Here is a 230,686-nt window from a genome sequence, read left to right as displayed (position 1 = left end):
ATCTGCTCTTCCAGGTTTTTGACGGCGATGGTGGGCGCCGCTTCCAACTGCTGGTAGAGCTGATAGAGGATGCGTGACAGCAGCAGATTGCCCTTGAGCATCTGCACCTGTTCATTGAGGTTGCGCTCGGTCTGGATGCCGCGCTCCAGCCAGCTCTTGGCTTGCAGGTTTTTCTGTACCAGCGAGTTGAGGCTGGTAGTGGCACCGATCAGCTGCTGGCTGAGCTGGTGGTTGAGCTCCTGCTCTTTTTGCACCAGCGGGCTGTCTTCGGTCGCCACCAGTTCACCGGTCTGCTCGGCGGTTTTTTCGGTGTCGCCGAGGCGCTTGGCGCTGCTCTGATCCTGCAACAGCTGCAGTTTCTGCTCTTCGCTGGCGAGACGGGCACTCTGGTAGTCGCGCTGCTTGATCGCCAGATCCTGCATGCTGGTTCGGTTATCCAGCTCCTTTTGCAGGTGGGCCAGTTGCAGGTCGAGCAGGGCCAGTTCGGCACCGAGCTTCATCTTCTCGGCGCTGGAGACGCTTTCACCGGCGTTGAGGCGGGTACGGATCTCCTGACTGCGCTGGTAGGCACGGCTCATGCTGGCCTGGGCCCGCTCCGGCAGGGTCTGCAAGCTGGTGAGCTGGCTGCCGATGGCGCCGAGGGCCTCCTGGGCCGCCTGCATGTTGGCCAGCACTTCCGGCTGACGGCTGTCGAGCTCTGCCAGACTCATGCTGGCGTATTCGCTCTTGATCTGCTCGGCACTCTTGCCCTTGGTCAGGGCATCGAGCTTGGCGCTGATCTCTCTGAGTTCGGTGGGCAGGTTGCGGATCCGCTGGGCCTGGGTCTTGGCCTTTGCCTCTTCCTTGTCGATGCTGTCGAGCAGTCCGAGGGTTTCGGTCAGCAACTTCTGATCCGCTTGCTGACTGACGGTCAGGGTCTCTGATTTACCCAGACCATCCAGCGCTCGCTGAACTGCGTTGCGAGAGGGGACATCTTGCGCCATGGCTTGCGGGACGCAGAGGCTGGCGAGGAGACAGAGCAGCGGCAACAGGGTGGCCGAGACTCTTTTAAAACGTATTGAGGGCATATAACTTCCGGGTTATTACGCGATATTCGGGAGATTTCCCGCATAGATTAAATTCGCGTGGATTCTAACACCGGGCTTGTCAGGTAAGCAGGGGGGAGGGACAAAAAAAACGGCGCCCGCAGGCGCCGTTTTCAACTCGTTCAGCTCTGATTAAAGAACGTGAACAGAAGCGGTGTTGGTGGTACCGCTCGGTACCAGAGCACCGGAGACCATCACAACCACGTCACCTTTCAGACCCATGCCGATTTCCAGCGCGGCTTCTTTACCGATGCGATAGAAATCGTCGGTCGAGGCGATGCTGTCAACCACGTGGGCAACCACACCCTTGGTCAGAACCAGCTGGGCAGCAGTTTTCTTGTTGGTGGTGATAGCCAGGATCCAGGCTTTCGGGAAGTACTTGCGAATGGCCTTGGCAGACTTGCCGCCTTCGGTAGCGACCACGATCAGCGGGGCGTCCAGCTTCTCGGAGGTCTCTACGGCGCCTTTACATACGGCTTCGGTGATGCGCAGCTTGTTGCTGTCGTTGGCAGCAGACAGGTTGGACGGCATCACGGCATCAGTACGCTCGCAGATGGTGGCCATGATGGTCACGGCTTCCAGCGGGTACTTACCCTTGGCGGATTCACCGGACAGCATCACTGCGTCGGTACCGTCCAGGATGGCGTTGGCCACGTCACCAGCTTCGGCGCGGGTCGGACGCGGGTTCTTGATCATGGAGTCCAGCATCTGGGTGGCAGTGATAACCACTTTGCGGGCTTTGTTGCACTTGGCGATGATCATCTTCTGGGCGAAGATAACTTCTTCAACCGGGATCTCTACACCCATGTCGCCACGAGCAACCATGATGCCGTCGGAAACAGCCAGGATCTCGTCGAAGTTGTCCAGACCTTCCTGGTTTTCGATCTTGGAGATGATCTGGATGTTCTCGCCACCGTGGGCTTTCAGGTGCTCACGGATTTCCAGAACGTCTTCTTTCTTGCGGATGAAAGAAGCAGCAACGAAATCAACGCCTTGCTCGCAACCGAAGATCAGGTCGCGCTTGTCTTTCTCGGCCAGGGCCGGCAGCTTGATGGAGACGCCCGGCAGGTTAACGCCTTTGTTCTCGCCCAGGTCACCGTTGTTCAGCACTTTACAGATAACTTCGCGCTCGGTGATTTCGATAACGTCCAGACCGATCAGGCCGTCATCAACCAGGATGCGGTTGCCGACGCGCAGATCGTTGGCGAAACCTGCATAGGTCACGGCCACTTTGTCTTTGTTGCCAACCACGGTCTGGTCGGTGGTGAAGGTGAAAGTCTGGCCAGCGACCAGCGCGACGTCGTTGCCGCCTTCCAGCTTCATGGTACGGATTTCCGGACCCTTGGTGTCCAGCAGGATAGCTGCGTGCTTGCCGGTCTCGGCCATCACAGCGCGCAGGTTGCTGATGCGGCTGCCGTGCTCGGCGTAGTCACCGTGGGAGAAGTTCAGGCGCATGACGTTCATGCCGGCGTCCAGCATTTTGGCCAGCATTTCTTTGGATTCGGTCTTCGGACCGATGGTGCAGACAATTTTGGTCTTTTTCATGTCAATCTTCATGGTTAAGGAATTTCCGCCGAGCAATATACACCAGTTTTTGGAATCTTTTTATGATCCAGAAACAACGTTTTGACCAGATAACGTTTTCTTTTCAGGGATAACGTTTTCCTGTGAGTCACATTTTAGAGCATACGGCCACAGGTTCGGGCTGAAGGGATACAAATGTTGCCATCTGTGGTTGTTTGGCCGGGTTGAGGTTCAGATGTTGTAAAATGACCACCCGTCCGCTGTCACCGTCTTGTCACCGGCTTGCGCAAAAATGTTAGTTCATTGGCGCACGGGTGAAGGAGGCCGGGATGAAAAACAGCCATGAAACCGGATGGGCTCTGCTCTTGCTGGGCGCCGCCCTGCTGCTGGTTCAGACGCTGCCAGCCCGCTACTGGCCTGACAATGCCGGTCTGCTGGCGATCTTCTCCCATCCGGTGAAAGGGGAGGCGGCCGCCGAGGGATTGGCGTGGCGAGAGTGGCAGGATCACAGTGCAGCAACCCGGATGGCGCTTCGCGCAGTCCGACTGCAGCCGGAAGCGCCGCAGCCTTGATATCTATTGCAGATTACCTGTCGTGAAGGCGTGAAATTATCAACCATTGGTTGATAGTTCTTATATATATTGCTGGATTGTTCACCTTTAATGGCAGGGGGATAATCGATTCCAACAGCGATATCCCCTCCGGTATCGCCCCCTGATACTTTGTTGGAGTCTGCTTTATGTCCCTCGCCCCCGTCTGGTTTATCTCTCACGGCGCACCGGATCTGGTGCTGCGTGAGCAACCCGCCACCCGCTTTCTGCGAACCCTGCGTCTGGGTGAGCTCAAGGGGCTGGTGGTCATCTCCGCCCACTGGTTCAGCCGCGAGTTGCAGATCAACGTCGAGCCCAAACCGGCCTTGATGTACGACTTTTACGGCTTTCCCGATCCCCTCTACCGGATGCGCTGGCCTGCCAGCAGCCCCGAGTGGTTGCTGCAGGGGGTGAGCGACCAGCTGGCACTGGCCGGACTGACCGCTACCCCGGTGCGGCGCGAGCTGGATCACGGGGTCTGGTCACCGCTCTCCCTGATCGACCCAAACAGCGAGATCCCGCTGGTGCAGATCTCCATTCCCGCGAGCTTCACTCCGGCCCAATTGTGGCAACTGGGCGAGGTGTTGGGGGCGCTGCGCAGTCAGGGGATTGGCATCCTCGCCTCCGGCGCCATCACCCACAACCTGCGGGCGCTGGCACCGGAAGGCTCGCCAGTGCCGGAGTGGGCCAGCCTGTTTGTCGACTGGCTGGAGCAGAAAATGGCCGACGAGGATCGGCTGGCGCTGCTCGACTATCGCCTGCAGGCTCCCGGAGCGGTGGAGTCCCATCCTCACGACGATCACCTGCGCCCGCTCTTTGTGGCGTTGGGGGCGGCCGATGGTGTGGCGCCCACCCGGCTGCACGAGAGCTGGGATGGCGGCAGCCTCTATATGGGCGCCTACCGCTTCGGCTGATAGCCTCTCAACAAGACCCCGCCAATTGGCGGGGTCTTGTTATTTACGGCGTGGTGGATCGATGGTAGTGGTGATTGAGCCGAAGGCCCTCAGGGAACCACTACCCGGCTCTCGCCGCCGCCGAGGGCTTCGACCCTGATCTGCACGCCAATCCGCTCCACCAGCGTCTGGACGTGGGAGATGACTCCGATCTGGCGGCCGGCGGCCTGCAGGGAGTCGAGGCTGGCGAGCGCCAGATCCAGGCTGTCCGGATCCAGGGTGCCAAACCCCTCGTCGATAAACAGCGATTCGACCTGGGTCTGCCGCGACGAGAGGCTGGAGAGGGCCAGCGCCAGCGCCAGCGACACCAGAAAACTCTCGCCGCCGGAGAGGGAGTCCACCGAACGCACCTCGTCCCCCATGTCGAGATCCACCACCTGCAGCGCCAGATCGGTGCCGGGTACCCGCTCCAGCCGGTAGCGCGGTGATAGTTCGGCGAGCTGGGCGTTGGCCTCCAGCAGCAGACGCTCGAGGGTGAGGCTCTGGGCGAAGGTGCGGAACTTGGCGCCGTTGGCTTGCCCGATCAGATCGCACAGCTGCTGCCAGTGGTCGGCCACTGCCTGCTGGGCGGCCAGCTCCTGTTGCAGGCTACCCGCCTTGAGGGCGGCGGCTTCGGCCTGTGCCAGCTTGCTCTTGTACTCGAACAGCTGCTCTTCAAGGGCGCGGCAGCGGGCATCGAGCGCCACCAGCTGCTCGCTCAGCTCTGCATCCGGCAGGGCGGCCAGCTCGGGGTGGTGCTCGCGATAGCGATCCCGCTTGCTCTCCTCCAGTGCCAGCGCCCGTTGCCGCTCGGCAAGGCGGGTGCGCGCCTCGCCAAGGGCATCTTCCAACCCTTGCAGGGCAGTGCGGCGAGCCTTGAGTTCATCGGGGCTGATGGCGAGCAGACGGCGCAGGTCGTACTCGGCGATGCCGAGGGTAGTGGCGTGGGCTGCCCAGCGCCCTAGTACCTCCCGCTTGCGGCGGCTGCTGGTCTGCTTTTCCTGCTCCACATGGGTGAGGCGGGTCTTGAGCTCGGTCTGCCGCTCCCGCAGAGCACGGGCGCCGCTTTGCATCTGCTCCAGTTCGCTGGCGAGTTGTTGCAGCCGCTGTTGCCAGCGGCTCTCGACCAGCGGGATCTCCTCGCCATTCAGACAGGCGGCGCGGCTGGTGAGCAGCCCCTGCCGCTGCTGCTCATGCTCCTTGTAGTCCCGCTCGAGTTTGTGCAGCAGCTCGCGCTGGGTCTGCAGGCGCGCCTCCTGCGCGCTCAGGGCAGGGGTGAGGCTGGCGATCTCGCTGGCCAGCCGCTCCCACTCGCTCTGGCCGTGCAGCCAGGCTTCGCAGGTCCGTTGCCACTCGTGCCACTGCTGGCTGCCGAGCCACTGGCGCCAGGGTTGGCCGCCCATCTGTTCATCGAGGCGGTGGGCGCCCTGTTCGAGGCGCTGGCGCAGGGTCGCCTCCTGCTCACCCATGCCTTTCACTTCCCCTTCCAGTGCGATGCGCTGGCGATCGGCCTCCTGCCACTGCTGGTCAAACTGCTGGTGCTGGGCAGCCAGTTGGCTTAGTTGTTGACGCACCCCTTGCAGCTGTTGTTGGCCAAGCTGGGCCTGACGCAGCTGCTGCTGGCTCTGGGCCAGCCCCTGCTCCAGCGCCTGGCCACGGCCAAGCAGGGTGCTCATCAGCTCGTTCCACTCAATGGGGCTTTGGCGCAGCGGCAGCGAATGGCCGAGCAGGGTATCGCCTCCCAGTTGCAGCCAGCGCTGGGTCAGCTGTTCGGCGCGCGCTTCCAGCTCCGGCAGGTGCTGCTGGCGCACTGCCAGCTGGCGAGCCAGCTCCTGACGCTCGCTCTCGCACTGAATGTATTGGTGGTTGAGCCGCTCCCACTCCAGTTCGAGGCTTCTGGCCCGCTCCGCCAGCTGACCGAGAATACCCGCCACCTGCGGCTGGCTCTGGCTGTAGGGGTGCTCCTCGGCGCCGCAGAGCGGGCAAGGTTCTCCATCGCTCAGGATATGGCGATACTGCTCGAAGCTGGCGATGGCGCGGGACTGCTCCAGCGCATGGCGCGCCTCATCCCGCTGCAGGGCGAGCCGCTCGCGGGCGGGGGCCAGCTCTTCGCTTAGGGTGGCGAGCTTGCCAAGGGCCTGCTCCAGCTGGGCAATCTCCTGCTGCAAGCGGCCATGTTGTTCGCCGTGGTTGCGGCCATAATCGGCCAGCTCCAGCAGCTGGCGCAGCTGTCCCAGCTGTTCGGTTTGCTGCTGCCACTGCTCCTGCGCCTTGGCGAGGCGGCTCTCCCACTGCTGCTCCTGCAGCTCGTTCTGTTGCTGTTGCAGCCGAGCTTGTTCATGTTGCCAGTAGTCGCGCTCCTGCTGACCTTGCTCCAGCTGGCGCTGCAACTGTTGCAGGGCGCGCAGCTTGTGATCCCGCAGGGTGAGCAGCTGTTGTAGCTTGTCGGCATCCTCGGCCCAATCCTGCATGGCGGTGAGCAGGGGCTGCCACTGGCGAGCAACCGGTGCCAGCTCCTTGTGCTCTTCGAGCCAGAGCCCCCACTGCTGGTGTTGCTGCTTGAGCAGTTCTACCTGTCGGCTCTGCTCGCGCCAGCCCTGTTCGAGAGTGAGCTGGACCTCCCGCTCCTGCGCCCCCTCCTGCTGGATCTTCTGCAACTGCTGCACTTTTTCCCGGATGCGGGTATCGAGCTCCTGCGCCCGCTTGAGTTCGGGTTGCAGGGCGCCCCATTCCCGCTCGGCGGCGATCTTCTCCGCCAGCAGCTGCTGTTCGGTCAGCGCGCTCTGCTGGGTCTGCGCCTCGAGCTTGGCCAGCTCCGGCCCCAGCTCGGCGATCACCTTCTCCTGCTGCTGCACTTCGAGGGTGAGGCGGGCCAGCTCGTTGTGATCGGCGCGGGCCACCTGAGCCTGCTCGGCGCGGGCAAACTCGTCGCGCTCGGGGGCGGCGGCGCCGTGGGCCTGCAGGGCGGCATCGAGCGCTGCTTGTCCCTCGGCGCAGCCCTGCAACTGGGCGGCAATGCGGCTGTTGAGGTCGCGCAAGTCCTGCATCAGCTGCTGTTGCTGCTGCTCGTGCTTGAGGGTGGTGGAGAGGCTCACCTGCTGGCTCACCCACTGTTCGCGGGTGGCCTCGTCCATCAGCTCTACGTCGCCGAGGCGCTGGGCAATGGTGGCCAGCTTCTGCTGCTCTTCCCGCGCCCGTTCATAGGTCTGGATGGAGATGGCGGAGTAGAGCTCGGTGCCGGTCATCCGTTCGAGCAGGGCGGAGCGCTCGTTGGCGTCCGATTTGAGGAAGGCGGCAAACTCCCCCTGCGGCAGGATCACCGCGCGGCGGAACTGCTCCCAGGAGAGGCCCACCAGCTCGTCGATGCGATCCTGCAGCTCCCGTTTGCTGCCGGAGAAGACCTGCCCAGACTCGACGTCGGTCAGGGTGCGCTCCTGCGCCTGAAAGCGCCCCTCCGAGCGGTTGCGCGCCCGGCGCACCGCCCAGCGGGCCAGCCAGATGCGGCCATCGCAGCCGCGAAACTGCACCTCGGCAAAACCGCTGGCGTGGCCGCGACTGAGGATGCCGCGTACGTCGTTGGCCTTGAGCTTCTCTTCATCATCCATGCGGCCCACTTCGGCCACGTTCTTGCGATTGGCGATAAAGCGCGGCATCTCGTCGTATAAGGCCAGACAAATGGCGTCGAGCAATGTGCTCTTGCCCGCGCCGGTATTGCCGGTGATGGCAAACAGACCGGCGGCGCCGAGCGCTCCCCTGGTAAAGTCGATGGTGAAGGGGCCGGTCAGACTGGCCAGATTCTCACCAGACAGAGACAAGATTTTCATTGGTTTGACTCCTTCACCTGCTCCAGGATCTCTTCAAACGAGGCGACCAACCCAGCCTCGGGCTCCCCTTCAAACTGGCGCTGATAGCAGAGGCGAAACACCTCGGTGGGGGAGAGCTCATCGAGCCTGCGCCGCTCGCGACCATCGGCCAGCCCTTCCCCCGAGCCCTGATACTGGGTGCTGATGCGGGCCAGACGCACCGGTTTGTCGGCGATGGCGGCGAGAATGCGCTCGCGAATGCGGGCTTCGGGCTTGGGCAGCAGCAGCCGTACTTCGAGGAAAGGCTGTGCTTCTTGTGGACAATCAGGCAGCTCGAGCGATGCGATGGCTTTGAGTGCGTCGTCGAGGCTGCTCTGGGGCAGGCGGATCATCTCCACCGCGCGGGGGACCGGGATCCGCTCCAGCCCGGCCAGTTTACCCTCCGCAAAGGTCACTTCCAGCACCTGGTGGTTGTAGTTGGCTTCGGCGAGCGAAAGCGGCAGCGGCGAGCCGCTGTAGTGCACCCCCTCGGCCGGGCTCTGGGCCAGATGGAGGTGGCCGAGCGCCGTGTAGTCGGCACCGGCAAAGAGTTCGGCAGGCAGGGCGTGCTGGTTGCCACCAAGCACCCGCCGCTCCGACAGCTCCGAGAGCTGGCCTGCCGCCAGATAGGCGTGGCCCATGGCAATGAGTGGCAGCTCCTCCCCGCAGCGAGCACGCCCTTCGGCCAGCACCTCGGCATAGACCTGTCGAACCCCTTCGATCAGCCTGTCCTGCCCCTCAGCCAGCTGTTCCACCCGCAAGTCGCTGCTGCGCAGGAACGGCACGGCGGCGCACCAGGCGGCAATGTTGCCCTCCCGGTCTTGCAGCGGTACCAGCAGACGGTCGGTCTCGAGCTTGCCCTCACTGTCGCGGCTGATGCTGCCCACCAGATGCAGTTCAAAGGCGCGCAGCAGCTCGTGGGGGGCATCCAGCTTGGAGGGGGAGTCGTGGTTGCCGCCGATCAGCACCATGTTGAGGTGGGGCATCTCGGCGCGCAGCCGCGCCAGAAAACGGTAGAGCTGTTGCCAGGCGCTGGCGGGCGGATTGGCGGTATCAAACAGGTCGCCTGCCACCAACAGGGCGTCGATCTCGCGCGCCTTGAGGGTGTCGCTCAGCCAGTAGAGGAAGGCATCGTGTTCAAAACGGCGGTCATGACCATGCAGTTGATGGCCAAGATGCCAGTCGGCGGTGTGAAGGATTTTCATTGGAAAGCAGCCCGATTTCAGGGATGGTGCCTGGGGCACCCGATGGAGACAAGATGAGGATGCCCCGTGCTTTTTTCAAGTAAAACAGCGGGCTGTCATCAGTTCATGCGGGTTCGCAGCACATCTTGTACTGGGGGTGACCGGTGAGAGGATCGGACTCTTCACCCTTGATGACGAAACCGTGGCGACGATAGAAACGTACTGCCTGATCGTTCTCGACGAAGACCCGGGCGTGGAGCGACGCCCCCTGACGCTTGGCCTCCTGCAGCAGGGCGTGGCCGACGCCGCGACCCTGACGGTCGGGACGCACAAAGAGGGCGGCGAGGAAGTTGCCCACCAGCGCCATAAAGCCGAGCAGATCGCCGCGCTCCTCGAACACCCAGATGGCGGCACGCTCGAGATAGCGGGTACGCAGATCCTCCTGTGCCTGCCACCAGCAGGAGGCATCGACGAAATCGTGGGCCTGCAGGGAGGCCAGCAGCCAGATTTCGACGATCTCTTCCATATCTTCCGGGCGACTGGGCCGCAACATAAATCCATCCTTGGTAACAACTTGTACACTCGCAGTCTAGGGGAACTTGACGGCCGCTCAGGTGATATAAATGAGACCCTGTGAGGTCGATCTCCCTTTATTTAGCGAGAATGATTGGCTGATCACAAAGCGCCTCTCTAGTACAATGCCCGCCGGACAATCTAGAGACCGAGGACGCCATGTGGTTTAAAAACCTGCAGATTTATCGCTTTACCCGCCCCTTTGACCTGACCGTGGATCAGCTGGAAACCCAGCTGGAAGCCTGTGCCTTCACCCCTTGCGGCAGTCAGGACATCTCCCGTTTCGGGTGGGTCAAGCCCCTTGGCAAATTCGGCTCAACCCTGACCCACTCTGCCTCCGGCCACATCCTCATCTGCGCCCGCAAGGAAGAGAAGATGCTGCCCGGTACCGTGGTCAAGGAGATGCTGGCCGAGAAGGTAGAGGCGATCGAGTTCGAACAGGGACGCGCCCTCAAGAAGAAAGAGAAGGAAGCGCTGAAAGAGGAGATCCTCCACACCCTGCTGCCCCGTGCCTTCAGTCGTACCAGCCAGACCTTCGCCTGGATCAATCCGGCCGACAATTTGATGGTGGTGGACGCAGGTTCTGCCAAGAAGGCGGACGATCTGCTGGCGCTGTTGCGCAAATCCATCGGCTCCCTGCCGGTGGTGCCTGTGGCCCTCAAGAACCCGCCCGAGATCACCATGACCGAGTGGCTGAACGAGGGCAATCTGCCAGCCTCCTTCACTCTGGAAGACGAAGCCGAGCTGCGCAGTGCCATGGAGCACGGCGGCATCATCCGCTGCAAGCAGCAGGATCTGATGACGGATGAAATCAAGAACCACCTGGCCAACGACAAGCTGGTGACCAAGCTGGCCCTCAACTGGGGCGAGACCGTCAGCTTCGTGCTGGGGGATGATCTCTCCATCAAACGCCTGAAATTCAGCGAAGAGCTGCGCGAGCAGAACGACGATGTCACCAGCGAAGATCCGGCCGCCCGTCTGGATGCGGACTTCGCGCTGGTGACCTCCGAGCTGTCCCAGTTTATCCCGGCGCTGTTTGCCGCCCTGGGTGGCGAAGAGCAGTCCATCTAACCGGACTTGCGCCTGTTTGGCCTCTGCCATCCCATCGTAAAAACCGCCTTCGGGCGGTTTTTTTATATCTATTGCGGATTGCCATTATTGATAGATGAGTAAGATATTGATCTCGTTCAATAACTTGAGCTGTCAGCGCCAATCGTGACATAGTCCCTCTTCATGGTCATAAAACAGACAAGGAGAGTGTCATGTTGCGCAAACCTCTGGGGCTGGCTGTCGCCCTTGCCCTGCTGGCCGGTTGTGCCAGTGACAACGGCTTTCACTACACCCCGCCAGCCCAGACCCTGATCGCACCCGAAGCCGCCAGTGGCTGGACCGACAAACAGGGCTGGCAGGGCCATGATTTCATGGTGGCGGCCGCCAACCCGCTGGCGGTGGATGCGGGCTACCAGATCATCAAGGCCGGTGGCAGTGCTGTCGATGCCGCCATTGCGGTGCAGTTGGTGTTGACGCTGGTGGAGCCGCAATCTTCCGGGATCGGTGGCGGGACGCTGCTGCTGGTGTGGGATGGCCGCAAGGTGAGTGCGGTGGATGGCCGCGAGATGGCGCCGGCTGCCGCCACCGACCAGCTGTTTATGCAAGATGGCAAGTCGCTGGCGTTTTATGACGGGGTGGTGGGGGGCCGCTCGGTCGGCGTTCCCGGCACCCTGCGCGCTCTGGCACTGGCCCATCAGCGTTATGGCAAGTTGCCCTGGGCTGCGCTGTTCGAGCCCGCCATCACGCTGGCAGAACAAGGATTTGTAATAAGTCCACGGCTGGCCACATTGCTGGCCAAGGATCCCTATCTGGCTCGTGACCCGGATGCCCGTGCCTATTTCTATCAGGCGGATGGCAGCCCCAAAACGGCAGGCACCCGGCTGAACAACCCGGCGCTGGCTAAGGTGTTGCGCACTCTGGCAACAGAGGGGGTGGATGCCTTCTATCAGGGGCCGCTGGCGGATGCTATGGTGGCCAAAGTTCGCCAGCATCCCACCAATCCCGGGGTACTGGCGGCCACCGATCTGGCCAGCTATCAGGCCAAACTGCGGGATGGCCTCTGCTTTGACTATCGCCAGAGCAAGATCTGCGGTTTCCCCACTCCCTCATCCGGCACCCTGGCGCTCGGCCAGATTTTCGGCATGCTGGAGAGCCGCGATATGGCCGCCCTCAAGCCGATCACCACGAAGGAGGGGGGACTGGCTGCCTCCAGTGAGGCTATCCACCTCTACAGCGAAGCGGCGCGTCTCGCCTTCGCCGATCGCAACCAGTACGTTGCCGACAGCGATTTTGTCAGCGTGCCGGTGAAGGGGCTGCTGAACAAGGATTATCTGGCCGAGCGCGGCAAGCTTGTCGGTCAGCACTCCATGGGGATTGCCAAGCCCGGTACGCCGCCACTGGCGCTGGCACGCGGCAAGGATGCGACCCCCGAACTCCCCTCCACCAGCCATGTCTCGATCGTCGACAAGGCGGGGATGGCCATCTCCATGACCAGCTCCATCGAGGATGGTTTCGGATCGCGTCAGATGGTCAACGGCTACCTGCTCAACAACCAGCTCACCGATTTTTCCTTCACCTCGGTGGATGCCGCCGGTCTGCCGGTGGCAAACCGGGTGGAGCCGGGCAAGCGGCCCCGCTCCTCCATGTCACCCCTGCTGGTGTTTGACAAGCCAAGCGGCGAGCTGACCATGACACTGGGCTCGCCGGGGGGCTCCGCCATCATCAACTACGTGGGCAAGACCCTGCTCGGCACCCAGGATTGGGGTCTGAACCTGCAACAGGCCATCAACCTGCCCAACTTTGGCAGCCGCAACGGCCCCACCGAGCTGGAGGCGGGACGCACCCCCATGTCGGTGGTCGAGGGATTGAAGGCGAGGGGACATGAGGTGGTACTGAACGAGCAGACCTCCGGCCTGCAGGGGGTTGAGCGCAATGGCGGTGGCTGGTTTGGTGCAGCGGATCCGCGCCGGGAAGGGATCGCCAAGGGGGAGTAAGGTTCCCATAACAACAAGGCCAGCATAATGCTGGCCTTGTTGTTGATGGAGCGTGACGGAGCGCTTACTGGATACCCAGCAGCTCCACGTCGAAGATCAGGACTGACGCTCAGTGGGATATTGCCACTGGAACGTCCTGCGCGGTTACTGGATACCCAACAGTTCCACGTCGAAGATCAGGACGGATCCCGGCGGGATTTTGCCAGCGGCGCGGTCGCCGTAGGCGAGGTTGGCAGGGATGTAGAAACGGGTCTTCTCACCTTCCACCATCAGCTGCACCCCCTCGGTCCAGCCAGCGATCACCTGATTGAGGCCAAACTCGATGGGCTCGCCACGGGCGACCGAGCTGTCAAAGACGGTGCCGTCCAGCAGCTTGCCCTCGTAATGCACCTTCACCTTGCTGGTGGCAGTGGGGTGAACGGTGCCTGTGCCCGGGGTCAGCACTTCGTACTGCAGGCCGGAGGCGGTGGTGGTCACCAGCGGCTTCTCCTTGTTGCTGGCGAGGAACTCGGCGCCAATCCGCACGTTGTCGGCCGCCAGCTTCTTGTTATTGCTGCTGGAGTAGAAGTAGTAGGCCACACCGGCGATGAGCAGTGCGATCAGTATGAATTTCATCGGTTTTTCCTGTTCCATGAAATGTAAAAAGTGCAATGAGGGCGTCATCTTATCGCGCACCGCCCCTGATGGCGAGCCACAGGGCGGGAGGATGTGAGCGGGCAGGCAAAGCCCGGCGAGCTGGACGCAAAATGGGGCGAGTCGGTGACTCGCCCCTTGTCATGGCAGCGGCGCTTACTTGGCGGCCACCATCATCAGGGCGGGCAGGGCGAAGAAGAGACCCGTTACATAACCCAGAGCCAGCAGCTTGTTCTCGCTGCCTACCCGGGCCAGCCCCTCGGCGGCGCGCAGCGGCAGGTCGCGCAGGAAGGGGATGCCATAGATGATGACCACGGCAAAGAGGTTGAACAGCACGTGGACCAGCGCGATGGTCAGGGCCAGCTGGGCACCGGCTCCGCTGATGGCGGTGGCAGCCAGCAGGGCGGTGATGGTGGTACCGATATTGGCCCCCAGGGTGAAGGGGTAGAGCTGACGGGTGCTGAACACGCCGCCGCCGGCCAGCGGGATCATCAGGCTGGTGGTGGTGGAGGAGGACTGCACCATGATGGTCACCAGCGCACCGGAGGTGATGCCGGTCAGCGGGCCACGGCCCAGCGCCTTGTGCAGCACCTCTTTGGCGCGGCCAACCAGTACCTGTTGCAGCACTTTGCCGAGATACGTGACGCAGGCGAGGATCAGCAGGATACCGATGATGATAGTGGCGATGGCAGCGCCCTTGCCCGGCAGGAAGGCAACGGCGCTGTCAATCAGCTGCTGGGCCGGTGCGGTCAGCGGCTTCATGAAATCCATGCCCTTCATCGACATGTTGGCGGAGCCTACCAGCAGGTTGGCCAGCCACTCGGCGCTATGTTGCAGCAGGCCGAACATCAGCTCCAGCGGCAGGAAGATGAACACCGCCAGCAGGTTGAAGAAGTCGTGCACGGTGGCGGCGGCGAAAGCGCGGCGGAACTCAGCGCGATCCCGCACATGGCCCATGGAGACAATGGTGTTGGTGATGGTGGTGCCGAGGTTGGCACCCATCACCATGGGGATTGCCATGCTGATGGGCAGGCCGCCAGCCACCAGACCGACGATCACCGAGGTGACGGTGCTGGAGGATTGCACCAGCGCGGTAGCGAGAATACCCAGCAGCAGGGCGACAAAGGGGTTGTTGGCAAAGGCGAAGATCTGGGCTGCGCCCTCGGCGCCGCCGGAGAAATCTTTGAAGCCGTGGGAGATGGCGCCCACGGCAACCAGGATCAGGTAGACCAGTACGATGACACTCATCCAGTTGAACAGGGCGCGGGTCGCGGGCGGCTGTGACAAGGAGTGATGGTGTTGCATAAAGCCTCTTGAGACGGTCGTTCCGTCTTGGGTTGTTGATGACCCGCGCATTTAATCAATGGTTAATGACAGAAATATGACAACGTGACATTTCGATGATGTTTTTATGACGACGAACTGCGGCGACAGGCGCTGACCGAGCCGGTTGGCTCTGGGGTGGCAAAAGGGGGGACGAAAGCACTGCTGCCTTGTCAGCCGGAATGTGATCGCTACACTGCGCCCCTTTATTGGCAAGCAGGAGTAAACAAGATGATGCGTGCATGGATCCTCTCTCTGTCGCTGGGGCTGCTTTCGGCAGGGGCACAGGCCAGCCTGTTGAAAACCGACTGCAACCTCGACAAGGCCCTCAAAAACGAAGCGGTGAATGCCACTCTGGGGGTCAAGGGCAACTGTGATACCAGCAAGCTGGTGAAGCAGGAGAAAGAGAAGGTGAAAGCTGAGGTGCAAAAAGGCCGCAACGACCTGCTGGGCGAGAAGCGTGCCGACCTCAAGGAGAGCGGCAACGGTATGCAGCAGAAGATGGACAAGGCAAACCAGCAGTTGCACAAGGCGGAGCAGGATGCCAAGAGCATCGCTCGCGATCCGCTCAAGGCTGCGGCGACCGCCGTACTGGATAAGCAGTAAGCAGACCGGGCCCAAGCCCGTGTGACCGGCCACAGACCGGCAGCAAAAAGGGGAGCCATGGCTCCCCTTCTGTCTATCCGTTATCCGCAAAGGATCAGGCGTCAGCCGCCTCTTCGTACTGACGGAACGGGATACGGAACACCGCCAGACGCAGGAACAGATAGGTTGCGCCGAGGCCCGCCCAGATCAGGCCCAGCTCCAGCGAGCTCTGCTCCAGGTTGATCCACAGCGCACCGATGGTGGCGGCACCGAGCAACGGCATCAACAGGTAGATGACGTGATCTTTGAGGGTCTTGTTGCGCTTCTCGCGCACCCAGAACTGACCGATCACCGACAGGTTGACGAAGCTGAACGCCACCAGTGCGCCGAAGTTGACCAGCGCCAGTGCGGTATCCAGATCAAACGACACGGCGGAGAGGGCCAGACCGCCCACCATCAGCACGTTGATGGCCGGGGTGCGGTATTTCGGGTGGATGTAGCCAAACACCCGCTCCGGGATCATGTGGTCACGACCCATCACGTAGAGGATGCGCGACACACCGGCGTGAGCCGCCATGCCGGAGGCCAGTACCGCGACCGTGGTGCAGACCAGCACTACCGACTGGAAGAAGGTGCCGCCGACGTAGAGGGCGATCTCCGGCAGTACCGCATCCGGATGCTGGAAGCGGGAGAGGCTCGGGAAGTAGAGCTGCAGGCAGTAGGAGACCACCACGAAGATGATGCCGCCGATAAGAGCCGTCAGCACGATCGCCTTGGGGATCACCTTGCCGGCGTTCGGAGTCTCTTCGGAGAGAGAGCTGAGACCGTCAAAGCCCAGAAACGAGAAGCAGAGGATGGTTGCACCGGTGAAGAGCGGCACCAGTTGTGCTGACTCGAAGTGGAACGGACGGCTGCTCATCAGGGTGCCGGCGCCTTCGCCGTGATAGATGCCCCATGCCATCAGACCGATGAAGATGGTGATGATGGCCAGCTGGATCACCACGATGAGGCCATTGAAGTTGGCCACCAGGTTGATGCCGCGCAGGTTGAGGAAGGTCATCACGGTCACCAGACCGAAGATGAAGACCCAGGGCTCGACGCCCGGAAACATGGCGGTCAGGTAGATCTTGGCCAGCAGGATGTTGATCATCGGCATGAACATGTAGTCGAGCAGGGAGGACCAGCCGACCATGAAACCGATGTAGGGGTTGAACACTTTCTGGGCGTAGGTATAGGCAGAGCCCGCAGAGGGGAACTTGCGCACCAGATGGCCGTAGCTGAAGGCGGTCAGCAGGATGCCGCCGAGGGCCAGCAGATAGGCAGTGGCGACCCGGCCTTCGGTGATGTCACCGACGATGGCGAAGGTATCGAATACAGCCATGGGGGTCAGGTAGGCCAAACCCATGACGATCACTTGGGTCAGGGTCAGGGTTTTGAGCAGCTTGGCGCCTTGAGATGCCATTACGCTTTCTCCTCAATCAGTGCCGCAGCACGTGCTTGCAACGAGTACAGGATTGCGGTGGATTCGCAGGCCTGCAGATCAAAGGCGCCGGGGAGGCGCAAACCGGTATTAGCCGGCAGGAAAGCATTGAAACGCCCCATGTTTTTCCTCATTAACGTCGGGAGATTGTTGGCAATCTCGGGTATCACTTCCGGAACGTTTCCGGCCTCTTGTGGTGGGTTTGCACTGCTCTTCAAAATACAAAAACCGATGTCGCAGTGAACATCGGTCCTTTATTGGCGGCGTATTGTGCATTCGGGATTCCCCCTTGACAAGCAATAATCGGCTCAATATCGCATTTTTTTGCATAAGCGCAGCGAAGGTAAGTGGTCACTCGCCCCCTGTGGCCGACCCCGTGCCGCCCCCCTCTTTACGGGGGCATAGAGGGGGGCGACGCACTATTTTCATGCTGTTCGAAATTTGTCCTGATTGTCCCTGCAGGGCGCATTGCGCCTCAAGATTGATCCTGATCATATTTGCCGCCATTCCCCGGACTGTAGCCCAACCTCCTGGGGGCTTTGCTGGCGGGAATAAGGGGGTTGGTGGGAGAAAATAGCAGTTGCATATTTAGTCATTAAAATGACTGGTAAAAGTGGTTTACTGAGTCGGATCAAAATCACGGAGGGCAATAGTGGTGGGCGCCGATTTGAAATCAGTCACATTTTCAGCAAAAAGCGCAATGGCAAAACATGCGTGGCTATCAAAAGGTGGCGGCCATAACCGCATCACACACAGCAGATCAGGGGAGCGCCAGCGCGGTGAAGGAGAGCAACCGCAAAGCGTTAAAACGGAGAGCAACGCGCTAAACAATCAGCATGACAGAGTAAAAACAAGGAGCCCGCAGGCTCCTTTATCGTTTTATCCGCGCGGCTGGCTTATTGCGCCATCTCCTCGCTGGTGCGCAGCGGAATGCGGAACACCGTCAGGCGCAGGAAGAGGTAGATGGCACCGAGCGCAGCCCAGATCAGACCCAACTCGAAGGAGGAGGGCTCAAGGTTGAGCCACAGCACCCCGATGCAGGCGGCGCCACAGAGCGGCAGCAGCAGATAGACCAGATGATCCTTGAGACTCTTGTTGCGACCGAGCTTCACATAGAAGTGGGCAATCACCGCCAGATTGACGAAGGTGAAGGCCACCAGCGCGCCGAAGTTGATCAGGGCCAGCGCCATCTCCAGATCGAACGAGACGGCGGAGAGGGCGAGCAGGCCGACCAGCAGCACATTGCAGGCCGGGGTCTGCCACTTCGGATGCACATAGGAGAAGAAGCGGCTCGGCAGAGCGCGATCCCGTCCCATCACATAGAGCAGGCGCGATACGCCGGCGTGGGAGGCGAGCCCGGAGGCGAGTACCGCCACTGTGGTGCAGACCAGCACCACCGCCTGGAACAGCTTGCCACCGACATAGAGGGCGATCTCCGGCAGCACCGCATCCGGATGCTGGAAGCGGGAGATGTCCGGGAAGAAGAGCTGCAGGAAGTAGGAGGTGGTGACAAACAGCACACCGCCGATCAGTGCCGTCAGCACGATGGCGCGGGGGATAACCCGATCCGCGTCAGGGGTCTCTTCCGACAGGGTGCTGATGGCATCAAAGCCGAGGAACGACAGACAGAGGATCGAGGCCCCCATCAGCAGCGGCGAGATGTTGATCTGCTCGGAGAAGAAGGGACGGCTGCTGGCCACGGTGCCGAGCCCCTCGCCATTGTGCACGCCCCAGGCGATCAGGCCGATAAAGACGGCGATGATGCTGAACTGCATGATGACGATGACGCTGTTGAAGTTGGCCACCAGCTTGATGCCGCGCAGGTTGAGGGCGGTCATCACCGCCGCCAGACCGAAGATATAGGTCCAGGGCTCTACGTTCGGGAAGAGCGCCTGCAGATAGATCTTGGCCAGCAGCATGTTGATCATCGGCATGAACATATAGTCGAGCAGGGAGGTCCAGCCCACCATAAAGCCGACATAGGGGTGGAACACCTTCTGGGCATAGGTATAGGCGGAGCCTGCCGACGGGAACTTGCGTACCAGATGGCCGTAGCTCAGGGCGGTGAACAGCATGCCGATCAGGGCAAAGAGGTAGGCGGTAGGGACATGGCCTTCGGTGATCTCAGTAACGATGCCGAAGGTGTCGAACACTGCCATGGGGGTGAGGTAGGCAAGACCCATGACCACGACCTGCCACAGTTTCAGGGTCTTTTTCAGACCAACCGGTTGGGCGTTCATCATGCCTGTTCCTCACGCGGTGCCGGGGCGGCACACTCCATCAACGAAACCGGGAAAGAGGCCCGGGAATCAAGGGCGCCGGGGTGGCGCGCACCGGGCAGAGCCGGTCGGAAAGCATTGAGATGCCCCATGTTGTTCCTCACTGAATGTGGTGTCGGGAGATTGCTGCCAATCTCGCTATCTTTTCCGGGGGTGATCCGGCCTCGTTTATGGGTTTGTTCACTGTACAAAAAAGGACCGGCGAGATGTGGTAATACCGGTCCTTGCAGTGGCGGCGCATTGTGCATTTGCAGGGCCCCCTTGACAAGAAAAAAAGGGGGCAAAACTGCATTTTTTTGCACAGGTTAGCGGTTACTTTCCTGCTGGTCAGGCCAGCGCGGCCTCCAGTGATTTTTCAAGGATTTGCATCCCTTCGTCAATCACTGCCGCCGGGGCGGTCAGCGGGGCGAGAAAACGGATGACATTTGCGCGCACCCCGCATGAGAGCAGGACCAGACCGCGTTTGCCCGCCTCGGCCACCAGACGTTTGGTGAGGTCGGGATCAGGCTGGTCGGCATTGCGCTGTTTCACCAGCTCCATGGCCACCATGGCACCGGGTCCGCGAATTTGACCTATGCAGTCAAAACGCTCGGCTATGCGTTGCAGCCCCGCCTTGATCTGCTCACCCTGATCCAGTGCTTTCTGGTTGAGTTTTTCCTCTTCGATCACCTGCAATACCGCCAGCGCGGCGGCGCAGGCGATGGGGGAACCGGCATAGGTGCCGCCAAGGCCGCCCGGCTTGGCTGCGTTCATGATCTCTGCCTTGCCCACCACGGCGGAGAGGGGGAAGCCGCCCGCCAGACTCTTGGCCAACGTCATGATGTCCGGCTCGATGCCGGCATACTCGGTGGCGAAGGTCTTGCCGGTGCGACAGAAGCCGCTCTGGATCTCGTCGCAGATGAGCAGAATGCCGTGCTGATCGCAGATGCTGCGCAGCTTCTGCATAAAGCTCGGGGAGGCGGGATAGAAGCCCCCTTCACCCTGTACCGGCTCGATAATGATGGCGGCAACGCGGGAGGGCTCGATGTCGGCGCTGAAGCAGAGGTCGAGGGCATGCAGGGCATCCTCTTCACTCACCCCCAGATAATCGGCGGGGAAGGGGATGTGGTAGACCTCGCCCGGGAAGGGGCCAAAGCCGGTCTTGTAGGGCACCACCTTGCCGGTGAGCGCCATGCCCATCATGGTGCGACCGTGAAAGCCCCCCTTGAAAGCGATGGTGCCGCTGCGACCGGTGTGGGCGCGGGCAATCTTGATGGCGTTCTCGACCGCCTCGGCGCCGGTGGAGAGAAACAGGGTGCGTTTCGGGGTCGGGCCGGGCACCAGGGCGTTGAGCTTTTCGGCAAGCTCGATATAGCCCGGGTAAGGGGTGACCTGAAAGCAGGTGTGGCTGAATTTTTCCAGCTGCTCGCGCACCGCCGCCACCACTTTCGGGTGGTTGTGGCCGGTGTTAAGCACGGCGATGCCGGAGGCAAAGTCGATGTAGCGGTTGCCCTCCACATCCCACAGCTCGGCATTTTGCGCGCGGTCGATAAAGACCGGCAGCAGGGTGCCAACACCGTTGACCACGGCCGCCTCGCGGCGCGCTTGCCACGCCTTGTTTGATTCTGACTGACTCATCTTTCCTCCCTGAGGGGCCACAGCCCCGGATATTCCCTGAAAATGTGGCGGGCGATCTGGCGCCCATTACCGCCGAACAGCCCATCGGGCCAGATCGGCTGCGTGTGGTGTATGTTGCAGAAGCCCTCTTGCGAGGCAGCGCAGGCCAAATTGCGCCCCTTGCCGCCTCGGGTGAACGTCTGCATCTATCTGTAAAAGCGATGAATATTGCAGCTAAAGCATCGATAAATACGATGCTTTAGCCCTCTGCTGCCCTAGCGAATGGCGCCAAAGCAGAGGTATTTGGTCTCCAGATACTCCTCCAGCCCCTCGGCTGCCCCCTCCCGACCCAGACCCGACTCCTTGATGCCGCCAAAGGGGGCCAATTCGGTTGAGATGATCCCCTCGTTGATGCCGACCATGCCGTATTCAAGCTGCTCGGCGACGCGCCATACCCGGGCGATGTCGCGGCCATAGAAGTAGGCGGCCAGACCATAGGGGGTATCGTTGGCCAGCGCGATGGCCTCGGCTTCGCTCTCGAAACGCACCAGCGGCGCGACCGGGCCGAAGATCTCCTCCTGCAGGATGGGGTTGTCCTTGGCTACCTTGCCCAGAATGGTGGGGCGGTAGAAGAGGGGGCCGGCGGGGTGGGGCTCGCCACCCAGCAGCACTTCGGCACCGGCGGCAACAGATTGTTGCACCAGTTCGGCGACCTTGCTGGCGGCGGCCGGATTGATGAGCGGGCCGATCTGGGTGCCTTCACTCATGCCATCTCCCACCTTGAAGGCGGCAACGGCGGCAGTCAGCTTCTCGGCGAAGGCGTCATAGACGCTGGCCTGCACCAGAATGCGGTTGGCGCAGACGCAGGTCTGCCCGGCGTTGCGGTATTTGGAGGCGAGCGCCCCGGCCACGGCGGCGTCGAGATCGGCGTCGTCAAAGACGATAAAGGGGGCGTTGCCGCCCAGCTCCAGCGAGAGGCGCTTCATGGTGTCGGCGCACTGGCGCATCAGCAGCTTGCCGATGCGGGTCGAGCCGGTGAAGGAGAGCTTGCGCACAGTCGGGTTGTTGCACAACTCGTTGCCCACCGCGCTCGGCTGGTGGCTGGTGACGATATTGATGACCCCGGCGGGGATCCCCGCCTGCTCGGCCAGTACCGCCAGCGCCAGTGCGCAGAGCGGTGTTTCGGCGGCCGGCTTGATGACGATGGTGCAACCGGCGGCCAGCGCCGGGCCTGCTTTGCGGGTGATCATGGCAATCGGGAAGTTCCACGGAGTGATGGCGGCGACCACCCCGACCGGCTGCTTGATGGTGGCCAGCCGGCGATCGCCACTAAAGCCCGGGATGGTACGGCCATAGGCGCGCTTGCCCTCTTCGGCGAACCACTGGATAAAGCTGGCGCCGTAGGTCACTTCCCCTTTGGCTTCCGCCAGCGGCTTGCCCTGCTCGCAGGTCATGATGCGGGCCAGTTCATCGCTGTGGGCGGTGATGGCGGTAAACCAGGCGTAGAGCTTGTTGCTGCGCTCCTTGGCGGTGAGGGCTGCCCAGGCGGGTTGTGCCGCATGGGCGGCCGCGATGGCGCGGCGGGTATCCTCTTCATTCATGTCGGGCACCTGAGTGATCACGGCACCGGTAGCCGGATTGGTGACCTCGAAGGTGCGGCCGCTGGCGGCCTCGCACCACTGACCATCTATATAGGCGCGGGATTTGATCAAGCTTTGATTGGAGCTGGTAGCGGACATGGCAAGCCTCAATGGTGAAACCTGGCAGCAAGGTGGCGATGATGCGGCTCATCCTGTGGTGCTGCCGTATAAAATAATAAGCACAGGGAGACCATAAATTGAGCTGAAATGTTTTTCAAGTGTTAAATATATTTGAATTGTTGGTGTGCTGCGTGCTAGAAAATGGGCTGTGTAGCGCAGTTTACCCCGATCCGGTGGCTTGGTGTGATGGTTGGGGTGTGCAAAATAATTAACGATGCGTGTGTAGCATCGCAAACAGCCAGGGATGGTGCTGGTCCGCTATTTTAACCAGAGGGAAGAGAGAGATGACCCATGTTGCGGGAGTGCAGGCAGAAGATGAGAGGGGGCCTGCCATGAGCGGGCCACAGAGCAGTGAGAGCGAGGCTCGCCTGCTGCTGCTGCCACAGAACGGTGCCCGTACCATGGGCGAGCGGCTGGCGGCAGTGCGCCACCAGCTGGGGCTCTCCCAGCGGCGGGCGGCGGAGCTGAGCGGCCTGACCCACGGCGCCATCTGCATGATAGAGCAGGACAAGGTGAGCCCCTCGGTGGCGTCGTTGCAAAAGCTGCTCACCGTCTATGGCCTGCCGCTGTCGCGCTTTTTCGCCGAGGAGGAGAGCCGCCCCTGCAGTGTGGTGATCAAGGCTGAACAGCTTATCGAGCTGGGCAGTCAGGGGGTCTCGATGAAGCTGGTGCACAACGGCAACAACCGCCGCCAGCTCGGCTTTATGCTGGAGACCTATCCCCCCGGTACCGACACCGGCGGGCAGGTCAAGCATCAGGGAGAGGAGGTCGGCACAGTGCTGGAGGGGTCGGTGACCCTGACGGTGGCAGGCCAGAGCTATCAACTCGAAGCGGGCGACAGCTATGTGATCGACACCGGCGAGCCCCACAGCTTCAGCAATCCGTCGGGGCAGACCTGTCGTATCGTCAGTGCCCACACCCCGGCGAGCTTTTAATCCTGACAGTAGTTTGGCAACAGAACCGGTAAGGAAACAGGGATCATGACCGAACATGTAAACAGTTACTACGCAGCCAGCGCCAATAAACACGCGCCCTACCCGACATTGACCGAACAGCTGGAGTGCGATGTCTGCGTCATCGGGGCGGGTTATACCGGCCTCTCCAGCGCCCTGCATCTGGTCGAGAAGGGCTACAAGGTGGTGGTGCTGGAGGCCGCACGAGTCGGCTTTGGCGCCAGCGGCCGCAACGGCGGCCAGATCGTTAACTCCTACAGCCGCGACATTGACACCATAGAAGCGAACTGCCCGCCGGATCAGGCCAGGCTGCTCGGTTCCATGCTGTTTGAGGGGGGCCAGATCATCCGCGAGCGGATCAAGCGCTATAACATCCAGTGCGATCTGCAGGAGGGGGGCGTCTTTGCCGCCGAGACCGAGAAGCAGTTCCACGAGCTCAAGGCGCAGAAGGCGCGCTGGGAGAAGTGGGGCAATGAGCAGCTGGAGCTGCTCGATGCCAAGGGGGTGCGCGAGGTGGTGGCGAGCGATCGCTACGTCGGCGCCCTGCTCGACAAGAGCGGTGGCCATATTCACCCTCTCAATCTGGCGCTGGGGGAGGCGGAAGCGATCCGCATCCAGGGGGGGCAGATCTTCGAGCAGTCCGCCGTCACCAGCATTACTCCGGGTCAGCCGGCGCTGGTCAAGACCGCCAAAGGAGCGGTGAAGGCGCGCTTTATCGTGGTGGCCGGCAACGCCTACCTCGGCAATCTGGTGCCGGAACTGGCCAGCAAGAGCATGCCTTGCGGCACCCAGGTGATCGCCACCGAAGTGCTGGGAGAGGAGCGGGCCCGTTCACTCTTGCCGCAGAACTACTGTCTGGAGGATTGCAACTACCTGCTCGACTACTACCGCACCTCCGGCGATCACCGATTGATCTATGGCGGCGGCGTGGTCTATGGCGCGCGGGATCCGGCTGATATCGAGCGGCTGATCATCCCCAAGATGCTCAAGACCTTCCCGCAGCTGGCTGACGTCAAGGTGGAGTACACCTGGACCGGCAACTTCCTGCTCACCCTGTCGCGCTTGCCGCAGTTTGGCCGTATCGGCCCCAACATCTACTACATGCAGGGCTACAGCGGCCATGGTGTCACCTGCACCCATCTGGCGGGCAAGCTGCTCTCCGAAGTGCTGAGCGGTCAGGCGGAGCGCTTCGATGCGTTTGCCAAACTGCCGCACTACCCCTTCCCGGGTGGTCGGTTGTTCCGCATCCCCTTCACCGCCGCCGGCGCCGCCTGGTACACCCTGCGTGATCGGCTGGGGGTATAAGGGCTGCCCAGCGAGAAATATGGTCTGGTGCTGGCGACGATGCGGGCGCAGATCCCAGCACAAATGCCGAAAAACAGAAGGCCACCGCTAGGGTGGCCTTCTGTTTTACCCGAAGCGGGTGGCTGCGATTAGCTGTAATAAGCTTCGACGGTGCCCTTGAGCTTGATCAGAATGGGCTGACCACGGCGATCCAGCGCCTTGGGGGAGGGGATCTTCACCCAGCCTTCACTGATGCAGTACTCCTCGACATCGGTGCGCTCTTTGCCGTTCAGGCGAATACCGATCGGGTGCTCGAAGCAGGCTGCCACATAGTGAGGGCTGCGGGGATTGCAGGAGAGGTGATCCGGCAGAGCCGGTTTGGTGCTGGTATCGCTCATCGATATAACCCGAAATGAATAAAAAGTGGGTCATTGTAGAGAATGCCGCCATGGCATTCAAGGCGACCACAATACCGGCCAAGGCGGGCGGCCATCTATGTTGGTGACTTGCTTATCCCCGTTGCCAATCCATCCCCTGCTCGGGGCGACCGCTATGCCCGGTCCATGTCGTGTTATCGGGCATAGCGTCTATTACAGGCTGACTTCTATTTGCGGGTCAGCTTGTCGAGGTAGCCCATGGCGAAGGCCGAGAGGACAAAGGTGATGTGGATCAGCAGGTACCACTTGATCTTGTCATTGGGGAGGTTCTCGGCATTCATAAACACCTTGAGCAGGTGAATGGAGGAGATGGCGACAATGGAGGCGGCGACCTTGTTTTTCAGGGAGCCGGCATCGAGCTTGCCGAGCCACACCAGTTTGTCGTTCTCATCCCCTACATCGAGACGCGAGACGAAGTTCTCATAGCCGGAAAACATCACCATCACGATAAGTCCCCCTACCAGGGTGATATCGATCAGCGACAGTGTGACCAGCACCAGATCTACCTCTTTCATCTCCAGTATGTTGGGCAGGATATGGAGGATCTCCTGAAAGAATTTCACTCCCAGTGCCAGCAGTATGAGGCTGAGCCCAAGATAGATGGGGGCCATGATCCAGCGGGATGCGTACATCAATCTTTCAAACATGTTTTCCATAGTGCGATTAAAGATCCATCAAATGGTTAACAAACGAGTCGGCCATAGCTTAACCGAGATGCATCACATCTCAAGTATCTCGATAGCATATTGCTGAATTGGGTGGTGTCAGGCGGGATTTTTAACCCCGGTTAGGGTGATGTAGCGGGAGGCTGAGGGGCCGTGGTCGGGCCTATCCGGTGTCAGGGAAGATCCAGGGTAAAGCGGGCACCGCCGAGGGGAGATTCATCGACCCGGATCTGGCCGCCGTAGCTGTGAACGATCTCGGTCACCACCGCCAGACCGATGCCCTGGCCGGGCGAGCTGTCAGCGCGCACGCCACGCTGAAAGATCTGCTCCGATTTGGCCGGATCGATGCCCGGGCCATCATCTTCTACCTCGATGCGTAACCGGTCGAGATGGCGGCGTACCGTCACCTTCACTTCGCTGATGGCAAACTTGCAGGCATTGTCGAGCAGGTTGCCCATCAGTTCCATCAGGTCGCCCTGTTCGCCGTGGAAGAGGGCATCATCATCGAACAGGAAGTGGGTCTGCAGCTTCTTGTGGCGATAGACCTTGGCCAGACTGGCCAGCAGTTTTTCAATCAGCGGAACTGGTTCGGTGCCTTTGCTGGCGAGGCGCTGGCGGCCAGTAACTGCTCGTCTGAGCTGGTACTGGATCATCTGATCCATGGTGAGGATCTGCTCATTGATGTTGTCGTGGAGTTCCCGCCCCAGCTGCATTTCACGGGTGGTGATCTGGATCAGCGCCAGCCGTGTTTTCAGGCTATGAGCGAGATCGTTAAGGGCATGCTGGTAGCGCTGGGTCTGCTGGCGTTCGTTCTCCAGCAACTGGTTGATGGAGTCGGTCAGCGGGGCCAACTCCCGTTCAAAATCATGGGCGATCTCATCCCGCTTGCCTGCCCGGATATCGTCGATTTGATGGGCGATGGTGCGCAGTGAGCTGAGGCTCCAGAAGGTGGTAAGCAGCAACAGCCCGGCCAGCAGCAGATAGGCGAGCAGTGCCTGTTTGGCCGTCTGGTAGAGATAGGCGCGGGACTCTTCGTGATAGCGTTTGGCCGAGTCGATCATCACCACGTAGTAAGCGGTGGTGCCATTGCCGGGGTTGCGGATAAAACGCAGGCTGTAGACGAAGTAGCTTTCGCCGTTCTTGATAGTGTGTTTTTTGAAAAAGTAGTCCAGATCCATACCGCCCAGATACTTCATCAACTCTCTGCAGATGGTCTGCTTGGAGCTAATGACCTCCGGCATATGAAGACTTGACCAAATCATCTCGCCATCGGCACGACAGATCAGCGTATCGAGATTGCTGTTACTGACCTGGCGGGAGATACGGCCGATCTCGGTGGCTTCGCTGTTGACCGGCTTGGTGGAGGAGAAAAGCTTGGCCAGGTTCTCCTGCATGCCGGCGCTCGCCTTCTGACTCTGCTCCTCCATGTGGCCGAGGTAGAGGGCGTAGACGGCAAACCCCATGATCAGTGCGATCACCAGCAGCGAGCTGAGCAGCAGTTTGATGTGCAGGGAGCTGCGGATCATCTTGACTGGGCGTGGCAGATGAAACTGCATCAGCTACAGGAGAGGTTGAAGATGTAACCTTGACGCCTGATGGTCGAGATGGGTTGAATCGTCCCTTCCGGATCCAGCTTTTTACGCAGGCGGCTCACCATCACCTCTATGGTGTTGGGATCCCCTTCTCCATCGCCGTATAGCTGGTCAAGCAGTTGCTGCTTGGAGACCACCTGACGGGCGTTGCGCATCAGGTACTCCAGAATGAGGTACTCAAAGCTGGTGAGCACAGCCACTTCACCAGCGATAGTCAGCTCCTTGCGGGAGAGATCAAGCTCGTAATCACCGGCCTTCACCTTGGGGGAAATAAAACCCGCGCTTCGGCGCATCAGGGCATTGAGGCGGGCCAGCAACTCATCTTTCTGGAACGGTTTAACCAGATAGTCATCAGCTCCAGCCTCCAGTCCTTCGACCTTGTCCTGCCAGTTGCCACGGGCTGTCAACACAATGATGGGGAAGGGGATCTGCCGCTCGCGCAGTTGGCGGATCAACTGCAAACCATCCATATCGGGCAGACCGAGATCGATGATCGCCACATCAATGGGGTAGTCGGCGGCATAGTGCAGCGCAATTCCGGCCTGATCGGTACTGTAGACCTGGTTGTTTGCTTCGGTCAGCAGAGAGGAGAGGTGGTGATTGAGCAGCTTGTCGTCTTCGACCAACAGAATTTTCATGATGTGAACGGTCATAGGGGTCCAGACTGTCAATTAGAAAGTGTATGTCGCTTTGAGTCAATTCGAATCCTATCGTGCAGCTCCTGTATCGGGACTGAATCATAAGGCGTTCTGCTTGTAGAGACCTGTCAGAGGCGTGAGCAGTGGGTCGCTTCAGAGACACCAGTCTTGTCACGTTCAAAAAACAGAAGGGGCAATGTGCGCCCCTTCTGTTTTTGTTCTGCTGCTTGTTAGCTGCGGCGCGGCGGCAGCATATTGGTGAGGGTGTTGTCTTTGAGAATATGGTGGTGATAGAGGGCGGCCACTGTGTGCAGGCCGATCAGGGCGTAACCGATATTGCCCAAGGTTTCGTGCACCTCCTTGATCAGCCCCTTGATATCCGGACTGGGGGAGATCAGGGCTGGCAGCTCGAGCCCGAAGAAGGGGATAGGCTTGCCTGCGGCGCTCAGCAGCAGCCAGCCAAACAGCGGGGTGAGAATGAGAAAACCGTAGAGGGCAAGGTGGGCCAGTTTTGCCAGCTTGTGCATGAGCGGGGAGAGCTCGGGCACGATACGGGGCGTCGGGCTTATCCAGCGAAGGGCCAGTCTTACAAAGACCAGGGCGAAGATAAGCAGCCCCAGCATAAAGTGCCACTCCTTCATCAGATCCCGACCCGGGTCCCCTTTGGGGAAGATATCGCGAAATTCGATCAGGGCGTAGACGGCGATCATGGCCCACAGGGTCAGCCAGTGCAGCCCGATATTCAGGGTGCCATAACGTTGTTCACTGTTCATCAGCATAGGTTTGTTCCTTCGAAGTGCTGTCACATCCGTTTGGCATCCCCGCACTCAAACGTGTCGGGGCGAGGCCAGATCCTTTGGCGGCAATAGCAGAGCTACCATGCTTGCCATACATCGATAGCCTGCTTCTGACATCAGTCAGAGAGGAGATGCCCTCTGCTGTCTGCATGGTATCACTGGCAACCGGGTGGATAGTCTGATCAATGCCACACAATTTACAGGCTCATTAAGCCCCTTGTGACGTGAAGAAGGCGTGAAATAGCATCAGCGATGTCGGCCCGCCCAGGTTCAGGCGGGCTCGATGGCCACTACCAGACACGCGGGTTCGTTGATGCAAAAACGGACGTTGCAGTCAAACAGCCGCACCCCGTACTCCTTCTCATCGGGCTTGCCCTTCTTGTAGGCGGGGCGCGGATCTTGCGCCAGCACTTCGCTCACCAGCTGGCGCAGCTCGGGGTGGGCCTTGAGCCAGGGTTGCAACTGTTGTTCGGCCTCGGCACTGAAACTCACCGCCAGCGGCGGGGTGGGCGCATCGGGGGCAAAGCCGCCACGGGCATCCGGCAGGCTGTCGGCATAGGGAATATAGGGTTTGATATCGACGATGGGGGTGCCATCGAGCAGATCCACCGCTCCCAGCTCCAGCCACAACTTGCCCCGTTCGCGACCTACCCCGTGCAGCTCGACCACCGAGAGCCCTAGCGGATTGGGGCGGAAAGTGGAGCGAGTGGCAAAGACGCCGACCCGTTCGTTGCCGCCAAGGCGCGGCGGGCGCACCGTCGGGTGCCAGCCCTGCGCCATGGTCTGGTGAAACACGAAGCTGAGCCACAGATGGGAGAACTGCTCGATGCCGCGCAGCACATCCGGCTGATCGTAAGGGGGAAGCAGCTCGAGGCGGGCGCGGGCCGATTTGACCAGTCCGGGCTGGCGGGGGATGGCGAACTTCTCCTTGTAGGGAGAGCGGATGATCCCGAGGGTGTCGATTTCGAACTTCATGGCGGATCCTGACTGAAAACCCCGGCAATTTAGCACAGACGGCCCCAAAACGCAGGTTTGGCCTCATTACGCCCTTTTCTGCGGCGCTGCCGTGATCCCTGTCCCATCCCGGCCAGTCGGGGGCTGTGCCTGCGCGCCGAGTTGCGTAGGGTGGAGGCAACTGGCGTGTCAGGATGAAATGTGCGCACTCGCGCCGAAGGGGGAGGGAGAGGGATGAAACTGCTGATTATCGGTGGCACCGGCTTTTTGGGGCGCCACCTCACCGCGCTGGCACTGGATTGGGGCCATGAAGTGACCCTGTTCAACCGTGGCCTGCACCAGCATCCGGACTGGCGCGATCTGGTGCAGCTCACCGGCGACAGGGACAAGAACCTGAGCCCCCTGCAAGGGGCCGGGTTGCAGTGGGATCTCGTCATCGACACCTGCTGCTATCGCCCCGAGCAGGCGGCGAGCCTCTCGGCGGCTTTGCTCGGGTGCTGCGCACGGCTCATCTTTATCTCCACCATCAGCGTCTATCGCGATTTCTCAATGCCCGGAATGGATGAGTCGGCGCCCCTGCACCCTATCCCCGAAGGGGAAATGTCCACTGACTATGGCCCGCTCAAGGTGTTGTGCGAGGCCGAGTATCGCGCCCGCTGGGGTGAGCGGCTTTGCATCCTGCGCCCGGGCGTGCTCTGTGGCCCCCATGATCCCACCGGTCGCATGGCCTGGTGGATTAAGCGGGTGCAGCAGGGCGGGCCCTGGTTGTTACCGGGCTGTGGCGAGGATCGCTTGCAGTATCTCGATGTGCGCGACTGCGCCGAGTTTGTGCTGCGCGCGGCCGAGCAGCAGTTGGGGGGCACATTCAACTTGCTCAAACCCGGCATTACCCTCTGCGACTGGCTGGAGCGGTTGAGCGCCCGGTTGCCGCCAGCCAGACCCATTCAGCCCGAATGGTTGCCCTGGCCCACCCTGATGGCGGCCGGTATCGAGCCCTGGCAGAGCTATCCCGCCCTGCTGCCCTGCGCGCAGGCGGAGTTTGCCGGTTATGGCTCTATAAGCGCTGAGGCGGCCATTGTCCACGGGTTGAACTTCCGGCCGCTGGAGGAGACCGTCGCCGACCTTGCCCACTGGCTGGCCATCGAGCCTGCCACCGGGGTGGCGGAGAATGCCATGACTCAGGCCGAGGAGAGCTTGCTGCGTCAGCAGTTTCTGGAACCCAGTCTGCATTAGGAGGGGGCATCGGAGCCGCTGCTGCCGAGCGTGGTACGGCAGGTGCGAATACAACGAGAGAGGGCATCCCGCGGGATGCCCTCTCTGTCTATCCATGCCTGATGGTTGCCGAGTACAGGCTGACGCGATTCCCCATCGTATTGCTGTCGCTCACCGAGTTAGCGAATGGCGGCCCCCGCAGCTACCAGCAGCTCTTTCAAAATGGCGCGATGGCAGCGGGATTCCTGCTCGCAGTAGCAGCCCACCGACAGATTGGTGGTGTGGGAGAGGGCGGCCAGCAGCGCCAGATCGTGCCTGGCGGCAGGTTGCGTCATCTCTGCCTTGTACTGTTTGCCAAACGCCGTCCACTGGGCGGGCGTCTCGGCTGCCTGCCCCAACTTCATGGTCTCGCTGCTGGGCGCCAGGTTGGGGAACCAGACATCATACCAATGCTGGCTGGCAAATTCGCTCTTGGGGACGCCGCGGGGCGGGCGGCGCACCGTGCCGATCCGCAGTCCCTCATCGGGCAGGCGCGGGCTGCCAAGGCGAACGATAGCAAGGGCCATGACAGCGGGTTACTTCTCTTCGGCCACTTTCAGCGCCTGCCCGTAGCAGATCACCTGTTTCAGGCAGCCCGGGGTGTCGCTGAATTCGGCGCATTTGTCGATGGTGACGCCGTTGCCACCCATGTCTGCCGCGCGGCGACGGGCCTGGGTGCGCGCTTCACCGGCGTTGGGCACCGGCTGGTTGGCATCGGCCTGGCAGGATTCACCCTCGATGGTGCCGAGGTAGAGGTAGTTGAGGTCAGCCAGCTCATCCTGTTCATAGATGCGCACGCTACCGGGTTTGAAGTATTCGTCGAAGTTCTCTTTATCCAGATTGCTGTTGAAGGCGTAGTTGGCACAGCCGGAAGCAATCAGGGGCATCATCAGGATCAGGCGTTTCATCGTCTCGTATCTTGTGTCGGTGATGAGGACAGTAGAAATGCGCGGGCGCTCCATGTCGGCATCTTGTTGAATAATGAGGGGGACATTATAGGGGCCAGCCGCCTGCGGCGACCAGCCCCGTTTTGCGCCCTGTTGTCAGGGTGTGACCCCCATCAGCCTGATATCAAACCGGAGCCAGTCGCTGATAGAGGCTGCGGTAGTAATCATCCCCCAGCAGCTCGTTGTGAGGGGCGCAGAGGCGGATCTGTCCCTCTTCCATCAGGGCAATCCGATCCATCTGTTCCATCCCCAGCAGGCGGTGGGAGATAAGCAGCAAGGTGCGATCAGCCCCGAGCCGGAACAGCAGATCCATGATCTCCCGCTCGGTCTGACTGTCGAGCCCTTCGGTCGGCTCGTCCAGCAGCCAGAGCGGCGCATCGTGCAGCAGGGCGCGGGCGATGCCGATACGGCGACGCTCACCACCGGAGAGGGGGCGGCCGCCGTCACCGAGCCAGGCGTCGAGGCCCGCCTCATCTTCCAGCAGATTGGCCAGTCCGACCTGGGTCAGCACCGCAATCAGCTGCTCGTCAGTGGCGGTCGGGGCGGCCAGTTTGAGGTTGCCCCGCAGGGTATCGGCAAACAGATGCACCCGCTGGCTCACCACCGAGATGGAGGCGCGCAGCGCCCCTTCGCTGTAGTCGGTGAGCGGCTTGCCACCCAGCAGGATCTTGCCAGCCTGCGGGCTCCACTCCCGGGTCAGCAGCCCCATCAGGGTCGATTTGCCGCAGCCGGTCTGGCCCAGCAGCGCCAGCTTTTCACCGGCGTGCAGTTGCAGGGTGCAGCCACGCAGTACCGGCTGGGGGTTGCCCGGGTAGCCAAAATAGAGGTCATTGATCTGCAGCGCGCCAGCGGTGGCATGGGTCTGCTCGTCGCCCCACACAGGGGCTTTTGCCTCTTGCAGGATCTCGTTCAGGCGGCGTGCCGAGGTGAGGCTGGTGGAGAGGTGCTGGAAAGCCCCCGCCAGCGGCATCAGAGCCTCGAAGCTTGCCAGGGTGGCAAAGACCATCAGTGCTGTGATGGGGTCGGGCGCCGCACCCGCTACCCCATGACCGGCCAGCCAGAGCATCAGGGTCAGGGTCCAGCCGCTCAGCAGTTGCACCGAGAAGTTGGCCAGCCCGCTCACCTTGGCCATCCGGGCCTGCGCGACGAGCAGCGTCTGTTCGGCCTGTTGCAGCTCAACCAGCGCCTTGGGGGCGGCGGCAAACATCTGCAGCTCGGCCTGACCATCCAGATAGTCCACCATCCGGGTACGCAGGGTCGATTTTTCGGCAATCAGCGCCTGACCGGGGCGACGGCCGAGGAAGTAGAACACCAGCGGCAGGGCAATCATGCCAAACAGCAGAATGGCCCCCAGGGTGAGGGCGAGACGGCTGTCGAAAAACGACAGGAAGAAGACCAGTCCGGCGGTGCTGAGCAGGGCCGCGCCTATGGGGGTGATCAGCCGCAGATAGACGTGGTCCATCGCATCGATGTCTGCCACCAGTCGGTTGAGCAGATCCGCCTGACGGAAACCGGCCAGGGTGCCGGTGGAGAGCGGCGAGAGTTTTTGCCAGAACCAGACCCGCAGTCGGGTCAGTACCCGGAAGGTGGCGTCGTGGCTTACGACCCGCTCACCCCAGCGACCGGCAGTGCGGACGATGGAGAAGAAGCGCACTCCGCCTGCAGGGGTCATGTAGTTAAAGGCATGGGTCGTCGCAACTGTCATCCCCGCCACGGCGGCGGCGGAGAGGAACCAGCCGGAGAGGGAGAGCAGCCCCATGCCAGCGGCCAGGGTCACCAGCGCCAGCAGCAAACCAATGGTGAGGCTGAGCCAGTGTTGGCGATAGAGGCGCAGAAACGGCAACAGATCACTCATCGAGAGAACCTCCGGAACGTTGGGAGAGCAGGCGGGCAAAAGGCCCATCCGCCTGACTCAATTGTTGGAAGCTGCCTTGCTCCACCAGCTGGCCGCGGGCCAGCACCATTATCTTGTCCATCTTGGTAAGCTGGTCGAGACGGTGGGTGATCATCAGCAGGGTCTGGCCAGCCATCGCCTGCTCGAGGGTGGTCATGATGGCGCGTTCGGAGTGGCGATCCAGACTGGCGGTCGGTTCGTCGAGCACCATCAGCTGGGTCGATTTGAGCAGGGTGCGCGCCAGTGCGAGGCGCTGGGCCTGACCGACCGAGAGGCCGCCCGCCTGATCGCCGACCGGATAGTCGAGCCCCTTCTCCATGGCAAATTCCCACGCTTGTGCCCGTTTCAGGGCATCTTCCAGCTCGGCATCGCTGGCCGTTGGCTTGGCCAGCAGCAGGTTGTCGCGCAAGGAGGCGTGGAACAGCTGCGGGTTTTGCGAGAGCCAGCCCAGTTGCAGGCGCCACTGGCTCATGTCGAGGGTGGCAAGCTCCTGACCATTTACCTTGAGCTCGCCACGATAGGGGGCAAAGCCGAGCAGGGCGTTGACCAGCGAGCTCTTGCCTGCGCCGCTGACGCCGATGAGGGCGGTGCGCGAACCGGCTTCCAGGGTGAAGTCGATGGGGCCGACCAGCACCTTGCCTTCGGCGCTCAGCACTTCAAGGGCTTTAGCTTCTACCTTGACCGGGCTGTCGGCATGGAACGGCGCTGTGCCTGCGGCCGGCTCGCTCACCTCGGCTTCTAGGAATTCCAGCAACTGCTCGGCAGCGCCGATAGCCTGCGCCTTGGCGTGGTAGTGGGCACCCAGTTCCCGCAGCGGGGCGTAGAACTCGGGGGCGAGAAACAGCACGAACAGGCCGGTAAAGAGGGTGACCTTGACCCCATAGCTACCAAAGTTCAGATGGTCGATATAAGAGAAGCCGAAGTAGACGGCGACTAGTGCCACTGAAATGGCGGCGAAGAACTCCAGCACGGCGGTGCTCAAAAACGCCAGGCGCAGCACTTCCATGGTGCGCTCGCGAAAATCTTCCGAGGCGTCGCGAATGGCGTCACCTTCTGCCTGGGTACGCATAAAGAGTTGCAGGGTGCGCAGCCCCTTCAGCCGATCGAGGAAGTGGCCGGAGAGACGGGCCAGCGCCTGAAAGTTGCGGCGGTTGGCATCGGCGGCGCCCACACCTACCAGGATCATAAAGATGGGGATGAGGGGCGCAGTGCCCAGCAGGATCAGGCCCGCCGCCCAGTTGACCGGGAACACGGCCACCAGAATGACCACCGGAATAAAGACGGCGATGGCCATCTGCGGCAGATAGCGGGAGAAGAAATCCTGCATATTTTCAATCTGTTCCAGCAGCAGGCTGGCCCAGCTACCGGCCGGACGGCGCTGGATATAGGCAGGGCCGAGACGACTCAAGCGAGTGAGCACCAGCTGGCGGATGGTCTGGCGCACCGCGCTGCCCGCCTTGAAACTGGCCACTTCCCGGCCATAGGCCAGCGCCGCTTTGCCAAGCGTCACCAGCAGCAGGGTAATAAAGAGCGTGATGGATTGCTCAGGCGTTGAGCCTTCGATGATAAAGCTGTGCAACAGGGTCGCCAGCAGCCAGGCTTGCGCCACCATCAGAATGCCCTGGCCAAGGCCAAAAGCGATGGATATCGTGATCCAGCGGCGACCGTGACTCGATTGCTTGCGCAACCAGCCATAGAGACGTTTTTGCGTTTTTTTATCCATTACCACCATCCTCGCGTCGAGTGGCGCAAGACTATCCTTGCCGTTTGGCCTTGGCAACCTTGTAAATTATCTGTGTTGAAAATGTTTGATTGAAAAAGCAACCGTCTGTTCAATCCTTGTCCGAACAGATTGATTTATTGAAAAAAGTGGCAGAGGCGCCATTGCGCTCGGCGGCAAAATGCATATAGTAGGAGCCCTGACGCGGGTGTAGTTCAATGGTAGAACGGTAGCTTCCCAAGCTGCATACGTGGGTTCGATTCCCATCACCCGCTCCAAATTTCAGATGCCAGGCGGGCATCGTATAATGGCTATTACCTCAGCCTTCCAAGCTGATGATGCGGGTTCGATTCCCGCTGCCCGCTCCAGCTTCAAAACAAAAAGCCCACTCGCAGGAGTGGGCTTTTTGTTTCTCATCTATCTTGTACGCCGTGTGATGTCAGGCTCATCGTTTCTCAGCTTTTAAGGCAAATCGCAGAGACAGAAAAGGCGCCCGAGGCGCCTTTTCAGATCAACAGCGTCGCGGGAGCTTATTCCTGCTCCAGCTCACCACAGAAACGATAGCCTTCGCCGTGGATGGTGGCGATGATCTCCGGAGTATCGTTGACGCTTTCGAAGTGCTTGCGAATGCGACGGATGGTCACATCGACGGTACGGTCGTGGGGCTTGAGCTCGCGGCCGGTCATCTTCTTCAGCAGCTCTGCACGGGTCTGGATCTGGCCCGGGTTTTCGCAGAAGTGCAGCATGGCGCGGAACTCGGAGCGCGGCAGCTTGAACATGTCGCCAGTGGGGCTGACCAGCGCGCGGCTGTTGATATCCAGCGCCCAGCCGTTGAACAGGTAGCGCTCAACCAGCTTCTTCTCCTCGCCACCGGCAGCCACGTTCATGGTGCGGCTCAGCAGGTTGCGTGCACGGATAGTCAGCTCGCGCGGGTTGAACGGCTTGGTGATGTAATCATCGGCGCCGATCTCCAGACCCAGGATCTTGTCCACTTCGTTGTCACGACCGGTCAGGAACATCAGGGCGATGTTGTCGTTCTCACGCAGCTCACGGGCCAGCAGCAGGCCGTTCTTGCCCGGCAGGTTGATGTCCATGATCACCAGATTGATGGTGTGGGAAGTGAGGGCCTGGTGCATTTCGTCGCCGTTATTGGCTTCGAGCACGATGTAGCCTTCGGCTTCAAAAATGCTTTTCAGGGTATTGCGTGTGACCAGCTCGTCTTCGACGATCAGAATGTGTGGTGTTTGCATGAGTATTCCCAGATTCTTATCAGTTAATTATCTTAAATTTAACACTCTTTGGCGTTTCAAACCGATTTCCTGACTGATCCTGAAAATTAATTACGTCATCCTGGGTATGAGAGTCAGGTCGGAGTATCGCGAATTAGGCATCAGTACCGGCAAATATCCCTGTGCCACTTATAGGTTCCCGACAAGTCTGGTCGAGCAGCGCCTGGAAAGGTCATCCATTACGAAAGTGGCCGCATTTTATCAGTTAACAGGAGCATAACAACACTCTTTGCCGTCAGATAGCAACTTTTTAACTCTGTTTTGATATAGGTCAAACCCAGATACAGCTGCATCATACTTGGCCTGCCCCCCTTTTTATTCACTGAAAAATGTAATGGAATGTAACATGTGATTGACATGAATTTGTGGGAAAACTACAAGAAAATCTGCTTTCTCGCGCCATTTGAGCCACCAATTTGGCCCGAGTTTGCCATTATTACGGCTTGGAACCCGACCAGTCAGCAGGTCTCGGCGCGGCGCAATTCGCGGCGGGAACGTGCGATGTGGCGCCACCTGACCGTTGATTTGCAGGTGCCCGTGGTGGGGCCGTTTTGGGGATCTGACCCGGACGAACGCTGGCAGGAGTCATCGCTGGCGGTGGCGCTATCTCTGCCACAAGCCCGTCAGCTGGCTGCCCGTTTTGGCCAGAACGCCATCTACTGGGTGGAGGATGGCCAGCTCTGGCTGACACCAGTATTGACGGATAAATCAGCCGTTTGCTTGGGCAATATTGAATCCTTCTGGATTGCCAGAAACCTTGCATGATGAAAGAATGAACACCTTCATGTATCTGAAAGGAATCAAATCATGCTGGATCTCCTGCCCGACCTCTGCGATCAACATGGCGACTTGCTGCAAGTGGCCGACCCGGTGTTTCAGGATTTTGGCGGCAAGGCCCTCTTTTATGGTCGCGCCGTAACGCTTTCCTGTTATGAAGACAACAGTCTGGTGCGGGATCTGGTGAGCCGCCCCGGTCACGGCAAGGTGCTGGTGATTGACGGTGGCGGCTCGCTGCGCCGTGCGCTGCTTGGCGATCAACTGGCGGTCAAGGCGGTGGAGCAGGGGTGGGAGGGAATCCTGATCCACGGCGCGGCGCGGGATGTGGGCACTCTGGCGACACTGGCGCTCGGGGTCAAGGCGCTGGCGGCCTGTCCGGTCAAGACCGAGAAGCGGGGATTGGGAGAGCTGGGGGCCGTGGTCAGCTTTGCCGGTGTGACCATCCACGAAGGGGATTACATCTATGCGGATCGCAACGGCGTGGTGGTGAGCGCCACGCCGCTGATCTGATTCAGAAGTTGAAGCCGACTCCCAGGCTAAGCGCCTGATCGGCAGTGATGGCGCTGACGCCGTAGTTGGCGGTGAGGGAGAGTCTGGGGGTCAGCAGCAGGCTGGAGTTGAGCTCCAGCAGGGTGCTGGTCTTGTTGAGATCGAGATGCTTGATCTGGCTGCCGATATTGAATGCCGGAGAGAGCTGGTAGCGTACCCCCGAACTCATATTGAAACCGGATGTGCGATTCTGATCCGCCACCGCCGGGCCCGCTTCCATAAAGAGGGTCACATCATCCACCACCGGATATTGATAGCCGCTATTGACCAGCCAGAGATCAAAACTGTCGCTGTGATGGCTATGGCCATTGAGCAGCACACCCGAGTAACTTTTGACATAGAGAGACGGGTTGGATTGCGGCTGAACCACTGCCCAGTCGGCGGCCTGAACAGCCAAGCTGGCGCAGGTTGCAAGCAGTGTGATGATGAGTGATTTGACCATTCGTTTCCCCTCCCTGGGTCCGGAACTGAGCCTAAGCATGGCACATGCCAGCTGGTAGTAAAGTGAAGGGAGATCACAATAAAATCCTTTGGCATGGGCGCCAGCCATGATAAACAGGCTGCCGTATTGATGGCTCTAATCATTAAGAGGTGAATCCATGAACAAGAAACTGACTCTGCTGGCCGCGCTGGCACTGGGAGGCTGCGCAATGGCAACAGGTTCCAGCATGGCTCAACTGCAAGCATCCGGCTGGCAGCTGCAAGGCGCCACCGGCGATACCTTCACCCTGCAAGTGGTCGACGGCAAGGTGGCGGGCAAGGGCGGCTGCAACCGCTATTTTGGCGGTATCACCAAGCAGGGTGACGGTGTCTTGACGCTGGGCGCCATGGGCTCCACTCGCATGATGTGCATCGGCGACGCCATGAACAAAGAGACCGAGTTCCTGCAAAAGCTGGAGAAGGTGGCAACCTACTCCATCAACGGCAACCAGCTGACTCTGAGCGATGCCAACAAGGCGGCCCTGCTCACCTTCAACGCTGTGCCAGCTGCCAAATAAGGCACGCGTTCGTCTGATTGCCCCGACAGCTCTGACTGTCTGATACACGCCCTCCCTCTGGAGGGCGTTTGTTTATCTGCGATGAACCCTGTGTGGTCGTCCGCTACTGTTGTTCACTCGTCGTCCCCCTTTCTGCCTGTTTGATGCCAGAACCTCATATCTTCGCTTCGGTACGTATCTTGATCATTTCAATAATTCTTGTATAGTTGAAATAAAGGTCGCACCAAGGGGAGTGAAGATGAACAAAGAGATGGCCACCAAGGTCTTTGAATCGCTGGCATCCGGCATCCGGCTCGATGTATGGCGGCTGCTGGTGAAGGCCGGGCTGGAGGGGCGGGTCGCCGGTGAACTGGCCAGCGAGCTCGATATTGCCCCCAATACCCTCTCGTTTCACCTCAAGGCGATGCTCAACACCGGTCTGCTGTCGGTGGAGCAGGAGGGGCGCTTTCTGCGCTACCGCGCCAATATTCCCCTGATGCTGGATGTGATCGCCTACCTTACCGAGGAGTGCTGCGCTGGTCATCCCGAGGCGTGCGGCGTGATGCGTGCCGAGTCAGCCTGCTCTCCCCATGTTCTGCCTGTGCAGCCCTGCTGCAACAAGGAGTAATGCCATGCCCTCCATTCAGATTTTTGATCCCGCCCTCTGCTGCTCCAGCGGTGTCTGCGGTACCGAGGTTGATCAGGCACTGGTCACCTTCGCAGCCGATCTTGCCTGGACCAAGGAGCAGGGGGTTGCCATCGAGCGTTTCAATCTGGCCCAGCAGCCGATGCAATTTGCCGAGACACCTGCCGTCAGCGCTTTTCTGACCCACGCCGGGGAGGAGGGGTTGCCACTGGTGCTGGTGGAAGGGCAGGTGGTGTTGACCGGCCGTTATCCGAGCCGCAGCGAGCTGGCCCGTTATGCCGGGCTGCCTGCGCCACAAGCGGCCATCAAGGGGATCGTCAAGGGCGGCTGCTGCTCCGGCAGCGGTTGCTGCTGAGTCGCGACGCACCATTCGGGAGAGGCTATGTACCATTTTCTGACCAATCCACCGCCGTTTCTCTTTTTCACCGGCAAGGGCGGGGTGGGCAAGACCTCGCTAGCCTGCGCCAGTGCGGTGGCTCTCTGTGATATTGGCAAGCGGGTGCTGCTGGTGAGCACCGACCCTGCCTCCAACGTGGGGCAGGTGTTTGCCACCGAGATCGGCAATCGCGTCACCACCATCGCCGTTGTGTCCGGTTTGTCGGCGCTGGAGATAGATCCCCCCGCGGCGGCCAAAGCTTATCGGGAGCGGATTGTCGGGCCGGTGCGCGGCAAGTTGCCCGAGAGCGTGGTGCGCAGCATCGAGGAGCAGCTCTCCGGCGCCTGCACCACCGAGATCGCCGCCTTTGACGAGTTCACCGCCCTGCTGACCGACCAAACACTGCTGGCCGAGTATGACCATATCGTCTTTGATACGGCCCCAACCGGTCACACCATCCGGCTGCTGCAACTGCCGGGCGCCTGGAGCGAATTTCTGGAGCAGGGCAAGGGGGATGCCTCCTGCCTGGGCCCGCTGGCGGGGTTGGAGAAACAGCGCAGCCAGTATGGCGAGGCGGTCGCCGCCCTAGCGGATGCTGCCCGTACCCGGCTGGTGCTGGTGGCGCGCGCCCAACAATCCACTCTGCGGGAAGTGGCCCGCACCCACGAGGAGCTGGCCGCCATCGGTTTGCTGAACCAGCAACTGGTGATCAATGGCCTCTTCCCCGAAGGCGCCATTGCCGCAGATCCGCTGGCAATGGCGCTCTGGCAGCGTGAGCAACAGGCTCTTGCCCAGATGCCGCAGGGGATCAAGGGGCTGGCGCAGGATCATATCCCGCTGCTGGCCACCAATCTGGTGGGGCTCGACAGTTTGCGCCAGCTGCTGCAATCAGAGGGAACAGCCGTCCAATCTCCGACAGTACAGTCCACTGTCAAGCAAGCCCAGCCCGAGTTGAGTTCGTTGGTAGACGAGCTGGCCGCCGATGGTCACGGCCTTATCATGCTGATGGGCAAGGGCGGGGTGGGCAAAACCACCCTGGCTGCCGCCGTGGCGGTGGAGCTGGCGAGCCGCGGTTTGCCGGTGCACCTCACCACCTCGGATCCCGCTGCGCACCTGAGCGAGACCTTGGCAGCTAGTTTGCCCCATCTGGAGGTGAGCCGCATCGACCCCCACGCCGAGACCGAGCGTTACCGTGCCCAGGTGCTGGCCACCAAGGGGGCGGCCCTGGACGAGCAGGGGAGGGCACTGCTGGAGGAGGACTTGCGCTCCCCCTGTACCGAGGAGATCGCTGTGTTTCAGGCCTTCTCGCGCATCATTCGCGAGGCGGGCAAGCGCTTCGTAGTGATGGATACCGCCCCCACCGGCCACACCCTGCTGCTGCTCGACGCCACCGGCGCCTACCACAGGGAGATCGCTCGCCAGATGGGAAGCAAGGGGCTGCACTTCACCACCCCCATGATGCAGTTGCAGGATCCCAAGCAGACCAAGGTGTTGATTGTGACGCTGCCCGAGCCGACGCCGGTACAGGAGGCGGCCAATCTGCAGGCCGATCTGCGCCGGGCCGGTATCGAGCCCTGGGGCTGGCTCATCAACCACAGCTTGCAGCAAGCCGCGGTCAGCTCGCCGCTGCTGCAACTGCGGGCCGAGCGCCAGTTGCCCCATATCGAGGCGGTCGAGCAGCAACATGCCAGCCGCTACGCCGTGGTGCCGCTGCTCGCCGAGGAGCCAGTGGGGCCCGATGCCCTGCGCCGTCTCTGCCAGCACCATTGAGTCGCCACCCCGGTCTGCTGCCGGGGCGGCTTGAATATGCCGTTACTTGTTATAAACCCGTGTTTTGAACCAATAGAAGATGCGAAATTGCGCCGCATCGGGAGCTGTGATGTCTGCAACATGTGATGCCAAGGCCGTGCCTGCCATCGGCTTTTTTGAACGTTATCTGACCGCCTGGGTCGCCCTCTGCATTCTGGTGGGGATTGGCCTCGGGCAAGGTTTGCCGGATCTCTTCAAGGCGATCGGTGCCATGGAGGTGGCCAAGGTCAACCTGCCGGTGGGGCTGCTGATCTGGGTGATGATCATCCCCATGCTGCTCAAGATCGACTTTGGCGCCCTGCATCAGGTGAAGGGCCACATGAAGGGCATTGGGGTCACCCTCTTTATCAACTGGCTGGTCAAGCCCTTCTCCATGGCCTTCCTCGGCTGGCTCTTTATCCGTGTGCTGTTTGCCGACTGGCTGCCGGCTGATCAGCTCGACAGTTACGTAGCGGGCCTGATCCTGCTGGCGGCGGCCCCCTGCACCGCCATGGTGTTTGTCTGGAGCCGCCTTACCAACGGCGATCCCTACTTCACCCTGTCGCAGGTGGCGGTGAACGACCTCATCATGGTGTTTGCCTTCGCCCCGCTGGTGGCGCTACTGCTCGGGGTCTCCAGCATCATAGTGCCGTGGGATACCCTGCTCACCTCTGTGGTGCTCTACATTGTCATTCCGGTCATCATCGCCCAGCTGCTGCGCAAGGCCTTGCTGAAAAAGGGGGAGGCCCATTTTGACGGCGTCATGACCCGCATCCAGCCTTGGTCGGTGGCGGCCCTGTTGCTCACTCTGGTGCTGCTGTTCGCCTTTCAGGGCAACGCCATCATTGAGCAGCCGCTGGTTATCGCCCTGTTGGCGGTGCCGATCCTGATCCAGGTGCTATTCAACTCTGGCTTGGCTTACTGGCTTAATCGCAAGGTGGGGGAGAAGCACTCGGTCGCCTGTCCTTCCGCCCTGATCGGCGCCTCCAACTTCTTCGAGTTGGCGGTGGCCGCCGCCATCAGCCTGTTCGGCTTTCACTCCGGCGCGGCGCTTGCCACCGTGGTCGGGGTGCTGATCGAGGTGCCGGTCATGCTGCTGGTGGTGCGCATCGGCAACGCCAGCAAACCCTGGTACGAAGCGGGGCTAAGTCGCTAACAGCTGGCCGCCAACTGATGCTATCCATTTTCTATTCACTTGATTAATGAGAGACACGCAAATGAGTGCAATCACCATCTATCACAACCCGGAATGTGGTACCTCCCGCAACACCCTGGAGCTTATTCGCAACAGCGGCGTGGAGCCCACGGTTATCCACTATCTGGAGACGCCCCCCTCCCGTGACCAGCTGGTGGCGCTGATCACCGCCATGGATATGCCGGTGCGCGATCTGCTGCGCAAGAACGTCCCCCCCTACGAGGCGCTCGGTCTGGCGGAAGATCGTTTCAGCGATGATGAACTAATCGATGCCATGCTGGCTCACCCCATCCTCATCAACCGCCCCATCGTGGTCACGCCGCTTGGCACTAAACTGTGCCGTCCGTCGGAAGTGGTGCTCGATATATTGCCCGATCAGCAAAAAGGGGCCTTCGCCAAGGAGGATGGCGAGCAGGTGGTGGATGCGAGCGGCAAGCGCCTCAAGTAATCATCTGAGTACTCAAGTACGGATTGAAACAGGGCCAGCTTCACGCTGGCCCTGTTTCGTTGTGTGAACAAGTTGAAAAAGTTACTCCGGCCAATCGTTTTACCGCTTTTTCTGTGACGATGATCACTGTACCATCGCCGCCCGACCTGCCACCCGGCCGCATCTCCCCCTGCGACGGCGCTGGCGTCACCCGATACATGCTGTCACCCGGAACGTGAATGACCCCAGGATGGGACCCGCCACTAACCTGTAGGTTTGTGGTCTGCGTGTCGCGTGGGTCGGCACCTCTCCCGCCGGATCTCCCGCGACGCCTGTCTGCAGACTTGCCATATGAAACTCCTCTCTTCATAGGTGCAAGATGACACTGTTATTGAGTCTGGTCGGTATGCTGGCCCTGATGTTTATCGCCTGGCTGGCCAGTGAAAACCGCCGTGCTATCCGCTGGCGAACCGTGCTGGGTGCGCTCGCCCTGCAAACCGGTTTTGCTGCCCTGGTGCTCTATTTCCCCCCCGGACAAATCATGCTCGGTGCCATGAGCAATGGCGTCTCCGCCCTGCTCGGCTTTGCCGACAGCGGCATTCGTTTCGTGTTTGGCGATCTCGCCAGCAACGGCTTTATCTTCGCGGTGCGGGTGCTGCCGCTGGTGATCTTTATCAGTGCGCTGATCGCCGTGCTCTACCACTTCGGCATCATGCAGTGGGTGATCAGGGTACTGGGCGGCGCTATTCATCGCCTGCTCGGCACCAGCCGCGCCGAATCCCTGGTGGCCACCGGCAATATCTTCCTGTCGCAAGGGGAGTCGCCGCTGCTTATTCGCCCCTTCCTCGCCGGTATGACCCGCTCCGAACTCTTTGCGGTGATGACCTGTGGCATGGCTTCGGTGGCGGGCTCGGTGCTGGGCGGTTACGCAGGTCTGGGTGTGGATCTTAAATACCTGATTGCTGCCTCCTTTATGGCGGCGCCCGGTGGCCTGCTGATGGCCAAACTGCTGGTGCCGGAGCAGCAACAGGTGAGCGATCAGACCGAGATCACCCTCGACAAGAGCGACTACAGCAACGCCATCGACGCGCTGGCGGGCGGCGCCATGGGTGGCATGAAGATCGCGGTGGCCATCGGCACCATCCTGCTGGCCTTTGTCAGCGTCATCACCATGATCAACGCCGGTCTCACCACCGTCGGCGAGTGGTTCGGCTGGGCCGATCTCTCCCTGCAGCAGCTGCTGGGTTACTTGTTTGCCCCGGTGGCCTGGCTGATTGGTGTGCCCGTCAGCGAGATGATGGCGGCAGGCTCCCTGATCGGTCAGAAGGTGATCATGAACGAGTTCGTCGCCTATCTAGACTTTGCCAATATCAAGGCCGATCTGAGCGCCCACACCCAGATCATCATCACCTTCGCGCTGTGCGGTTTTGCCAATCTGGGCTCCATAGCGGTGCAGCTCGGTTCTATCGGCACCATGGCACCGGAGCGCCGTCATGATGTGGCCAATATGGGCTTCAAGGCTGTGCTGGCGGCGACCCTCGCCAACCTGATGAGTGCCACCCTGGCCGGGATCTTTGTCTCGCTGGCCTGATAGCGTGAGGCAATAGCCGGCTAGCCGGCGGCTCAAACAAAAGACCCCCTCTTACCGCTGGGCAATAGGGGGTCTTTTTATTGGTTTCGCCGGTTGGGCAACTGCGCTGCCTGCCTTTGAAAATGGTAGTAGCACTGCTTAACGCCATTTCGGCGCAGTGCCAGATAATCCGGTTCGGCGATGAGATCTGCTCCAGCATGGGACTACGCCAAACCGGGTTACTGCGTATGCCTTTATCACCTTTTTGGCGGGGGACGTGGGCCTCGTTGCGTTTCGCGTAACGGGGCGGCAGCCGCTGCTACAGCGTGTCACCGTGCAGAATGAATAGTTTTTTAGATTGAATGTTGCATATTCAATCGATTATTTAGTTGGGCGTTTGGGGGATGAGTGGTGTCTGAATAGGGGAGCAGGTTGGCCAATGCGCCGTCAGCCAGTCTTTAAGCGGTCATACAAAGGAGACACTCTGATGGAAACACTTGACCTTAACATCGACACCATGCGCGAAGAGTTCCAGCTTCAGGAGCGCAAAAAAGCCCAAGAGAAGTGGCAAGCCCGAGTCGATGAGCTGCAACAGTTGCGGGGTGGGGAGAGACAACCGGAGGAGCAGGAAGAGTAGTGCTCGTTCCCGGGCGAAAGTTGAGGTAGCGAACGCTTTGTATCGGCTACCCGTGATCTGCCACCGATAAAAAAACCACCGACCTTTTGCTGGTCGGTGGTTTTTTTATGGATTGCGGCCGATTGGATGGCCTGACTTCCGGGCCGAGCAATGGGGTCACATCCAGGGGCGTAGGGGCGCGACTACTTCGAATGGGTGACGGGCTCTTCGGAGAGCAACTCGTTAACGAGTCCTGCGGCCAGATGAATATTCGACTCCATCTTGTCACCGCCCACCGCATTCTCTTTCCACGATTCGGGGGCTTCGGGATGTGGCCCGGAAACGGCCACCTTGCCTTTGCCGTATGAGCTGATCAGTGCGGCAATCTGATGGTTTTGAAAATGGGCGATAACCTTGATCTGCTCGGAGCTTGGCACCGGCCTAAATTGTGGGCCGGCCTGGTAATACATCTGGCGCTCTTCACCAAGCCAGCTGATCGGGAAGATCCTGGCGCTAAAGTCGCCGTCATAATCATCGGATGTGGCAGGAACAAGGCCCAGCGCCGGTACAAAGCCCTCTTCTTCAGACCAGCCGGTGGATGCCACAAAGGCCCCCCCACAGATCCCGAGGTAGCGGCCACCATTCTGCAAATAGGTTTTTAACGCCGAACGAGCGTCCGCGGTGAAGGCATTGAGGAGCGGCTCAACATCGTCCTCTGTGCCGCCAACGATAAACACCCTGGCATTATCGAGCTCTGCAGGCAGCGCCTCGATATTGGAGAGATACCTGACTGGCAAGCCCAGCTGCTTGACTACATCCGCAATCGCCTTCGTGCTATCCCCATCAGATACCGGCCCGTTATAGATCAGCGCGTACGGCTCTTGCTGCTGCGCAGAGGCGGCCTCTGCCATGCATCCTGTCATTAACCAAAGGCTGATAGCGCTCGCAATCAGCCTGATGCTTTTTGAAAAATTCATCGCTGCCACTATCCCTGTGATGTGAATCGAAGAGACTACTTATCACGATCCCGTTCTGCATGTCAGCCGCAGTTAAATGAACATTTCAAGTTAACACGCCAACGCTGATTGGCGCTGCATTTAGCTAACAGCGAACCAATACAGTGGGTGCACTTCACCTTCACTTCACCGAGCGGGGGTAGGGTAGGCTTACGTTTTCAGTTGGAGTTTCACTCTATGCCCACCATCGTCACCCACGCCGCCGTTCCCCTCTGCCTTGGGCTTGGCAGCCGGATTATCCCGCCCCGCCTGCTGCTGGCCGGGGTCGCCATCGCCATGCTGCCCGATGCCGACGTGCTCGCCTTCAAGCTGGGGGTCGCTTATGGCCATGTTTTTGGCCATCGCGGCTTTACCCATTCGCTGTTGTTCGCCTTTGCCCTGCCCACGCTGGCCATGCTGTTTTACCGCCAATTTCGGGCAAGCGTCGCCACCGTCTGGTCGTTTCTGCTGGTCTCTTTGCTCTCCCACAGCCTGCTCGATTCCCTCACCACCGGCGGCAAGGGGGTTGGCTGGCTCTGGCCGTGGCGTGACGAGCGCTTCTTCGCCCCCTGGCAGGTGATCCGGGTTGCCCCCTTCAAGCTGGAGGCCTACCTCACCGCCCGAGGTGAGGCGGTGCTCCTCTCCGAGCTCTACTGGGTCTGGCTGCCGGGAATTGTATTGATGCTGGGGTTGATGGGGTGGCGGGGGTGGAGCAGGGAGCGATAGTGGTTGGATTGGAAAGGGGGGGATATATCCTACTTTGGCAAATATCTAGAATATTTAAATCTTGGACATCCATCCTTTATGTTCTGGCGATACAACATTTTGCTCGCAAAAATAGGGGGCCTAATTTCCCACCTCTATTATCCCCTCTATTAGATAACCTAACGCACGCAGCAATGGCTGGCAGGAGTTACAGTTTTTTGCTGTCCGATTGCCTGCGCTTGTTAGATTTTTGATGTGAATAAAACATCGATAAACGCCCCATATTTTTTGTTAACTTCTTGAATGTATTCTTCCCCGGCGTGAGACTCTGGGAGATTAATGTCGGCTTGTTCTTGCCAGCGAGTCACTAGGGCTGAAAATATCTCATTTATTTTATGCGCTTGACGCCATAAATTGACTGTAAACCGCTTTACAACGTCTCTACCTTCTTCTGTATCTAAATCCCATCCAGGTATTTTGTCATGATTGTGTATGAAATCATTTCTATTTTTTAGATAGTCGGAAAGTAGATTCTCGAGAGGTGGAAATAAAGTGGCTCTTTCTTTGACTTTTCCAATGAAGTAACCAAGGGCTTTTTTTCGTTCCTTTGCCTCAATAGAATTTAGTTTATCTAATGTTAATGGGGCATCATCTTGTAATACGTAAGTAGTAACGAATTTAATGCTTCTTTCTACAGACTGAATGTAGGTAAGTGCGAATCCTATAAGAGAATATATGTCTTCACAGTTTGGTGATTTCATATTAAAACCTAATGATTAAGATAAGGAACGTTTTTAGCATATTCCCGTGAATGAAGCATTGTAATTAATGATACTCCAAATCAGATCTGGGTACTCATCTTTTTGAATGTTGGCTAAGCGAAGCTGGGCTCAGAAAGGTGGGTTTCCTGTTTTATTATCATATCGTCGTGCAGCGATAATTTATTAATCATGCAAGCAGTTTGTTAAGTATTATCTTTACACTATTCCAAATGCATTTTTTATTTCTTTAGCGTAATTATGTAATTCTAGTTCATCAAAGATATTAGCTGAGGTTTTAGCTGATTCCATTGCCTTTTGTACCTCTCCAACTTCAAATCTAGCTATGGCCATGTTCCATTCAACCTGTGCGTGAAGCTTTTTGTATTTATTAATGCCATGTGATAGACATTCTAAGTAATAACTTATAGCTTTTTCTGCGGAACCTTCATTGAAATAAGATAAACCAAGATTCATTATGCATGTTAGTTTTTCTTTATTACTAGATTTAAGATCAAATGCACTTATTGCTTTTAATAAATACTCTTTCTTTTTTTTGCTATTACCCAGTCTGTCGTAAAAATTTGATAAATTGCCATAGTGTCTACCCATGACATTATTTAATCCAGCATCAGTTGCGATTTTTAAACCCTTTTCAGCGTATTCAATGGCTTTAAGGATTGATTCCGAATTTTTATTTTTATCATACTCTGTTTTATACGCCAGAGAAATATTCGCCAGAATGTTAGACTCTGTTTGTCTATTATCTATGGATAACATTTCTTTTTGTGCGTGTGATGAAGTTACACTCTCCAAGGCAACTTTAAGTACGTCTATAGCTTCGACATAATCCCCTTGGTTAATATAGCATGAACCTAGGTTATTTAGATGCTTAGCTGAACCGATTTGGTTATTTAATTCTAATGATAATTCAGATGCTTTGATCAAATGTTCAATTGCACAACTGTAATTACCGATATTTTTATATAGTAGGCCGAGGTTGCCCTCAATAGGCTCTAATTCACTTGGGGTTTTAAAATAAATAAGAGAGTTAGTGTAAATCTCTTTTGCCTCTCTCATTTTACCAATGTTCATCAAATATAAGGCATATATATTAGAAATCTTAAATGAATTAGGGTGCATTGCATATGCTTTGCTGTAACAATTGAGAGCTTTATCTTGATTGATAAAAGCATACATATTCGCTGAACGTAGTAAATTATTTAAGTGCAGTTCACTACTTTCAATTACTATGCGATCAATACATGCTTCTGCGTGTTCTACATTTCCTGATGTTATGCTTATGAAAGCTTCATGCTCTAGTGAACTCTTGCTATTAATTATTTTGTGAACTTCATCACGAATAACATCACGAAATTCTTCTATAAACCCACATTCCTCTATGAAAAGATTTACGTCACCGTCGGAAATAATATTTGTACAGTTATCTCCAGATGATATGCTCATCATTTTTTTCTATCCCTTTTAATAGTTAAATTAACATCTCCATGGGAGATTATGTTATTTGAACCGCTCCCAGAATTTATACTCGCAACCGATGGTTTTGGATCTTTATTTAAGGTTTTTACTTTACGCCTCCTGAGATACATAAAAATTGTTGATAAAATTACAACTCCACAACCGCTAAATATCCACTTTATATTGTCAATTATTGTCTCAATCAATTTAAAGACCTCTCTAAATTAATGGTTGTATATTTAAATGCTATTAATTTACCTAAACACATAACAGGTTTATCACGTATGTTGGGCTAAAAATTGTAGGTTGGTGCTGAACGAAGTGAAGCCCAACGTTTACCGCGAATATATCTGTAAATCTGTTTTACCGATCTGCAACATCCTTGTTTATCCCGATCTGGGTGGAATAATAATGCTCGCAGGTTGGGCTTCGCTACGCTCTGCGTCAACCTATAAAAAACCACGCTACCGCCCCTGAGTTCCAGCCCCCAGTACGCTGCCTTTCACCCGCGAGATAGCAACAATCGCTGTCATGGCGTTCTTCCGAGAGGTTGATTGTCATTCGGGTATCTTAATGAGGAGGGTGGTGCGTTGAAAAGCGGGTTTTGGCAGGAATCTGTGCTGGATCAACAAATTAGCTATTAGTAGTATTCAATTTGAGCAAATTCGGTTGCCGTAGCTTCCCCTCACCCCAGCCCTCTCCCAAGGGGAGAGGGGGCTTGTTCACTGTTGCACGGTCGCCACAGGCGGGCACGGTTTTGATCCCCCTCTTATTCGCTGAGGCGAGTCCTCTTGTCCTGGCCGCGAGGCAGGATGCCGAGCGAGCGGCGTTGGGCCATGGACGGCCCATCGGCGCGTGCCGTTGGACAAGAGGATGAGCCGAAGGTACCCGACGTCAGTCGGGCGAATAAGCGGGGGAGAAGACCTTTGGTGTTATTTGCCAAAGAGAGCGGGTCTTTCCAAAGTCACTCGCCCACGCCCGAAGGGCGGGCGAAACCCCGTCGAGGGCGGCGCCCTCGTGTCCTGCGTGGCGAAGCCGCGCCATAGCATCAGCATCAATTCCGCGAACGTCTGATTACGCTTCGCTAATCAGACCTACAAGGGTGGTACCAACCAGGGATGGTGGATAACAAAAGGGAGCCCGCTTGGGCTCCCTTGCTTGTCATGGGGGTGGGCGTTTGACTGAACGCTTAGCGCAGGGTCGCCGCCTTCATCCCTTCCACAAACTCTTTCAGACGGGTCAGCATATGCTCCGGGTTCTGGTGGTGGGTCTCGATGATCTTCACCACGGCGGAGCCGGAGATGGCACCGGCGGCGCCAGCGGCGATGGCATCACGCACCTGAGCCGGTTCGCTGATGCCAAAGCCGAGCAGGGCGGGGGGCGCCTTGAACTCGCGCAGGGTATTGATGAGACCTTCCACCGGCATGCCGGCCTTGGTCTCGGCACCGGTCACGCCCGCGCGGCTCACCAGATAGGTGTAACCATTGCCGAGCTCCGCCACCTGTTTCAGGGTTTCGGCGTCGCCATTGGGCGGGGCGATAAAGATGCTGTCGATGCCGAACTTGTCGGCGGCCGCCTTGTAGGGGGCGCACATCTGCACCGGCACGTCGGCGACCAGCACCGAATCCACGCCCGCCTGCTGGCACTTCTCGTAGAAGCCGTCAATTTTGCGCACATAGACCAGGTTGGCGTAGACCAAGAGGCCAATGGGCAGCTGCGGGTACTTGGCGCGGATGCGGCCAAGCAGCTCGAAGCAGTCATCCGGGGTGGTGTGGCTGGCAAAGGCGCGCAGGGCGGCGCCCTGAATGGTGGGGCCATCCGCCACCGGATCGGAGAAGGGAATGCCGAGCTCGAGGGCATCGGCGCCCCCTGCAACCAGCGCATCGACGATGGCCAGTGACAATTCGGGGGTGGGGTCACCCAGCATCACGAACGGCACAAAGGCGCCCTGATTGGCCGCGTCCAGACGGGAGAAGAGTTGTGCGTAACGGTTCATGACAAGGTTCCTTCTTTTTCAAAGATGTCAGCGACGGTGAAGATATCTTTGTCGCCACGGCCGGAGAGGTTGACGATAAGCACCTGCTCTTTTTCCGGTTCACTGCGGGCCATCTTGAGGGCGTGGGCCAGCGCGTGGGAGGACTCCAGCGCCGGTATGATGCCTTCGGATTTGGCCAGCTCCTGGAAGGCGTCCAGCGCCTCCTTGTCGGTCACCGAGGGGTACTCGGCGCGGCCGATGGCGGCCAGATGGGCGTGCTGCGGGCCAACGGAGGGGAAGTCGAGCCCCGCCGAGACGGAGTAGGACTCCTGAATCTGGCCCTGATTGTCCTGCATCAGGTAGGAGTGCATGCCAAAGAAGACCCCCTTGCTGCCGTGACCGAGCGGCGCACCGTGCTCGCCGCTCTCGATGCCGTGGCCGCCCGGCTCGACGCCGATAAGGCGCACCGACGGCTCATCGATAAAGTCGGCAAACATGCCGATGGCATTCGATCCGCCGCCGACGCAGGCGATCACCGCATCGGGCAGCCGCTCCTCCTTCTCGAAGCACTGGGCCTTGGCCTCTTCGCCGATCATCTTCTGGAACTCCCGCACGATGGTGGGGAAGGGGTGCGGACCGGCGGCGGTGCCGAGCAGGTAGTGGGCCGACTCGTAGTTGGCGGCCCAGTCGCGCAGCGCCTCGTTACAGGCATCTTTCAGGGTGGACGAGCCTGAGTGCACCGGAATGACGGTGGCGCCCATCAGCTTCATGCGAAATACGTTGGGCTTCTGGCGCTCGCAATCCTTGGCACCCATATAGACCCGGCATTTGAGGCCGAGCAGGGCGCAGGCCAGGGCAGTGGCAACGCCATGCTGACCGGCACCGGTCTCGGCGATGATCTCGCTCTTGCCCATCCGCTTGGCCAGCAGCGCCTGACCCAGCACCTGGTTGGTCTTGTGGGCGCCGCCGTGCAGCAGATCTTCACGCTTGAGATAGAGGCGGGTCTTGGTGCCCTTGGTCAGGTTGCGAGTCAGGGTGAGCGGGGTCGGGCGACCGGCATACTCGGTCAGCAGGGACTGAAACTCGGCGATAAAGGCCGGATCATCCTTGGCATCGACAAAGGCTTTCTCCAGCTGGAGCAGGGCCGGGATGAGGATTTGGGGTACATACATACCGCCAAATTCGCCGAAAAACGGGTTGAGCAGGGTCATGGCTTCTTCCTTGTATTAGCTAAATCGAAACATCAAAAAGGGTTGCGTTACAGGTTGCGCAGTGCGCCGAAGGCGGCTGCAATCTTCTGCGCATCCTTCTGGCCCGGGGCACTCTCCACCCCGGAGTTGAAATCAAGGCCGAGGCAGCCCACTTGCGCCGCCTGCAGGGCGTTGTCGGGATTAAGGCCCCCCGCCAGCATCAGCTTGTTCTTGTCGAGCGTGGCCAGCATGGCCCAGTCGAACGCCTGACCGGTGCCACCGCTCTGGCTGCCGACTTTCGTATCCAGCAGCAGGCGATCCGCCGGGTAGTCGAGGGCGGGCAGGGGCTCGCCGCTTTCTTTGCCGAGAGAGACGCCTACGGCCTTCCAGATCTGGCAGCCCGCGGGCAGCAGCGGACGCAGTTCCGCGATATAGGCGGCATCCTCATCCCCATGCAGTTGCACGGCGGCGAGCCCCAGCGCATCCACCGTCTTGGCGATGGTGGCTGGCTGGGCGTTGCGAAATACCCCAACATAGGCGAGCGGCGCACCCGCCATCACGGCGCGGGCGGCAGGGATGTCTACATAGCGCGGGCTTTTGGCCACAAAAATCAGACCGCCAAACACCGCACCCGCCTGATGGGCGGCGGCGGCATCCTCGGCGCGGGTGAGGCCGCACACCTTGTTCTGGCCCTGTACCAGCTTGCGCACCGCAGCCTCCAGATCCGGCTCGGCCATCAGGGATGAGCCCACCAGAAAGCCCTTGGCGTAGTGGCGCAGATCCGCCACTTGGGCGCGGTGGTTGATGCCGGACTCGCTGATCACTACCCGATCGCTCGGAATGTCTTTGGCCAGCTGTTTGGTGCGGTTGAGATCGACGCTCAAGTCGCGCAGATCCCGGTTGTTGATGCCAATCACTGGCGCGCCCAGCGCGATGGCGCGGGTCAGCTCCTCCTCGTTGCTCACCTCGGTGAGCACGCCCAGGCCCAGCTCTTTGGCCACCGCGAACAGGGCGCGATACCCCTCGTCGGTGAGCACCGAGAGCATCAGCAGGATAGCGTCCGCCTGATAGTGGCGGGCTAGATAGACCTGATAGGGGTCAATCATGAAATCCTTGCAGAGTACCGGCTGCGATACGCGACCGCGCACCCGCGGCAAAAAGGCGAAATCCCCCTGAAAGAACTTCTCGTCGGTCAGCACCGAGATGGCGGTGGCGTATTTGCCATAGATGTCGGCGATCGCCTCCGGGCTGAAGTCATCGCGGATCAAGCCCTTGGAGGGGGAAGCCTTCTTGCACTCCAGAATAAAGCGGGTGGAGCCCGCCTTGAGCGCGCCGAGGAAATCCCGATCGCTTGGGGTCAGCGCGCTCTGGAAGCTCTCCAGCGGCTGGGCCAGTTTGCGGGCGGCAACCCACTCCTGTTTGGCCGCCACGATTTTGCCGAGAATGGTCTGGCTGATGGAGGCCATGTTCAGAAAAGCATGGGGGGCAATAAGGTCTGACATCTCGTTATCCTTGCGAAACTGGCTCTTGCCCTGCGGGCGTTCTGAATGACTGCTGTGCGACATGGTGGCTGACATCATCCCTCCTGATGACCCGCATCCTGATGGCTTAAAGTGGCGAGCCGGGCGGCGAGATCCGCTGTCTTGCCGCTCGCCAGCACCGCCAGCACCTCGGCCGCCGCGCTCTTGAGATCGGTCGCCTTGCCCGCCATCAGCAGCAGCGGAGCCACATTGGCGGCGATGGCGGCGTTGTGGGCCGGGGTGCCACGCCCTTCCAGAATGGCGGCGGTGATGGCGCGGTTCTCTTCCGGTTCCCCGCCCTGAATGGCGCTGACCGGGTAGGTCTCGAGGCCAAAGTCAGCCGGGGTGATCATAAATTCGCGGATCTCGCCGTCACGGATCTGGGCCACCTGAGTCGGGCCGTGGATGGCAATTTCATCCAGCCCGGCACCGTGCACCACCATACCGGTTTTCAGCCCCAGTGCCAGCAGGGTTTCTGCGATGGGGCGCACCAGCTCGGGGGCATAGACCCCCATCAGCTGATAGGTGGGACGAGCGGGGTTGATAAGCGGCCCCAGCACGTTGAACAGGGTGCGGGTCTTGAGGGCCTGACGCACCGGCATGGCGTGGCGCACCCCGGCGTGATACTGGGGGGCGAACAGGAAGCAGATGCCGAGCTCATCGAGGCAGCGGCGCGCCTGCGCCGGGCTCATGTCGAGCTTGATGCCCATTTTGTCGAGCAGATCGCTTGAGCCCGACTTGCTCGAGACCGAGCGGTTGCCATGCTTGGCCACTTTCAGGCCACAGGCGGCGGCGACCAATGCCGAGGTGGTGGAGACGTTGATGGTGTTGAGGCCATCGCCACCGGTACCGACGATGTCGCAAAATTCATAATCCGGACGCGGGAAATCGCGCGCTTCTGCCAAGAGGGCCTCGGCGGCGCCGGCGATCTCCTCCGGGGTCTCCCCCTTGATCTTGAGGGCGGTCAAGAGACTGGCGAGCACGATGGGCTCCACTTCGCCACGTACTACCTGGCCGAAGGCGTCGCGGGTACTTTCACGGCTCAGAGACTGACCCTGATAGAGGGTGTTGAGATGATGATGCATGTTGGTCTCCTTACCGCACACTGCTTTCTGGACGGGTGATATGGGCGAGCGCCTGAGTCAGCAGGCGGGCCCCTTCCGAGGTCATGATGGATTCCGGGTGGAACTGGAAACCCAGCACCCGCTCATTCTGCTGCTCGATGGCCATGGGCATGCCCTGATAGTGGGCAATCACCGTCAGCTCTTCCGGTACATAGGTAGCGACCAGCGAGTGGTAGCGGGCTACCGGCAGCGGGCTCGGCAGACCGGCGAAGGCGCCGTGGCCGTTGTGCTCAATCAGCGAACGCTTGCCGTGGACGATCTCGCCCGCTGCGCCGACGGTGCCGCCGTAGGCTTCGCACAGGGCCTGATGACCGAGGCAGATACCGAGGATGGGCACCTGACCACGGGCCAGCTTGATGAGGTCGATGAGGCAACCCGCCTCGTGGGGGGCGCCCGGGCCCGGCGAGAGCACCAGCACGGCGTCCCCTTCGCAGGCGGCGATCTCGCTCATGATGCGGCTGGCCGGCAGGCTGTTGCGGTAGATCCGCACCGGATAACCGAGGGAGCGGAACTGATCAACGAGGTTGTAAGTAAATGAATCGAAGTTGTCGAGCAGGAAGATATTAGTCATGGCTCACGTCCTTATGTTGCTCCTGCTGGGCGCTCAGGGCTTGCAGAGAGGTGCCATGGCTGGCAGCGATGGCGGCCAGCACGGCGGCCGCCTTGGCGCGGGTCTCGTCCGCTTCGGCCTGGGGCTTGGAGTCATAGACCACCCCGGCACCGGCTTGCACATGGGCCACGCCATCTTTGACAAACGCCGAGCGAATGACGATGCAGGTATCCATCTCGCCGGCGCCGTTGATGTAGCCGACGGCGCCGCCGTAGCTGCCGCGGCGCTTGCCTTCCACCATGCGAATAAGCTCGCTGGCGCGGATCTTGGGGGCGCCGGTGAGGGTGCCCATGTTCATGCAGGCCTGATAGGCGTGCAGGGCGTCAAGGTCAGAGCGCAGGGTGCCGACCACCTTGGAGACCAGGTGCATCACGTGGCTGTAGCGATCCACTTTCAGCAGCTCCTTGACATAGCGGGTGCCGGGCGCCGAGATACGGGCGATGTCGTTGCGGCCCAGATCCACCAGCATCAGGTGCTCGGCCACCTCTTTTTCGTCCTGACGCAGTTCCAGCTCGATGCGGCCGTCGAGATCGCGGTTGATGCTGCCATCCGGGTTGAAGCCGCGGCGGCGGGTACCGGCGATGGGGTACATCTCCACATCGCGGCTGGCGGCGCAGAATTTCACCGCGCTCTCCGGCGAGGCACCAAACAGGGTGAAGCCCTCATCCTGCACGTAGAACATGTAGGGGCTGGGGTTGGTCTGTTTGAGGCGGCGATAGGCGGCCAGGGGGCTCGGGCAGGGCAGGGAGAAGCAGCGGGACGGCACCACCTGGAAGATGTCGCCACGGCGGATAAAGCCCTTGAGCTTCTCCACCTCGGCGCAGAACTGCTTGTCGCTCTTGTCCACGCTCATGCCACCGGTCAGGGGCTGGGTGGTCAGCTCGGCGCAGAGGGGTTGCTGGCAAATCTGTTTGAAGTCGGTGAGCCGTTCGGTCAGGCGGGTGTATCTGTCTTCCACCTGGCTCTCGTCGCTGTCGCCGCCAAAGATGCAGGCCAGCAGTTGAGTGGTGCGCTCGATATGGTCGATGGTGATCAGGGTTTCGGCCACATAGAAGCAGTAGTCGGGGCAGCTGTTGCTCCCCTCCGGGACTTCGGGCAGATCTTCAAAAGAGGCGATGAGGTCATAGGCAAAGCTGCCCGCCATAAAGAGCGCCTCTTTACCCAGCTGGCAATCGAGCTCCCGCTGCAGGGTACGCAGCACGTCCAGCACGCTGCTCCCCTTGAGGCGGGAGTCTTCGTCCAGCTCCCGATCGGAGGCCGGGAAGTCGAGCTGCAATTCGCCATCTACCAGCGAGCGGGCAACCACCGCAGGTAGCCGCTCGGCCAGCAGGCTTTGCAACTGGGCGCCGTTATCGTTCAGGCTGCGCACCCGCACGGTGCGACCACGGCACTCGATGCGCAGGCAGGCATCCACCAGCAGCAGGCTCTGTTTGCCCGCCTTGGAGTCGATCTCCACCGATTCCAGCAGCAGGTTGTTGGGGCGGCCCTGACAGAGGCGGGTATAGAGTGCCAGCGGATCGGCCACATAGGGGGCATTGAGTTTGAGGGTATCGAATTCACCCAGAGGAAGGCGATGTGTGGCTATCATAGTGCGTTCCCTTGCGTGTGATGCGTGTTACCGATGTTCATGACGTTGAATTCCTTGAAAATTTAATGGGGCCGGGGTGGCTGGTTCAGGGGCGCCATCGCCAGGTCAGCTTGCTTGTCTGAATTCTCGGTTTCATCACAGGTCCATTTGCCGGATAATAAAAAAGCCCGCTGGGGTCAGCGGGCTTTTTCTTTGGGTTCTTAATTTGCTGTCAGATTACAGGTACAGCAACGACCACACGCCCGCATGTCAGGGAGTGTGCCACCACCAGATGGTCAGGATGGAAGTCGTTTGCATGATAAAGTCCTGTAAAAAGATGTTTGCAATGAAGTGCCTACAGAAAACGATAAAGCCGCGGCCAAGTCAAGTCGCTTTTTAGCCTTCTTTCACCGATTTGCCATGAATGGTGACCTGACCACGAGAGCGGAATAACCTGATGAGATTCGATCTTCACTGCCATACCACTGCCTCCGACGGGGTGCTGAGCCCGGCCGAACTGGTGCGCCGCGCTGCCGAAAAACAGGTCGAGGTGTTAGCAGTTACTGACCACGATACCCTCGCCGGGCTTGATGAGGTGCGCCGCACCATCGCAGCCGAGCAACTGCCGCTGCGGCTGGTCAGCGGGGTGGAAATTTCCACTGGCTGGGAGCATCACGAAATTCATATCGTGGCGCTGGGAGTGGATGAAAAAAATGTGCAGCTGACCGATTTTCTGGCCGGTCAGCTGGCACGTCGCGAAGCGCGTGCGCTGGAAATCGGGCGCCGTCTGGAGAAGTGCCTCATTCCCGGCACCTATGAAGAGGCCAAGGCGCTTGCCGGTGACGCCGCCGTGACCCGCGCCCACTTTGCCCGGGTGCTGGTGGCGCACGGGGTAGCCGACAACATGCAGAAGGTATTCAAAAAGTACCTGAGCCGTGGCAATAAAGGGTATGCCCCGGCCGAGTGGCCCGAGATGAGCGAAGCCATCGCGGCCATTCATGCCGCCGGTGGGCTGGCGGTGCTGGCCCACCCCAGCCGTTACGATCTCACCGCCAAGTGGATCAAGCGGCTGCTGGTGGCTTTCAAGGCCGCCGGTGGTGATGCCATGGAGGTCTCATTGCCCCAGCAGAGTCCGCAGGAGCGAGCCAATCTGGGCCAGTGGGCCAAGGATCACGACCTCTATATCTCGGTGGGATCGGATTTTCACTTCCCCTCCAACTGGACCGAGCTGGGTCGCCACCTCTGGTTGCCAAAAGAGGGCATGCCGGTCTGGTTGGCCTATCCCGGTCACTTTGGGCTCACCCCCGAACAGCATGCCGAGCTGCTGGCGAGTCGCTAACGGCACCAGCGAAGCGACCACAAACAAGTTAAGGTAGTGTCATGGGTCTTTGACCCGTGACCATACGAGCGGGCAGGTATTGCTGCCCCCATTGCGAGAACAAGCCATGAGTCAGCATTTTTACGTACATCCGGAAAACCCCCAGGCCCGTCTGATCGGTCAGGCGGTACAGATCATCCAGAATGGCGGCGTCATCGTCTATCCGACCGACTCCGGTTATGCGCTGGGTTGCCAGATGGGGGACAAAGGGGCGCTGGAGCGCATCTGCCGCATCCGTCGCCTTGATGCCAACCACGACTTCACCCTGGTGTGCCGCGATCTCTCCGAGATCGCAACCTACGCCAAGGTCGACAACAGCGCATTTCGCCTGATCAAGAACAACACCCCGGGCGCTTACACTTTTATCTTCAAGGCGACCAAAGAGGTGCCGCGCCGCCTGATGAACGAGAAGAAAAAGACAATCGGTATCCGTATTCCGGACAACAAAATAGCCCAGGCGCTCTTGGAAGCACTCGGCGAGCCGCTGCTCTCCACCACATTGATCCTGCCAGACTCCGAGATGGCCGAGTTTGACCCGGAAGAGATCTTCGACAAGCTGGGCAAGCAGATCGATCTGGTGGTCAACGGCGGTTATCTGGGCGAGCAGCCCACCACTGTGGTCGATTTCTCTGACGACGAGCCGGTATTGCGTCGTCGCGGCGCCGGGGACCCGACCCCGTTTGAGTGATGTCGCTGAACCGGTGACTGTTCCTTCCGTCGAGACGGGAGCTGGCGCCGCACTACCCATCGCGAAAGTCCTGGGGCAACCCTATCACGAGCTGCCCCAGGATCTGTTCATCCCGCCCGATGCGCTGGAGGTGTTCCTCGATACCTTCGAGGGGCCGCTCGATCTGCTGCTCTATCTGATCCGGCGCCAGCAGCTCGATATCCTCAACCTGCCGCTCCTGCAGATCACTGCCCAGTACATGGAGTACGTGGAGCTGATGCAGGGACTCAACCTTGAGCTGGCGGCCGAATATCTGCTGATGGCGGCCTGGCTGGCGGAGATAAAATCCCGCCTGCTGCTGCCCAAGGCGCCGGAGCTGGAGGATGAAGAGGAGGGGGAAGACCCGCGGGTGACCCTGATCCGCCGCCTGCAGGAGTACGAGCGTTACAAGGTAGGTGCAGAGAGGGTCAATGAGCTGCCACGGGTGGAGCGGGAGATTTATATCGCCGCTGCCTTGCCCCCCGATTTTGGCGCCCTCAAGCCACTGGCGCCCGATGTTTCGCTGGTTGAGCTCGCCCTTTACATGCAAAGTGTGGTAAAACGCGCGACTCATTTCGAACATCACCAGATCCGCCGCGAACAGATCCCGACCCGGGTGCGCATGGCGGAGATCCTTGCCATGCTCACGCTGGGGCAGACCCTGCGCCTTGAGCAGGTGCTGCGTGCCGAAGAGGGGCGCATGGGGGTACTGGTGACGTTTCTGGCCCTGCTGGAGCTGTGCAAGGAGCAACTGATCTGGATCCTGCAGGCAGAACCACTCGGCCCAATCCATTTCGCATTGGCCGAGCAGAGCGAGGAGGGCAACCGTGGCGCTGCCCACTGAACGACTCAAGACCCTGATCGAAGCGGCGCTGTTCGTGGCCGGTCGTCCGCTCAATGTCAGCGAACTGAAAAGCAGCGTGCTGGCGGATTATCCGGTGACCAGTCGCTATGTTCAGCTGCTGTTGGCCGAGATCAGGCAAGATTACAGCTCGCGTGGCGTCGAGCTCAAAGAGGTCGCCTCCGGCTGGCGCTTTCAGGCGCGTCAGGAGTATGCCGAAGAGCTCTCGCGGCTCTGGAGCGAGCGTGCGCCGCGTTATTCGCGCGCCGTGATGGAGACACTGACCCTGATCGCCTATCGCCAACCCATCACCCGGGCCGAGATCGAAGCGATCCGCGGAGTGGCGGTGTCGAGCCAGATAGTGAATACCCTGAAAGAACGTGGCTGGGTGCGCAGCATAGGCCACAAAGAGGTGGCGGGTCGCCCCGAGTTGCTCGCCACCACCAGAGAGTTTCTGGATTACTTTAATCTGCAGAGTCTGGAGCAGCTCCCCGAGCTGGATCCGGAGCTGCAACCCCTGTTGCCCTCTGCGGTGGACGGGGAGAGCGATGCCCGGTGAATGGCGCCCAAGCGTGCCGATTTCACCGAGATATACATTTTTCAACTGTGGCAAACGCTCCAACCGGCGTTTGTTACAGTTAACCCCGTTGCCCCTTTCACCAGTGGGCAGCGATCAACAATCAGGTAACCCCGATGAGTGAAAAACTGCAAAAAGTGTTGGCCCGCGCGGGTCACGGCTCCCGTCGTGAGATGGAGGCCCTGATCACCGCAGGTCGGGTCAGTGTGGATGGCAAGGTCGCCACACTGGGGGATCGCGTCGAAGTGAACGCCGTGATCCGGGTGGATGGTCACCAGGTCAAGACCCGTGCCGCAGAGGAAGTGATCTGCCGCGTACTGGCTTACCACAAACCGGAAGGGGAGATGTGTACCCGTCACGATCCGGAAGGTCGTCCCACCGTGTTTGATCGTCTGCCCAAGATGGAAGGGGCCCGCTGGATCGCGGTCGGCCGCCTCGACGTCAACACCTCCGGTCTGCTGCTGTTCACCACCGACGGTGAGCTGGCCAACCGCCTGATGCACCCGAGCCACGAAGTGGAGCGGGAATACGCGGTACGTGTCTTTGGCGAGATCACCGAAGCCATGCTGCAGCGTCTGCGCAAGGGCGTGCAGCTGGAAGATGGCACCGCCAAGTTCAACAAGATCAAGCCGGCTGGCGGTGAGGGTCTGAACCAGTGGTTCAACGTCACCCTGACCGAAGGTCGCAACCGTGAAGTGCGCCGCCTGTGGGAATCCCAGGAAGTGCAGGTGAGCCGCCTGATGCGGATCCGCTACGGCGACGTCAAGCTGGACCGCGGCATCCCTCGCGGCGGCTGGCAAGAGCTGAAACTGCCGGAAGTGAACTACCTGCGCGGTCTGGTCAACCTGCCGCCGGAGACCGAATCCAAGGTCGACCTGCAGCAGGATGGCAAAACCAGCCGTCACAAGCAGGCCGCCCAGATCCGTCGCGCCGTGCAGCGTCACAAAGAGATGCAGGGCAAAGAGCCGCGCGCTCGCGCCACCACCGCCCGTCGCAAGCCGCAAGCCTCTACCCGCAACTCAGGTACCGGCAGCAAGTAAGCCGACAACCCGTTGCGAACTGCGTGCCGTTCAAGTGCGCCGTCGGCCAAATAAAAGGCCCGCACCATCTGGTGCGGGCCTTTTTTGTCAGCGCGTTGCCTGGCGGCAATATTATTGGACCTGTGCCACTGCTTCACGAGTGAGTCGGCCGATCTCTTCCCACTGTTTCTCTGCGATCAGTTTCTTGTCGACCATCCAGGAACCACCACACGCAATGACCCGCGGGATCGCCAGATATTCATTGATATTGTGAGTCGAGATCCCGCCCGTGGGCATCAGCGTGATCTGGGTATAAGGTGCCAGCAGCGCCTTGATCATCGCGCTACCACCCGATGCTTCGGCCGGGAAGAACTTCAGGGTCGTCAGCCCCATCTCCAGCGCCGCTTCAATGATGCTGGGGTTATTGACCCCCGGGATGATCGGGATGTCGAGCTCCTGACAGGCCTTGACCGTATTGGGGTTAAAACCGGGGGAGACGATAAAGGTGGCACCCGCCTCTTTGGCTGCGATCACCTGATCGCGGTTGAGCACAGTGCCCGCGCCAATCAGCATCTCAGGTTGGCTCTGGCGCAGCAGCCGGATCGCCTCGACCGCGGCAGCGGAGCGGAAGGTGATCTCGGCAACCGGCAGGCCGTTATTGGCCAGTGCCGCCCCCAGTGGAATGATATCTTCAGCCTGCTCGATGGCGATCACCGGGATCACTTTCAGGGCTTGCAGTTGTTCAGTAATGGATGACATTCGGTTGACCTCGTTTAGTGTGATGCCGGTTTGATGAAGCTGTCGGTGACACTGCGGGTGGCACTTTCCGGAATAATTGCCCCCTTGTGCTGAATGACGATCCCCGCCAGTCGGTGGCCCATGCGGGCGCACTCGTCGATCGCCCGTCCTTGCAGGTATCCAGCCAGAAAACCGGCATTGAAGGAGTCACCGGCCGAGGTGGTATCCACCACCTTGCTGACCGCTTGGGTAGGGATAGTGATGGCAGGTTCCCCGGTTTGCAGGGCCTGGTAACAGCAGCCAGCCGCCCCCTGTTTGACCACCGCCTGCTGCACCCCGGCCGCCGTGAGGCGCTGCAGGGTCCGGGTCACATCCTCGTCCCCCCACAGGGCCTGCTCATCGTCGTCGGTGACCAGAGCCAGCGTAGTGATGGCCAGCAGTTGCTGGTAACAGGCCCGGGCGTCGGCCGGACTCTGCCACAGGGCGGGGCGATAGTTGCTGTCAAAGATGATCGCCACGTCCGCCCGGTGCAGTTCAGCCAGCCACAGCAGCAGCGCCTGCCGATCTGCCGCGGGCAGGATCGCCAGCGAAATACCGCTGAGATAGAGCGCATCCACGTCGCTGACGGCCTGCTTGAGCCGTGGCAACTGCGGATGCTGCATCAGGTAACGGGCAGCCGAATCGTTGCGCCAGTAGAGGAAGGTGCGCTCGCCGTGCTCATCAAGCTGGATAAGATAGAGGCCGGGATGGCGCTGTTGGTCGATGAGCACCGCGCTGGTGTCGATCCCGGCCTGTTGCCAGCGCGCGATGATTTGCTGGCTGAGAGGATCCTGGCCCATGGCGGTCAGATAACTCACCTGAATATCGGTGGGTTGGGAGGCTCGCGCGAGATAGATGGCGGTATTGAGGGTATCGCCCCCGAATGATTGCTGCATGTCGCCAAAAGGCGTGCCATTGAGCTCAATCATGCACTCCCCGAGCAGGGCAATCCGTTTCATCCCCGGGCTCCTGGCAGTTGAAAGTAGCGGGCTGCATTGTGATAGCAGATATCCTGGATCATTTTCCCGGACAGCTGCAGGTCATTGGGGATTTCGCCCTGCTCAATCCAGCGCCCCACCATGTCGCACAAAATGCGGCGGAAATATTCGTGGCGAGTGTAGGAGAGGAAGCTGCGGGAGTCGGTCAACATGCCGACAAACTGGCTGAGCAGACCGAGTTGAGAGAGCTGCTCCAGCTGGCGCTGCATGCCATCTTTCTGATCGTTGAACCACCAGCCTGAGCCGAACTGGATCTTGCCTGCAATGCCTCCCCCCTGGAAGTTGCCCGCCATGGTTGCCAGCACCTCGTTATCACGAGGGTTAAGGCAATAGAGGATGGTCTTGGGCAGCTCATCGGTTTGATCCATCTCATCCAGCAGATGAGCAAGCTCCCAGGCAAACGGCTTGTCTCCGATAGAATCAAAGCCACAGTCTGCGCCAAGCAGAGTGAACATGCGGCTGTTGTTATTGCGTTGAGCGCCCAGATGCAACTGCATCACCCAGCCTCGCTTGGCGTATTGACGGCCGAGCCATACCTGAACGGCAGTGGAGAAGGCTGCAATCTGCGATTCGTCCAGCACCTCTCCGGCCAGTCGGCGCTGGAGCAGTTGAGTCAGGGTCGCATCGGAGGGAACTGGTGCATAACGCACTATTTCGATACCGTGATCCGCTGCCCGGCAACCATGTCGGGCGAAGTGTTCAAGGCGCCGTTCCAGCGCGGTCAGCAAGTCGGCAAAGGTAGTAATGTCGACATCGGCGGCGGCACCCAATGCCCCAATGTAGTCAGCAAAACCGGCTTGCTCGATCTTGAATACCTTGTCGGGGCGCCAGCTGGGGAGCACCTCGATAGCAAAACCGGGCTCCTCGGCAATCTGGCGATGATAGATAAGTGAATCAACCGGATCATCTGTGGTACCGACCATGCGGACATTCATCTGCTGCATCAACCCGCGGGCAGAAAATGCCGGGGTGGCGAGCAGTTCGTTGCAGTGATCCCATACCTTGTCGGCGGTGTTTGGCGCCAGGGTGATACCCTCCAGACCGAAGGGGCGGCGCAGTTCGAGATGGGTCCAGTGATAGAGAGGGTTACCCAGCGTTTGCGGGACTGTCTGTGCCCACGCATTGAACTTGTCACGACTGCTGCTGTTTTTTCCGGTGATCAGTGCCTCCGGGATACCGGCGCTGCGCATGGCTCGCCATTTGTAATGGTCCCCCTCCAGCCAGATCTGGCCCAGATCATCGAATCGGCGATCTTCGGCGATCTCCCGTGGATTGAGATGGCAGTGGTAGTCATAGATAGGCATATCAGCGGCATAGTCATGGTAGAGATGACGTGCCGCATCGCTGTTCAAAAGAAAATCCTTACACAGGAAAGACTTCATATTCATTTCTCCCTTGGCTCTGTCATTGCCAGATATGGTGATTAGAGCGCAGCGACGCAGTGACGGGCACCGTGGTCAAGCAGTCCTTGATAGGCCCGAGTGACCGCATCGACAAAAGCACCCTGTTGCGGCAGTTCCGGGCCAAAGATGGCCTCAATGGCCAGCAACGGTTTGACCACGTTGCAACTGAGGCCGTGCTCTGCATAGATCGCCTGGAAGCGGGGTAGCAGGGGATCCCTGACATCGATCACCTCACCGTTTTTTCCCTCACCGCTGACATAACGCATCCATCCGGCGATGCCCAATGCCAGATGCCGGTAATCACTGCCGTTCTTCAGATGGAAGAGGACGGAGTCGACCATGCGTTGTGGCAGCTTTTGACTGCCATCCATGGCGATTTGCCAGGTCTGGTGTTTGAGCGAGGGGTTGGTGAAACGGGCGATCAGTTGTTGGGCATAGCCCTCGAGATCAGTTCCAACAGGCATGTTCAGGGTTGGCGCCTGTTCATTGAGCATCAGATCAAGTGCTGCCTGGCGGTAGGCCGGATTGGTCATGGTGTCTGCGATATGGGCATAGCTGCCGAGGTAGCCGAGATAGGCGAGAAATGAGTGGCTGCCGTTCAGCATGCGCAATTTCATCTCTTCAAAGGGCACGACATTGCTGACAAATTCGGCACCGGCCAGATCCCAGTCCGGTCGGCCATTGACGAAATTATCTTCAATCACCCATTGCCGGAATGGCTCGCAGGCAATACCACAGGGGTCAGCCACACCAATGGCCTGCTCAATCTCGGCCAGCGTCTCCGGGGTGGCTGCAGGTACGATGCGGTCGACCATGGTGCAAGGAAAGGTGACCTGCTCACGGATCCAGGATGCCAGCTCTCCATCGAGCAGTTCGGCAAATCCCAGAATGGACTGACGTGCAACATGACCATTTTCCTGCACGTTGTCGCAAGACATGACAGTAAAGGGAGGGAGGCAACGCTCTTTGCGCAGGCGCAGGGCGGCAACGATGCAGCCGATGGCGGAAGTGGGGGCATCAGGGTGCAGCAAGTCGTGCTGGATCAACGGATTCTGCGGGTTGAACTGCCCGGTGGCAGGGTCTGCACAATAGCCTTTTTCAGTGATCGTCATGGATACAATGGCGACTTGCGGTTCTGCCATCTTCTCTAGGATGGCGGACATGCCATCAAAGGTGGGATGCAGTGACTCCACCACAGAACCAATCACTTTGGGGTGTACGCTCTTGGCCCCCTTCTCCAGCACGGTGTAGAGGTGGTCTTGTGCTCTGAGCGAACGGATCAGCTCCTCTCCACCGAACAGGTTGACCTCGCAGATCCCCCAGTCACCTCCGCCAGCTGCGAGCGTCTCATGGGTAATCAAGGCTTGGTGGGCTCGATGAAACGCGCCGAAGCCGATATGAACTATCCGGTTTCGCAGTGCTGCTCGCGGATAGGGGCTCAACATCAATTCACTCAGCTTGTTCTTCATCTTTTCTTGCCTCGATTTATAAATTTTTGCACATCACCAGAGTCGCAGGTTGGCGCCACAGGCGTCAGCCAACCGTTGTGTGTCGTGACATGACTTGTGTGGGTAACTGGGATATCAGCCTCTGCATGCTATCTCCAGGTCAGCCATAAGTCTATTTTGGTTGACCAAATAGATCTTTTTTTGAGATCGAGATCAACCAAATGAGTTAAGTTGGTTGATCTATGGCTGTCACCTCAAGATGATGGCCGCACATCGCAGTAGTCAATATGCCTTGATGTGGCCTGACTCATTTAAATTGGTGGTTGAAGGATTCATTATGAGCATCAAAGTTAAAAACTTGAGGTGGTATATCATCGCTTTGGTTTGTCTTGGCACAATAGTCAACTATTTATCCCGCAGCTCATTGAGTGTTGCCGCACCTCAAGTAATGAGTGAGCTGAATTTTACAGAAAAAGAATATTCATGGATCGTAAGTGCATTTCAGATATGTTACACAATTGCACAGCCGATTGCTGGTTATATAATCGATATGATTGGTTTGAAAGTAGGCTTTTTTATTTTTGCAGTCGCTTGGTCTCTATTTAATATGGCGCATGCATTTGCTGGCGGCTGGATTAGTTTGGCGGTATTGCGTGGCGGCATGGGGTTGACGGAGGCTGCGGCTATTCCAGCAGGGATGAAAGCCAGTGCCGAATGGTTTCCAGCCAAGGAGCGTGGCATTGCCGGTGGATTGTTTAACGCTGGCACCTCAGTCGGAGCCATGCTTGCTCCTCCGTTGGTAGTCTGGGCAATGCTAACCTTTGAAAGCAGTGGGTTAGGCACTGAAATGGCATTCATAATCACCGGAGGTGTGGGGATCCTCTTTGCGATCACCTGGTTTCTTGTATATCGCTCCCCCAGAAAACATAAATGGATTTCCCAGAACGAGCTGACATATATAGAAGAGGGGCAAGAGAAACATCTCACAGCTAATGAGGGTAAGCCTGAAATAAAAGAAATTATCAAACAGCGTAATTTTTGGGGCTTGGCAATAGCAAGGTTTCTAGCAGATCCAGCTTGGGGAACGCTCAGTTTTTGGATGCCTCTATACTTGACTTCGGTAATGCATCTTCCTCTTAAAGAAATTGCCATGTTTGCTTGGTTACCATTTCTTGCTGCTGATTTTGGATGTATTGCGGGTGGATTTATTGCAAAGTTTTTCATGGAAAAACTTAATATGACAACACTGAATGCACGGCGAGCTACTTTCACCATTGGGGCGATACTTATGTTGGCAATTGGCTTTGTCAGTATTATTAAGGATCCCTACGTGGCGATTGCCTTGATGAGTATCGGTGGATTTGCTCACCAGACGTTGTCAACCGTGGTTATTACCATGTCGGCAGACCTTTTCAAGAAGAATGAAGTGGCGACAGTCGTTGGCCTTGCGGGTTCGGCAGCCTGGATTGGCCAGCTATCGTTCACTCTGGTGATGGGGGCCTTGGTGGCAATTATTGGTTATGGGCCTTTCTTCATTAGCCTCAGTGTCTTTGACTTGGTGGGTGCCGTTGTGCTGTGGGTATTGCTAAAAGAGCCGGCAGCCCAGAGGTTGACTCATCTTCACATGGAGAAGGCTGCAACAACGCTCTCATAAGCATGTCAGAGGGTCTCCAAGGTGTTGATAGTGGATATCATGATTACTTTGGTTGACCAATTGTTGTTGGTTGCTTACCATTTTGGAAAACTACGCTACCAATTTGAGAGCAAGCCATGAGTGTTGAAGTAAAGCGTCAATATCGTGAAGTTGGTGAGTTTATCAAGGAAGAGTTGGCTTCAGGCAAGTACGCCTTGGGCTCCCGTCTTCCTCCTGAGCGCGACATTGCTGAACAGGTGGGAGTGGGGCGCTCTGTGGTGAGAGAGGCTCTCATCATGCTCGAGATTGAAGGTTTTGTAGAAGTGAAGAAGGGGTCCGGTATTTATGTCATTGCGATCCCCTCCGAGCCAAATTTCAGCCCGAATGACACCGTGATGGGACCTTTTGAACTGCTGCAAGCCCGGCAATTGCTGGAGAGCAATATCGCAGAGTTTGCCGCCATTCAGGTGACTCCGTCAGATATACAAAAAATGCGCGCAGCCCTGGAGGCCGAACGTCGTGATGTCGAGAGTGGTGAGGGTGAAGAGGGTGATATGAATTTTCACCTGGCAATAGCCGAAGCGACTCATAACAACATGCTGGTGGCATTGTGGCGCCAGTCTTGGGTTAGTCGAGAAAATAACCCGATGTGGCAGCATTTGCATGACCGGATTGCCACTACTGAATATCGCAAAGAGTGGTTGAATGACCATGTTGCAATCTTGTCTGCAATGCAAAAAAAAGATCCTGCGGCAGCCAAACTGGCGATGTGGACCCATTTAGAGAATGTCAAACAGCGATTGATGGAGTTGTCAGATGTTGATGCTCCCGAGTTTGACGGATTTTTGTTTGGCTCTTATCCAGTCAGATTTTCAAGTTAGCGAACGAATTTAAACTAAGAGGTAGTAATGGAACAAACATGGCGCTGGTATGGGCCTAATGACCCGGTAACCTTGAATGATATCAAACAGGCGGGGGCAACTGGTATTGTGACTGCCCTGCATCATATACCAAATGGTCATATCTGGAATAAAGACGAGATACTCGCTCGCAAAGCATTAATTGAAGAAAAAGGTTTAACCTGGTCGGTAGTTGAAAGTGTACCTGTACATGAAGAGATCAAGACACATTCTGGCCAGTATCAGCAATGGATAGAGAACTATAAAGAGTCGATCCGTAATCTGGCTGCATGTGGCATCGACACGATTTGCTATAACTTCATGCCCGTACTGGACTGGACCCGAACCGATCTGGAATACGAGATGCCGGACGGTTCCCGAGCCCTGCGTTTTGACCATATTGCGTTTGCCGCCTTTGAGCTCTACATCCTCAAGCGCCCGGGTGCCTTGCACGAATACTCACCGGAAGAGCAGCAACAGGCATTCAGCTACTTTAATGAAATGAGCCCGGAGCAAATAGAGACACTGACCCGGAATATCATTGCCGGCTTACCTGGTGCTGAAGAGGGTTATACTCTGGAAGCATTCCAGGCTCAGCTGGATAAATACAAGGATATCGACAAAGAGCGTTTGCGGGAGCACATGGCCTATTTTCTCGATGAAATAATCCCTGTTTGTGAAGAGTCAGGCGTCCGTTTAGCTGTCCATCCGGATGATCCTCCCCGCCCGATCCTGGGGTTGCCGCGTATCGTCTCTACCATTGAGGATATCGCATGGCTGGTTAACCGAATTCCCAGTCAGGCCAATGGTATTACCATGTGTACCGGCTCTTATGGTGTGCGTGGGGATAATGACCTGGTTGATATGATAAAACGTTACGGGAATCGTATTTACTTCACCCATTTGCGTTCAACCAAGCGGGAAGATAATCCGAAGACATTCCACGAAGCGGCTCACCTTGATGGTGATGTCGACATGTATAATGTGGTATTGGAAATTGTACGTGAAGAGCAACGGCGACTGAAAGATGGTGATAATAGACTTATCCCCATGCGGCCAGATCATGGTCATCAGATGATTGATGACCTGAAGAAGAAAACAAATCCAGGATACTCATGTATTGGTCGTCTTAAAGGGCTGGCTGAAGTGAGGGGATTGGAAATGGGTATAACCAAGGCATTTTTCTCAAATAACTGACCATTATCGTGTCTGGTTGAATAGAAGACAGGAGGCTATCGAGCCTCCTTTCTTCTATCCGGAAATCCTTGATTGCCAGCCAAAAGATTGCGCCCCGGATCAGCTCTTGTTAGCCTGTGCGGCTCTGATATAGGAGTGAACAATGAGCAAGGTACTTGATGAGCTGCTGGCGTTGCTGGCGCTGGAAAAAATCGAGGAGGGCCTGTTTCGGGGCCAGAGCCAGGATCTCGGTCTTCGGGCCGTGTTTGGCGGACAGGTAATGGGGCAGGCCTTGTCAGCCGCCAAGCAGACGGTCGAGACCGGCCGTCAGGTTCACAGTTTTCACTCCTACTTCCTGCGTCCGGGGGATGTGACCCGTCCCATCGTCTATGACGTGGAGAATATCCGTGATGGTCAGACCGTCTCCACCCGCCGGGTCAAGGCGATTCAGGGCGGCAAGCCCATCTTCTATCTCAACGCCTCGTTTCAGGTGCCGGCCGATGGTTTCGAGTATCAGGCGCAGATGCCCACCGGCATCACCCCGCCGGAGGAGCTCAAGAGTGAGCTGGAGCTGGTGCGCCCCTACGAGAACCTGATCCCGGCCTCCCTGCGCGACAAGATCCTCTGCGAGCAGCCCATCGAGATGCGTCCGGTGACCCTGGTCGACCCTATTCGCCCGACGGTGCAGGATCCGGTGCGTCACGTCTGGTTCAAGGCCAACGGCCAGATGCCGGACGATCTGCGGGTGCACAAATACCTGCTGGCCTACGCCTCCGACTTCAACTTCCTGCTCACCTCGCTGCAGCCGCACGGGGTGTCGTACTGGGAGCCGGATATGCAGGTGGCCACCATCGATCACTCCATGTGGTTCCACCGGGATTTCCGCTTCGACGACTGGCTGCTCTACGTGGTAGACAGCCCGAGCGCCAGCGGCGGTCGCGGTCTGGTGCGCGGCCAGTTCTTTACCCGTGATGGCATGCTGGTGGCGAGCACCATGCAGGAGGGGGTGATCCGCCGTCGCGGCAGTTAAGGCGCAAAGCGGTCAGCAAAACGGGGTGGCTTGGGCCACCCCGTTTTCGTTGCTGCGATGTGCGCGGATTCTGTGGACTCAGCCGCCGCGCTGGTATTTGAAGCGCTTCTTGCGCCGGTAGGGATAGACATCCTCGAACACCCCCACCTTGATGTTGCTCTGCAGCATCTTCCAGTAGTTGGCGTCGAACATCTCCTTGTGCAGCTGCAACATGATCTCGCGCACCTGTGGCTTTTGCAGCAGGAAGGTGGCGAACTCCTCGGGGAAGATGTCGTTGGGGGCCACCGAGTACCAGGGCTCGGCGCTCCACTCATCCTCGGGGTAGCGGGGCGGCGGGATCTGGCGGAAGTTGCACTCCGTCATGTAGCAGATCTCGTCGTAGTCGTAGAAGACCACCCGGCCATGACGGGTGACGCCAAAGTTCTTGAACAGCATGTCCCCCGGGAAGATGTTGGCCGCCGCCAGCTGCTTGATGGCGTTGCCGTACTCCTCCAGCGCGAGCCGCGTCTGCTGCTCGTCCGCCTTGTCCAGATAGAGGTTGAGGGGGATCATCTTGCGCTCGGTGTAGAGGTGCTTGATCACCAGTTTGTCGTCGCTGATGGTGAGCGCCGACGGCGCCACTGTCTTGAGTTCGGCAAGCAGTTCCGGCGAGATGCGATCCAGCGGAAACTCGAAGTTGGTGAACTCCTGGGTATCGGCCATCCGGCCAACCCTATCGTGCTGTTTAACCAGCCGGTATTTCGCCTTTACCTGCTCGTGGCTCACATCCTTCGGGGGAGTGAACTCGTCTTTTATCACCTTGAACACCACATCGTAGGAGGGGAGGGTAAACACGCTCATCACCATCCCCTTGATGCCGGGGGCGATGATGAACTGATCCCGACTCTGTGCCAGATGGTGGCGGTAGTGGCGATAGAGCTCGGTCTTGCCGTGCTTCTGGCAGCCGATGGCGTTGTAGATCTCGTAATCGGGCTTGTGGGGCATGATTTGACGCAGGAAGGCGACAAACAGCGCCGGTTCGCGGGCATAGACCATAAAGTAGGCGCGGGCGAAGCCAAACACGATGGAGGCGAGATCCGGCTCGAAGATGACGGTATCCACATAGATGCTGTGGCCGGTGCTGAGCAGGGGCAGGATAAAGGGGAACACCTGATCCTTGACCCGAATAAGCCCCACCAGATAGGCCCCCTTGTTGCGGTAGAACACCTCTTTGAGCAGCTCGATGGCAAACGGCTCATCATGAAGGATGTGCGGGCCGTTCTCGGCAAGATGGCGGTGGATGTCGACAATATCCCGCTGCTTGTCCTCATAGGGGAGGGTGAAGCTGTAATCCCCCAGCAGCTGACTCAGGGTCTGCGGCAGGTGGGCCAGATCGGTGCGATAGATGCGCAGCAATGCGCTGAGATCGGGTTTGTCACCGCGGCTGACGAAGGGGTGGATATAGAGGTTTTCGTCGCGGATATTGCGATGGCGAAAGATCCGGCGATAGACGGAGTTGAAGAAGGACTCCGCCACCTCGAAGTTCTCGCACTTGGGCAGCAGATCGCTGAAGGCGCTTTTGACCCGCTTGAGCAGCTCCTGGGTGGCGTGGTGCTCCCCCATCATCTGGCGGATGGAGCTGGCGGTAGCCCCCACATGGTGGTCATAGAGGCGAATTCGCTCGCGCCCGGCGAGCTGTACCCCCAGCCAGTCACTGTTCTCGAAGCGGCTCTTGCTGCCCTGGGTTATCTCGAGAAACCGGCTGTAAAACGACTCGAAGCGTTGCAAGATAGTCTCGGCGACGGCCTGTTCCAATGGCTGCTGCATCTCTCTCTTCCTTGTGATCTGTCGGGCCGATAGCGCGAAGGATTGGGTGTAATTTGTTCACACGTCAGGCCACTATCGCAACATTCAAACGTCTGTTCAAGTGGCAATTTTCGGGGATAAACGGTAGATTGCGCCCCTGTTTTGGTGATGGTTTAGCGACTGTTTGCTGTCTGTTTGAGAGGCCATCCGGCCTGTGAGGAAACCCGATGAAGCTCTATTTTGTCCTGGTGGCACCTGCCCGACCTGCAAATGTGGGGGCGGCTGCCCGCGCCATGAAAACCATGGGATTCGATGCCATGCGACTGGTGGCGAGCCGGGTACACGAAGAGGAGGAGGCGAGCTGGGTGGCCCACGGCGCCCAGGAGATCCTGACTCAGGCCGAAGCGTTCGATACCCTGCCCGAGGCGCTGGCCGACATGGATCTGGTGATCGCCACCACCGCCCGCCAGCGTGGTCGCTACCAGCACTACCTCACGCCGGGGGAGATCCGCGAGCAGATCCGCGCCAAGCCTTCCCTCAACAAGGTGGCCATCGTTTTTGGCTGCGAAGAGTCTGGCCTCTCCAACGAGCAGCTGGCCGAGGTCGACCTCATCAGCTATCTGCCCCTCAAGGTGAGCTACCCGTCCCTCAATCTGGGGCAGGCGATCATGCTCTACGCCTACGAGATGAGTCAGCTGATGGATGAGCTGAACGCCGACGGTGCCGCTGCGGTAGCAGAAAATTTTGATAACGCTGGGCAGGTTCGGGTGCTGAAAAGCAAAACAGCAGAATTGCTGGGTGAACTCGGAGTTTCGCAGGATGAAAAACTGCATCAATGGGTGATGGACCGGGTACCCATGCTGCCGCAGCGGGATTTGAACATGCTCCACCTGCTCTGCAAAGACCTTGCGCGCAAACTTGGCAAAGAGGTTTAAGTTGACAGCCCAAGGCCAGCCGCGGTATTGCTAAAAGCCAGCTTCGTCAACGAGTGTTCGTCATGCAGTTATTCACCAACGTCATCACCACCACCATTATTACCGGTACCACCACAGGTGGCACTGGGGCCGGTTGATGCGCTGACGAACAAGCACAGAAATCAGAAAAGGCCCGTACCCACCCAGTACGGGCCTTTTTGTTGGGTTGGTTTTTAGATTGAATTTCATGGATTTACAGGGAGAGAAAGCGATGAGAGTGTTGAAATTTGGCGGGTCTTCACTGGCCGATGCAGAGCGTTTTTTACGGGTGGCCGATATCGCGGTCAACACCCACGGCCAATCTCAGGTAGCCCTGGTGCTGTCTGCACCTGCCAAGGTGACCAATCATCTGGTGGCGCTGGTCGAGCAAACCAGCCGCGGCATGGATGCCAGTTCCACCCTGTTTGAAGTCAACGGCATCTTCTCCCGCCTGCTGGCCGGGTTGAAGGCGGCCTATCCGGCGCTCGATGACAAGGCGCTGCTGGCCCGTCTCACCGCCGAGCTGGATCAGGTGGAGCGTCTGATGCAGGGCATCCGTCTGCTGGGCCTCTGTCCGGACAACGTGCAGGCGCGCATTCTGAGTCGTGGCGAGAACCTCTCCATCGCCTTTATGCACGAACTGCTGCGGGTGCGCGGCCTGGATCTGGAGCTGATCGTGCCGGAAGAGCTGCTGGTGACCGATGGCGGTTATCTGGAAGCCCATGTCGATATCGAAGCCTCCCGCCTGCGCTTTGCCGCCAAGGGGCTGCGTAGCGATTGCCTCTACCTGATGCCGGGCTTTACCGGTGGCAGCGACAAGGGGGAAACCGTGCTGCTGGGCCGCAACGGCTCCGACTACTCCGCCGCCGTACTGGCTGCCTGCGTCGATGCCGAGTGCTGCGAGATCTGGACTGACGTCGAGGGCTGCTACAGCTGTGACCCCCGTCTGGTGCCGGATGCCTACCTGCTGAAAACCCTCTCCTACAAGGAGGCGATGGAGCTCTCCTACTTCGGCGCCAAGGTGCTGCACCCTAAAACCATCGCGCCGGTGGCCCAGTTCCACATTCCCTGCCTCATCAAGAACAGCTTCAACCCGCAAGGGCCGGGCACCCTGATTGGCCCGGAGAGCGGCGACGATGACCTGAAAGTGAAGGCCATCTCGGATCTCTCCGGCATGTGCATGTTCAACGTCTCCGGTCCCGGCATGAAGGGGATGGTCGGCATGGCCGGTCGCATCTTCTCCGCCGTCTCCCGCGCCGGGGTCAGTATCGTGCTGATCACCCAGTCATCTTCCGAGTACAGCGTCAGCTTCTGTATCCACAGCTACGACCAGGATAAGACTCGCAAGGTGCTGGAGCGCGAGTTCGAGCTGGAATTCAAAAACCAGCTGCTGGAGCCGCTGGATATCATCAGCGATCTGGCGATCATCTCCCTCATCGGTGACGGCATGCGCACCAGCAAGGGGATGGCAGCCCGCTTCTTCACCTCGCTGGCGCAAGCTTCCATCAACATCGTCGCCATTGCACAGGGCTCCAGCGAGCGCTCCATCTCGGCGGTGGTGCGGGATCGCAAGGTGGCGGAAGCCATCAAGGCGTGCCACCAGAACTTCTTTGGCAGCCAGCAGTTTATCGATCTGTTTGTGGTTGGGGTCGGCGGCGTCGGTGCCGCGCTGGTGGATCAAATTGCCCGCCAGCAACCGGTTCTGGCCGAGCAGGGCACTGGCCTGCGAGTAGTCGGCATCGCCAACAGCCGTCAGATGGCGGTCAATAAGGATGGCCTGAACCTCGCCAACTGGCGTGAACAGCTGGTGGAAGCCCGCGACAGCTTCTCGTTGGAAGGAGTGAAAAAGCTGGTGGAAGATAGCCATATCATCAACCCGGTGATCGTCGACTGCACCTCCTCCGAGGCGGTGGCCGTCCAGTACGCCGACTTCCTCGCTGCTGGCTTCCATGTGGTCACTCCGAACAAGAAGGCCAACACCGGCTCGCTCGATTACTACAAGGCGCTGCGCCGCACCGCCCGCCAGACTCGTCGCAAGTTCCTGTACGAGACCAACGTGGGCGCCGGTCTGCCGGTTATCGAGAACCTGCAAAACCTTATCAAGGCCGGTGACAAGCTGCGTGCCTTCGACGGCATTCTGTCCGGTTCCCTCTCCTTTATCTTCGGCAAGCTGGATGAGGGGATGGCCTTCTCCGAGGCAACCCAAATCGCCCGTGGCAACGGCTTTACCGAGCCGGATCCTCGCGACGATCTCAACGGCATGGATGTGGCGCGCAAGCTGCTCATTCTGGCTCGTGAGGCTGGCATGGCGCTGGAGCTCTCCGATGTCGAAGTCGAGCAGGCGCTGCCGCCCGGCTTTGATGTGAGTGGCGATGTGGAAGCCTTTATGGCCCGTCTGCCCGAAGCTGACGGCTGGTTCCGCGACCAGTTCGCCGCCGCCCAGCGTGAAGGCAAGGTGCTGCGCTATGTGGGTTCCATCGAGGGTGGCAAGTGCAAGGTGGCCATCAAGGCGGTCGGTGGCGACGAGCCGCTGTTCAAGGTCAAAGATGGGGAGAACGCGCTCGCCTTCTTCTCCACCTACTACCAGCCGATCCCGCTGGTGCTGCGTGGCTATGGCGCCGGTACCGAAGTGACTGCCGCTGGCGTCTTTGCCGACGTGCTGCGCACCCAGAACTGGAAGCAGGAGCTATAAGCATGAGTTCAGACATGTACCAGAGCAGTAGTGTGGTTGCCTATGCGCCCGCCTCCAGCGCCAACCTGAGCGTGGGATTCGATGTACTGGGGGCGGCGCTCGCCCCCGTGGATGGCTCTCTGCTCGGCGATCGGGTGCAGGTAAAAGCGGCTGACGTGCCGTTCGCCCTCTCATCCGTGGGCCGCTACGCCCATAAGCTGCCGGATGATCCGAAAAAGAATATCCTCCATGACTGCTGGGTGGCCTATGGCGAGGCGCTGGAGAAGCGCGGCCTTAAACTCAAGCCCCTCGAAATGGTGCTGGAGAAGAACCTGCCGGTGGGCTCGGGTCTGGGGTCGAGTGCCTGCAGCGTGGTGGCGGCCCTTGAAGGGCTCAACGCCTTCCACGGCGAGCCGTTCAATGAGCACGACATGCTGCTGCTGATGGGGGAGATGGAGGGCAAGATCTCCGGCTCCGTTCACTACGACAACGTGGCGCCCTGTTATCTGGGCGGCATGCAGTTGGTGCTGGAAGAGCACGGCGTTATCAGTCAGGGTATTCCGGTGTTCGATCAGTGGTACTGGGTGGTCTGCTACCCGGGTACCGTGGTTTCGACCGCTGCCGCCCGCGCCATTTTGCCGGCCCAATATCGCCGTCAGGATTGCCTCACCTATGGCCGCCGCCTGGCTGCCTTTGTCCACGCCAGCTACACAGGGCAGGAGGGGCTGGCGGCGAGCGTCTTGAAAGACGTGATTGCCGAACCCTACCGCGCGGCGCTGATCGAAGGCTTTGCCGAGGTGCGGGCGCAGGCGGCCCAGAACGGGGCGCTCGCTACCGGCATCTCCGGCTCCGGCCCCACCGTGTTTGTGGTGATGAAGGAGCTGGCGCAGGCCGAGCGGATGAAGGATTGGATGGAAGCACATTTCGTGCAGAACGAAGATGGATTTGCCCGGGTCTGCAAACTGGACATGGCCGGGGCACGGGTAACAGGAAGCGAGCTATGAATCTCTACAACATCAAGGACAACAGCGAACAGGTGAGCTTCGCGCAGGCGGTGCGTCAGGGCTTGGGTCGCGAACAGGGGCTCTTCTTCCCCGAACAACTCGAACCGCTCGCCGATGTGGATGCCCTGCTGGATCTGCCGCTGGCCGAACGCTCTGCCCGCATCCTGAGCCACCTGCTGGGGGACGAAGTGCCTGCAGCGAAAGTGAGCGAGCTTATCAACGCCGCCTTCACCTTCCCGGCGCCGCTGGTGAAACTCAAAGACGGAACCTATGCCCTTGAGCTGTTCCACGGCCCGACCCTGGCATTCAAGGATTTCGGTGGCCGCTTTATGGCCCAGTGCCTCGCGGCCTTTAGAACCAACGACAAGATTACTATCCTCACCGCCACCTCCGGCGACACCGGCGCCGCCGTGGCCCACGCCTTCTACGGGCTGGAGGGGATCGAGGTGGTGATCCTTTACCCCAAGGGCAAGATAAGCCCCTTGCAGGAGAAGCTCTTCTGCACCCTCGGCGGCAATATCCGCACCATCGCCATCGACGGCGACTTCGATGCCTGTCAGGCGCTGGTAAAACAGGCCTTTGACGACGAAGCGCTGAAAAAGGCCATTGGCCTCAACTCCGCCAACTCCATCAATATCAGCCGTCTGCTGGCGCAGGTTTGCTACTACTTCGAGGCGGTAGCCCAGCTGCCGAAAGCCGATCGTGCCAAGGCGGTGATCAGCGTGCCGTCCGGCAACTTTGGCAACCTCACTGCAGGCCTTATCGCCAAGGCACTGGGGCTGCCGGTGAAGCGCTTTATCGCCGCCACCAACGCCAACGATACCGTGCCGCGCTACCTGAAAACCGGTCAGTGGGAGCCACACCAGACAGTGGCCACCTTGTCGAACGCCATGGATGTCAGCCGCCCCAATAACTGGCCACGGGTAGAAGAGCTCTGCCGCCGCAAGGGTTGGGCGCTGGAGACCTTAGGGTCAGGCATGCGTGATGACGCTCAGACCCGCGACGCGCTGAAACGGCTGCACCAGCTGGATTACCTCTGTGAACCCCACGGCGCCATTGCCTGGGATCTGCTGGGCGAACAGCTGGCCGAGGATGAAGTGGGAGTGTTCCTCTGCACCGCCCATCCCGCCAAGTTCAAGGAGTCGGTGGACGAGATCCTGCATCTCGATGTGCCGCTGCCGGGCCCGCTCGCCAAGCATGCCGAGCTGCCGCTGCTCTCCGTTAATTTGCCAGCGGAGTTTGCCCGGTTAAGAGAGTTTTTGGTGGGTTAACTGCCGCTTCGAGATAATCGATAGAAATACCCCCCCCGGTAACGGGGGGGATATATTGAGATGTATGAGATTAATCAGGGACGAGGTGCAATCCGAAGAATGGTATTTCCATTTCTGAATCAGATTGTTTCCTCCTAAAAGAAGTTACTTAGAGATTTCTGGCTTTGCATTATATTTTTTCTTGTCACAACCGCCCGAGATAGCTAGCCAAACTACAGTTTTTTCCGAAGTGTGAGGGTAAGTATTTATTATGTCGATACAACATCCAGATGTGGCCCGCAATATCCAATAACAATTATTTTCTTTTTGGTGTCAATGTGAAAATATACACGAATAGTTTCATCAGGGTTTCTTGAGTTACCAATCTTTAAATGTCTAAACATGGGGACTTCAGCACCCTCATAATTAAAGGTTCGCTGAGAGGCGTATTTGTCTGTTCTCTCTACAGTTTCTGATTCACTAGCTGAATATGCTGCACCAAATAAAGATCTAGCTTTGGCGTCCCCTTCAGATAAAACCAAGTCTAAATATTCTGTTACCAATCTACTTAGAAGGCTGAGTAATTTGCTCGAATTCTTGAATGACAATGATTTTGTTGTTGAGTGATATGCGTCATCCAAAATTAAAACTCTGTTTGGAAATAACTTTGAAATAAGAAGGAGAGAAGTTTTTGGGGTTAGCCCATCAACGAGGATGTCAGTGATTTCCGTTGGAGAGAAAAATGTTTCACTCTGCGAACCTTTATTTGCACTTTGACTTAGTTGATACTTTAAAGTTTCTATTTGATGTTGTTTGGCTCTGTTTTCTGCTGTAAGAGTTTCAGTTTTGTTCTGCTCATCAGATAACTCACTTATCCATTTTGTTAACTCTTCATTAAAATCGGATTTTAATCTATCTATTATTGCATCATGCTCATCTAATTGTGAAAATGCATCTTCAGCTAGTTGTTTAAATCCTTGGTCATCTTGAAGTTCATCAAATTTATTTTTTAAAAAAACTCTTTGATCTTTCTGTCTTTTTGCCCTTACATCGGTTGGGCTAAAATGTTGCTTTTTCCTAAATCCGTTTGTAGTATGAGTGATTATTGATAGGATTTGAGAGTTTATATTTATATGATTGGCTTTCCATTCCTCAATAGTGGAGGAAAGTAACAATCTATTATAACAGAATCCACGGCCTTGTGATGGATAGATTATATTTATAGCTCCCCCCCAAGCAGAGTAACGCCGCGTTAGAACTCTTTCCATTTCCCAGCTATCAATTTCTTCTGTAGTAGAAACAACTTGAGCCAATCCAAATAATTGTTCCTGTAGCTTTAATGGATTTATTAGAGGTTTTCTATTGGTCCCATTGCTTATTATTATTATAGGGTGACTTCTATCTTCTCGCTCAATTTCAGAACTTAGTGAGATAAAACTGTCAGTTGTATTACTATAATTTTTTAATTGCTTTCCAATAGTATCACGATCAAGTTCTACATTTTTGCTTAAGTATGTAACAAGCTTTGGTCTTGTTGTTGTCGGTATTTCGACAACCTGTGTGCTAATGTCACTCGTTTCTAATAGAATTGATATCTGAGTAAATGTTTGGCATTCTTTAACACCTATTTCAGTTACCCATTGCCTTCCACTAACTTGGTCATCTGGGTGTGTTAACATAACAGAATGCATATAGGGTTCAAATTGAGTTGCAGCATAAGTCCTTACCGTCGAACGTTCTAGTTTGAATTCATCGCTGCTTTTAAGTTGCTCAATGCTAAATATCTTTCCAGTTTTTTCCTTTAACCATCCCGCAATAGTATTAAATGCTCTATTTGTTGCATTATCACCTATCAGATTAAACTGATTCACATAAATTAACATTTGTTTTTCCTTGGAAAGACCTTTTAATAGAATAAGGGTTGTATATCTAGTTTTTTAACCCTAGTAGATTGGCGTTAAACGAAGTAAGATATTAAAATATAGCAAGAAGGCGATTTTTAATTGACAGCTATTTATTTGCGACAATTAAATTGCCTGTCAAGATATCTGTCTCTCGTCGATCCAACGCTACCGCCCGTGGATTACAGCTTCCAAAATGCTCCATAACCAGCGAGGGCAGCAGCCCATCGCAGATGAATAGGCACCGGATGGCTATGTTAAGCCAATCGAATCTGGTCTCACCAGTCAAAAATTGACGTAACTATCAGGAATATCTGCGTTTTATGCGCTGGCTCAACAAATCGAACTGAGTGGGCACCGGATTCCCATGGCCCTTGATTTTATTGGGGGTTGGCGGGCGTGGCAGGAAGGAATAGGGCTGGCTTGCCGCTGAGGAGGGGCTGGCTGAGGGCAATCCTGCTCTGCCAATCGGCGCTATAGTGCGGGCGATGGTGGCCCTGTGCTCCGCTCCCAAGCTGGCGAGGCGGGGGATCTGCGGCAACAATCAGCTGTTGTAGTCACAGCCATTTGCAACACATCGTCATGCCAATATGACCATGCAAACACATCACCTGATAGAGAGGATATCTCCCATGAAGCGTACCATCCTGTTCGGCCTGCTCTGCGGCAGCGTGCTGCTGGCCAATCCGGTCTTTGCCAACGACACAGCCCAGTTGCAGTGCGAGGCGCAGGCCGCGGCCAAAAAGCTAAACGGCGCCGCCAAGACCAGCTTTGTCGGCAAGTGCGTGAAAGATGCCGCTGGTGCCGCGACCGGCGAGTGCGAGAAGGCGGCGGCAGACAAGAAGCTGGCCGGTGCGGCCAAGAACAGCTTTATCCAGAAGTGCGTGAAGACGGGCGCGGCAGTGGATCCGGCGGCCAAGTGCGAGAAGGCGGCGGCCGACAAGAAGCTGGCTGGCGCGGCCAAGAACAGCTTTGTCCAGAAGTGCGTGAAGGATAGCGCCGCCAAGTAAGGCATTTTCTCATCCGGTGTGTTTGCGGGGGCCATCAGGCCCCCGTGCTTTTTGGCGCACTGAACGACGCCTCTTGTGGAGTAAGGTGCACTTCTCTATGTAGCAAAAGAGCGGTATCTGGTTGTGCCTCTTATTACGTCCCATCTCCCCAGCGAGGGATCCCTGCTCCGGTGGCTCGAGCGAACGGTTCGGCTCTCTGATCAAGGCTCATATTTATTCCCGGAGCCATACCATGCGCTTGGTGAATGATGGTGACATCCCTCTGCCTCTGCTGACCGGGCGCAGCGTCAAAACAGACGCAGGTGCTTGGGGGCTGATTTCCACTTCCCATCCCGCTCCAGATTGACTCCAGTGTTAGCAGGGAGTGCTCCCATTGACGGTGTTATGGCTTGCTCTCAAATAAATTTAATCAGGGATATAAACGCATCACTGTTTTTTAATGGCGTAATTTTTACTTATCTGTTTCTGCCATTTTTGACCTCTTGTTTTATGTCAGATTATTCTGATTGTCAGGTTGTCATTTCCGGTTACAATTTTGTTCAAGATCATGCCATCCAGCACGTATCACATTCCCTTGATTCATATATGTCAGAATTTGTCGTATATGGATGTGCCGAGAACGATAATGTGCCGAACAAGATGTCACTAAAGCTTCTGGCGCTGAAAACCTTTGTGAAATGAACGCATGTTTATGATTTTATTGTGTTTTGTTTTTATTTTTATGATGCAAAGCAACGAGGTAGCGTTGACGGTATCAAAAGAAATAAATATGAGGACAAGAGGGTGGGTGCCGTGCGGGTCGCGCCGTGACGGCTTATTGATATGTCACAAAATATTAAAGTTATTACTCGGAATTTTCCCTGTTTAATATGGTCATTGCTTCAACTGTAATTTATTACAGTTGAGGCTGGCTATATTGAATATAAGCTCAGCCCCTCTTGATAAAACCTCAAAATCGGGTACTAGAGCATGGGAAAAGGAATTGATGGCGCCACAGTCGCGCCCAAAGAACGTATAAATATCAAGTATGTACCGTCGACTGGTGGTCAACAGGGAGAAGTAGAACTTCCCCTGACCATGATGGTGGTCGGCAACATGAAAGGACGCACCGAAGATACCCCCATCGAGGAGCGTCAGACTGTCTCCATCGACAAGAATAATTTCTCATCTGTCATGAAAGAATCGGCATTGGAACTGAACTTCACCGTTCCAAATCGTCTGGAAGAGAACAGCCAGGACGAGCTGCCGGTTTCGATCAAAATCCAGTCCCTGGAAGACTTCACTCCTGACAATGTGGCCCAGCAAGTGCCCGAACTGCGCAAACTGCTGGAACTGCGTGAGGCGCTGGTTGCCCTGAAGGGGCCGCTCGGCAATATCCCTGCCTTCCGCAATCGTTTGCAGGATCTGCTGTCCAGTGATGAGGCTCGTGAGCAGTTGCTCAAAGAGCTGGATTTGATCAAGCCAGCCGAGTGATCGGCGGGTTGTATTGACTGAACGAGAAGGAACAAACATGTCTTTGGTCGAAGAACAGGTTCAAGCGGGGGCGAATGCCGCCTCCTCGTCCTCTTTGCTGGACGAAATCATGGCACAAGCGCGCATCACCCCGGTTGATGAGGGTTACAGCGTCGCCAAGCAGGGGGTCGCAGCCCTGATCGCCAACATTCTGGATAGCGGTACTGCCAGCAGTCCGGTGAACAAGGCACTGGTGGACAGCATGATTGTCGAGCTCGACAAGAAGCTCGGCAAGCAGATGGACGTCATCCTCCATGCCAAGCCGCTGCAGGAGATGGAGTCCTCCTGGCGCTCCCTGAAGTTGCTGGTGGATCGCACCGATTTTCGCGAGAACATCAAGGTCCAGGTGCTGCACGCCACCAAGGAAGAGCTGCTGGAAGATTTCGAGTTTTCCCCCGAAATCACCCAGTCCGGTCTCTACAAGCATGTCTACTCCAGCGGTTATGGACAGTTTGGTGGTCAGCCGGTGGGTGCCGTGATCGGTGATTACGCCTTTACCCACAGCGGACCCGATATCAAGCTGATGCAGTATGTCAGCGCGGTCGGCGCCATGGCTCATGCCCCCTTCATCTCTTCCGTTGCACCGACCTTTTTTGGTGTAGACAGCTTTACCGATCTGCCCTCCATCAAGGATCTGAAATCGGTATTCGAAGGGCCGGCCTACACCAAGTGGCGCGCCTTGCGCGAGTCGGAAGATGCCCGTTATCTGGGACTGACCGCACCGCGCTTCCTGGCCCGTCTGCCGTATGATCCGACTGAAAATCCCATCAAGGGCTTCAACTATCAGGAAGATATCAGCTCGGATCACAATCACTATCTGTGGGGCAACACCGCCTATCTGATGGGCACCTCCCTGACTGACAGTTTCGCCAAGTACCGCTGGTGCCCGAACATCATAGGTCCGCAGAGCGGTGGTGCCATCCACGATCTGCCGGTGCATGTCTATGAAGCCATGGGTCAGCTGCAGGCGAAGATCCCGACCGAAGTGCTGATCACTGACCGTCGTGAATACGAGCTGTCGGAAGAGGGTTTCATCACCCTGACCATGCGCAAGGACAGCGACAACGCCGCCTTCTTCTCTGCCAACTCGGTGCAAAAGCCCAAGGTGTTCCCGAACACCAAGGAAGGACGCGAGGCCGAAACCAACTACAAGCTGGGCACCCAGCTGCCCTATATGTTCATCATCAACCGCCTGGCGCACTACATCAAAGTGCTGCAGCGCGAGCAGATCGGCTCCTGGAAGGAGCGTCAGGATCTGGAACGGGAGTTGAACAGCTGGATCCGGCAGTTTGTGGCCGATCAGGAAAATCCGCCGGCAGAGGTCCGCAGCCGTCGTCCGCTGCGCGCCGCCCAGATCAAGGTGCTGGATGTGGAAGGGGAGCCGGGCTGGTATCAGGTTGCCATGTCAGTGCGCCCGCACTTCAAGTACATGGGGGCGAGCTTCGAGCTCTCTCTGGTAGGTCGACTGGACAAGGAATAAGGCCCGATGCCGTATCTCTCTTCCTGGGATAGAGGAAATGCGGCCAGCCTGTTCGATCGCATCCGGGGGGAGGGGCTGAGCCCTTCTCCCCGTTCGGAGGTTGAGGAGTTGGTTGATTCTGTCAAGCGGCAGCTCGAACAGATCCTCAACACCCGTCCCGGCAATTGCCGCAGTGCTCCCGAGCTTGGCGTCATCGATCTCAATGACGCCACTCAGGGCAGTGCGGATATCAAGGGGCGGATCCGCGAAGCGATCCGGCAATGCATCCGTCGTTATGAACCGCGGATTGTGCATGTGGATGTCCGTTCACCCGACTATCAGGCGAGTCCGCTCGAGATGTCGTTTCAGGTGACGGCCCACGTGCGGCTGGAGCATATCGAGCAAGTTACCTCGTTCAACGTCCATATGGACAGTCACCGCCACTACCGCATGGTCTGATCAATGTCGCTGGAACATTACTTCAGGGATGAGTTGGCTTTTTTGCGCCTGCAAGGGCGCGAATTTGCCGATAGCTATCCCGAACTCACCCGTTTTTTGTCGGAGCAGAATACCGACCCGGATGTGGAACGCCTGCTGGAAGGCTTTGCGTTTCTCACGGGCAACCTGCGCGCAAAAATTGAAGACGAGTTTCCCGAGCTGACCCACGGTCTGCTCAATATGCTCTGGCCAAACTACCTGCGTCCCGTCCCCAGCATGACCATCATGCAGTTTTCGGTTATTCCGGGGGCCATCGCCCAGCCCGCGCTGGTGAAACAGGGCTGCCAACTCGACAGTCTGCCTATTGACGATGTGACCTGTCATTTTCAAACCTGTCACGATGCCTGGGTCTATCCGGCCGAGATGCGCGAGGTGACGGCGCAAAGTGGCAACGATCTTTCGACCATCTCGCTCGATATCGCCCTGCATGCCCCCTTGCTGCTCAGCGAGTTGCAGCTGGACAAGCTGCGCTTCTTCCTGGGTGGCGACAGCTACACCGCGTATGAGCTCTACTTCTGGCTCGCCAACCAGCTCTCCCATATCGAGCTGGAGATCGACGGCAAGCGCTTTCGTCAGGAGGCCAGGGCCCTTAAATCGGTCGGCTTCGAGCGCGACGATGCGCTGTTGCCCTATCCGAACAACGTCTATTCCGGCTACCGGATCCTGCAGGAGTATTTCTGCTTTCCGGAGAGCTTCCTCTTCTTCGAACTCTCCGGTGGCGAGTGGCCCAAACAGCCGCTGCCGGTGAGTGAATTCAAAATTCATTTCTGTTTCGACCGGCCCTTGCCGGCGGAACTCAAGATCCGTCCCGACTCTTTCATGCTCAACTGTGTGCCGGCCATCAACCTGTTCCAGCACGATAGCGAGCCGGTCAATCTCAACGGCCGTCAGGCGGAATATCCGCTCAAGGCGAGCTATCGCTATGCCGACAGTTTCGAAATTTTCTCGGTGGATCAGGTTGAAGGCTGGGTCGAGGGCAATCTGGGGCGCTCTCGCGGCACGCCGCGCATCTATCAGCCGTTCGAAAGTTTTCAGCACCAGATCGAGCGGGCCAAGCAGCGGCTGGCGCTCTATTACCGGGTGCGCGTCAGGGAGTCGGTGAGTGGTGATGGTTTCGAGCACAGCCTCTCGTTTGTGCGGGGCGATGAAACCACCACGGTCGATCTCGATGAATCCATCTCGGTGACGCTTACCTGTACCAACCGCTCCCGCGCCGCCCGCCTCAAGGTCGGCAGCATCTGCGTGCCGACCGGCAGCTCGCCGTCGTTTGCCACCTTCCGCAACCTGATCCGGCCGACCCGGCCGCTGCGCCCGGCACTGGATGGCAGCCTGCACTGGACCCTGATTTCCAACCTGTCGCTCAACTATGTCTCTCTGCTGCGCCGCGATGCCCTGGTACAGGTGCTGCGTACCTATGACTTTCCCGCTTTGCACGACAAGCAGGCGGAGCAGGCGTCGCGCAAGCGGCTGGCGGGCATAGAGGAGATCGAGACCAAGCCGGTGGACAGGCTGGTGCGCGGCATGCCGGTGCGGGGGCTCAAGTCGGTGCTCTCCATCCGTCAGTCCGCCTTTGGCAGCGAAGGGGAGCTCTATCTGTTCAGTACCGTGCTGGCCCATTTCTTCTCGCTCTATGCCAGCGTCAACGCCTTCCACCTGCTTGAGGTGGTCAATCTCGATAACAAGGAGCGCTATCAGTGGCCAGTCCAGATCGGTCAGCACTCCCTGATGTGAGCGCCGCCAACGAGGCGCCCCGTTTTAATTTCTTCCAGCTGGTCGAGCTGCTCAACCGGCTCGATGGCGCCGATCAGGAGCGTGGTCTCGACCACCTGCCAAGTGACGAGAATATTCGTTTCAAGGCGACCGCATCGCTGGGCTTTCCCACCAGTGACGTGCTGCAGATTGGCCGCGACGAGAAGGGGCGTCACGAGCTGGAAGTGGCCTTTCTGGGTCTGCACGGCAGCCAGTCGCCGATGCCGGGGTACTACCTCGACTCATTGGCGTGGGAGTACGCCCAGGGGGAGCAGAAGCTCGGCCTGTTTCTGGATTTCTTCCACCACCGTCTGCTGACCCTGCTGCACCGGATCTGGCGCAAGTATCGCTACCACGTCCGTTTTCAGGACGACGGTGAGGATGGGTTCTCCCGCCTGATGTTTGCGCTGGTGGGGCTTGGCAACGACGCCGTCTGCCAGAGCCTGCCGGTCAACCGCGCCAAGATGCTCTCCTATGCGGGCATGCTGGCCAGCCCCAGCCGCTCGCCCGAGGTGGTCGCCGGTCTGGTGGCCCACTGCTTCGATCTGGCGGATGTAGAGGTGAGCGCCTGGCAGTGGCGCAAGGTGCCTATCCATGAGGAGCAGCAAAACCGTCTGGGCGGCGCTGGCGTTACCTTGGGGCAGGACTTCGTCATCGGTGACAAGGTCAATGATTGTGCCGGCAAGTTTTTATTGAAAATCAATGATCTGAGTTTTGGCCAGTTTCTCGGATTTCTCCCGAACGGGGAGCATTTCCACGCCCTGGTGACCTTTGTCTCCTTCATCTTGCGCGATCAGCTGGCCTGGGATCTGCGGCTTGGCTTCGGCCAGGAGCAGGCCAAGGGGCTGCGACTTGGTGAAGAGCAGAGTGCCCGTCTGGGGTGGAGTACCTTTCTCGGCCAACCGCCGAGTGACCCGTTCGTGACGATCTGTGTACAGGAATAAGCACAGAAATTCAGTGTAGGAATACGTGCAGGAGTGAATGTGGACGACTTTAACCAGCAACTATCTCTGGTGGTGCTTAACAGCGAGCAGCTCGACGGCAGCCAGCAGGTGCAATATCGCTTCGACGAGATGGGAGGCACCCTGGGCTCCTCCGAACAGGATGACTGGCAACTGCGAGACAGGTTGGGGGCGGTGATGCCGGCCCATGCCCGGGTCGAGCTCAATGACGGTCGTTTCTGCCTGTGCGATCTCAGCGGCCAGACCTACATCAATGGTGCTACCTCGCCCATCGGGCGGGCTCGCAAGGTGCATCTGGAGCAGGGGGACGAGCTGGTGGTCGGCCCGTTCCGGCTGCGCGCCTATCTCGGTGCCATTTCCCCCGAGCAGAGCCTGCAGCAGGTGCTGGGCAACCGTCCAACCGAACAGCTTGACGAGTGGCTGGCCAGCGATCACCACCACACCCAGACCCTGGATGATCCTCGGGCCCTGGCAGTCGACCCCCTGCTGGCATTGCAGCAGGAGCGTGCGGCTCCTGGCCCGCTGATGGATACCCAGCCGCAGGCTCAACCGCATTTTCAACCGGATATGGACACCGTATCCCTCGCTCCATTTTCTGCCGTCGAGAACACCATGAACCAAGAATTTCTGGATATGCCTGCCATCGAGAACCACCCCGACTTCCAGCCACTGGAGGGCGTTGATCACGTCGCCCTGACGCCGCTGATGCGCGGGCTGGGTCAGCCGTTGCAGTTGCAGGACACCCGACAGGCTCACGACATGCTCGAAGAGATGGGCAAGACAGTGCGGGCCATGGTGGAGGGGTTGCTGCAACTGCAAAGCGATCAGGCGGCGCTGGCAGACAAGCACCTGCGCCCCATCGAGGACAACCCTCTGCGCCTTGGCCTCGATTATGACGAGACCCTGGCGGTGCTGTTTGCCGAGCAGAAGAGCCCGGTGCACCTGAGCGCGCCGGCCGCGGTGGCCGAGAGCCTGCACAACGTGCGCATCCACCACGTGGCAAACCAGCAGGCCATCAGTGCGGCGCTCGACAGCATCCTGCAGGCCTTCTCACCGGAAGCCTTGCTCGGCCGTTTCGAGCAATACCGCCGCAGCGGCGCGCCGGGGATGGCTGATGAGGGGTGGGCCTGGAACATGTACCAGCACTACTACCGCGAGCTCACCTCTGCCCGTCAGCAGGGGTTCGACAAGCTGTTCCATCAGGTCTACGCCCAGGCCTATGACCAGGCCGTGCGTCAGCAACAGGGACTGATTTGATGATACGTGCACTGTGGTTTGGGGCCTGTCTGCTGGCCCTGGCCGGTTGTACCACCATGGGCAAGATGGCCGATGTGGTCATGAACCCGGATGTCCAGGTCGGGAGCAACGATGACCAGCCATCCACCCTGGGGCTGAGCCTGCTGGCGGAGCCTGACGTCAACCCCAACGAGAGCGGGGAGGCGGCGCCGATCGAGTTTCAGGTGGTGCTGCTGGCGGAAGATTCCAGGCTGCTCGCCACCGACTACGACCAGGTGACGGCAGATGTGGAGAAGGCCCTTGGCAAGAACTACCTCGACCATCAGGAGTACACCCTGCTGCCGGGCCAGTTCAAATACCTGCCCCCCGTCAAGCTCGACAAGAAGACCCGTTACATCGGCGTGATTGCACGGTACGCCGATCCGGACAGTGCCGAGTGGCGCAAGGTCATCAAGGTCAAGAGCAAGGGCGCGGCTTATCACATCCTGGTGCACCTGCGCCTGGATGAAGTGGAACTACAAAAAGAAGAAGAATAATTATGTCGAGTCGAAATCGGGTTATCTGGCGTGAAGGGCTCTTTATCAAGCCCCAGCACTTCCAGCAACAACAGAGACATTCGGATTATGCGCTGCACGCGCGTTTGAGCGCGCTGTCCGACTATTTCTACGGGCTGCAGTCGCTTGCTATCAACGAGGATTACCTCGGCTTTGGCCGCATCGCGCTGGTGGGGGCCACGGGTATCCTGCCGGACGGTACCGTCTTCAACATACCCAACGACGACGTGCTGCCGACCCCGCTGGAAGTCACCGACGCCTCGGTGGCCAACCAGAAGGTCTATCTGGCCCTGCCGCTCTCGGTGAGCGGCGTCAATGAGGTGGGGCAGGGCGGTCAGGTGGCTACCCGGTTACAGGCCCATCGTCATGATGTGCGCGACCTGCACAGCGAAGGGGGGGATGTGGTCTCCCTCGAGGTGGGGCGGGTCAGCCTGCGGCTGATGCTGGAGCGGGAAGATCGCAGCGCCTACGCCTCGCTCGCCATCGCCCGCATTCTGGACAAACGTCCGGACGGCGGTCTGGTGCTGGATCCCAACTTCATGCCCTGCAGCATCAGCGTCTCCGCCATCCCGACCCTCAAGCGCTTCCTCGGCGAATCGGCTGGTCTCGTGGCCGAGCGGGCTCGCAGCCTCTCCCAGCGCATTGCCGCGCCGGGTCAGCAGGGGGTGGCCGATGTGGCCGAGTTCATGATGCTGCAGCTGCTCAACCGGGCTCAGCCCCAGCTCTCCCATCTGGCACGCCTTGGCACCCTGCACCCCGAGCGGTTGCACGAGGCGCTGGTGCAGCTCTGTGGCGAGTTGATGACCTTTACCGACGAGTCCCGCCTGCCCCCCGAGTTCCCGGCCTATCGTCACGACGATCAGCAGGTGAGCTTCGAGCCGGTGATGCTGGCCCTGCGTCAGGCGCTCAGTACCGTGCTGTCGCCGCGCGCCGTCTCCATCCAGCTGCGCAAGCACCAGTACGGCGTCATGGTAGCCATGGTCAACGAGAGCGAGTTGATTGCCAGCGCCGACTTCGTGCTGGCGGTGCGTGCCCGCATGCCGCAGGAGCAGCTGCGCAAGCAGTTGCTGCAGCAGACCAAGGTTGCCTCCAGCGACAAGATCCGCGAGCTCATCAGCCTGCAGTTGCCCGGTATTCCACTGCTGCCGCTGCCGGTGGCGCCGCGCCAGCTCCCCTATCACGCGGGTTACAGCTACTTCCAGCTCGACCGGCAGAGCCCGGCCTGGCAGATGCTGGCGGTCAGCAACACCCTCGCCTTCCACATTGCCGGCGATTTCCCCGAGCTCGACATGCAGCTCTGGGCCATCCGTAGCCAGTGATCGCATCAAGGAAACAAGCAGAGATGACCACGGACATTATCAAGAACGAGCAACTGAGCGACCTGCTGTTCGATCACGCCGAGCAGCTGGACATGGACTCGGACTACTGGTTTCGCCTGCGCGGCCAGAGCATCAACCCGATGATCGATGCGGTGACCCCCTTGCTGGGGCTGGTGCAGCGTGTACGCCTGCTGTCGCGCTACGACCGGGTGCCCGAGCTCTACCAGCGGGTGGTGACCGAGATCCAGTCCATCGAACAGGAGCTGATGGCGCAGGGCTACGAGAACGGCGTCGTCCTCTCGTTTCGCTACATCCTCTGCACCTTCATCGATGAGGCGGTGATGGGACGTGACTGGGGTAGCCAGAGTGAATGGTCCCAACACTCCCTGCTGGCCCGCTTTCACAACGAGACCTGGGGGGGCGAGAAGGTGTTCGTACTGCTGGCGCGCCTGCAGGAGGACCCGGTGCGCTATCGCGACATTCTGGAGTTCATCTATCTCTGTCTGTGCCTCGGTTTCGAGGGGCGCTACAAGGTGATGAGCCAGGGCCGTGACGAGTTTGAACGGATCGTCAAGCAACTGCACAAGCAGCTGTCACCTGAAAGTGGCGGCGAGGCCCCCAGCGTGTTTCATCTTGATCTCGGTCAGCAGGCATCTCGCTACCAGCTGCGCAAGCAAGTCTCCCTGCGCACCCTGTTTATGGGCGGCGCGCTGATCCTGGCCATCATCTTTGGCCTCTATCACCACCAACTCGATAACCAGACCCAGGACGTACTGCGTCAACTGGGCGAATTATTAAAATAAAATACTAAGGAGAGCACGCCGTGATTCGTATAGAGCTACCGGTACTGGTGGAAAGACTCAACCCCATCTGCCGTCACATGCTGGAGGAGGCCGCAGCCCTCTGCGTCAATCATCAAGGGGCCGAGATCCGCATCGAGCATCTGCTGCTGAAGATGCTGGAGACCCCCCTCTGCGATGTGCGCCAGATCCTCAAACGGGCCGAGGTCGAGGTTGAAGAGTTAAAGAGCCTGCTGCAACCCTCGGCGGCCGATAACGGTTATGGTCAGGGTTATCCCTCCTTCTCGCCGTTATTGGTGGAGTGGCTGCAAGACAGTTGGTTGCTCGCCTCCGCCGAGCTGCAACACGGCCAGCTGCGCAGTGGCGTCATGCTGCTGGTGCTGCTGATGACCCCCCACCGTTACCTGCCGGGCTCGGTGACCCGTCTGCTTGCCAACGTCAATCGCGAACTGCTGCGCCAGCAGTTCGACGACTGGGTCAAAGATTCCGCAGAAACCCAGGTTACCGTTGCGGCGAATGGCACTGCCACTCAGGCTGCATTGCCCGCTGACGCCAGCTTGCTGGCCCGCTTTACCGTCAATGTGACAGAACAGGCCCGTCAGGGGTCGCTTGACCCCGTACTCTGCCGGGATCACGAGATCGATCTGATGATCGACATTCTCTCCCGTCGCCGCAAAAACAACCCCATCGTGGTGGGGGAGGCCGGCGTCGGTAAGAGCGCCCTGATCGAGGGGCTGGCGCTGCGTATCGTGGCGGGTCAGGTACCCGAAAAGCTGCGCGATGTGGAGCTGATGACCCTGGATCTTGGTGCCATGCAGGCGGGCGCTTCGGTTAAGGGGGAGTTCGAGAAGCGTTTCAAGGGGGTGATGCAGGAGGTCAAGGATGCCGTGCGACCTGTCATCCTCTTTATCGATGAGGCTCACACCCTGATTGGTGCCGGCAACCAGGCGGGCGGCATGGATGTCTCCAACCTCATCAAGCCCGCGCTGGCACGGGGCGAGCTGCGCACCATCGCTGCCACCACCTGGGGCGAGTACAAGAAGTACGTTGAAAAAGATGCCGCCCTGTCGCGCCGCTTCCAGCTGGTGAAAGTGGGTGAACCCAATGCAGATGAAGCCACCGTGATCCTGCGCGGCCTGCGCAGCATCTACGAGAAGGCCCATGGGGTACTGATTGACGAGGAGGCGCTGCAAGCTGCCGCCCAGCTCTCCGCCCGTTACATCTCCGGCCGTCAACTGCCGGACAAGGCGATCGACGTACTCGATACCGCCTGTGCCCGGGTGGCCATCAACCTCACCACGCCGCCACGCGCCGTCAGTCACCTGCAAAACGAACTGCGCCAGCGCGAGCTGGAGATCCGTCAGCTGGAGCGCCAGAGCCTGATTGGTCTGGGTGACAACGATGAGCGCCTCGCCGAACTGCAAGCGGCCCAGCAGACCTGTCGTGACAACCTGCGTGAGCAGGAAGCCCGATGGCAGCAACAGCAGGGGCTGGTGCATCGGATTGTCGAACTGCGTGCCGCCCTGCTGGCGGATCAGCAGGATGAGATGCTGGCCAGAGAGGCGCTGGATCTCGCCGATGCGCCGCTCGATCCGCAAGCGGCCGCCGGGCAGCTTGCCGGGCTCGAACGAGAATTGTCCGAGCTGCAACAGGGTGAGGTGCTGGTCTCTGCCCACGTCGACAAGACTCAGGTCGCCGCGGTGATCGCCGAGTGGACCGGGGTGCCCCTCAATCGCATCTCCCAGGGGGAGCTGGATGTGGTGACCCGTCTGCCGGAGTACCTTGGCGAGCTTATCAAGGGGCAGGATGTGGCGGTGGCTCACCTGCACAAGCACCTGCTGACCGCCCGCGCCGACTTGCGTCGTCCGGGCCGTCCGCTGGGGGCCTTCCTGCTGGTGGGGCCAAGCGGGGTCGGCAAGACCGAAACCGTGCTGCAGATTGCCGAGCTGATGTTTGGCGGTCGCCAGTATCTCACCACCATCAACATGTCCGAGTATCAGGAGAAGCACACTGTCTCGCGCCTGATCGGCTCGCCGCCCGGCTATGTCGGTTTTGGCGAGGGGGGCGTGTTGACCGAAGCGATCCGTCAGAAGCCTTATTCCGTGGTGCTGCTGGACGAAGTGGAGAAAGCCCATCCGGACGTGCTCAACCTCTTCTATCAGGCGTTCGACAAGGGCGAGCTGGCGGATGGGGAAGGGCGGATCATCGACTGCAAGAACGTGGTCTTCTTCCTCACCTCCAACCTCGGTTTCCAGACCATCGTTGAGTATGCCGAGCAGCCCGATGTGCTGCTGGATGCCCTCTATCCGGAGCTCGCCGCCTTCTTCAAACCGGCCCTGCTGGCGCGGATGGAGGTGATCCCCTACCTGCCGCTCGGTCACGACACGCTGGTGCAGATCGTCGGTGGCAAACTCAACCGGCTGGTCAAGCTGCTCAAGGAGCGTTTCGGTGCGGAGGTGGTGCTGGAGAGCGAGGTGGCCGAGGAGATCCTGCTGCGGGCCAACCGCAGCGAGAACGGCGCGCGGATGCTCGAATCCGTCATCGATGGCGCCCTGTTGCCGCCGGTCTCCCTGCAACTGTTGCAGCGCCTCTCGGCCGGTGAGCCCATCAACCGGGTGCGCTTCTCGGTGGCCGATCACCAGTTTGTGGCCGAGGTGGAGGGCTGACCATGGAGCAAGCCCTCGCATTCGCCCTCGCGCTCACCTCGCAACGGGATGAACAACATCTCTGCCACTGGTGGAGCTCGACCCTCAATGCCAGCTTCCAGCCCAAAGGCTTGCTGCTTGGCATGCTGGATGTGAGCGGCCGTCAGCTGGAGTGCAAAGGGTGGGTCAAGGGGCTGGAGGTGGCGCTGGCGCTGGCGGTGGATGATTTCTCTCATCCCCTTGCCTATGTGCTGCACAAGGCGCAATCCCGCACCTGGGACTCCCTCCATGGTGGCGCTCGCATCGAGCATGCCGGTTTTCGTGAACTGCTGGCCAACCTTGGCCAGCCGTGCGGCCTGCACGCTTTTCCACTCAATGATGGCAACGGCAAGCCGTTTGCCGTGCTGGCGATGATGGACAGCGGCGATGTGCTGCAGGAGTGGGCGGCCCGCCCCGAGCTGGCCAGTCTGGCCCAGGTCTTTTGCAACCAGCTCACCCTGATCCGCGATCTGGGACGTAGCCGCCGGGATCAGAGCGTGCTGCGCGACTCCCTGCGTCAGATAAAGGGGGAGGGGGAGCGCCAGCGCCAGCATGAGAAGTTGCTGGGCGAGCAGTTGGTTGGCCAGTCGGCGGTGATCCGCGGCCTGCGCGAGCAGATCGCCCAGGCGGGCCAGCACAAGCTGACCGTGCTCATTCAGGGGGAGACCGGCAGTGGCAAGGAGGTGGTCGCCCGGCTGGTGCATAAGTGCTCCGATCGCGCCAACAAGCCCTTCGTCGCCATTAACTGCGCCGCCATTCCGGAGAATCTCATCGAGAGCGAGCTGTTCGGTTATCAGAAGGGAGCCTTCTCCGGCGCCCTCTCCAACAAGACCGGGCTGGTGGCGCAGGCCAATGGTGGCACCCTGTTTCTCGATGAAGTGGGCGACATGCCCGCCGCCATGCAGGCCAAGCTGCTGCGGGTGCTGGAAACCCGCAGCTACCGGCCCCTTGGGGCAGAGCAGGAGTATCACTCCGATTTTCGCCTCATCGCGGCCACTCATCAGCCGCTGACCCGCCATGTGGAGGAGGGGCGGTTCCGTGCCGACCTCTACCATCGTCTCTGCCAGTGTCTGCTGCTGATCGCCCCGTTGCGAGAACATATCGAAGATGTGCCGCTGCTGTGCCAGCACTTCATGGCCCAGTTTGCCGCGCAGGATGACAAGGGACTGGCTGGCTTGCAGCGCAAGTTCCTCAAGCAACTGCAAAGTTACGACTTCCCCGGCAACGTGCGCGAGTTGCGCAATCTGCTGGAGGTGGCCTGTGCCCACACCCGTCACGGTGAAGAGGTAGGGCTTGGCGCCTTGCCACCGGAGCTGCGGGATCGGGTTTGTGCCGAGCTGCCCGATGCGCTGGATGATTACAACCATATCCGCGATCTGCGCCGGGCCATGCAGCAGTACGAGGCATCGGTGATTGAAGCGCGCCTGCGCTACTTTCAGGGCAATCGCATGCTGGTGGCCGAGAGCCTCAATATTCCCAAGCGCACCCTGGATCACAAGTGCCAGAAACTGGAGGTGAACTGATGATCATCATGGGTTTGTTTCCCCTGCTGCTGGCGACCGGCAACGCAGTCCCCCCCCTCGATATGGCGGGTTGGCAAGCGTGTCGCCGCGAGCCATCCCCGCTGATCCGGCTCGCCTGTTATGACGCCCTTGGCAATGAGGCGATGCCATCAGGCAGCAAGGAGAGCACCAAGTCTCCGTCCTGGCTGGCGATAGCGGAGCAGGAGTTGGCACGAGTGCCCGATAGCTCCCCCTTCCTGTTGCGACAGGATGAGGAGAGCGGCACGGCGGTACTGACCCGTCCGGCCCTGCGCGGTGCCACCCTGGCGATCGGCTGCGTCAACAACATCACCCATATCCGCTTGCGACTGGATGCGCCGTGGCGCGGGGAGAGTGTCGAGGTCGCGCTGGATGGACAAGCCACTCGCAGCAGTCAGAGCTGGTTTATCCGGGATCAGGGATGGCTGCTCGAATATGGCCGCGGTCTGCCCGCTATAGAGGAGCTCAAACGCTGGATTGGTCATCGTGAATTGCAGGTTCAGGCGGCCAACGGTGCCTTGCTGCGGGTCGATCTCGGCGGCCTGAAAGAGGCGCTGATACCGGTGCGCCAACAGTGTCGCTGGTAGGGGGGGCAAATGAGCTATCAACACCCCTGGTGTAGCCGTCTGCTCACCAGCTTGCCGGATGCACAGATCAAAGGGGCTGTGCTGGCCGATGAACCGCGCTGGGACTATGTGGAGACCGAGCTGGTCAAGTTGGGCTCCCTTGCCCACAGCCAGGTCGATCTCAATGCGGTGGCCGAAGCCTGTCTGGGGTTGCTGGAGAGTCGCACCAAGGATATGCGGGTGTTGGCCCAGCTGTTGCGCTGCCTGCAACATCCGGCCAAAGCGACCCCGATGGGAGCGGCATTGAGTTTGCTGGAAGCCTGGATCAAGGCTTACTGGCTGTTGGCCTGGCCCGGGAATGCGGCTCAGAAGCAGCGATTGATGGTGCAGATCATCAAGCGCTTCGAGGGGGCCCTGCCGAGGGTGAGCGAGAGCGCTTCGGCGGCCGAGCTGGCTCAGTTGCTGGCGCAGGCTGAACAGCTGGAGGCCGTCTGGCTGGCCCAGTGCCCCGACAAGAGCGAGCTGCTGGATCCCCTGATGATGGGGTTGAAGCGAGCGCAGCGACAACAGGTTGTCCAGGCTCAGGCTGATGTCGGAACTCAACCTGCAAGCAGCGCTGTTGCAGCCACCGCCAGCGCGAGCAGCATGGCGAGCGCTATGGTGCTCAGTGGCACCAGCAAGGGCTCCGGCATCGAGATTGACAACTCCAACGATCGGGCATGGCGACAGACCCAGCTCAAGGTGGCGGAGCTGCTGATTGAGCGCCAGCCGGAGGCTGCGATCGGTTATCGGCTGCGTCGTCACGCCATCTGGGCCGGTATCACCACCCCGCCGATGACGGCGCAGGGGAGCAAAACCCAGCTGGCCTCCATGTCGGTGGACATGGTGGATGAGTATCGCGCCGCCATGGGCACGCCAGATCTGGCGCTCTGGCAGCGCATCGAGCAGAGCCTGACGCTGGCCCCTTACTGGTTCGAGGGGCACAGGCTCTCGGCCGAGGTGGCCCAGAAGCTGGGATATGGCGCGGTGGCGCAGGCCATCATGGCGGAGCTGGATGCGTTTTTGCTGCGTCTTCCCGCGCTGCGGGATCTCACCTTCAGCGATGGTTCCCCGTTTCTCTCCTCCGAGTGCAGTCGCTGGTTGCAGCCTGCCAAGAGTGGTGGAGGCGGCAGCGGACAGGTCGAGTTGGCCGAGGAGGTTGCCTTGCGTCATGGGGAGCAGGGGATTGCCGCCGCGCTCGCCCTGCTTGATGAGCGGATGGCACAGATGAAAGAGCCAAGAGCCCGCTTCCATGCCTTGCTGGTGCAGGCGGAGTTGTTGGAGCAGGAAGGCATGGAGGCGCTTGCGCGCCAGCAATATCAACACTTGTGGCAAGAGGCGAATCGCCTCGGGTTGTCGCAGTGGGAGCCTGGGCTGGTCAGCCGCCTGGCCCCCTATGCCGCTCATTTGCCGAACTAAGTGCCGAAATGAGTCATTGAGTCGGAGTTGGATCACATTTTATGTTCAAAACCATTTTTACCTTGTCGAGGCAACAGCTGCCGAAACTGAAACCCTCCTGGCCCCTGCTCGGTGCTGTGCTGTGGGTTGTCGCCCTGATCCTGGTGTGGTGGCTGGGGCCTCGCATCGAGATCCGTGATGCCAGGCCATTCGAGGCCTTGTGGGGGCGGGTGGTATTCACCCTGCTCTGGCTCTGGTTGCTGCTGGGGGTACTCTCCTGGCGGGTATGGCGCAAGATGAAACAGCTCAAGGCCGAGCGCCGGCATGAGGTGCTGCTGGAGCAGGATCCGGTCAAAGGGCTCATCGACAAACAGGCGCTGTTCCTCGATCGCTGGTTGCAAGCTCTGAATGAACACCTTGGCAAGGGGGCGCTCTACGCCATGCCATGGTATCTGGTGTTGGGGCTGCCCGGCAGCGGCAAGAGCAGCCTGATCCACCGTGCCAACCCGGCCAACAAACTCAATCCCAGGCTCGATACCGAACTGCGGGACGTGGCGCAAGGCCAGCTGGTCGATTGCTGGCTGGGGGAGCAAGCGGTGATGCTGGATCCGGCCGGTGTGCTGTTGTCCCAGACCGAGCAGGAGCCGGAGTCTCGCAAACATGAGCGGCTCTGGCTGCATCTGCTGAACTGGCTCAACGAGCATCGTCGTCGCCAGCCCCTCAATGGTCTGGTATTGACTGTTGATTTGGCGTGGTTGTCTGCAGCCAGCGTGGCCGAGCGCAAGGCCTATGCCCAGCTGATGCGTGCCCGGTTGCAAGAGGTGTCGGCCACCATGAATACCCGGCTGCCGCTCTATGTCACCTTCACCAAGCTCGATATGCTGCGCGGCTTTGATGTGGTCTATGAACAGCTGGATAAAGAGGCCCGTGACGCCGTGCTGGGGGTGACCTTCAACCCCGGCAGCAGTCAGGGCAAATCCTGGCAGCAGGATCTGGCGCTGTTCTGGGATCAGTGGGTCGACAACCTCAACCGCAATCTGCCCGAGATGATGCTGGCCCGGCTCGATGCCGCCCAGCGCAACGCCCTCTTCTCGTTTGTCCGTCAATTGGCGGGTCTCAAGGATTATGTGACCAGCCTGCTCGATGAAACCCTGACCATTGAAGAGAGCAAGCCACTGCTGGTGCGCGGCGTCTATATCAGCTCCGTTTATCAGCAAGGTGTCCCGTTCGATGCCTTTGCCCAGGCCGCTTCCCGGCGTTACAGCTTGCCCGAGCCGATCCACTCCGCCCTGCGCGGGGAGTCCAACACCTATTTCGTGCGCAAGCTCTTCTCCTCGATCATCTTCCCGGAGGCCCATCTGGCCGGAGAAAACCGGCTGCATACCCTCTATCGCCGCCGCCGGATGACCATTGGCCTCGGCTGTTTGTCGCTCTTCTCTGCCGCCCTGATCGGTGGCTGGCACTACTTTTACCGGGTCAACGAGGAGGCGGGTCGCAATGTACTGACCAAGGCGCAGGCCTTTATGGAGACGAATGAGGTGGCCGATGCCCACGCCTTCGGGGTGAGCCAGTTGCCGCGTCTCAACCTTATTCGCGAGGCGACCCTCTCTTTTGGCAACTACCGGGAACGCATGCCGCTGGTGGCGGATCTCGGCCTCTATCAGGGGGACGAAATTGGCCCCTATGTGGAGGGATCCTATCTGCAACTGCTGAGTCTGAGCTTTCTGCCGGCCCAGATGCAGGGGCTGCTGGACGATCTCGACCAGGCGCCGGCTGGTAGCGAGGAGAAGCTCGCCATTCTGCGGGTGATGCGGATGCTGGATGATGCCTCTGGTCGCAACAAGGAGCTGGTGGAGCAGTACATGGCCAACCGCTGGCAAAAAGCGTTCCCGGGGCAGGGGGCAGTGCAGGAGCAGCTGATGGGGCATCTTGACTATGCCCTCGATCATACCGACTGGCATGGCGCTCGCGCCGCCCGTGATCAGGCCGCCATCACGGCATTTTTGCCGTTCAAGGAGCCGGTGTATGGCGCCCAGCGGGAGCTCGGCAAGCTGCCCATGTATCAGCGGGTCTATCAGAATCTGGTGGTGAAGGCGGGCGATGTGCTGCCGCCTGCTCTCAACGTGCGTGACGAGGTGGGCCCCGCCTTTGATACCGTCTTTGCCCTGCGCAACGAGAGTGCCGGTCAGGTGCCGCGTCTGCTGACCTGGCCCGGTTTCAGCGATTTCTTCCTCAAGCAGGACAAGGCGCTGCTCGACCTGACCGCCATGGATGCCTGGGTACTGGGCCAGCGCAAGCTGAGCCAGTTGAGCGAGGCCGATCGCAAGGATATCACCCGTCAGGTCAACGATCGTTACGTCACCGATTATGTCAACCAATGGCAGACGTTGCTGACTAACCTTGACATCCAGCCTCTCTCCAGCCCCGAGCAGGCGCTGGATGTGCTCTCCACCATTACCGGTAATGACCAGCCGTTCCTGCGGGTGCTGGCCGCACTGGATGATAACACCCGTATTCGCAAACTGTCCGATGTGGAAGGGGATCCGGCACAGGCACTCACGGCGCGTATCGGTCGACCCTTTATGGCCACCAACGGTGTCTTGACCAGCCGTGGCGAGCAGGGGCCGCTGATTTCGGAAGTGAACCAGAAGCTGATTGAGCTGCAGCATTATATGGAGCTCATCGTCAATGCCACCGAGCCGGGACAGTCTGCCCTCAAGGCGGTGCAGTTGCGTCTGGCCAACAAGTATGCAGACCCGGTCTTTGCTCTGCAGCAGTATGCCCGTGGCCTGCCAGACCCACTCAATCGCTGGGTGGGGCAGCTGGCGGATCAAAGCTCGCAACTGGTGGTCGATCTGGCGATGTCATCCCTCAATCAGGAGTGGCAGGAGAAGGTGTTGGCACCGTTCAACAGCCAACTGGCAGATCGTTATCCGTTTAACCCGGGCTCAGCCAAGGATGTGCCGCTCTCAGAGATGGAACGTTTCTTTGCCCCCGGCGGCACGCTGGACAGCTTCTATCAGGTCAACCTCAAGCCGATGGTTGAAGGCGGGCTGATGGAGGGTGAACTGAGCTCACCCATTCAGGCCGAGCTGGTCAAGCAGCTGGATCGCGCGGCGCGCATCCGCCAGACCTTCTTCAGTCAGCAGGGCAATCTGGAGGTGCAATTTGCCCTCGAGCCCATCGAGCTCACCGCCAACAAGCGGCGCAGCGTGCTCAATCTGGATGGCCAGTTGCTGGAGTATGCCCACGGTCGTCGCAACAAGATCCCGCTGGTGTGGCCAAACACCATGCGCGACGGGGCCGAGAGCAAGATCACCCTGGTACCGGCTGCTCGTGAACGGTCGCCGCGCAGCGAAGGCTTTGTCGGACCCTGGGCCATGTTCCGCCTGATGGACAAGGGGGAGCTGACCCGGGTCAACGACGCCACCTTTGATGTCCGTTTTCCAGTGGATCACGGCGCCATGACCTATCGGGTCTATACCGACAGTGCCCAGAACCCCTTTACCGGCGGCCTGTTCAGCCAGTTCAGATTGCCTGAATCCCTCTATTGATCATGCAGGGGGGCATGCGAGCCCCTCTCATCTTGGAAGCCGATATGTCACAGAATCAACAAGGCCAGCAGGCATTGAAGGTGGGGCGAGACCCCAGAATGTTGCCGGAATACGAGGCGCTGCGCGCCGAGATCAACAAGCTCAGTCACGCCTCCCGCCCCGAGGTGGATTGGGTCCGGATCCATCAGCTCGCCAGTCAAATCTTTGAAAAGCACGGGGTGGATCTGCAGACCGCCATCTACTTCACCCTGGCACGATCCCGGCTGCAGGGATTGAGTGGCTTTACCGAAGGGTGCGAGTTTCTCGCCAATCTGATCGTCACCCAGTGGGAGAGTGTCTGGCCACCGTTACACCAGGAGCGGGCCCGTATCGAGATGCTCGACTGGTTTATCGCCCGCATCAGCGACGTGATCCGCCAGTACCAGATCAGCCACGAGGACAAGCGGCTGATCTACCGCTGCGAGCGTGCACTGCAACTCATCAGCGAGAAGTTGCACAACGTCGGCCTCAGTCGCATTCCCCGGGTCGAGAATCTGGTGCACTTTATCGAGGGGTACACCCATCTGTTTGACGAGACAGAGATCGTCATCGTCTCCGATGAGCCGGGACTCAAGGAGGAGCTGCAGATCCCGCCGATGGTCTTTTTCAAGCCGGATATTGAGCAGAGCCACGGCAGCGTGGCTTCGGCATCGACCCCGCACTTGCCTCAGGGCAGTATCCTGGTGGGGCGTGAGAAGGGACAGGTCAAGCCGACCGTGCTCAAGATTGAGCAGCACCGCAAACAGCGGCCGGCCTGGTTCTGGTTTGGCTGTGGCCTGCTTACCTGCGCCTTGCCCATGATGGGGTGGTTTGGCTGGCAACATCAGCAGCAGGAGAAGATCATCGCGGCGCAACGGTTGCAACAACCCGCTGCGGCGTTGCCGCAGGCTCTGAGTTATGACGACATTCGCCAGGCGCGCATCGTGTTGGGGGAGCAGACCCTGCAGGGGATGGAGAGCGAGCTGGTGTCGCGTTATCAGGCCCAACTGGATCGGCTGGAGCAGACCTCGCCCCTCTACTGGTACCGTTATGGCGAGGGGCTGCGCAATTCGCTGCAGATGCTCTATCCCGACTCGCTGGCGGTCAAGGCCCTCGACAAACAGTGGCAGACCGCGCTGGCCGGCCAGCAGGGGGATCTCAACCGGGTGCCGACCTATCTGGAGGCGCGCGCCGGGGTCGATGCCCTGATCGATCAGCTGCTGGAGCTGGAGCGTCAGCGCAAGACGGTCACGATTTCCTACCTCAAGTCTCAGCTCTACGAGGTACAGAAGAACCTGATGCAGGAGGTCCCGTTCAGTTTACGTCTGAGCGAACTGGAGGCGCGAAAAGCGTCGCAGGAGCCTATTACGGCTGCCGAGCTGAAAGGGATAGAGAGTGACTTGAAAGCACTCAACATCCGGCTTTACCAACTGCAAAAGGGGCTATCAGGTAGCTGATTGCTCTGTTATGCGCAACCAGTTGCGCATACTCCAGATGGTTGCACTGCAGATGCAATATTTTGCAGGGGGATTGCCCAGTTTGCGCAATCCCTTGCGAACAGCTCAGTCTGTTGTTTATCGAAATATGGTAACCATTTGATTTTATTTGGCTAATTTCGCCAGTGCTGAATGGCATAGCCTGTGCTGTGGCCTGTTCTGTTTATCCGCTGTTTATCAAAATCGCCTGTGCTCGGTGCGTTCCATCGGGCACAGGGGCAGAGGGATGATGTCTGTGCGTCTCCCCGCTCATATGGAGAATGACTATGTGCCCCGCTATCGCACTGCTCGGTGACATTGGCACCGACCACGATGGCTTCCCACCGACCCCGGTGATAGCTGCCAGTCCTGACGTGCTCCTCGATGGCAAGCCAGTGGCCCGTCAGGGCGACCCGCTGGCACCCCACGACAAGCCCAACAATCCACCTCACCCGCGCAGCATCGCCGGAGGCGTAGGGTCTGTGCTGGTCAATGGCAAACCTATCGCTATAACCGGCACCGCGGTGGATTGTGGTGGCGTAGTGATTGGTTCCGGTAGCGGACAGGCCGGTTAGAGAGTGCTGTCACTGTTTTGATCGGTTATGAGGTAAGGCCGTCAATGATGGCTTTATCTCATCATCGAACCACCAAGTAGCGCGCCGCGGGCGTGCGGTAGCTATGGAGAAGGCACAAGATGGCCAATAGCACAGGATTACAATTTACCGCCAAGGTGGGGGCGCTGCCCGAGAGCACCTTCGTGGTGGCCAGTTTCCAGCTGGATGAGGGGCTGAACCGGCCGTTCAATCTGCAGCTGGAGTTGGCCAGCAGCCAGCCTGATGTCGACTTTGGCGCCGTGCTGGACCAGCCCTGCGAGCTCATGGTGTGGTACAACGGCGAGCTGCAACGCCGGGTGTGCGGGGTAGTGAGCGAATTTGCCCAAGGGGACAGCGGCTTTCGTCGCACCCGCTATCAGCTGCAAGTCAAACCCGCCCTGTGGCGACTGGGGTTGCGCCAGAACTCCCGCATTTTTCAGGCGCAGAAGCCCGACGAAATCCTCAGCATCCTGCTGCAAGAGCACGGCATCACCGACTACGCCTTTGCCCTGAAAAATGAGCATGCCCAGCGCGAGTACTGCGTCCAGTATCGCGAGACCGACCTTGATTTCGTGAACCGCCTCGCAGCCGAAGAGGGCTTGTTCTACTTCCACGAATTCGAGCAAGGCAAACACCGCATCGTCTTTGCTGACGATGCCGCAGCCCTGACTGCCGGCCCCGAGCTCTTTTTCAACCTTGGCAACCGTTCGCTGGAACAAGGTCCTTACGTGCGCCAGTTCCACTACCGCGAGGCGGTGCGTCCCTCTGATGTGGAGCTCAAGGACTACAGCTTCAAGACCCCGGCCTATGGCCTCTCCCACAAGAAGCTGGGCGCAGAGCTTGAGCATCAACGGGACACTTACCAGCACTTCGACTACCCGGGCCGCTACAAGCAGGACCCGAGTGGCAAGGCGTTTGCCCAGCACCGGCTCGATGCCCTGCGCAATGACGCGGTGGCAGGCAGTGGCAAATCCAACTGCGCCGCCTTGTTGCCGGGCCAGCACTTTTCATTGACCGAACACCCCAACGGTAGCCTTAACACCGACTGGCAAATCGTCCATATCCGCCACACCGGTGAGCAACCCCAGGCGCTGGAGGAGGAGGGCGGCAGCGGCCCGACCGTCTACCACAACGAATTTGGCGTGGTGAAGGCAAGCACCACCTGGCGGGCCCGCGTCGGCAGCCCCGAGGCGCCCCACAAGCCGATGGTGGACGGCCCGCAAATCGCCATCGTAGTCGGCCCCGAGGGCGAGGAGATTTACTGCGACGAGCACGGCCGGGTGAAGCTGCAATTCCCGTGGGACAGATATGGCAGCTCCAACGACCAGAGCTCCTGCTGGGTGCGAGTATCGCAAGGCTGGGCCGGCGGCCAGTACGGCATGATGGCCATCCCGCGTATCGGCCACGAGGTGATTGTCTCGTTTCTGGAAGGAGACCCTGACCAGCCCATCGTGACGGGGCGCACCTACCACGCTACCAACCGGCCACCGTATGAGTTGCCGGCCAACAAGACTCGCACCGTGCTGCGCACCGAAACCCACAAGGGCGAGGGTTTTAACGAGCTGCGTTTTGAAGACCAGGCGGGGCAGGAAGAGATTTATATCCACGGTCAGAAAGACCTGAATGTGCTTATCGAAAATGATGCGGCGTGGCATATCAAGCACGACGAGCACCGCGATATCGACAACGAACGGGTCACCCGCATCAAGGCCAACGACCACCTGACGGTGGAGGGTGAGAAGCGTGACCAGATCAAGGGGGACTATTCGCTGACGGTGGATACCTCCATGCATCAGAAGCTGGGTCAATCTCTGCTGGTTGATGCTGGTCAGGAGGTGCATCACAAGGCTGGCATGAAGATCGTGATGGAGGCCGGCGCCGAGTTGACCCTCAAGGTGGGTGGCAGCTTTGTGAAGCTCGACGCCGGTGGCGTCACGCTAAGCGGTGGCTCCATCAAGATGAACTCCGGCGGCAGTCCTGGCTCTGGCTCCGGTTGGGCTGGGCAGATGCCGATCCAGCCCGGTGCGGTTGAGGTTGTTGCCCCCCCTGTGCCTATGGATCCGGTGCGCCAGATTGCAACGCTCAAATCGGCAGAGCCGGTCTGCGAGATTTGTGAACAACTGGCCAAGGGGGAGAGCCAGTAATGGTTTTGCCCGAGTTTGATTTGGCCAAAGGAGAGCAACTCTATCTGCTGCTCGATGGCGGGCAGATCCCCGAGCTTGAACGGCAGTTGTTTGAGGTAACCGATAGCCCCGTTTACCAGCCACTTTATCTCTACGCTCCATGGGATAGTTTGCGGGAGGTCTCGCCCTGTCTGGTTGAGGCCAGCGAGCCCTTGCTCGGCTGGTTTCAGACGCTGCCCGCCAATGCCGGATGGCTGCTTTCATCCCCTTTGTCCCTTTTGCCGCTGGCTGACCAGTTGCGCCAGCTTATCGAGGTCGAAAGTCCCTACGGTAGCCGTATTCTGCTCAAACTGGCAGCGCCGGAAACCATGGCATGTCTATTGGTGGATGCGGATCCCTGGTATTGGCGAGGGATCACACAGGTCTGGCTGCCAACCCGCACAGGTTGGCTCCATTGGCAGGTCAAAGAGGCACTTGCCGAGCCGATTGGCGATACATGCAGACTAACCGATGCACAGTGGGCACGTTTGAGTGACGTGAGCTGGCAACACCAGTTGGATGCAACTTATCACCACATGGCGCACTGGTTTCCTGCCCGATTGGCGCAGCAGAGTGATCCGCAGAACTGGATTGCCCGCTGGGCCGAGCAGGCTTATCAACTTGGATTTCAGACCGAACGCGACTTGCTGCTGTTTTTCAATGTGTTGGGATTTTTGGGCGAGTCGTGGTGGCAGGACGATGCCTATCCGGTCGTGACCAAGTTATTGACTACCCCCTCGGCACAGACCCCGTCACAACGTGTTGAACAAGCTGCCAGCTGGGCAGAGCAACACGTCATTGCACAGGAAAGAACCTCATGAGCACCCCGAATCAAGCAGCTGGCGCTGCCGGCAACAAGGATTGCAAAAGTCCGGTTGGCACTTGCCCTTTTAAAAACAAAGAGATTGCTCTGGTGCCGGTGCGTTATGCCCTAGATGAGCTCTTTGACGTGCCAGCCAAACAACCTCATCCCTTACCGTCGAAAGGGTTCAAGGGCGCCCTGGATCTAAAGGCAACGCCTTACACTTTGCGCCAACTGCGCGATGGCTGGCTCTATGTCTTTGATGAAAAAGCAAAAATTCTCGACGAGTATGAGGTTAAAGGCAGCCAATTTATTCACGAGAGCAAGGGAAGCAAGGGGCATCTGCTTTATCCGGCCAACCACAAGGTGGCGATGGCCTTCTCCCATCAGCGCTGGACCGAGCGGCTGAAAAAGGCGTATCGCAAAGAGAGCGGCCTGCGCAGCAAAGGGATGCGCTCTTTTAATCTGCTCTCGCTGGCCAGCAAGATGGGGGGCGAGCATGCGGGATTGCTCGACCTGCTCTCTACTCACGTAGCCGACATGGGCTTGCCCAACAAGGGATTCGTCAATAGTTGTGCCCCCCTTAAGGCTCCCGCAGGTATTAAACCTGGCAAGCTGTGGCACGACAAACCCGCAGGCTCACCGGAGGCTAGCAAGGCTGGCATACCAGATTTTAAGAGTGCTCTGGTGGTGGCACTCGATGACCTTATCTCGGATATGCACGATGTGACCGAGCGCCTAAGCGACATCATCCTCCGCTATGAACATCCCTTTCATGACGACAACACCCGCCACCGCTGGAACATGGCCGGTATCACCGAGATGCTGGCTCTGCCACAGCTTGATGAGAGCAGTTTGCCGGTCTCAGCCAGAGGCGACCGTCTGGCGACCTTCAAGCTCAAGAAGCAGTTGCAGTCATATCTGGTTGCCAACCATGACTACAAAGAGCGTAAGGGGAGTGGTAATCACTACATCGATCTGGGGGCCGAGCAGCGCCTGATGGCGCAGCATGCTGAACTCAAGCTGCTGGGCCTCAACCCCGACAAGTGGGCCAGCTGGCCTGGAGTGCGTTTTGATGACGAAGTGAACTGGTCTGGGCTGGAAGGGATTATCCAGCAATATGCGCGGGGCGTGGATGCTCTGCGTCCGCGCTGGCTGGCGACCTATGACGATGCCCTGCAGTTACTGCAGGCGTTACCGACCTCCCCTTTGCTGTTGGGGCTTGATAGCCAGACGGAGGATACCCAGACCCTCTTGCTGGCCAGCAGTAGCCAGTGGCTCTTTAGCCTGTTTTTTGCCCCCGATACCCAACGGGGGGCCGCGCTGACCAAGGCATTGAAAAAGGGGGCGCTGCCCGCGCTGGCACACTACGGCTTTGATATCGAAGTTAAAAAAGAGCTCGAGAACAATCCCGGTTGGATTGGGGTGGGCAATATCACCGGTGTCGCCAATGCGCTGGCGGCGATGGAAGCGATAGCCAGTAACCATCTTCTGAGCAATAGCAAGCTGTTTGGCGGGTTCCATGAGGCGGCCAAGGCAACCATGAGCGCCCTCAAAGCGGCCATCGCCGGGGCGGCCATCAAGCCATGGCAACAGCTCAGCGAGTTGCTGCATCCCCATCTGCTCAGCGGTGAAAAACTTGGCCGCACTCTGAGTCTGGTGGTACTCGAATCCATTCACACCGGCCAGCAGGTGCGCATCAACTCCGCATTTGCGGCCGAGAGCAAAGCCTTTGTGGCTCAGGTGCAGGGCAACCTGCTTGGCAAGTTGGCAACGCCCGGCAAGATAACAGAGGGCCACCTTGGCCGGATGAAGGCGGCAGGCGCCGAGTGGTCGCAGCTGAAATGGCCCCGCCTGTTATTGCTGGAAGGCGGTTTGCAGCAGGATTTTGAACGTAAGATGACCAGCTACCTCAATTTGCAGCGGCAAGGGGCGAAAGGGGCACAAGCGGCTGCCAAGGTGTGGCAAGAGTGGGGCAACTTTGGCGGGTTGGCGGCCCTGCTCAACATCGCCAACCTGACGGTGGCGCTGCAAGGGTATGACGAGAGCGCGCGCAAACTGCATGGCAACCCTGCTGCACAGCAGGAGCTGAGCCGCAACCTGGCCTACACCGCCGCCTGGACCGGCAGCGCTATGGTCGCCATCAAGCAAGGGCAGGTGGTGGTGCCTGACCATCTTCTTGAGAAACGCTTGGCTCTTGCCATGAAGGAGAACCCCGCCCTGGTGCGCCGCTTTGCGCTCACCACTGGCTGGATGACCGGGCTGGGGCTGCTGGCGGCGGGGCTGGAGGCGTGGGAAACACGCGCCAAGCTAAAGGATGATACCAATGCCGATATGGAGAGATTTGGTTACCAACTCAAGCTAGGTGGCCTGATCGCGCAGGGTATACCAGCCTTGTGGGCTTCCGGGAATCTGATAGCTGGAGCATCACTTGGTGCAATCTGGGCTCCCTGGATGGTTGCCGCTATCGGTATCGGCAGCCTGCTCTATCTGGCCGCCACCGTGATACTGGCACGCTACAGCCGTCTGCCTATTGAGCGCTGGCTGTTGCAATCCACCTGGGGCACCAAACCAGCCGGGTGGCCTGCGGCTGAAGAGTTGCTCCAGTATGAGCGGGTTGCCTGCCAGCCGACGGTGGAGCTCAAGGGGGAGACGCTGACCGTTGCGCTGCCGCCGCACCTGCGCACTATCACCTTGCAGCTGTCGATAAGGCGCCTCGGTTATGCGCCCTCCGGCCAAAGCTACCCCGCGGTGAGCGCAGTATTAGGGCCTGCGCAAGAGGCCGCCATCAAGATGACCAGCCAAGAGGCGGGGCAGGTGACACTGGCGGTTGTTGCCAATCAGGGGGATGAACTGCAGTTGCAGATAGGTTACCCGGCGGAAGAGAGTTTAAGTGGCCAGCCCTTGCGCTTTATGGCCCGCGGTACCTTGGCCAAAGGGGTGGTATTGACCGCTGAGATCGATGATAAACTGCCCGCCCAGGGCACCTTGATAGAGTTGAAATAAGATGAGTGACACCACAGAGCACAAGCAGAACGCAGAGAGTGCAGAGGCTGATGGCGCCAACCACTACTACAGCGAGCAGTACCTTGAGTTGCAAAAGGAGCCGGTTTTATATGAGTGGCAGATTGATCATCGGCAGAGGTTGGTGAGAGAGATGGCTGCGGGTTTATGCGGTTTACTTTGGTTTATTGGTTTAATGATTTTTATTAACGGTGATAATGAGCATGACTGGCAAATAACTCTCATGTTTCTGGTGTTTGGTGTATTAGGAGCACTTCAAGGACGTTATCTTTTTTCGCCTAATCAACTCTATCACTACCGAATGACTGCCAAGGGGATTTACTACACCCAGCAAGACAAGATCCCGGAAGTGGCTTATAGCATTATGCGTGGGATTGGTGGTTTGTTGATTGTGGGTAGCATCATTGCAGTCGGCTTGGTAGGCCCGCTGGCATTGGCCGGTGCAGGTGCAGGTGCATTTCTGGCCTTTAAAATCACCAATATGAAGCCAAGGATCCGCCATTATGGGTGTATTTTTAAGGGGGCAGGTGAAATATCAGTTTTTGGCAAGCTGTGCGGTATGGAAATCATGGAGATCCCGTATAGTGGAGGGGAATACGCACTCGTATTTAGCAAGCCGGAGGAATATCAACGTGTACTTGGTGATATCACGCGAGCGTTGCCGCACTATAAAGTGATTGAAGCTGCGAGCCGTAAGGAGTTTGGTTATTGAGACATGGGGACAAAGAAGCTGTAATTAAGCTTCTTTGTCCTTTGATTGACTAATAACAGAGCAAGATAGGCGACCCGGTGGCAGAGCGTTTAAGCGGCCAACCCCTGTGCTTTATGGCCCGTGGCACCTTGTAGAGTTAAAATAAGATGAATGACACCACAGAGCACAATCATAACGTAGAGAGTGCAGAGGCTGATGGCGCCAACCACTACTACAGCGAGCAGTACCTTGAATTGCAAAAGGAGCCGGTATTATATGAGTGGCAGATTGATCATCAACAATATCGCGTGTGGTTAGCCATTGCAGTGGTTGGGGGGGGGCTGTGGGCCATCAGTATTGGTTTTTTAATATTTGGTAATAATAATATTGACAGACAGTTAAGTCTTTTCTTTTTTGTTTCAGGTGTTTTGGCTGCGCTTCAGGGGCGTTACTTATTTGCACCCAATCAACTCTATCACTACCGAATGACTGCCAAGGGGATTTACTACACCCAGCAGGACAAAATCCCGGAAGTGGCTTACACCATTGCACGCGGGATTGGTGGCTTGCTGATTGTGGGTAGCATCATCGCAGTAGGCTTGGTTGGCCCGCTGGCGCTTGCCGGTGCAGGTGCAGGTGCATTTCTGGCTTTTAAAATCACTAATATGAAGCCGGAAATAAAGTATTTAGGTGCACTTTATACCGCAGAAGGAACATTGAAGTCATATAGAAAGGATAATGCGTTCATTATTGAAAGCTCACCCTTTAAGTTAGTTAATCACATAGTGATTAACTGCAATGCTGATGATTTTGATCATGTTTACAAAATAGCCAGGCAGTTCACCCCGAATCATAATGAAAGAGAAGTCTTTACGTATCGTGAATTCAGAGGGTGAACAGGTTGAGAGGCTATGTTGATGCTGCCTCAACCTGCTCAGAGGCCAAATAAAGAGTTGAAATAAGATGTGTGACGCCACAGAACGGCAGAGCGTAGAGAGTCCAGAGGCTGATAGCGCCAACCACTACTACAGCGAGCAATACCTTGAATTGCAAAAGGAGCCGGTTTTATATGAGTGGCAGATTGACCATCGGCAGAGACTTGCATGGGAACTTCCGATTGCCATAGGTGGCTTTCTTTGGTCAATCGGGATCTATTTGTTATTAACGAATGGTGAGGGTTTTTTCCCTAGGAATATATTCCTTTTTATTTTTGGGGCTGTCGCAATACTTCAGGGACGTTATCTTTTTACCCCCAATCAACTCTATCACTACCGAATGACAGCCAAGGGGATCTACTACACCCAGCAGGACAAGATCCCGGAAGTGGCTTACACCATTGCTCGCGGCATTGGTGGTTTGTTGATTGTGGGTAGCATTATTGCAGTGGGTTTGGTGGGCCCTCTGGCACTGGCCGGAGCGGGGGCGGGTGCATTTCTGGCCTTTAAAATTACCAATATGAAGCCAAAAATAAATCATTTTGGACGTTATTTTCACTCTGGTGATGGCACATTCTCTACATTTAGGTCTGGGTACTCAATAAAAATTGAAAGCATCCCTTTTAAAGTTCAAAATTTCTGTGTTGTACATTGTATGCCTGAAAATTTTGAGGAAATTTATGCGTTTATGAAAAAACAGCTTCCTCAATTTGATGAGATGGAAGTGTTAAGCCGCAAAGAGTTCGGTTATTAAGCCATGTGGCAGAGAGGCTGCAATTCAGCTTTTCTGCCCTTTGATTGACCAATAATGGTGCCACCTGCAATAGCGCCTGTCAGCCTCAAGGGTCAGCAGCTTGAGATCGGGTTACCCGGTTATATCAACAATCAAGCTGCCAGTGAAAGGCACCATCATAGGGTTGCAATAACATGAGTGAAACAACAGAACAGCCGCAGAACGCAGAGGCTGATGGCGCCAACCACTACTACAGCGAGCAATACCTTGAATTGCAAAAGGAGCCTGTTTTATATGAGTGGCATATTGACCATGCCCCGCGAGCAGCATGGTCATCGTCACTGTTAATGGGTGGTGTGTGTTGGCTAATTGCATTAATGGTTTTTATTAATAGCGATAGTCAGAACCCCTGGCCGTTAATTTGGGTGCTTTTAATACTGGGTGTGTGGGGTGTTATTTTTTCGCGCTACTTAACTGACCCCAACCAGCTCTATCACTACCGAATGACTGCCAAGGGGATCTACTACACCCAGCAGGACAAGATCCCGGAAGTGGCTTACACCATTGCACGCGGGATTGGTGGCTTGTTGATTGTGGGTAGCATCATTGCTGTCGGCTTGGTGGGGCCGCTGGCATTGGCCGGTGCAGGTGCGGGTGCATTTCTGGCCTTTAAAATTACCAATATGAAACCAAGAGTGTTTCATAGTGGCTGTCAGTTCAAAGGTTTTGGTGGTCTTTCCATATTTAGAGATGTTTATGGGATCAAAATTATAGAGATGCCAAGAGAGACGGGGCAGTACGGCATTGTGTTAACACACAAGGAAGATTATGAACGCGTGCTAAATGATTTAGCTCGTTCACTCCCTGACTATCAAATTACCGAAGCCAAGTCGCGCAAAGAGTTCGGTTATTAAGCCATGGGGCAGAGAGGCTGCAATTCAGCTTATCTGCCCTTTGATTGACCAATAATGGTGCCACCTGCAGGCGCAGCGCTTTGTGGCAAGAGCAACCTTTACCAGTGGAGTGGTCTTGACCGTAGAATCTGATATCACACTGCCAGTGAAAGGCACCATCATAAGGTTGCAATAACATGAGTGAAACAACAGAACAGTCTCAGAACGCAGAGGCTGATGGCGCCAACCACTACTACAGCGAGCAATACCTTGAGTTGCAAAAGGAGCCGGTTTTATATGAGTGGCAGATTGCTCATCGGCAGAGGTTGGTGAGAGAGATGGCTGCGGGTTTATGCGGTTTACTTTGGTTTATTGGTTTAATGATTTTTATTAACGGTGATAATGAGCATGACTGGCAAATAACCCTCATGTTTCTGGTGTTTGGTGTATTAGGAGCACTTCAAGGACGTTATATTTTTTCACCTAATCAACTCTATCACTACCGAATGACCGCCAAGGGGATCTACTACACCCAGCAGGACAATATCCCGGAAGTGGCTTATACCATTTCTCGCGGCATTGGTGGTTTGTTGATTGTGGGCAGCATCATCGCTGTGGGTCTGGTGGGGCCGCTGGCACTGGCCGGTGCAGGTGTCGGTGCATTTCTGGCCTTTAAAATAACCAATATGAAACCTCAAATAAATCATTATGGTTGTAAGTTTTCCAAAAAAGCTGACATCACCATTTATAGAGGTGTATATGGCATTGATATATTTGGTCGGCCATTTGACTCTGAGGGGCATGCAACCATATTCACTAACGCGCAAAAATACGAAAACGTATTGAATGATATTATTGGTTTCTTACCTGAACATAAATTGATAGAGGTTTCGACGCGCAAAGAGTTCGGTTATTAATTCAGGGCGAAGAGGCTGTAATTCAGCTTCTTTGCCCTTTGATTGACCAATAACGGTGCAATTTGCAATAGCGCCTGTTTTATTCTCATTTTTTCACTCTGCGAAGGATTTCCCATGACATATCGAGTCTTATGCCTGGCAGTGGCAGTCAGTGTGCTTGCAGCCTGTTCTTCCACTGCCCCACGTACTGACGCCGAGCTATCCCAAGCTGCAAAGCAGGGGGATGGCCGCGCCCAATATGAGCTGGCCAGACGGCTGGCAACCCAACCCGATTACCCCAATGCCATGCACTGGATGCAGCAAGCGGCTGAGCAGTCGGGCCCCTTGGCTGCCGATCAGCAGATCCGCGCCAACGCTGCGTGGCAAGTGGGTGACTGGTATCAGGCCGGGCTCGGTGAGCCCAAAAATCCGGCGCTCGCTACCCAGTGGTGGCAGCGCTCGGCTCGCCTTGGCAACAGCAATGCCAGCTATCAGCTGGGCGTGATGTGCCAGGAGCAGCATCAAGGCAAACTGGTGAGTGAATGCCTCGACTGGTTCGAGCAGGCCGCCAAGCGGGATCATGCTGACGCTCAGCTGGTACTGGCCCGCTGGTACAGCACCCAACCGGGGGCCGATACGGATGCCGTCAAGTGGCTTGAACGGTCCGCAGAGCTTGGCAACCGTGATGCCCAGTACCTGCTGGGCGAGCGCTATGCGCAAGGTAAAGGGGTCGCCAAACGGCCGGATCTTGCGCAGCGCTGGAACGACAAGGCAGCAGCCCAGCAGCAACCGGACGCTTTGCTAAAGCAAGCCAGACAGGCCGCCCCTATCCATGGGTTCGCTGCCTATCAACGGGCTGCCAATGCCGGTTCTGCTGAAGCCGAGCTCTGGCTTGGCCAGGCTTATCTGGCCGGGGAGTTGGTATCAGCAGACCCTGCTTTGGGCCGTTACTGGCTGGAGCTGGCCGCTGCACACGGTTCCCATGAGGCCGAATATCAATTGAGTTTGCAGCAGGTAGACCGGGAGCAGCAGATCCACTGGTTAATGCGTGCTGCTGACGGTGGTGTGACCAGGGCATGGTTCGATCTGGCAGCACTGCAGCAGGAGCAAGGTGAACTGGAGCAGGCCAGAGCCAGCTATGCCAAGGCCGCCCGGAAAGGGAATAGGGCTGCACTCTATGCCTACGGTGAAATGCTGCGTTTGGGGCAAGGGGGTAAAGAAGATTACGCGTTGGCACTCAAGCAGTATCGGCAGGCGGCCCAACAGGGTGATCGTATGGCGCAATACCGGATGGGAACCATGCGTGAAGAGGGACTGGGGGCTCCGCGTAACCGGGTACATGCCTATGCCTGGCTGTCATTGGCAGCAACAGAAGGGATGCCGGAGGCGGTGCAGGCTCGCGACGAGCTGGAAGCAGCGATGACCAAGCCGGAGGTCAAACAGGCGCAGAAACTGTCGGAGCACTGGTTTGGCAAGATGCCATCACCGGTGGGGAAAAGCTAAACAGCGTAGCTGCGGGCTCCGGCCTTTTTCTGAATCGAGGTCAGAACGATACCATTGCGGCCCCTCTTCAGCGGGAAGAGGGGCCGCAATGGTGTTCCTAGGCGGGCCGAGTTAGCCGAGGCTGGCCCAGGCCAACCGCAGTTTCAGTCCCGGGCCAGAGCTCCAGCCAGTGGTGGTGCTCACCACTTTACCCTGCTTGATGATGAGGAAGCTGGGGGTGACGCTCACCTGCCAGCGGGCGGCAAGGTCGCCATGCTCATCATTGTGGGTCGGGAAGGTCAGCCCCTTCCTGGCTATCCCCTGCTGCAACCTGGCTGGGTCGCCGGAGCGCAGCGCCACTGTCAGCACGTTTTCGCCGTCTCGCCATAGCTGCTCCACTGTCGGTGTGGTAACACGGCAGACTGCACACCAGCTGGCCCAGTAATAGATCAGCAGTGGTCTGTCCCGGCTCATTGTCTGCAGGTCGGCCAGAGTGCCATCTTGCAGCAGCAGTTTAGGCAGCGGGCTTCCCTCTGGCAGCGCCGGACTGCGCCAGAGGTCCAGCGCTGTCGAGATAATCACCGCCAACAGCAGCAGCCAGAGGGCTTCCTTGCTCCAGCGGCGCAGACGGAGGATTCGGGATGATGTTGCTGTCATGACTGCCCCTTGATGACCAGTGCGTTTTTGACGTTGCCCCCGAGCGCTATATGAGGGAGATCAGCCGATTGCCGATAATTTCCCCCTTGCGCTGCGGGTATGCCCCGCTCTTCCGGCAGGATCTGTATGAGCAGGATATATCTCATCTTGTTTCTCCTTGAACAGGGGCGTGCGCAGCTTGCTCCAGAGTGGCCAGCAGAGTTGCACGATCTAGCAGCGGAGAGAGGATCTCGCCACCTGGTAGCCCGGGGCCATAGATTTGGTTGAAAGGAATGGCCACACTGCCGCGTTGGCGCAAGAAGCCGGCGATGCTGTCGGAGGGGCGGCTCCAATCCCCGCGCAAGGCCACCACATCGGGGGCACTCAGGGCTCGTTGCACATCATCGCGCAGCAGCACGTTGAATTTGTTGGCTTTGCAGGTGATGCACCAGTCGGCGGTCACATCGACGAAGACCCGCTTGTGTTGTGCCAGGGCGTCCTGGATGGCCAGCTCCGAGAGAGGCTGCCAGTTGACGTTATCCTGTGGTGGTTTGCCCTCCATGGTGAAGGCGCTGCCGAGCAGCAGGGCGGCGACCAGCAAGCAGCCCAGTGCCAGCCCCAGGGTTACACCGCGAATACCGTGGCGCCATACGACCGCCAGCAGCAGGGCCACCAATATCAGCACCATCAGGATCACTACCCTGTTATGGCCGATATGGTTGCCAAGCAGGCTGAGCAGCCAGAGGCTGGAGCACAGCATCATCAGGCCGAGCAGGATGCGCAGGCGCCCCATCCAGCGTCCCGGTTTTGGCAGCCAAAGCGCGAGACGGGGCAGGGCGGCGATGAGCAGCCATGGCAGGCTCATGCCAATCCCCAGTGCGGTAAAGACAAGCCAGAGTTGACCGGATGGTGCCCCGAGCGCAAAGGCGACTGCGGTGCCAAGGAAAGGGGCGGAGCAGGGTGTTGCCAGCAGAGTGGCAAAGCAGCCCTGTAGAAAGTGACCGGCCATGCCGTTGCCACCTGCGGTTGCCAGGCGGGTGTTGACATTGCTGGATAACCTGATCTCGAACAGCCCCAGCAGGTTGGCACAGAACAGCAAGGTCACCACGACCATGAAGCCGATAAACCAGACGCTCTGGAACTGGATACCCCAGCCGACGGCCCCCTGGGTGGCGCGCAGCAGGGTGCTCATCAGTGCCAGCGTCCAAAAGGAGACCAGGATACCTGCGCTTGCCGCCAGGAACTGCAAGCGAACCGGGCGACGCTCACGGGTCTCCAGTTGCAGTACTGATCCCAGCTTGAGGGCCAGCACCGGCAACACACAGGGCATCAGGTTGAGAATAAGCCCACCAAGCAGTGCAGCCCCCAGGATCCAGCGCAGCGAGTGGCCACCAGCGGGTAGTGGCAGGGGATCACCTATGGTGACCTGGCGCTGCCAGGCTTCATCACCATTGACCAGTACCACGCCCAATTGCTGATGACGGATATCCGGTGCATCCCCTTGCCAGCCATCGCTGACCGGAATGCGGGCAATCAGGGTATTGCCCTGCACCTCCAGGCTGGGCTCGCCAAACTCGACCCCCTCCAGCTGCTGGAGGAAAATCTGCGGAGCCCGCCACCCCTCTTGCTGCTTAGCGCTCAGCTGTAGCCGGTTTTGCTGGTAGCCAGCCTGGAGGTTGACGCTCTTGGGCATGGCTTGTGGCAGCTTGCTCATCGCCTGTGCATAGGTAAGATCGAACCCGTCCGGTGCCGTACCATCCAGAGCAAGGGCAAAAGGGTAGTCGGTCAGGATGCAGACGTTGCTGCAGGTTGAAAGGCGTAATGTGCCGGTCAACTCTTTGCGGTTGCCATGCCCAAGGCTGATGGGAAAGGTGACGGCCTGCTGATACCCCTGGGTCGACATGCCGCTGACCGCGAATCGCTCTGGCACTGGCCAGTGCCATTGTTGAGTGAGTTGGGGGTCATCCCAAAGAATTTCAGGGGCAATCCCCCCTTCACCCGGGTTTTGCCAATAGGTTTTCCAGCCGGACTCGAGTGCCAGACTGAGCAGCACCCGGGGCTGTGCCGGATCCCGGCTATCTGCTTGCAGCCGGATTTGTGCGTGATCGTTGCGGGGGCTGGTGAGCCAGCCGGTATCGCTGGCCAATCCGATGGATTGCCACAGCAGGCTGCCCAGCAAGAGGGCAGTCTTGAAGATGTTTGACATGGTGTTGTCTCTTGAAAATGAAAGTCAGGGTTGTTTAAGCCGCGACTGACTCATTCTCGCCAGACACAAAGGGTGAGATGAAGCCGCCGTTCTGGCGGAGAGATATTTCTGGGTGGGGGGAGGGGGGGCGAGCAACGGGGCAGTGGTGCCAGCAGGCCGATCAGGAATGCGATGGCAAAGAAGATCTGTTCGGCGCATTGCAGGCTGGCGGCACTGAGCCACTTGCCGTTGAGCTGGCAACTGCCGGGTTGCGGCGTTGCGGCGCGGCCATCCTCATCGACATCGATGGCGGAGGATGGGGCGGTCAGCATATGGCAGCCAGCGGCTATCTCCAGCTGAGCCAGCCTGGTCAGTGGCTGGAGTGCACAATTGAGCAGCAGAATGCAGACCAGCAGCAGGAGTCTTGTCGCCACGCGTTGTCGCAAAATCATGTTGCTCCTGCCTTCTTGGAATGGGGCACATCCTATCGATCAATGACAGCCCGGGCAAGCCGGTCGGATGGATCCCCGTTTCTTGCAACCGGTGAGTTGCCACCCAGCCCTCGTAACTGGCCGAGTACCGAGCGTGCTGGCCAGATCAGTCTGCCAATGCTCCGGACAAGGGCAATCGCTCCGCTACCAACAGTCAGTGATGTTCCGCGCATGCAGGCAGTCAGTGTAAAGAGAACCCGTCGAGTACTGAATGGACATTGGGATATGGGGACCCATGTCGAGACGAGAGAAAGGCCAGGCTGAAGATGGTTCATTTGGCGCAAAATCATCTCTTTTGGTCGCCAAATATTGAAAGCGTTTTCAGAAATCCTTTTCAACTGTGATCCGCTTCAAAGCTTTTTCGGGCGCCAACCTCTAGCATTGGCCCCACGAATTAGGGGCTAGCGCTCCCGATTTTCCCGCTGTGGGAGGTAACCGGATGATCCGGCTATTTCCTTCGTTACTTTCGACGGTCATCACGGATGGCCGTTTTTTTTTGAGTTATTTCACGGTAAAGGGTCGAGTGGCTGACGCTTTCCCGTTAAAATTCCGCTTTTGCATCTGCCCGTGAGTCTTGATGTCTGCCTCCACCCTCTCCTCGGATAGTTATCTGCTGCTCAGTGCCTTGCAACTGCAGCGTGTCGCCAGTACCCGTCTGTTACAAGATACGCTGGGGGCGGGCCATGAGCTCGCCAGCCACCTGACCCGGCTCCATGACGCCGGCCTTGTCAGATTGCGCGGGGAGCAGCAGTGGAGCCTGACTGCAGAGGGGACGCTTGCGCTGATCCTGGGGGTGCGGGCTGGGCTTTGTGCTGCCCCTGACTGGAGCCGGGTCTCCTCGGTGACCGGCCAGGATCTGGTTCACGGGCTGGTGCGCGAGCTTTGCAGGGGCAAGGCGGGCGAGATCCCGGCTTTCTTCTCTCCCGGTGATCTGCTCACACTGCTCGATACCGCAGATGCCCATCTGCTGCTGGCGGGTTCCAGCCCCGCCTGGCAGCAACTGTTGCTGGAGCACTTCTCGCTGCAGCTGCTGCTCGATGCCCCTTATGAAGAGCGCTGGCCGCTGGCCAATGCGCTAGTGCGCTGTGCCCCCGAGGTGCAGGCGCAAGGTAAGGCGTTTGAGGCGGAGTGGCGCTGGCTCTGTGGGGATGGCGAAAGCACCGATTCCAGCCTGTTGTGGCCTGCCCTGCAGGCGGTTGCCTCGCAGGGGGAGTGTGGCCCTCTGGGTGAGCGGTTGCTCACAGCTCTGGGCCAGTGGCAGGCCGAGGGTCATGAGGGGCAGTGGCCGCGTGCCTTCAGTGCTTTGCTCTGGCTCGGCTGGTTGCAGCAGGCAGACCCCGTCATTGCCAGCGAGCAGCGCAAGAAGTGGCAGCGCAGCCTTGGCGGACAATTTCCGCTGCTGGCCGATCTGCTCAGCCAGTGGGCCGGTGAGCGGCATGGGCAGGCGGTCGGCTTGTTCGATACCCTGCAACTGCCGGTGGAGGAGCTGCACTGGGGCTATCTCTGGCTCGATCTCTGCGCGCTGGCCCGTCACGGCGCCCAGAGCGCGCAGGTGGCCATGCTGCACAAGTGGGATCTCTCCCACCTGCTTGACGCCGAACCCCATCATCGGCTGATGGCGTTTTGTCAGGATCTGCTGCGCCTGCTGCTGGGAGAGGGGGCCAAAGGGGCGCCACTCTGCCAGCTGCGCAACAGCGAGGCCGAAGACGAAGAGCCAGAAGAGGAAGGCGGCGAGGAGAAGGGGGCTGCCTCCGCCAGCTGGCTCAACTGGCTGCAGGGGCTGGGACGTGCCAGCGGTGTGCGCAAGCCGCAGGAGCGGCTGGTGTGGCTGCTTCACGCCGATGGCCCCGAGCTGGAGTGCAAGATCCAGAAACTCAGCACCAAGGGGGAGTGGACGGCGGGCCGCCGGGTCGATCCCACCCTGCTCTCCACCCAGTATGCGGCGCTGCTCGATGAGCACGACTGGGCAGTGGTGCGCACCCTGCCGCGGGTGATGGGACGCTTGCCCCGGGATGTCTGGGCGCCGCTGGCCGATCACCCCCGCCTGTTCAACGCCAAGGGGCAGAAGCTGCAGCTCGCCATCACGGCGCCGCTGCTGCAGATTATCGCGACCGAAGAGGGGATGAGTGCCTTGCTGATCCCAGATGCAGCCGCCCGCGGGGCCCATATCATGCCGCTGGCGCAGGATCTGTGGCAGCTCATCCTCACCCCGCAGCCGCTGCTCGACCGTTTGCCAGCGCTCGAATCCATCCCGCTGCTGCCCGCCGAGGGGATGAGCGAGTTGCAGCGCACTCTGGACGGGATCGCCGATCTGCCTTGGCACAGCCAGGTTGAGGGATTGCACGGCAATGCCGAACTGGCCCCCTGGCCGGGCATTCCTTCGGTGCAGCTCGATTGGCAGGATGGCCAGCTGGCGGTCAAGCTGGTGACCCGTTTTGACGAGTTGCCTCCCCAGCCTCTGGGCAAGGGGGAGAGCATCATCCGTCAAGGGATCAAGGGTAACCACTATTGGCAGCGGGATCTCGGAGCCGAGAAGGGGCAGGCCCAACTGCTGCGCAATCAGCTTCCCATCGATCTGCCCGGCAGCGAGTGGCGCCTTGAAGGAGAGCAGGCACTGGCATTGGTCAATGCCCTGCCGGAGCTGGTGGATGCCGGCGTGGTCATTCACTGGCATCAGGACAGCGCCCGCCTCAAGAGCCTCGATGAAGCGGCACTGAGCCTGCGCATCGAGCGGCGGCAGGACTGGTTCCAGGTCGAAGGGGCGCTGGCCCTCGATGAGCATCAGATCCTCGATTTGCGCCTGATCCTGCGTCAGCTGACCCCGGGTCAGCGCACCGTCCAGCTCGACGAAAAGACCAGCCTGATGCTGAGCGACAAGCTGGTGGAGCGGCTTTCCATGCTGGGGGCCATGCTCGACGACGAGCAGCGGATCAACCACAAGCTGGCCTATCCGCTTACCCGTCTGCTCTCGGTCATCACCACCGAGGGGGATGCGGCATGGCAATCTCTGCAGCAGGAGTGGCAGCAGGAGGTATCCTGCCCGCCGGAGCTGCTCACCGCGCTGCGGGATTACCAGAAGGAGGGGGTGCGCTGGATGGCGACCCTGGCCCATCACGGTTTTGGCGCCTGTCTGGCCGATGACATGGGTCTGGGCAAGACGTTGCAGGCGCTTATCGTGCTGCGCATGCGCCAGCACCTTGGCCCAGCCCTGGTAGTGGTGCCCAAGTCAGTGGTCACCAACTGGCAGGAGGAGGTGGCCCGTTTCGCCCCCGAGCTGGAGGTGGTGATCTTTGACAATCCCGCCGAGCGCGAGCGCATTATTCGCGATGCCAAAGCGGGGCAGGTGATCATCATCAACTACGGTATGCTCGGCAGTCTGGCGGAGGCGCTCAAGGGGCGTCGCTGGCCCTCCATGGTGCTCGATGAGGCACAACAGATCAAAAACGCCGGTACCCAGCGCGCCAAGTTGTTGTTCCAGCTGGAAGGGGATTTTCGCCTCGCCCTCTCCGGCACGCCCATCGAGAACCATCTGGGGGAGTTGTGGAGCCTCTTTACCTTTATCAACCCGGGGTTGCTCGGCAGCCTTGGCGAGTTCAAGCGCCGCTTTGGCAAGGCGGTCAAGGATCCCCAGCATATGGCGTTGCTGCGGGCGGTGATCAGCCCCTTCATCCTCCGTCGTCTCAAGCAGGAGGTGTTGACCGAGCTGCCAGACAAGACCGAGATCATTCACCACATCAGCCTCTCCCCCGAAGAGCGTCAGCTCTACGAGGCGACCCGGCGTGAAGTGGTGCAGCAGGTGCAAAGTGCCGATGGTCGTGCCCTGATGCATGTGTTGAGTGGCCTGACCCGGTTGCGCCGGCTTTGCTGTTCGCCGGAGCTGGTGATGCCCGAGTGGTCGCAAACCAGCAGCAAGCTGGATGAGGCGATGGCCCTGCTGGAAGAGGCGATTGACGGTGGTCATCGGGTGCTGGTGTTCAGTCAGTTTGTCGATCTGCTGAGCCTGCTGCGGGCCCGCATCGAGCAGAAATCCTGGGATTACTGCTATCTGGATGGCGGCTGCTCCGCCAAGTCCCGTCAGGACTCCATCCTGCGTTTTCGCCACGAGGCGGTGCCGTTGTTCCTCATCAGCCTCAAGGCAGGGGGGACCGGCCTCAACCTCACCCAGGCCGATACCGTGCTGCACCTCGATCCCTGGTGGAACCCGGCGGTGGAAGATCAGGCGAGCGATCGGGCCCACCGGATGGGCCAGACCCAGCCAGTGACCGTCTATCGCCTGGTGTGCGAGCAGACGGTGGAGGAGAAGATTGTCGCCCTGCACGACGAGAAGCGGGCGCTGGCCGATGGTCTGCTGAGCGGCCAGTCCGAGGTGCGCGGGCTGGATGTGGAGAGCCTGCGGGCCCTGCTGATGAGCTGATCCGCTGTAGCACCAGCGACATGGCCATGCCATATGAAAGAGGGGAGCACATCTTGCCGATGTGCTCCCCTCTGTCGTTTCTGCGTGCCGGTTTTAGCTGGCTCGTCGCGTTAGCCCTGATAGAGGTAGAGATGCAGCCGCTCGATGATGGGCTCGCCACCAATCTTGCGATCTCGCCGCGCCTGCCGGCTCTTGGGGGGATAGTTGCCCAGATGAGTGACTGCAGGCGGGGTATCCGAGCAGAGCAGCAGCGGCAGGCTCGCCTTGATCTGCTGCTTGCGCGGGGTGCGCTCCAGCCAGAGCAGGTTGATCATCGGGTGGGTCTTGACCGGGCGGCGGATCCGCAGCTCGGCATCGGCGGGCAGACGGCGAATGTCGTACACCTCCTGATCCACCATCTTGCTCCACTCCTCGCTGTTGGAGAGGGCCGGTATGTAGCGGCGGCTGCGCTCCAGCATCTCCAGCACCTGCTCGCGACTGAGACGATTGATGGTCTGCTTGTCAGCCCAGGTAAAGCCGAGGGATTGCAGCTCCCCCGCCAACAGGGTCAGCTTGCGGTAGACCTGCAGGGTGATCACCCCGGGCAGGGCGGTATGTACCAGCTCGAACTTCTCATCCCGTCCCCCCGCCTGCTGCACCAGCGCCTTGAAATAGAGCTTGTGTTGGTTGATTTGGTCGATCAGCGGTTGCAGCAAGGGGGCTGCGGCGGCAGGAAAGCGCAACCAGCCAGGCAGCCGGTGAGTCGCCTTGGTGGAGCAGCCGGGGCGGGCGCTGTGGTCCCGATAAGCGGCGAGGGTGGCCGCCAGTGCGGCTTCACCGTTGAGATAGCCCACCTCAATTTGCTCGATCGGGTCGTGCTCTTCTCCCTGCGCCACCGGGGGGAGGGGATAGACATGGGCCTCCTGCAGCTCGAGCTGGTCAAGCAGATCGGCCAGCTGGTTGAGAGAGGTTTCAATGGCGGCCATCTGTTGACGCAGGGCGGCGGTAGGGGTAAAGGTATCCATCGATGATCCTGTGGTCTGACCCGCTGTTGACGACATCAGGTATGACATCTGCTGCGGGTAGCAAAACTACTGTATAAATAAACATACCAGCATGCGGTTGGAGTGCCAAGAGGCACTTTGGGGAGGAGGCAATGTGCGCCTCTGAATGGGGATGCAGTAAGGGTTTTATTTATGTTTCAGTATGTTAAATAAAGATCGCCGCAAGATCATTGAATTAACAATCATGTGTAACTCCGCTGTTGCCCGCTGTTCACACCTTGTCCATCCCTGCATATGTAAAGCAGTAAAATGCATATATAGATGGGGGCCATGCAGCACAATATGCTGTGCGACTCTGCTGGCCAACCATGAAGATAATTAGTTGTTTAAAATCAGGGTGTTAAAATTAAATCCTGCCATTTTTAAACATTAGATTTACTAATGTAACGTATCAAAATTCGTCAATTGAGTCGGTCTGACTCCCTGACTAAGCTTTGCGCATCAAATTGAAGCCCAGTGCGTAAACAAATATTCAGAGGAGCCACATCATGGCCAACATGACTTATACCGAAACCGGTTACCAGCATTCCAGCCAATTGAATCTGGTTGCTCGCGTTAAAATGACCGTTCTGACCTGGCTGGAGCGCAGCCGTAGCCGTCGCCAGCTCTCCGAGCTGCCCGAGTACCTGCTCAAAGACATCGGCCTGAATGAAGCTGACCGTTATCAAGAGACCACCAAGCCGTTTTGGCGTGGTTGATCAGCCGGGCATGGATGCCTCGTTTATCTGCTGATACTTGTATGCTGACTGCCGGGTGACATCAGGTCACCCCGTCAACCCTGCTGTTGTTTGCACCGTTATTGCTCTCTCATCCCCGCTTTCATATCCCTTTGTTGCTCCGCCCATTGCTGCCGTTTTACCTTGCCGCTGTTTGTATCGTTAATGTTTGAATTTGTTTAAAAATCGGTTTTAAGCCGCAACGCCTTGCGTATAATCCGGCCATAGTATTCCAGCGCAAGAGGGTGAGACGGATGATTCCCCAGCACGATTTTTTGGCCATGACCCGCAGCCACGAGTGGCAGCTCGATCCCTTTGATTTTGCGCTGCCGGATGGCACGCAAGTCAGCGTCTGGGATACCGGTGTCATCTGTCTGGAGCCTGCCAGCGGAGCGAGCGGCCAGCCGGGGGGGCGCAAGGATATCGTCCTCTCCTGCGGTATTCACGGCAACGAGACCGCCCCCATCGAGATCTGCAACCAGCTGCTGAGCCGTCTGCTCTCTGGCGAGCTGAGCGCCCGCCATCGGGTGCTGTTCCTGTTTGGCAATCCGGCGGCGATGAACCTCGGGCTGCGGGAGGTGGAGGAGAACATGAACCGGCTCTTCTCTGGCGCCCACAGCAAGGGGGAGGGGCTCTGCAATCGGGAGCGGATCCGCGCCATGCGTCTCGAGCAGTATGTGAGCCGCTTCTTTGCCGATCCGGCTCGTCCCCGTTACCACTACGATCTGCACACCGCCATTCGCGGTTCGCGCCACGAGAAGTTCGCCGTCTACCCCTTTCCCCACGAGCGGCCCCACTGCCGCGAGCAGGTGCAGTTCCTCGGCGCCTGCGGGGTGCGCACCATTCTGCTCTCCGCCAGCCCGACCACTACTTTCAGCTACTACAGCTCACGCCAGCATGGGGCCCACGCCTTTACGGTGGAGCTGGGCAAGGTCCGGCCATTTGGTGAGAACGACATGACCCGCTTTATCGAAACCCGGCAGGCACTGCAGGAGCTGGTCACTCAGGATGAGGTGGTGCTGGAGCCGTGGCGGGCGGATGATTTCACTCTGTTTGTTATCGATCGGGTGATCACCAAAAAATCAGCGGACTTTCGCTTCCTGTTCGCCAGCGATGTGGACAACTTCACCGAATTCCCCCAAGGGTTCGTGCTGGCCGAGGATGGTGAGCTGCGCTACACGGTGGAAAAGCCGCGTGAGGCGGTGGTCTTCCCCAATGCCAATGTGGCGATCGGCCAGCGCACTGTGTTGCTGGTTGTGCCGACAAGGCTCTGGGAATAGCGGTGATAGTTTTGCCTGCAGAGTGATGATGCATCCGCAGGCGGCGCCAAGTCATTGTTTTAGTCGGTGGCTCAGACACAGCAGCGGTTAGCCGCAGTAATAAAAAACGGGGCCAGTCATCTGACTGGCCCCGTTTTTTATCGGGTTCAAGCGGTGAGGCTTAGCTGTTGTTCTTCACAAACAGGGTCAGCTCCTGGCCGGGCTTAAGGTAATCCCCTTTATCCAGCTGGTTCCAGCGCATCACATCGTTGATGGCCACCTGGAAGCGAGCCGCGATGGAGGAGATGGAGTCGCCACGGCGAACCTGATACACCATCGATTTGTCGCTCTTCTTCCCTTGCTTGGGATAGACCACCAGCTTCATGCCTGGCTTGAGCGCCGACTTGGCATTCAGACCATTCCACTTGGCGAGCTCTTCGTGGGAGACGCCGTGTGCCTGGCTGATACTCCACAGGTTGTCACCCGAGCGCACCTTGTAACTGACCTTGGCCTTCTGGCTGCTGCCACGGCTTGCCAGCTGCTGCGGTTTGCTGGCGGAACTGGCCTTGCTGACCTGACCGTGGGTCGGGATCACCAGTTGCTGACCGCGACGCAGGTTGTTGCTGCGCAGATTGTTAGCCAGCTTCAGCTCACTCACGCTGACGCCATGATTCTGGGCGATGCGTGACAGAGTATCGCCACTGGTGACCTGATAGGAGCGGGTACGAATACGCTCGCTCTTGGGCAGATCGGCCAGTGCCAGCTCCAGGGTATCGGCATATTCTACCGGTACCAGCAGGCGGTAAGGGCCACGGGGCGACATCACGCCACGGCTCAGGGCCGGATTGACCTCCTTGAGCTGTGACGTGCGCAGACCTGCCAGTTGGGCGGCCACGTTCAGATCGATCTGGCTGCCGGTCTCCACCACTCGCAGCTTCGGCTCGTTGGCGAGCACCGGCAACTGGATATTGTACTTGTCCGCATTGCTGATCATGTCAGCCATGGCGAGGATCTTGGGCACATACATCCGGGTTTCGCGGGGCAGATCGAGTGACCAGTAGTCGGTCGGTTTGCCTGCGCGCTGGTTACGCTGGATGGCGTTGCGCACCCGTCCTTCACCGGCATTGTAGGCGGCCAGCGTTTGCAGCCAGTCGCCGTCAAAGAAGCGGTTCAGGTATTCCAGATAGTCGAGCGCCGCATTGGTGGAGGCCAGCACATCACGCCGTCCGTCATACCAGTTGTCGTGGCGCAGACCGAAGTTTCTGCCTGTCGCTGGCACAAACTGCCACAGACCGACGGCATTGCTGCGGGATCGGGCATGGGGATCAAACATGCTCTCGATCATCGGGACAGTAATAAGCTCCATTGGCAGCTCACGCCGTTCAATCTCCTCTACCATCAGATAGAGGTAGGGTTCAGCCCGGCTGGCAATGGTCGCCAGATGCTTATCATTGCGCAACAGCCACTCACGTTGCTGGCGGATGCGCGGGTTGTCCGGAGTTTCCAGTTGCATATCATCGCTGATACGCACCCACAGATTGTCCGTCTCTTCCATTTCATCCAGCTGTTCATCGCCAAACAGGAAATGGGAAGAGTGTTTTTTATGCGCTTTTTTCTTGACCTGGGGGGACTTGATCGGCTCGATTGCCGTTATCGCCCGGTCATCCTGATGGCTCAGGTTTTGGCAGCCGCTGAGCAACAGCGCTGCCAATAAGGCCGTTCGTACCTTCATCTCGTTCCGGTCATTTTTAAGAAAAACAGCCGGCATCATAAGGGGCAATCCCCTCCTGATCAAGGTTTGTTCAAAAAACATCCTTCCATTGACGCAAGATCGTAAAGGTATCTACCGGATTTTCCACGCATTTTAGCCCCTTCTTTTCAGCAGAAAATTTTACCGAATCGAGCTCGCAGCGCAGAAAAACATTAAACTTGCGCTCATCCTCCAGCCGGGTGGGCAGGCTTGGCAGCCCTTGTTGCCGCAGTTTGCTGATCAGTCCGATCTGATCACGGATCGCCGGATTGTCCGGTTCAACTGCATAGGCAAAGCGCAGGTTGGAGAGTGTGTACTCATGGGCGCAGTAGATCAGGGTCTCGTCGGGCAGGGCGGCAAGGCGCTGTAACGAGTGGTACATCTGTTCCGGTGTCCCTTCGAACAGACGGCCACAACCGGCCGAGAAGAGGGTGTCACCACAAAAAAGCATGCCGTTGCCATGGTAAGCGATATGGCCACGGGTGTGGCCGGGCACATGGATCACCTCGAGGGCGAGGCCGTGCCAGTTAATCTGATCGCCATCTTCCAGCCACTGACCGTGATGATCCGGCATGGGGTCAAGTTTGGGGCCATATAGCCGGGCATGGGGAAAGTGGCTGAGCAGGTCGGTGACGCCCCCGACATGGTCGTGATGGTGATGGGTCAGCAGGATGGCGTCGAGCACCAGACCCAATGCCTCGAGCCGCTCCAGCACGGGGGCGGCATCGCCAGGATCGACCACCAGACAGTGATTTTCGTGGCGGATCAACCAGATGTAGTTGTCATTAAAGGCTGGAACTGTGATCACTGGATACATGAGTCTGCTTCTCTTTAGGGAGGGTATCTTATATAACAGGATGGCGTTCGAAACCGCGAGTTGAACCCTATTATGCAGGTGGCACGTACCGAACAACAAATCGAGATCCCGACCAGCTGGTCAGCGCTGCCTATGGGTGACTGGGTGGCGGCCGAAATTCAGGAGCGGCTCGACAGCTGGTGCCCCAACTTGTTCGGATATCACTTGCTCAAGGTAGGAGCTCTGAGCGCGGAGCTCTCCTGCAAATGTTCATCCATTCGTCATCAGGTGGGCGTCTCGCCCGAGGGGCGACTGCTGGACATTTATGGCGATCCCCTCGAGCTGCCGGTGCGAACCGGTAGCGTCGATGCCTGTCTGCTGGCTCACTGCCTCGATTTTTCAGCCGATCCCCATCAGGTATTGCGTGAAGCCGAAAGGGTACTGACCGATGATGGCTGGCTGATTATCAGTGGTTACAATCCGGTGAGTTTGGTGGGGATTGGCCACTGTATCCCTTTTTTACGGCGCAAGTTGCCCTGGTCGGCGCGGATGTTTACCCCCGGGCGAGTCATCGACTGGCTCCATTTACTAGGGTGTGAAGTGATGTTCGACGAGCGTTTCGGTTACTCGTTTATGGGTAAACAGAGCTGGCACAGCTGGTGGCGGGAGAGTATCGGGCGGGACTATTGCAGAGCGTTTGCATCGGTATACGTTATTGCTGCCCGCAAACGGCGCTTTCCACTGATCCCGGTGCGGCGTCGCTGGCAACTGCCCAAATCTCTCGCCACACCGGGCATGGCCCGTCAGGGCTGGTAGCCGGTATCTTCGGCCAGATCCTTGCCGCATGCGGCATCTCTGGCCAGCTCGTCGCACCGTTCGTTCTCCGGGTGGCCGGAATGCCCTTTTACCCATAGCCACTCGATCTGATGACGACCCACTTCCGCATCCAGCGCTTTCCAGAGGTCGACATTTTTGACCGGTTGACGATTGGCGGTCATCCACCCCTTCTTTTTCCAGCCGATGATCCACTGGGTGATCCCCTGGCGCACATATTGGCTATCAGTGGTGAGGCGCACCTTGCACGGTTCGTTGAGGGTTCGAAGCCCCATGATGGCGGCCATCAGCTCCATCCGGTTATTGGTGGTCAGTTTGAAGCCGGCTGAAATTTCCTTGCGGTGTTTGCCATAAACCATGACTGCGCCATAGCCACCCGGGCCCGGGTTGCCAAGGCAGGAGCCATCCGTGAATAAATCAATCTGTTTTAACATGAGCAATCAATCTGTTTTAGCCAGAGGCTTGGGGTAAACTAGCGAGTAAAGCCGAAGTTTGACATAGATTGGATCATGAACACACCCCAACTGAATCGCCAGATCATTCTGGATACCGAAACCACAGGTATGAATACCGGTGGTGGCCCCGTTTACCTTGGCCATCGCATCATCGAAATCGGCTGTGTGGAGGTGATCAACCGCAAGCTGACCGGTAACCACTATCACGTTTATATAAAACCTGATCGTCCGGTCGACCCGGAAGCGGTACAGGTGCATGGTATCACCGACGAGTTTCTGCGGGACAAGCCGTCGTTTAGCCAGATTGCCGACGAGTTCCTTGAGTTTATCCGGGGCGCCGAACTGATCGCCCATAACGCACCGTTTGACGTGAGCTTTATGGACTACGAGTTCAGCAAGCTCGGACTCAACTTCAAGACGGCGGATATCTGTACTATCACAGATACCCTTGCGATGGCCCGGGATCTCTTCCCCGGAAAGCGCAACAACCTGGATGTGCTGTGTGATCGCTACGGTATCGACAACTCTCACCGTACTCTGCACGGGGCCTTGCTTGATGCGGAGATCCTGGCTGACGTCTATCTGTTGATGACCGGTGGCCAGACCAAACTCAATCTGGCTACAGAAAGCAGTGAAAACGAGAGCAATCAGGACACCAGCATTCGCCGGCTGGAGAGCAACCGGCCTGCGCTCAAGGTGATCCGTGCCAGTGCCGAGGTTCAGGCCCAGCACGAGGCTCGACTCGACCTGGTACAGAAGAAGGGAGGGAGCTGTCTGTGGCGGCAATGAGCAAGTGGTGGGCTTCCCTGTTGTTGTTGATGTCGCTTGGGGCTATGGCGACCGAGGTGTTCGCACCTTCTGACATTCCCATGCTCGATAACCGCTTTCGCATCGATTACGGTGTGAAGGAGATCACCTTCATTATCAAACGCAAAGCGGGCACTCCTTCGGTGATCCTGGTGCGTCCCGATGGCAGCAAGCTTTACGTGGGAAAGGCCAAACCCGCCGATGTGGGTTGGCTGGCCCTGCCGGAACATGATCTTATTACCCTGCGCAATCCGATGCCGGGCCCCTGGCAGGCGATTGGGGAGGTAGATCCCGACAATCGGGTTCGTATCCTCTCCGATATCCGGCTCGATATCGCCGCCTTGCCGATGCAGCTCTATCAGGGAGAGGTGGTCAAGCTCAAGTCATGGTTGCTGATCAATGGCCAGCCACCGCAAGATAAATACTACCTCTCTGACCTGGGGATGACGGTCAAGCTGCAATCATTCAGTGATGCTGCTCAGCAACAGGTGGTGCTGGATCAGGAGCTTGGCCGTTACCACGATGATGGAAAGGGGCTCGATGAGGTGCCGGGTGACGGTATCATGACTGCAGAGGCGACGCTGCAAGATATTCCCGCTGGCAAATACCGCGCCATGTTCAGCACCGGTAATCAGGTGTTTGTCCGTGCCCGCTATCAGGATGTGCTGCTTTATCCCTATCCGTTCAGCTATAACCTGGCGCCGCCTTCGGAAGAGCTGGGTGCCAAGCTCTCACTGCTAATCGACCGTGATGAGCTGGATCCCGCCTCCGTGGTGATCAAGGGGAGTGTGACCAGCAATGTGGGCGGCCTCTACGAGTTCAGCGAGACCGCCAGCGCCCCCAAGCTTGATATTGATCTCTCTGTCATCAAAGAGGTGGGGCAACATGAGGTGAAAGCGACCCTCTATGGCACCACTCGCCTGGGGCGCGAGCTGAAAATCGAATTACCGGTAAAGACCTTCAATATCTTCCCGCCTCCACCGCCTCCCGCAGAGGTGGCGTCGGCAGCTGCTCCGATTTCCAGCGCCGAGTCAGTCGAGGCTTTGCCTGAAGAGGGAATGGGATGGCTGCTTTGGCTACTGGTTGGGGGCGGGGTTCTACTGGTGTTGCTGGGGGGCGCCGGTTTTGTGGTGATGCAAAAACGGCGTGCCTTTAAACGTGCGCTGGCAGCCGCTCAGGCTGAAAATCAACAAAATGGCCAACCGACAGCCAAGCTGGATCTCAACTTGCCAGAGCAGTAGCCCGGACTCGGGAAAAACAATACACCAAATAAAAGAAACCGCCCTTGATATGCAGGGCGGTTTTTTTAGCTCGAACCCTTGGGATAAGGGGCCTGACGCCCTCAGTGATCGCCGATATAGACATCCTTGTTCTGCTCACGGATTTCGAGGAACCTGTCCAGATTGGCCATCATCAACTCGACCAGTTGGGGATCAAAATGTTGTCCCTTCTCCTCCTCAATCAGCCCAAGCACCTTGTCCAGCGGCCAGGCTTTTTTGTAGCAACGATCCGAACCAAGTGCATCGAACACATCGGCCAGTGCAACAATCCGTCCTTCCAGTGGAATATCGGCTCCTTTCAAACCTCGGGGATAACCGCTGCCATTCCACTTCTCATGGTGATTGCCTGCAATGGTGGCGCCAATCTGGAACAGCGCCAGATCGCTGCCGGAGAGCATATCCTGACCGAGTTGGGCATGGGTTTTCATGATCTCCCACTCTTCCGGGGTCAGCTTGCCCGGTTTGTGCAAAATGGCATCGGGAATACCTACCTTGCCAATGTCGTGCAGTGGTGAGGCGCGTTTAACCAGCTCGCTCTGCTCTTCGCTCATCCCCAGCAGGTGGCAGAAAAGCTCGGTATAGAGGGCTACCCGTTTGACGTGTAAACCCGACTCCTTGGAGCGGGTTTCGACCAGTTCGCCGATGCGATAGATGATCTCCCGCTGGTTGTCGGCGATCACCTCGTTGAGCCGGATATTTTCCAGCGCCACTATGATGTTTTCGGTAAACAGGGTAAGCAGGCTGGTATCGATCTGACTGAGCTGGCGAGTGGTCTCGATATGAAACAGCAGGTGGTGGCGCTGATTTTGGCAGTAGAGCGCCATCTGGTTGGTGTTGTAGATATTGCAGCCCCTGGTCATGGCTTGACGCAGTATCTCGGGCGCCTCTGTCAACCGCACGGGAGGATGACCTGGCAGCAGGGGCTCCAGCAGTTGATCCTTCACCTCGTAGGCATATTGTTTTACATCGTAAATCTGGGTCTCTCCCAGATGGAGCAGGGCGCTCAGCTGCTCCTGGGCACCTTCGACAAACTGACGCAGTGCCCGTTTCTCAAAGATCCCCTTGGAGGCCTCAATGACTTTTTCCAGTCCTTGCCGATTGCTCTCCAGAGTACGGATATCGCGATAGGAGCGCAGGCTGGCACGTAGCAGGGTGCGCAGCTTCTGGGAGGTGAGCTCGGTTTTATCCTTGTAGTCGTTGATGTCGTAGTTGGTGACCACGTCATCTTCCGGCGCCTGGCCGGGTTGGCCGGTACGCAGCACGATGCGTACCATCTTGTTTTGCAGCTCTTCCCGGACATATTTGACGACATCGAGGCCAGCGTGATCGACCTCCATCACCACGTCCAGCAGCAGTAGTGCAATGTCCGGGGTGGTGGCCAGCAATTTTTTTGCCTCTGCTGCCGAATAGGCATGCAGAAACTCGATGGGACGATTGTCAAACTCGAATTTGTTCAAGGTGATCTTGGTGATGCGATGTACTTCGGGTTCATCGTCAACGATCATTACCTTCCAGCCCGCTTGCTGTGCGTCGGGGAGGGAGAGCTCGTCATCATCAATAATCAGGATCTGGTCATCCATCATACAATCCTGTTTGGCATCCTGTGCTTACATTAACTGCTTCACTAAGGATAGGAAACTTATTGAGAAATAAAATTTGATCTCGAAAAACTATGGTCGAAATAGGCAAATGGAACCCTTCGAGACAGTGTTGTTGTCCGGCTGCTTTCTTTGCCCAATCATGGGGCTAGCGTGCATAAAGCCCGTTTTTCTGTTCGGGCATTGGTGGTAGTGGCAGGGGATGCTTGAATCCGGCTAACACCTATTAGGCGAGAAATAATCTTATTTGATAGTGATTCCTATTTACGTGTAGCATGGGCGACACACTCAACGAGGAGCCCCATCGTGTCCCCATCTCTGCCTCCCAATCGTCCCCGTCTACTGACCGTCAAAGCCATTACCCGGATCACCCCCCATTTGCGTCGCATCACCTTTGGTGGCAGCGAGTTGGCTGATTATCCCTTTACCTGCGGCGGGGCCCATATCAAGGTGATGTTGGCACAGCCTCATCAGGTAGAGCCGGTGCTGCCTGCCATGACCCCGAGTGGCCCGCGCTGGAGTGACCCGGCTGACAAGCCGGTGATCCGCACCTACACCATCCGCGCGTTTCGCCGTGATGAGCAGGAAATTGATATCGACTTCGTGCTGCACGGTGACGGCGGGCCCGCCAGCGCCTTTGCTACCCATGCCAAGCCGGGAGAGAAGGTGATCCTCTCCGGGCCGGGTGGTCCCAACCCCATGCTGCAACCGGCCGATCACTACTGCCTGGTGGGGGATCTCACCGCCTTGCCCGCCATCATGGCGATGTGTGAGGTGATGCCTGCCGATGCCAGAGGGGAAATTGCGATTCTGGTGCCGGATCAGGCCGATGCTCAGCCGTTGACGCTGCCGGTCGGGGTTCGCTGTCACTGGTTTGTCGGCGAGCCCGAGTCCAGTGGCCTGCTGGAGCATGTGATTGCTCTGCCGCTGGTGCGCGATGGTGGCTTCTTCTGGCTGGGTGGGGAAGAGGCGCTGGTGCTGCCGCTGCGCCGCCATTTTCGGTCTGTGCTCGAGGTGGATCGCCAGTCGCTCTACGCCGTGCCGTACTGGCGTCGGGGCAAGAGTGAAGAGGCCTATCACCAGACCCGTCACGATGTGATGGATAATTAAGCGGATGCGAAAGAATACCTGATTCACTCTTGCAAATAAAAATGATTTGCATTTAGTATTGCGCCGTCCCGATGTCAGTCGGTACGGCGCTTTTGTTATTGATGGCTGCGAGTGGCATAGCACAACGCAGGGCCTGCCGTAATGCACTGATGTTCGGGGTGATGGGGCATGGACGACTGTTCATGCCAATGAACTCCATCACTTTGCACCGGGTCTGGCGAGGTCAGACAGGGATGTCGGTGGTGTTGGCCTTGGTTGTTTTATGTGGAGTGTTGATGATGCGTACATCATCCCGACGATTTGCAGTGCATCCACTGGTGTTGTCCCTTTTTGCCCTGCCAGTTCTGGCCCAAGGGACTGCGCCTGTCGCCGCTCATGAAACTATGGTGGTGACGGCGAGTAAAACCCGGCACAGCGAGCTGACCGCCCCGGCCAGCGTCTCTGTGGTGACTCGGGTCGAGCTCGACAAGCTCAATGTCAATGATCTGACCGGCGCTCTGAAACAGTTGCCGGGGGTCAATATCAGCCCTGCGACCAGCTACGGCCGCAGCGAGATCAAGTTGCGCGGGCTGGAGGGGGATTACACCCTGTTGCTGGTCAATGGCCGGCGTATCAGCTCCCGCGATGCTCTTACCTCCGGTTATGGCAATGATTTCGATCTCTCCGCCATCCCGATGGCGGCCATTGAGCGTATCGAAGTGATCCGTGGCCCCATCTCCTCCCTCTACGGCGCAGATGCGCTGGGTGGGGTGGTCAACGTCATCTTGCGCCAACCCGGGGAGAAGACCGAAGCGGCGGCCACCTATACCTTCAGTGACCCCACCGACGGTCACGGCGGGGATATCAACAAGGCGAGTGCCTATGTGGGCGGGGCGCTGATCGACAACAAGCTGCTGGCCAACCTGGTGGTGGAAGGGAACCACAGGGATGCCTGGCAGAGCGAGCAGAGCATCAACCCCAAGGCCGATGCCATCGAGCAGCGTGAAAAGCTGGGGCTCCTCTCCAACGTCAAATGGTTGATCGATGATCGTCAGGATCTGGATGTGGGGATGAACTACGCCAAAGATGATCGGGAGGCCCACTGGAACAACTACGGCCAGACGCCGCGCAATATCCAGCAGATGGAGCGACTGGGGCTCAATACCACCCACGTCGGCCGTTGGGATAAGTTCGACAGCCGGGTCGGCTATGCCTTCGAGCAGGTTGACCTGTTTGATGACTCCGAACTGATGACGGCGCTGAGCAAGACCAGCGGCGATGTTAGCCAGACCAACCACACCTTCGATGGCCAGCTGAGCGGTAATCTGGGCAGCCACCTGCTGACCAGCGGTGCCGAGTACCGCATCACCGAACTCAAGCATAACGTCAACCTCAAGGGGGGCGATGTCAGCGTCAACCAGAGCGCGCTCTATCTGCAGGATGAGTTTGGCTTTGGCGATCTGGCGTTGACCCTGAGTGGCCGGGTCGATCACCACGAGACCTATGGCACCGAGTTCAGCCCCCGCGGTTATGCCCTCTACAGCCTGACTGACAACTGGGTGGTCAAGGGCGGCATTGGCAAGGCATTCAAGGCGCCGACCATTGCCCAGTCCAACCCGGATTATGCCGTAGCCGCCTGTCGCGGTCGCTGCGCCGTAGTGGGCAACCCGGATCTGAAGCCGGAAACCGCCGTCAGCTACGAGCTGGGCACCGCCTATGATGGTTCGTTCTGGGGCGCCGGGGTTACCGCCTTCCACAACGATATCAAGGACAAGATCCAGAGCGAGGCATGGACCTCCACCTGGCGTCCGGCGGTGATGACCTATCAGAACGTCAGCAAGGCCCGCATCAAGGGGGTGGAGCTGAGCGGCTGGTTTGATATCACCGATGCCCTGACCCTCTCCAGCAACGTCACCCTGATCGACGCGGAGGACAAGACCAGCGGCAAGGATCTCTATCGGACGCCGGAGCATACCGGCAACGCCAAGCTGGAGTGGCAGGTCGTCGAGAGCCTGAGTACCCAGCTCGGCTGGAACTACACCGGCAGCCAGATCCTTCCGGTTCCGCGCGTGAGCGGCACCACCTATGAGACCACCGCCGGATTCCACACCCTGGATATCGGGGCAGTCTGGAACGCCACTCGGGCACTGGATCTGAAGTTCGGGCTCAACAACCTGACCAATACCAAGCGTGACTGGGTTGCCACCGAGGCCGATCAGATCCTCGACGGGCGCACTGTCTATGCCGGTGTGGCCTACAAGCTGTAATGGCTGAACGGGAGCCCGCATTGGCGGGCTTCCGCTGTTGTCAGGGGATCACCTCGGGTGACGGCTTTTATTTCAACCACATGTATTTCAACAACATGCGCATTGCCACCATAAGGAGTTAAAGGGTGTTTAGAGACCAGACCTCGCTGTTCTGGCTGGGATTGTTCCTCCTGTTTGTACTGCTTTCTCTTTCGCTCGCCACCGGTGCGGGTGTCTATGGTGCTCGCGAGGTGCTCGGCTACCTGATGGGGGATGCCCGCTGGGCTGGCGACGAGAAGCTCGCCATGGTGCTCAATACCTTGCGACTGCCGCGCACCCTCTGTGCCATGGTGGTCGGCGCCTCTTTATCTCTGGCTGCCTCCTTGTTGCAGAGTGCGACCCGCAACCCGCTGGCAGAGCCAGGTCTGCTGGGAGTCAACGCCGGGGCCGTCTTTGCGCTGGTGGTGGGGCTCACCTGGTTTGGTGTGGAGTCTGCCTATGGCTATTTGCTCTGGGCCGGACTCGGCGCACTGCTCGGCAACGTGATTGTGTTGGGGCTCGGCATGATGATTGGCCGCTCCAACCCCCTCAAGCTCATTCTGGTCGGGGTGGCGCTCTCCGCCACCTTCGGCGGTCTCTCCAGCTTTCTGCTGCTCTCCAACAAGATGGTGCTGGAGCAGTACCGCTTCTGGAACCTCGGCTCCCTGTCGGCGGCCAATCTCGATGCCATCATCGCCGTGCTGCCCTTGGTGCTGGCGGCGTTTGTCATCACCCTGCTGCTCTGTCGCCAGCTGACCCTGATGCAGATGGGGGACAGTCAGGCCCAGGCGCTGGGGATCCGCCCCAACCGGGTGCGAATTGGCGTACTGCTGGCCGCCACCCTGTTTACCGCCAGTGCCATCGCCATTGCCGGTCCCATCGGCTTTGTCGGCTTTCTGGCCGCCTACTGTGGCCGACGGGTGGAGCCGGTGAAGCTGTCGGTGCAGGTCTGTTTCTCCGCCCTGTTCGGCATGCTGTTTCTGCTGTTGGCCGACATTCTGGCGCGCTGGCTGATCCAGCCGTTCGAGTTGCCCAATGGCGTCATTCTGGCCCTGATCGGCGCACCAGTGCTGATCGCCATTGTTCATCGCGGGGGCTTTCGTACCCTGCTGACCGTCAAGTGAGGGGCTGATGCGCACACCTACCGATATGCTCTGCCTGCGGGCCGGTAACCGCTCTTTGCTGATCCATCTGCCGAGCTGGCGCTGGCTGGCGCTGCTGGCCATGGCGCTGCTGGCGTTGGCTCTGCTGGCCCTGAGCGTTGGCGGCGGCAAGCTCGGTTTTGCCGGGGTGGTCAACACCCTGCTGGGGGAGGGGACGCGGCTTGAGCAGCTCACTCTGTTCAAGATCCGGCTGCCGCGCATCCTTGGGGTCGTGGTGGCGGGAGCGGCCATGGGGCTCTCCGGCTGTCTGGTGCAAACTCTGGTTCGCAATCGGCTGGCTACCCCCGATATGGTGGGGGTCAACAACGGCGCATCCCTTGCCATCATTGTCTTCTCCCTCTACCTGACGGTAGGCAGCTGGCCCTGGTGGGCTGCGCCTATCGGTGCCATCTTCGCGGCGCTGGTGCTCTATGCCCTCTGCCGCAAACCGGGTGAGCAGGGCTATCTGTTCGTGGTGATCGGCATCGGCCTCTCCGAGCTGTTCGAGGCGCTCGGCCAGTTTGTGATGTCCACCCAGGCCCTGCTGCACCTGAGCTCCCTCTATCTGTGGAACATGGGCAGCTTTATCGCCGTGGGGTACAGCACCATCACCCCCATCGCCATCCTGTTGCTGCTGCTCTGCCCCTGGATCGTCTATCTCTCCCGCTCACTGGCGGTGCTGCGCTTTGGCCCCGAGATGGCCAGAGGGCTTGGCGTCAACGGCGATAGGGTGCAACTGGGCATTCTGGCACAGGCCATTCTGGTGGCGGCGCTCGGCACCGCCATCGGCGGCCCCGTGGTCTTTATCGCCATGGCGGCCCCCATTCTTGCCTCCTGGCTGGTGAAAGACCGGGTGGTGCCGCTCTGGCTGGCTGCACTTAGCGGCGCCCTGCTGCTGCTTGCCAGCGATACCCTGGTCCGGGTGCTGGCCAGCCCCCACGAGGTGGCGACCGGTATCATGACCCGCATTCTCGGCGGCCTGTTGCTGCTGTTTCTTCTTGTTAACGATCGCCAGAGGGCTGACTGATGACGCTCACCGTAAATCGCCTCCATTTCGCCTATCAGCAGACCCCCATTTTGCGGGACATCTCCTTCAGCGTGCCGAAGGGCAAGCTGGTGGGGATCGTCGGCCCCAACGGCTGCGGCAAATCGACCCTGCTCAAGCTGCTATCCGGCCAGATGAAAGCACAACGCGGCGAGATCCTGCTCAAAGGCAAGCCGCTTGCCAGCTACCCCATGAAGGGGCTGGCACGGGAGCTCGCCTATCTGCCCCAGCGGCCGACCCTGCCTGCCGGCATTCTGGTGGAGCAGCTGGTGCAGTATGGCCGCCACCCCCATCAGGGCTGGTTCAATCAGTGGGGTGAGGAGGATGCCCGCATGGTGCGTATTGCCTGCGAGCGAATGCAGCTTGAGGGGATCTGGCAGCAGAGCGCCGCGTCCCTCTCCGGCGGGCAGGCACAGCGGGCGTGGCTGGCGATGATCCTGGCGCAGGACAGCGACATGGTGCTGCTCGACGAGCCCACCAGTGCCCTCGATATCGGTCACCAGACCGAGGTGATGGAAGCGATCCATCGCATCACCGCCGAGGGCAAAACCGTGCTGCTGGTGATCCACGATCTGGCGATGGCGGCCCGCTACTGTGACGAGCTGATCGCCATCGGCGAGGGGACCATTGCCGCCATGGGCCCAGCCCGGGAGGTGGTGACCAAGGATCTAATCGACCGGCTCTACCACACCAGTGTTGACATTCTGCATGCCCCCGGCGACGGGGCGCCCATTATCGTGCCCCGTCGTCACGAACATAGCCGCGCCCTGCGTTCGGCGAGTTGAGTCATATGGGCCTGCTCTGTTGGCCCACCGAGTGTATTCACGCGGCCGATTATCCGGGCCGTGCAACGAGAAGGAGTGAGATGATGAAGCGTTTTGCCGCCCTGGCTGCAGCCATCCTGATGCTGGCTGCGCCGCTGGTTCAGGCGCAGGATATGCGTGAAGTGACTGATGCGTTTGGCCAGAAGGTGCAGGTGCCAGTCCAGCCAACGCGGGTGGTGGTGCTGAGCGAGCTTGAACTCGATAGCACCCTGACTCTGGGGCTGACCCCCATCGGCGCCGTCAATGGCCGTGGTCAACCCACTTTGCCCCGCTATTTGCTGAACAAGGCGGGCATGGGTATCCAGGTGATCGGTGATCTCGACAGCCCCAATCTGGAGTCGCTGATTGCGCTGGAGCCTGACCTTATCCTGACCGGCCAGACCCGTCCCGAGCTGCTGACCTTGCTGGGGGAGATCGCGCCGACCGTGGTGACCAGTAAGTGGGGTGAGCCATGGCAGGATAGCTTCCGCCGCACCGCCCACACCCTTAACCGCGACCAGCAAGGGGATACTTTCTTGCTGCAGTATGCCGAGCGGTTGACTCAGGCTCGCAGCAAGCTGGCCAAGCATCAGGGGGAGAGCATCAGCATAGTGCGCTGGAACCCCAAGGGGCCGAGCTTTATGTATCAGGGCACCTTTGCCAGCAGCGTAGTGGAGTCGATGGGGCTGGTACGCCCAAGCAAGCAGCAGGGTACTGGCGCACCCCACTCACCGGCGCTCAGTCTGGAGTCCCTCAATCTGCTGGATGCCGACTGGCTGGTTGTCGGCACCCTGAGCGCCACCGGTGATGCGGTGGATGCCATGCGTCAGGCGGAGCAGACCCCGGCGTTCCAGCAGCTGCCGGTGATTAAGGCCAAGCGCTTTGGCGCCGTGGACGGGTCGCTCTGGACCTCCAGCGGCGGCCCGCAGGCGGCCCTCAAGGTGATCGAGGATGTGGAGCAGTTGCTGACCACCCGCAGCTGAACGAGCGCGTTATCTCAGGGATGAAATCTGTGCGAATGAACCACAGATAGAGTATCTATCAGTGGTTCATTAAAGTGGATGTTAATTTCTTTTATTGGCTCATTCGCAAAAGAGTGCTTTCGTTTATTGATTAATGTGTGAATTGCTGCACGTTCTGGGTACGAGCCTCGCGGTATGGCTTTTGTCGCCCCCATTTTTCCGTATGGTATGAGCGTTTATTGGGTCAAGGGTTAATTGCTGCTTGTTCCCGTTAAGTGCTTGCTACCAAAGAGGAATCTAAATGAACGAGAGTCGACGTAGAGTCACCCTGGGGCTGTTGAGTACCCCCCTGGTCGCCACCCTCACCGGCTGCAACAGCAGCAATGACAGCCAGGGGAGTGCGGCGGATTTTCGCACCACCCTGACCGACCGGCTGAGCGCCGAGCTGCACGACGAGCAGACGGCCCGCCAGCTGGCCCCCTTCATCGAGGAGGCCTGCTTCAACATGACCCCGTCCCGGGTCGCTATCGACCAGGCCCACTGCGTCATCGCCTTTGCCTTCGGCAACCGCCCCAACGCCTCGGGCAACCCGGATGAACTGGCCGAGCCCGGTCCCATGAACGAGGCGCTGGCCGCCTGCTGCGCGGCCCTCTATCGGCAAAAGCCGGTGCCCATGTACGTGCAGTGGGAGATCGCCCGCTTCCTCGACTCGGCCCGCTATCCCGATATCCCGGCCCGTGATGTCATATCCATCGAGCCTTACTGGGATGATGAGGGCAAGCTGGTCTACCTCAGCACGGACGGGGTGGTGGAGGCCATCGTCAGGGATTATGCCGGTGGAGAGGCAGCCGCCCTCGGCACGGCGGCCGTTATCGGTCATCGCGACCACGTCAAACGCTGTATCATCACCTGCCGTGCCCGCAAAGTGGCGAGCCATGCCCCGGAGGGTATCGAACTGCCCGTCTGGTATGACGAGCAATCCGATCAACCCTGGACCCGTCGCCGCGACCTCTATGTGTTGCAGGACATGTCTGTTCAGTTGCTAGGGATAGCTCAGGCGAATATCGCTCAGGCTTATCCGTACGACTGAGGACGCCACTCGGCGGATGGTGCAGTAGCCGATGGTGCAGTAAAAGAAAACGGCGGGATGATCCCGCCGTCTTTTATTGAAATGACTCCGCTTACTCTTTCTGGATGGCGGTCACGGTGAGCTTGCCGGCCGGGTTCTCGGCGTGAAAGCGCACCGCATCCCCCACCTTCAGATCCTGGAGCAGGGCCGGATCTGCCACTCGAAAGACCATGGTCATGGGGGGCATCTTGAGGTTCTCGATCGCCTCGTGCTTGATGCCGACTTTGCCGCTCCCCTCATCGAGGCGGGTAATGACCCCCTTGGTCATCACCATTGCGGCCTGTTCGCTCATCTCACCCGTCTGACTCATATCGTGCCCTTCATGGTGCATCATCTCTTCGGCTTGCAGGTTGGTGTGGGTGGCAAGGCCGAGCAGCAGGGTCAGGGTCAGCGTTTTGTAGTTCATGATGGTTTCCTTATCGTTCAGTCAATATGGATCGTGAAATCGGGTTATTCGGATTGCGGGTTCGCGCCCTTGCCAAGGCTGTGACTGCGCCACAGGTAGTAGGCCGCAGGCAGCACCAGTAGGGTCAGCACCAGCGCGCTCACCATGCCGCCGATCATGGGGGCGGCGATGCGCTGCATCACCTCGGAGCCGGTGCCATGGCTCCACATGATGGGCAACAGGCCGGCGATAATGGTCACCACCGTCATCATCTTGGGGCGCAGGCGCAGGGCGGCGCCGTGGATCACCGCCTGGTGCAGCCCCGCCTTGTCCGGCTTGCCGCTGGTCACGAGGTCATCCCAGGCATGGTTGAGGTAGACCAGCATCAAGACGCCGGTCTCCACCGCCACCCCAGCCAGGGCAATAAAGCCAACACCTACGGCGACTGACAGGTTGAAGTCGAGCAGCCAGAGGGTCCAGATCCCCCCCACCACCGCCAGCGGCAAGGTGGTGAGAATGAGCAGTACCTCCTGAACGCGGCGAAAAGCCAGATAGAGCAGCAGCACGATAATGGCGACGGTTAATGGCACCACGTAGGCGAGGCGCGCCTTGGCCCGCTCCATGTACTCGTATTGGCCAGACCAGGTGAGGGCGTAGCCCGCCGGCAGCACCAGCTGTTTGTTCACCTCGGCCTTGGCCTCATCGACGAAGGAGCCGATATCGCGGCCGCGAATGTCGACGTAGACCCAGCCGTTGAGCCGCGCATTCTCACTGCGCAGCATGGGGGCTTCGTCGCTGATGTAGACCCGTGCCACGTCCGCCAACGCGATGCGCGCGCCGCTCGGGGTCACCAGCGGCAGCAGCTCGAGGCTGGCTACCGAGTCGCGATAGCTCTGGGGGTAGCGCAGGTTGATGGGGTAGCGCTCGCGCCCCTCGATGGTCTGGCCCACCTCCATGCCGCCCACTGCGGTGGCGAGCACCGCCTGCACGTCGGCGATGTTGAGGCCGTAGCGGGCCGCTTTCAGCCGGTCGATGTCCACCTTGACGTAGCGGCCACCGGCGACCCGCTCGGCGTAGACCGATGAGGCGCCCTCCACCTTGCCGACGATCTGTTCCAGCTGCTGGCCGAGCTGCTGGATCACCTTGAGATCGGGCCCTGCAATCTTGATGCCGACCGGGGTCTTGATGCCGGTGGCCAGCATGTCGATGCGGGTCTTGATGGGGGGCACCCAGGCGTTGGTGAGGCCGGGGAAGCGGATGAGGGAGTCGAGCTCTTCTTTGAGCTTCTCCGGGGTCATGCCGGGGCGCCACTGATCGCGGGGTTTGAGCTGGATGCTGGTCTCCATCATCACCAGATCCGCAGGGTCGGTGGCTGATTCGGCGCGGCCCGCCTTGCCGAACACGTTCTGCACCTCGGGCACGGTACGAATGAGCTTGTCGGTCTGCTGCAAAATCTCCCGCGCCTTGCCCACCGAGATATTGGCTGCGGTGGTGGGCATATACATGATGTCCCCCTCGTCCAGCGGCGGAATGAACTCGGAGCCCAGGTACTTGAGCGGCCAGAAGCCCGCCACCGTCACCACGGCGGCGATGGCCAGGGTGGTTTTCGGACGAGCCAAGACGGCTTTGAGCAGTGGCACATAGCCCAGGCTCAGCCAGCGGTTGAGCGGGTTGGCCTGCTCCGCCAGCACCTTGCCACGGATAAAGTAGCCCATGATCACCGGCACGAGCGTGATGGCGAGCCCGGCCGCCGCCGCCATGGCATAGGTCTTGGTGTAGGCGAGCGGGTGGAACATCCGCCCCTCCTGCGCCTCCAGCGCGAACACCGGCAGGAAGCTGATGGTGATGATGAGCAGGGAGAAGAAGATGGCGGGGCCCACTTCTATGCTCGCCTCGGTGATGATCCGCCAGCGGTTCTTGTCGGTGAGCGCCTCCCGCTCCATGTGCTTGTGGACGTTCTCGATCATCACGATGGCGCCGTCCACCATGGCGCCGATGGCGATGGCGATGCCGCCGAGCGACATAATGTTGGCGTTGATCCCCTGCAGGTGCATCACGATAAAGGCGGTCAGGATGGCGATGGGCAAGGAGATGACTACCACCAGTGAGGAGCGCAGGTGGAACAGGAAGGCGAGGCAGACCAGTACCACCACGGCGAACTCCTCTACCAGCTTGCCGGAGAGGTTGTCGATGGCGCGCTGGATAAGGTCGGAGCGATCGTAGACGGTGACGATCTCCACCCCCTCTGGCAGGCTGCTTTTCAGCTGAGCCAGCCGCGCCTTGACCCCGTCGATGGTGTGCTGGGCATTCTCGCCATAGCGCATCACGATGATGCCGCCTACCACTTCCCCTTCGCCGTTGAGCTCGGCGATGCCGCGCCGCATCTGGGGACCGGTGACCACATCTGCCACATCCCCCAGCAGCAGCGGGGCGCCGCGCACAGTGGTGCCGAGCGGGATCTGCTTCAGATCCTCGACGCTCTTGAGATAGCCGTTGGAGCGCACCATGTACTCCGCTTCCGCCATCTCGATGACGGAAGCGCCTGTCTCCTGATTGCCCTGTTTGATAGCGGTCTCGATAAGGGAGAGCGGGATGCCGTAGGCGCGCAGCTTGTCCGGGTCGACCCGCACCTGATACTGGCGCACCATGCCGCCGACGGTGGCGACCTCGGAGACCCCGTTCACCGTCTGCAACTCGTACTTGAGGAACCAGTTCTGCAGCGAGGTGAGCTGGCTGAGGTCATGCTTGCCGGTTCTGTCCACCAACGCGTACTGATAGACCCAGCCCACCCCGGTGGCATCGGGGCCGAGCTGGGGGCGGGCTGAGGCGGGCAGGTTGGGCGCAACCTGGCTCAGATACTCCAGCACCCGGGCGCGGGCCCAGTAGAGGTCGGTGTTGTCGTCAAACAGCACATAGACGAAGGAGTCGCCGAAGAAGGAGTAGCCGCGCACCGTGGTGGCCCCCGGCACCGCCAGCATGGCGGTGGTGAGCGGGTAGGTGACCTGATCCTCAACTACTTGGGGCGCCTGGCCCGGATAGGAGGTCTTGATGATCACCTGCACGTCGGAGAGATCCGGCAGGGCGTCCACCGGGGTCTGTTTGACCGACCAGAGCCCCCAGGCGGTGAGCATGAGGGTCAACAGCAGCACCAGAAAGCGGTTGCCCACCGACCAGCGAATAATCGACGGAATCATGATTGAACTCCTTTCTCACCAAGTAGAGAGAGCGGAGAGCGGTTGCCTGCTAGGCAGCGAATGATGGCAGGGATCATGACTTCTTCTCCACCTCGGGCATCGCCATTTGATGCTGGCTATGGTCCATGCCTTCCATCTCATCCGACGCAGGCTTGGCGTCACCGTCAGTAGCGGTTGCCTTCTCCTGATGGATGTTGGTGACGCGGTACTCATCCCCCTCCTGCATCACCTGCAGGTGCAGGTTCTGCCCCTCGACCAGCTTGCTGATATCGACCCCGTCGGCGACGGTGAACTCCATCTCCATGGCGGGCCACTGCCACTCGGGGATGGGCTGGTGGGAGACCATCAGGGTACGTTTGGCCAGATCGATGCTTTCAACCTCGCCCTGGGTCCACACCTGAGCGGGGCGTACCGCCGTCATACGCTGGAAGTCCGAATCGATGGCCGATTCCGAGTCGAGCAGGAACTGGGCCGAGCTGACTATGCTGTCACCCGCTTCCACCCCCGCCTTGATGGCGACCTTGTCGCCAAACTGGGGGCCGAGAGTGACGGCCACCGACTTGAAGCTGCCATCCCCCAGCGCCAGCACCAGCCGATCCTGACTGCCGGTGCGGATCACCGCTTCGCTCGGTACCACCAGTTGCGGCTCTCCCTTGCCCGCCTGAATCGTCACCTTGGCGAACATGTTGGGTTTCAGAAACTCGTCCGGGTTGGCGAAGCGCAGCCGCACCTTGAGAGTGCGGGTGGCAGCATCCAGAGTCGGGTAGAGGTAATCCACCTTACCTTGCCAACTGCGACCGGGGGCATAGTCGAGGGTCATGGTGACCAGATCGCCCACCTTCAGCTGGGCCGCCTGGCGCTCGAACACCTCTGCACTCACCCACACCTGTTTGAGGGTGCTGATGTTAAAGAGCGCCGCAGCGGGCTCAACATACTGGCCTTCGCGCACCTTCAGCTCGGAGACATAGCCGCTGCTGGGGGCATAGATACGCACCGTCTCCTGCACCTGACGGGTGCGCTTGAGGGCCGCAATCTGATCCGCCGGCACCTGCAGGGACTTGAGCTTGCCCTCGGCGGCGCGCAGCAGCAGCGGGTTGGCGGTGTTGAGGGCCAGCAGGTACTCGTGCTGGGCGTTGACCAGATCCGGGGCGTAGAGCTCGTAAATCAGGCTCCCCTTGCTCACCTGCTGCCCCTCGCTCTTGATAGCGAGGGTGCGGATCCAGCCTGCCATGCGGGCGTTGACCGCCTCCAGCCTGTCCTCGTCATAGCCGACGTAGCCCACCGTCTCGATCTGCTGGTGGATGGGGAGCTTCTCCACCTTGGCGAGCCGTACCCCCAGGTTCTGCTGGATCTCGGGGCTGATGGTGACTGTGCCCGGTGAGCCGCCCTGTTTTTCCTCATAGACGGGGATAAAGTCCATCCCCATGTTGTCCTTGGCTGGGGCATCTCGCTTGTCGCGCGGATCCATGGGGTTGACCCAGTAGAGCGGCGTCTTCTCCTTGGCTGCAGTGCCAGTTGTGGTCTGTTTGGCGGCCCAGTAGCCGCCACCGGCGCTGAGGGCGAGCAGCAGGGCCGATACCAGCAGTTTCTGGCTCATCGCACACCTCCACTTAATGGCTGGGTGGCAAGGTTTTTGGCGGCGATAAGGCCGGTAACAGGGACAAGTGACATCATATCTCTTCTCTTGTGCAGGCCGCCTGATGGGAGATGGACAAGGCATCACCCGAGGTATTGGCGGCAAACGGGGCGCAGCTGTATCAGCGCGCACGGCTCCCTGTGAGCGGGCCGGTTTGGCCGGGGCACAGGGTCAGGCAAGGCGGCAGGAAACGGGCAAGCCGAGGCTTGCCACTGCCGCAAGAGAAGCGCTTTCTAGTGGCGCAGCACCGACAGCATCAGGTGTCGGCGTGGCCAGGAGGGGGGATGGGTACCACGGGAGCGCAGGAAGGGATCCCGCAACCAGTTATCAAGCAGTGACGCTGAGAAGTTGTTGCCAAGCAGCAGGGGGAAGATCAGCAGGGCGACCAGTATCCCCAGCAGAGCCATCGCGCCGAAGGAGAGGGCATTGACGCCAGTTTGCATCTGGCACTCATCACCCATGACTGACCCATCTTTTCCCTGATGGCAGGAGAAGGTCATGCCATCGCCTGGGTGATCCATGGCGGGCATCGCATGAGAGATCTCGTCATCCGCCATCACCATCGATGAATCGAACATCATCATTGGCAGGGCCCTGTTTGGGCTCGTTTCGGAGGAGAGGGGAGAACCATGCCAGCTGATGCAGAGGGTCAGATTGCACACGAGCAGCAGCGCCAGCAACAGCCGGGCCAGAGCAACGCAGGGCAATCTTGCAGCAAGCTGGATGAGTGACAAACTGGATATCCTTCTGGATCAGATGGTTGGACTGTAAACCTTGCCACAGGGATAAGGTCAAGGTGCGCTCGCAGGCATCATGAGGGGGGAAGAGATAAAAAATACCCCCGCAGATGCGGGGGTAGGGGTTATCAGCGAACAGGCTCAGCCTTACTGCTTAGCTCCTTTTTCCGAGCCTCGCATGATGAGGCGGAAGAAGAGCGGGATAAAGAAGATGGCGATAAAGGTCGCGGCCAGCATGCCGCCGATGACCGGCCAGCCAAGGGCATGACGGCTCGCCGCCCCGGCCCCGCTGGAGGTGACCAGTGGCACACAGCCGAGGATAAAGGCCAGCGAGGTCATGACTATGGGACGGAAACGCAGACGCGCCGCCTCCAGTGTCGACTCGATGAGGCTCATCCCCTCTTCGTGCTTCATCACCGCGAATTCCACGATCAGGATGGCGTTCTTGGCCGCCAGCCCGACGAGCGTCACCAGCCCGATCTGGAAGTAGACGTTGTTGGTCAGACCCACCAGCCAGGTGGCCAGCAGAGCGCCGAACAGGGCGAACGGCACGGCGGTTATCACCGCAAACGGCAGGCTCCAGCGCTCATACTGGGCGGCCAGAATGAGGAAGATCATCACAATACCGAAACCGAACGCCATGCCTGCGCTACCGGCAGAGGCCTTCTCCTGATAAGCGGAACCGGTCCACTCCAGCTTGGCATCGTTGCCAAGGGTGCTGTTGGCCACCTCTTCCAGTGCTGCGATCGCCTGACCCGAGCTGTAGCCGGGTGCCGGCTGCGCCATGATCTTGGCCGCCTGGAAGATGTTGAAACGCTCTACCAGCTCGGGGCCAGTGGCATCACGGACCGTCACCAGGCTGCTGAGCGGGATCATCTCGCCTGTGTTGGAACGCACGTAGACGTTGCGGATATCGCTCTTCTTGGCGCGGTAGTCTGCTTCGGACTGCAACTGTACCCGGTAGGTTCGCCCGAACTGGTTGAAGTCGTTGACATAGACCTGACCGAAGGTGGCCTGCATGGTGTCGAACACCGCATTGATCGGCAGCCCCAGCGCCTTGGCTTTCTCGCGATCCAGGTCGAGATAGACCTGCGGCACATTGGCACGGAATGTGGATGTGACACTGGCAAACTCGGGGCGCTCCTTGGCTACGGCGAGGAAGCGCTGTACTTCGCCCGAAAACTCCTGGGCACTGCCGGACCCACGGTTTTGCAGGTAGCCTTCCAGTCCGCCGGTGGTGGACATCCCCTGGATGGGGGGCGGGTTGAAGGAGGCAACGAAGCCGTCAGCCAGCCCCATCAGGCTCATCCCCTGCAGGGTTTTGGCCAGTTCGAAAGAGTCCTGACCAGACCCCTTGCGCTCGCTCCAGTCCTTCAGGGTAATGAAGGTGAGGCCACTGTTGCTGATGATGGCATTGGAGAGGATGTCGAAGCCCGAGAAGGTGATGACATCCTTCACATTGGGATTGGCCATGGCGATCTTGTCGAACTGATCCGCCACCGCCTGAGTCCGGCTCATGGCGGCGGCATCCGGCAGCATGACAGCTGAGATGAGGTAGCCCTGATCTTCGTTTGGTACCAGCTCGCCCGGCACTTTCAGGAAGAGACCGTAGATGGAGAGGATCAGCACGGCGATGATGGCAAAGGCGACCCCCACCCGGCGGTTCAGGAAGGCAACACCCCGTACATAGCCGCGAGTCAGCTGGTCAAATTTTTCGTTGAACCAGACGAAGAAACGGGCCGGTTTGTGGTGTCCCTCTTTCAGCAACACGGCGCACAGGGCCGGCGACAGGGTCAGTGCCACCAGACCCGAGATGGCGACCGAGACCGCAACCGTGATGGCGAACTGCTTGTACATCACACCCGTCATACCACCCATAAAGGCGACCGGCAGAAACACGGCGCAGAGCACCAGCACGATGGCGACCACCGGGCCGGAGACCTCCTGCATGGCGAGGATGGCCGCTTCCTTGGCGGAGCACTTCTTCTCGCTCATGATCCGCTCGACGTTCTCGAGCACCACGATGGCGTCATCCACCACGATACCGATGGCGAGCACCATGCCGAACAGGGTCAGCAGGTTGATGGAGAAACCGAGCACCAGCATGCCGGCGAAGGTCCCGATGAGCGACACTGGCACCGCGATACAGGGGATCAGGGTGGCGCGGAAGTTCTGCAGGAACAGGTAGACTACCACGAACACCAGCACGATCGCCTCGAACAGGGTGTGTACCACCTCTTCGATGGAGATCTTCACAAACTCTGTGGTGTCGTAAGGGATCTGGTACTCGATATCCTGCGGAAAGCGCTCCTTGAGCCGCTCCATGGTGGTGTGCACCGCATCGGCGACTGCTACGGCGTTGGCACCGGGCTGCAGATAGGTAGCGATACCGATGGCCGGTTTGCCGTTGGCGCGGGCCACCAGATCATAATCCTTGCCCCCCAGCTCGACCCGGGCGACATCGCGGACCCGGATCTTGGAGCCATCGGGCATGGAGCGGACGATGATGTTCTGGAACTCTTTCACATCTTCAAGGCGACCCTTGGTCTGCACCGTGTAGGTGAAGTCGATGGGGGTCGAGGTGGGCTGAGCGCCGATCTTGCCTGCCGCAAACTGGGTGTTCTGCTCGCGGATGGCGCTAATCACATCGCTCGGGGTGAGTTCGAGCTGTGCCAGCCGATCCGGCCGCAGCCAGATACGCATGGCATAGTCGGTACCGCCAAACAAGGTGGTATCACCGATGCCGGGAATCCGCTTGAGCTCGTCGATGATGTTGAGCAGGGCATAGTTCGACAGATAGGTGGTATCAAACGAGCCGTTCGGCGACTGGAGGGTGACCACCTGCAGGATGGAGGTCGATTTCTTCTTGACTGTGACCCCCTGCTTTTTCACCTCTTCCGGCAACTGGGCCATGGCGGCCGAGACCCGGTTGTTGACGTTGATAGTGGCCTGATCCGGATCGGTGCCGATCTCGAAGTAGACGTTGAGGTTCATCTGGCCGTTGGAGGCCGATCCCGACTGCATATAGATCATCCGCTCGACGCCGTTGATCTGCTGCTCCAGCGGTGCGGCGACAGTCTGGGAGATCACCTCGGGGGTGGCGCCCGGATAGAAGGCTGTCACCGAGACCACCGGCGGGGTGATCTGGGGGTACTGCTCGATGGGGAGCGATCGCATTGCCGCCAATCCACCCAGCACGATAATGATGGAAATCACGCTGGCGAAGATGGGACGCTCGATAAAAAACCTGGAAAACATACGAGCTCCTTACTTGGCCGCTGAGTGGCTGACCATCTTGGCGGTGATGGCTTTCATCTCGTCGGCAGAGACAGGTTTCACCACGGCACCGGGGCGGGCCTTCATCAACCCTTCGACGATGTAACGATCACCGGCATTGAGGCCACTGTCGATCAGTACCCCCTCGGCGACCACCGGGCCCAGCTTGACCGGGCGGGGCATCACCTTGTTCTCTGCATCCACCACCATCACCATGCGGTCAGCCTGAGACTGGATGATGGCGCGGGGCGGTACCACGATGGCGTTCTTGCGCAGGCCAAGATCGATGGTCATGCGGACAAACTGGCCGGGCAGCAGCACGCCATCCTTGTTGTCGAAGATGGCACGGGCCCGGATGGTGCCGGTCTGGGGATCGACCCGGTTGTCGGAGAAGTTGAGCTTGCCCGCTTCAGGGTAGACAGAGCCATCGGCCAGACGAATATGGGTGCGCCAGGTGGTGGCATCCTTCGCCTCAATCACCCCTTTCTTTACCGAGTTTTCGAAGTTGAGGCGATCCTGCTCCGAGTAGGAGAAGTTGACATAGAGCGGATCAAACTGGGTGATGGTAGTGAGCAGGCCGTTGTCGCCGCTGGTGGAGATAAGGCTCCCCTCGGACTGGGAGCTCTTGCTCGCCATGCCGTTGATGGGGGCGGTGACCTTGGTATAGCTGAGATTCAGCTCGGCCTCCTTCACCTTGGCCTGGGCGGCCTGGTGACTGGCGATGGCAGCCTCGTAGTTGGCAATAGTATCGTCATAGTCCTTGCGACTCACTACTTGGCGTTTGAACAGCGGGATGATGCGATCCCGATCGGCGCGGGCCTTGTTGAGGCGAGCCTGCTCCTGAGCCAGGGTCCCTTTGGCCTGCTCCAGCGCCACCTTGTAGGGCTCGGGGTCGATCAGAAACAGCTCCTGGCCGGCGGTAACCGGCTGACCTTCGATGTAGGTGCGCTTGAGCAGGATGCCACTGACTCGTGATCGCACATCGATCTCGCGAAAACCGGCGGTTTCACCCACCATCTCGGTGGTGAGCGGCACATCGGTCAGCTTGACCTCTGCCACCACTACGGGGACCGGCGGCAGCGCCTGAGCTCCGGCAGTTGGTTTATCACCACAGGCGGTCAGGGCACTGGCTAGAGCCAGAGCGATCCAGCCGCGTTTTAACATCTCTTCCCTGACGGATTGCACCTTCATCATCATACTCCTGTGGGATGGTGCACGATTGCCGCGCCCACCCTTTCTCTTCATGAACATGGTTAACTGCATGGTTACAAATTTAACTTATTGGATTACTGATAGTTTTTAATGATAGAGCACGAATATTGAACCCAAGCTGCTCGACAGTGAAAGTTGTCAGAACATGACGGCAGGTTGTAGACGGGGCAGCGACAGGCGATAACAGGCCAGCAGGTATCTTTCGGCGTTGTCATGGCTGGATGCGGGGCCCAAAGGAATTATAAGAAGGAAAAAGCGAGGGAAGTGGGGGCTGGGTCACAGTGGGGGCGTCAAATGCCCCCACTATCAGGTCTGTCAGGCAAAGCAGGCCCAGATGGGGGCGTGATCTGAGGGTTTCTCGATGCCGCGCAGCTCATAATCGATGCCGGTCTCGGTCACGCTGTCCTTGAGAGCATCGGAGGCCATGATGAGGTCGATGCGCAGGCCACGGTTCTCGTCAAAGCCCTTGGAGCGGTAGTCAAACCAGGAGAATCGCTCGCACTCGGTGGGGTTGGCGGCGCGGAAGGTGTCGGTGAGACCGAACCCTTTCAGCCGTTCCATCCACTCCCGCTCGATGGGCAGGAAGGAGCACTTGCCATCCCGCAGCCAGCGCTTGCGGTTCGCTTCGCCGATACCGATGTCGAGATCGGTGGGGGAGATATTCATATCTCCGATCAGCACCAGCTGGTCGTCCGGGGTGTGGTTGGTCTCGAGATAGTGCTGCAGATCCTCGTAGAACTTCTGCTTGGCCGGGAACTTGGTCTCGTGATCCTGGCTTTCACCCTGCGGGAAGTAGCCGTTCATTACCTTGATGAGAGAGCCGTCTTCGCGCTCGAAGGTGGCCATGATCATCCGGCGCTGGGCCTCTTCGTCATCGGTGGGGAAGCCTTTCTCCACCTTGACCGGTTTCTGCTTGCTCATGATGGCGACCCCGTAGTGAGCCTTCTGGCCGTGAAACGCTACGTGATAGCCCATGGCCTCCACATCGGCCAGCGGGAAGGCCTCGTCATGGACCTTGATTTCCTGCAGGCCGATCACATCGGGCTGGTGCTTGTCGATGATGGCTTGCAACTGGTGCAGACGGGCGCGCAGGCCGTTGATATTGAAAGAGATGATCTTCATGTCCGGGATGCTCATGTCATTTTTATAAGTCGCTATTGGACTAGGAATCGGCGGTGGATGCAAGTTTGGCCGCGGGCCTGCATCAGTGGCAGGCACCGCGGGGTGGGCAGAGGTGTCAGCGGGTCATCTTTTTGACGAATACCACCACAAACAGCGCCAGTGTGAAGCTGCCGGTAAAGGCTTCAAAGGCGGCAAAGATCCTGGAAAGCCCGACCGGAGTGAAGTCGCCATAACCCAGGGTGGTGAAGGTGACCACGCTGTAGTAGAGGCACTCCAGCAGGAAGATGGCGTTCTCTTCAAGAGAGGCTTCTGGTCGGTATATAAGATGATTGCCCGCGAAGTTAAGGCCGCAGAAGAAGTAAAAAATGCTGCAGATGAAGATGAGCAGCAACGAGAAGAGCACCACCCGCATCGGAGCCTCGCCATAGCCACAGAAGAGATCGACCACCCAGGAGGTGAAGCGCTGGGTCGACCAGAACGGCAGTTGCAGGCGGCGCATGGTGAGCTCTTGCTGGATATAGTTGCCGGACATGGTGAAGATCCCCTGCGCCTCGGAGGCTTTGCGTAGATCCCGGTAGGTCTCTTCCGCCTCCTTGAACCAGATGCGCGCCTGTTTGGGATCCCGTTCACGGCGCCCCTTGCGATCCTGCATCACCCGTTTGCCGGTCTGCATGTTGTCGAGCCGGGTGTTGTGCCAGCGGATGCCGAGCAGATTGACGTCATCGAGGGTGGCGCACTGGAGGTTGGCATCACTGAGATCGGCCTTCATCAGGCTGCCCCCTTTCATGCGCAGGCCGTAGAGGTGACCCCCGCGCAGGTTGGCGCGATAGAGGTTGCACTGCTCTAGCAAGAATCCCTGATCGGACTCCTTGTTGACCAGATTGAGGCCAGCCAGATTGGCCCGTGACAGCTGCAGGCCGTGACATAGACCGCCAGCGCGAACGTATTGTTCGAGCGCCTCGGCGGTGCGGGCTTCCTGATGAGGTCCATGGGGATCATGCCACTTGCAAAGATCGTGCTCGCCAGCTTCTTCACTGCAGTGGCGGCCATCGGCCACCAGATAACGACACATCGCCATCTTCGCTTCCCTCGCATTACCGTACTGGTTTCAGCATAGGCGGGAAAAGGGGGCGTGACGGCGTCTTAGTTGAACTGGTTAAACTCCTGACGCAGCTTGCGAAAACGCTCCTGCTGAGCCGGGTTGAGGGGGATGCCGTCGAGCACGTCCAGGGTGTCTTTGCACTCGATACCAAACTCCGGGCTTTTGCGGTTTTTCTGCATCAGTTGCAGCAACACCTGGATCTTGTTGAGGGCGGCACCGGTATTGGCGGGGGCCCGGCGCAGCGCCTCGCGAAAGTGACCGAGCGCCTGTTCCAGCTCGCCGCTCTGATAGGCCTTGATCCCCAGATCGTTGAGCTGCTGGTAGCGCTGACGCCGCTCCAGCACCGTTTTATCATCACGGGTTGCCTGAATGCAGGTAGTAAGCAGCCGGTCTTCATCCTTTGCCAGCAGTCCCTGCAGGCTCTCGGCATATTCGAACTCGCCGAGCTGATAGAGGGCGAGGATGGTTTCGCCAAGCAGGGCAGGGGGCATGGTGGCCGGTTCATCAAGCCAGTTCTGGTTGGCGCGATAGAGCATCTTCTTGCCCTTGAGCAGCTCCCCCAGCGCAATTTGCACTCGGGCCTGACAGATTTGCTCGAATACCGGGTAGTTGAACTCCGACATCATCAGCGAATCGCGGATGCGCGACAGGGCCGAGTTGACCTGCTTTTGCAGGTTGGCGATATGATAGCTGTCGTTGCTGTTGAGGGCGTAGAGGGTCAGGGTCTGGATATAGGCACCCAGATAGTGGGGGGTTCGGTGGATCGAGTTACGCGACAGATCGATCAGCGACAGCAGCACATCCTTGGCCTGAGCGTAGTCGTGGCGTAGCAGGCACACTTCCGCCAGCCGACGGGAGAGCTGCACCGATTGGGGGGAGATATCCACCGCTCGTCTAAGTTCTTGTTGTGCCAGTTCATCGTTGCCGAGGGCGAGTTGGGATTCCGCCAGCCAGAGGTGTGCTTCCACCATCAGCGGGGTATTTTTGAGGGTCGCCTGCAGATGGCTGACCGCTTCTTCATGAAGTCCCAGAGTATTGCACGCCTTGCCCAGTGTCAGGCGGGCCCAGCTGTTCTCCTGCCCGGCCAGCAGCTGGCGCATCAGGGCGCGTGCTTCTTGTGCCTGACCCAGCTTGAGGTGGGTATCAGCTTGCAGGCAGCGGCAGTAGTTGGCAAAACGGGGGACAGCATCAGCCCGCTCGGCACAGGCGGTAATGAGGGTCGCCAGATTGTTATCAGCCAGCGCAGTAAAGACGCTGGCCAGGGCGTTGCGCCGGGCGAGGGCCCGCTTGAGGCGAAACGAGAACTGCTCCTGGGAGAAGGGCTTCATCAGGTATTCGTCGGGCTCGGCTTCCAGCGCGCTCAGCACCATGGCGCGAGAGCTGTCGCCACTCACCATGATCACCACGCTCTGGGGCGGAATGAGCTTCTGATCCCGCAGGCTCTCCAGCAGCTGCCGCCCGTTCTCGCCAATCCCCAGATCGTAATCAATGAGATAGATATCGAAGCTGCCCTTCTGGCAGCGGCGTCGCGCATCCTCGGCGGTATTGGAGTAGGTGATGTTGCTGATACCCAGATTGAGCAGCATCGCCTTCATCATCACCTGAAACGAGCGCTGCTCATTGACCATCAGAATGCGTTGTGGCTTGGCAGGGCTCTTCTTTTCTGACGCGTTTTCCGGTGTCTGCATTGTTCTGGGTCGAGGCGCTACGGGTTGATGGGAGAAAGTGTGCCACCAAAGCGTGTCAAGTGGCAATCAATGTGCTTTTGTCACGCAACTTTCAGTTTCCATGTCACGCTCTGTGCCTGGTGGCCAGGGCGATGTGGTTGATCCATATCAAATAAAGCTCAGATGGGGTGGCAGCACGCGGCACACTTTTTAGACTGATAGAGGGGGCAACGACAAGCCCCGGTCACATATAGGCCCCATCAGGCAGGTATCAGGGCCTGCCTCTGTTAGTCCATGAATCACGGAGGGATCAGAGATGAGTTTGCTACCAAGCCGTACCAGTCTGTTCGATGACCTGTTTCGCGATATGGCGTCCGGCTTCTATATTCGCCCCTTGCACGGGGACCCCTTGCCGAGCCAGATCAGGCTGGATTTGAAGGAGAGCGATGGCAACTATGTGCTGCAAGCCGAGTTGCCGGGGGTTGCCAAAGAGGACATCCATGTGGATATCCATGGTAAACAGGTGACGCTGAAAGCGGAGATCCGCCAGTTTGACAGCCAGAACAAGGATGAGCGAACACTGCGCAGTGAACGCTATTTTGGCAGTGTTTCACGCACTCTGGAGTTGCCGGTCGAGGTGGCGCTGGACAAGGTCAGCGCCAGGTTCGAGAACGGTATCCTCACGTTGCAACTGCCCAAGCAGGTGGAAACGCCAGCCCCTCACCGGGTGACCATCGAATAGCCCGTGACAAGTTCATCATCAACCGTAATGAGAAGGCCCCGTTATCGGGGCCTTCTGTTTATCAGTGCTTTTCTGTCGGTTGCTTCGCCAGATAGTGGGCGAATTGGGGCGTGTACTTGGCCTTGAACCCCTGTTCGGTCTTGATGATGAGATAGACCGCCAGCTTGTGCTGTTTGGCAAATGCCATACCCGCTTCGGGCCCCATCACCATCAGCGCGGTATCGAGGGCGTCAGCCTCAAGCGCGGTCGGGGTGATCACGCTGGCGGAGACCAGCTTGTGGGTGACAGGCTGGCCGGTGGCGGGGTCGATGATATGGGAGTAACGCTGTCCATCTATCTCGTAGTAGTTGCGATAGCTGCCTGCGGTGCTGAGCGCCATACCGTTGGGGATGACGATATCGGAAAACGCTCCCGGCTGATCGGAAGGTTCGACGATGGCCACTCTCCACGGTGAACCCTTGCTGTTGTTGCCCTTGCTGCGCACCGCACCGGCCACTTCGATCAGGTAGTTGTGTACCCCCTTGCCCTCGAGCAGGGCGGCGATTTCATCCGATGCAGCCCCTTCGCCCAGGGTGGAGAGGTCGAGATAGAGATCCGGGATCGTTTTTTCGAGCAGGAAGTGATCCCCTTGCGGGGTCAGGGTCAGCTTGTCGATGCCCACCTTGTGGCGGGCGGCGGCGATGGCCGCCTCATCGGGTCGCTTGACCGGGCGTTTGTCCGGGCCAAATCCCCACAGATTGACCAGAGGCCCCACGGTCACATCCAGCTTGCCATCGGTCAGCTTACCGGCATCAATCCCCTGCTGGACTATGATGGCCATGGCGGGCGGGATGGCAAACGGGGTATTGGCGGGCCCCTGATTGAATCGGGAGATGAGGGAGTCGGGATCGTAGGTGGAGATCTCCTTGTTCATCCGGGCCAGCAGACTCTCTACATCGCTTTTGAGGGAGGGCTCCCCACCGGGGTAGCTATCGCTCAGGGTCACCACATAGTAGGTGCCCATGGTCTTGCCCTGAATACGGGTCTGGGCTGGCGGGGTCGGCTGGCAGCCGGTCAGCGCCAGCAGCAGGGTTAGCAGCAGGCCGCGCAGGGCCGCCACGGGGGTCATCGCAATCATCCGGCGCTCTCATCTGGAGAAGGTTCATATCGGGGCGCTAGCTTAGCCAAGGGGCGCTCGCCGGGCGAGCCCTGATAGGGGCAATCGGGGGGAAAAGAGCAGAAAAAATTAAACAGTTTTGAACCTGTTGCTGTAGCGGGTCGTATCGTCCATCCGTGATGGGAGATAGTGGCGAGTACAGCACCGTCTGGTGACCTGGCCCGCAGCTTTGGCCAAAACCCATCGCCGATTGAAAACAATTGAGTAAAATGAAGGTCGATTTAGACGGCATCTTTGCGAAGCATATACGCCACGCTGTTGCCATCCATTGCCAATCAAAGGAGAAGATGATGAAAAAGGCGATTACCCTGCTGTTTCTGAGTACTCTGGCTGCCCCGGTTCTGGCCGATGAGTGCGCACTGGTCATCGAAGGCAATGATGCCATGCAGTACAACCTCAAAGAGATGAGCGTTCCGGCCACCTGCAAGGAGGTGACGGTTACTCTGAACCATACCGGGAAGCTGCCTGTGACCGCCATGGGCCATAACTGGGTGCTGGCCAGCACCGCAGACTATCAGACTGTGGCGACGGCGGGGATGAGCGCCGGGGCCGAGAACGGCTATCTGCCCAAGGATGATCCCCGCGTGCTGGCGCATACCAAGCTGATCGGCGGTGGCGAGAGCAGCAGCGTCACCTTCAAGACCGACGGTCTGGCGGGCAAGGAGCTCACCTTCTTCTGCTCCTTCCCCGGCCACTTCGCCATGATGAAGGGCTCATTCAAGGTCAACTAAGGTGCTGACCGGCATCGAGCCGGTCGCCTCAATAGAAAAAGCCGGGATTTCCCGGCTTTTTCATATCTGTCGCTTGTTGTGGCGTGGCATGACTGCGCACAGCCGACTTTCGCGCTATTTGGCCTGCAGGGTAAAGAAGGCGATGGAGCTCTTCTTCTGGCATTCGAAGTGAATGCTCTCTTCACCGGTCACCACCAGCGTCTCGTTGATGGCCACCTCTTTGCCCTGCACGGTCAGCTGGCCGCTCAGCAGGTGACAGAGGTAGGTCTTCCCTGGCTCGAGGGTCAGGGTCAGCGGGAAGGGGAGGTTCAGCACCCGCACGTTGGCGCTGATGCGATCCGGATGGTAGATAAGCCCCAGATCGGTCACCTCTTTTTTCAGCAACTCGCAGTGGGTCTCCTCGTCGCCGCTAAAGTGCGCCGCCTCGAAGGTGGCGTAGGGGTGGCCGTTGAGCACAAAGCCAGCCCCGCTTACCGGCAGCAAAATGCGTTGATAGCCGGGAAAGGGGGAGAAGGGGCCCGCACTCTTGATGGGGGCCGAGCTCAGCCGATAGTCAAAGTCGAGTTTGGCAAGGCTGCTCCCCTTGGGGGAGATGAGGATCTGGCTGGTGGTGCCCTGCTGGTTCTTCCAGGGCATCTTCTGGTGGTCAGACTCTTTAATCAGGGTGATCACGGGCACTTCCTCACGATAAAAAACGCAGGGAGCCGGTGACATCAACCCCGGCTCCCTGATAGAGATGGGCGATGGTAAGGGCGATCAGCCCTGACCATCCAGTGCAGCCAGTCGTGCTTCTATGGCGGCGAGACGGCTCTTGAGCTCGCTTACTTCCTGCTCCAGCTCGCTCAGGCGGTCGGCGGCCGGGGAGGCATAGGCAGCCGCAGGGGTGGCATCCATCATCGCCTGGATATCCACCTCACCGCTGAACAGGTGGGCGTAGCGGGATTCGCGCTTGCCCGGCTCACGTGGCAGTTTGACCACGTAAGGGCCACGTTCGATGAGGCGATTGAGTACGGCATCTACCTCGGTCACGTCATCAAAACTGCAGAGGCGATTGGTGCGAGAACGCAGCTCCCCCGGGGTTTGCGGGCCGCGCAGCAGCAACTCGCAGATGATGCCGAGTTCCTGCGCATCGAATTTCAGTTCACCAAACTCGGTGTTGCAGAATCTGTGCTGGTAGCGGGGTACCCGGGCATTGAAACCTGCCGTGTTGACTACCAGGCGTCGGCGGATCAGCTCGTCCACCACGGCGCGGATATCGAGTTCGGCCAGATCCAGTACCGGCTCACGGTTACTCTTCTGGTTGCAAGCATTGACCAGTGCATTAAGGGAGAGGGGATATTGATCCGGGGTGCAGATCTCTTTTTCAATCAGACACCCGATGACACGGGCCTCCAGCGGGCCAAGTACTAACTCCATTTCCTACTCCCTAGCAAATCGCGATATCAAGAGCCCCCTATCTTAGTCATGGTCTGCGCCGCGTCTAGCGTTGCGCACCATTTTTGCGAGCTAATCAGGGGGTTGGCGAAAGGCTCGCCAACGCCGGAGGTCACCGCTTTTAGCGTTGCCCCTGATAGAAGCGGGCTTTGTCGGCATACATGGCGTCGTCCGCCACCCGGCTCAGCTCTGCCAACGGGGTCTGGTCGCTACTGCTCCAGCCGATGGCGAAACGCAGCGGGAATCTGTGCTCCCCATGTTGCACGATGGCGTGCTGCTGGCTTGCCTCCAGTCTGCCTGCCAGCTGTTGGCAGGCAAGGTGATCCGCCTCCGCCAGTAGCACGAATTCGTCTCCTCCCATTCTGAATATGCTCTCATTCTGTCGGCACAGCGTTCGCAGTAGTCGTGCCATCTGGATCAGCAGGGCGTCGCCCGCCTCGTGCCCATACTGGTCGTTGGTGCGTTTGAGGCCGTTAAGGTCGAGCATGAAGAGCGCGAGGTGACGTTCCGGATGGCGCGCCAGCACCGTCTGATAGTGATGAAACGCCTCTTCGAACGCCTGTCGGTTGGGGAGGCCGGTGAGGTTATCAGTGCGAGCGACCCGCGCCAGCTCGTCGGTGAAGAGGCGCCCCTCGATGCCTACCGCCAGCTGTTTGGCAAACAACCGCAAGATGGCCCTGTCTTCGGACTCCAGCCCTTCGGCGCTCACCATGAGATAACCAAACAGCACACCACTCTGGCTGCCGGGCAGGGTCATGATCTTCCAGGAGGCATTATCCCACTGGCATTCGGAGTGTTTGACCTCCTCATCCATCAGTTGGGTCAGTTTCTCCTGCAGGGGATCACGCAAGGGGGCATCGACCCCCTGGGTCAGGGAGTAGTGGGGCTCGCCATCGCGGCGGATCACCAGCCCCCAGCGGTGGCCGGGATAGAGCTGGGAGAGCTGCAACAGGGCGGAGCTGGCCAGCTCGGCAATATCGATATCCAGCTGCTGGTGCAGACCGAACTGCAACCATGATTGCAGGATATGGCGGCTGCGCTCCTCCCGGCTCAGGGCCGAGCGCAGGGCGGTCGTTTGCGAGGCGACCTCTTGCTCCAGTTCATCGTTGAAGCCGAGCAGCCGCTGATTGAAGGCCTCTTTCTCGCTGTTGGCCTGCTGCAGCTGTTCATTCTGTTGATAGAGCGCTCTTACCTGGGCAGAGATGGTATAGGCCATCTCCTGCAGCAGCCGACGCACCTCATCGTATTCCACAAAGCGCAGCGGTGCTTGCTGTTGCTGGTAGTTGCCCTTGCCGTAACTGCGCACCAGGGCTGCCAGCGAGCGCAGCGGTCGGGTGAGCCAGCGGGTAAGCCAGATACAGCCGATGGCCACCAGCAGCAACATGACGGCGATGCTGACGGTCAACAACTGCTGAGATTTGTTTAGCTCGCTCACCCTGTCATCGCTGTAGCTGTAGAGGGTGATGGTTGGGGTGATGGTCTCTTCCAGTTGTGGCCAGCCGATGGTCAAGAGCTGTGCCATCTGGCTGGGTACCCGGTCGTTCATATCTTTGGTGTTGTTGTGTGAGCCTTCGTAGAGACGGGTATCTCCTTGTGAAATCACCAGATACTCGCTCCCCTTCAGATAGGGTTCCAGCAGTTGGGCCATCTGCCTCCAGGGGAGGATGGCCATCACAAAGCCCGCTGGGGTCTGCATCACCCCGGCCCGCTGATGATTGCGATAGATGGGGGCCACCAGCGCCAACCCGCCACTGCGATCCTGTTCCATATCGCCGATCAGCAAGGGATCATCCACAGGCATCAGCAAATGCTTGCCCTGTTTGGCTTCCCGCGTCTCGCTCCATGCCATCAGCTGTGGCATCAGGTTACTCGATTCAAGGTAAGAGGCTCGGCCGTTGATGTACTCTACTACCCGACCCTGATCATCGATCAGGTAGGCTGAGGTCAGCAGACTGTTGGACTTGATAAAGGCCGCCAGCGCCAGGCGGGCATGACTGGAGAAGAGAAAATTCTCGAGTGCCTGATTAAGCACCCGATCGTTGCTGAGTTGTTGAAGCTGGGTTCCGATCAATTCGCTGCGAAAGCGTGCCTCACGGGTCATGCTGGTGAGGGCTCGCTCCAGTTGGGATTGTTCGCTCTGGGCAATGATCTGGTGTTGACGAGCCAGCAATATGCCGCTTACCAGCAGCGCTGGCAGCAGGGCTGCGGTGAACAGTATGACGATGAGCGTAGGACCGAGACGAAAGGTGCGGTGGCTCATTTTGACTTGACCTGCTGGTATTGCTGATCGGCCAGTTGCTGCATATAGCGAGCTGCTTCAGCGGCACTGCTTCCCTCCTTGAAACGCTCGAACCCCTTGTCCATCGCCTGCCAGGCAATGGACATGGCGCTCTCTGAAGGCATGGGTGTACTGAGGGTGAACTGTTCCAGCAGCACCTTTTCGTGCAGGGCGGGGTATTGGTTGATGGCGGAAAAAGCCCGCTGGTTGATTGGTAACAGCGAACCCTGTCGATAGATCAATTGCTGAATATCGTCCCGCTGGATAAAGGCCATCAGGGCTTTGATGACGGTCTGACGTTCTTCATCTGCCATTGCCCAACGAGATACACTCAGGACGTAGGCGCCGCTCATGGAGTGCATCGGGCGATCTTCCCAGTGAGGCAGCATGGCAACCCCAAGCTGTTCTCCCATGTTTTTCACCAGGTCATTGAAGGCCCAGTCCCCGTTGACAAGATAGGCACTCTTGCCGTCGTTGAAATTGGCGAGAGCGGTATCATAGTCGCACTCGGGATCGCCCCACTTCTCTCTGGCGACCGTACGGTACGCTTCCAGTGCCTGAATCATGGCCGGCGTGTCGAGTGTGATGCGCCCTTCGGTCACTGGCGAGCCACCAAAAGTGAGCAGAAATGCTGCAAAGTAGTACATGTCGTGGTAGGGCCAGCTGACGGGCTGGATCCCCTTGGCCTTGAGGGCCGGAGTGATGGCTGCCAGTTGCTGCCATTGGGTCACCGGTGTTGAGACCAGCGCCTTATTGTAAAACAGCATCAGATGGTTGCCCTGCATCATGGGCATGCCCCAGCGTTGCTGATCCAGGGTGACATATTGCAGAGCACTGCTCATCAGTGCAGATGAGAACCATCCGGTTGGCAGGGGGGCGAAGGACATCTGTCGGTAGAGGCCGATAAAGTCGGACGGGATCAGCATCAAGTCGGGCAGCCCCCTGGCTTGCGCAGCCAGCAGGATGTCTGCCTTGATCTTGCCGGGCTCGATCTGGGTGACGTGAACCTTGTGATTGCCTTCCTGATTGAATCGCGTGATCACGTCGTCGATCACATATCCGGCCTGCTGGGAGTGCCACAACTCCAGCACTGGCTCCTGGGCTCGCAGTGGCTGGAGGCCAGATAAGATGCAAAGCAGTAAAAGATGATAAAAAACGCGATTTATGGTCATGTTACCATCACATCTGTGCCTTGAATCCAAAATGAAAAATGTAACAAACAACCGCTACTGTCGGTAGTGTGGCGGATCAACTAATTGACTAAAACAATAAAAAGCCCGGCGCTTGGGCCGGGCTGAGGGATAAATTGCTTATCCGGATTATCTTCGAGGCATCTATTGTGGATGTTGTTTGAGGATGTCGTATATCTCCTCTTTCAGTTTGAGTTTCTGTTTTTTCAGATCCCTCACCTCGGCGCTATAGTCGCTGGCGTGATGTTTTTCCAGCTTTCTAATCTCCGCATCCAGGTCGTTGTGCAAGTCAAACTTCTTCTGGAAATGGACATCACTGCTCTTCAGTTTCGAGATAAGTTCTCTGTACTCTGGGAACATGTAATGGAGCCTCCTTGGTTTCGTTTGATTGTGCCTTAGAGACCAAACTACCCCTTACCCCCCCAGATAAATGTGATCCGGATCCAATTCGGCAACAATGGTTTGCTGCATAAAGAATGTGGTTTTTAACTTGTTGAATCAAAAGCAGATCAGATATTCATTAGTCAGAGGGAGAGGGATAAACTGGAATCCTGATCACAGTTGTGACGGCGGGATGATGGTCGCGAGCCGGTAAACGGCAGCAAAAAAGGGGCATAGCGCCCCTTCATATAACCGGTATGGCATTTACTCTTTTTTCTTTTTCTTCTCGGGCAGCGGCTTGCCGTCGCGGTGGATCACCTTGCCCGCTTCAAAGCCAATCTGGGCGGCAAGCTCCTCCAGATCCGCCGACTTGGCCTGATCCCCGATGGCGTATCGATAGTTGGCGATGGAGAGTTTGTCAGCCACCGGCGTGCCCGGGACGATAGGCTCGCGCCAGCCCTGGCCGATGTGGGCCACCAGGGTGCCATTCATCAACAGCTCGCCGACGATCTCCTGGGTCGGATTGCCCTTGCCGTAGGTGAGACCCTGCGGGTGCTTCTTGCCGACCAGCGGCTCGTTGCTGGCGGGGATCAGCTTGGTGCGGATCAGCCACTTGGGCTTTTTGGTGTTGCCCACCGCCTTGCCGGTTTGGTACTCGTTGATCTTGATGGTCTTGATCATCTGGGCCATGAAGTCCTTGGTCAGCGCCTTCTGGGCGTCGCTGGTTTCATCGATGGCGATGGGGGCCACATACCAGGTCTGGGTGGCTTGAGCCTTGGGAGCGGCAGGGGCAGTTTGCGCCATGGCCAGGGGGCTGAGCAGGATGGCAGCCAGCAAGAGTCCTATCTTCTTCATTGTGATTCCGCTTTTGTTTCAACAAGAATTTTGTTTTGCCAGCGACGACTGCGCCAGCGCCAGAACATGGCCAGACCGCGCACCCACTCGTCGCAGGCCAGCGCCAGCCAGATACCGACCAGTCCATAACCCTGCATGATACCGAGGAAATAGGAGAGTGGCACGGCAATTCCCCACATGGAGAGCAACGCCATGTAGAGGGGGAAACGGGCATCCCCGGTGGCCCGCAGGGCGTTGATCACCACCAGATTGAAGGTGCGGCCGGGTTCGAGGATAAGGCTGATAAGAAATAGCTGCGCCACCTGGGTGATGATGTCGGCATCATCGGTAAAGAGGCTGATGATGGTACGGCCATTGAGGGCCGCCGCCACGGCGATGACGCAGGTAACTGCCAACCCCAGCTTGAGGCTCTTGAGCAGTTGCTGATAGGCGCGATCGAACTGTCTTGCTCCCGCCAGATGGCCGATGATGATCTCGTTGCCAAGGCCGATGGAAAGGCCAAACAGCAGGATAAACAGGCAGATCTGAAAGAAGTAGGACTGGGTTGCCAGCGCCTTGTCACCCAGCAGTCCGACAAAGGCTGTCACCACCATAAACTGCAGCATCCAAGAGAGGTTCTCTCCTGCCGCCGGCAGGCCGATATGGAGCACTTTGCCCAGCATCTCCCGGCTGGGGTGGACGATATCGCGCACCACCAGTCGAATGCCGGTCTTGCGGGCTACCAGCCACACCAGCAGCACCACGCCGATCAGGCGGCCCGCGACCGTGCTGATGGCGACACCGGCGACGCCAAGCTGGGGCAGGCCGAACCAGCCGTAGAGCAGCAGCAGGTTGCCGACGAAGGTGATGAGGTTGACGATCAGGGTCACATACATCGCCTGACGGGTGTGGCCGTGAGCGCGCAGGGTGGCTGCCAGACAGAGGGCTGCGGCCTCCGGTAACAGGCAGAGACCGATGATCTGCAAGTAAAGCGTCCCGTCGCTCATCAGGTTGGCAGGCAGGTTCATCAGCGCCAGCATGGTGCTGGCCCCTGCCATCACGCCGATGGCGGCCACCAGACCGATCAGCAGGTTGAAGCCGATGGCGGTGTGGATCACCACCCGACTTTTCTCCCGATCGCCCGCCCCCAGATACTGGGTGATCACCACGCTGGTACCGATACTGACGAAGCTGAACAATGTGATGGCGAGATCGAACACCTGATTGCCGACCGCCAGCGCCGCCACTCCCTGATAGGAGACGTGACCCACCATGAAGGTATTGAGGGCACCGGTCAGAAAGTGCAGGGCGAGATCGATAAAGAGCGGCCAGGTCAGCGCAAATAGCGTGCCCGGGCCTGCGTGGGATTGAGATTGCATGGCATGTCCAACAGCTGGGAGGGCACGGGGGAGTGTCCTCTGGGGGCGCATTTAACACCAAGGCCAAGGCCGGTGCAATCCTTGTGCAGGATTGCATCGGCCAGGGGATCAGGCAGGCGTGGCGCCCGCCTCCTGTTCGCTTGGCAAGGTGAGGCGAGCCGAGTCCGGGAGGGCATCATCCTGCGGCCAATTTGAGCGGATGGCATCAGTGGTGCTCTCCACCACCGCATCATCCTTGAACACCGGCTCGCGATAGCAGCGGGTCAGGCGCAGCGCCTGATACATGTCGGGGCAGAGGATGATCCCTTCATCGCCCACCCGCACGCCCGCCTGCTTTAGCCAGTGGGTCATCTGGCCGTGGCGACCCGCCATCACCATATGGATGCCGCGCCGTTTCAGCTCTTTGTGCAGCTCTCCCACCATGCTCATCACGCTGATGTCCTGATGGGTGAAGCAGGCGACCGCATCGATCACCAGACACTTGGGGGCTCGGGGATCCTGCACCAGCAGGGCCAGCACCCGCCGCTTGAAGTAGGGGGCGTTGAAGTAGGTGAGCGGCGAGTTGAAGCGATAGACCAGAATACCCGGGATCGCCTTGGCCTGTTCGTTATCCCCCAGGGTGCGCACCACCCCCTCGTCATCCATGCCGAGCAGCTGATCGGTGGGACGCATCACATTGCGCAGGAACTGGAACAGCCCCAGCAACACGGCAAGGGTGATCCCGGGGATCACTCCCATGGTAAGCACGCTGATAAAGGTGACCAGCGCCAGCCAGAAGGCGGATCGATCGGAGTGGCGCAGGGCCCAGAGACCGCGAAAATCGGTGAGCGACAGAGAGGCCATCACCAGCACCACCCCGAGGGCGGCAGTGGGTATATATTTGAGCGGCGCCGTCAGATAGAAGGTGATGAGGGCGATCACCGCCGCAGCGATGATGGAGACCAGCTGGCTCTTGCCGCCGTTGGCATCGTTGACCGCGGTGCGTGAATCCGCGCCGCTGATGGCAAAACCCTGTGAGACCGCGGAGGCGAGGTTCGCCATACCGAGGGCTCGAAACTCTTTGTCTGCGTCGATTTCGTAACCGTTTTTGGCTGCAAAGCTGCGAGCGGTCAGCATCATGGAGACGAAGCTCACCATGGCGAGGTTAAGGGCGGGCAGTACCAGCTCCCGCATCAGGCCGGGGGGAAATTCCGGCATCTGGAACGCGGGCAGGCCGGAACCCACCGCCCCCAGGGTGGCGATATCAAACTGGCCGAGATTAAAGCCCCACACCAGCGCAGCGGTCACCACCATGGCCACCATGGAGGAGGGCCATGCCGGTTTGTAGCGCTTGGCCAGCAGCAGGGTGAGCAGGGCTACCAGACTCATGGCCAGGGTCGGCAGATGGGTCTGGGTGATATAGGTGGCGCCGCTGGCGATCCGCTCGATGAGGTAACGTTCGCTGAAAGTGAAACCGAAGATCTTGGAGAGCTGGCCCACCATGATGGTGATGGCCACACCATTGAGCAGCCCCATCAGGATGGGGCGGGAGAGAAAGTCCGCTAGCACCCCCAGCTTGAAGCGGCTGGCAATCAGGCACCAGAAGCCGGTCATGGCGGTCATGGTCATCACCAGTTGCCAGTGACGGGTGGGGTCGCCTGCGGCCAGCGGCGTTACCACGGCGGCGATGACCGCACAGGTGGCGGCATCAGGGCCGACGATCAGCTGGCGGGAGGTGCCAAACAGGGCATAGACCAGCATGGGCAGGATGCAGGAGTAGAGGCCGACGATGGCACCCACCCCGGCAAGCTCGGCATAGGCGATGGCGACGGGCAGCGCCACTGCCGCCACCGAGAGTCCGGCGCGAAGATCTGGCATCAACCAGGCGCGCTGGTAATGCAGCAGGGCGGCGAGGCCCGGTAGCCAGCGTTCGAGAGAGAAGAAGTCGCGCATTATTTAACCCATTGAGTTACAACCAGCTTTTCCCCTAGTGTGCCCAAGGTTATCGAAAGATTGCAATCAGGTTATGGCCAGTTTACCTGAAGGTCAGGCCAGATAGCCTGCCAGCGTTTCTCCTTGATGCGCTGGGTAAAAATCTGTTTGTCCTGGCGACATTTGGGGTTGGCACTCACTTGCAGCGACCAGTTGATGGCAAAGCCGTAGGGGGCAAGCCACTCGAACTCGCCATCCCGGGTGAGGCGTACGCCGATGCAGGTGGGCACCTCGACCCAATGGCTGAGCGCCTCAAGGCTGCTGGCAAACGGCGCTACCAGCTGGCGAGTATGCATGCGGGCCTGATTGCGCACCTCCCACTGCTGGCCGGGCAGGCGTTTGGCGAGCCAAGCTTCGTGCTCCGCTTCGGCCAGCCCTTGCGGATCGGTTTTATCGAGATAGATAAGGTCGATATCGTTGAGCGGGGTGGGCACCGCCTTGTGGTGAAGGTGATCCCAGATGAGGTTGCGGATAAAACCGGCCCCCAGCGCCCAGTCGGGCAGATTGAGCTCGGCCGCGGCTTGCAGGCAGGCCATCCGCTGCGGATCGGCCCGCAGCAGGGCTTCTGTTTTGGCTTGGAATTGCTGTTCGAGGACGGTGTTCAGAGGTTCAGTTGTTGGCATTGCGGCGTAACCAGACATCAATGTAGCGACAGCTCGGCACTATAGTGAGCCCCTCCGCCTGAGTCCAGTTGAAGAAGGCGCGCGCCAGCTGATCGGCAATCCCCTGCACCCGCAGCTCGGGGGGGACGAAAGTACTGTAGGCGTCGATGGTCTTGGCATCGAGGCGCCGGTAGCGCAGTCTCGACTCTTTCCCCTCAACCATACAGATAAACTGTTGCTGGTTGGCCTGATGAATAATCTCGCTCATGGTGGGCACCTCTGGCATCAAGATGGTGTTGTTGGCACAAGATAGCGGTTAGCCAAGGTATAGAACAGATAATGAGAGCCCGTGGTCAATATCATCCCCCTTTGACAGAGGGCGCATCGATATCGCGATGTAGATCAAGGTGCCCGATGGTGAGTCGGGCACCGCGTTAGTGTCAGCACAAGATTATTGGCAAAGGGGAGGGATCAGACCCAGGCTCGCTCCAGCAGGGTGAGTAACTGCTCACGGTCGGCGTCCTTGCGATTGAACAGCAGGGCACCGTCGTTGACCGCCAGATCGCGGATCTCGGTCAGTAGCGAGCGATCGCTTACCCCAGCCTCGCTCATGGTGCGCGGCAGCTTGACCGCTTGCCACAAGGTGTCGCGCAGGGTGCGAATAGCTGTGATGGTCGCTTCCGCCCGCTGATGGGCCGGGGTGGCAGCAAAGCGCTCTGCCCCCACCAGCGGCAACAGCAGCCGGGCCAACTCGCTATCCACCTCGGGGCGGTTGTAGTCGAGCACGGTCGGCAAAAAGAGGTTCATGCACAGCCCGTGGGGCAGATGGCAGCGGGCTCCCAGACTGTGGCCGAGGGCGTGCACCAGCCCCACCATGGAGTTGGAAAAAGCCATGCCAGCCAGCGTGGAGCCTTCCGCCAGTTGCAGCCGCAGCTGTTTGTTTTGCGGGTCGTGGATGATTTGCGGCAGGGCGCTGGCGATCTTCTCCACTGCCATCAGGGCCAGCGCATCGCTCACCGGGTTCTTGGCGGTACCGATAAAGGCCTCGATGGCGTGGGTCATGGCATCCATGGCGGTAGCGGCGGTGATATTGAGGGGCAGTCCCTGGGTCAGGCGCGGGTCGAGCACCGCCAGCTGGGGCAGCAGGAAGGGGGAGGTGAAGGGCACCTTGCGCCCGCTCGCCTCATCCTTGATCACTGCAACCAATGTCACTTCTGATCCTGTGCCCGCCGTGGTGGGCACCACCGCCAGCGGCTTGAGGGGACGGGTCAGGCAACCGGCGCCCGAGTAGTCGAGCAGATGATCCCCCCCCATGGAAGTGAGAATGTTGACTGCCTTGGCGGTGTCGATGACCGAGCCGCCCCCCAGCGCCACCAGACTGTCGCAGTCGAGCTCGCGGTAGCGTTTGGCGATCCGCTCCACCACGGCAGTGGAAGAGTCAGCCGGGATCTCGTCCCAGATGGCGGCAACCGGCAGCTCCCCCTCGGCCAGCACATTGGCCAGCAGGGTGGCAAGGCCGGTGGCATTGACCCCCTTGTCGGTCAGCAGCAGCGGGCGACGGGCCCCGAGGCTGGCCAGCTCGCTGGCCAGCTGCTCCAGCGCCTGTTCACCGGCCAGCAGTTTGACCGGGCAGAAAAAATCGTAATAGCGGCTCATTTCAAGGCTCCTTGCGCGTTAGCCGGTCACCAGACCCAGATAGATGTTGCAGGCCCGGCCGATCTTGTTGGTCGGGGCGGGATAGTGGCGCAGCAGAGGCCGCGCGATAAAGGCGGGCAGGATCAGGGACTGCAACTGCTCAAGCCCCCGTACCAGATGCATGGCAACGGTCAGATCTCCCTCCACCAGCAGCCGGTTTTCGCCAAATGCCTGATTGACCCCGAGCCGAAAACTCAGGGCGCGAAAGGCGATATTGGGATGCTTGAAGCGCACCCGTAGCGGATGGATGGTGGCATGAGGGGCGACTGGCGCGCCGGGATACCAGCGGCCACCCTGCTTGTGCATGTTCATGGCGTAGCCGATGCCGCCCACTTCGAGGCGAATAGCCAGCCCGTCCGGCAACGGCGCCAATTCACGGCGCACTGCCTCGTCGGTGCGGGCGGCGCGACAGAGGGTGCGACCCACCACCCAGAGCAGAGTGGTGATCCAGAGGCGGCGGCCAAGGGCTGCCGCAGGTTCAAACATCCGTGTTTGCATGAGGATTGGCTCCTGAGATGGCTGACCAGAAGAGGGCGAACGCACTGGCTTGCCAGTAGTCGTCCTCTCCCAGCTCCGGTTGATCGACAAACAGTGATGCGCAAGCGAGGAACTGGCCCTGACACACCTCCAGCAACAGTGGCGCGGGAGCCTGCATCAGCTCGCCGCTGGCCTGCCCCTTTGCCAGCAGGGCTGGCAGAAAGCGCAGGGCATCGTTCAGGATCTGGCTGCGGGCCGGTCTGGCCAGCAGCGGAGAGTGAAAGAAGCCCAGCACGAATTTGAGCTCATTGGGATGCGCGAGCATCCACCCCATCGCCAGCTGCCAGTAGTGGCGGGTCTGGTCGTACAGCGGCAGGGTGGGATCTGCTTCATGGATGGCGCTCCCCATCCGGGTCTTTACATCCTGATAGAGGGCGAGGATCAGCGCCTCCTTGCTCGGAAAGTGGTGGAACAGAGTGCCGTTGGCCACCCCGGCCGCCTTGGCGATACGGGCGGTGGCGGCCCCCTGCAGGCCATCTTCGGCGCAGAGGGCGAGGGCGGCATCCAGGATCTGGCGGCGCTTGTCGGTCATGGTTTGTGGCTGCGGGATAGCCGGCTTCATTGTCATCTCCATCAGCGCAGGAAGAAGGCCATCATCAGCTTCTGGATCCAGCTGTGGTAGGGGGGATGGATCAGGGAGCCGGTGGTGAACTTGCCGCGGGTCAGCACGGTTTTTGCCTTGGAGAAGGTAAGAAACCCCTCGTGGCCGTGGTAGTGGCCCATGCCGGAGGCGCCGATGCCGCCAAACGGCACATCGTCGGCAGCCACCTGAAACAGGCTCTCGTTGATCGCCATGCCGCCGGAGTGGGTCTCCCGGGTCACTCGCGCCTGCAACTCGGGATCGAAGCTCATCAGATAGAGGGCCAGCGGGCGGGGCCGCTCGGCCACATAGGCGAGCGCCTCCTCCAGGGTGTCGTAGGGGATGAGCGGCAGCAGCGGCCCGAAGATCTCCTGCTGCATTACCTGACACTGACTCGGCACCCCGGTCAGCAGATGGGGCACCAGCAGGCGACGCTGGTCGTCGCGGGCCGGGCTGCCACAGGGATGGAGCTGGGCACCCGCCTGCTCGGCTTCATCGAGCCAGCTGACGAGACGTTGATACTGGCGGTCGTTGATGATGGCGCCGTAGTCGGCGCTATTGAGCCCCTGCGGGTAGAGCTTGCTGAAGTGGCGGCGATAGGCGGCGATAAAGTTATCCACCTCGCTGCGGGGCAGCAGCACATAGTCGGGGGCGACGCAGATCTGCCCGGCGTTGAGGCTCTTGCCGAAGATCATCCGCTCGACCGCGGTGGCGACCGGCATGTCGGGGGCGATGAGACAGGGGCTCTTGCCACCCAGCTCAAGGGTGAGGGGGGTGAGCTGGGGCGCGGCGGCGGCCATCACCAGCTTGCCCACCATGGTGGAGCCGGTAAAGAGCAGGTGATCGAACGGCAGTGAGCTGAACGCTGCCGCCATCTGGGCATCTCCCTCGATGATGGCGATCTCGTTTTCGTCAAACACGCTGGTGAGCATGGTGCGCAGCACGGCGTTGGTATGAGGGGTGAACTCGGAGAGTTTCAGCATCGCCCGGTTGCCCGCCGCGATGGCGGTGATGAGGGGGCCAAGGCTCAGCATCACCGGAAAGTTCCACGGCACGATAATGCCGACCACCCCGAGCGGCTGGAAGTGCACCTCCACTTTGGCGGGGGCCAGCAGCAGGCCGGTGTGACGGCGGTGGGGCTGCATCCAGCGTTTGAGCCGCTTCTGGGTGTAGTTGATCTGCATGATGCAGGGCAGCACATCGGCGATCAGGCTGTCGTAGTGGCTGCGCTGACCATAATCTGCCGCCAGCGCCTTGCACAGCTGTCCCTTGTGGGCGAGCAACGCCTGTTTGAGTTTGGTCAGCTGCGCCCGGCGCTCGGCCAGGGTAGGCATGGGGTGAGCCAGACTCGCCCGCTTGAGCCGCGCCAGCTGATCCGGCAGGGACATCTTGATGGCGAGGATATCCTCAGGAGTGTGTTGAAGCTGCGCCGCACCCATGTTGTTCTCCGCATGAAAAATGACCGACTGATTAGTCGGTCTAAATCTAGCTGTTTGTTACCGGAATGTAAAGCTGGCAAGCTGTCTGCCGTTCACCATGAGCCGGACGCAAGAGAGAACTGTGTGTCTCCCCACACTTTTGTGGTTTGCTCGTTGGTGACTTATCTAATAAGGGGTAGTTTTTGGCTATTAACCTACACGGAGAGAGCACTATGACCAGGGAACTGAACAGCTTGTTGGCCCGGCTTGAAGATGTGGTTGAGCGGATGCCGGATTGCTTCAACACCTACGAATTCGCCCAGAAGCTGGCCCTGCAATATCAGCCGGAATTCTTTGCCGCGGGCCACTCTCTGGCCGAGCACGAGGGCAAGGTACTGCGGGTGCTGCACCAGAAGATCGCCGAAGCGCTGGCGGGCAGCGAGATGGTGATTGAAGGGGCTCTGCTCCCCTGCGTCACCCCCTGGGGGGAGAAGGCGACCTCACCGCGTTGGCACCGCAAGCACTGAGGATCCGGTCAGGCAGATCACTGCCAGATAGCAGATAACGAACAACGATAAAGGGCGCGGCGCTGGCAACAGGGCCGCGTTTTTTATGCTAATTGTCGCCAGCAGCGCCCCCGCTGCCGGGAGCAAAGGCCCGCTCTGTGATCCCATGCCGGGATATGGGGCCGTCAGCCGGGTAGACTCTCCCTTTTGTCGCAGGGTTTGTCACCGTAGGAATTTCTCATGACCCATAAAATCATTCTGGATACCGACCCGGGTATCGACGATGCCATGGCCATCCTGTTTGCCGAGGCCCACCCCGCCATCGAGCTGCTCGCCATCACCACTGTTTTTGGTAACGCCACCATCGACAATGGCACCCGCAACGCCCTCTGGCTCAAGCAGAAGTACGGCATGAAGGCGGATGTGGCCAAAGGTGCTGCCGCCCCGCTGCTGCGCGAGCCGGTTGGCCCCACCACCATAGTCCACGGCCCGAGCGGCTTTGGCGATATGGAGGCGGGGGAGGTGACTATCGCTCCGGATCCTCGCCCCGCTTGGCAATATATTGTCGAGGCGGTGAAAGCCGCGCCGGGGGAGATCACCATAGTCACTATCGGCCCGCTGACCAATCTGGCGCTGGCGCTACAACAGGCGCCCGAGATTGTCTCGCTGGTGAAACAGGTGGTAGTGATGGGGGGCGCCTTTGGCGTCAACGGCCATCGTGGCAACGTGACCCCCTATGCCGAGGCCAATATTCACGATGATCCCGATGCCGCCGACCGAGTCTTTACCGCCGATTGGCCTGTGGTGATCATCGGGCTGGACGTGACCCAGCAGAGCTTCTTCAGCAGCGCCTATCTTGATGAGCTCAAGGACAAGGCGGGAGAGCCGGGCCGTTTCCTGTGGGATGTGAGCCGCTTCTATCTGCGCTTCTACTCCGAGAAACTGGGGCTCTCCGGTTGCCACGTCCACGATCCGTCCGCCATCGCCTATGTGATTGATCCGACCCTCTTTACCCTGCGCGAGGGGCCGGTACGGGTTATCACCAGCGGTCCGGCCATCGGCCACACCCTGCAAAAGTTCGATGGCAAGCGCCACTCCCACGATGACTGGTCAGCCTATCGTCCGCAGCAGGTCGGGGTGGCGGTGCGTGATGAGGCGCTGCTCGCTCTCTATCGCGAGACGCTGGTGGGTTGGGGCAAGGATTGCTGAGCAAAGGGGCGCTATAGCGCTGAGGCGGGGGCTGTGATCGGCGCCAAACAATCGGGGCGCATGGCCGCTTATACTGCCTGATATCAAGAGCTTGGGAGGGATGAAGATGGCCTGGATTTCCTTGATCGTAGCGATTGCGCTGATCTGGTGGTTGATGAAGCTGGGGCGTGGCGCCCTGTTCGAGATCCGCCTTGCTCCCGGCAAGGTGGTGGTCAAGCAGGGCAAGGTCTCACCCGCTTTTATTGACCATGCCAAACAGATCCTGCGCCACGATACGGTACGCGGTCGCATTGTGGGGCAGCGCGATGGCGATGGTGTGAAGTTGATCTTCTCCCGCTCTATCCCCGAGCCGGTGGCCCAGCGGTTTCGCAATATCTTCCCCTATGGCGATTACCGCCAGCCAACGGCGCCACTGCCGGGGCCAAAATCCCGCAAGGGATAAGCACCGGAACGTGGTTAATCAATAGCAAACGGGCCTCCAGTGGAGGCCCGTTTTTTATGGCACTTGGCCAAGAGAGGGCTGACAGCCCTTACTCCTTGCCGTGCAGCTCGCGCTGGGCCTTGACCGCCGCTGCCTTGACGGCGGTGCCTTGATTGCCCCAGGAAGCGCGCAGGGTGTTGACCAGCTCGGCCACCTGTTCGTCGTTGAGAGCCCAGCCATAACCCGGCATATGGTAGCCGATATGCCCCTGCGTAATGGGCGTCTCGGCACCGTGTAGCAGCACGTTGATCAGGCTCGACGGATCGCTCGCCAGCACGGTGCGGTTGTTCACCAGCGAGGGAATGACGTGGTCATTGCCCTGGCCGTTGACCCCGTGACAGGTGGAGCAGTACATGGCGTAGTCCGCCTTGCCGCTGGCACTGGCATAGGCACGGGCCCCTTTCTCCGCGACCGGCTCATCTTTCAGATCGGTGAGATAGGTGGCGATGCTGGCCAGATCGGCGTCGCTGAAATACTGGCTGCTGTGAGTGATCACTTCCCCCATGGGGCCCGCGACCGCTTCATGCTGGCTGCGGCCGGTTTTCAGCAGATCGATCAGCGCCTGCTTGCTGTAACGGCTGCCGCGAATGTCGGGGGCATACCAGCCATCCAGCGCCGCCCCGCTTAGGTAGACAGGGTCCGCCTCAGTCAGCGCTTTCTCCTGCATGCCAAGCCCGCGCGGAGTGTGGCAACTGCCGCAGTGACCGGCACCCTGCACCAGATAGGCGCCACGGTTCCACTCTTCGCTCTTGCCTGCGACCGGGGTGAAGCGGCTGTCGTCGTGGTAGATCCAGTTCCATCCCATCAGCGGCCAGCGCATGTTGAGCGGCCAGGGGATGTCGCTCTCTTTGTTGGCGATGGCCAGCGGTTGCACCTCCTTCATCAGGTAGTGATAGAGATCTTCGAGATCCTTATCGCTCATCTTGGCGTAGGCGGTGTAGGGCATGGCCGGATAGAGGTGATGGCCGTCGCGGGCCACCCCTTCACGCATCACCTTGATGAACTCCGGCAGGCTGTAGTTGCCGATACCGTGGGTCTTGTCGGGGGTGATGTTGGTGGCAAATACGGTGCCGATAGGGGTCGGGAATCCTTTGCCGCCTGCCAGCGGCTTGCTGGTCTCGCTGGTGTGACAGGCGGCGCAATCGCCGAGCTTGGCCACGTATTCCCCCGCCGACATGGCGGGGGCTGCGTTGGCGGCAAGGGCGGGCAGAGCCAGCAGCAGGGCGCTGGCGGTCAGTGACAGGGCGCGGCTCATTGGGCACCTCCCTTGCTCATGGCTACCAGCTCGTTGACGGCGCGCCACGCTTCGTCGATGGCGGCGTGGGCGTAGGGGCTCCAGCCTGCATCCGAGTTGGCGATGGTGATGTTGCCGATCGGCTGGCGACCCAGTTCAATCCACTTTTCGCACTGCGCTTCGTCATCAAACAGGGTGTTGGTGACATAGGAGTAACCGTGAGACCAGCGGTTGACCGTGATGGCGAGGATATCCTGCTCATGGTTGAAACCGGCGCTGCCGAGCATTCCCTGCAGTTGCTCGCGGATCATCTGCTCGTGCTGCTCGAATGGCATGCCGAGGATCATGGCGCGCCCCTTGCGGGACTGCTCGCGTGCCGAGAGGCCGCTGCCCGGCAGGGTCGGTACATAGACCATGTGCAGGCACATGGGCTGATCCGGGTTTTTGGGATGCTCATAACCACCGAGGTTGACCGGATAGTCGAGTTTGACCCGACTGTAGGGGGCTGCGGGGGAGTAGACCTCGTGCACCCCCAGCTTGACGAATGCTTGCCAGTTCTTGATCACCACCTTGGTGTAGACCAGCGGCGCCTTGACGTTCTGGCGCAGAGCCTCCTTCTGGGGCTCCGGCATCTCGGGCACCATATAGGGGATCATCATGTTGTAGCCCGCCATGATCGACTGCTTGGCCCGTACCCGATGCAGCTTGCCCTCTTTGATGTAGGTGACATCCACCGCCAGCTTGCCATCGGCGAGGCGCACGTTTTTAGCCTGTAGCGCCGTGCTGCCAAGACGCAACCGTACCTTGTGCTCGGGCAGGTCGAGTTTGCTGTAGTCAAACTTGGCCAGCACCACATCCTGCATGGTGTGACCCGGCGCCACCTGCGGAATGAGCTTGCGTACCATCAGGCGGGTGAGACCGGCGTTGCCATCGGGGAAGTGGAAGATGTAGGGATCGTCCAGCTCCGCCTGCTCCTCGGCATCAAGCGGCGTCAGATTGAGGCCGTCGAAACCCGGCAAGGCGCACAGACGCGCATCGGCGCAGGCGGTGGCGTCGATGCCGACCGCCTGGAAATCGTTGGTGCGCTGCTGGAAGTAGGTGATTGCCCGCTCGCTCAGACCCACTTTATCGCGCAGGAAGGTGGTGTAGCTGTTGCGAGTCACCCACTCGTCCTGCTGCTCGCGGGTCATGCCGCTCAGGTAGTCGATCTTCGATTCGTGCAGGGCCAACAGGGCGGCCTTGTCGGCATCATCGAGGGGGAAGTCACCGATAAATTCTGCCAGCGGCCGGCCGTTCAGGCGATCGCGCGGGATATCGTCCGCCACGTTGTGGCCCGGATCCCCGTTCACTATCTTGTTGACGCCAAAGTGCTTCTCGTCGAAATAGACGCCACGGCTCAGCCCCAGATCCGGATAGAAGGTCTGCTGGAACCCTTTGGCCAGCTCGTCGATGTTGACCTCCAGCGTCTTGAGCAGACCGAGCGCCACCGGGCTGTAGACCGAACGCGGTGATTGCAGGGATTCACTGCCGCCGTAACCCAGACGCAGGCCATCGGGGGTGGTGAATTCGTTGCGCTTGGCGTGGCCACCGAAGTCATCGTGGTTGTCGAGCAGCAGGATCTTCTTATCCGCGCCGAGCAGTTGCTGATAGAAGCAGGCGGCAGCCAGGCCGCTGATCCCGGCGCCGACGATCACCAGATCGTACTCCCCCTCAAGGGGTATATTGGCAAAATCATACTGCTTGCCGTCACGGGCGATGCTGTGGGCCGGTTCGAAAGAGCCCGGGTGGTTGCCGCGCAGGCCGGTGAGGGCGGGCGGGTAGGCCAGGGTTTTATCCGCCAGCGTGCTGCCGCCTTCGGCAGCCTTGAGCAGATTGATGGGGGCGACGCCTGCCGCAATGGTGATGGCAACGCCGTTGAGAAAATCTCTGCGTGTAATACTCATGGCAATACCTGCTGTATGAAAAATGGAAAAGCACAGAGTGGAATGGGTAGCTGACCAGCAGCAAGAGGACGCAACCTACCGCCATATTCGCATGGCGTCTATATAGTTTGATAATAACTTATTAAACAAATTATTCAAACAAGGGGCCAAGTGACAGACTTGTTCTGGTTAGCCGATTTTAAAAATAAATGCAGCAGAAATATAGGGCAGCTATCTGTGGGTGCATTTAACTATGTAAATGCAGATGTATTTAATTGGTCATTTATCATCGTAGCTAGCAGCTGTTTATTATTCATGCTGGAGGGCGAAATTTTAGCCTCATATATCCATATACTATGTGGGGTTTGTTGGTAGTTTAGTGTGCAGAGTTCAACTGTAATTTGAGATGGCAGTTCTGTTGATTAATTATAGGGAAAAGCACTATTTATAGTGACTTGGATGGTTGATTAACAATTTTCACATGCGTTCGCCAAGTTTTGCACAATCTCGGGATTAATTTTTCATGTTGTTTACATGTTCTGGTTCTGATCACAATGTTGCCCGTTTTTACAACTTTAGCCTGCGACCATAAGGACACTGCATGAGACCTTTTGAATTAAAGAGGGGCTTGGGTGCTTTGCTGTTGCTCGCATCGGCCAGCTTGCTGACCGGCTGCGACATGGCCTTGATGAACCCCAAAGGGCAGATTGGTCTGGAGCAGAAATCACTGATATTAACCGCCTTGGGGCTGATGTTAATTGTGGTGATCCCTGTAATTATTATGGCTGTGGTCTTTGCCCGCAAATACAGGGCATCAAATACCAACGCTAAATATACTCCGGATTGGTCTCACTCCAATAAAATTGAAGCGGTTGTGTGGACCGTGCCAATTATTATCATCGTCATCCTGGCAACCATTACCTGGAAAACGTCCCACGAACTGGATCCTTACAAACCGTTGGATTCTACGGTGAAGCCGATCCAGATTGATGTTATTTCCCTCGACTGGAAATGGCTGTTTGTCTACCCAGAATTAGGGATTGCCTCGGTCAATGAATTAGCATTCCCGGTCAATACCCCCGTCAATTTCCGGGTGACTTCAGACACAGTCATGAACTCTTTCTTCATTCCCAAGCTGGGCGGGCAAATTTATGCCATGGCAGGTATGCAGACCAAGTTGCATCTCATTGCCAATGAAGCAGGCGCGTATGACGGTATCTCCAGCAGTTATAGCGGAGCCGGTTTCTCGGGCATGAAGTTCAAGGCGATTGCCACGCAGGATCAGGCCGGTTTTGATGCCTGGGTTGCCAAAGTCAGGGCCTCTCCCAAGATGCTGACCACCATGGATGAGTTCAATGCGCTGGCCAAGAAGAGCGAAAACCACCCGGTGGAGTATTTCTCAAGTGCCGATCCGGCCCTTTTCGTCAAGCTGATCAACAAGTTTATGGGTGACATGGGGCATGGCGAGCACAAGGGGATGACCCATAAAGCCCCCTCAGAGCATGGCGCCGCCATGAATCACGATGACATGGCACATATGCAGATGGACCATGCCGCTATGGCGCATGACGGGCAGAAGGAGCATGCCGGACATATGAACGCGCCGTTGGATAACAAGGCTGTGCAAGCAGGATCCGAGGAATAACCGATGTTTGGAAAATTAACACTCGATGCCATTCCGTTCCATGAACCCATCATCATGGTGACGGTAGCCGGTATCATTTTGGGGGGGCTGGCCGTTGCCGGCCTGATCACCTATTTCGGCAAGTGGCAATATCTGTGGAAAGAGTGGCTTACCTCGGTCGACCACAAGCGTCTTGGGGTCATGTATCTGATCCTGGGTATGGTCATGATGCTGCGCGGCTTCGCCGATGCGGTGATGATGCGTACCCAGCAGGTGATGGCTTCGGCTGGTGGTGACGGCATTTTACCGCCGCATCACTACGACCAGATCTTCACCGCCCACGGGGTCATCATGATCTTCTTCGTGGCCATGCCACTGGTGATCGGTCTGATGAATATCGTCGTGCCGCTCCAGATCGGTGCCCGTGATGTGGCTTTTCCCTTCCTCAACAACATCAGCTTCTGGTTCACCGCCGCCGCCGTGGTGCTGATCAACGTCTCCCTCGGGGTCGGTGAATTCGCCCAGACCGGCTGGCTGGCCTATCCGCCCCTCTCCGGGCTGGAGTACAGCCCGGGGGTCGGGGTTGATTACTGGATCTGGAGTCTGCAGATCTCGGGTCTTGGTACCTTGCTGACTGGCGTCAACTTCTTCGCCACCATCATCAAGATGCGCGCTCCTGGCATGACCATGATGCGTCTGCCGGTGTTCACCTGGACGGCTTTGTGCTCCAACGTACTGATCATCGCCTCCTTCCCGATCCTGACCGTTACCATCGCCCTGCTCACCGCAGACCGCTATCTGGGTACCCATTTCTTTACCAATGACATGGGTGGCAACATGATGATGTACATCAACCTGATCTGGGCCTGGGGCCACCCCGAGGTTTATATCCTGGTGTTGCCGGTATTCGGGATCTTCTCCGAAGTGGTGGCCACCTTCAGCAAGAAGAAGCTGTTCGGCTACACCTCGCTGGTATGGGCGACCATTGCTATTACCGTGCTCTCCTTCATTGTCTGGTTGCACCACTTCTTCACCATGGGCTCGGGCGCAAACGTGAATGCCTTCTTCGGCATCACCACCATGATCATCTCCATCCCGACCGGGGTGAAGATCTTCAACTGGTTGTTCACCATGTACCGTGGTCGCATCGAGTTCACCTCACCCATGCTGTGGACCGTCGGTTTCATCATCACCTTCACCATAGGTGGCATGACAGGGGTACTGCTCTCGGTGCCGGCGGCCAACTTCGTGTTGCACAACAGCCTGTTCCTCATCGCTCACTTCCACAACGTCATCATTGGTGCCGTGGTATTTGGCTGCTTTGCAGGAATCACCTACTGGTTCCCCAAGGCGTTCGGCTTCACCCTGAATGAAACCTGGGGCAAGCGTGCTTTCTGGTGCTGGATTATCGGCTTCTTTGTTGCCTTCATGCCGCTTTACGTACTGGGCTTCATGGGGATGACCCGCCGCATCAGTCAACAGCTGGATCCGGCCTTCCACCCCTGGCTGGTGGTAGCCGCCTGTGGTGCCGGCCTGATTGCCCTTGGTGTCTTGTGCCAGGTGATCCAGCTGGTGGTCAGCATCCGTGACCGCGAGCAGAACCGTGATGTGAGTGGTGACCCCTGGGGTGGCCGGACGCTGGAGTGGGCGACCTCTTCACCGCCGCCCTTCTACAACTTCGCCATCGAGCCGAAGATCACCGGTCTGGATGCCTTCTGGGAGGCCAAGCAAAACGGTTCAGCCTATCAGCAGCCCAAGCAGTATGCACCGATCCACATGCCCAAGAACACCGGGGCAGGGGTGATCATCGCGGGCTTCAGCGCCATCTTTGGCTTTGCCATGATCTGGCATATCTGGTGGATGGCCATCCTTGCCTTTGCCGCCATGATTGGCAGCTGGATCATCCACAGCTTCAACGATGACGTGGACTACTACGTCCAGGTTGACGAGATCACGCGCATCGAAGATCAGCATTTTGCCAACATTAACAAGGGGGCGTGACGCTATGGCGACCGACGTTCTACATCACACTCACGAGAGTGCCCATGACCATGGGCACCATGATGCCGGTGCCAACAAGGTGTTTGGTTTCTGGATCTACCTGATGAGTGACTGCATTCTGTTTGCATGTCTGTTTGCAACCTATGCGGTTCTGGTCAACGGCACTGCCGGCGGTCCGAGCGGCAAGGATATCTTCGAACTGCCGTTCGTATTTGCCGAAACCATGCTGCTGCTGTTGAGCTCCATCACCTTCGGTTTTGCCATGTTGGCGATGAACAAGAACCGGGTGTCTACCGTCAATGGCTGGTTGCTGGTGACCTTTGTGCTGGGTGCCGGTTTTATCGCGATGGAGATCTACGAGTTCCATCACCTGATCGCAGAAGGTTACGGCCCGGATCGCAGTGCCTTCCTCTCAGCCTTCTTTACCCTGGTTGGTACTCACGGTATCCACGTGACCAGTGGCCTGATCTGGATCATCGTGATGATGGTGCAGGTGGCCAAGAAGGGGCTGACCGATCGCAACCGCTCCCGCCTGATGTGCCTGAGCCTGTTCTGGCACTTCCTCGACGTGGTGTGGATCTGCGTCTTTACCGTGGTCTATCTGATGGGAGCAATGTAAATGAGTCATTCCGTTGATTCTCACGGCGCCAGCCACGGCAGCGCCAAGAGCTACCTGATCGGCTTCGTGCTGTCACTGATCCTGACTGCCGTACCGTTCTGGATGGTGATAGATGGCTCCGCCTCCCACACCACCGTGCTGGCCACCGTGGTTGGCATGGCGGTGGTGCAGATCTTCGTGCATCTGATCTACTTCCTGCATATGAATACCTCGTCTGAAGAGCGCTGGAACCTGGTGGCACTGGTCTTTACCGTGCTCATCATTGCCATCGTGGTCGTGGGTTCCCTGTGGATCATGTACAACCTCAACATCAACATGATGGTCCACTGAGCAGGCTGGCAATGATGAAGCAATACCTGCAAGTGACCAAGCCGGGCATCATCTTCGGCAACCTCATCTCGGTGATCGGGGGATTTCTGCTGGCTTCAAAAGGAAGCCTGGACCTGCCCCTGTTCATTCTGACCATGGTGGGTGTTTCGCTGGTGGTGGCCTCCGGTTGCGTGTTCAACAACTACATCGACCGGGACATCGACTGCATCATGGAGCGCACCAAGAACCGTGCTCTGGTGAAGGGGCTGATCGCCCCCGGCGTATCGCTCTGGTACGCCACCGCGCTTGGCATGGCGGGCATTGCACTGCTCTATTGGGCGGCCAATCCGTTGGCCGCTCTGCTGGCGGTGCTGGGCTTCATTGTCTATGTGGGGGTCTACAGCCTCTACATGAAGCGTCACTCGGTCTACGGCACCCTGGTGGGCAGCCTCTCCGGCGCCGCGCCGCCGGTCATCGGCTACTGTGCGGTGAGCGGTCAGTTCGACTCGGGGGCCTTGATCCTGCTGGCGATCTTCAGCCTGTGGCAGATGCCGCACTCCTATGCGATCGCCATTTTCCGCTTCAAGGATTATCAGGCGGCCAACATTCCGGTGTTGCCGGTGGTGAAGGGAATTTCGGTGGCCAAGCACCACATTACCCTCTACATCCTGGCCTTTATGGTGCCGACCCTGATGCTGTTCCTCGGCGGTTACGCCGGCTACAAGTATCTGGTGGTGGCCACTGCGGTGAGTGTCTGGTGGCTGGGGATGGCGCTGTCGGGTTACAAACAGCTGGTTGATGATGCTCTCTGGGCGCGCAAGCTGTTTATGTTTTCCATCGTCACCATTACCTGTCTGAGTGTCATGATGTCGGTAGACTTCCAGCCAGAGGCCGAGCCTGTGGCGCTGGTGAGCATGTTGCTCCGATAGTGTGCGTTGCTTCCGATTGCACGAGATCCAGAGCCGGGAACCTTCCCGGCTCTGTTATTATGGGGCCGCCCATCGGGTACTTTTCCCCTGTGTAGGGTGTGGCATGGTGCGTGTCGGCCACCCCTTGACTCTTCCTTGTTCCCTGAACTATCGAGGCCATCATGAATGATTTCACCATGACGAGGGGCGAGCGCCGTGCCACCTGGGCGCTCGGCTCCGTCTTCTCTCTGCGCATGCTTGGCATGTTTATGGTTCTGCCGGTGTTGACTACCTATGGCATGTCGCTGGCCGGTGCCTCCGAGGCGCTGATTGGCTTGGCCATCGGCATCTACGGCATGACCCAGGCTTTGTTCCAGATCCCGTTCGGTTTGCTTTCCGACAAGGTGGGCCGCAAGCCACTCATCATCGGCGGTCTGCTGGTGTTTGCTCTTGGCAGTGTGATCGCTGCGCTGACTCACTCTATCTGGGGCGTGATCCTCGGCCGCGCCCTGCAGGGGAGCGGCGCTATCTCGGCGGCCGTGATGGCGCTCTTGTCGGATCTCACCCGCGAACAGAACCGCACCAAGGCGATGGCTTTTATCGGGGTGAGCTTTGGTATCACCTTCGCCATTGCCATGGTGACTGGCCCCCTGATTACTCATGCGCTGGGACTCTCCGGCCTGTTCTGGCTCATCGCCCTGCTGGCGCTGGGGGGCATCGCCGTCACCCTCTGGCTGGTGCCGACACCGACAACTCATCTGCTCAATCGAGAGTCCGGCATGGTCAGGGGCGGGATGCGCACTGTGCTGACCAATCCGCGCCTGCTCAAACTCAATCTCGGCATTTTGTGCGTGCATACCCTGTTGATGTCGAGCTTCGTGGCGTTGCCGCCGCTGCTGGAGCAAGCGGGTCTGCCTCGGGACAGCCAGTGGCAGGCTTATCTGGTCACCATGCTGATCGCCTTCGTCAGCGTTGTGCCCTTCATCATCTATGCCGAGACGCGCAGAAAGATGAAGTTGGTGTTCCAGATCTGCGTGCTGGTGATGCTCAGCGCCGAAGTGGTGCTGTGGCAGGCTGGCCTGCAGTTGTGGGGCCTGCTCGCCGGCCTGCAGCTCTTCTTCATCGGCTTCAACGTGATGGAGGCGTTGCTGCCATCCCTGATCAGCAAGGAGTCGCCACCGGGTTACAAGGGGACGGCCATGGGGATCTACTCCACCAGCCAGTTTATCGGAGTGGCTATCGGTGGCAGCCTGGGGGGCCTGCTCTACAGTCTGGGTGGTGGCGCCCTGGTGTTTGGCGGCTGCTCTGCGCTGGCCCTTGTCTGGCTCGGGGTCAGCCTCACCATGCAGGAGCCCCCCTATGTGAGCAGTCTGCGCATCCTGTTACCGGAAGGGGTGGAGGCGAGCCCTGCACTGGAGCAGAAACTCCGTGCCTGCGATGGGGTGAACGATGTACTGCTGGCACGGAAGGAACGTTCGCTCTATGTGAAGGTGGACAGCAAACGGGTCAGTCGCCAGGATCTGGAGCAGCTGGTGATCGACGCCGGACACTGATCGCGCTAAGCTCGGTTCGGATCTGCAACTACTTGTTTTTGAAAACAGTCTGGAGGCGCAATGAACTGGTATCTCTCGGTCCTCAAGCAATATGCGGTATTCAGCGGACGGGCCCGTCGCACCGAATACTGGATGTTTGTGCTGTGCAACGTCATCGTCATGCTGTTGCTCGGCATGGTGGACAAGCTGATTGGCGGCGACAAGGAGCTGATCAGCTCCATCTATTCGCTGGCTGTGCTGCTGCCCTCGCTGGCGGTGGCGGCCCGTCGCCTGCACGACACCGATCACAGCGCTTGGTGGCTGTTGCTCGGACTCATCCCCGTTATCGGCACCCTGGTGCTTATCTACTTTATGGTTTGCAATGGCCAGCAGGGGCCAAACCGCTTCGGTGACGATCCCAAAGCGCCCCCCTCGCAGGGCTTTATCGTCAGCTAACGGGCGAGGCTTGGCTAATAATCGGTCAATAAAAAGAGAGGGAGGCATCACGCCTCCCTCTCTTTTTCGTGTTGATGGCCGATCAACGCTCGATTAGCGGGGCGGATCGGTAGCTCCACATGCCGTAGGTGCGCAGGGCGTCGCGGTAGATGCCGAGCAGCTCGCTCTCGCTCGGGGTGGCCAGCTCCTCGAGGGGTTTGTCGGGGTAGCTGACGCTCGCCACCTTGATGTTGGCCGGGCCAATCTGGTCGCAGGCGATTTCCAGCACCGTCTGCCCGCGGCGTACATGGCTGGCGGAGCTTACCAGCACCGCATAGTCAATCTGGTGGCGGGCGAGGGCATAGGCGCTGTAGAGGGCGTTATCCACCGTGCTTGTGGCGTAGTTCTCTTCAATCAAGCGGCTGCGGTCGATGCCGTGGTTGGCCAGCCAGTCAGCCATCAGCTTGCCCTCGGTCTGGCGGTTCTGGGGCACGCCGCCGGTCAGGATGATCAGCGCTTCCGGGTCGGCTTTGGCCAGCTCAAGGGTGGTTTGCAGACGGCCCAGCAGGATCTTGTCCATGCTGCCGTCGGGATTGAGGGCGTAGCCCAGGGTGACGATAGCGCGCTTGCCCTCCCTGCTGGCCTTGACCTGATCCTCGGTTAGTTCGGTCTGCAGCGGGGCGGCGGTGATCCGCTGCACCCTGGCGATGATCTCCTCCAGATCGGCAGCGCGGCCACTGTTGCGATCCGCCACTTTCGCCAGATAGCTGCGGGAAGCCTCCTTGTTACCCTTCACCAGCTGCCAGATGGCGAGATAGCTGTTGATGTCGAGAGCATCGGGGGCGACGGCCTGCGCCTGCTCCAGCAAGGTGATGGCGCGGCTCAGGTTGCCGTTGTAGATCTGTGCGTTGGCCGCCGAGATGAGCAGGTCGGTGCGGTAGGGTTCAAGCTGGTAGGCGGCCAGCAGCCACTCGGTCACCAGCTCCATATTGCTCGGCATCTTGGCGGTAAAACCGGCGTGGGAGATTTTGGCTGGCGACTTGTAGATCTGCAGCGCTTCGCCGAGCAGCATGTCCACCGCCTGGCGTTTGCTGACCAGGGTATTGAGGTCGTGCTCCATCTGCATCGAGCTCTCGGCCGCTTGCAGGGCGAGGGGCGAGAGCGCCAGCAGGCCGCCGAGGGTGAGGGCAAGAAGGGTCTGTTTCATCAAAAGGTCCTCTGTCGGGCTGAATCGCGCCGTAGTGCGCCGGCGTGTGGGCCGATGGGATAAGGCAAATGTGCGTCAATTCAGTCTGTTAGTGCCAAAGAGAGGGCAATATACCAGTTAACGGTGCGGCAAACTGTGAGTCGGGGCGGGTCGTCGGGTGATGCCACACCAGTGGCCGCAAAAATGGCCGCAACGGGTCAGCTGCCATCTGAAAGGGACAGGGGGAGCGTGACTCCCCCTGCTGGGAGGGGCGCGGGCCCCTCCCTCTATCTATCGCGATGCAAGATAGATGGGGTGTCAATCTATCTGCTGATGAGCATTCGCGGTCAGTTCCACATCGGGGAGATGCGAGCTTCCAGCGTCTCTTGCTGCTCTTCGGGCATATCGCTGAAGAAGTTGAGTTGGGTCTGCTCCTCCACCTCACGTACCGAGACCCGGTAGTTGGCGATCTGGCTGATGGGCACCTCTTCCTGCGGCATGATAAAGGCGATGGCCTGCAGTCTGGCCGGGTCCATCACGATCTTGTAGTAGGCGCTCGGGATCGCCACACCCTGACCGATGGACTCTTCAGAGCCGGTAAAGATGGGGCCGGTGACCACCTGTACATCCTTGCGGGAGACCGCCCACTTGTTCACCTTGTCCTCCAGCACGCGCCACGCCTTCTGGTTGAGCACCCCGATCTGCGGTGTCATGTTGCTCAGCAGGAAGCTCTCTTTCATGGTGTTCTTGTTCGATTTCATGTCCCCCGCCGGGGCCTGATGGCCACGGTCGTAGCCCGAGCCCTTGTAGTCGGAGAGGGTGGCGCGATAGGCGACCGGGATCTCCCTGTCCTCGGCGAAGGCATCCTTGCGCGGCACTGTGCCCTGTGCGCTCTGGGCAGTCATCCGGTAGGAGACCCAGTCCGCCACCTTGTAGTCGTAGTTGTAGCCGACGGCATACCCTTCACGGCAGAGCTTCTGATCCGATTCGGAGGGCAGGCCGAAGCGCACGTGCTCACCGCACTCCCAATGGGCGGCTAGCAAGGGGGTGGCAGTGAGGGTGAGGGTAACAGCCAGAACCAATTTATTGATTTTTATCATTTTTGTGATGCTCCAGTTTAGTAGGCGGAGCCATTTGACATGAGATCTGACCAGCGCTTCAATTGCTGTTTTTTTACACGTCACCGTTCTGTGACGGCTCGCCAAGATCCGTGATGTGACTGGTTAATATGTTTTAAATCAGTGGCTTGGTCAGTGGGATGATATGCGGTTGCTCGCCAGACAACGAAAAGGGGCCCGCGATGGGCCCCTTGTGATGAGCTGTCTGACTGCTATCAGGCTGCGTTTGCCTTGTTGCCCAGCGTGCGGGCCAGCAGTGCTTCCGGATTGTGAATCGCCTCCTTGGTCTTCACATCGATGATTTCGATATTGGTGAAGCGCTCGCGGTTCTTGATCGCCACATCGTGGGCGAAGATGACGCAGCGGGCATTGGCGACATCCTTGGCGGTGATGCGGTTGATGATGCCGTTGGCGCCCTGGGTCTCGACCTTGATCTTGATCCCCTGCTTGGCGGCGGCCTTCTGCAGGCTCTTGGCGGCGAGGAAGGTGTGGGCCACGCCAGACGGGCAGGCAGTGATGGCCAGAACGTCTGCTTCCCCTTCCGCTTCAATGACTTCGAAGCTGGTTTGGGTGGTAGTGACGTCATCTTCTTCGCTCACCGGCTTTTTCAGCAGGTTGACGATGATGGCGGTGGTCAGGGCGCCGAGGATGGTACCCAGGATGTAGCCCATCTTGCCTTCAACAACCGGCAGGACAATCCAGCCACCCCAGGGGGCGTGGTTGATACTGTGCATCATGAAGCCGGTGATGTTGCCGACGATGCCGCCTGCGACGATGGCCGGGATAACACGCATGGGGTCAGCCGCGGCGAACGGGATAGCACCTTCACTGATCCCGATCATGCCCATGATGGCGGCCGCTTTACCGGATTCACGCTCCTCTTTCTTGTAACGCTTCGGAGACATAAAGGTCGCCAGTGCCATACCGAGCGGCGGTACACAGATGGCGATGCCGACGCCGCCCATCAGCCAGGGCTGGGTGTTGACCTGAGTCTGGGCAAACAGGGTAGCAACCTTGTTGACCGGGCCGCCCATATCGAAGGCGGTCATACCACCCAGAATGGCACCCAGCATCACTTTACCGGAGCCCGCCATGCTGGAGAGCCAGTGGTTCATCCCTTCCATCATGGCGGCGATCGGGGCACCGATGCCCCACATCACGATGCCACACACCAGGAAGGTACCGATCAGCGGATAGATGAAGATGGAACCAAGGGAGGTCATGGAGTCAGGCAGCTTGATCCGTTTGAGCTGATTGACCACGAAACCGGCGATAAAGCCCACCAGAATGGCGCCAAGGAAACCGGTTTGATAGTGCTGAACGGCAATCCAGGAGCCGATCATGCCCGGAGCCAGGCCCGGCTTGTCAGCCAGCGAGTAGGCGATGTAGCCACCCAGTACGGCGGTAAACAGGGTCAGACCGGCGATACCCATGGTGGCCATGTCTTTGAGGAAGCCCGCTTCCGGCACGGCGCCCTTGCCGCTCATCATCACCGACAGGGAGAGCAGCACACCACCGGCCACGATGAAGGGGATCATGTGGGAAGTACCAAACAGCAGGTGCTGCTTCATGGTGTTAAGGCGATCCTTGAAGGTGCGCTCTTCGGGTTCGGTCGGTGCTGGTGCTGCCGGTTTGGCCGCTGGAGTCGTTTTCTCAACGCTCGGGCCTTGCTTGAGCAGGGCCAACGCCTGGTCTGTGGTGGTAGCGGACTTCATCTGCTCGATGAAGCCCGGTTCCAGCAGACGGGTCGAGAGCTCGGCCAGCACTTCGATATGGTGGTTGGCGCCACCATCCGGTGAGGCGATCATGAAGATCAGCTGGGTCGGTTTGCCATCTTCGGCACCGTACTCGATCCCTTGCTTGCTGACACCGATGGCAATGGCCGGGCGGTTGACCGCCTTGCTCTTGGCGTGGGGCAGGGCAACACCTTGTTCGAAGCCGGTGCAGTCGAGCTGCTCACGGGCCCAGACATCTTTGACAAATTGCTCTTTGTCAGACACGGCGCCATCGCTCGCCAGCATCTGGGCCATCTCGTCGAACAGGGCCTCCTTGCTGGTGGCCTTTAACTCCAGGCAGATAAGTCTGCCATTGGTCATGGTGGGTAACATCTCACTCTCCTTCCCTGTAAGGGCTAAGTCATGCGTTGCGAATTGGGCTCATTATTGCCCTCACGGGTAGGGTTGGACAGGCGATGAATGTAGCAATAACTGGATTTTTGTTGCATGGTTTTGCTGGTGTGATCCAGCTCGCAAAGTGTTGAGCTTCAACTCAATAGTTGTTTTTGTTTAATTCATGGCGGGATGTGACAGCGGTCAAGGTATGACAGAAAAACCCTTGTAATGGGATTTACCGCCATTTTTTGCGGTTTATTGCCCGATTTAAGGCTGATTTGAGAAAAACGGGTTAATGGCTGAACCAGGGCTTCCCACTGAAAAATAAAATGGCCCAGCGCTGATTGGATTTTATCAATCCATCTGGCGTGGGCCGTCGGGTATCACAAAGTGACATTTTCGGATTGCGTGCTGAATGTCACCTCAATGCTATCGATCGTTACTTTTGTGGCGGGGTATCGCCCATCACGAAGTGGAGGTTGCCCCCCGGTATAAACTCCTTGTGCTCGAAGAAGAGACCATCCTTGAGCGGTTTGCCATTGATGGTGACCGACTGGACATAGCGGTTCTTGGCGCTGTTGTTATCGGCGATGATGGTGAAGGTTCCCCCCTTGACCGGGATGGTCGCTTTGGCAAATAGCGGGCGGCCAATGGTGTAGACGGGATCTGCCGCATTCACCTGATAGAAGCCAAGTGCTGACATCACATACCAGGCAGACATGGAGCCCACATCCTCGTTGCCTATGATGCCTGCCGGGGTGTTCGAGTACATGGTGTCGAGGATGTAGTCGACCGTCTCCTGAGTTTTCCAAGGTTCCGATGTCCAGTTGTAGAGGTAGGGGATATGGTGGGAGGGTTCATTCCCGAAGGCCACCTGACCCATCATCCCGGTCATGTCTGCGGTCTCCGACCCCTGACTCTCGGCGGCAAAGGTGGCGTCCAGATTCTGCTTGAAGGCCTCTTCTCCGCCCATCGCGGTTTTCAGACCCTTGATGTCATGGGGCACAAACCAGGTCCACTGCCAGGCGTTGCCCTCGGTATAGTTGCCGGTCTCATGTTCGGTGCCATAGGGATCAAACGGCGTCATGAAGGCGCCATCGATCATCACCGGACGCATGAAACCGGTCACCCCGTACTGGGCGTATTCGGCCGCATTGTGGTCGAAGTAGCGCTGATAGCCGTTAGAACGGGCCAGATAGCGCGCTTCGGCCGCCGGGTTGCCGGCCGCCTTGGCGATCCGGGCGATGGCCCAGTCATAGAAGGCGTTCTCCAGACCGTAGGAGACCGACTCGAGGGTGTAGTCAGCGAAGACGGGCTGACCGTCGATCCGCTGCACTGCCGGGGCAAAGCCGTTCTTTTCGATGTAATCGATGTGGTTGGTCAGGGTCTTGTCCAGCACCGCCTTGTCCCACTCGGTCGCCAGCATGGGGTAGTTGGTATAGGTGGAGGAGTCGATGGCGGCCGTGAGCGCCAGATTTTTCTCCTGCGCAGTGAAGGCATCGGGGTATTTGGTGATTGCGTCGGCAATCACCACCACCGCCGGATAGCCCACCATGGTGCCTGTCTCATCCCCCAGATGCTCCCACTTGGGCAGCAGGCCGCTCTCCAGATACTTCTGGAGCAGGTTCTTGGCATATTGCACGGCGCGGGTGGGTTCGGTGATGGTTTTAAGCGGGTGCAGCGCTCGCTGGGTGTCCCACAGTGAGTAGACCGAGAAGTTGGGCTGATCTTCGCTTGCCTGGCCATAGTGGATGGAGTAGCTGCCTTCCCCCTTGGCCTGCGCCCCTTTGCCCATGCCGCGGTAGTTGCCATCCACATCCTGATGGACGATGGGGGCGATCTTGGTGTGGTAGAGGGCGGTGTAGAAGATCTCGTTTTGCTCCTTGCTGCCCCCCTCGATGGTGAAATTGAGGGCGTTGGCCCACTTCTCGCGGGCGTTGGCGCGGGCCTCGTCAAACGAAACATCCCCTTCGGCCTGGTAGTTGTTCCATGCGCCGGTGGCATCGACCGCCGATAGGGCAACTTTGGCGTTCAGTTGGGCTGAGCCGCCCTCTTCAAATTCGACGTAAGCGGTGACATCCGCTTTGGATTTGGCCTTGTGCTCGGCGCTCAAGCCCTCTACCGGCACACCACCAGCGAGGATGTAGACCCCTTTGATCTTCTTGTCGAAGGTCGCATGGAAGAAGATCTTCTGGTTTTTCGCCCAGCCGGAGAAGTGAGTCGCATCTCGCTCGCCGGTGATGGTGTAGCCATCTTCACTGACGGTCAGTTTGTTGCGCAGCGAACTCGATCCCCAGTCGCTGTTGAGGATCGAGTTCAAATCGATCTTCAGCCGTTGGGGTTGCCCCTGCGGATAGGTGTAGCGGTGAAAGCCCACCCGCTCGGAGGCGGTCAGCTCGGCCTTGATGCCATTCTCGGCGATGCGCACCGCATAGTAGCCAGGCTCGGCCTGCTCGGATTTTTTGTCCATTTTGACCGAGATGGCTTTGCGGTAATCATCGCTTTGCTCGATGTATTTGGATTTATCTTCGGTAAAGGGCAGGAACAGAATATCCCCCAGCCCCCCCATGCCGGTGCCTGAGAGGTGGGTGTGGGAAAATCCGAACAGGGTATCTTTGTCAAAGTGATAGCCGGAGGAGGAGTGCCAGCCGATCAACTCGGTATCCGGCGAGAGTTGCACCATGCCCTCCGGTACCACAGGGCCGGGAAAGGTGTGACCGTTAAAGCCAGTGCCAACGAATGGGTTCACATATTGCAACACATTGGTTGGCGTTGGCTTTTGATCGTCGTTATTGTCGCTGCTGTTATCTGAATCGCAGCCGGATAACATGGCTACCGTGCTGGTCAGGGCAATGGCCAGAATATTTTTCTTGAACATATTGAGCGGCTCCATCGGGTAAAGGGTGAGCAGTCATGATCTATTTTTATGAGACCGGAGCGATCCCTGAGCAATATTGATGCTCGATGGCATTGATCCCAGCGAGCACTATTATTCCCATGCCATCTGTTTCATCGACAGAGTAAAAAAGTGTCATTCACTAGACTTTTGTGACAAGGCTGTCTGTTTGTGATCCGCGTATCATGTGATGCAGCACGTCATATTTTTTGAGTGTTCTTGTGAATCGACCCAAAAGAGGCCCAAAGGAAGCTTTGGGCCTGAACATATATTGGCAATGAATGATGGTTATTTATTATTTGACGCGGTCGGTTTCTGTGCCGTCATGATAAATTTCAGTTCACCACCGGCACGAATATCGCTGTGGTTGAAGGTCAGATTTTCCCCTAACGGCTTGCCGTTGATGGTGACCGATTCCACATAGATATTTTGGGGGCCATTGTTTTCGGCGAGCACGGTGAATTTCCCGCCATCGAGATCCATGGTCACCTTGTCAAACAGTGGCCGACCTATGGTGTAGACCGGGAGCCCCGGCGTGACCTGATAGAAGCCCAGCGCACTCATGATGTACCAGGCGGACATTTGCCCCACGTCCTCATTGCCAATCAGCCCGGTGGTGGTCGGGTGGAAGAAGCTGCGCACCGCCTGATCGACATACTCCTGGGTTTTCCACGGCTCTTTGGTCCAGTTATAGAGATAGGGAACATGGTGATCCGGTTCGTTCCCCATCACGAACTGGCCGATATAGCCGGTCATATCCCCCTGCGAGGTATCGGCGTTGGAGTTGGCGGTGAAGAGGGCATCCAGATTCTTCCTGAATTTCTCCTCGCCACCCATCACCTCTTTGAGCCCCTCGATATCGTGGGGAACAAACCAGCTCCACTGCCAGGTGTTGCCTTCGGTAAAGTCCTGCCCCCTGTGCTCGGCCCGATAGGGCCAGAAGGTGTCATAACGGCTCCGATCGTTGATGTCACAGTTTTGTGGGGGTGTAACGGGGTTGCCGTTTTTATCGATGGCGCAGGAGGGGTAGTTGTTGGCCCAGCTGCCATCGTAATTTTTGGGGCGCATAAAGCCGGTCGAACCATATTTGCCATATTGCGCCGGGTTGTAGTCAAAATAGGCGCGCCAGGTAGTCGCCCGAGCCAGATAGCGGTTCTCGGCGGATTTGTCGCCAGCCAGGCGGGCCAGCTGGGCGATGCACCAGTCATAGTAAGCATTCTCGACACCGTACGAGACGGATTCGTTGACCAGCTCATCGTACTTGTCCTGGGCCATGCCGCCCTCTTCCGGCTTGTATTTGACGTTGGCCGGAACATAGCCGTGCTGCTCGGCATACTGACCGTGACGGGTCATCACGGTGAAGCGCTTGTCACCGTTCCAGGGATCCTGATAGGGCACCCAGGTTTTGGTCAGCTCGAGGTCAAAATTGGCGGAGACGTTGGCCGCCTGCAATGCCAGCTTTATCTCTTCCGGCGTGAATGCATCCGGATATTTGACGATGACATCGGCGATGATGGAGACCGCCGGGTAGCCGACCATCTCGCCGGTATAGTCGGAGTGCAGCTCCCACTTCGGCATGATGCCACCAGTTTTATCTTTGTTGAGCAGATCGTGCACATAGTCGATGGATCGCTCTTTTTCGATGATGGTCTTCAATGGGTGGGCGGCGCGGAAGGTGTCCCACATGGAGTAGACCGAATAGTTGGTAAAGCCCGGCTTTGCCTGATGCACCTTGCCATCCATTCCGCGATATTGACCATCCACATCCTGATAGACGAAGGGGGCGATGTAGGTGCGATAGAGCGAGGTATAAAACATCGTCTTGTCGGCATCGCTGCCACCCTCCAGGGTGAACTTATTGAGCACTTTCGCCCATGCCTGTTTACTCTCCTGCACCACCTGATCGAAGCGGTAGCCATGTTCATCGGCGCGCAGGTTGGCCATGGCCCCCTCTATACCGGTGCCCGAGATAGCCATCTTCATGGTGATGGGCTGTTCCCCTTTGGCAAAGTTGAGTTGGGTCACCACATCCCGTACCCGGGGTCTGGTTTCGCCATACCCGATGTAATCGGCCAACCCCACCTCGGTGTCGTTGCTCAATTTGCCATCGACATAGAGGGTCTGCTCCACGAAGGGTTCGGAAAACTCGGCGTAGAAAAAGACCGTCTGCCACTGCCCCCACTCGTTGCTGGTTCTGGCTCCGGCAATGGCGTTGTCGCTCACCCGCTTGAAGTAAATATTGCGGGAGTGGTTACCGTACTGCTCCAGCAGCTCGTGCTGCAGATCAAGCTGGACTTTGCGATCTTCACCCGCCGGATAGCTGTAACGGTGGAAGGCGACCCGCTGGGTGGCAGTGAGTTCGGCCTTGATGCCGGTCTCCACCAGATCCGCTTTGTAATAGCCCACCTCCGACAGTTCGCCAGGCTTGTTGATGGTGACCGGGTCGGTATTGTTGCCGGTGAAGGGCAAGAAGGCGAGATCATTGAGATCCCCCTTGCCTGCCCCCGAGATATGGGTGCTGCTGAAGCCGGAAAGCTTGGCCAGATGGTGGTGATAGTCGGAAGGGGATCCCTTGCCATTCCAGTTGGCCGGATTCCAGTTGTCCGGGCCCGGCTGGATCATCCCTTCCGGCATGACAGGGGCCGGATTGACATTGCCCAGCCCATCGGTGCCGATCAGCGGATCGACATATTGCAGCACCTGCAGGGCATTGTCGGGGCGGCCATTGTCAGTAGTCTCATCGTTTGTGTTGCAGCCATAGAGGCCAAGCAGGGCTGTCACCATGATGGCCAGCTTGTGGGGTTTGAACATCGTTGTTCCTCAAATTCCGGAGATGAACAAGCGGCAAGCCGGGTGGCTTGCCGCTTGTAGCGTTACTGGGTCGGTTGCTGGTTGGTCATCACAAAACGCAGCTCACCACCGGGACGGATCTCGCTGTGGGCGAAGGTGTTGTACTGGTTGAGTGGCTTGCCATTGATGGTGACCTCTTTGACATAGAGGTTGTCCGGGCTGTTGTTCTGCGCTACCACGTTGAACTGACCGTCGGGCAGGTTGATGGTGACCTTGTCGAAGATGGGACGACCGATGGTGTAGGTCGGGTCGCCCGGGGAGATTTGATAGAAGCCCATGGCACTCATGATGTACCAGGCCGACATCTGGCCGACGTCTTCATTGCCGATCAGGCCATCCGGGGTGGTTTTGTAGAACTCCTTATAGACCCGGTCGAGGTACTCCTGCGCTTTCCAGGGCTGGGCGGTGCGATTGTAGAGATAGATGACGTGGTGTGAGGGCTCGTTGCCATGAATGTACTGCCCGATGTAACCGGTCATGTCCTGATGTGCTTCGCCCCCGTTGGGGTCGGCGTTGAACAGGTTGTCGAGCTTGTCGTTCAGTCCCTGCTGGCCACCCATGATCTCGGTCAGCTTGTCGAGATCCTGCATGAAGGACCACTGCCACTGCCAGGCATTGCCCTCGGTGTAGTAGAAGGCATCCGACTTGTAGGGATCGAAATCGGCCGCCGCGTATTTCAGGGCGCACGGGTCACCGTTTTTCAGCTCGGTCGGGACGAAGAAGCCTTTGCCATCGGCATTGCCAGCCTGGGGATCCCAATGTTTGAGCGAGTTGTAGGATCGTGCCTTGAACTCCTGATAGGTAGTCATGTCGCCCGCGGCTTTCGCCATCTCGGCGATGGTCCAGTCGTAGAAAGAGAACTCCAGCGAGTAGGAGACCGAGTTCCAGTTGGGATAACGGACGCACTGCTCTTTCTCGTGATAGCTGAGCTGACCGGCCATCAGCGAGCTCAGGATGTCGTCATGGATCTGCGGGTAATCGGCAGGCCGGTAGTGGGCCGATTTGATCGAGGCTTCCAGTGCCTCTTGCGCATCGATCAGCCCCTTGGTCACCGCATCGGCAAGGATGGCCGCCGAGGGGTAGCCAATCATGGTGCCGGTTTCCGAGCCGTGGCCTTCCCATTTGGGCAGCAGGCCGAACTCCACGTTGGATTTGCGGATCAGATCCTTGGCGTAGAGAGTCGCCTGTGGCGGGTCCATGATGGTCCACATGGGGTGAACGGCGCGGAAGGTATCCCAGGTCGAGTAGATGGAGTAGTTGGGGGTATCGCCAGGTTGCAGGGTGCGCAGGGTGCCTTGCATATCAAGATACTTGCCATCCACATCGTAGAGCTCGATAGGGGCGATCATCATGTGGTAGAGGGCGGTGTAGAAATTGGTCTTCTCGGTTTCCGTCCCCCCTTCGGTTTTGAGTGTTGCCAGCTTTTCGGCCCACGCGTATTCGGCGTCTGACTTCACCTTGGCGAAATCAAAGGTGGGGGCTTCCGCCTCCAGATTCTTCTGTGCTCCTTGCCAGCTCACCGCCGAGATACCGACCCGGATCTCGATGGGCTGCTCACCCTGGCCAAAATTGAGGTAGGCGGTCAGGTCATCCCCTTGATAGACGCTGTTGGGGCGCATCTCCCGGGTGGGCATCTTGTCCTGCTCGCCCAGCATGGCCCTGGCCACAGGTTGGTTGAATTTGGCGTAGAAGAAGATGTTCTGGCCCTGATGGTTCTGTCCCTGGAACCAGCCAGTGGAGGTTTTGCGGCCACGCAGGGTGTACTCATCCACCACTTCGATTTTGTTTTTCAGCGATTGGCCGTTGTTGTTCAGCAGGGTATGACCCAGATCGAATTTCACATTCCGATCCGCTCCTTTGGCGAAGGTGTAACGGTGCAAACCGACCCGTTTGGTGGTGGTCAGTTCAACCTCAATCTCCCCCTTGTTCAGTCTGGTTTTGTAATAACCGGCGCTGGCGTGCTCATTGGTTTTGTCAAAGGCGTTTATCTGGGCGTCGGCCATCTCGGCGTAGGGCAGTACCAGAATGTCGCCCAGATCGGTGGCGCCGGTGCCGGAGAGATGGGTATGGGAGAAGCCGTAGAGCGGAACATCGGTTGCGACGATCTCGCCCGTGAGATAATTGGAAGAGTCCCAGTAGCCGGAGGCTGAGTGCCAGGGGCTGAGTCCGCTCTCGTGATCGGTGTTGGAGCCAATAAAGGTATCCGGCGAGAGCTGCACCATGCCGGCAGGGCGGGTGGCACCGGGGAAAGTGTGGCCTGATGCGGCGGTGCCTATCATGGGGTCAACGTATTTCAGTACCGACAGATCGACAACCGGAGTTACCGGTTTCTCGATAGCGGTAGACTCGCTCTCACTGTTGCAACCGGCGATGCCACCGGTCAGTGCGGCAATCACCGCAAGAGAAAGAAGATTGCACTTGAACATGGTCATTCCATTTTTGAGTGGTGATGGGGGAGGAAGTCCTCCCCCGAACAGGTGATTAACGGGAACCGGCAGGCAGGTCGCCTTCGTGCAGGAAGGTGCCGATACCTTGCGCGGGCGGCAGATCTTCCGGCTGGCTGCCCCAATTCTGGTTGGGGCTATCGCCCATCACGAATTCAAGCTTGCCGCCACTGAGGATTTCCTCATGGGTGAGGTAGCTGCGATTGAACTCGCTGCCATTGAGGCGAGCGGACTGGATGTAGATGTTGTCGCGGCTGACATTCTGGGCCGTGACGGTGAACTGTTTGCCCGCACCCACATCGAGCGAGGCGGTTTCGAACATGGGGGTGCCAATCTCGTAGATGCCGGAGGAGGCATTGACCGGGAAGAAGCCCAGCGCCCGGAACACGAACCAGGCAGAGAGGGTGCCAAAGTCATCGTTGCCACAGATGCCGTCAGGGGTGTTCTTGTAGCAGACGTTGGTGGCTGCCACGATGGCGGCCTGTCCCTTCCAGGGCTGTCCTACGTAGTTGTAGAGGTAGGGCACATGGATATCGGGCTCGTTGCCCTGCACATGCTGTCCCACGTTGCCGGTGTTGAATACCGGGAACTGGTTGTCGCCAGCGTTGCGATCCGGATAGGTACTCCAATACTCGTCCAGCCGTTTGGCAAACAGTTCGCCCCGTTTGGCCTGAGGATTCTGGGTCTGGTCGAAGCGGGTCATCAGATCGACCAGGCCATGAATGTCATGTTGAACGCTGAAGGCGTATTGCCAGCCGTTGGACTCGGCGAATGACCAGTTGAACATGTCGGGGCGCCAATCCTTGCCCACTGCCCGGCCGGTTTTCGGGTCTACCCAACCGGCATCAATGAAGTTGCCAGCGAAGTCGCGGGCCTTGAACCACCCCTTGTACTGCTTGCCGCCAAAGTCAAACTGCGCCTGCCAGTTCTTGGATCGATCGGCAAACTCCTGATAGCGGGGGTCACTTTCGCCAAATACTGCCTTGATCGATTGGGCGATCGCCCAGTCATTCATGGAGTACTCCAGCGAGTAGGATGAGGTCCAGGCATCCTTGAAGGGGGAGTGAGATTCCCAGTCATTGCCCGGCGGTGTGTCATGCAACTGGGCAGGTACATAGCCTTGCTGCTCGTACTCCTTGATCCAGGCGACCCCCTGGCTGGTGGCTGCGCGGGCGTCGGTGATCATGGCGGTCACCAGTCGCTCCTTGATCTCCTGACGTTCCGCATCGCTGAAGCCCAGCGCGATCATCCGTTTGTCCAGCGAGCCTTTGGAGAGTACGTCGTGGATCACCGGCGTGGAGTGCATCCCCATCATCATGCCGGTCTCGTTACCCTTGAAGGTCCACTCCGGCAATCTGCCCTTGCGCAGGTTGCCCAGATCGTCCATCCACTCCTCCTCGGCGTAGGAGAGCATGGAGAGCACCACATCGGCGAGGCGATCCGGCTCCAGCAGTGACGAGAGGGGTTGTACTGCGCGGTAGGTGTCCCACAGGGAGAAGGTGTCGTAACGGGTAAAGTCCGCTTTGCCATCCCGGTTGGCATCGGCGGTGCGAACCGACTCCTTGAGGGTATCGATCTGCTCGCCCCACGGTGTGTTGCCATCCGGATAGGCGTTGCGCCCCTGATGCACCTGGCGGTAGCGTCCGTCCAGATCGGAGTGAATGGTCTGGCCCAGATAGGTGTGGTAGAGCGCGGTATAGAAGGTCTGTTTGTACTCCTCATCCCCACTGACCCGGATCTTGCCCAGCTCCTTTTCCCATTTTTGGGTCGCAGCCTGCCGGACATCGTCAAACGACATATTGGCCACTTCGGTCATGTTGAGTGAGGCGCCAGCGTTGCCATCCCGGCCGATCTCGACGTTGGAGAGGGCTACCTTGGCCTCGACGACCAAGCCCGCCGCCGCGGTATCAAATTCCACATAGGCACGCGCGTACTGATATTTGCCACGGGTCTCGTTGCCGATCTCGGTGGTGCCTTCCGGCAGGTCCAGATAGCGGTTCTGGTCTTTGTCAAAGTAGGCGAAGCGGATGTTTTTGATGGGCTGGTCGAACTCCATCACGAAGAACTCTTTCTGGCTGGGGGCCCAGCCGTCAGAGAAGCGATGGCCCTCGATCCGGTTGTGGGTTTTGTCCCATTTCAGATAGGAGTCGGAGGTGTAGTCCCAGTTGACCTTGAAGCCGAGGTTGACCACGATTTCCGATTTTTTATCTTGCGGGAAGGTGTAGCGATGAACCCCCACCCGATCCGAGGCGGTCAGCTCGGCCTTGATCCCGTAATCCTTCAGATTGACCTTGTAGTAGCCCGCCGTTGCCTCTTCATCCTTGTGGCTGTAGCGGGAGGCCTCCAGATTCAGTGAGGCCGACCCCTCGTTCAGCATGAAATTGGAGCGTGAGTTGATCGGCATCACCAGAATATCGTTGAGATCTCCAGCTCCGGCGCCCGAGAGGTGAGTGTGGGAAAACCCGGCGAGGCGGTTGTCGTGGTAGTAATAGCCGGAGATATATTCCCAGCCATTGGCCCCATTATTGGGCGACAGCTGCACCATGCCATGCGGGGTCGTGGCGCCGGGATAGGTGTTGCCTAAATTACCTGTGCCGATGAACGGATTGACGTAACGGGAGACGTTAGTCTCTTTATTGTTATCGACAGCGGTATCCGAGTCATTTTGACAACCGGATATACCAACCAGGCCAGCCAGTACGGCACACGCGAGCAGGGAACGTTTCAGTTTCATATTTGTCGCCACAGGTTAATGAAAGTAGGGTATCGAACGTATAAAAACAGATAATGCAGAACGCCGGGCCAGCCAATGAATATCTGCCGGATGAGATAGCCATCTGCATGTATTACCCCGACTGTCACTGGATATAGAGGGTGACGGGGGGAATATCAGCCAGATAAAATGGATAGTGAAAACGTTCTGGCCATACAGGCGGAAAAATAAATGCGCAGGAAAATAACAGGCACCTATAGCCTGATTTAAAAAATCGCCCCTTACACTTATGAAATAAGTGGCTGAGCTGTGTTACATCTGGAATATATAAATACTCTTAAATGTTTTTCCTGCTGCCTGTAAATTAACTGTTTCTATTATTTCGTTGATTAATATCCTGGGACAGAGGAAAAAAATGGCATTAACTGGATTTTTATGACGTGTGGGGAAGGGTGTGAGCTGGCTCGCATAACTGCAGGGTGGCGTGACCAGGGAGGCTAAATGATATTAATCATTATAATTCAGCGTGTTATTCTTCGATGTTGAGTTAAATGACCGATTTTGTGAGTCGTACCGGGCTCTACATGGTCAGATGAGCTGAAAAAAAGGGCCCTGCTGGGCCCTTTGAACAGAGAGTGATGAGCCGATGGCCCACCAGGATCAGCGGTTGCTGGCGCGGGCAAAACGCCCTTCAGCCGTCACGCGATAATCGCCGGTGCTGGCGGGTACAAATGCAGATTGCCCTATGGTCAGTGTCAGACGCTCACCATCCTGGCCAATGAGGGTGATGGGCCCATCGATGGCGAACAGGATCTCGGCATTGCCGGTGGTGAGGGCATGTTCGCCTGCGCCATATACGCTGAAGGTGAAATCCGGTACCGGCACGTCGAAGTGCTGTACTGTGCCTTCCATGCGAGGGGTGAGCAGGATCTGGTCGTCCGGTTTGGCGACACAGCGGGTGCATGCCAGCAGCTCCGGCACATCCATGTATTTGGGGGTCAAACCGGCACGCAGCACGTTGTCGGAGTTGGCCATGATCTCGAGGCCAGTGCCGTGGATGTAGGCGTGGGGGGTCTGGGCATCGAGGAACATCGCCTGACCCGGCTCAAGTGTCACCACGTTGAGCAGCAACGGCGAGAAGAGCCCCACATCCCCCGGGTACTGGTTGGCCAGCTTGCTGATGGTGGCGAAAGTCTCTTCATCCTGATGGGCGGCGGCATAGGCCAGCAGGCGAGCCAGCGCCTCGTCCTTGCGATCACCGCTGAGGATCAGCAACTGGTGGAAGAAGTGCCGCAGGCCAGCTTCATCCTGTGACTGGCGAAGCGCCGCGGTCAGGTCGACCAGGGCGGGCAGCGCCATGCGATCGAACAGGGCCAGGATGGCCGGGATGGCGCGAAAGCCGTTCATCGCCTGATAGCGGGTGAGGGCAAAGACCAGCTCCGGCTTGTGGTTCGGATCCTTGTAGTTGCGGTTGCTCGCCTTGATATCGATGCCTGCGGCCTCTTCTCTGGCAAAACCGGCTTCGGCCTGTGCCTTGCTCGGATGTACCTGAATGGAGAGGGCTTGCTCGGCGCAGAGCACCTTGAACAGGAAGGGGAGTGAGCCGAAACGAGCCTGGGTAGCTTCGCCCAGCATGGCGACGGGGTTGGCGTCAATCAGGCTGGAAAGCTTCACGGTCTCGCCTGCCAGGGTCACTTCGGAGCAGCCATTGGGGTGAGCGCCCATCCACAGTTCAGCTTGTGGTTTGCCTTCGGGATTTTTGATGCCAAACAGCGTGGTCAGGGAGTCACGACTGCCCCAGACATAATCCTGGATCGGGTTGCACATTAGAAAAAACGGCGGGTAGCTCATGGATGGCTCCTTGTATCAGAACGATTTTTTGGGAATTTCAGTCTGGCGCGGACTATAGCATGGCAGGGGCAGCGCACCGCAATCGGTTGCTCTCTGCATCTTGATCAGGATCATTCATGAGTATCATCTTTACCCAGCTGTTGGACGGCTTTCTAAGTGAGGGGGGAGGCTTTGAGAAGGTGTTGTTTGCCTCTGACAAAGGGGTGCCTCCCTGCTTCAGTTATCAGGTCAATTTTCCGCGTCTCGAGCTGGTATTCAGTGGCCACTATCTCAACCAGATCTGGTCCCCGGAAGGGGATGTGCAGTCGGTACAGATGGGGCCACGGGAGGCGATGTACATTCCCCCCAACGGCTGGAACAAGCCGGATTGGGACAATGACTGCTCCGTGCTCAGCCTGTTGTTCGGCAAGCGTCAGATAGGGTTCAGTCTGGTGAGCAAGCACAAGGGAGACACCGGCTTCTTCGATGTGCAGAAGCACAGTATTCAGGCCGGTGCCGGACGGGCGCTCGATCATATCCTGCTTTCTCTTAATACCCTGGCGCAGGAGCCGATAAGGGCGCCGATGGACAATCACCTGCTGCAGGCGCTGCTCAGTTACTCACGGCAGTTACTGGTGGAGTCGGAGAGCGGTCGTCCTCGTGGCTCCGATCTTTTTCACGGCATCTGCATCTACATTCAGGAAAATTTCCACCGCCCCATCAGCCGCGAATGCATCGCCGCCCGCTTCAATCTCTCCCCCAGCCACCTCTCACGCCTGTTCCGCCAGCAGGGGCACATGCGGCTGGCGGACTACATCAGCTGGGTGCGGTTGGAGCGGGCCAAGTTCATGCTGAAAAAGTATCGCTTCCGTCTCGAAGAGGTCGCCAATCGCTGCGGGTTTACCGACGTGAACTACTTCTGCCGTGTGTTCAAACAGAAGACCGGCTTGACCCCTTCCCAGTACCGTTCCCTGAGTCAGCCGCAGGCGACGGCCAGCGAGCTGGAGGGATAACGGGGCGGGGTCGGCAAGGCGTTGTGACGGCGTACTGGCGGGTGGCTACCTCTTTGGTCTGACATGCTTTCTTGTCGTTTTATTATGAAAATGAATGGGCTAAGATGGCCGCGCGCAACAAACAAGTTGATAACAAACGGAAGTTAGGAGATGCCGATGGAAAGCAAAGTAGTAATCCCGACCCAGGGTCAGAAAATCACAGTCGATGCCAACGGCAAGCTGCAGGTTCCCAACCATCCGATCATTCCGTTTATTGAAGGGGATGGCATCGGTGTTGACGTAACCCCGGCCATGTTGAATGTGGTGAATGCTGCGGTCGAGAAAGCCTACAAGGGCGAGCGCAAGATCGCCTGGATGGAGATCTATACCGGCGAGAAATCGACTCATGTCTATGGCGAAGGTGCCTGGCTGCCGGCCGAAACCCTGGATTTCATTCGTGAATATTGCGTGGCCATCAAGGGCCCGCTGACTACTCCGGTCGGTGGCGGTATTCGCTCCCTCAACGTAGCCCTGCGTCAGGAGCTGGATCTCTACATCTGCCTGCGCCCGGTGCGTTACTACGACGGCACCCCGAGCCCGGTGAAACGTCCTGATCTGACCGACATGGTGATCTTCCGCGAAAACGCCGAAGACATCTACGCCGGCATCGAGTGGAAGGCCGACAGTGCCGAAGCGAACAAGGTGATCGCCTTCCTGCAAAACGAGATGGGCGTGAAGAAAATTCGCTTCCCCGAGTCCTGCGGGATCGGCATCAAGCCGATGTCCAAGGCTGGTACCGAGCGTCTGGTGCGCGCCGCCATCGAGTATGCCATCGACAATGATCGCGACTCCGTGACTCTGGTGCACAAGGGCAACATCATGAAGTTCACCGAAGGTGCCTTCAAGGATTGGGGTTATGCTCTGGCCCAGAACGAGTACGGTGCCCAGCTGATTGACGGCGGCCCCTGGTGCTCCTTCAAGAACCCGAAAACCGGCAAGACTATCGTCATCAAGGATGTCATCGCCGATGCCTTCCTGCAGCAGATCCTGCTGCGTCCGGCCGAGTATGACGTCATCGCCTGTATGAACCTCAACGGTGACTACATCTCCGACGCGCTGGCCGCTCAGGTAGGCGGTATCGGCATCGCACCGGGTGCCAACATCGGCGACGGCGTGGCCCTGTTCGAGGCAACTCACGGTACTGCACCGAAATATGCCGGTCAGGACAAGGTCAACCCGGGCTCCCTGATCCTCTCCGCCGAGATGATGCTGCGCCACATGGGCTGGGTTGAAGCGGCCGATCTCATCATCAAGGGGATGGAAGCTGCGATCCGCAACAAGACCGTCACCTATGACTTCGAGCGTCTGATGGAAGGGGCCACCCTGCGTTCCTGCTCCCAGTTTGCTCAGGACATGATCGACCAGATGTAATCTGCTGCTTGCCAGAAACGCAAAACCGGCGCCATGTGCGCCGGTTTTTTTATCGCGAAAGAGTGCAGGGGCTTATTGCGCCTGCTCTACGTGTTGCTGATAGCGTTGCTGCCATTTGCTGGTTTCTGCTTCATCACCCTGGGCCTTCCAGAAGGCGCAGATGGTGTTGGCAAGTTCCGAAGCCATCGCGTGATCTCCGTCACGTCGACTCATCAGATAATCTCCCAGCCAGCTTTGATATTGTTTCATTACCCGATCTCCTTATCTCATGTGCCCTTGAGGGGGCCCACCTTGACGGGAGCCTGACGGCTCATCTTGGGGGGAACATCCTCAGGCATGATGGTGCAAAGTCACGACCCGGGCAGAGAGCCTGATGGGCAATCTGGCGGCGAACATGACGCGAGATGTCAAAAAATGAGCGCCATTTTAGCACAAACTGACCAACTTGGGGAAATTGTCGCCACGGATTGTAATGGAGCGGCTCCATCCCCTTGTTCCCACAACAGAAAACTCGCCGTGAGGGCACGCTTGGTTTGGATGAAACTCGGGGAAACAGGGTAGGTAACCCTGTTGTGTCCGATTGCATCGACGAGCTCGACACTTGGTTCTGGATGAGCTGTGTCATGGACTCAAGAAATGGTCGAGGGGGGATGCAAAAGGGCGTTATGCGGGAGCTGGCTATGCGCGAAGCAATAGGGGGGCGGCCTTGCTGCCAACAGATGGCTGGCAGCAAGGTGACGGTCGGGATCAGGTGGTCTTTTCCAGATGGTTCTGGTAAATCTGTTGCCACTTGTCCAGTTCGGTTTCATCTCCCTGTTGCTGCCAGAACTCGCAGATGGAACTCGCCATCTCGCACGCCATGGCATGGTCGCCGTCACGGCGACTCATCAGGTATTGTCCCAGCCAGTTTTGATACTGTTTCATTGCACGATCTCCTTATCTATTTAGCCTTTGATATTGCTGCTGTGGGCCACTCGTCCGGCAGTGTTGTCACAGCCACTTTCGCCGCTTCGCTTATTGTCAATCAGGACAGATAGCGTATGAGAAAAGCGCGAAAGTGCTAAAAAGTGGCCACCACCTTACCACAAAATGGTATGAAAGGCAGGTTTTGGGGCCAATTGAGTTTTCAGTGCAGGGGATTATCTCGACCTGGCGACAGGGATTGACGGAGTCCAGCAGTATAACGGACAGGTGTTTGAACCCCTTTACTGGGTTACCCGACGTGCTTGCCAATAGCGGCTGTTCCAGTAGACGTTGTCGAGTCTCGAACGGATTACTCCCTTGCTCGTGGAGGCGTGGATAAACTCGCCGGCACCGGTATAGACCCCCACATGGTACTGCTGCCAGCCGGTTTTGAAGAAGACCAGATCCCCGTGTTGCAGCCGGTAGCGATCGACCGGTTTGCCGATACTGGCCTGGGATTCGGTGGTTCTTGGCAAATTGACCCCCAGCACCTGATTGTATGCGAGCTGGGTGAATGCGGAGCAGTCGAGTCCGGCACGGTTGGTGCCTCCCATCCGGTAGGGGACGCCACGCCACTGCTGGTAGAAACCGTCAAAGGCACTGCTCTGCTGGCGGGGCGGCGGTGGCTCTGGTGTGCTGGAGCAGGCGGCCAGCAGCAGGGTCAGCAGGGATAGCAGCAGCTTGCGGTACATCGGAGAGCTCTCCACAACGGGGTCAACCAATAGGGACGTCTGTTAACCGCCACCCCGGACAGAATGTGGTGACGGCCGCCTGTGGCGTGACAACTTTTCCATCTTAAACAGGGAGCTGGCTTGATACCTAGTCCCGAAAGGAGAAAATGCGGCAAGCGAGCGAAAAACGCCAGCCTGCGGCTGGCATTCGGGGTCAGTGGGCGGGATTGATCAGTGGGGTAAGCAATTCTGCCAGCTTATAGAAGGTTTGCACCCGGGTGGTACTGGGACGCCAAACCATGCCGATCTCGCGATAGGATTTTTCCCCCGGCAGCGGGATGGCCACCAGATCGGAGTTGGCAAGAATGCCGGCATCGATGGCCATTTGCGGCAGGAAGGTGGTGCCAAGACCCGCTTCCACCATCTGCACCAAGGTGTGCAGGCTGGTGGCGGCAAACGGGTTGATCTTGCTCTTGTCCCGCAGACGGCAAGCGCTCACTGCGTGCTCGGTGAGGCAGTGCTCCCGCTCCAGCAGGAAGATGCTCTGGTTTGGCAGCTCCTTGTAGTCAAACGGGGTGTGAAGACCGGCCGCCATGCTGGCGGGCATTACCATGTGGAACGGATCCTGACCGACGGTCTTGCAGTGAAAACCACCGATCTCGATGGGCAGGGCAAGGATCAGCAGATCGAGTTGACCTTGTTCCAGCTGCTTGAGCAGATTGCTGGTGGTGTCTTCCCGCAGTAACAATTCGAGGTCAGGATAGGTTTTGCTGCACACTTTCAGCAGCTTACTGAGCAGGAAGGGGGCGATGGTGGGAATACAGCCCAGACGCACTGTCCCCTGCATTACACCGCCCTGGTGTTGACCTAGCTCCATCAGATCCCGCGCATCGGAGAGCAAATTGCGAGCTCGCTCGACGATTTCCATGCCGACCGGGGTCATAATGAAGCTCTTGTGATCTCGCTCCACCAGTTGTAGGTTCATCATCTCTTCCAGCGTCTGGATCCCGGTACTCAGGGTCGACTGGCTGACATGACAGGCTTTGGCGGCACGATTGAAGTTTTTGTGCTCGTCGAGAGCGACCAGATATTGCAGCTGTTTGAGGCTGGGCCAACGTTGCATAGGAAAACCCGATTAATGCTATCTATTTAATTTGATTTAACTAATCTACCACCGGGTCTATAGTTTGTCGCTTGATTTAGACGGACTAGGCTCTTGGTAGCCCAATCCTGACTGGATTGTTCACTTCACTTAAAGAGGAATTGAATATGGTATTGGTAGGCCGTCCCGCACCCGATTTTACCGCCGCAGCCGTTCTGGGTAATGGCGAAATTGTTGATTCATTCAACCTGTCATCCCACATCAAAGGCAAAGCTGCTGTTGTCTTCTTCTATCCGCTCGATTTCACTTTCGTCTGCCCGTCCGAGCTTATTGCTTTTGATCACCGCTATGAAGAGTTCCAGAAACGTGGCGTGGAAGTGATCGGTGTTTCCATCGATTCCCAGTTCTCCCACAACGCATGGCGTAACACCAAGGTTGAAGATGGTGGTATCGGTCAGGTCAAGTACCCGCTGATCGCCGACGTCAAGCACGAAATCTGCAAGGCCTATGACGTTGAACATCCGGAAGCCGGTGTGGCGTTCCGTGGTTCCTTCCTGATCGACAAGAATGGTGTCGTTCGTCATCAGGTGGTCAACGATCTGCCGCTGGGCCGCAACATCGACGAGATGCTGCGCATGGTCGATGCCCTGCAATTCCATGAAGAGCACGGCGAAGTGTGCCCGGCTCAGTGGGAAAAAGGCAAAAAAGGTATGCAAGCCTCTCCGGACGGTGTTGCCAAGTACCTGTCAGAGAATGCTGACGCCCTGTAATGGCCGTCGCACTCTGTTTGAAAAACCGGCGTCTTTGCGCCGGTTTTTTTATACCTGAGATTTATCTATCCCCTGACATAGTGGCCACACTCTTTTCGCCCCTTCTCCTCTTCGCCCCTCGCTGTTCCAAGCTGCCGTTAGCTGCCGTACTCGTCGTTTCGGGATGAGATGCTGACCCTAGGGCTGGGAACGGGATGTGCCAACAGACAGACAAGAGCTATAAAAAAAGCGCGCCATAGGCGGCGCGCTCAGTTCACAAGCAGAGGCATTATTCCTCAAAGATCCCGAAGTGTTCTTTGGCAAAGCTGACCCGCTGCGCCACACTCATCTTCACTTGCCCCAGCTTCTCGATGGTCTTGAGGTTGGGCACCAGGCCACGGCCGTTGGCGATTTGAATGGCCAGACCCGGGCGGGCGTTGAGCTCCAGCAGCATGGGGCCGCGGAACTTGTCCAGCACCATATCGGTACCGATATAGCCCAGACCAGACATCTCGTAACAGGAGGCGGCCAGGGTGAGCAGGGTATCCCAGTGGGGTACCTTGAGCTCATAGAGGTCGAGGCCGGTATCCGGATGGTGGCGCAGCGGATTGCCAAACTGCACCGCCCGCAGCGCGCGGCCGGTACGCAGGCACAGACCCACCCCAACGGCGCCCTGGTGCAGGTTCGCCTTGCCATCGGAGGCCGAGGTGGAGAGGCGCATCATCGCCATCACCGGGAAGCCTTTGAAGATGATCACCCGGGCATCGGGCACCCCTTCGAACGAGTAGCCGTCGAATACGTCATCGAAGTTGATAAGGCCTTCGACCAGCGCTACGTCTGGCTTGCCACCAAGCGAATAGAGCCCCGCCAGAATGTTGGAGACATGGCGCTCCAGATCCTGGCCGTTGCAGGCGCTGCCGTTGGGTTTGTAGAAGAGACCATCTTCCTGACGGAGGATCACCAGGATCCCCTTGCCGCCAGAGCCACGGGCCGGCTTGATGCAGAAGCCCGGCCAATCTTTTACCAGCTCGGTGATGCGACCTACATCGTGCTGGGCACGGATGGTGCCGATCAGCTCAGGCACCGTCACGCCTGCATCCAGCGCAATTTGCTTGGTCTGCAGCTTGTCATCCACCAGCGGATAGAGGCTGCGCGGATTGTAGCGGCTGATGTAGGAGTGGTTGCGCTTGTTCATACCGAGGATGCCTGCCTGCGACAGGCTCCACGGAGTAGTGTACTTTTCCCAGAACCACATCTGTTACTTGTCCTTACCCGGGGTGGCGCCAGACTTGATCTCGTCCACCAGCGGCTTGAAGCGCTTCAGCTCGCTCAGCTTGTAGCCGGTGTAGTTACCCATCAACAACACGGTCGCCATCAGTACCAGCTGCAGGCCGAGGAAGTTGAAGGTGAGGTGACGGATCAGTTCGTTGTCCATGGCCAGATAGGCGATGATGGCCACCAGCAGGGAGCCACCGCCCTGACGGAACACCTCTTTCGGGCCCTCTTCTTCCCACAGGATGGACATCCGCTCGATGGTCCAGGAGAGGATGATCATCGGGAAGAAGGTGATCTTCATACCGTCGGTCAGCCCCAGCTTGAAGGCAAAGGCAGAGAAGATACCGATCATCGAGATCACCATGATGATGATGGCCGATATTCGGGCGACCAGCAGCAGGTTGAGCCGTGACAGATAGGAGCGGATCACCAGACCTGTGCCGACGATCAGCAGGAAGCCCACCAGACCGGTGATCAGCTGGGTCTGGATAAAGGCGACGGCGATCAGCACCGGCATAAAGGTACCGGAGGTCTTGATGCCGACAATCACGCGCAAGAACACCACCATCAGCACGCCGATCGGGATCAGCAGCAAGCCCTTGAACAGGGTCTGCTCTTCCAGCGGCAGGCTGTGGATAGAGAAGTTCATCATCTCTGATTTTTCAAACTTCTGGGCCAGCGCCACGCTGACCGGCTGCTCCTGCTCGATCATCGAGAAGCTGACACGGGAGTTGTGACCACCGGTCACATCCAGCAGGGCGCCGGAGTTGTACTCCCACAGCAGCAGGTTGGCCGGACGGCCCTGTTCACCGGTTTGCGGGTTGAACAGCTTGTAGTCGGTCGGGCTGTTGAATACCTGCAGGTAATCCACCAGCTCCTGACGACGGCGGCCATCTTCCAGATTCAGAGCATGCACCACGCGGGTGGGGACGTCAGCATTGTTGAGCAGCTCGGCGATCAGGTTGGCACGGCTCTTGTGCTTTTTCAGCAGCTCGGCGTTCTGCTCCTGCTTCTCGATCTCCTTGATGATCTCGCGAGTCAGGGTGTAGCCGTCGGCGGAGCGCTCCTGGGCACGTTCCAGGATCTGCTTCATGGCGGTGGCGTAGGGCTCGCTCTCGATCTGCTTCTCGATGGCAGGCGGCTGCGGATTGGCGGCCGGTTTGGCATGGGCATCTGCCATCATGTCGACGCGGTAGTAGAGCTCCTGACGGCCGGAGGCGGTGCGGATGGACCACTCGGCGCGGGCATCGCCATCTTTCTCGACAAAGGAGAGGCCGTAGCCGGGGCTGGCGGCGTTCTCGTTCATCAGGGTGAAACCGGGCTGGGTGCCCGGAATGGCCAGGGAGGCGATCACCGGCTCACCGGTCGCCTCAAACTCCAGCTTGGCTTCGATGGACCAGATCTGGCGCTTTTCACCGGGCGTCAGCGGCACATCCAACGCGATATGGTGATAGATCGTCATCCCCAGGCCGACAATGTACAGCAGGGCTACCAGCAAATAGAACGGCTTACGGGAAACCATGGATTATTTCACATCCTTGAGCTTGGGTTTGGGTTGGATATATTCGCGGGCCACATCAACCACGGCGATGTCTTTCAAAAATTCGCGACCCAGCAGCACCGGGAAGGTCATGTCGCTGCGGTCCTTCAGGGTAAATTCGGCTTTCTCGGTCATGTCGCCAATCCGTACCGCCAGACGGACCACCGGACGGCGGTCGAGATCGTCGGCAGAGGCCTGACGCACCCGCACATGGCGTACCAGCGGCGCTTCGATCTGGATCTTGTCATCCACATCCTGATGACTCAGGAAGAAGCGCACCCAGTTTTTGCCATTGCGTTCGAAAATGGTGATCTCCTGGGCACTGATGGAGGAGGTGGTCGCACCGGTATCGACCCGCGCCTGGAAGGCGTCGTTGGCGGCATCAACCCAGATCCACTCCGCTTCACCGACCATCAGCTTGCCATCGATGGTGTGGCCCTGATTGGGGGCCGGGCACTTCTCGGTGGGGATGGCCATCGGCTTGGGCGGCTCGGAGGGGAGGGTGGCGAGCTTGTGGTCTACTTGCTTGACGGACTCTTTCATATTGGTGACATCTGTGTTGAGCTGAACCAGCAGGTGCTGTTGCTGCACATACTGCTTCTGTTGCTGTTCCATGGATGTTTGCAGGCGCTGCTCGCTCTGGCTCAGCTCGCTACGAAGCTCGGCCAGCGTCAGAGCAGGGACCTGAGGCGCTTTTTCCATATTGACACACCCGCCGAGACTAAGCAGGGAGAGCAGGGTCATTCCTTTTAATTTGCTTTTCATGTCATTCATTTAACTGTGCTTCCTGGAATTGGGTCAGTGTAACTTCCTGAATCGCCATCGGCTAGTCTTTGGCCTTGCGGGCAATCAGTACGGCACGTTTCGGCGCCGGGTGTCCTTCTACCGTGAGTGCCGGATTGTCTGGATCCAGATAGTCACTCAGGGATTCATTAATCATCCAGTCGGTACGACGCTGTTCGTCGGTGCTGGTCATATTCTCGTCTACTATCCGCACGTCGGTGAAGCCGCAGCGCTCGACCCACAGCTTGAGGGCGCGGCTTGAGGGAATAAACCAGACGTTGCGCATCTTGCCGTAACGATCGGTGGGCATCAGCACGTCGTTGACCCCGCCATCGATCACCAGGGTCTCCAGCACCAGCTCGCCATCATCTTTCAATTGATTGCGCAGCTGCTCGATGTGCTCGATGGGGGATTTGCGGTGATAGAGCACCCCCATGGAGAAGACGGTGTCAAAGGCACGCAGCTCCGGCAGCTCCTGAATACCGAGCGGCAGCAGGTGGGCGCGCTGATCATTGCCTGCGAAGTGGCGAATGGCCTCGAACTGGCAGAGGAACAGCGGGCTAGGGTCTATGCCGACCGCCAGCTTGGCCCCTTCACCCACCATGCGCCAGAGGTGGTAGCCGCTGCCGCAGCCCACATCCAGCACGTAACGGCCTTCGAGCGGGCTGATATGGGGCAGCACCCGATCCCACTTCCAGTCAGAGCGCCACTCGGTATCGATATGGATGCCGTGTACGGTGAACGGCCCCTTGCGCCAGGGCATGAAGTGGCGCAGCAGGCTCTCGACCTTCTTGCGCTCCCCTTCGCCCAGGCTCTCGGCCGAGCCGATCTCGACCCGGCTTTTCAGCTCGATGTTGCCGGGGGAGACCACCGGCAGCTTGTTGAGGGCACGATTCCAGCGCGGCAGGTCGCCATGCTGGTTGTCATGTTGCCAGGCATGCAGCTGGGCGGGCAGGGTATGCAGCCAGTGGCTCAGCCGGTTTTTGGCAATCAGTTGATAGAAATTGGCAAAGTCGATCATGGCTGGGCGTCGCTGGATTTGATGGCAATCATGGAGCCGAAGTTGAAGCACTGGAACCAGAGATCCTGATGAACGAAACCGGCATCCCGCAGGCGTGCCTGATGCACCGGCAGGCTGTCGGTGCGCATCACGTTCTCAAGGGCGGTGCGCTTCTGGCTGATCTCCAGCTCGCTATAACCGTTGGCCCGCTTGAAGTCGAGGTGCAGATCGATGAGCAGCTCGTTGACCGGTTCATCTTCAAAGCGGAACTTTTCGCTCAGGATCAGGATCCCGCCCGGGCGCAGCCCATCGTGAATACGCTGGATCAGGGCGGCCCGTTTCTCTGGCTCGACAAATTGCAGGGTGAAGTTGAGCACCACCACGGAGGCGTTCTCGATCTCGATGTCGCAGATATCCGCCTCTACCAGCTCCACCGGCACCTCGGATTTGAAACCGGAGAGGTGGGCGCGGGCGCGTTCGATCATCGGGTGGGAGAGATCCACCGCGGTAATGCGGCAGCCGGGCTGGCTGACATGGCGACGCATCGCCTGGGTCGCGGCGCCCAGTGAGCAGCCGAGATCATAGAGTCGGCTCTCGGGTTGGGCGTAGCGGGCGGCCATCATGCCGATGGCAGAGATGATGTTGCTGTAACCCGGCACCGAGCGCTGGATCATATCGGGGAATACGTCGACGACCTGTTCGTCAAAACAGAAGTCGCCCAATCGGGCGATCGGGGCGGCAAAAATTTGGTCTTTGGTCTGCATGCTGGCGCAACCTGACAGTCGGGACATCACCCGGCTGTATTGTTCAATTGAGTCGTTGGGTGACACCCATCAGAGTAGATTTATCACCTGTTTACGAACGGGGTGGCTGGTCGTGAAATCCTTTGGACCGTTCCTGTTCGTACGGGCCATGTTCCGGACCCTTACTTGGGGCGGTAGTGTAGAGGATTGATGGCCGTTTGTCTTGACGCCAGGGCTTGCAACGCCACAAAAAAGCACTTTTTTTGCAGCGAAACGATGGCTGCAGAATGGGTTGGCTAAAAGCGCAGCACTCCCTGCCGTGCGCGATCGTTTTCCCCAGGCCAGGGGGCCATCTCCTGCTCCAGCAAGCGGGTGATCTGGCGGGCCAGCTCAGGGGCCTGGGCGTTGTCGGCAGTATGTATATAGAGGTAGAGATCTTTCCCCTCCGCGAGCCACTGGCGCCAGTGGGGGAGCCAGCTGGGCAGGAAGGGGTGGTTGGCCGCCGGATCCGGCAGGCCGATAAAGCGCACCATGGGGGCGTTGGCGGTGGCCAGCAGATGCACCGGCAGGCGCGGTTTCTTGCCCTGGGCATCGACAAGGGCTGGCGTGGTTGCTTGCACCGAGAAGAGTGGCCGGCTGTCGAGCATCACCCGGTTCACACCCTGTTCCATCAGCAGCCGGTTCAATGCCCGCTCGGCCTCCCCCTTGGCGAAAAAGTCGGGGTGACGCACCTCGAGGGCGTAGCGAAACGCCCGTGGCAGCCGATCGATGAAGGCCGCCAGTCTGGCCAGCCCCTGTGGCCCGAAACGGGCGGGCAGCTGCAGGGTGAGCAGCCCCAGCTTGTCGTGTAGTGGCGCAAGCAGCTTGATAAAGTCGGCGACTTGTTTGTCTGCGCTCACCAGATCGCTCTGGTGGCTGATGGTTTGCGGAAACTTGAAGTTGAAACGAAAGTGATCGGGCACCGCATCGGCCCAGCGCTGTACCGTGTCCGGTGTCGGCAGGGCGTAGAAGGTGGTGTTACCCTCCACCGAGTTGAAGACGGCCGCGTAGTGGGCGAGGTGTTCGGCAGGCTTGGCGCCAAGGCCCAGCAACTGGCCGGGCCAGCTGGGGTGGGACCACTGTGGCAGGCCCAAATAGAGGCTCATGGTGGCTATTCTCTTCGCTCTTGGTGCATTCGTGCCGATTTTTTGCCCGCTTTTTGTCATCGAGTGCAAAAAACTGGCGAAAGGAGGCTGCTGGCCATTTTACCCAAAAGGGGGTTTTCCTCTATAATGCCAGCCCTTTTGTTTTTCAATTTCTTGTGACCCATGCCTATCTACGAATATCGTTGCGACGTCTGTGGCCATGAATTGGCAAAACTGCAAAAGCTTTCCGATGCCCCCCTGACCGACTGTCCGGCCTGTAGCAAGCCGAATCTGGTCAAGCTGATATCGGCGGCAGGCTTCCGGCTCAAGGGAACCGGATGGTACGAGACTGATTTCAAACCGGGTAAGAAAAAGAATCTGGCCAGCTGTGAGACAGACGGTGCTTGCCAGTCGTGCCCGGCGGCCCAAGGTTAACCGTCTCTCTACAATTTCGAAGGAAGAAGTCCATGCGCTCTATCTATTGCGGACAGGTCAATGAGGCCCATGCAGGGCAGACCATTACATTGTGCGGTTGGGTTCATCGTCGTCGTGATCTCGGCGGTCTGATCTTTATCGATATGCGCGACCGGGAAGGGATCGTTCAGGTGTTCTTCGATCCGGACAAGCCGGAGGCGTTCGCGCTGGCCTCCGAGCTGCGCGGCGAGTTCTGCATCCAGGTGACCGGCGTGGTGCGCACCCGTCCCGAGTCCCAGCGCAACAGCGACATGGCCACTGGCGCCATCGAAGTGTTCGCCCACGAACTCAACATCATCAACCGTGCCGAGCCGCTGCCGCTGGACTTCAATCAGGTCAACAGCGAAGAGATCAGCCTCAAGTATCGCTACCTGGATCTGCGTCGTCCCGAGATGGCCAAGTACCTGAAGACCCGTGCCAAGGCCAGCGCCTTCGTACGCCGCTTCATGGACGAGCACGGCTTCCTCGATATCGAGACCCCGATGCTGACCAAGGCCACCCCGGAAGGTGCTCGTGACTATCTGGTGCCGAGCCGCGTGCACAAGGGCAAGTTCTACGCTCTGCCGCAATCACCCCAGCTGTTCAAGCAGTTGCTGATGATGTCCGGCTTCGATCGCTACTACCAGATCGTCAAGTGCTTCCGTGACGAAGACCTGCGTGCCGACCGCCAGCCGGAATTCACCCAGATCGACGTGGAGACCTCCTTCATGACCGCGCCGCAAGTGCGTGAAGTGATGGAAGAGATGATCCGCAAACTGTGGCTGCACATCCTGAACGTGGATCTGGGCGACTTCCCGATCATGACCTTCGACGAAGCCATGCGTCGCTACGGCTCCGACAAGCCGGATCTGCGTCTGCCAATGGAGCTGGTCGATGTGGCTGATCTGCTGACTACTGTCGAGTTCGCCGTGTTCGCTGGCCCCGCCAACGATCCGAAAGGCCGTGTGGCTGCCCTGAAAGTCCCGGGTGGTTCCGAGCTCTCTCGCAAGCAGATCGACGAATACACCAAGTTTGTCGGCATCTACGGTGCCAAGGGCCTGGCCTGGATGAAGGTCAACGAAGCGGCCAATGGTATCGAAGGCGTGCAGTCTCCGGTTGCCAAGTTCCTCTCTGACGCCATCGTGCGCGAGATCCTGACTCGTACCGGCGCTGCCGACGGCGACATCATCTTCTTTGGCGCTGACAGCAAGAAAGTGGTCTGCGATGCCATGGGCGCCCTGCGTCTGAAAGTGGGTCGCGATCTGGGCCTGCTGGAGAACAGCTGGAAACCGCTGTGGGTCATCGACTTCCCGATGTTCGAGGAAGATGGTGAAGGTGGTCTGGCCGCCATGCACCACCCGTTCACCGCGCCGAGCAACATGAGCCCGGCCGAGCTGAAAGCCAACCCTGTGGGTGCTTACGCCAACGCCTACGACATGGTGATCAACGGCTACGAAGTGGGTGGCGGCTCTGTCCGTATCCACAACAGCGAGATGCAATCCACCGTGTTCGATATCCTGGGTATCACCCCGGCCGAGCAGCGTCTGAAGTTTGGCTTCCTGCTGGATGCCCTGAAGTACGGCACCCCGCCGCACGCCGGTCTGGCCTTCGGTCTGGATCGTCTCAGCATGCTGCTGACCGGCACCGAAAACATTCGGGACGTCATCGCCTTCCCGAAAACGACCGCGGCCGCCTGTCTGATGACAGACGCCCCCAGCCTTGCCAATGCCGCCCAACTGGGTGAGCTGGCGATTGCAACCACCGTCAAGGGCGACGAGTAAGCCGATACCGGCACCGGAGGCCGCCGCCGTGCGGCCTCTGTGTTTCCCTTGGGTTAGTCATGATCAGTGTTACTGACATTTAAAAATAACGGAGAGTCTCTATGGCAGGTCACAGTAAATGGGCCAACATCAAACACCGCAAGGCCGCTCAGGACGCCAAGCGTGGCAAGATCTTCACCAAACTGATCCGCGAAATCACTACCTCCGCGCGTCTGGGTGATGCCGATCCGGCCAACAACCCGCGTCTGCGTGCTGCGGTGACTGCCGCCCTGACCAACAACATGACCCGCGACACCATCAACCGCGCCATTCAGCGTGGCGCCGGTGGTGGCGATGGCGAACAGCTCGAGACCATCGTGTACGAAGGTTACGGCCCGGCTGGCTCTGCGGTGATGGTAGAGTGCCTGACCGACAACCGTAACCGTACCGTAGCCGAAGTGCGCCACGCCTTCAGCAAGTGCGGTGGCAACCTGGGCACCGACGGCTCCGTTGCCTATCTGTTCAGCAAGAAAGGTCTGCTGACTTTCGTAGGCGTAGACGAAGATGCCCTGATGGATGCTGCGCTGGAAGCGGGCGCCGATGATGTGGTCACCGAAGAGGATGGCACCATCGAGGTGTATACCACCCCGAACGACTTCGGTACCGTGCTGGATGGTCTGGAAGCTGCCGGCTTCAAGGCCCAGAGCGCCGAAGTGACCATGATCCCCTCCACCGAAGCTGAGCTGGATGCAGAAACTGCACCCAAACTGATGCGCCTCATCGACATGCTGGAAGATCTGGACGACGTGCAAGAGGTTTACCACAACGGCTCCATCTCCGATGAAGTCGCTGCGACCCTCTGATCGCTGAATCGTGCTCTCCCGATGGCAGCCTGATGGCTGCCATTTTTTTATCTTTGCATCGTGGCAACTGCTGATGTGTCGGTTGCGCAACCGGCGCAACAACTCTCTTCACTGACAATCTTTCCCGCTTTTTCTGCGAATTATCATTGCTCTGTCTCTGCCAGTCGGTTGGCCCTGCACGTATGCCAGTCGCAGTTCTGCTGCATTGCGTTAGCGAGGCTCCGCTTACCCTGTTTATCACATCTTTAGCTCTTGAGATGGCGTTGACTGCTCACATCTGCCCGTCAGGGTAATTGCGTTGCGGGTAGGGGATAGGAGGTGACGGGACGTGCTCTTGTTATTACAGGGGCCCATCAATGCAGAGTCACTGGTTGGGATGTTGATAGCGGATAGGCTGGGGCGAGTTGGTTGGTTGGTTGGTTGGTTGGTTGGTTGGTTGGTTGGTTGGTTGGTTGGTTGGTTGGTTGGGAAGTTAGGCGCTGCACTACCGCAATCGGCTGGAGTGAGGAGCTCTGTGATAAGTGGCAGATAAAAAAAGCCCGCGCAGTGCGCGGGCTTGTTATCTCAGGACTGGTTATCAGGCCTTGGATTTCTTCTTGCCTTCAACCTTGGCTTCAACCGGGGCAGCAGTTACCGGAGCGGCTTCGGTGAACGGACGACCGTAGTAGGAGTCCAGCAGAACCTGCTTCAGCTCGCTGATCAGCGGGTAGCGCGGGTTAGCGCCGGTGCACTGGTCATCGAAGGCTTCGATAGCCAGCTGGTCAACCTTGGCCAGGAAGTCAGCTTCAGTCACGCCAGCTTCACGGATAGAGGCCGGGATACCCAGGGTAGCCTTCAGCTCGTCCAGCCAGGTCAGCAACTTCTCGATCTTGGCAGCGGTGCGGTCACCGGCAGCAGTCAGACCCAGGTGGTCAGCGACTTCGGCGTAACGACGACGAGCCTGCGGACGGTCGTACTGGGAGAACGCAGTCTGCTTGGTCGGGTTGTCGTTCGCGTTGTAGCGGATGACGTTGCTGATCAGCAGGGCGTTAGCCAGACCGTGCGGAATGTGGAACTCGGCACCCAGTTTGTGAGCCATGGAGTGGCACACACCCAAGAAGGCGTTGGCGAACGCGATACCGGCGATGGTGGCAGCATTGTGCACCTTCTCACGAGCGATCGGGTCGTTGGCACCGTTCTGGTAGCTGGACGGCAGGTACTCTTTCAGCATTTTCAGGGCTTGCAGCGCCTGGCCGTCGGAGTACTCGTTAGCCAGTACGGAAACATAGGCTTCCATGGCGTGAGTCACGGCATCGATACCACCGAAGGCACACAGGGACTTCGGCATGCCCATGACCAGGTTGGCATCAACGATGGCCATGTTCGGGGTCAGCTCGTAGTCAGCCAGCGGATACTTCTGACCAGACACTTCATCTGTTACTACTGCAAACGGAGTGACTTCAGAGCCGGTGCCGGAAGTGGTGGTGATACAGACCAGTTCGGCCTTCACGCCCATTTTCGGGAATTTGTAGATACGCTTGCGGATGTCCATGAAGCGCATGGCCAGATCTTCGAACGCAGTGTTCGGGTGCTCGTACATTACCCACATGATCTTGGCAGCATCCATCGGTGAACCACCGCCCAGCGCCAGGATAACGTCCGGTTTGAAGGAGTTGGCCATCTCGGCACCCTTGCGAACCACAGCCAGGGTCGGGTCAGCTTCTACTTCGTAGAACACTTCCACTTCCATATTCTGTGCTTTCAGCAGGCTGACCAGTTCATCGGCGTAGCCGTTGTTGAACAGGAAGCGGTCGGTCACGACCATGGCACGCTTTTTACCTTCCAGGTCGCTCAGAGCGATCGGCAGGGAACCACGACGGAAGTAGATGGATTTCGGAAGTTTGTGCCACAGCATGTTTTCTGCCCGTTTTGCGACTGTCTTCTTGTTGATCAGGTGCTTCGGACCCACGTTTTCGGAGATGGAGTTACCGCTCCAGGAGCCGCAACCCAGGGTCAGGGACGGAGCCATTGCGAAGTTGTACAGGTCACCGATACCGCCTTGGGTAGACGGAGTGTTGATCAGGATACGCGCGGTTTTCATCTTGTCGCCGAAGTACTTGATGCGGTCAGCGTTGCGGTCCTGGTCGGTGTACAGACCTGAGGTGTGGCCGATACCACCGATGTTGACCATGTCACAGGCCATATCAACGGCGTTTTCGAAGCTGCTAGCACGGAACATACCGAGCAGCGGGGACAATTTCTCGTGAGCAAACTCATCTTCTGCACACAGCTTGACGCCTTCACCGATTAGGATCTTGGTATCAGCCGGTACAGTCACGCCTGCCATCTCGGCAATCTTGGTGGCTGGTTGGCCAACGATGTTGGCGTTCAGGGCACCGTTGATCAGGATGACTTTACGTACCTTGTCAGCATCTTCTTTGGAGAGCACGTGGCCCTTGTGGGATGCAAAGCGCTCTTTAACCTGGTCGTAGATGGCATCAACAACGATGACTGCCTGCTCGGAAGCACAGACCACGCCGTTATCGAAAGTTTTGGACATCAGGATGGAGGCAACGGCACGCTTCACGTCGGCGGTTTCGTCGATAACGATAGGTACGTTACCGGCACCCACACCGATAGCAGGCTTACCGGAGGAGTAGGCTGCTTTGACCATACCCGGGCCACCGGTGGCCAGGATCAGGTTGATGTCTTCGTGCTTCATCAGGGCGTTGGAGAGCTCAACAGACGGTTGGTCGATCCAGCCGATGATGTCTTTCGGTGCACCGGCGGCAACAGCTGCATCCAGTACCAGCTTGGCAGCGGTATTGGTGGAGTTCTTGGCGCGGGGGTGCGGGGAGAAGATGATGGCGTTGCGGGTCTTGAGCGCGATCATGGATTTGAAGATCGCAGTGGAGGTCGGGTTGGTGGTCGGAACGATACCACAGATGATACCTACCGGCTCGGCGATGGTGATGGTACCCATCTGATCATCTTCGCTCAGAATGCCGCAGGTCTTCTCGTCTTTGTACTTGTTGTAGATGTATTCGGAGGCGAAGTGGTTCTTGATAACCTTGTCTTCGATGATACCCATACCGGACTCTTCCACGGCCATCTGGGCCAGGGGGATACGGGCGTTGTTGGCGGCCAGGGCGGCGGCACGGAAGATCTTGTCTACCTGCTCTTGAGAGAAGCTGGCGAATTCACGCTGGGCTTCCTTAACGCGGGCGACCAGTGCATCCAGTTCAGCCAAATTGGTTACTGCCATGTTTATCTCCTGATTATTTGAAAACTGTTTAGTAAGACGTTGGCAATGCCCGGCAATTATAGTCGCCCTGTCAAGAGGGTATCGTTGCAACAGCTTTTTCACATGCCTTACTAAATCGCTTTCTGAGTCGATTATAGAGCGGGGCTGACTCAGAAAAACTTGATCTGGATCATGTGTAACAAAAGAACAAAAGAAATTTTATTTCACAATCCTTGTTTGACTGATGTTATCGGAATGTGCATCAAAGGGAAAGGCGAGATACTTGTTAACGCAGGGTAATAAACCACATTTATCAAGTGGTTAATTGCACTCAGCCATAGTATTACAGAGCTATTTTGGCGGTATAGGTTAGCAAATATGAGTGAATTGGTTTCAAAATCACCGACAAACGCACTTTATTCCAGCGTTTGTTGCAAAAATGATTGTTGTTTTAATCCATGACTAATCCGCTTTATTCCCCGAGGGCGCTATTTCTGCCCGCTTCGCGATTTTTGCGTTGTGGCTCTCTTGCCGAGTCAATGAAGTGATGTCTGGCCTGAAATAGTGGAAAGGCAAAGCATAGATTCTCTCGAGTCGCTAGGTAATTCGGTCAGCCACCGTCTGACTCTCTGGGCATGATTAAGCAGGCTTGCGCTCACTTTTCTGGCGCGTGTCGGGCGGTAGAAAGGGCTTTTGGCATCGGTTTATGCCAGTTAGCGCGGATGCATTAGATGAACTAACTAAAAAACCCTCAAAATGGTGAGATTATTTGATTGGTGCCCGCTCTGGCTATGATGTAAATTTACGCACGAAATTAATGGACTGGCCCGCTGGGCCCGAAACTCTATTGGAAGGCGCCTATGGCAGCAATTGACGTCTCGTTGTATCTGAAGTTTTTTGTCGGTTTGTTCGCAATTATCAACCCGCTTGGTTTGTTGCCGGTGTTTGTCAGTCTGACCAGCCACCATACCCAGGCCGAGCGGATGAAAACCAATACCACCGCCAATATCGCGGTGATGGTGATCCTGCTGGTCTCCATGTATATGGGGCAGCTGATCCTCGATGGGTTTGGTATCTCGCTGGCGTCGTTCCGGATCGCCGGTGGGTCGCTGATTACCCTGATTGCCTGGTCGATGCTGCAGGGCAAGCTGGGCGAGGTGAAGCACAACAAACAGGAAAAGGGCGAACTGGCTGTGCGCGAGTCTATCGCCGTGGTACCGCTGGCGCTGCCGCTTATGGCGGGCCCCGGTGCCATCTCCTCGGTGATTGTCTATGCCAGCCAGAGCCACTGGCAGCAGCTGCTCGGCATGTCAGTGGTTGTCGTTGTCTTCTCTTTCTGCTCCTGGCTCATCTTCCGCGCCGCGCCGCTGCTGTTCAAGATCATGGGCAACACCGGTATCAACGTGGTGACCCGTATCATGGGTCTTATCATGATGTCGCTGGGTATCGAGATCATGGTGGCCGGCATCAAGGGGGTTTTCCCCAGCCTGATGTGAGCCAGCTCCGCTTTATGAAAGCCGGTCCTCGTGACCGGCTTTTTATTGGTTGCTTTTTGCCCGGTCTTTTCTAGAATCGGGCGTTTGTGTGAAAAATGAGCGTTTTGTCGGTGTTTTAATACTGAAAAAGCGCGTGTCAGCTGATTTTTTAACCAGAAAATGACGGTTACCCTGACAATATCTGTTGCATTATCGGAATTGGCAGGGAATTATGCTGGGAGCGGGTTTTAACCCCGTCACTTTAAAAACGCATGGAATGTTCTTGTTGGAGTAGGGAAATGACTCATAAAAAAACAATGATTAACACATTGCTGATGGCTGCACTGTTTGGTGGCGTCAATGTGGCTCAGGCTGCCGATGTCCCGGCGGGAACCAAGCTGGCTGAAGTCCAGCAACTGGTAAAAGGCAACGGTTCCGAGCCTGCGACCTTGGACCCACAGAAAGTTGAAGGAACGCCTGAGTCTGCAATTTTGCGCGACCTCTTTGAAGGTCTCGTGACATCCGGTTCGAAAGGGGAAGTTGTTCCTGGTGTCGCAGAGTCTTGGGAAACCAAGGATAACAAGCACTACGTCTTCCACCTGCGCAAAGATGCCAAGTGGTCCAACGGTGAACCTGTCACCGCACATGATTTTGTATATGCCTTCCAGCGTGCAGTTGACCCCAAGACAGCCTCTCCTTACTCCTGGTATCTGGAGATGCCAACTATTGCCAATGCTACAGAGATCATTGCTGGCAAGAAGCCGGCTGATACGCTGGGCGTGAAGGCGACCGACGACTACACCTTCGAAGTGCAGCTCGAGAAGGCTATCCCTTATTTCGTAACCATGCTCTCTCACACCACCACCTACCCGGTACCGAAGAAGGTCATCGAGAAGTATGGTGAAAAATGGACCCAGCCGGGCAATATGGTAGGTAATGGTGCCTACGTATTGAAGGAGTGGGTTGTTAATGAGCGAATTGGCTTGGAGCGTAATAAAAACTACTGGAATGATGCGAAAACGGTGATCAACAAGGTTACCTATCTTCCGATCCAGTCCACCAACGCGGAGCTAAATCGCTTCTTGGCTGGTGAAATTGATATGACATGGAACGTGCCTATCGAACGTTTCAAGCAACTCAAGAAAGATTACCCGGCTGATTTGAAGGTTGAAGGTCTGGTTTCTACTTATTACTACCAGTTCAACATCAAGAAAAAGCCGTTTGATGACGTGCGAGTGCGAACTGCTCTTTCTTATGCGGTCAATCGTGACGTGATTGCAGATAAAGTCATGGGGCAAGGGCAAAAACCCGCATATGGGTTGACGCCTGACTATGTCGATGGTTTTAAACCGGTTGCCCCAGAGTGGTCAAAAATGACCCAGGCCGAGCGTGATGCCAAGGCCAAGGCGCTGCTTGAAGAGGCAGGTTTCGATGCCAGCAAGCCGTTGAAGTTCGAGCTGCTCTACAACACCGATGACAACCACAAGAAAGTGGCTGTGGCCGTTGCTTCCATGTGGAAAAAACTGGGTGCAGAGGTCAGTTTAGTGAACCAGGAGTGGAAAACTTACCTGGAAACCAAGAAGCAGGGCCAGTTTGACGTGGGTCGTGCCGGCTGGAGCGCCGACTACAACGAAGCCTCATCCATGCTGGATCTGATGCAGACCACTCACGGCAACAACGATGGCAAGTACTCCAATCCAGCGTTTGACAAGTTGATGACCGACTCTCGTGATCAGGTTGATGCGGACGCTCGCAACAAGCTCTATGTCCAGGCGGAAGAGATCCTGGCCAAGGACATGCCGATCATCCCGATATACCAATATGTTCAACCTCGGATGGTCAAAGCTTATGTTGGGGGTTACCCAAGCAACCCGCTGGATAACCTCTACAGCAAAGATATGTACATCATTGCTCACTGATTTAAAGCAACAAGTCGCATAACAAGCAGGGCCCGCCGGACGGCGGGCCTTTATTACAATCGCGACCCTTTGGAAGCAGTACAGGACAGGAAATGTCTATGTTGAAATTCATTTTTAAACGGCTATTGGAAGCGATCCCGACTCTGTTGGTCTTGATCACTGTCTCTTTCTTCATGATGCGTTTCGCCCCGGGTAACCCCTTTACCAGCGAACGTTCACTTCCCCCTGAAGTGATGGCCAATATCGAGGCCAAATATGGGCTCGACAAACCCATTGGCATGCAATATCTCACCTACCTGGGCAACCTGGTGCAGGGTGATTTGGGTCCCTCTTTCAAATACAAGGATTTCACCGTCAATGATCTGGTGAGCCAGGCGTTGCCTGTATCCGCCAAGATCGGGACCACGGCCTTCTTCTTCGCCGTGTTGCTGGGGGTCACCTTCGGCACCATAGCGGCACTGAAACAGAACACCATCATCGATTATCTGCTGATGTCGTCGGCTATGGCCGGGGTGGTGATCCCGGGCTTTGTGCTGGCGCCCTTGCTGGTGCTGTTTTTCAGTATTCATCTGGGCTGGTTCCCTGCCGGTGGCTGGCAGGGCGGTGGCATCCAGTTTATGGTGCTGCCGGTGTTCGGCATGATGATGTACTACATCTCTGCCATCTCGCGGATCATGCGGGGCAGCATGATCGAGACCATGAACTCCAACTTCATCCGTACCGCCCGTGCCAAGGGCTTGCCGCTGCGCCACATCATCCTGAAACACGCGCTGCGTCCGGCCATGCTGCCGGTGGTCTCCTATCTGGGCCCGGCCTTTGTCGGCATCATCACAGGTTCCGTGGTGATCGAGACCATCTTCGGCCTGCCGGGGATCGGTCAGCTGTTCGTCAACGGTGCCCTTAACCGTGATTACTCCATGGTGCTCGGTCTGACCATTCTGGTCGGCGCCCTCACCATCACCTTTAACGCAGTGGTCGATATTCTCTACGCCTTTATCGATCCCAAGATCCGTTACTAATTCGGGAGTTCATCATGGTTGTTTCAACTGAAAAACGCGATGCCGTCGAGGCGTTCGCGCAAAAAGTGGAAGTGGTGGAGGGGCGCTCCCTGTGGAAGGATGCCCGTCGCCGTTTCCTGCGCAACAAGGCGGCCCTGACCAGCCTGATCATTCTGACCATCATCGGTCTGGCGGTCATCTTTGGCCCCCATTTGTCCCAATACACCTTTGACGATCCGGACTGGGGCGCCATGCAGTCGCCGCCGGATATGGAAGCAGGTCACTACTTCGGAACCGACAGTCTGGGGCGCGATCTGTTCGTGCGCACCCTGCTGGGCGGTCGCATCTCCCTGATGGTCGGCATCATGGGCGCCATGGTGGCGGTCATCATCGGCACCCTGTATGGCGCGGCCTCCGGCTTTATCGGCGGGCGGGTCGACAGCCTGATGATGCGGGTACTGGAGATCCTCAACGCCTTCCCCTTCATGTTCTTTGTCATCATGCTGGTCACCTTCTTTGGCCGCAATCTGGCACTCATCTTTATCGCTATCGGGGCGGTGAGCTGGCTCGACATGGCGCGTATCGTGCGCGGCCAGACTCTCAGCCTCAAGAGCAAGGAGTTTATCGAGGCGGCCCACGTCTGTGGCGTCTCCAAGTGGAAGATCATCACCCGTCACATCGTACCGAACGTACTCGGTATCGTGGCCGTTTACGCCACCTTGCTGGTGCCGGGGATGATCATGTTTGAATCCTTCCTGAGTTTCCTGGGCCTTGGGGTTCAGGAACCGATGACCAGCTGGGGTGCCCTGCTGGATGAAGGCTCCAAGTCGATGGAAGTGGCCATCTGGCAACTGCTGTTCCCCGCCGGTTTTATGGTGGTGACCCTGTTTTGCTTCAACTTCCTCGGGGATGGTCTGCGTGACGCCCTTGATCCGAAAGATCGTTAATCGAGCATCGGGTCGACAGGAAAGCATCACGAAAGATCGATAAGGAGTTTTTATATGAAGTTACTGGATGTGAAAGATCTGCGGGTCGAGTTCAAGACCCCGGATGGCAATGTGGTGGCGGTCAACGACCTCAATTTTTCTCTCTCTGCGGGTGAAACCCTGGGGATCGTCGGCGAGTCCGGCTCCGGTAAATCCCAGACGGCCTTTGCCATCATGGGGCTGCTGGCCAAGAACGGCATTATTACCGGTTCCGCCAAGTTTCAGGGGGAGGAGATCCTCAACCTGCCGGAGTCCAAGCTCAACAAGATCCGCTCCGAGAAGATCGCCATGATCTTCCAGGACCCCATGACCTCGCTCAACCCCTACATGAAGGTGCAGGATCAGCTGATGGAAGTGCTGATGTTGCATAAGGGCGTCAGCAAGGCGGAAGCGTTCGAAGAGTCGGTGCGGATGCTCGATGCGGTGAAAATTCCCGAAGCGCGCAAGCGGATGGGGATGTATCCCCACGAGTTCTCCGGCGGCATGCGTCAGCGGGTGATGATCGCCATGGCACTGCTCTGCCGGCCGCAACTGCTGATCGCCGACGAACCGACTACCGCACTCGACGTGACCGTACAGGCCCAGATCATGACTCTGATGAATGAGCTCAAGCGCGAGTTCAACACCGCCATCATCATGATCACCCATGACCTTGGCGTGGTCGCCGGTATCTGCAACAAGGTGCTGGTGATGTATGCCGGTCGTACCATGGAGTACGGCAAGGTAGACGATATCTTCTATCGCCCGAGCCACCCCTACACCGAAGGCCTGCTGCGCGCCATTCCTCGTCTCGATACCGAAGGGGAAGTGTTGCCCACCATCCCGGGCAATCCGCCCAACCTGCTGCGTCTGCCGACCGGTTGCCCCTTCCAGGAGCGTTGCCACCGTGTGAGCGAGATTTGCGGCCAGCAGTCACCGATCCTGACCCCGTTCAACGACGGTCGGGAGCGTGCTTGCCACTGGGTTTCGGATGCCATGAACAAGGGGGCCAACTAAATGGGTGCCGACAAAAAATTGCTGTTGGAAGTGTCTGACCTCAAGGTCCACTTCAGTATCAAGAGTGGCAAGGCGTGGCCTTGGGCCAAGCCATCCGATTTGAAGGCGGTCGATGGCGTTACCCTGCGCCTCTACGAAGGGGAAACCCTCGGCGTGGTGGGTGAATCCGGCTGCGGCAAATCGACCTTTGCCCGCGCCATCATCGGTCTGGTACCGGCCACCGATGGCAAGGTGGTGTGGCTGGGTGACGATCTCACCAAGCTCGATCAGAATGCCCTGCGCGAGAAGCGCAAAGAGATCCAGATGATCTTCCAGGATCCGCTGGCTTCTCTGAACCCACGCATGACCATCGGCGACATCATCGCCGAGCCGCTCATCACCTTCTATCCCAACCTGCCACGGGAAGAGGTGAAGGAGAAGGTGCGCGCCATGATGAGCAAGGTGGGGTTGTTGCCCAACCTGGTCAACCGCTATCCGCACGAGTTCTCCGGCGGCCAGTGCCAGCGGATCGGGATTGCCCGGGCGCTGATCCTCGAGCCCAAGATGATCATCTGCGATGAGCCGGTGTCAGCGCTTGATGTCTCTATCCAGGCACAGGTGGTCAACCTGCTCAAATCCCTGCAAAAGGAGATGGGGCTGTCGCTCATCTTCATCGCCCACGATCTGTCGGTTGTCAAACATATCTCCGATCGGGTGCTGGTGATGTATCTGGGCAACGCCGTTGAGCTGGGGACTCGCAAGGAGATCTTTGCCAACCCGTTGCATCCCTACACCAAGGCGCTGATGTCCGCGGTGCCAATCCCGGACCCTGAGCTGGAGCGCAACAAGGTGATCCAGATCCTGGAGGGGGACTTGCCCTCACCGATGAACCCGCCGTCCGGTTGCGTGTTCCGCACCCGCTGCCCGGTGGCTGGCCCCGAGTGCGCCAAGACCCGCCCCGTGCTGGAGGGGAACTTCGATCACGCGGTCTCCTGCCTCAAGGTCGACCCGCTCTGATGGGGATGTGTTGAACCTGCTTGCGGGGCTCCTTGATGGGGCCCCGATTTATTTTTGACGGCAGTGAAGATGCCTCTTGGCGTTATCTTTTACCGCTGCTACTATCCGCGCAACAAGGGGAGTAACTTCTCGCCGGTTTGTCGTCATTACGGTGCACCCATATCCTGCAGTGCACCCGGCAGCCGGGCAGTCGATGCAAATCAGCTGTAAGTGAGACCTTGCCGAGAGGCAAGGTGTATATGCTCCAAACGCAAACCCACGCCTCTCGGTCGTGGGTTTTGTCGTTTTTGGGAGAAGTGAAAATGGGTGAATGGTGGATGTGGACCGGTTTCTTCAGCATAGTGCTGGTCCTGTTATGGATAGACATACGCTTTGTCGGTGGCGGCAAGTCACACAAGGTGTCCCTCAAAGAGGCGGGTGTCTGGTCCCTCATCTGGGTCAGCGTGGCGCTGCTCTTCAACCTGGCCATCTGGCTCTGGCTGGATCACAGCGCGGGCCGTGAGATTGCCAACCAGAAGGGACTGGAGTTCCTCACTGGCTACCTCATCGAGAAAGCGCTGGCAGTGGACAACGTATTCGTCTGGCTGATGCTGTTCGGTTACTTTGCCATTCCGGCCGAGCTGCAGCGCCGGGTGCTGCTCTATGGAGTACTGGGTGCCATCGTGATGCGTGCCGGTATGGTGTTCGCGGGTAGCTGGCTCATCGAGCAGTTCCACTGGATCCTCTATCTGTTTGGCGCTTTCCTGCTGCTGACCGGTGCCAAGATGCTGTGGGCGGCCGACAAGGAGCCTGATCTCGCCAACAACCCGTTGCTGGGCTGGATGCGCCGTCGTTTCAAGGTGACCGAGACCCTGGAAGGGGAGAAGTTCTTCGTCTGGCGTGACGGTGTGCGCTATGCCACCCCGCTGCTGCTCATTCTGGTGTTGGTGGAGGTGAGCGATCTCATCTTCGCGGTGGACAGTATCCCGGCCATCTTCGCGGTGACCACGGATCCCTTCATCGTGCTGAC

189 protein-coding genes and 2 tRNA genes (2 of these 191 cut by a window edge) are annotated in these 230,686 nt (G+C 58.6%); 98 read left to right on the top strand and 93 right to left on the bottom strand.

Translation table 11 applies throughout. From position 1 onward, the window contains the following. A protein-coding gene (gene mscK / locus G5154_RS05220) for a mechanosensitive channel MscK (RefSeq protein WP_005359039.1) crosses the window boundary here: on the bottom strand, positions 1 to 1,067 show its 5' portion. Its footprint begins 2,263 nt before the window's first position; the window shows 1,067 of its 3,330 coding nt (coding positions 1–1,067); it begins with the start codon at positions 1,065 to 1,067; its stop codon lies off the left edge, out of view. A gap of 150 nt (positions 1,068 to 1,217) precedes the next feature. Beyond that, on the bottom strand, positions 1,218 to 2,630 hold the full coding sequence (pykF, locus tag G5154_RS05215; RefSeq protein ID WP_031227651.1) for a pyruvate kinase PykF: 1,413 nt from the start codon (positions 2,628 to 2,630) through the stop codon (positions 1,218 to 1,220). Between the two features lie 308 nt (positions 2,631 to 2,938). Between pykF and G5154_RS05210 the strand changes: the two genes are divergently transcribed. Both G5154_RS05210 and G5154_RS05205 read left to right on the top strand, forming a co-directional pair. Next, on the top strand, positions 2,939 to 3,181 hold the full coding sequence (locus G5154_RS05210; RefSeq protein WP_421250461.1) for a hypothetical protein: 243 nt from the start codon (positions 2,939 to 2,941) through the stop codon (positions 3,179 to 3,181). 167 nt (positions 3,182 to 3,348) lie between these two features. Continuing rightward, complete coding sequence (locus G5154_RS05205; RefSeq protein WP_421250460.1) at positions 3,349 to 4,113, top strand: DODA-type extradiol aromatic ring-opening family dioxygenase; 765 nt, start codon at positions 3,349 to 3,351, stop codon at positions 4,111 to 4,113. A gap of 89 nt (positions 4,114 to 4,202) precedes the next feature. On the opposite strand, the gene G5154_RS05200 is transcribed toward G5154_RS05205, so the two are convergent. From G5154_RS05200 to G5154_RS05190, 3 genes are all read right to left on the bottom strand, one after another. Next, positions 4,203 to 7,955, bottom strand: coding sequence for an AAA family ATPase (locus G5154_RS05200; RefSeq protein ID WP_164537429.1), 3,753 nt, complete (start codon positions 7,953 to 7,955; stop codon positions 4,203 to 4,205). Beyond that, positions 7,952 to 9,178, bottom strand: a complete 1,227-nt coding sequence (locus tag G5154_RS05195; RefSeq protein ID WP_421250459.1) for an exonuclease SbcCD subunit D C-terminal domain-containing protein — start codon at positions 9,176 to 9,178, stop codon at positions 7,952 to 7,954. The genes G5154_RS05200 and G5154_RS05195 overlap by 4 nt, the downstream gene beginning before the upstream one ends. A 103-nt stretch (positions 9,179 to 9,281) precedes the next feature. Next, the gene (locus G5154_RS05190; RefSeq protein ID WP_421250458.1) at positions 9,282 to 9,710 is read right to left on the bottom strand and encodes a GNAT family N-acetyltransferase; all 429 of its coding nucleotides are present in this window, start codon (positions 9,708 to 9,710) and stop codon (positions 9,282 to 9,284) included. A gap of 179 nt (positions 9,711 to 9,889) precedes the next feature. Between G5154_RS05190 and rdgC the strand changes: the two genes are divergently transcribed. Both rdgC and ggt read left to right on the top strand, forming a co-directional pair. After that, a complete protein-coding gene (gene rdgC / locus G5154_RS05185; protein ID WP_005350107.1) occupies positions 9,890 to 10,801 on the top strand; it encodes a recombination-associated protein RdgC in 912 nt (303 codons plus the stop codon). A 191-nt stretch (positions 10,802 to 10,992) separates the two neighbouring features. Next, on the top strand, positions 10,993 to 12,774 hold the full coding sequence (ggt, locus tag G5154_RS05180) for a gamma-glutamyltransferase (RefSeq protein WP_421250457.1): 1,782 nt from the start codon (positions 10,993 to 10,995) through the stop codon (positions 12,772 to 12,774). Between the two features lie 144 nt (positions 12,775 to 12,918). Here the strand turns inward: ggt and G5154_RS05175 are convergent, their stop codons facing one another. After that, positions 12,919 to 13,389 (bottom strand): FKBP-type peptidyl-prolyl cis-trans isomerase, encoded by a 471-nt coding sequence (locus G5154_RS05175; protein WP_005347462.1) that lies wholly within the window; start codon positions 13,387 to 13,389, stop codon positions 12,919 to 12,921. 174 nt (positions 13,390 to 13,563) lie between these two features. Beyond that, positions 13,564 to 14,712, bottom strand: a complete 1,149-nt coding sequence (locus G5154_RS05170) for a Na/Pi cotransporter family protein (RefSeq protein WP_421250456.1) — start codon at positions 14,710 to 14,712, stop codon at positions 13,564 to 13,566. A gap of 249 nt (positions 14,713 to 14,961) precedes the next feature. Between G5154_RS05170 and G5154_RS05165 the strand changes: the two genes are divergently transcribed. Then, positions 14,962 to 15,336, top strand: coding sequence for a hypothetical protein (locus tag G5154_RS05165; RefSeq protein ID WP_227342259.1), 375 nt, complete (start codon positions 14,962 to 14,964; stop codon positions 15,334 to 15,336). A gap of 94 nt (positions 15,337 to 15,430) precedes the next feature. Here the strand turns inward: G5154_RS05165 and G5154_RS05160 are convergent, their stop codons facing one another. The 5 genes from G5154_RS05160 to G5154_RS05140 all read right to left on the bottom strand — a co-directional run bounded on the left by G5154_RS05160 (position 15,431) and on the right by G5154_RS05140 (position 22,409). Continuing rightward, positions 15,431 to 16,777 carry an APC family permease gene (locus G5154_RS05160; RefSeq protein ID WP_421250455.1) on the bottom strand — a complete coding sequence of 449 codons (1,347 nt, stop codon included), beginning with the start codon at positions 16,775 to 16,777 and terminating at the stop codon, positions 15,431 to 15,433. Beyond that, positions 16,777 to 16,917 carry a hypothetical protein gene (locus G5154_RS05155; protein WP_167334751.1) on the bottom strand — a complete coding sequence of 47 codons (141 nt, stop codon included), beginning with the start codon at positions 16,915 to 16,917 and terminating at the stop codon, positions 16,777 to 16,779. The genes G5154_RS05160 and G5154_RS05155 overlap by 1 nt, the downstream gene beginning before the upstream one ends. Positions 16,918 to 17,691: 774 nt before the next feature. Next, on the bottom strand, positions 17,692 to 19,035 hold the full coding sequence (locus G5154_RS05150) for an APC family permease (RefSeq protein WP_201909952.1): 1,344 nt from the start codon (positions 19,033 to 19,035) through the stop codon (positions 17,692 to 17,694). A 366-nt stretch (positions 19,036 to 19,401) separates the two neighbouring features. Then, positions 19,402 to 20,691: a 4-aminobutyrate--2-oxoglutarate transaminase gene (gabT, locus tag G5154_RS05145; protein WP_042033089.1), complete on the bottom strand. Its 1,290-nt coding sequence runs from the start codon at positions 20,689 to 20,691 to the stop codon at positions 19,402 to 19,404. 254 nt (positions 20,692 to 20,945) lie between these two features. Beyond that, a complete protein-coding gene (locus G5154_RS05140; protein WP_421250454.1) occupies positions 20,946 to 22,409 on the bottom strand; it encodes an NAD-dependent succinate-semialdehyde dehydrogenase in 1,464 nt (487 codons plus the stop codon). Between the two features lie 353 nt (positions 22,410 to 22,762). Here G5154_RS05140 and puuR point away from each other — a divergent pair, with 353 nt between their 5' ends. After that, positions 22,763 to 23,365 (top strand): HTH-type transcriptional regulator PuuR, encoded by a 603-nt coding sequence (puuR, locus tag G5154_RS05135; protein WP_421250509.1) that lies wholly within the window; start codon positions 22,763 to 22,765, stop codon positions 23,363 to 23,365. 45 nt (positions 23,366 to 23,410) lie between these two features. Then, positions 23,411 to 24,688, top strand: coding sequence for an NAD(P)/FAD-dependent oxidoreductase (locus tag G5154_RS05130; protein WP_071912020.1), 1,278 nt, complete (start codon positions 23,411 to 23,413; stop codon positions 24,686 to 24,688). A 128-nt stretch (positions 24,689 to 24,816) separates the two neighbouring features. Here the strand turns inward: G5154_RS05130 and G5154_RS05125 are convergent, their stop codons facing one another. From G5154_RS05125 to tsaA, 6 genes are all read right to left on the bottom strand, one after another. Then, positions 24,817 to 25,065: a DUF3297 family protein gene (locus G5154_RS05125; protein ID WP_005347440.1), complete on the bottom strand. Its 249-nt coding sequence runs from the start codon at positions 25,063 to 25,065 to the stop codon at positions 24,817 to 24,819. A 206-nt stretch (positions 25,066 to 25,271) separates the two neighbouring features. After that, entirely contained in the window at positions 25,272 to 25,760 is a 489-nt protein-coding gene (locus G5154_RS05120) for a TIGR00645 family protein (protein ID WP_216978340.1), read from the bottom strand. 182 nt (positions 25,761 to 25,942) lie between these two features. After that, a complete protein-coding gene (locus G5154_RS05115; RefSeq protein ID WP_005347433.1) occupies positions 25,943 to 27,325 on the bottom strand; it encodes an ATP-binding protein in 1,383 nt (460 codons plus the stop codon). After that, a complete protein-coding gene (locus G5154_RS05110) occupies positions 27,325 to 27,999 on the bottom strand; it encodes a response regulator (RefSeq protein ID WP_041234484.1) in 675 nt (224 codons plus the stop codon). Before G5154_RS05110 ends, G5154_RS05115 begins: the two co-directional genes overlap by 1 nt. Before the next feature lie 230 nt (positions 28,000 to 28,229). Continuing rightward, complete coding sequence (locus G5154_RS05105) at positions 28,230 to 28,778, bottom strand: cytochrome b (RefSeq protein WP_216978342.1); 549 nt, start codon at positions 28,776 to 28,778, stop codon at positions 28,230 to 28,232. Between the two features lie 288 nt (positions 28,779 to 29,066). After that, on the bottom strand, positions 29,067 to 29,771 hold the full coding sequence (gene tsaA, locus G5154_RS05100) for a tRNA (N6-threonylcarbamoyladenosine(37)-N6)-methyltransferase TrmO (protein ID WP_421244345.1): 705 nt from the start codon (positions 29,769 to 29,771) through the stop codon (positions 29,067 to 29,069). A 213-nt stretch (positions 29,772 to 29,984) separates the two neighbouring features. Here tsaA and G5154_RS05095 point away from each other — a divergent pair, with 213 nt between their 5' ends. Further along, positions 29,985 to 30,983 (top strand): NAD-dependent epimerase/dehydratase family protein, encoded by a 999-nt coding sequence (locus G5154_RS05095; RefSeq protein ID WP_216978344.1) that lies wholly within the window; start codon positions 29,985 to 29,987, stop codon positions 30,981 to 30,983. 158 nt (positions 30,984 to 31,141) lie between these two features. Here G5154_RS05095 and G5154_RS05090 read toward each other — a convergent pair whose 3' ends face one another. The 4 genes from G5154_RS05090 to cydD form a co-directional block, all read right to left on the bottom strand. Next, positions 31,142 to 31,528 (bottom strand): DUF488 domain-containing protein, encoded by a 387-nt coding sequence (locus G5154_RS05090; RefSeq protein WP_421250453.1) that lies wholly within the window; start codon positions 31,526 to 31,528, stop codon positions 31,142 to 31,144. A gap of 9 nt (positions 31,529 to 31,537) precedes the next feature. Beyond that, complete coding sequence (gene rcsF, locus G5154_RS05085) at positions 31,538 to 31,909, bottom strand: Rcs stress response system protein RcsF (RefSeq protein ID WP_101529794.1); 372 nt, start codon at positions 31,907 to 31,909, stop codon at positions 31,538 to 31,540. A 163-nt stretch (positions 31,910 to 32,072) separates the two neighbouring features. Further along, positions 32,073 to 33,803 carry a heme ABC transporter ATP-binding protein/permease CydC gene (gene cydC, locus G5154_RS05080; protein WP_216978345.1) on the bottom strand — a complete coding sequence of 577 codons (1,731 nt, stop codon included), beginning with the start codon at positions 33,801 to 33,803 and terminating at the stop codon, positions 32,073 to 32,075. Further along, a complete protein-coding gene (gene cydD, locus G5154_RS05075; RefSeq protein ID WP_216978346.1) occupies positions 33,796 to 35,565 on the bottom strand; it encodes a heme ABC transporter permease/ATP-binding protein CydD in 1,770 nt (589 codons plus the stop codon). The genes cydC and cydD overlap by 8 nt, the downstream gene beginning before the upstream one ends. 201 nt (positions 35,566 to 35,766) lie before the next feature. On the opposite strand from cydD, the gene G5154_RS05070 reads away from it, so the two are divergent. Together G5154_RS05070 and G5154_RS05065 are read left to right on the top strand one after the other, a co-directional pair. Beyond that, positions 35,767 to 35,840: transfer RNA gene (locus G5154_RS05070), tRNA-Gly, on the top strand. A 15-nt stretch (positions 35,841 to 35,855) separates the two neighbouring features. Beyond that, positions 35,856 to 35,930: transfer RNA gene (locus G5154_RS05065), tRNA-Gly, on the top strand. Positions 35,931 to 36,092: 162 nt separating this feature from the next. On the opposite strand, the gene arcA is transcribed toward G5154_RS05065, so the two are convergent. Beyond that, positions 36,093 to 36,812, bottom strand: coding sequence for a two-component system response regulator ArcA (gene arcA, locus G5154_RS05060; protein ID WP_005338193.1), 720 nt, complete (start codon positions 36,810 to 36,812; stop codon positions 36,093 to 36,095). Between the two features lie 396 nt (positions 36,813 to 37,208). Here arcA and G5154_RS05055 point away from each other — a divergent pair, with 396 nt between their 5' ends. Beyond that, on the top strand, positions 37,209 to 37,616 hold the full coding sequence (locus G5154_RS05055; protein WP_216980281.1) for a DUF3293 domain-containing protein: 408 nt from the start codon (positions 37,209 to 37,211) through the stop codon (positions 37,614 to 37,616). Positions 37,617 to 37,658: 42 nt separating this feature from the next. Continuing rightward, complete coding sequence (locus G5154_RS05050; protein ID WP_421250452.1) at positions 37,659 to 38,138, top strand: putative 4-hydroxy-4-methyl-2-oxoglutarate aldolase; 480 nt, start codon at positions 37,659 to 37,661, stop codon at positions 38,136 to 38,138. 1 nt (position 38,139) lies between these two features. Here the strand turns inward: G5154_RS05050 and G5154_RS05045 are convergent, their stop codons facing one another. Then, positions 38,140 to 38,619, bottom strand: a complete 480-nt coding sequence (locus tag G5154_RS05045; RefSeq protein ID WP_421244348.1) for a hypothetical protein — start codon at positions 38,617 to 38,619, stop codon at positions 38,140 to 38,142. Positions 38,620 to 38,776: 157 nt separating this feature from the next. On the opposite strand from G5154_RS05045, the gene G5154_RS05040 reads away from it, so the two are divergent. From G5154_RS05040 to G5154_RS05005, 8 genes are all read left to right on the top strand, one after another. Beyond that, positions 38,777 to 39,175 carry an META domain-containing protein gene (locus G5154_RS05040; RefSeq protein ID WP_203118094.1) on the top strand — a complete coding sequence of 133 codons (399 nt, stop codon included), beginning with the start codon at positions 38,777 to 38,779 and terminating at the stop codon, positions 39,173 to 39,175. A gap of 238 nt (positions 39,176 to 39,413) precedes the next feature. Next, a complete protein-coding gene (locus G5154_RS05035; RefSeq protein ID WP_042054961.1) occupies positions 39,414 to 39,782 on the top strand; it encodes an ArsR/SmtB family transcription factor in 369 nt (122 codons plus the stop codon). 4 nt (positions 39,783 to 39,786) lie between these two features. Beyond that, positions 39,787 to 40,155, top strand: coding sequence for an arsenite efflux transporter metallochaperone ArsD (arsD, locus tag G5154_RS05030; RefSeq protein WP_139428829.1), 369 nt, complete (start codon positions 39,787 to 39,789; stop codon positions 40,153 to 40,155). A gap of 27 nt (positions 40,156 to 40,182) precedes the next feature. Further along, on the top strand, positions 40,183 to 41,946 hold the full coding sequence (arsA, locus tag G5154_RS05025) for an arsenical pump-driving ATPase (RefSeq protein WP_421250451.1): 1,764 nt from the start codon (positions 40,183 to 40,185) through the stop codon (positions 41,944 to 41,946). Positions 41,947 to 42,055: 109 nt separating this feature from the next. Continuing rightward, entirely contained in the window at positions 42,056 to 43,120 is a 1,065-nt protein-coding gene (arsB, locus tag G5154_RS05020; protein ID WP_421263892.1) for an ACR3 family arsenite efflux transporter, read from the top strand. A gap of 61 nt (positions 43,121 to 43,181) precedes the next feature. Next, the gene (gene arsC, locus G5154_RS05015) at positions 43,182 to 43,607 is read left to right on the top strand and encodes a glutaredoxin-dependent arsenate reductase (protein WP_236767814.1); all 426 of its coding nucleotides are present in this window, start codon (positions 43,182 to 43,184) and stop codon (positions 43,605 to 43,607) included. A gap of 358 nt (positions 43,608 to 43,965) precedes the next feature. After that, complete coding sequence (locus G5154_RS05010; protein WP_421250450.1) at positions 43,966 to 45,177, top strand: NupC/NupG family nucleoside CNT transporter; 1,212 nt, start codon at positions 43,966 to 43,968, stop codon at positions 45,175 to 45,177. Positions 45,178 to 45,643: 466 nt separating this feature from the next. Continuing rightward, a complete protein-coding gene (locus G5154_RS05005) occupies positions 45,644 to 45,793 on the top strand; it encodes a hypothetical protein (RefSeq protein ID WP_005347375.1) in 150 nt (49 codons plus the stop codon). A 182-nt stretch (positions 45,794 to 45,975) separates the two neighbouring features. Here G5154_RS05005 and G5154_RS05000 read toward each other — a convergent pair whose 3' ends face one another. Next, complete coding sequence (locus tag G5154_RS05000; protein ID WP_421250449.1) at positions 45,976 to 46,749, bottom strand: BPL-N domain-containing protein; 774 nt, start codon at positions 46,747 to 46,749, stop codon at positions 45,976 to 45,978. A gap of 216 nt (positions 46,750 to 46,965) precedes the next feature. On the opposite strand from G5154_RS05000, the gene G5154_RS04995 reads away from it, so the two are divergent. Then, positions 46,966 to 47,493: a metal-dependent hydrolase gene (locus G5154_RS04995; protein ID WP_421250448.1), complete on the top strand. Its 528-nt coding sequence runs from the start codon at positions 46,966 to 46,968 to the stop codon at positions 47,491 to 47,493. Positions 47,494 to 47,714: 221 nt separating this feature from the next. Here the strand turns inward: G5154_RS04995 and G5154_RS04990 are convergent, their stop codons facing one another. From G5154_RS04990 to G5154_RS04955, 8 genes are all read right to left on the bottom strand, one after another. Next, positions 47,715 to 48,233 carry a hypothetical protein gene (locus G5154_RS04990; protein ID WP_421250447.1) on the bottom strand — a complete coding sequence of 173 codons (519 nt, stop codon included), beginning with the start codon at positions 48,231 to 48,233 and terminating at the stop codon, positions 47,715 to 47,717. Positions 48,234 to 48,449: 216 nt separating this feature from the next. Beyond that, positions 48,450 to 49,700: a tetratricopeptide repeat protein gene (locus G5154_RS04985; protein ID WP_421250446.1), complete on the bottom strand. Its 1,251-nt coding sequence runs from the start codon at positions 49,698 to 49,700 to the stop codon at positions 48,450 to 48,452. Between the two features lie 1,198 nt (positions 49,701 to 50,898). Continuing rightward, positions 50,899 to 51,705, bottom strand: a complete 807-nt coding sequence (trpA, locus tag G5154_RS04980) for a tryptophan synthase subunit alpha (RefSeq protein WP_421250445.1) — start codon at positions 51,703 to 51,705, stop codon at positions 50,899 to 50,901. Further along, on the bottom strand, positions 51,702 to 52,895 hold the full coding sequence (gene trpB, locus G5154_RS04975) for a tryptophan synthase subunit beta (protein WP_005347359.1): 1,194 nt from the start codon (positions 52,893 to 52,895) through the stop codon (positions 51,702 to 51,704). Before trpB ends, trpA begins: the two co-directional genes overlap by 4 nt. A gap of 47 nt (positions 52,896 to 52,942) precedes the next feature. Continuing rightward, the gene (trpCF, locus tag G5154_RS04970; protein ID WP_421250508.1) at positions 52,943 to 54,451 is read right to left on the bottom strand and encodes a bifunctional indole-3-glycerol-phosphate synthase TrpC/phosphoribosylanthranilate isomerase TrpF; all 1,509 of its coding nucleotides are present in this window, start codon (positions 54,449 to 54,451) and stop codon (positions 52,943 to 52,945) included. Further along, on the bottom strand, positions 54,451 to 55,479 hold the full coding sequence (trpD, locus tag G5154_RS04965; RefSeq protein WP_421250444.1) for an anthranilate phosphoribosyltransferase: 1,029 nt from the start codon (positions 55,477 to 55,479) through the stop codon (positions 54,451 to 54,453). Before trpD ends, trpCF begins: the two co-directional genes overlap by 1 nt. A gap of 10 nt (positions 55,480 to 55,489) precedes the next feature. Beyond that, positions 55,490 to 56,089 (bottom strand): aminodeoxychorismate/anthranilate synthase component II, encoded by a 600-nt coding sequence (locus G5154_RS04960; protein WP_421250443.1) that lies wholly within the window; start codon positions 56,087 to 56,089, stop codon positions 55,490 to 55,492. Further along, positions 56,082 to 57,716, bottom strand: coding sequence for an anthranilate synthase component 1 (locus G5154_RS04955; protein ID WP_337072845.1), 1,635 nt, complete (start codon positions 57,714 to 57,716; stop codon positions 56,082 to 56,084). Before G5154_RS04955 ends, G5154_RS04960 begins: the two co-directional genes overlap by 8 nt. 436 nt (positions 57,717 to 58,152) lie before the next feature. Between G5154_RS04955 and rnm the strand changes: the two genes are divergently transcribed. The 5 genes from rnm to rluB all read left to right on the top strand — a co-directional run bounded on the left by rnm (position 58,153) and on the right by rluB (position 62,237). Then, positions 58,153 to 59,034: an RNase RNM gene (rnm, locus tag G5154_RS04950; protein WP_421250442.1), complete on the top strand. Its 882-nt coding sequence runs from the start codon at positions 58,153 to 58,155 to the stop codon at positions 59,032 to 59,034. 106 nt (positions 59,035 to 59,140) lie between these two features. Beyond that, the gene (locus G5154_RS04945) at positions 59,141 to 59,761 is read left to right on the top strand and encodes an L-threonylcarbamoyladenylate synthase (protein WP_069527493.1); all 621 of its coding nucleotides are present in this window, start codon (positions 59,141 to 59,143) and stop codon (positions 59,759 to 59,761) included. Next, positions 59,754 to 60,623 (top strand): segregation and condensation protein A, encoded by an 870-nt coding sequence (locus G5154_RS04940; protein ID WP_421250441.1) that lies wholly within the window; start codon positions 59,754 to 59,756, stop codon positions 60,621 to 60,623. Before G5154_RS04945 ends, G5154_RS04940 begins: the two co-directional genes overlap by 8 nt. After that, complete coding sequence (gene scpB / locus G5154_RS04935) at positions 60,607 to 61,179, top strand: SMC-Scp complex subunit ScpB (RefSeq protein WP_005350230.1); 573 nt, start codon at positions 60,607 to 60,609, stop codon at positions 61,177 to 61,179. Before G5154_RS04940 ends, scpB begins: the two co-directional genes overlap by 17 nt. A 134-nt stretch (positions 61,180 to 61,313) precedes the next feature. Then, on the top strand, positions 61,314 to 62,237 hold the full coding sequence (gene rluB, locus G5154_RS04930) for a 23S rRNA pseudouridine(2605) synthase RluB (protein ID WP_005347347.1): 924 nt from the start codon (positions 61,314 to 61,316) through the stop codon (positions 62,235 to 62,237). 111 nt (positions 62,238 to 62,348) lie between these two features. Here rluB and G5154_RS04925 read toward each other — a convergent pair whose 3' ends face one another. Genes G5154_RS04925 through G5154_RS04910 form a run of 4 tightly spaced genes read right to left on the bottom strand, consistent with a single transcriptional unit; the run spans position 62,349 to position 66,863 of the window. Beyond that, the gene (locus tag G5154_RS04925) at positions 62,349 to 62,975 is read right to left on the bottom strand and encodes a bifunctional 4-hydroxy-2-oxoglutarate aldolase/2-dehydro-3-deoxy-phosphogluconate aldolase (protein ID WP_421250440.1); all 627 of its coding nucleotides are present in this window, start codon (positions 62,973 to 62,975) and stop codon (positions 62,349 to 62,351) included. Between the two features lie 14 nt (positions 62,976 to 62,989). Beyond that, complete coding sequence (locus G5154_RS04920) at positions 62,990 to 63,952, bottom strand: sugar kinase (RefSeq protein WP_421250439.1); 963 nt, start codon at positions 63,950 to 63,952, stop codon at positions 62,990 to 62,992. Continuing rightward, positions 63,949 to 65,373 carry a glucuronate isomerase gene (gene uxaC / locus G5154_RS04915; protein ID WP_421250438.1) on the bottom strand — a complete coding sequence of 475 codons (1,425 nt, stop codon included), beginning with the start codon at positions 65,371 to 65,373 and terminating at the stop codon, positions 63,949 to 63,951. The genes G5154_RS04920 and uxaC overlap by 4 nt, the downstream gene beginning before the upstream one ends. Before the next feature lie 41 nt (positions 65,374 to 65,414). After that, positions 65,415 to 66,863 (bottom strand): fructuronate reductase, encoded by a 1,449-nt coding sequence (locus G5154_RS04910; protein WP_421250437.1) that lies wholly within the window; start codon positions 66,861 to 66,863, stop codon positions 65,415 to 65,417. Positions 66,864 to 67,179: 316 nt separating this feature from the next. On the opposite strand from G5154_RS04910, the gene G5154_RS04905 reads away from it, so the two are divergent. From G5154_RS04905 to tesB, 4 genes are all read left to right on the top strand, one after another. Further along, positions 67,180 to 68,496 (top strand): MFS transporter, encoded by a 1,317-nt coding sequence (locus tag G5154_RS04905; protein WP_005347334.1) that lies wholly within the window; start codon positions 67,180 to 67,182, stop codon positions 68,494 to 68,496. A 116-nt stretch (positions 68,497 to 68,612) separates the two neighbouring features. Beyond that, positions 68,613 to 69,356 (top strand): FCD domain-containing protein, encoded by a 744-nt coding sequence (locus tag G5154_RS04900; protein WP_005347333.1) that lies wholly within the window; start codon positions 68,613 to 68,615, stop codon positions 69,354 to 69,356. Positions 69,357 to 69,383: 27 nt separating this feature from the next. Then, on the top strand, positions 69,384 to 70,571 hold the full coding sequence (gene uxuA, locus G5154_RS04895; protein ID WP_421250436.1) for a mannonate dehydratase: 1,188 nt from the start codon (positions 69,384 to 69,386) through the stop codon (positions 70,569 to 70,571). 142 nt (positions 70,572 to 70,713) lie between these two features. Continuing rightward, positions 70,714 to 71,580: an acyl-CoA thioesterase II gene (gene tesB / locus G5154_RS04890; RefSeq protein WP_421250435.1), complete on the top strand. Its 867-nt coding sequence runs from the start codon at positions 70,714 to 70,716 to the stop codon at positions 71,578 to 71,580. Between the two features lie 78 nt (positions 71,581 to 71,658). On the opposite strand, the gene aceK is transcribed toward tesB, so the two are convergent. Continuing rightward, positions 71,659 to 73,386 (bottom strand): bifunctional isocitrate dehydrogenase kinase/phosphatase, encoded by a 1,728-nt coding sequence (gene aceK / locus G5154_RS04885; protein ID WP_421250434.1) that lies wholly within the window; start codon positions 73,384 to 73,386, stop codon positions 71,659 to 71,661. Positions 73,387 to 73,592: 206 nt separating this feature from the next. Here aceK and G5154_RS04880 point away from each other — a divergent pair, with 206 nt between their 5' ends. From G5154_RS04880 to thrC, 4 genes are all read left to right on the top strand, one after another. Next, a complete protein-coding gene (locus tag G5154_RS04880) occupies positions 73,593 to 74,300 on the top strand; it encodes a tRNA/rRNA methyltransferase (protein WP_421211903.1) in 708 nt (235 codons plus the stop codon). 250 nt (positions 74,301 to 74,550) lie between these two features. Further along, on the top strand, positions 74,551 to 77,010 hold the full coding sequence (gene thrA, locus G5154_RS04875) for a bifunctional aspartate kinase/homoserine dehydrogenase I (protein WP_421250433.1): 2,460 nt from the start codon (positions 74,551 to 74,553) through the stop codon (positions 77,008 to 77,010). Positions 77,011 to 77,012: 2 nt separating this feature from the next. Then, on the top strand, positions 77,013 to 77,993 hold the full coding sequence (gene thrB, locus G5154_RS04870) for a homoserine kinase (RefSeq protein ID WP_421250432.1): 981 nt from the start codon (positions 77,013 to 77,015) through the stop codon (positions 77,991 to 77,993). Continuing rightward, positions 77,990 to 79,264 (top strand): threonine synthase, encoded by a 1,275-nt coding sequence (thrC, locus tag G5154_RS04865; RefSeq protein ID WP_421250431.1) that lies wholly within the window; start codon positions 77,990 to 77,992, stop codon positions 79,262 to 79,264. The genes thrB and thrC overlap by 4 nt, the downstream gene beginning before the upstream one ends. A gap of 248 nt (positions 79,265 to 79,512) precedes the next feature. Here thrC and G5154_RS04860 read toward each other — a convergent pair whose 3' ends face one another. Then, positions 79,513 to 81,126: a hypothetical protein gene (locus G5154_RS04860; protein ID WP_421263891.1), complete on the bottom strand. Its 1,614-nt coding sequence runs from the start codon at positions 81,124 to 81,126 to the stop codon at positions 79,513 to 79,515. 650 nt (positions 81,127 to 81,776) lie between these two features. On the opposite strand from G5154_RS04860, the gene G5154_RS04855 reads away from it, so the two are divergent. The 26 genes from G5154_RS04855 (at position 81,777) to G5154_RS04730 (ending at position 115,750) form a co-directional block, all read left to right on the top strand. Continuing rightward, complete coding sequence (locus G5154_RS04855; protein ID WP_033115842.1) at positions 81,777 to 82,154, top strand: hypothetical protein; 378 nt, start codon at positions 81,777 to 81,779, stop codon at positions 82,152 to 82,154. 969 nt (positions 82,155 to 83,123) lie between these two features. Next, positions 83,124 to 83,627: a type VI secretion system contractile sheath small subunit gene (tssB, locus tag G5154_RS04850; protein WP_005347310.1), complete on the top strand. Its 504-nt coding sequence runs from the start codon at positions 83,124 to 83,126 to the stop codon at positions 83,625 to 83,627. Positions 83,628 to 83,664: 37 nt separating this feature from the next. Then, positions 83,665 to 85,146, top strand: a complete 1,482-nt coding sequence (gene tssC / locus G5154_RS04845; RefSeq protein ID WP_216978370.1) for a type VI secretion system contractile sheath large subunit — start codon at positions 83,665 to 83,667, stop codon at positions 85,144 to 85,146. 6 nt (positions 85,147 to 85,152) lie between these two features. Next, on the top strand, positions 85,153 to 85,584 hold the full coding sequence (gene tssE, locus G5154_RS04840) for a type VI secretion system baseplate subunit TssE (protein ID WP_005347308.1): 432 nt from the start codon (positions 85,153 to 85,155) through the stop codon (positions 85,582 to 85,584). A 3-nt stretch (positions 85,585 to 85,587) separates the two neighbouring features. Continuing rightward, complete coding sequence (tssF, locus tag G5154_RS04835; RefSeq protein ID WP_216978371.1) at positions 85,588 to 87,354, top strand: type VI secretion system baseplate subunit TssF; 1,767 nt, start codon at positions 85,588 to 85,590, stop codon at positions 87,352 to 87,354. Beyond that, a complete protein-coding gene (tssG, locus tag G5154_RS04830; protein ID WP_005347306.1) occupies positions 87,318 to 88,316 on the top strand; it encodes a type VI secretion system baseplate subunit TssG in 999 nt (332 codons plus the stop codon). Before tssF ends, tssG begins: the two co-directional genes overlap by 37 nt. Before the next feature lie 39 nt (positions 88,317 to 88,355). Beyond that, positions 88,356 to 89,591, top strand: a complete 1,236-nt coding sequence (gene tagH / locus G5154_RS04825; protein WP_005347305.1) for a type VI secretion system-associated FHA domain protein TagH — start codon at positions 88,356 to 88,358, stop codon at positions 89,589 to 89,591. After that, positions 89,591 to 90,106 carry a type VI secretion system lipoprotein TssJ gene (gene tssJ / locus G5154_RS04820; RefSeq protein WP_236345367.1) on the top strand — a complete coding sequence of 172 codons (516 nt, stop codon included), beginning with the start codon at positions 89,591 to 89,593 and terminating at the stop codon, positions 90,104 to 90,106. The genes tagH and tssJ overlap by 1 nt, the downstream gene beginning before the upstream one ends. Before the next feature lie 2 nt (positions 90,107 to 90,108). After that, positions 90,109 to 91,443, top strand: coding sequence for a type VI secretion system baseplate subunit TssK (gene tssK, locus G5154_RS04815; protein ID WP_005347303.1), 1,335 nt, complete (start codon positions 90,109 to 90,111; stop codon positions 91,441 to 91,443). A gap of 23 nt (positions 91,444 to 91,466) precedes the next feature. Beyond that, positions 91,467 to 92,246, top strand: coding sequence for a type IVB secretion system protein IcmH/DotU (icmH, locus tag G5154_RS04810; protein ID WP_005347302.1), 780 nt, complete (start codon positions 91,467 to 91,469; stop codon positions 92,244 to 92,246). Positions 92,247 to 92,266: 20 nt separating this feature from the next. After that, entirely contained in the window at positions 92,267 to 94,909 is a 2,643-nt protein-coding gene (gene tssH / locus G5154_RS04805) for a type VI secretion system ATPase TssH (protein ID WP_421250428.1), read from the top strand. A gap of 2 nt (positions 94,910 to 94,911) precedes the next feature. Continuing rightward, a complete protein-coding gene (locus G5154_RS04800) occupies positions 94,912 to 96,450 on the top strand; it encodes a sigma-54 interaction domain-containing protein (protein ID WP_421250427.1) in 1,539 nt (512 codons plus the stop codon). After that, the gene (gene vasI / locus G5154_RS04795) at positions 96,450 to 97,055 is read left to right on the top strand and encodes a type VI secretion system-associated protein VasI (RefSeq protein ID WP_421250426.1); all 606 of its coding nucleotides are present in this window, start codon (positions 96,450 to 96,452) and stop codon (positions 97,053 to 97,055) included. The genes G5154_RS04800 and vasI overlap by 1 nt, the downstream gene beginning before the upstream one ends. A 9-nt stretch (positions 97,056 to 97,064) precedes the next feature. Continuing rightward, positions 97,065 to 98,492, top strand: coding sequence for a type VI secretion system protein TssA (gene tssA / locus G5154_RS04790; protein WP_421250425.1), 1,428 nt, complete (start codon positions 97,065 to 97,067; stop codon positions 98,490 to 98,492). Between the two features lie 41 nt (positions 98,493 to 98,533). Next, positions 98,534 to 102,025, top strand: a complete 3,492-nt coding sequence (gene tssM, locus G5154_RS04785; RefSeq protein WP_421250424.1) for a type VI secretion system membrane subunit TssM — start codon at positions 98,534 to 98,536, stop codon at positions 102,023 to 102,025. Between the two features lie 44 nt (positions 102,026 to 102,069). Next, positions 102,070 to 103,500: a VasL domain-containing protein gene (locus G5154_RS04780; RefSeq protein WP_421250423.1), complete on the top strand. Its 1,431-nt coding sequence runs from the start codon at positions 102,070 to 102,072 to the stop codon at positions 103,498 to 103,500. 305 nt (positions 103,501 to 103,805) lie between these two features. Continuing rightward, positions 103,806 to 104,093: a type VI secretion system PAAR protein gene (locus G5154_RS04775; protein WP_421250422.1), complete on the top strand. Its 288-nt coding sequence runs from the start codon at positions 103,806 to 103,808 to the stop codon at positions 104,091 to 104,093. A gap of 119 nt (positions 104,094 to 104,212) precedes the next feature. Further along, positions 104,213 to 106,255 carry a type VI secretion system tip protein VgrG gene (locus G5154_RS04770; protein WP_421250421.1) on the top strand — a complete coding sequence of 681 codons (2,043 nt, stop codon included), beginning with the start codon at positions 104,213 to 104,215 and terminating at the stop codon, positions 106,253 to 106,255. Then, positions 106,255 to 107,094, top strand: coding sequence for a DUF4123 domain-containing protein (locus G5154_RS04765; protein WP_216978380.1), 840 nt, complete (start codon positions 106,255 to 106,257; stop codon positions 107,092 to 107,094). Before G5154_RS04770 ends, G5154_RS04765 begins: the two co-directional genes overlap by 1 nt. Beyond that, positions 107,091 to 110,081: a toxin VasX gene (locus G5154_RS04760; protein ID WP_421250420.1), complete on the top strand. Its 2,991-nt coding sequence runs from the start codon at positions 107,091 to 107,093 to the stop codon at positions 110,079 to 110,081. Before G5154_RS04765 ends, G5154_RS04760 begins: the two co-directional genes overlap by 4 nt. Before the next feature lies 1 nt (position 110,082). After that, positions 110,083 to 110,811 (top strand): hypothetical protein, encoded by a 729-nt coding sequence (locus G5154_RS04755; RefSeq protein WP_216978382.1) that lies wholly within the window; start codon positions 110,083 to 110,085, stop codon positions 110,809 to 110,811. Between the two features lie 146 nt (positions 110,812 to 110,957). Further along, positions 110,958 to 111,686: a hypothetical protein gene (locus G5154_RS04750; protein ID WP_421250419.1), complete on the top strand. Its 729-nt coding sequence runs from the start codon at positions 110,958 to 110,960 to the stop codon at positions 111,684 to 111,686. 67 nt (positions 111,687 to 111,753) lie between these two features. Continuing rightward, positions 111,754 to 112,479, top strand: a complete 726-nt coding sequence (locus tag G5154_RS04745; protein ID WP_216978384.1) for a hypothetical protein — start codon at positions 111,754 to 111,756, stop codon at positions 112,477 to 112,479. Positions 112,480 to 112,652: 173 nt separating this feature from the next. After that, positions 112,653 to 113,372 carry a hypothetical protein gene (locus G5154_RS04740; RefSeq protein ID WP_421250418.1) on the top strand — a complete coding sequence of 240 codons (720 nt, stop codon included), beginning with the start codon at positions 112,653 to 112,655 and terminating at the stop codon, positions 113,370 to 113,372. Positions 113,373 to 113,548: 176 nt separating this feature from the next. After that, positions 113,549 to 114,268 (top strand): hypothetical protein, encoded by a 720-nt coding sequence (locus G5154_RS04735; RefSeq protein WP_216978386.1) that lies wholly within the window; start codon positions 113,549 to 113,551, stop codon positions 114,266 to 114,268. 114 nt (positions 114,269 to 114,382) lie between these two features. Further along, a complete protein-coding gene (locus G5154_RS04730; RefSeq protein ID WP_421250417.1) occupies positions 114,383 to 115,750 on the top strand; it encodes a tetratricopeptide repeat protein in 1,368 nt (455 codons plus the stop codon). 111 nt (positions 115,751 to 115,861) lie between these two features. Here G5154_RS04730 and G5154_RS04725 read toward each other — a convergent pair whose 3' ends face one another. From G5154_RS04725 to G5154_RS04710, 4 genes are read right to left on the bottom strand one after another with little or no spacing between them, the layout of a single operon-like run. Beyond that, positions 115,862 to 116,386, bottom strand: a complete 525-nt coding sequence (locus G5154_RS04725) for a protein disulfide oxidoreductase (protein ID WP_421211868.1) — start codon at positions 116,384 to 116,386, stop codon at positions 115,862 to 115,864. Next, entirely contained in the window at positions 116,383 to 116,532 is a 150-nt protein-coding gene (locus G5154_RS04720; RefSeq protein WP_421250416.1) for a hypothetical protein, read from the bottom strand. The genes G5154_RS04725 and G5154_RS04720 overlap by 4 nt, the downstream gene beginning before the upstream one ends. Next, a complete protein-coding gene (locus G5154_RS04715) occupies positions 116,529 to 118,571 on the bottom strand; it encodes a protein-disulfide reductase DsbD family protein (protein WP_421250415.1) in 2,043 nt (680 codons plus the stop codon). Before G5154_RS04715 ends, G5154_RS04720 begins: the two co-directional genes overlap by 4 nt. A 50-nt stretch (positions 118,572 to 118,621) precedes the next feature. Beyond that, complete coding sequence (locus tag G5154_RS04710) at positions 118,622 to 119,002, bottom strand: hypothetical protein (protein WP_421243915.1); 381 nt, start codon at positions 119,000 to 119,002, stop codon at positions 118,622 to 118,624. A 616-nt stretch (positions 119,003 to 119,618) separates the two neighbouring features. On the opposite strand from G5154_RS04710, the gene G5154_RS04705 reads away from it, so the two are divergent. After that, entirely contained in the window at positions 119,619 to 123,455 is a 3,837-nt protein-coding gene (locus tag G5154_RS04705; protein ID WP_421250414.1) for an SNF2-related protein, read from the top strand. 110 nt (positions 123,456 to 123,565) lie between these two features. Here the strand turns inward: G5154_RS04705 and G5154_RS04700 are convergent, their stop codons facing one another. Continuing rightward, complete coding sequence (locus tag G5154_RS04700) at positions 123,566 to 124,459, bottom strand: DNA replication terminus site-binding protein (RefSeq protein WP_421263890.1); 894 nt, start codon at positions 124,457 to 124,459, stop codon at positions 123,566 to 123,568. Positions 124,460 to 124,986: 527 nt separating this feature from the next. Here G5154_RS04700 and G5154_RS04695 point away from each other — a divergent pair. Together G5154_RS04695 and astE are read left to right on the top strand one after the other, a co-directional pair. Beyond that, positions 124,987 to 125,196, top strand: coding sequence for a DUF1127 domain-containing protein (locus G5154_RS04695; protein ID WP_005337823.1), 210 nt, complete (start codon positions 124,987 to 124,989; stop codon positions 125,194 to 125,196). 272 nt (positions 125,197 to 125,468) lie between these two features. Next, positions 125,469 to 126,494 (top strand): succinylglutamate desuccinylase, encoded by a 1,026-nt coding sequence (gene astE / locus G5154_RS04690; RefSeq protein ID WP_216978393.1) that lies wholly within the window; start codon positions 125,469 to 125,471, stop codon positions 126,492 to 126,494. A 160-nt stretch (positions 126,495 to 126,654) separates the two neighbouring features. On the opposite strand, the gene G5154_RS04685 is transcribed toward astE, so the two are convergent. Further along, positions 126,655 to 128,205: a LysM peptidoglycan-binding domain-containing protein gene (locus G5154_RS04685; RefSeq protein WP_421250413.1), complete on the bottom strand. Its 1,551-nt coding sequence runs from the start codon at positions 128,203 to 128,205 to the stop codon at positions 126,655 to 126,657. Positions 128,206 to 128,275: 70 nt separating this feature from the next. After that, on the bottom strand, positions 128,276 to 129,040 hold the full coding sequence (gloB, locus tag G5154_RS04680; protein ID WP_236345314.1) for a hydroxyacylglutathione hydrolase: 765 nt from the start codon (positions 129,038 to 129,040) through the stop codon (positions 128,276 to 128,278). A 72-nt stretch (positions 129,041 to 129,112) separates the two neighbouring features. Between gloB and G5154_RS04675 the strand changes: the two genes are divergently transcribed. After that, a complete protein-coding gene (locus tag G5154_RS04675) occupies positions 129,113 to 129,835 on the top strand; it encodes a methyltransferase domain-containing protein (RefSeq protein WP_337072813.1) in 723 nt (240 codons plus the stop codon). Here the strand turns inward: G5154_RS04675 and rnhA are convergent. Further along, positions 129,823 to 130,287 (bottom strand): ribonuclease HI, encoded by a 465-nt coding sequence (rnhA, locus tag G5154_RS04670; RefSeq protein ID WP_288728516.1) that lies wholly within the window; start codon positions 130,285 to 130,287, stop codon positions 129,823 to 129,825. The two genes, G5154_RS04675 and rnhA, sit on opposite strands and share 13 nt — an antisense overlap. Positions 130,288 to 130,362: 75 nt before the next feature. On the opposite strand from rnhA, the gene dnaQ reads away from it, so the two are divergent. Next, positions 130,363 to 131,097, top strand: a complete 735-nt coding sequence (gene dnaQ / locus G5154_RS04665; RefSeq protein WP_005347274.1) for a DNA polymerase III subunit epsilon — start codon at positions 130,363 to 130,365, stop codon at positions 131,095 to 131,097. Further along, positions 131,094 to 132,356: a TIGR03503 family protein gene (locus G5154_RS04660; protein WP_337072861.1), complete on the top strand. Its 1,263-nt coding sequence runs from the start codon at positions 131,094 to 131,096 to the stop codon at positions 132,354 to 132,356. The genes dnaQ and G5154_RS04660 overlap by 4 nt, the downstream gene beginning before the upstream one ends. Positions 132,357 to 132,457: 101 nt before the next feature. Here the strand turns inward: G5154_RS04660 and G5154_RS04655 are convergent, their stop codons facing one another. Then, on the bottom strand, positions 132,458 to 133,975 hold the full coding sequence (locus G5154_RS04655; RefSeq protein ID WP_236345551.1) for an HD domain-containing phosphohydrolase: 1,518 nt from the start codon (positions 133,973 to 133,975) through the stop codon (positions 132,458 to 132,460). A 324-nt stretch (positions 133,976 to 134,299) separates the two neighbouring features. Here G5154_RS04655 and G5154_RS04650 point away from each other — a divergent pair, with 324 nt between their 5' ends. The 7 genes from G5154_RS04650 (at position 134,300) to G5154_RS04620 (ending at position 142,409) form a co-directional block, all read left to right on the top strand. Further along, positions 134,300 to 135,103 carry a siderophore-interacting protein gene (locus tag G5154_RS04650; RefSeq protein WP_421250412.1) on the top strand — a complete coding sequence of 268 codons (804 nt, stop codon included), beginning with the start codon at positions 134,300 to 134,302 and terminating at the stop codon, positions 135,101 to 135,103. A 278-nt stretch (positions 135,104 to 135,381) separates the two neighbouring features. Then, the gene (locus G5154_RS04645; protein ID WP_421263900.1) at positions 135,382 to 137,349 is read left to right on the top strand and encodes a TonB-dependent receptor domain-containing protein; all 1,968 of its coding nucleotides are present in this window, start codon (positions 135,382 to 135,384) and stop codon (positions 137,347 to 137,349) included. A gap of 125 nt (positions 137,350 to 137,474) precedes the next feature. Beyond that, positions 137,475 to 138,491, top strand: coding sequence for a FecCD family ABC transporter permease (locus G5154_RS04640; RefSeq protein ID WP_421250411.1), 1,017 nt, complete (start codon positions 137,475 to 137,477; stop codon positions 138,489 to 138,491). 7 nt (positions 138,492 to 138,498) lie between these two features. Then, a complete protein-coding gene (locus G5154_RS04635; protein ID WP_043821272.1) occupies positions 138,499 to 139,536 on the top strand; it encodes a FecCD family ABC transporter permease in 1,038 nt (345 codons plus the stop codon). Beyond that, a complete protein-coding gene (locus G5154_RS04630) occupies positions 139,536 to 140,339 on the top strand; it encodes an ABC transporter ATP-binding protein (RefSeq protein ID WP_421250410.1) in 804 nt (267 codons plus the stop codon). Before G5154_RS04635 ends, G5154_RS04630 begins: the two co-directional genes overlap by 1 nt. 83 nt (positions 140,340 to 140,422) lie before the next feature. Continuing rightward, positions 140,423 to 141,340: an ABC transporter substrate-binding protein gene (locus tag G5154_RS04625; protein ID WP_421250506.1), complete on the top strand. Its 918-nt coding sequence runs from the start codon at positions 140,423 to 140,425 to the stop codon at positions 141,338 to 141,340. Positions 141,341 to 141,620: 280 nt separating this feature from the next. Further along, the gene (locus tag G5154_RS04620) at positions 141,621 to 142,409 is read left to right on the top strand and encodes a hypothetical protein (RefSeq protein WP_421243909.1); all 789 of its coding nucleotides are present in this window, start codon (positions 141,621 to 141,623) and stop codon (positions 142,407 to 142,409) included. Positions 142,410 to 142,500: 91 nt separating this feature from the next. On the opposite strand, the gene G5154_RS04615 is transcribed toward G5154_RS04620, so the two are convergent. From G5154_RS04615 to G5154_RS04575, 9 genes are all read right to left on the bottom strand, one after another. After that, entirely contained in the window at positions 142,501 to 142,854 is a 354-nt protein-coding gene (locus G5154_RS04615) for a copper-binding protein (protein WP_421243908.1), read from the bottom strand. A 44-nt stretch (positions 142,855 to 142,898) separates the two neighbouring features. Next, on the bottom strand, positions 142,899 to 146,027 hold the full coding sequence (locus G5154_RS04610; protein WP_421263889.1) for an efflux RND transporter permease subunit: 3,129 nt from the start codon (positions 146,025 to 146,027) through the stop codon (positions 142,899 to 142,901). A gap of 73 nt (positions 146,028 to 146,100) precedes the next feature. Further along, on the bottom strand, positions 146,101 to 147,624 hold the full coding sequence (locus G5154_RS04605) for an efflux RND transporter periplasmic adaptor subunit (protein WP_421250408.1): 1,524 nt from the start codon (positions 147,622 to 147,624) through the stop codon (positions 146,101 to 146,103). A 272-nt stretch (positions 147,625 to 147,896) separates the two neighbouring features. Beyond that, on the bottom strand, positions 147,897 to 148,340 hold the full coding sequence (locus G5154_RS04600) for a hypothetical protein (protein WP_421250505.1): 444 nt from the start codon (positions 148,338 to 148,340) through the stop codon (positions 147,897 to 147,899). Between the two features lie 207 nt (positions 148,341 to 148,547). Then, positions 148,548 to 151,658 (bottom strand): efflux RND transporter permease subunit, encoded by a 3,111-nt coding sequence (locus G5154_RS04595; RefSeq protein WP_421250407.1) that lies wholly within the window; start codon positions 151,656 to 151,658, stop codon positions 148,548 to 148,550. 9 nt (positions 151,659 to 151,667) lie between these two features. Then, positions 151,668 to 152,867, bottom strand: coding sequence for an efflux RND transporter periplasmic adaptor subunit (locus G5154_RS04590; protein WP_005347258.1), 1,200 nt, complete (start codon positions 152,865 to 152,867; stop codon positions 151,668 to 151,670). Between the two features lie 336 nt (positions 152,868 to 153,203). After that, positions 153,204 to 154,010 (bottom strand): exodeoxyribonuclease III, encoded by an 807-nt coding sequence (xthA, locus tag G5154_RS04585; protein WP_216978402.1) that lies wholly within the window; start codon positions 154,008 to 154,010, stop codon positions 153,204 to 153,206. Positions 154,011 to 154,125: 115 nt separating this feature from the next. Then, positions 154,126 to 155,088: an ion channel gene (locus G5154_RS04580; RefSeq protein WP_216978403.1), complete on the bottom strand. Its 963-nt coding sequence runs from the start codon at positions 155,086 to 155,088 to the stop codon at positions 154,126 to 154,128. Positions 155,089 to 155,153: 65 nt separating this feature from the next. Beyond that, positions 155,154 to 156,800 carry a tetratricopeptide repeat protein gene (locus tag G5154_RS04575; RefSeq protein WP_337072802.1) on the bottom strand — a complete coding sequence of 549 codons (1,647 nt, stop codon included), beginning with the start codon at positions 156,798 to 156,800 and terminating at the stop codon, positions 155,154 to 155,156. A 295-nt stretch (positions 156,801 to 157,095) separates the two neighbouring features. On the opposite strand from G5154_RS04575, the gene G5154_RS04570 reads away from it, so the two are divergent. Further along, the gene (locus G5154_RS04570) at positions 157,096 to 157,521 is read left to right on the top strand and encodes an Hsp20/alpha crystallin family protein (RefSeq protein ID WP_103250619.1); all 426 of its coding nucleotides are present in this window, start codon (positions 157,096 to 157,098) and stop codon (positions 157,519 to 157,521) included. Between the two features lie 61 nt (positions 157,522 to 157,582). On the opposite strand, the gene G5154_RS04565 is transcribed toward G5154_RS04570, so the two are convergent. Then, on the bottom strand, positions 157,583 to 158,638 hold the full coding sequence (locus G5154_RS04565) for an FAD:protein FMN transferase (RefSeq protein ID WP_216978405.1): 1,056 nt from the start codon (positions 158,636 to 158,638) through the stop codon (positions 157,583 to 157,585). 329 nt (positions 158,639 to 158,967) lie between these two features. On the opposite strand from G5154_RS04565, the gene azu reads away from it, so the two are divergent. Then, a complete protein-coding gene (gene azu, locus G5154_RS04560) occupies positions 158,968 to 159,408 on the top strand; it encodes an azurin (RefSeq protein ID WP_374995552.1) in 441 nt (146 codons plus the stop codon). Positions 159,409 to 159,522: 114 nt separating this feature from the next. Here azu and G5154_RS04555 read toward each other — a convergent pair whose 3' ends face one another. From G5154_RS04555 to G5154_RS04490, 14 genes are all read right to left on the bottom strand, one after another. Next, entirely contained in the window at positions 159,523 to 160,080 is a 558-nt protein-coding gene (locus G5154_RS04555) for a HutD family protein (protein WP_216978406.1), read from the bottom strand. A gap of 84 nt (positions 160,081 to 160,164) precedes the next feature. Then, the gene (locus tag G5154_RS04550) at positions 160,165 to 160,824 is read right to left on the bottom strand and encodes a YceH family protein (RefSeq protein WP_005347246.1); all 660 of its coding nucleotides are present in this window, start codon (positions 160,822 to 160,824) and stop codon (positions 160,165 to 160,167) included. 139 nt (positions 160,825 to 160,963) lie between these two features. Continuing rightward, positions 160,964 to 163,102 (bottom strand): sensor domain-containing diguanylate cyclase, encoded by a 2,139-nt coding sequence (locus G5154_RS04545; RefSeq protein ID WP_216978408.1) that lies wholly within the window; start codon positions 163,100 to 163,102, stop codon positions 160,964 to 160,966. Beyond that, a complete protein-coding gene (locus tag G5154_RS04540; protein ID WP_421250406.1) occupies positions 163,099 to 164,211 on the bottom strand; it encodes a sugar ABC transporter substrate-binding protein in 1,113 nt (370 codons plus the stop codon). The genes G5154_RS04545 and G5154_RS04540 overlap by 4 nt, the downstream gene beginning before the upstream one ends. Positions 164,212 to 164,454: 243 nt before the next feature. After that, complete coding sequence (locus G5154_RS04535) at positions 164,455 to 164,670, bottom strand: YdcH family protein (protein WP_005337763.1); 216 nt, start codon at positions 164,668 to 164,670, stop codon at positions 164,455 to 164,457. A gap of 285 nt (positions 164,671 to 164,955) precedes the next feature. Next, a complete protein-coding gene (locus G5154_RS04530) occupies positions 164,956 to 165,546 on the bottom strand; it encodes a hypothetical protein (protein ID WP_204382038.1) in 591 nt (196 codons plus the stop codon). After that, complete coding sequence (locus G5154_RS04525; protein ID WP_013723595.1) at positions 165,543 to 166,904, bottom strand: MATE family efflux transporter; 1,362 nt, start codon at positions 166,902 to 166,904, stop codon at positions 165,543 to 165,545. The genes G5154_RS04530 and G5154_RS04525 overlap by 4 nt, the downstream gene beginning before the upstream one ends. A gap of 108 nt (positions 166,905 to 167,012) precedes the next feature. Continuing rightward, positions 167,013 to 168,836 (bottom strand): SulP family inorganic anion transporter, encoded by a 1,824-nt coding sequence (locus G5154_RS04520; RefSeq protein WP_194495774.1) that lies wholly within the window; start codon positions 168,834 to 168,836, stop codon positions 167,013 to 167,015. Between the two features lie 71 nt (positions 168,837 to 168,907). Continuing rightward, positions 168,908 to 169,498 (bottom strand): nucleotidyltransferase family protein, encoded by a 591-nt coding sequence (locus tag G5154_RS04515; RefSeq protein WP_202005573.1) that lies wholly within the window; start codon positions 169,496 to 169,498, stop codon positions 168,908 to 168,910. After that, positions 169,485 to 169,745 carry a GNAT family N-acetyltransferase gene (locus tag G5154_RS04510; protein ID WP_005347229.1) on the bottom strand — a complete coding sequence of 87 codons (261 nt, stop codon included), beginning with the start codon at positions 169,743 to 169,745 and terminating at the stop codon, positions 169,485 to 169,487. Before G5154_RS04510 ends, G5154_RS04515 begins: the two co-directional genes overlap by 14 nt. 203 nt (positions 169,746 to 169,948) lie before the next feature. After that, a complete protein-coding gene (locus G5154_RS04505; RefSeq protein WP_139708930.1) occupies positions 169,949 to 171,133 on the bottom strand; it encodes an iron-containing alcohol dehydrogenase in 1,185 nt (394 codons plus the stop codon). 18 nt (positions 171,134 to 171,151) lie between these two features. Then, complete coding sequence (locus G5154_RS04500) at positions 171,152 to 171,670, bottom strand: hypothetical protein (protein ID WP_005361659.1); 519 nt, start codon at positions 171,668 to 171,670, stop codon at positions 171,152 to 171,154. Further along, the gene (locus G5154_RS04495) at positions 171,651 to 172,271 is read right to left on the bottom strand and encodes a TetR/AcrR family transcriptional regulator (protein ID WP_421250405.1); all 621 of its coding nucleotides are present in this window, start codon (positions 172,269 to 172,271) and stop codon (positions 171,651 to 171,653) included. The genes G5154_RS04500 and G5154_RS04495 overlap by 20 nt, the downstream gene beginning before the upstream one ends. Positions 172,272 to 172,282: 11 nt before the next feature. Further along, a complete protein-coding gene (locus G5154_RS04490) occupies positions 172,283 to 173,728 on the bottom strand; it encodes a coniferyl aldehyde dehydrogenase (RefSeq protein ID WP_216961871.1) in 1,446 nt (481 codons plus the stop codon). A gap of 212 nt (positions 173,729 to 173,940) precedes the next feature. Between G5154_RS04490 and G5154_RS04485 the strand changes: the two genes are divergently transcribed. The 3 genes from G5154_RS04485 (at position 173,941) to G5154_RS04475 (ending at position 175,864) form a co-directional block, all read left to right on the top strand. Then, on the top strand, positions 173,941 to 174,234 hold the full coding sequence (locus tag G5154_RS04485; RefSeq protein ID WP_005353197.1) for a hypothetical protein: 294 nt from the start codon (positions 173,941 to 173,943) through the stop codon (positions 174,232 to 174,234). Between the two features lie 219 nt (positions 174,235 to 174,453). Continuing rightward, complete coding sequence (locus G5154_RS04480) at positions 174,454 to 175,422, top strand: nucleoside hydrolase (RefSeq protein ID WP_337072795.1); 969 nt, start codon at positions 174,454 to 174,456, stop codon at positions 175,420 to 175,422. A gap of 106 nt (positions 175,423 to 175,528) precedes the next feature. After that, entirely contained in the window at positions 175,529 to 175,864 is a 336-nt protein-coding gene (locus G5154_RS04475; RefSeq protein ID WP_005347215.1) for a DUF3634 family protein, read from the top strand. An 88-nt stretch (positions 175,865 to 175,952) separates the two neighbouring features. On the opposite strand, the gene G5154_RS04470 is transcribed toward G5154_RS04475, so the two are convergent. Further along, positions 175,953 to 177,158 (bottom strand): cytochrome c, encoded by a 1,206-nt coding sequence (locus G5154_RS04470; RefSeq protein WP_337072794.1) that lies wholly within the window; start codon positions 177,156 to 177,158, stop codon positions 175,953 to 175,955. Next, on the bottom strand, positions 177,155 to 179,080 hold the full coding sequence (locus tag G5154_RS04465) for an NAD(P)-binding protein (RefSeq protein WP_421250404.1): 1,926 nt from the start codon (positions 179,078 to 179,080) through the stop codon (positions 177,155 to 177,157). Before G5154_RS04465 ends, G5154_RS04470 begins: the two co-directional genes overlap by 4 nt. A 580-nt stretch (positions 179,081 to 179,660) precedes the next feature. Here G5154_RS04465 and cyoA point away from each other — a divergent pair. From cyoA to G5154_RS04430, 7 genes are all read left to right on the top strand, one after another. Beyond that, a complete protein-coding gene (cyoA, locus tag G5154_RS04460) occupies positions 179,661 to 180,704 on the top strand; it encodes a cytochrome o ubiquinol oxidase subunit II (protein WP_216978417.1) in 1,044 nt (347 codons plus the stop codon). A 3-nt stretch (positions 180,705 to 180,707) separates the two neighbouring features. Continuing rightward, the gene (cyoB, locus tag G5154_RS04455; protein ID WP_005347209.1) at positions 180,708 to 182,684 is read left to right on the top strand and encodes a cytochrome o ubiquinol oxidase subunit I; all 1,977 of its coding nucleotides are present in this window, start codon (positions 180,708 to 180,710) and stop codon (positions 182,682 to 182,684) included. 4 nt (positions 182,685 to 182,688) lie between these two features. Further along, positions 182,689 to 183,303, top strand: coding sequence for a cytochrome o ubiquinol oxidase subunit III (locus G5154_RS04450; protein WP_216978419.1), 615 nt, complete (start codon positions 182,689 to 182,691; stop codon positions 183,301 to 183,303). Beyond that, positions 183,304 to 183,633 carry a cytochrome o ubiquinol oxidase subunit IV gene (locus G5154_RS04445; RefSeq protein ID WP_216978420.1) on the top strand — a complete coding sequence of 110 codons (330 nt, stop codon included), beginning with the start codon at positions 183,304 to 183,306 and terminating at the stop codon, positions 183,631 to 183,633. It begins immediately after the preceding gene. 11 nt (positions 183,634 to 183,644) lie between these two features. Continuing rightward, entirely contained in the window at positions 183,645 to 184,541 is an 897-nt protein-coding gene (gene cyoE, locus G5154_RS04440) for a heme o synthase (protein WP_216978421.1), read from the top strand. 161 nt (positions 184,542 to 184,702) lie between these two features. Further along, positions 184,703 to 186,073, top strand: a complete 1,371-nt coding sequence (locus tag G5154_RS04435) for an MFS transporter (RefSeq protein WP_216978422.1) — start codon at positions 184,703 to 184,705, stop codon at positions 186,071 to 186,073. A 60-nt stretch (positions 186,074 to 186,133) separates the two neighbouring features. Beyond that, positions 186,134 to 186,508 carry a DUF805 domain-containing protein gene (locus G5154_RS04430; protein ID WP_421250403.1) on the top strand — a complete coding sequence of 125 codons (375 nt, stop codon included), beginning with the start codon at positions 186,134 to 186,136 and terminating at the stop codon, positions 186,506 to 186,508. A gap of 82 nt (positions 186,509 to 186,590) precedes the next feature. Here G5154_RS04430 and G5154_RS04425 read toward each other — a convergent pair whose 3' ends face one another. The 8 genes from G5154_RS04425 to manA form a co-directional block, all read right to left on the bottom strand. Then, the gene (locus tag G5154_RS04425) at positions 186,591 to 187,694 is read right to left on the bottom strand and encodes an ElyC/SanA/YdcF family protein (RefSeq protein ID WP_421263888.1); all 1,104 of its coding nucleotides are present in this window, start codon (positions 187,692 to 187,694) and stop codon (positions 186,591 to 186,593) included. 326 nt (positions 187,695 to 188,020) lie between these two features. Beyond that, positions 188,021 to 188,773: a DNA/RNA non-specific endonuclease gene (locus tag G5154_RS04420; protein WP_421250401.1), complete on the bottom strand. Its 753-nt coding sequence runs from the start codon at positions 188,771 to 188,773 to the stop codon at positions 188,021 to 188,023. Between the two features lie 233 nt (positions 188,774 to 189,006). Then, positions 189,007 to 190,899: a PTS fructose transporter subunit EIIC gene (locus G5154_RS04415; protein WP_421250400.1), complete on the bottom strand. Its 1,893-nt coding sequence runs from the start codon at positions 190,897 to 190,899 to the stop codon at positions 189,007 to 189,009. Positions 190,900 to 191,341: 442 nt separating this feature from the next. Beyond that, positions 191,342 to 193,780 carry a GH92 family glycosyl hydrolase gene (locus tag G5154_RS04410; RefSeq protein ID WP_337072789.1) on the bottom strand — a complete coding sequence of 813 codons (2,439 nt, stop codon included), beginning with the start codon at positions 193,778 to 193,780 and terminating at the stop codon, positions 191,342 to 191,344. Between the two features lie 306 nt (positions 193,781 to 194,086). Beyond that, entirely contained in the window at positions 194,087 to 196,609 is a 2,523-nt protein-coding gene (locus G5154_RS04405) for a GH92 family glycosyl hydrolase (protein ID WP_421250398.1), read from the bottom strand. Between the two features lie 62 nt (positions 196,610 to 196,671). Next, entirely contained in the window at positions 196,672 to 199,074 is a 2,403-nt protein-coding gene (locus G5154_RS04400; RefSeq protein ID WP_421250397.1) for a GH92 family glycosyl hydrolase, read from the bottom strand. Positions 199,075 to 199,129: 55 nt separating this feature from the next. After that, the gene (locus G5154_RS04395) at positions 199,130 to 201,826 is read right to left on the bottom strand and encodes a GH92 family glycosyl hydrolase (protein WP_421250396.1); all 2,697 of its coding nucleotides are present in this window, start codon (positions 201,824 to 201,826) and stop codon (positions 199,130 to 199,132) included. A 639-nt stretch (positions 201,827 to 202,465) separates the two neighbouring features. Beyond that, the gene (gene manA / locus G5154_RS04390) at positions 202,466 to 203,656 is read right to left on the bottom strand and encodes a mannose-6-phosphate isomerase, class I (protein WP_216953257.1); all 1,191 of its coding nucleotides are present in this window, start codon (positions 203,654 to 203,656) and stop codon (positions 202,466 to 202,468) included. A gap of 116 nt (positions 203,657 to 203,772) precedes the next feature. On the opposite strand from manA, the gene G5154_RS04385 reads away from it, so the two are divergent. Together G5154_RS04385 and icd are read left to right on the top strand one after the other, a co-directional pair. Continuing rightward, positions 203,773 to 204,648 (top strand): helix-turn-helix transcriptional regulator, encoded by an 876-nt coding sequence (locus tag G5154_RS04385; RefSeq protein ID WP_421250395.1) that lies wholly within the window; start codon positions 203,773 to 203,775, stop codon positions 204,646 to 204,648. Positions 204,649 to 204,804: 156 nt separating this feature from the next. After that, positions 204,805 to 206,058, top strand: a complete 1,254-nt coding sequence (icd, locus tag G5154_RS04380; protein ID WP_005347179.1) for an NADP-dependent isocitrate dehydrogenase — start codon at positions 204,805 to 204,807, stop codon at positions 206,056 to 206,058. A gap of 72 nt (positions 206,059 to 206,130) precedes the next feature. Here icd and G5154_RS04375 read toward each other — a convergent pair whose 3' ends face one another. The 4 genes from G5154_RS04375 to G5154_RS04360 all read right to left on the bottom strand — a co-directional run bounded on the left by G5154_RS04375 (position 206,131) and on the right by G5154_RS04360 (position 208,815). Continuing rightward, complete coding sequence (locus tag G5154_RS04375; RefSeq protein ID WP_005337712.1) at positions 206,131 to 206,307, bottom strand: hypothetical protein; 177 nt, start codon at positions 206,305 to 206,307, stop codon at positions 206,131 to 206,133. 498 nt (positions 206,308 to 206,805) lie between these two features. Then, on the bottom strand, positions 206,806 to 206,982 hold the full coding sequence (locus tag G5154_RS04370; protein WP_005347176.1) for a hypothetical protein: 177 nt from the start codon (positions 206,980 to 206,982) through the stop codon (positions 206,806 to 206,808). A 281-nt stretch (positions 206,983 to 207,263) separates the two neighbouring features. After that, positions 207,264 to 207,713, bottom strand: coding sequence for a C40 family peptidase (locus G5154_RS04365; RefSeq protein ID WP_216978433.1), 450 nt, complete (start codon positions 207,711 to 207,713; stop codon positions 207,264 to 207,266). A gap of 193 nt (positions 207,714 to 207,906) precedes the next feature. Beyond that, positions 207,907 to 208,815, bottom strand: a complete 909-nt coding sequence (locus G5154_RS04360) for a hydrogen peroxide-inducible genes activator (protein ID WP_216953260.1) — start codon at positions 208,813 to 208,815, stop codon at positions 207,907 to 207,909. Between the two features lie 146 nt (positions 208,816 to 208,961). On the opposite strand from G5154_RS04360, the gene G5154_RS04355 reads away from it, so the two are divergent. Continuing rightward, a complete protein-coding gene (locus G5154_RS04355) occupies positions 208,962 to 209,564 on the top strand; it encodes a peroxiredoxin C (protein WP_026457190.1) in 603 nt (200 codons plus the stop codon). Positions 209,565 to 209,832: 268 nt separating this feature from the next. Here the strand turns inward: G5154_RS04355 and G5154_RS04350 are convergent, their stop codons facing one another. The 6 genes from G5154_RS04350 to G5154_RS04325 all read right to left on the bottom strand — a co-directional run bounded on the left by G5154_RS04350 (position 209,833) and on the right by G5154_RS04325 (position 216,029). Continuing rightward, positions 209,833 to 210,798, bottom strand: a complete 966-nt coding sequence (locus G5154_RS04350) for an alpha-L-glutamate ligase-like protein (protein ID WP_421250394.1) — start codon at positions 210,796 to 210,798, stop codon at positions 209,833 to 209,835. Between the two features lie 3 nt (positions 210,799 to 210,801). Continuing rightward, complete coding sequence (locus G5154_RS04345; protein ID WP_216953263.1) at positions 210,802 to 212,340, bottom strand: inactive transglutaminase family protein; 1,539 nt, start codon at positions 212,338 to 212,340, stop codon at positions 210,802 to 210,804. A gap of 3 nt (positions 212,341 to 212,343) precedes the next feature. After that, a complete protein-coding gene (locus G5154_RS04340; protein ID WP_040067873.1) occupies positions 212,344 to 213,132 on the bottom strand; it encodes an ATP-dependent zinc protease in 789 nt (262 codons plus the stop codon). Between the two features lie 52 nt (positions 213,133 to 213,184). Continuing rightward, positions 213,185 to 214,162 carry a tRNA 5-methoxyuridine(34)/uridine 5-oxyacetic acid(34) synthase CmoB gene (gene cmoB / locus G5154_RS04335; protein WP_013723597.1) on the bottom strand — a complete coding sequence of 326 codons (978 nt, stop codon included), beginning with the start codon at positions 214,160 to 214,162 and terminating at the stop codon, positions 213,185 to 213,187. Continuing rightward, positions 214,159 to 214,905, bottom strand: a complete 747-nt coding sequence (cmoA, locus tag G5154_RS04330; protein ID WP_236768462.1) for a carboxy-S-adenosyl-L-methionine synthase CmoA — start codon at positions 214,903 to 214,905, stop codon at positions 214,159 to 214,161. The genes cmoB and cmoA overlap by 4 nt, the downstream gene beginning before the upstream one ends. 275 nt (positions 214,906 to 215,180) lie before the next feature. Further along, positions 215,181 to 216,029 carry a DUF72 domain-containing protein gene (locus tag G5154_RS04325; protein ID WP_421221419.1) on the bottom strand — a complete coding sequence of 283 codons (849 nt, stop codon included), beginning with the start codon at positions 216,027 to 216,029 and terminating at the stop codon, positions 215,181 to 215,183. A gap of 162 nt (positions 216,030 to 216,191) precedes the next feature. Here G5154_RS04325 and G5154_RS04320 point away from each other — a divergent pair, with 162 nt between their 5' ends. The 3 genes from G5154_RS04320 to G5154_RS04310 all read left to right on the top strand — a co-directional run bounded on the left by G5154_RS04320 (position 216,192) and on the right by G5154_RS04310 (position 219,084). Then, positions 216,192 to 216,443: an FmdB family zinc ribbon protein gene (locus G5154_RS04320; RefSeq protein ID WP_005337686.1), complete on the top strand. Its 252-nt coding sequence runs from the start codon at positions 216,192 to 216,194 to the stop codon at positions 216,441 to 216,443. 32 nt (positions 216,444 to 216,475) lie between these two features. Continuing rightward, positions 216,476 to 218,242 (top strand): aspartate--tRNA ligase, encoded by a 1,767-nt coding sequence (gene aspS / locus G5154_RS04315; protein WP_421221420.1) that lies wholly within the window; start codon positions 216,476 to 216,478, stop codon positions 218,240 to 218,242. Between the two features lie 101 nt (positions 218,243 to 218,343). Continuing rightward, positions 218,344 to 219,084, top strand: a complete 741-nt coding sequence (locus G5154_RS04310; RefSeq protein WP_005337681.1) for a YebC/PmpR family DNA-binding transcriptional regulator — start codon at positions 218,344 to 218,346, stop codon at positions 219,082 to 219,084. 577 nt (positions 219,085 to 219,661) lie between these two features. Here the strand turns inward: G5154_RS04310 and adhE are convergent. Beyond that, complete coding sequence (gene adhE, locus G5154_RS04305) at positions 219,662 to 222,328, bottom strand: bifunctional acetaldehyde-CoA/alcohol dehydrogenase (RefSeq protein ID WP_019446648.1); 2,667 nt, start codon at positions 222,326 to 222,328, stop codon at positions 219,662 to 219,664. Positions 222,329 to 223,167: 839 nt separating this feature from the next. Between adhE and G5154_RS04300 the strand changes: the two genes are divergently transcribed. The 7 genes from G5154_RS04300 to G5154_RS04270 all read left to right on the top strand — a co-directional run. Next, on the top strand, positions 223,168 to 223,803 hold the full coding sequence (locus tag G5154_RS04300; protein ID WP_005337678.1) for a YchE family NAAT transporter: 636 nt from the start codon (positions 223,168 to 223,170) through the stop codon (positions 223,801 to 223,803). A 278-nt stretch (positions 223,804 to 224,081) separates the two neighbouring features. Continuing rightward, positions 224,082 to 225,701 carry an ABC transporter substrate-binding protein gene (locus G5154_RS04295; protein WP_266135098.1) on the top strand — a complete coding sequence of 540 codons (1,620 nt, stop codon included), beginning with the start codon at positions 224,082 to 224,084 and terminating at the stop codon, positions 225,699 to 225,701. A 98-nt stretch (positions 225,702 to 225,799) separates the two neighbouring features. Next, positions 225,800 to 226,720 carry an oligopeptide ABC transporter permease OppB gene (oppB, locus tag G5154_RS04290; RefSeq protein ID WP_069555437.1) on the top strand — a complete coding sequence of 307 codons (921 nt, stop codon included), beginning with the start codon at positions 225,800 to 225,802 and terminating at the stop codon, positions 226,718 to 226,720. Positions 226,721 to 226,734: 14 nt separating this feature from the next. Next, positions 226,735 to 227,646: an oligopeptide ABC transporter permease OppC gene (oppC, locus tag G5154_RS04285; protein ID WP_139407229.1), complete on the top strand. Its 912-nt coding sequence runs from the start codon at positions 226,735 to 226,737 to the stop codon at positions 227,644 to 227,646. A gap of 54 nt (positions 227,647 to 227,700) precedes the next feature. Further along, positions 227,701 to 228,681 (top strand): ABC transporter ATP-binding protein, encoded by a 981-nt coding sequence (locus G5154_RS04280; RefSeq protein ID WP_005337668.1) that lies wholly within the window; start codon positions 227,701 to 227,703, stop codon positions 228,679 to 228,681. After that, a complete protein-coding gene (oppF, locus tag G5154_RS04275; RefSeq protein ID WP_005337666.1) occupies positions 228,682 to 229,677 on the top strand; it encodes a murein tripeptide/oligopeptide ABC transporter ATP binding protein OppF in 996 nt (331 codons plus the stop codon). A gap of 302 nt (positions 229,678 to 229,979) precedes the next feature. After that, positions 229,980 to 230,686 carry the 5' portion of a TerC family protein gene (locus G5154_RS04270; RefSeq protein WP_005337664.1) on the top strand. The gene runs 238 nt beyond the window's last position, so only the first 707 of its 945 coding nucleotides appear in the window; its start codon is at positions 229,980 to 229,982; its stop codon lies beyond the right edge, outside the window.

It is taken from the genome of Aeromonas sp. 600527, assembly GCF_049175415.1.
In the GTDB taxonomy this organism is placed as follows: domain Bacteria; phylum Pseudomonadota; class Gammaproteobacteria; order Enterobacterales; family Aeromonadaceae; genus Aeromonas; species Aeromonas veronii_A.
This window is presented reverse-complemented; position numbering and strand designations above follow the sequence as displayed.

Excerpts from the sequence above, each read along its gene's own strand:
- pykF (WP_031227651.1), bottom strand. The coding sequence starts at position 2,630 with ATGAAAAAGACCAAAATTGTCTGCACCATCGGTCCGAAGACCGAATCC.
- G5154_RS05210 (WP_421250461.1), top strand. The coding sequence starts at position 2,939 with ATGAAAAACAGCCATGAAACCGGATGGGCTCTGCTCTTGCTGGGCGCC.
- G5154_RS05205 (WP_421250460.1), top strand. The coding sequence starts at position 3,349 with ATGTCCCTCGCCCCCGTCTGGTTTATCTCTCACGGCGCACCGGATCTG.
- G5154_RS05200 (WP_164537429.1), bottom strand. The coding sequence starts at position 7,955 with ATGAAAATCTTGTCTCTGTCTGGTGAGAATCTGGCCAGTCTGACCGGC.
- G5154_RS05195 (WP_421250459.1), bottom strand. The coding sequence starts at position 9,178 with ATGAAAATCCTTCACACCGCCGACTGGCATCTTGGCCATCAACTGCAT.
- G5154_RS05190 (WP_421250458.1), bottom strand. The coding sequence starts at position 9,710 with ATGTTGCGGCCCAGTCGCCCGGAAGATATGGAAGAGATCGTCGAAATC.
- rdgC (WP_005350107.1), top strand. The coding sequence starts at position 9,890 with ATGTGGTTTAAAAACCTGCAGATTTATCGCTTTACCCGCCCCTTTGAC.
- ggt (WP_421250457.1), top strand. The coding sequence starts at position 10,993 with ATGTTGCGCAAACCTCTGGGGCTGGCTGTCGCCCTTGCCCTGCTGGCC.
- G5154_RS05175 (WP_005347462.1), bottom strand. The coding sequence starts at position 13,389 with ATGAAATTCATACTGATCGCACTGCTCATCGCCGGTGTGGCCTACTAC.
- G5154_RS05170 (WP_421250456.1), bottom strand. The coding sequence starts at position 14,712 with ATGCAACACCATCACTCCTTGTCACAGCCGCCCGCGACCCGCGCCCTG.
- G5154_RS05165 (WP_227342259.1), top strand. The coding sequence starts at position 14,962 with ATGATGCGTGCATGGATCCTCTCTCTGTCGCTGGGGCTGCTTTCGGCA.
- G5154_RS05160 (WP_421250455.1), bottom strand. The coding sequence starts at position 16,777 with ATGGCATCTCAAGGCGCCAAGCTGCTCAAAACCCTGACCCTGACCCAA.
- G5154_RS05155 (WP_167334751.1), bottom strand. The coding sequence starts at position 16,917 with ATGGGGCGTTTCAATGCTTTCCTGCCGGCTAATACCGGTTTGCGCCTC.
- G5154_RS05150 (WP_201909952.1), bottom strand. The coding sequence starts at position 19,035 with ATGAACGCCCAACCGGTTGGTCTGAAAAAGACCCTGAAACTGTGGCAG.
- gabT (WP_042033089.1), bottom strand. The coding sequence starts at position 20,691 with ATGAGTCAGTCAGAATCAAACAAGGCGTGGCAAGCGCGCCGCGAGGCG.
- G5154_RS05140 (WP_421250454.1), bottom strand. The coding sequence starts at position 22,409 with ATGTCCGCTACCAGCTCCAATCAAAGCTTGATCAAATCCCGCGCCTAT.
- puuR (WP_421250509.1), top strand. The coding sequence starts at position 22,763 with ATGAGCGGGCCACAGAGCAGTGAGAGCGAGGCTCGCCTGCTGCTGCTG.
- G5154_RS05130 (WP_071912020.1), top strand. The coding sequence starts at position 23,411 with ATGACCGAACATGTAAACAGTTACTACGCAGCCAGCGCCAATAAACAC.
- G5154_RS05125 (WP_005347440.1), bottom strand. The coding sequence starts at position 25,065 with ATGAGCGATACCAGCACCAAACCGGCTCTGCCGGATCACCTCTCCTGC.
- G5154_RS05120 (WP_216978340.1), bottom strand. The coding sequence starts at position 25,760 with ATGGAAAACATGTTTGAAAGATTGATGTACGCATCCCGCTGGATCATG.
- G5154_RS05115 (WP_005347433.1), bottom strand. The coding sequence starts at position 27,325 with ATGCAGTTTCATCTGCCACGCCCAGTCAAGATGATCCGCAGCTCCCTG.
- G5154_RS05110 (WP_041234484.1), bottom strand. The coding sequence starts at position 27,999 with ATGAAAATTCTGTTGGTCGAAGACGACAAGCTGCTCAATCACCACCTC.
- G5154_RS05105 (WP_216978342.1), bottom strand. The coding sequence starts at position 28,778 with ATGCTGATGAACAGTGAACAACGTTATGGCACCCTGAATATCGGGCTG.
- tsaA (WP_421244345.1), bottom strand. The coding sequence starts at position 29,771 with ATGAAGTTCGAAATCGACACCCTCGGGATCATCCGCTCTCCCTACAAG.
- G5154_RS05095 (WP_216978344.1), top strand. The coding sequence starts at position 29,985 with ATGAAACTGCTGATTATCGGTGGCACCGGCTTTTTGGGGCGCCACCTC.
- G5154_RS05090 (WP_421250453.1), bottom strand. The coding sequence starts at position 31,528 with ATGGCCCTTGCTATCGTTCGCCTTGGCAGCCCGCGCCTGCCCGATGAG.
- rcsF (WP_101529794.1), bottom strand. The coding sequence starts at position 31,909 with ATGAAACGCCTGATCCTGATGATGCCCCTGATTGCTTCCGGCTGTGCC.
- cydC (WP_216978345.1), bottom strand. The coding sequence starts at position 33,803 with ATGAGTGATCTGTTGCCGTTTCTGCGCCTCTATCGCCAACACTGGCTC.
- cydD (WP_216978346.1), bottom strand. The coding sequence starts at position 35,565 with ATGGATAAAAAAACGCAAAAACGTCTCTATGGCTGGTTGCGCAAGCAA.
- arcA (WP_005338193.1), bottom strand. The coding sequence starts at position 36,812 with ATGCAAACACCACACATTCTGATCGTCGAAGACGAGCTGGTCACACGC.
- G5154_RS05055 (WP_216980281.1), top strand. The coding sequence starts at position 37,209 with ATGAATTTGTGGGAAAACTACAAGAAAATCTGCTTTCTCGCGCCATTT.
- G5154_RS05050 (WP_421250452.1), top strand. The coding sequence starts at position 37,659 with ATGCTGGATCTCCTGCCCGACCTCTGCGATCAACATGGCGACTTGCTG.
- G5154_RS05045 (WP_421244348.1), bottom strand. The coding sequence starts at position 38,619 with ATGGTCAAATCACTCATCATCACACTGCTTGCAACCTGCGCCAGCTTG.
- G5154_RS05040 (WP_203118094.1), top strand. The coding sequence starts at position 38,777 with ATGAACAAGAAACTGACTCTGCTGGCCGCGCTGGCACTGGGAGGCTGC.
- G5154_RS05035 (WP_042054961.1), top strand. The coding sequence starts at position 39,414 with ATGAACAAAGAGATGGCCACCAAGGTCTTTGAATCGCTGGCATCCGGC.
- arsD (WP_139428829.1), top strand. The coding sequence starts at position 39,787 with ATGCCCTCCATTCAGATTTTTGATCCCGCCCTCTGCTGCTCCAGCGGT.
- arsA (WP_421250451.1), top strand. The coding sequence starts at position 40,183 with ATGTACCATTTTCTGACCAATCCACCGCCGTTTCTCTTTTTCACCGGC.
- arsB (WP_421263892.1), top strand. The coding sequence starts at position 42,056 with ATGTCTGCAACATGTGATGCCAAGGCCGTGCCTGCCATCGGCTTTTTT.
- arsC (WP_236767814.1), top strand. The coding sequence starts at position 43,182 with ATGAGTGCAATCACCATCTATCACAACCCGGAATGTGGTACCTCCCGC.
- G5154_RS05010 (WP_421250450.1), top strand. The coding sequence starts at position 43,966 with ATGACACTGTTATTGAGTCTGGTCGGTATGCTGGCCCTGATGTTTATC.
- G5154_RS05005 (WP_005347375.1), top strand. The coding sequence starts at position 45,644 with ATGGAAACACTTGACCTTAACATCGACACCATGCGCGAAGAGTTCCAG.
- G5154_RS05000 (WP_421250449.1), bottom strand. The coding sequence starts at position 46,749 with ATGAATTTTTCAAAAAGCATCAGGCTGATTGCGAGCGCTATCAGCCTT.
- G5154_RS04995 (WP_421250448.1), top strand. The coding sequence starts at position 46,966 with ATGCCCACCATCGTCACCCACGCCGCCGTTCCCCTCTGCCTTGGGCTT.
- G5154_RS04990 (WP_421250447.1), bottom strand. The coding sequence starts at position 48,233 with ATGAAATCACCAAACTGTGAAGACATATATTCTCTTATAGGATTCGCA.
- G5154_RS04985 (WP_421250446.1), bottom strand. The coding sequence starts at position 49,700 with ATGATGAGCATATCATCTGGAGATAACTGTACAAATATTATTTCCGAC.
- trpA (WP_421250445.1), bottom strand. The coding sequence starts at position 51,705 with ATGAACCGTTACGCACAACTCTTCTCCCGTCTGGACGCGGCCAATCAG.
- trpB (WP_005347359.1), bottom strand. The coding sequence starts at position 52,895 with ATGACCCTGCTCAACCCGTTTTTCGGCGAATTTGGCGGTATGTATGTA.
- trpCF (WP_421250508.1), bottom strand. The coding sequence starts at position 54,451 with ATGTCAGCCACCATGTCGCACAGCAGTCATTCAGAACGCCCGCAGGGC.
- trpD (WP_421250444.1), bottom strand. The coding sequence starts at position 55,479 with ATGCATCATCATCTCAACACCCTCTATCAGGGTCAGTCTCTGAGCCGT.
- G5154_RS04960 (WP_421250443.1), bottom strand. The coding sequence starts at position 56,089 with ATGACTAATATCTTCCTGCTCGACAACTTCGATTCATTTACTTACAAC.
- G5154_RS04955 (WP_337072845.1), bottom strand. The coding sequence starts at position 57,716 with ATGATAGCCACACATCGCCTTCCTCTGGGTGAATTCGATACCCTCAAA.
- rnm (WP_421250442.1), top strand. The coding sequence starts at position 58,153 with ATGAGATTCGATCTTCACTGCCATACCACTGCCTCCGACGGGGTGCTG.
- G5154_RS04945 (WP_069527493.1), top strand. The coding sequence starts at position 59,141 with ATGAGTCAGCATTTTTACGTACATCCGGAAAACCCCCAGGCCCGTCTG.
- rluB (WP_005347347.1), top strand. The coding sequence starts at position 61,314 with ATGAGTGAAAAACTGCAAAAAGTGTTGGCCCGCGCGGGTCACGGCTCC.
- G5154_RS04925 (WP_421250440.1), bottom strand. The coding sequence starts at position 62,975 with ATGTCATCCATTACTGAACAACTGCAAGCCCTGAAAGTGATCCCGGTG.
- G5154_RS04920 (WP_421250439.1), bottom strand. The coding sequence starts at position 63,952 with ATGAAACGGATTGCCCTGCTCGGGGAGTGCATGATTGAGCTCAATGGC.
- uxaC (WP_421250438.1), bottom strand. The coding sequence starts at position 65,373 with ATGAAGTCTTTCCTGTGTAAGGATTTTCTTTTGAACAGCGATGCGGCA.
- G5154_RS04910 (WP_421250437.1), bottom strand. The coding sequence starts at position 66,863 with ATGAAGAACAAGCTGAGTGAATTGATGTTGAGCCCCTATCCGCGAGCA.
- G5154_RS04905 (WP_005347334.1), top strand. The coding sequence starts at position 67,180 with ATGAGCATCAAAGTTAAAAACTTGAGGTGGTATATCATCGCTTTGGTT.
- G5154_RS04900 (WP_005347333.1), top strand. The coding sequence starts at position 68,613 with ATGAGTGTTGAAGTAAAGCGTCAATATCGTGAAGTTGGTGAGTTTATC.
- uxuA (WP_421250436.1), top strand. The coding sequence starts at position 69,384 with ATGGAACAAACATGGCGCTGGTATGGGCCTAATGACCCGGTAACCTTG.
- tesB (WP_421250435.1), top strand. The coding sequence starts at position 70,714 with ATGAGCAAGGTACTTGATGAGCTGCTGGCGTTGCTGGCGCTGGAAAAA.
- aceK (WP_421250434.1), bottom strand. The coding sequence starts at position 73,386 with ATGCAGCAGCCATTGGAACAGGCCGTCGCCGAGACTATCTTGCAACGC.
- G5154_RS04880 (WP_421211903.1), top strand. The coding sequence starts at position 73,593 with ATGAAGCTCTATTTTGTCCTGGTGGCACCTGCCCGACCTGCAAATGTG.
- thrA (WP_421250433.1), top strand. The coding sequence starts at position 74,551 with ATGAGAGTGTTGAAATTTGGCGGGTCTTCACTGGCCGATGCAGAGCGT.
- thrB (WP_421250432.1), top strand. The coding sequence starts at position 77,013 with ATGAGTTCAGACATGTACCAGAGCAGTAGTGTGGTTGCCTATGCGCCC.
- thrC (WP_421250431.1), top strand. The coding sequence starts at position 77,990 with ATGAATCTCTACAACATCAAGGACAACAGCGAACAGGTGAGCTTCGCG.
- G5154_RS04860 (WP_421263891.1), bottom strand. The coding sequence starts at position 81,126 with ATGTTAATTTATGTGAATCAGTTTAATCTGATAGGTGATAATGCAACA.
- G5154_RS04855 (WP_033115842.1), top strand. The coding sequence starts at position 81,777 with ATGAAGCGTACCATCCTGTTCGGCCTGCTCTGCGGCAGCGTGCTGCTG.
- tssB (WP_005347310.1), top strand. The coding sequence starts at position 83,124 with ATGGGAAAAGGAATTGATGGCGCCACAGTCGCGCCCAAAGAACGTATA.
- tssC (WP_216978370.1), top strand. The coding sequence starts at position 83,665 with ATGTCTTTGGTCGAAGAACAGGTTCAAGCGGGGGCGAATGCCGCCTCC.
- tssE (WP_005347308.1), top strand. The coding sequence starts at position 85,153 with ATGCCGTATCTCTCTTCCTGGGATAGAGGAAATGCGGCCAGCCTGTTC.
- tssF (WP_216978371.1), top strand. The coding sequence starts at position 85,588 with ATGTCGCTGGAACATTACTTCAGGGATGAGTTGGCTTTTTTGCGCCTG.
- tssJ (WP_236345367.1), top strand. The coding sequence starts at position 89,591 with ATGATACGTGCACTGTGGTTTGGGGCCTGTCTGCTGGCCCTGGCCGGT.
- tssK (WP_005347303.1), top strand. The coding sequence starts at position 90,109 with ATGTCGAGTCGAAATCGGGTTATCTGGCGTGAAGGGCTCTTTATCAAG.
- icmH (WP_005347302.1), top strand. The coding sequence starts at position 91,467 with ATGACCACGGACATTATCAAGAACGAGCAACTGAGCGACCTGCTGTTC.
- G5154_RS04800 (WP_421250427.1), top strand. The coding sequence starts at position 94,912 with ATGGAGCAAGCCCTCGCATTCGCCCTCGCGCTCACCTCGCAACGGGAT.
- vasI (WP_421250426.1), top strand. The coding sequence starts at position 96,450 with ATGATCATCATGGGTTTGTTTCCCCTGCTGCTGGCGACCGGCAACGCA.
- tssA (WP_421250425.1), top strand. The coding sequence starts at position 97,065 with ATGAGCTATCAACACCCCTGGTGTAGCCGTCTGCTCACCAGCTTGCCG.
- tssM (WP_421250424.1), top strand. The coding sequence starts at position 98,534 with ATGTTCAAAACCATTTTTACCTTGTCGAGGCAACAGCTGCCGAAACTG.
- G5154_RS04780 (WP_421250423.1), top strand. The coding sequence starts at position 102,070 with ATGTCACAGAATCAACAAGGCCAGCAGGCATTGAAGGTGGGGCGAGAC.
- G5154_RS04775 (WP_421250422.1), top strand. The coding sequence starts at position 103,806 with ATGTGCCCCGCTATCGCACTGCTCGGTGACATTGGCACCGACCACGAT.
- G5154_RS04770 (WP_421250421.1), top strand. The coding sequence starts at position 104,213 with ATGGCCAATAGCACAGGATTACAATTTACCGCCAAGGTGGGGGCGCTG.
- G5154_RS04765 (WP_216978380.1), top strand. The coding sequence starts at position 106,255 with ATGGTTTTGCCCGAGTTTGATTTGGCCAAAGGAGAGCAACTCTATCTG.
- G5154_RS04760 (WP_421250420.1), top strand. The coding sequence starts at position 107,091 with ATGAGCACCCCGAATCAAGCAGCTGGCGCTGCCGGCAACAAGGATTGC.
- G5154_RS04755 (WP_216978382.1), top strand. The coding sequence starts at position 110,083 with ATGAGTGACACCACAGAGCACAAGCAGAACGCAGAGAGTGCAGAGGCT.
- G5154_RS04750 (WP_421250419.1), top strand. The coding sequence starts at position 110,958 with ATGAATGACACCACAGAGCACAATCATAACGTAGAGAGTGCAGAGGCT.
- G5154_RS04745 (WP_216978384.1), top strand. The coding sequence starts at position 111,754 with ATGTGTGACGCCACAGAACGGCAGAGCGTAGAGAGTCCAGAGGCTGAT.
- G5154_RS04740 (WP_421250418.1), top strand. The coding sequence starts at position 112,653 with ATGAGTGAAACAACAGAACAGCCGCAGAACGCAGAGGCTGATGGCGCC.
- G5154_RS04735 (WP_216978386.1), top strand. The coding sequence starts at position 113,549 with ATGAGTGAAACAACAGAACAGTCTCAGAACGCAGAGGCTGATGGCGCC.
- G5154_RS04730 (WP_421250417.1), top strand. The coding sequence starts at position 114,383 with ATGACATATCGAGTCTTATGCCTGGCAGTGGCAGTCAGTGTGCTTGCA.
- G5154_RS04725 (WP_421211868.1), bottom strand. The coding sequence starts at position 116,386 with ATGACAGCAACATCATCCCGAATCCTCCGTCTGCGCCGCTGGAGCAAG.
- G5154_RS04720 (WP_421250416.1), bottom strand. The coding sequence starts at position 116,532 with ATGAGATATATCCTGCTCATACAGATCCTGCCGGAAGAGCGGGGCATA.
- G5154_RS04715 (WP_421250415.1), bottom strand. The coding sequence starts at position 118,571 with ATGTCAAACATCTTCAAGACTGCCCTCTTGCTGGGCAGCCTGCTGTGG.
- G5154_RS04710 (WP_421243915.1), bottom strand. The coding sequence starts at position 119,002 with ATGATTTTGCGACAACGCGTGGCGACAAGACTCCTGCTGCTGGTCTGC.
- G5154_RS04705 (WP_421250414.1), top strand. The coding sequence starts at position 119,619 with ATGTCTGCCTCCACCCTCTCCTCGGATAGTTATCTGCTGCTCAGTGCC.
- G5154_RS04700 (WP_421263890.1), bottom strand. The coding sequence starts at position 124,459 with ATGGATACCTTTACCCCTACCGCCGCCCTGCGTCAACAGATGGCCGCC.
- G5154_RS04695 (WP_005337823.1), top strand. The coding sequence starts at position 124,987 with ATGGCCAACATGACTTATACCGAAACCGGTTACCAGCATTCCAGCCAA.
- astE (WP_216978393.1), top strand. The coding sequence starts at position 125,469 with ATGATTCCCCAGCACGATTTTTTGGCCATGACCCGCAGCCACGAGTGG.
- G5154_RS04685 (WP_421250413.1), bottom strand. The coding sequence starts at position 128,205 with ATGAAGGTACGAACGGCCTTATTGGCAGCGCTGTTGCTCAGCGGCTGC.
- gloB (WP_236345314.1), bottom strand. The coding sequence starts at position 129,040 with ATGTATCCAGTGATCACAGTTCCAGCCTTTAATGACAACTACATCTGG.
- G5154_RS04675 (WP_337072813.1), top strand. The coding sequence starts at position 129,113 with ATGCAGGTGGCACGTACCGAACAACAAATCGAGATCCCGACCAGCTGG.
- rnhA (WP_288728516.1), bottom strand. The coding sequence starts at position 130,287 with ATGTTAAAACAGATTGATTTATTCACGGATGGCTCCTGCCTTGGCAAC.
- dnaQ (WP_005347274.1), top strand. The coding sequence starts at position 130,363 with ATGAACACACCCCAACTGAATCGCCAGATCATTCTGGATACCGAAACC.
- G5154_RS04660 (WP_337072861.1), top strand. The coding sequence starts at position 131,094 with ATGAGCAAGTGGTGGGCTTCCCTGTTGTTGTTGATGTCGCTTGGGGCT.
- G5154_RS04655 (WP_236345551.1), bottom strand. The coding sequence starts at position 133,975 with ATGGATGACCAGATCCTGATTATTGATGATGACGAGCTCTCCCTCCCC.
- G5154_RS04645 (WP_421263900.1), top strand. The coding sequence starts at position 135,382 with ATGCGTACATCATCCCGACGATTTGCAGTGCATCCACTGGTGTTGTCC.
- G5154_RS04635 (WP_043821272.1), top strand. The coding sequence starts at position 138,499 with ATGCGCACACCTACCGATATGCTCTGCCTGCGGGCCGGTAACCGCTCT.
- G5154_RS04630 (WP_421250410.1), top strand. The coding sequence starts at position 139,536 with ATGACGCTCACCGTAAATCGCCTCCATTTCGCCTATCAGCAGACCCCC.
- G5154_RS04625 (WP_421250506.1), top strand. The coding sequence starts at position 140,423 with ATGAAGCGTTTTGCCGCCCTGGCTGCAGCCATCCTGATGCTGGCTGCG.
- G5154_RS04620 (WP_421243909.1), top strand. The coding sequence starts at position 141,621 with ATGAACGAGAGTCGACGTAGAGTCACCCTGGGGCTGTTGAGTACCCCC.
- G5154_RS04615 (WP_421243908.1), bottom strand. The coding sequence starts at position 142,854 with ATGAACTACAAAACGCTGACCCTGACCCTGCTGCTCGGCCTTGCCACC.
- G5154_RS04610 (WP_421263889.1), bottom strand. The coding sequence starts at position 146,027 with ATGATTCCGTCGATTATTCGCTGGTCGGTGGGCAACCGCTTTCTGGTG.
- G5154_RS04605 (WP_421250408.1), bottom strand. The coding sequence starts at position 147,624 with ATGAGCCAGAAACTGCTGGTATCGGCCCTGCTGCTCGCCCTCAGCGCC.
- G5154_RS04595 (WP_421250407.1), bottom strand. The coding sequence starts at position 151,658 with ATGTTTTCCAGGTTTTTTATCGAGCGTCCCATCTTCGCCAGCGTGATT.
- G5154_RS04590 (WP_005347258.1), bottom strand. The coding sequence starts at position 152,867 with ATGAAGGTGCAATCCGTCAGGGAAGAGATGTTAAAACGCGGCTGGATC.
- xthA (WP_216978402.1), bottom strand. The coding sequence starts at position 154,010 with ATGAAGATCATCTCTTTCAATATCAACGGCCTGCGCGCCCGTCTGCAC.
- G5154_RS04580 (WP_216978403.1), bottom strand. The coding sequence starts at position 155,088 with ATGGCGATGTGTCGTTATCTGGTGGCCGATGGCCGCCACTGCAGTGAA.
- G5154_RS04575 (WP_337072802.1), bottom strand. The coding sequence starts at position 156,800 with ATGCAGACACCGGAAAACGCGTCAGAAAAGAAGAGCCCTGCCAAGCCA.
- G5154_RS04570 (WP_103250619.1), top strand. The coding sequence starts at position 157,096 with ATGAGTTTGCTACCAAGCCGTACCAGTCTGTTCGATGACCTGTTTCGC.
- G5154_RS04565 (WP_216978405.1), bottom strand. The coding sequence starts at position 158,638 with ATGATTGCGATGACCCCCGTGGCGGCCCTGCGCGGCCTGCTGCTAACC.
- azu (WP_374995552.1), top strand. The coding sequence starts at position 158,968 with ATGAAAAAGGCGATTACCCTGCTGTTTCTGAGTACTCTGGCTGCCCCG.
- G5154_RS04550 (WP_005347246.1), bottom strand. The coding sequence starts at position 160,824 with ATGGAGTTAGTACTTGGCCCGCTGGAGGCCCGTGTCATCGGGTGTCTG.
- G5154_RS04545 (WP_216978408.1), bottom strand. The coding sequence starts at position 163,102 with ATGAGCCACCGCACCTTTCGTCTCGGTCCTACGCTCATCGTCATACTG.
- G5154_RS04535 (WP_005337763.1), bottom strand. The coding sequence starts at position 164,670 with ATGTTCCCAGAGTACAGAGAACTTATCTCGAAACTGAAGAGCAGTGAT.
- G5154_RS04530 (WP_204382038.1), bottom strand. The coding sequence starts at position 165,546 with ATGAAGAAGATAGGACTCTTGCTGGCTGCCATCCTGCTCAGCCCCCTG.
- G5154_RS04525 (WP_013723595.1), bottom strand. The coding sequence starts at position 166,904 with ATGCAATCTCAATCCCACGCAGGCCCGGGCACGCTATTTGCGCTGACC.
- G5154_RS04520 (WP_194495774.1), bottom strand. The coding sequence starts at position 168,836 with ATGCGCGACTTCTTCTCTCTCGAACGCTGGCTACCGGGCCTCGCCGCC.
- G5154_RS04515 (WP_202005573.1), bottom strand. The coding sequence starts at position 169,498 with ATGCCAACAACTGAACCTCTGAACACCGTCCTCGAACAGCAATTCCAA.
- G5154_RS04510 (WP_005347229.1), bottom strand. The coding sequence starts at position 169,745 with ATGAGCGAGATTATTCATCAGGCCAACCAGCAACAGTTTATCTGTATG.
- G5154_RS04505 (WP_139708930.1), bottom strand. The coding sequence starts at position 171,133 with ATGAGCCGCTATTACGATTTTTTCTGCCCGGTCAAACTGCTGGCCGGT.
- G5154_RS04500 (WP_005361659.1), bottom strand. The coding sequence starts at position 171,670 with ATGCAAACACGGATGTTTGAACCTGCGGCAGCCCTTGGCCGCCGCCTC.
- G5154_RS04495 (WP_421250405.1), bottom strand. The coding sequence starts at position 172,271 with ATGAAGCCGGCTATCCCGCAGCCACAAACCATGACCGACAAGCGCCGC.
- G5154_RS04490 (WP_216961871.1), bottom strand. The coding sequence starts at position 173,728 with ATGGGTGCGGCGCAGCTTCAACACACTCCTGAGGATATCCTCGCCATC.
- G5154_RS04485 (WP_005353197.1), top strand. The coding sequence starts at position 173,941 with ATGACCAGGGAACTGAACAGCTTGTTGGCCCGGCTTGAAGATGTGGTT.
- G5154_RS04480 (WP_337072795.1), top strand. The coding sequence starts at position 174,454 with ATGACCCATAAAATCATTCTGGATACCGACCCGGGTATCGACGATGCC.
- G5154_RS04475 (WP_005347215.1), top strand. The coding sequence starts at position 175,529 with ATGGCCTGGATTTCCTTGATCGTAGCGATTGCGCTGATCTGGTGGTTG.
- G5154_RS04470 (WP_337072794.1), bottom strand. The coding sequence starts at position 177,158 with ATGAGCCGCGCCCTGTCACTGACCGCCAGCGCCCTGCTGCTGGCTCTG.
- G5154_RS04465 (WP_421250404.1), bottom strand. The coding sequence starts at position 179,080 with ATGAGTATTACACGCAGAGATTTTCTCAACGGCGTTGCCATCACCATT.
- cyoA (WP_216978417.1), top strand. The coding sequence starts at position 179,661 with ATGAGACCTTTTGAATTAAAGAGGGGCTTGGGTGCTTTGCTGTTGCTC.
- cyoB (WP_005347209.1), top strand. The coding sequence starts at position 180,708 with ATGTTTGGAAAATTAACACTCGATGCCATTCCGTTCCATGAACCCATC.
- G5154_RS04450 (WP_216978419.1), top strand. The coding sequence starts at position 182,689 with ATGGCGACCGACGTTCTACATCACACTCACGAGAGTGCCCATGACCAT.
- G5154_RS04445 (WP_216978420.1), top strand. The coding sequence starts at position 183,304 with ATGAGTCATTCCGTTGATTCTCACGGCGCCAGCCACGGCAGCGCCAAG.
- cyoE (WP_216978421.1), top strand. The coding sequence starts at position 183,645 with ATGATGAAGCAATACCTGCAAGTGACCAAGCCGGGCATCATCTTCGGC.
- G5154_RS04435 (WP_216978422.1), top strand. The coding sequence starts at position 184,703 with ATGAATGATTTCACCATGACGAGGGGCGAGCGCCGTGCCACCTGGGCG.
- G5154_RS04430 (WP_421250403.1), top strand. The coding sequence starts at position 186,134 with ATGAACTGGTATCTCTCGGTCCTCAAGCAATATGCGGTATTCAGCGGA.
- G5154_RS04425 (WP_421263888.1), bottom strand. The coding sequence starts at position 187,694 with ATGAAACAGACCCTTCTTGCCCTCACCCTCGGCGGCCTGCTGGCGCTC.
- G5154_RS04420 (WP_421250401.1), bottom strand. The coding sequence starts at position 188,773 with ATGATAAAAATCAATAAATTGGTTCTGGCTGTTACCCTCACCCTCACT.
- G5154_RS04415 (WP_421250400.1), bottom strand. The coding sequence starts at position 190,899 with ATGTTACCCACCATGACCAATGGCAGACTTATCTGCCTGGAGTTAAAG.
- G5154_RS04410 (WP_337072789.1), bottom strand. The coding sequence starts at position 193,780 with ATGTTCAAGAAAAATATTCTGGCCATTGCCCTGACCAGCACGGTAGCC.
- G5154_RS04405 (WP_421250398.1), bottom strand. The coding sequence starts at position 196,609 with ATGTTCAAACCCCACAAGCTGGCCATCATGGTGACAGCCCTGCTTGGC.
- G5154_RS04400 (WP_421250397.1), bottom strand. The coding sequence starts at position 199,074 with ATGTTCAAGTGCAATCTTCTTTCTCTTGCGGTGATTGCCGCACTGACC.
- G5154_RS04395 (WP_421250396.1), bottom strand. The coding sequence starts at position 201,826 with ATGAAACTGAAACGTTCCCTGCTCGCGTGTGCCGTACTGGCTGGCCTG.
- manA (WP_216953257.1), bottom strand. The coding sequence starts at position 203,656 with ATGAGCTACCCGCCGTTTTTTCTAATGTGCAACCCGATCCAGGATTAT.
- G5154_RS04385 (WP_421250395.1), top strand. The coding sequence starts at position 203,773 with ATGAGTATCATCTTTACCCAGCTGTTGGACGGCTTTCTAAGTGAGGGG.
- icd (WP_005347179.1), top strand. The coding sequence starts at position 204,805 with ATGGAAAGCAAAGTAGTAATCCCGACCCAGGGTCAGAAAATCACAGTC.
- G5154_RS04375 (WP_005337712.1), bottom strand. The coding sequence starts at position 206,307 with ATGAAACAATATCAAAGCTGGCTGGGAGATTATCTGATGAGTCGACGT.
- G5154_RS04370 (WP_005347176.1), bottom strand. The coding sequence starts at position 206,982 with ATGAAACAGTATCAAAACTGGCTGGGACAATACCTGATGAGTCGCCGT.
- G5154_RS04365 (WP_216978433.1), bottom strand. The coding sequence starts at position 207,713 with ATGTACCGCAAGCTGCTGCTATCCCTGCTGACCCTGCTGCTGGCCGCC.
- G5154_RS04360 (WP_216953260.1), bottom strand. The coding sequence starts at position 208,815 with ATGCAACGTTGGCCCAGCCTCAAACAGCTGCAATATCTGGTCGCTCTC.
- G5154_RS04355 (WP_026457190.1), top strand. The coding sequence starts at position 208,962 with ATGGTATTGGTAGGCCGTCCCGCACCCGATTTTACCGCCGCAGCCGTT.
- G5154_RS04350 (WP_421250394.1), bottom strand. The coding sequence starts at position 210,798 with ATGTGGTTCTGGGAAAAGTACACTACTCCGTGGAGCCTGTCGCAGGCA.
- G5154_RS04345 (WP_216953263.1), bottom strand. The coding sequence starts at position 212,340 with ATGGTTTCCCGTAAGCCGTTCTATTTGCTGGTAGCCCTGCTGTACATT.
- G5154_RS04340 (WP_040067873.1), bottom strand. The coding sequence starts at position 213,132 with ATGAATGACATGAAAAGCAAATTAAAAGGAATGACCCTGCTCTCCCTG.
- cmoB (WP_013723597.1), bottom strand. The coding sequence starts at position 214,162 with ATGATCGACTTTGCCAATTTCTATCAACTGATTGCCAAAAACCGGCTG.
- cmoA (WP_236768462.1), bottom strand. The coding sequence starts at position 214,905 with ATGCAGACCAAAGACCAAATTTTTGCCGCCCCGATCGCCCGATTGGGC.
- G5154_RS04325 (WP_421221419.1), bottom strand. The coding sequence starts at position 216,029 with ATGAGCCTCTATTTGGGCCTGCCACAGTGGTCCCACCCCAGCTGGCCC.
- G5154_RS04320 (WP_005337686.1), top strand. The coding sequence starts at position 216,192 with ATGCCTATCTACGAATATCGTTGCGACGTCTGTGGCCATGAATTGGCA.
- aspS (WP_421221420.1), top strand. The coding sequence starts at position 216,476 with ATGCGCTCTATCTATTGCGGACAGGTCAATGAGGCCCATGCAGGGCAG.
- G5154_RS04310 (WP_005337681.1), top strand. The coding sequence starts at position 218,344 with ATGGCAGGTCACAGTAAATGGGCCAACATCAAACACCGCAAGGCCGCT.
- adhE (WP_019446648.1), bottom strand. The coding sequence starts at position 222,328 with ATGGCAGTAACCAATTTGGCTGAACTGGATGCACTGGTCGCCCGCGTT.
- G5154_RS04300 (WP_005337678.1), top strand. The coding sequence starts at position 223,168 with ATGGCAGCAATTGACGTCTCGTTGTATCTGAAGTTTTTTGTCGGTTTG.
- G5154_RS04295 (WP_266135098.1), top strand. The coding sequence starts at position 224,082 with ATGACTCATAAAAAAACAATGATTAACACATTGCTGATGGCTGCACTG.
- oppB (WP_069555437.1), top strand. The coding sequence starts at position 225,800 with ATGTTGAAATTCATTTTTAAACGGCTATTGGAAGCGATCCCGACTCTG.
- oppC (WP_139407229.1), top strand. The coding sequence starts at position 226,735 with ATGGTTGTTTCAACTGAAAAACGCGATGCCGTCGAGGCGTTCGCGCAA.
- G5154_RS04280 (WP_005337668.1), top strand. The coding sequence starts at position 227,701 with ATGAAGTTACTGGATGTGAAAGATCTGCGGGTCGAGTTCAAGACCCCG.
- oppF (WP_005337666.1), top strand. The coding sequence starts at position 228,682 with ATGGGTGCCGACAAAAAATTGCTGTTGGAAGTGTCTGACCTCAAGGTC.